This window comes from Ruegeria sp. AE4 (assembly GCF_056542185.1).
The window spans coordinates 1-224,037 of record NZ_JBQFZK010000003.1 but is presented as its reverse complement, the minus strand read 5'-3'; the positions used below and the strand labels follow the sequence as shown (position 1 = coordinate 224,037).

At 57.6% G+C, this 224,037-nt stretch carries 227 protein-coding genes and 1 tRNA gene (1 of these 228 only partly in view); 105 read left to right on the top strand and 123 right to left on the bottom strand.

Annotation, left to right across the window (positions count from 1 at the left end; genetic code table 11):
• From dacB to ACR0EK_RS07690, 3 genes are all read right to left on the bottom strand, one after another.
• Positions 1–1,410 carry the 5' portion of a D-alanyl-D-alanine carboxypeptidase/D-alanyl-D-alanine endopeptidase gene (gene dacB / locus ACR0EK_RS07700; protein WP_480967722.1) on the bottom strand. 69 nt of this gene lie to the left of the window's left edge, so the window shows 1,410 of its 1,479 coding nt (coding positions 1–1,410); it begins with the start codon at positions 1,408–1,410; its stop codon lies off the left edge, out of view.
• A 66-nt stretch (positions 1,411–1,476) separates the two neighbouring features.
• Positions 1,477–2,097: a nicotinate-nucleotide adenylyltransferase gene (locus tag ACR0EK_RS07695; protein ID WP_480483271.1), complete on the bottom strand. Its 621-nt coding sequence runs from the start codon at positions 2,095–2,097 to the stop codon at positions 1,477–1,479.
• 32 nt (positions 2,098–2,129) lie between these two features.
• Positions 2,130–2,597, bottom strand: a complete 468-nt coding sequence (locus tag ACR0EK_RS07690; protein WP_480967721.1) for an MOSC domain-containing protein — start codon at positions 2,595–2,597, stop codon at positions 2,130–2,132.
• Between the two features lie 140 nt (positions 2,598–2,737).
• On the opposite strand from ACR0EK_RS07690, the gene ettA reads away from it, so the two are divergent.
• Both ettA and ACR0EK_RS07680 read left to right on the top strand, forming a co-directional pair.
• The gene (gene ettA, locus ACR0EK_RS07685) at positions 2,738–4,405 is read left to right on the top strand and encodes an energy-dependent translational throttle protein EttA (protein WP_010442471.1); all 1,668 of its coding nucleotides are present in this window, start codon (positions 2,738–2,740) and stop codon (positions 4,403–4,405) included.
• Between the two features lie 442 nt (positions 4,406–4,847).
• A complete protein-coding gene (locus ACR0EK_RS07680) occupies positions 4,848–5,312 on the top strand; it encodes a hypothetical protein (protein WP_480899309.1) in 465 nt (154 codons plus the stop codon).
• 197 nt (positions 5,313–5,509) lie between these two features.
• On the opposite strand, the gene ACR0EK_RS07675 is transcribed toward ACR0EK_RS07680, so the two are convergent.
• The 3 genes from ACR0EK_RS07675 to ACR0EK_RS07665 form a co-directional block, all read right to left on the bottom strand.
• Complete coding sequence (locus ACR0EK_RS07675) at positions 5,510–5,914, bottom strand: REP-associated tyrosine transposase (RefSeq protein ID WP_480967720.1); 405 nt, start codon at positions 5,912–5,914, stop codon at positions 5,510–5,512.
• A gap of 3 nt (positions 5,915–5,917) precedes the next feature.
• On the bottom strand, positions 5,918–6,109 hold the full coding sequence (locus ACR0EK_RS07670; RefSeq protein ID WP_480967719.1) for a transposase: 192 nt from the start codon (positions 6,107–6,109) through the stop codon (positions 5,918–5,920).
• 134 nt (positions 6,110–6,243) lie between these two features.
• Positions 6,244–6,681 carry a hypothetical protein gene (locus ACR0EK_RS07665; RefSeq protein WP_480899303.1) on the bottom strand — a complete coding sequence of 146 codons (438 nt, stop codon included), beginning with the start codon at positions 6,679–6,681 and terminating at the stop codon, positions 6,244–6,246.
• Positions 6,682–7,216: 535 nt separating this feature from the next.
• On the opposite strand from ACR0EK_RS07665, the gene ACR0EK_RS07660 reads away from it, so the two are divergent.
• Together ACR0EK_RS07660 and ACR0EK_RS07655 are read left to right on the top strand one after the other, a co-directional pair.
• The gene (locus ACR0EK_RS07660) at positions 7,217–7,423 is read left to right on the top strand and encodes a cold-shock protein (RefSeq protein ID WP_209506380.1); all 207 of its coding nucleotides are present in this window, start codon (positions 7,217–7,219) and stop codon (positions 7,421–7,423) included.
• 168 nt (positions 7,424–7,591) lie between these two features.
• A complete protein-coding gene (locus tag ACR0EK_RS07655; RefSeq protein ID WP_209506382.1) occupies positions 7,592–8,146 on the top strand; it encodes a L,D-transpeptidase in 555 nt (184 codons plus the stop codon).
• Positions 8,147–8,164: 18 nt separating this feature from the next.
• Here the strand turns inward: ACR0EK_RS07655 and ACR0EK_RS07650 are convergent, their stop codons facing one another.
• Positions 8,165–8,791 (bottom strand): arylesterase, encoded by a 627-nt coding sequence (locus ACR0EK_RS07650; protein ID WP_480899381.1) that lies wholly within the window; start codon positions 8,789–8,791, stop codon positions 8,165–8,167.
• A 65-nt stretch (positions 8,792–8,856) separates the two neighbouring features.
• On the opposite strand from ACR0EK_RS07650, the gene ACR0EK_RS07645 reads away from it, so the two are divergent.
• Both ACR0EK_RS07645 and ACR0EK_RS07640 read left to right on the top strand, forming a co-directional pair.
• Positions 8,857–9,552 carry an ABC transporter ATP-binding protein gene (locus ACR0EK_RS07645; RefSeq protein WP_480773295.1) on the top strand — a complete coding sequence of 232 codons (696 nt, stop codon included), beginning with the start codon at positions 8,857–8,859 and terminating at the stop codon, positions 9,550–9,552.
• Positions 9,549–12,077, top strand: coding sequence for an ABC transporter permease (locus ACR0EK_RS07640; protein ID WP_480832226.1), 2,529 nt, complete (start codon positions 9,549–9,551; stop codon positions 12,075–12,077). Before ACR0EK_RS07645 ends, ACR0EK_RS07640 begins: the two co-directional genes overlap by 4 nt.
• A gap of 2 nt (positions 12,078–12,079) precedes the next feature.
• On the opposite strand, the gene ACR0EK_RS07635 is transcribed toward ACR0EK_RS07640, so the two are convergent.
• On the bottom strand, positions 12,080–12,526 hold the full coding sequence (locus ACR0EK_RS07635; RefSeq protein WP_209598591.1) for an RrF2 family transcriptional regulator: 447 nt from the start codon (positions 12,524–12,526) through the stop codon (positions 12,080–12,082).
• Positions 12,527–12,619: 93 nt separating this feature from the next.
• Here ACR0EK_RS07635 and ACR0EK_RS07630 point away from each other — a divergent pair, with 93 nt between their 5' ends.
• Positions 12,620–13,189 carry a gamma-glutamylcyclotransferase family protein gene (locus ACR0EK_RS07630; protein WP_480538949.1) on the top strand — a complete coding sequence of 190 codons (570 nt, stop codon included), beginning with the start codon at positions 12,620–12,622 and terminating at the stop codon, positions 13,187–13,189.
• A gap of 48 nt (positions 13,190–13,237) precedes the next feature.
• Here the strand turns inward: ACR0EK_RS07630 and gltX are convergent, their stop codons facing one another.
• Positions 13,238–14,563, bottom strand: a complete 1,326-nt coding sequence (gene gltX / locus ACR0EK_RS07625; RefSeq protein ID WP_480899301.1) for a glutamate--tRNA ligase — start codon at positions 14,561–14,563, stop codon at positions 13,238–13,240.
• A gap of 75 nt (positions 14,564–14,638) precedes the next feature.
• Positions 14,639–15,073 (bottom strand): DUF1801 domain-containing protein, encoded by a 435-nt coding sequence (locus tag ACR0EK_RS07620; RefSeq protein WP_480899299.1) that lies wholly within the window; start codon positions 15,071–15,073, stop codon positions 14,639–14,641.
• 116 nt (positions 15,074–15,189) lie between these two features.
• On the opposite strand from ACR0EK_RS07620, the gene ACR0EK_RS07615 reads away from it, so the two are divergent.
• Positions 15,190–16,122: an MBL fold metallo-hydrolase gene (locus ACR0EK_RS07615; RefSeq protein WP_480899297.1), complete on the top strand. Its 933-nt coding sequence runs from the start codon at positions 15,190–15,192 to the stop codon at positions 16,120–16,122.
• 4 nt (positions 16,123–16,126) lie between these two features.
• On the opposite strand, the gene ACR0EK_RS07610 is transcribed toward ACR0EK_RS07615, so the two are convergent.
• The 3 genes from ACR0EK_RS07610 to ACR0EK_RS07600 form a co-directional block, all read right to left on the bottom strand.
• Positions 16,127–17,458, bottom strand: coding sequence for an NAD(P)/FAD-dependent oxidoreductase (locus ACR0EK_RS07610; protein WP_480899295.1), 1,332 nt, complete (start codon positions 17,456–17,458; stop codon positions 16,127–16,129).
• A 136-nt stretch (positions 17,459–17,594) separates the two neighbouring features.
• Positions 17,595–17,819, bottom strand: a complete 225-nt coding sequence (locus ACR0EK_RS07605) for a hypothetical protein (RefSeq protein ID WP_245220582.1) — start codon at positions 17,817–17,819, stop codon at positions 17,595–17,597.
• A 308-nt stretch (positions 17,820–18,127) separates the two neighbouring features.
• Positions 18,128–19,786, bottom strand: a complete 1,659-nt coding sequence (locus tag ACR0EK_RS07600; protein ID WP_480967718.1) for an NAD+ synthase — start codon at positions 19,784–19,786, stop codon at positions 18,128–18,130.
• Between the two features lie 153 nt (positions 19,787–19,939).
• Here ACR0EK_RS07600 and ACR0EK_RS07595 point away from each other — a divergent pair, with 153 nt between their 5' ends.
• Complete coding sequence (locus ACR0EK_RS07595; protein WP_480967717.1) at positions 19,940–21,421, top strand: MORN repeat-containing protein; 1,482 nt, start codon at positions 19,940–19,942, stop codon at positions 21,419–21,421.
• 4 nt (positions 21,422–21,425) lie between these two features.
• Here the strand turns inward: ACR0EK_RS07595 and ACR0EK_RS07590 are convergent, their stop codons facing one another.
• On the bottom strand, positions 21,426–22,091 hold the full coding sequence (locus ACR0EK_RS07590; protein ID WP_480545928.1) for an SDR family NAD(P)-dependent oxidoreductase: 666 nt from the start codon (positions 22,089–22,091) through the stop codon (positions 21,426–21,428).
• Between the two features lie 290 nt (positions 22,092–22,381).
• Here ACR0EK_RS07590 and ACR0EK_RS07585 point away from each other — a divergent pair, with 290 nt between their 5' ends.
• Complete coding sequence (locus ACR0EK_RS07585; protein WP_267365497.1) at positions 22,382–23,950, top strand: 2-isopropylmalate synthase; 1,569 nt, start codon at positions 22,382–22,384, stop codon at positions 23,948–23,950.
• A gap of 105 nt (positions 23,951–24,055) precedes the next feature.
• Here ACR0EK_RS07585 and ACR0EK_RS07580 read toward each other — a convergent pair whose 3' ends face one another.
• Positions 24,056–24,841 carry a 23S rRNA (adenine(2030)-N(6))-methyltransferase RlmJ gene (locus ACR0EK_RS07580; protein ID WP_480899287.1) on the bottom strand — a complete coding sequence of 262 codons (786 nt, stop codon included), beginning with the start codon at positions 24,839–24,841 and terminating at the stop codon, positions 24,056–24,058.
• 155 nt (positions 24,842–24,996) lie between these two features.
• On the opposite strand from ACR0EK_RS07580, the gene ACR0EK_RS07575 reads away from it, so the two are divergent.
• From ACR0EK_RS07575 to ACR0EK_RS07550, 6 genes are read left to right on the top strand one after another with little or no spacing between them, the layout of a single operon-like run.
• The gene (locus ACR0EK_RS07575; protein WP_039523195.1) at positions 24,997–26,043 is read left to right on the top strand and encodes a rod shape-determining protein; all 1,047 of its coding nucleotides are present in this window, start codon (positions 24,997–24,999) and stop codon (positions 26,041–26,043) included.
• 58 nt (positions 26,044–26,101) lie between these two features.
• Positions 26,102–27,004 carry a rod shape-determining protein MreC gene (gene mreC, locus ACR0EK_RS07570; RefSeq protein WP_209506411.1) on the top strand — a complete coding sequence of 301 codons (903 nt, stop codon included), beginning with the start codon at positions 26,102–26,104 and terminating at the stop codon, positions 27,002–27,004.
• Positions 26,997–27,533 (top strand): rod shape-determining protein MreD, encoded by a 537-nt coding sequence (locus ACR0EK_RS07565; RefSeq protein ID WP_480483238.1) that lies wholly within the window; start codon positions 26,997–26,999, stop codon positions 27,531–27,533. Before mreC ends, ACR0EK_RS07565 begins: the two co-directional genes overlap by 8 nt.
• Positions 27,530–29,479 (top strand): penicillin-binding protein 2, encoded by a 1,950-nt coding sequence (gene mrdA / locus ACR0EK_RS07560; RefSeq protein ID WP_480486706.1) that lies wholly within the window; start codon positions 27,530–27,532, stop codon positions 29,477–29,479. The genes ACR0EK_RS07565 and mrdA overlap by 4 nt, the downstream gene beginning before the upstream one ends.
• Positions 29,476–30,615 (top strand): rod shape-determining protein RodA, encoded by a 1,140-nt coding sequence (rodA, locus tag ACR0EK_RS07555; protein ID WP_209506418.1) that lies wholly within the window; start codon positions 29,476–29,478, stop codon positions 30,613–30,615. Before mrdA ends, rodA begins: the two co-directional genes overlap by 4 nt.
• 15 nt (positions 30,616–30,630) lie before the next feature.
• Positions 30,631–31,563 (top strand): 2-hydroxyacid dehydrogenase, encoded by a 933-nt coding sequence (locus ACR0EK_RS07550; RefSeq protein WP_480913599.1) that lies wholly within the window; start codon positions 30,631–30,633, stop codon positions 31,561–31,563.
• Between the two features lie 2 nt (positions 31,564–31,565).
• Here the strand turns inward: ACR0EK_RS07550 and ACR0EK_RS07545 are convergent, their stop codons facing one another.
• The 6 genes from ACR0EK_RS07545 to ACR0EK_RS07520 all read right to left on the bottom strand — a co-directional run bounded on the left by ACR0EK_RS07545 (position 31,566) and on the right by ACR0EK_RS07520 (position 38,136).
• The gene (locus tag ACR0EK_RS07545; protein WP_480899284.1) at positions 31,566–33,581 is read right to left on the bottom strand and encodes a M3 family metallopeptidase; all 2,016 of its coding nucleotides are present in this window, start codon (positions 33,579–33,581) and stop codon (positions 31,566–31,568) included.
• A gap of 75 nt (positions 33,582–33,656) precedes the next feature.
• Positions 33,657–34,706: a HesA/MoeB/ThiF family protein gene (locus tag ACR0EK_RS07540; RefSeq protein WP_480967716.1), complete on the bottom strand. Its 1,050-nt coding sequence runs from the start codon at positions 34,704–34,706 to the stop codon at positions 33,657–33,659.
• Positions 34,706–35,161, bottom strand: a complete 456-nt coding sequence (dut, locus tag ACR0EK_RS07535; protein WP_480486699.1) for a dUTP diphosphatase — start codon at positions 35,159–35,161, stop codon at positions 34,706–34,708. The genes ACR0EK_RS07540 and dut overlap by 1 nt, the downstream gene beginning before the upstream one ends.
• Positions 35,162–35,176: 15 nt before the next feature.
• The gene (gene coaBC / locus ACR0EK_RS07530; RefSeq protein ID WP_480506767.1) at positions 35,177–36,373 is read right to left on the bottom strand and encodes a bifunctional phosphopantothenoylcysteine decarboxylase/phosphopantothenate--cysteine ligase CoaBC; all 1,197 of its coding nucleotides are present in this window, start codon (positions 36,371–36,373) and stop codon (positions 35,177–35,179) included.
• Positions 36,374–36,436: 63 nt separating this feature from the next.
• Positions 36,437–37,261 (bottom strand): ChaN family lipoprotein, encoded by an 825-nt coding sequence (locus tag ACR0EK_RS07525; protein ID WP_480506766.1) that lies wholly within the window; start codon positions 37,259–37,261, stop codon positions 36,437–36,439.
• Positions 37,258–38,136: an RNA polymerase factor sigma-32 gene (locus tag ACR0EK_RS07520; RefSeq protein WP_480506765.1), complete on the bottom strand. Its 879-nt coding sequence runs from the start codon at positions 38,134–38,136 to the stop codon at positions 37,258–37,260. Before ACR0EK_RS07520 ends, ACR0EK_RS07525 begins: the two co-directional genes overlap by 4 nt.
• A 100-nt stretch (positions 38,137–38,236) precedes the next feature.
• On the opposite strand from ACR0EK_RS07520, the gene cobU reads away from it, so the two are divergent.
• Genes cobU through ACR0EK_RS07500 form a run of 4 tightly spaced genes read left to right on the top strand, consistent with a single transcriptional unit; the run spans position 38,237 to position 41,837 of the window.
• Entirely contained in the window at positions 38,237–38,758 is a 522-nt protein-coding gene (gene cobU / locus ACR0EK_RS07515; protein WP_480967715.1) for a bifunctional adenosylcobinamide kinase/adenosylcobinamide-phosphate guanylyltransferase, read from the top strand.
• Entirely contained in the window at positions 38,755–39,333 is a 579-nt protein-coding gene (locus tag ACR0EK_RS07510) for a histidine phosphatase family protein (RefSeq protein WP_480967714.1), read from the top strand. The genes cobU and ACR0EK_RS07510 overlap by 4 nt, the downstream gene beginning before the upstream one ends.
• 58 nt (positions 39,334–39,391) lie before the next feature.
• Positions 39,392–40,276 carry a glutathione S-transferase gene (locus ACR0EK_RS07505; RefSeq protein WP_480506762.1) on the top strand — a complete coding sequence of 295 codons (885 nt, stop codon included), beginning with the start codon at positions 39,392–39,394 and terminating at the stop codon, positions 40,274–40,276.
• A 46-nt stretch (positions 40,277–40,322) separates the two neighbouring features.
• Entirely contained in the window at positions 40,323–41,837 is a 1,515-nt protein-coding gene (locus tag ACR0EK_RS07500; RefSeq protein ID WP_480967713.1) for a YifB family Mg chelatase-like AAA ATPase, read from the top strand.
• Here the strand turns inward: ACR0EK_RS07500 and gshB are convergent.
• The 3 genes from gshB to rsmI all read right to left on the bottom strand — a co-directional run bounded on the left by gshB (position 41,834) and on the right by rsmI (position 44,058).
• Positions 41,834–42,766: a glutathione synthase gene (gene gshB, locus ACR0EK_RS07495; protein ID WP_267365486.1), complete on the bottom strand. Its 933-nt coding sequence runs from the start codon at positions 42,764–42,766 to the stop codon at positions 41,834–41,836. The two genes, ACR0EK_RS07500 and gshB, sit on opposite strands and share 4 nt — an antisense overlap.
• A 61-nt stretch (positions 42,767–42,827) precedes the next feature.
• The gene (locus ACR0EK_RS07490; protein WP_480899274.1) at positions 42,828–43,199 is read right to left on the bottom strand and encodes a YraN family protein; all 372 of its coding nucleotides are present in this window, start codon (positions 43,197–43,199) and stop codon (positions 42,828–42,830) included.
• Position 43,200: 1 nt separating this feature from the next.
• A complete protein-coding gene (gene rsmI, locus ACR0EK_RS07485) occupies positions 43,201–44,058 on the bottom strand; it encodes a 16S rRNA (cytidine(1402)-2'-O)-methyltransferase (protein ID WP_480773310.1) in 858 nt (285 codons plus the stop codon).
• Positions 44,059–44,146: 88 nt separating this feature from the next.
• Here rsmI and ACR0EK_RS07480 point away from each other — a divergent pair, with 88 nt between their 5' ends.
• From ACR0EK_RS07480 to murJ, 3 genes are read left to right on the top strand one after another with little or no spacing between them, the layout of a single operon-like run.
• Entirely contained in the window at positions 44,147–45,319 is a 1,173-nt protein-coding gene (locus tag ACR0EK_RS07480) for a penicillin-binding protein activator (RefSeq protein ID WP_480899272.1), read from the top strand.
• A complete protein-coding gene (locus ACR0EK_RS07475; RefSeq protein WP_480899270.1) occupies positions 45,279–48,098 on the top strand; it encodes a [protein-PII] uridylyltransferase in 2,820 nt (939 codons plus the stop codon). Before ACR0EK_RS07480 ends, ACR0EK_RS07475 begins: the two co-directional genes overlap by 41 nt.
• Positions 48,095–49,636 carry a murein biosynthesis integral membrane protein MurJ gene (gene murJ, locus ACR0EK_RS07470; RefSeq protein ID WP_480967712.1) on the top strand — a complete coding sequence of 514 codons (1,542 nt, stop codon included), beginning with the start codon at positions 48,095–48,097 and terminating at the stop codon, positions 49,634–49,636. Before ACR0EK_RS07475 ends, murJ begins: the two co-directional genes overlap by 4 nt.
• Here the strand turns inward: murJ and ACR0EK_RS07465 are convergent, their stop codons facing one another.
• On the bottom strand, positions 49,637–50,323 hold the full coding sequence (locus ACR0EK_RS07465; protein ID WP_480773313.1) for a rhomboid family intramembrane serine protease: 687 nt from the start codon (positions 50,321–50,323) through the stop codon (positions 49,637–49,639).
• Between the two features lie 86 nt (positions 50,324–50,409).
• Between ACR0EK_RS07465 and trpS the strand changes: the two genes are divergently transcribed.
• The 14 genes from trpS to ACR0EK_RS07395 all read left to right on the top strand — a co-directional run bounded on the left by trpS (position 50,410) and on the right by ACR0EK_RS07395 (position 62,761).
• Positions 50,410–51,438 carry a tryptophan--tRNA ligase gene (gene trpS / locus ACR0EK_RS07460; RefSeq protein WP_480773314.1) on the top strand — a complete coding sequence of 343 codons (1,029 nt, stop codon included), beginning with the start codon at positions 50,410–50,412 and terminating at the stop codon, positions 51,436–51,438.
• A gap of 59 nt (positions 51,439–51,497) precedes the next feature.
• Positions 51,498–52,361, top strand: a complete 864-nt coding sequence (locus ACR0EK_RS07455; protein WP_480967711.1) for a branched-chain amino acid aminotransferase — start codon at positions 51,498–51,500, stop codon at positions 52,359–52,361.
• Positions 52,362–52,438: 77 nt separating this feature from the next.
• Positions 52,439–52,894, top strand: coding sequence for a universal stress protein (locus ACR0EK_RS07450; protein ID WP_267366250.1), 456 nt, complete (start codon positions 52,439–52,441; stop codon positions 52,892–52,894).
• Positions 52,895–52,903: 9 nt separating this feature from the next.
• Positions 52,904–53,497 carry a DsbA family protein gene (locus tag ACR0EK_RS07445; RefSeq protein ID WP_480967710.1) on the top strand — a complete coding sequence of 198 codons (594 nt, stop codon included), beginning with the start codon at positions 52,904–52,906 and terminating at the stop codon, positions 53,495–53,497.
• 69 nt (positions 53,498–53,566) lie between these two features.
• On the top strand, positions 53,567–54,130 hold the full coding sequence (locus ACR0EK_RS07440; protein WP_480967709.1) for a NifU family protein: 564 nt from the start codon (positions 53,567–53,569) through the stop codon (positions 54,128–54,130).
• Positions 54,120–54,710 carry a tRNA (adenosine(37)-N6)-threonylcarbamoyltransferase complex dimerization subunit type 1 TsaB gene (tsaB, locus tag ACR0EK_RS07435; protein WP_480967708.1) on the top strand — a complete coding sequence of 197 codons (591 nt, stop codon included), beginning with the start codon at positions 54,120–54,122 and terminating at the stop codon, positions 54,708–54,710. The genes ACR0EK_RS07440 and tsaB overlap by 11 nt, the downstream gene beginning before the upstream one ends.
• A complete protein-coding gene (locus ACR0EK_RS07430; protein WP_480967707.1) occupies positions 54,707–55,120 on the top strand; it encodes a GNAT family N-acetyltransferase in 414 nt (137 codons plus the stop codon). The genes tsaB and ACR0EK_RS07430 overlap by 4 nt, the downstream gene beginning before the upstream one ends.
• 157 nt (positions 55,121–55,277) lie before the next feature.
• Positions 55,278–56,276 (top strand): BMP family lipoprotein, encoded by a 999-nt coding sequence (locus ACR0EK_RS07425; protein WP_480483186.1) that lies wholly within the window; start codon positions 55,278–55,280, stop codon positions 56,274–56,276.
• A gap of 95 nt (positions 56,277–56,371) precedes the next feature.
• Entirely contained in the window at positions 56,372–57,901 is a 1,530-nt protein-coding gene (locus ACR0EK_RS07420) for an ABC transporter ATP-binding protein (protein ID WP_480967706.1), read from the top strand.
• 1 nt (position 57,902) lies between these two features.
• On the top strand, positions 57,903–58,997 hold the full coding sequence (locus ACR0EK_RS07415) for an ABC transporter permease (protein ID WP_267363837.1): 1,095 nt from the start codon (positions 57,903–57,905) through the stop codon (positions 58,995–58,997).
• Entirely contained in the window at positions 58,997–59,965 is a 969-nt protein-coding gene (locus tag ACR0EK_RS07410) for an ABC transporter permease (RefSeq protein WP_480558827.1), read from the top strand. Before ACR0EK_RS07415 ends, ACR0EK_RS07410 begins: the two co-directional genes overlap by 1 nt.
• A gap of 90 nt (positions 59,966–60,055) precedes the next feature.
• Positions 60,056–60,979: a sulfite exporter TauE/SafE family protein gene (locus ACR0EK_RS07405; protein WP_480483182.1), complete on the top strand. Its 924-nt coding sequence runs from the start codon at positions 60,056–60,058 to the stop codon at positions 60,977–60,979.
• A gap of 91 nt (positions 60,980–61,070) precedes the next feature.
• Positions 61,071–61,991 carry a sulfite exporter TauE/SafE family protein gene (locus ACR0EK_RS07400; protein ID WP_480475128.1) on the top strand — a complete coding sequence of 307 codons (921 nt, stop codon included), beginning with the start codon at positions 61,071–61,073 and terminating at the stop codon, positions 61,989–61,991.
• Between the two features lie 2 nt (positions 61,992–61,993).
• Entirely contained in the window at positions 61,994–62,761 is a 768-nt protein-coding gene (locus ACR0EK_RS07395) for a TIGR02186 family protein (protein ID WP_480967705.1), read from the top strand.
• 3 nt (positions 62,762–62,764) lie between these two features.
• Here the strand turns inward: ACR0EK_RS07395 and ACR0EK_RS07390 are convergent, their stop codons facing one another.
• The 6 genes from ACR0EK_RS07390 to ACR0EK_RS07365 form a co-directional block, all read right to left on the bottom strand.
• Positions 62,765–63,493, bottom strand: a complete 729-nt coding sequence (locus tag ACR0EK_RS07390; protein WP_480486666.1) for an SDR family oxidoreductase — start codon at positions 63,491–63,493, stop codon at positions 62,765–62,767.
• Positions 63,475–65,022 (bottom strand): ATP-dependent DNA helicase, encoded by a 1,548-nt coding sequence (locus ACR0EK_RS07385; protein WP_480773319.1) that lies wholly within the window; start codon positions 65,020–65,022, stop codon positions 63,475–63,477. The genes ACR0EK_RS07390 and ACR0EK_RS07385 overlap by 19 nt, the downstream gene beginning before the upstream one ends.
• 60 nt (positions 65,023–65,082) lie before the next feature.
• Entirely contained in the window at positions 65,083–65,721 is a 639-nt protein-coding gene (locus tag ACR0EK_RS07380) for an acyl-homoserine-lactone synthase (protein WP_267363827.1), read from the bottom strand.
• Between the two features lie 82 nt (positions 65,722–65,803).
• Positions 65,804–66,523, bottom strand: coding sequence for a helix-turn-helix transcriptional regulator (locus ACR0EK_RS07375; protein ID WP_209506490.1), 720 nt, complete (start codon positions 66,521–66,523; stop codon positions 65,804–65,806).
• A gap of 367 nt (positions 66,524–66,890) precedes the next feature.
• The gene (gene ccrA, locus ACR0EK_RS07370; RefSeq protein ID WP_480475116.1) at positions 66,891–68,174 is read right to left on the bottom strand and encodes a crotonyl-CoA carboxylase/reductase; all 1,284 of its coding nucleotides are present in this window, start codon (positions 68,172–68,174) and stop codon (positions 66,891–66,893) included.
• A 134-nt stretch (positions 68,175–68,308) separates the two neighbouring features.
• Entirely contained in the window at positions 68,309–69,673 is a 1,365-nt protein-coding gene (locus ACR0EK_RS07365) for a 1-acyl-sn-glycerol-3-phosphate acyltransferase (RefSeq protein ID WP_480967704.1), read from the bottom strand.
• Here ACR0EK_RS07365 and ACR0EK_RS07360 point away from each other — a divergent pair.
• From ACR0EK_RS07360 to deoD, 3 genes are all read left to right on the top strand, one after another.
• On the top strand, positions 69,596–71,785 hold the full coding sequence (locus ACR0EK_RS07360; protein ID WP_480483170.1) for a methylmalonyl-CoA mutase family protein: 2,190 nt from the start codon (positions 69,596–69,598) through the stop codon (positions 71,783–71,785). The two genes, ACR0EK_RS07365 and ACR0EK_RS07360, sit on opposite strands and share 78 nt — an antisense overlap.
• A 124-nt stretch (positions 71,786–71,909) precedes the next feature.
• Positions 71,910–72,227, top strand: coding sequence for an H-NS histone family protein (locus ACR0EK_RS07355; protein WP_267363820.1), 318 nt, complete (start codon positions 71,910–71,912; stop codon positions 72,225–72,227).
• A gap of 18 nt (positions 72,228–72,245) precedes the next feature.
• Positions 72,246–72,956 carry a purine-nucleoside phosphorylase gene (gene deoD, locus ACR0EK_RS07350; protein ID WP_480558821.1) on the top strand — a complete coding sequence of 237 codons (711 nt, stop codon included), beginning with the start codon at positions 72,246–72,248 and terminating at the stop codon, positions 72,954–72,956.
• 24 nt (positions 72,957–72,980) lie between these two features.
• Here deoD and ACR0EK_RS07345 read toward each other — a convergent pair whose 3' ends face one another.
• The 12 genes from ACR0EK_RS07345 to ACR0EK_RS07290 all read right to left on the bottom strand — a co-directional run bounded on the left by ACR0EK_RS07345 (position 72,981) and on the right by ACR0EK_RS07290 (position 82,125).
• A complete protein-coding gene (locus ACR0EK_RS07345; protein ID WP_480585582.1) occupies positions 72,981–73,844 on the bottom strand; it encodes an urea carboxylase-associated family protein in 864 nt (287 codons plus the stop codon).
• Between the two features lie 290 nt (positions 73,845–74,134).
• Entirely contained in the window at positions 74,135–74,275 is a 141-nt protein-coding gene (locus ACR0EK_RS07340) for a hypothetical protein (RefSeq protein WP_480967703.1), read from the bottom strand.
• A gap of 122 nt (positions 74,276–74,397) precedes the next feature.
• Positions 74,398–75,177, bottom strand: a complete 780-nt coding sequence (locus ACR0EK_RS07335) for a succinate dehydrogenase iron-sulfur subunit (protein ID WP_152456842.1) — start codon at positions 75,175–75,177, stop codon at positions 74,398–74,400.
• A 31-nt stretch (positions 75,178–75,208) separates the two neighbouring features.
• Positions 75,209–75,835 carry a sulfotransferase gene (locus ACR0EK_RS07330; RefSeq protein ID WP_480899248.1) on the bottom strand — a complete coding sequence of 209 codons (627 nt, stop codon included), beginning with the start codon at positions 75,833–75,835 and terminating at the stop codon, positions 75,209–75,211.
• 96 nt (positions 75,836–75,931) lie between these two features.
• Complete coding sequence (gene sdhA, locus ACR0EK_RS07325) at positions 75,932–77,737, bottom strand: succinate dehydrogenase flavoprotein subunit (RefSeq protein ID WP_480967702.1); 1,806 nt, start codon at positions 77,735–77,737, stop codon at positions 75,932–75,934.
• Positions 77,738–77,755: 18 nt separating this feature from the next.
• Positions 77,756–78,127: a succinate dehydrogenase, hydrophobic membrane anchor protein gene (sdhD, locus tag ACR0EK_RS07320; protein WP_267363812.1), complete on the bottom strand. Its 372-nt coding sequence runs from the start codon at positions 78,125–78,127 to the stop codon at positions 77,756–77,758.
• A gap of 13 nt (positions 78,128–78,140) precedes the next feature.
• Positions 78,141–78,527, bottom strand: coding sequence for a succinate dehydrogenase, cytochrome b556 subunit (sdhC, locus tag ACR0EK_RS07315; RefSeq protein WP_267363810.1), 387 nt, complete (start codon positions 78,525–78,527; stop codon positions 78,141–78,143).
• Between the two features lie 215 nt (positions 78,528–78,742).
• Positions 78,743–79,405: a DUF1194 domain-containing protein gene (locus ACR0EK_RS07310; protein ID WP_480899246.1), complete on the bottom strand. Its 663-nt coding sequence runs from the start codon at positions 79,403–79,405 to the stop codon at positions 78,743–78,745.
• A gap of 54 nt (positions 79,406–79,459) precedes the next feature.
• Entirely contained in the window at positions 79,460–80,488 is a 1,029-nt protein-coding gene (locus ACR0EK_RS07305; RefSeq protein ID WP_480899244.1) for a MaoC family dehydratase, read from the bottom strand.
• Positions 80,488–80,694: a DUF1737 domain-containing protein gene (locus ACR0EK_RS07300; RefSeq protein ID WP_480538983.1), complete on the bottom strand. Its 207-nt coding sequence runs from the start codon at positions 80,692–80,694 to the stop codon at positions 80,488–80,490. Before ACR0EK_RS07300 ends, ACR0EK_RS07305 begins: the two co-directional genes overlap by 1 nt.
• A gap of 12 nt (positions 80,695–80,706) precedes the next feature.
• Positions 80,707–81,261: an NnrU family protein gene (locus tag ACR0EK_RS07295; RefSeq protein WP_480773325.1), complete on the bottom strand. Its 555-nt coding sequence runs from the start codon at positions 81,259–81,261 to the stop codon at positions 80,707–80,709.
• A gap of 6 nt (positions 81,262–81,267) precedes the next feature.
• Positions 81,268–82,125 (bottom strand): HpcH/HpaI aldolase/citrate lyase family protein, encoded by an 858-nt coding sequence (locus ACR0EK_RS07290; RefSeq protein WP_480869942.1) that lies wholly within the window; start codon positions 82,123–82,125, stop codon positions 81,268–81,270.
• A 169-nt stretch (positions 82,126–82,294) separates the two neighbouring features.
• Between ACR0EK_RS07290 and ACR0EK_RS07285 the strand changes: the two genes are divergently transcribed.
• Positions 82,295–82,600: a hypothetical protein gene (locus tag ACR0EK_RS07285; RefSeq protein WP_480869941.1), complete on the top strand. Its 306-nt coding sequence runs from the start codon at positions 82,295–82,297 to the stop codon at positions 82,598–82,600.
• Here the strand turns inward: ACR0EK_RS07285 and ACR0EK_RS07280 are convergent, their stop codons facing one another.
• Positions 82,601–83,356, bottom strand: coding sequence for a sulfite exporter TauE/SafE family protein (locus tag ACR0EK_RS07280; protein ID WP_480585560.1), 756 nt, complete (start codon positions 83,354–83,356; stop codon positions 82,601–82,603).
• Positions 83,357–83,517: 161 nt separating this feature from the next.
• Here ACR0EK_RS07280 and mdh point away from each other — a divergent pair, with 161 nt between their 5' ends.
• From mdh to lpdA, 11 genes are all read left to right on the top strand, one after another.
• Entirely contained in the window at positions 83,518–84,480 is a 963-nt protein-coding gene (gene mdh, locus ACR0EK_RS07275) for a malate dehydrogenase (protein ID WP_267363196.1), read from the top strand.
• A 308-nt stretch (positions 84,481–84,788) separates the two neighbouring features.
• Positions 84,789–85,982 (top strand): ADP-forming succinate--CoA ligase subunit beta, encoded by a 1,194-nt coding sequence (gene sucC / locus ACR0EK_RS07270; protein WP_267363198.1) that lies wholly within the window; start codon positions 84,789–84,791, stop codon positions 85,980–85,982.
• Positions 85,983–86,061: 79 nt separating this feature from the next.
• Positions 86,062–86,595, top strand: a complete 534-nt coding sequence (locus ACR0EK_RS07265) for a hypothetical protein (protein WP_480773328.1) — start codon at positions 86,062–86,064, stop codon at positions 86,593–86,595.
• A 131-nt stretch (positions 86,596–86,726) separates the two neighbouring features.
• Positions 86,727–87,554, top strand: a complete 828-nt coding sequence (locus tag ACR0EK_RS07260; RefSeq protein WP_480869939.1) for a glycosyltransferase family 25 protein — start codon at positions 86,727–86,729, stop codon at positions 87,552–87,554.
• Positions 87,555–87,567: 13 nt separating this feature from the next.
• Positions 87,568–88,449, top strand: coding sequence for a succinate--CoA ligase subunit alpha (gene sucD / locus ACR0EK_RS07255; protein ID WP_209506539.1), 882 nt, complete (start codon positions 87,568–87,570; stop codon positions 88,447–88,449).
• A 5-nt stretch (positions 88,450–88,454) separates the two neighbouring features.
• The gene (locus ACR0EK_RS07250; RefSeq protein WP_480773330.1) at positions 88,455–89,297 is read left to right on the top strand and encodes a hypothetical protein; all 843 of its coding nucleotides are present in this window, start codon (positions 88,455–88,457) and stop codon (positions 89,295–89,297) included.
• The gene (locus ACR0EK_RS07245; RefSeq protein ID WP_480773331.1) at positions 89,294–89,836 is read left to right on the top strand and encodes a DUF805 domain-containing protein; all 543 of its coding nucleotides are present in this window, start codon (positions 89,294–89,296) and stop codon (positions 89,834–89,836) included. The genes ACR0EK_RS07250 and ACR0EK_RS07245 overlap by 4 nt, the downstream gene beginning before the upstream one ends.
• Entirely contained in the window at positions 89,833–92,790 is a 2,958-nt protein-coding gene (locus ACR0EK_RS07240) for a 2-oxoglutarate dehydrogenase E1 component (RefSeq protein WP_480585547.1), read from the top strand. Before ACR0EK_RS07245 ends, ACR0EK_RS07240 begins: the two co-directional genes overlap by 4 nt.
• Positions 92,791–92,793: 3 nt before the next feature.
• Positions 92,794–94,299, top strand: a complete 1,506-nt coding sequence (odhB, locus tag ACR0EK_RS07235) for a 2-oxoglutarate dehydrogenase complex dihydrolipoyllysine-residue succinyltransferase (RefSeq protein ID WP_480773333.1) — start codon at positions 92,794–92,796, stop codon at positions 94,297–94,299.
• 2 nt (positions 94,300–94,301) lie between these two features.
• Entirely contained in the window at positions 94,302–94,571 is a 270-nt protein-coding gene (locus ACR0EK_RS07230; protein ID WP_480773334.1) for a hypothetical protein, read from the top strand.
• A gap of 72 nt (positions 94,572–94,643) precedes the next feature.
• Positions 94,644–96,032 carry a dihydrolipoyl dehydrogenase gene (gene lpdA, locus ACR0EK_RS07225; protein WP_480899240.1) on the top strand — a complete coding sequence of 463 codons (1,389 nt, stop codon included), beginning with the start codon at positions 94,644–94,646 and terminating at the stop codon, positions 96,030–96,032.
• Between the two features lie 21 nt (positions 96,033–96,053).
• On the opposite strand, the gene ACR0EK_RS07220 is transcribed toward lpdA, so the two are convergent.
• Positions 96,054–96,632 carry a TetR/AcrR family transcriptional regulator gene (locus ACR0EK_RS07220; protein WP_480773336.1) on the bottom strand — a complete coding sequence of 193 codons (579 nt, stop codon included), beginning with the start codon at positions 96,630–96,632 and terminating at the stop codon, positions 96,054–96,056.
• Between the two features lie 102 nt (positions 96,633–96,734).
• Between ACR0EK_RS07220 and ACR0EK_RS07215 the strand changes: the two genes are divergently transcribed.
• The gene (locus ACR0EK_RS07215; protein ID WP_209506555.1) at positions 96,735–97,328 is read left to right on the top strand and encodes an NAD(P)H-dependent oxidoreductase; all 594 of its coding nucleotides are present in this window, start codon (positions 96,735–96,737) and stop codon (positions 97,326–97,328) included.
• A gap of 19 nt (positions 97,329–97,347) precedes the next feature.
• Here the strand turns inward: ACR0EK_RS07215 and ACR0EK_RS07210 are convergent, their stop codons facing one another.
• From ACR0EK_RS07210 to ACR0EK_RS07195, 4 genes are read right to left on the bottom strand one after another with little or no spacing between them, the layout of a single operon-like run.
• The gene (locus ACR0EK_RS07210; protein WP_480899238.1) at positions 97,348–97,953 is read right to left on the bottom strand and encodes a pyridoxamine 5'-phosphate oxidase family protein; all 606 of its coding nucleotides are present in this window, start codon (positions 97,951–97,953) and stop codon (positions 97,348–97,350) included.
• The gene (locus ACR0EK_RS07205; protein ID WP_480899237.1) at positions 97,940–98,680 is read right to left on the bottom strand and encodes a lysophospholipid acyltransferase family protein; all 741 of its coding nucleotides are present in this window, start codon (positions 98,678–98,680) and stop codon (positions 97,940–97,942) included. The genes ACR0EK_RS07210 and ACR0EK_RS07205 overlap by 14 nt, the downstream gene beginning before the upstream one ends.
• Entirely contained in the window at positions 98,680–99,579 is a 900-nt protein-coding gene (locus ACR0EK_RS07200) for a cell division protein FtsX (protein WP_480506720.1), read from the bottom strand. The genes ACR0EK_RS07205 and ACR0EK_RS07200 overlap by 1 nt, the downstream gene beginning before the upstream one ends.
• Positions 99,576–100,253: a cell division ATP-binding protein FtsE gene (locus tag ACR0EK_RS07195; RefSeq protein WP_209506709.1), complete on the bottom strand. Its 678-nt coding sequence runs from the start codon at positions 100,251–100,253 to the stop codon at positions 99,576–99,578. Before ACR0EK_RS07195 ends, ACR0EK_RS07200 begins: the two co-directional genes overlap by 4 nt.
• A gap of 182 nt (positions 100,254–100,435) precedes the next feature.
• On the opposite strand from ACR0EK_RS07195, the gene ACR0EK_RS07190 reads away from it, so the two are divergent.
• A complete protein-coding gene (locus ACR0EK_RS07190; RefSeq protein ID WP_480486637.1) occupies positions 100,436–101,158 on the top strand; it encodes a zinc-ribbon domain-containing protein in 723 nt (240 codons plus the stop codon).
• Between the two features lie 3 nt (positions 101,159–101,161).
• Here the strand turns inward: ACR0EK_RS07190 and ACR0EK_RS07185 are convergent, their stop codons facing one another.
• From ACR0EK_RS07185 to argH, 4 genes are all read right to left on the bottom strand, one after another.
• The gene (locus tag ACR0EK_RS07185; RefSeq protein ID WP_480899379.1) at positions 101,162–103,645 is read right to left on the bottom strand and encodes a TIGR02302 family protein; all 2,484 of its coding nucleotides are present in this window, start codon (positions 103,643–103,645) and stop codon (positions 101,162–101,164) included.
• Positions 103,646–103,741: 96 nt separating this feature from the next.
• Positions 103,742–105,007 (bottom strand): diaminopimelate decarboxylase, encoded by a 1,266-nt coding sequence (lysA, locus tag ACR0EK_RS07180; protein WP_480899236.1) that lies wholly within the window; start codon positions 105,005–105,007, stop codon positions 103,742–103,744.
• A 304-nt stretch (positions 105,008–105,311) separates the two neighbouring features.
• A complete protein-coding gene (locus ACR0EK_RS07175; RefSeq protein ID WP_480486634.1) occupies positions 105,312–105,512 on the bottom strand; it encodes an argininosuccinate lyase in 201 nt (66 codons plus the stop codon).
• Positions 105,509–106,897, bottom strand: coding sequence for an argininosuccinate lyase (argH, locus tag ACR0EK_RS07170; protein WP_480558789.1), 1,389 nt, complete (start codon positions 106,895–106,897; stop codon positions 105,509–105,511). The genes ACR0EK_RS07175 and argH overlap by 4 nt, the downstream gene beginning before the upstream one ends.
• Before the next feature lie 21 nt (positions 106,898–106,918).
• Here argH and ACR0EK_RS07165 point away from each other — a divergent pair, with 21 nt between their 5' ends.
• The 10 genes from ACR0EK_RS07165 to yddG all read left to right on the top strand — a co-directional run bounded on the left by ACR0EK_RS07165 (position 106,919) and on the right by yddG (position 114,755).
• Positions 106,919–107,485: a TlpA disulfide reductase family protein gene (locus ACR0EK_RS07165; protein ID WP_480558787.1), complete on the top strand. Its 567-nt coding sequence runs from the start codon at positions 106,919–106,921 to the stop codon at positions 107,483–107,485.
• Positions 107,486–107,558: 73 nt separating this feature from the next.
• Positions 107,559–107,684 carry a hypothetical protein gene (locus ACR0EK_RS07160; protein ID WP_480558785.1) on the top strand — a complete coding sequence of 42 codons (126 nt, stop codon included), beginning with the start codon at positions 107,559–107,561 and terminating at the stop codon, positions 107,682–107,684.
• 114 nt (positions 107,685–107,798) lie between these two features.
• Positions 107,799–108,185 carry a hypothetical protein gene (locus tag ACR0EK_RS07155; protein ID WP_480558783.1) on the top strand — a complete coding sequence of 129 codons (387 nt, stop codon included), beginning with the start codon at positions 107,799–107,801 and terminating at the stop codon, positions 108,183–108,185.
• On the top strand, positions 108,182–109,153 hold the full coding sequence (locus ACR0EK_RS07150; protein ID WP_480558781.1) for a sterol desaturase family protein: 972 nt from the start codon (positions 108,182–108,184) through the stop codon (positions 109,151–109,153). Before ACR0EK_RS07155 ends, ACR0EK_RS07150 begins: the two co-directional genes overlap by 4 nt.
• Before the next feature lie 90 nt (positions 109,154–109,243).
• Positions 109,244–109,432, top strand: coding sequence for a hypothetical protein (locus ACR0EK_RS07145; RefSeq protein ID WP_480585514.1), 189 nt, complete (start codon positions 109,244–109,246; stop codon positions 109,430–109,432).
• Between the two features lie 104 nt (positions 109,433–109,536).
• Positions 109,537–110,370, top strand: a complete 834-nt coding sequence (locus tag ACR0EK_RS07140) for an EAL domain-containing protein (protein ID WP_480773341.1) — start codon at positions 109,537–109,539, stop codon at positions 110,368–110,370.
• Positions 110,371–110,560: 190 nt separating this feature from the next.
• Positions 110,561–111,736 (top strand): acetyl-CoA C-acetyltransferase, encoded by a 1,176-nt coding sequence (locus ACR0EK_RS07135; protein ID WP_480899233.1) that lies wholly within the window; start codon positions 110,561–110,563, stop codon positions 111,734–111,736.
• A 187-nt stretch (positions 111,737–111,923) separates the two neighbouring features.
• A complete protein-coding gene (phbB, locus tag ACR0EK_RS07130; RefSeq protein ID WP_209506587.1) occupies positions 111,924–112,646 on the top strand; it encodes an acetoacetyl-CoA reductase in 723 nt (240 codons plus the stop codon).
• 298 nt (positions 112,647–112,944) lie between these two features.
• The gene (locus ACR0EK_RS07125; protein WP_480483103.1) at positions 112,945–113,892 is read left to right on the top strand and encodes a transcriptional regulator GcvA; all 948 of its coding nucleotides are present in this window, start codon (positions 112,945–112,947) and stop codon (positions 113,890–113,892) included.
• Complete coding sequence (gene yddG / locus ACR0EK_RS07120) at positions 113,889–114,755, top strand: aromatic amino acid exporter YddG (RefSeq protein WP_480483101.1); 867 nt, start codon at positions 113,889–113,891, stop codon at positions 114,753–114,755. The genes ACR0EK_RS07125 and yddG overlap by 4 nt, the downstream gene beginning before the upstream one ends.
• Here the strand turns inward: yddG and ACR0EK_RS07115 are convergent.
• From ACR0EK_RS07115 to ACR0EK_RS07105, 3 genes are all read right to left on the bottom strand, one after another.
• Entirely contained in the window at positions 114,752–114,916 is a 165-nt protein-coding gene (locus ACR0EK_RS07115) for a YdcH family protein (protein WP_083445267.1), read from the bottom strand. The two genes, yddG and ACR0EK_RS07115, sit on opposite strands and share 4 nt — an antisense overlap.
• Before the next feature lie 131 nt (positions 114,917–115,047).
• Positions 115,048–115,812, bottom strand: coding sequence for a tRNA1(Val) (adenine(37)-N6)-methyltransferase (locus ACR0EK_RS07110; RefSeq protein WP_480967701.1), 765 nt, complete (start codon positions 115,810–115,812; stop codon positions 115,048–115,050).
• Entirely contained in the window at positions 115,809–116,024 is a 216-nt protein-coding gene (locus ACR0EK_RS07105; RefSeq protein WP_050604033.1) for a putative signal transducing protein, read from the bottom strand. The genes ACR0EK_RS07110 and ACR0EK_RS07105 overlap by 4 nt, the downstream gene beginning before the upstream one ends.
• A gap of 56 nt (positions 116,025–116,080) precedes the next feature.
• On the opposite strand from ACR0EK_RS07105, the gene ACR0EK_RS07100 reads away from it, so the two are divergent.
• Complete coding sequence (locus tag ACR0EK_RS07100; protein WP_267363260.1) at positions 116,081–117,079, top strand: polyprenyl synthetase family protein; 999 nt, start codon at positions 116,081–116,083, stop codon at positions 117,077–117,079.
• On the opposite strand, the gene ACR0EK_RS07095 is transcribed toward ACR0EK_RS07100, so the two are convergent.
• From ACR0EK_RS07095 to soxR, 4 genes are all read right to left on the bottom strand, one after another.
• A complete protein-coding gene (locus ACR0EK_RS07095; protein WP_480773345.1) occupies positions 117,072–117,893 on the bottom strand; it encodes a 4-(cytidine 5'-diphospho)-2-C-methyl-D-erythritol kinase in 822 nt (273 codons plus the stop codon). The two genes, ACR0EK_RS07100 and ACR0EK_RS07095, sit on opposite strands and share 8 nt — an antisense overlap.
• Positions 117,883–119,553, bottom strand: coding sequence for a tetratricopeptide repeat protein (locus ACR0EK_RS07090; RefSeq protein ID WP_480773399.1), 1,671 nt, complete (start codon positions 119,551–119,553; stop codon positions 117,883–117,885). Before ACR0EK_RS07090 ends, ACR0EK_RS07095 begins: the two co-directional genes overlap by 11 nt.
• A 145-nt stretch (positions 119,554–119,698) precedes the next feature.
• Positions 119,699–121,345 carry an electron transfer flavoprotein-ubiquinone oxidoreductase gene (locus tag ACR0EK_RS07085; RefSeq protein ID WP_480899229.1) on the bottom strand — a complete coding sequence of 549 codons (1,647 nt, stop codon included), beginning with the start codon at positions 121,343–121,345 and terminating at the stop codon, positions 119,699–119,701.
• 136 nt (positions 121,346–121,481) lie between these two features.
• Entirely contained in the window at positions 121,482–121,937 is a 456-nt protein-coding gene (gene soxR, locus ACR0EK_RS07080; RefSeq protein WP_209598669.1) for a redox-sensitive transcriptional activator SoxR, read from the bottom strand.
• 81 nt (positions 121,938–122,018) lie between these two features.
• Between soxR and ACR0EK_RS07075 the strand changes: the two genes are divergently transcribed.
• The 3 genes from ACR0EK_RS07075 (at position 122,019) to ACR0EK_RS07065 (ending at position 124,114) form a co-directional block, all read left to right on the top strand.
• On the top strand, positions 122,019–122,399 hold the full coding sequence (locus ACR0EK_RS07075) for a VOC family protein (RefSeq protein WP_209598670.1): 381 nt from the start codon (positions 122,019–122,021) through the stop codon (positions 122,397–122,399).
• A 234-nt stretch (positions 122,400–122,633) separates the two neighbouring features.
• Positions 122,634–123,104, top strand: a complete 471-nt coding sequence (gene greA, locus ACR0EK_RS07070; protein ID WP_209506599.1) for a transcription elongation factor GreA — start codon at positions 122,634–122,636, stop codon at positions 123,102–123,104.
• Positions 123,105–123,118: 14 nt separating this feature from the next.
• Positions 123,119–124,114, top strand: a complete 996-nt coding sequence (locus ACR0EK_RS07065) for a hypothetical protein (protein ID WP_480773347.1) — start codon at positions 123,119–123,121, stop codon at positions 124,112–124,114.
• Here ACR0EK_RS07065 and ACR0EK_RS07060 read toward each other — a convergent pair.
• From ACR0EK_RS07060 to fdhD, 5 genes are read right to left on the bottom strand one after another with little or no spacing between them, the layout of a single operon-like run.
• Complete coding sequence (locus ACR0EK_RS07060) at positions 124,111–124,704, bottom strand: GNAT family N-acetyltransferase (RefSeq protein ID WP_480967700.1); 594 nt, start codon at positions 124,702–124,704, stop codon at positions 124,111–124,113. The genes ACR0EK_RS07065 and ACR0EK_RS07060 overlap by 4 nt on opposite strands.
• Positions 124,701–126,770 (bottom strand): molybdenum cofactor synthesis domain-containing protein, encoded by a 2,070-nt coding sequence (locus tag ACR0EK_RS07055; protein WP_480967699.1) that lies wholly within the window; start codon positions 126,768–126,770, stop codon positions 124,701–124,703. The genes ACR0EK_RS07060 and ACR0EK_RS07055 overlap by 4 nt, the downstream gene beginning before the upstream one ends.
• On the bottom strand, positions 126,767–127,258 hold the full coding sequence (gene mobB, locus ACR0EK_RS07050) for a molybdopterin-guanine dinucleotide biosynthesis protein B (protein ID WP_209506603.1): 492 nt from the start codon (positions 127,256–127,258) through the stop codon (positions 126,767–126,769). Before mobB ends, ACR0EK_RS07055 begins: the two co-directional genes overlap by 4 nt.
• Complete coding sequence (gene mobA / locus ACR0EK_RS07045) at positions 127,255–127,911, bottom strand: molybdenum cofactor guanylyltransferase MobA (RefSeq protein ID WP_480869925.1); 657 nt, start codon at positions 127,909–127,911, stop codon at positions 127,255–127,257. Before mobA ends, mobB begins: the two co-directional genes overlap by 4 nt.
• Positions 127,908–128,846 carry a formate dehydrogenase accessory sulfurtransferase FdhD gene (gene fdhD, locus ACR0EK_RS07040; protein ID WP_480899223.1) on the bottom strand — a complete coding sequence of 313 codons (939 nt, stop codon included), beginning with the start codon at positions 128,844–128,846 and terminating at the stop codon, positions 127,908–127,910. The genes mobA and fdhD overlap by 4 nt, the downstream gene beginning before the upstream one ends.
• Here fdhD and ACR0EK_RS07035 point away from each other — a divergent pair.
• Both ACR0EK_RS07035 and ACR0EK_RS07030 read left to right on the top strand, forming a co-directional pair.
• Positions 128,845–129,555 carry an AzlC family ABC transporter permease gene (locus tag ACR0EK_RS07035; protein ID WP_480483082.1) on the top strand — a complete coding sequence of 237 codons (711 nt, stop codon included), beginning with the start codon at positions 128,845–128,847 and terminating at the stop codon, positions 129,553–129,555. The two genes, fdhD and ACR0EK_RS07035, sit on opposite strands and share 2 nt — an antisense overlap.
• Positions 129,552–129,884, top strand: coding sequence for an AzlD domain-containing protein (locus ACR0EK_RS07030; RefSeq protein WP_209506607.1), 333 nt, complete (start codon positions 129,552–129,554; stop codon positions 129,882–129,884). The genes ACR0EK_RS07035 and ACR0EK_RS07030 overlap by 4 nt, the downstream gene beginning before the upstream one ends.
• Here the strand turns inward: ACR0EK_RS07030 and ACR0EK_RS07025 are convergent.
• The 7 genes from ACR0EK_RS07025 to ACR0EK_RS06995 all read right to left on the bottom strand — a co-directional run bounded on the left by ACR0EK_RS07025 (position 129,873) and on the right by ACR0EK_RS06995 (position 136,377).
• Positions 129,873–130,505: a hypothetical protein gene (locus tag ACR0EK_RS07025; RefSeq protein ID WP_480475007.1), complete on the bottom strand. Its 633-nt coding sequence runs from the start codon at positions 130,503–130,505 to the stop codon at positions 129,873–129,875. The genes ACR0EK_RS07030 and ACR0EK_RS07025 overlap by 12 nt on opposite strands.
• A gap of 17 nt (positions 130,506–130,522) precedes the next feature.
• Positions 130,523–130,633, bottom strand: a complete 111-nt coding sequence (locus ACR0EK_RS07020) for an aa3-type cytochrome c oxidase subunit IV (protein ID WP_480486832.1) — start codon at positions 130,631–130,633, stop codon at positions 130,523–130,525.
• Between the two features lie 113 nt (positions 130,634–130,746).
• A complete protein-coding gene (locus ACR0EK_RS07015; protein WP_480967698.1) occupies positions 130,747–131,286 on the bottom strand; it encodes a hypothetical protein in 540 nt (179 codons plus the stop codon).
• Positions 131,273–133,114, bottom strand: a complete 1,842-nt coding sequence (locus tag ACR0EK_RS07010) for a glycerophosphodiester phosphodiesterase (RefSeq protein ID WP_480967697.1) — start codon at positions 133,112–133,114, stop codon at positions 131,273–131,275. Before ACR0EK_RS07010 ends, ACR0EK_RS07015 begins: the two co-directional genes overlap by 14 nt.
• Positions 133,115–133,170: 56 nt before the next feature.
• Positions 133,171–133,623 carry a DUF6173 family protein gene (locus ACR0EK_RS07005; RefSeq protein ID WP_480475001.1) on the bottom strand — a complete coding sequence of 151 codons (453 nt, stop codon included), beginning with the start codon at positions 133,621–133,623 and terminating at the stop codon, positions 133,171–133,173.
• A 4-nt stretch (positions 133,624–133,627) separates the two neighbouring features.
• Complete coding sequence (locus ACR0EK_RS07000; protein WP_480483075.1) at positions 133,628–134,674, bottom strand: MBL fold metallo-hydrolase; 1,047 nt, start codon at positions 134,672–134,674, stop codon at positions 133,628–133,630.
• Positions 134,674–136,377, bottom strand: a complete 1,704-nt coding sequence (locus tag ACR0EK_RS06995) for an acyl-CoA dehydrogenase (protein ID WP_480486599.1) — start codon at positions 136,375–136,377, stop codon at positions 134,674–134,676. The genes ACR0EK_RS07000 and ACR0EK_RS06995 overlap by 1 nt, the downstream gene beginning before the upstream one ends.
• 138 nt (positions 136,378–136,515) lie before the next feature.
• Here ACR0EK_RS06995 and ACR0EK_RS06990 point away from each other — a divergent pair, with 138 nt between their 5' ends.
• A complete protein-coding gene (locus tag ACR0EK_RS06990; RefSeq protein WP_480899218.1) occupies positions 136,516–137,466 on the top strand; it encodes an L-threonylcarbamoyladenylate synthase in 951 nt (316 codons plus the stop codon).
• Here ACR0EK_RS06990 and ACR0EK_RS06985 read toward each other — a convergent pair whose 3' ends face one another.
• Positions 137,467–138,021 (bottom strand): YqgE/AlgH family protein, encoded by a 555-nt coding sequence (locus ACR0EK_RS06985; protein ID WP_480483069.1) that lies wholly within the window; start codon positions 138,019–138,021, stop codon positions 137,467–137,469.
• A 157-nt stretch (positions 138,022–138,178) separates the two neighbouring features.
• Here ACR0EK_RS06985 and ACR0EK_RS06980 point away from each other — a divergent pair, with 157 nt between their 5' ends.
• Together ACR0EK_RS06980 and ACR0EK_RS06975 are read left to right on the top strand one after the other, a co-directional pair.
• Complete coding sequence (locus ACR0EK_RS06980; protein WP_480899376.1) at positions 138,179–138,979, top strand: protein-disulfide reductase DsbD domain-containing protein; 801 nt, start codon at positions 138,179–138,181, stop codon at positions 138,977–138,979.
• A gap of 4 nt (positions 138,980–138,983) precedes the next feature.
• Positions 138,984–139,403 (top strand): NUDIX hydrolase, encoded by a 420-nt coding sequence (locus tag ACR0EK_RS06975; RefSeq protein ID WP_480486596.1) that lies wholly within the window; start codon positions 138,984–138,986, stop codon positions 139,401–139,403.
• On the opposite strand, the gene ACR0EK_RS06970 is transcribed toward ACR0EK_RS06975, so the two are convergent.
• From ACR0EK_RS06970 to ACR0EK_RS06945, 6 genes are all read right to left on the bottom strand, one after another.
• Positions 139,400–142,801 carry an efflux RND transporter permease subunit gene (locus tag ACR0EK_RS06970; protein ID WP_480899216.1) on the bottom strand — a complete coding sequence of 1,134 codons (3,402 nt, stop codon included), beginning with the start codon at positions 142,799–142,801 and terminating at the stop codon, positions 139,400–139,402. The two genes, ACR0EK_RS06975 and ACR0EK_RS06970, sit on opposite strands and share 4 nt — an antisense overlap.
• Positions 142,802–142,806: 5 nt before the next feature.
• Positions 142,807–144,255 carry an efflux RND transporter periplasmic adaptor subunit gene (locus ACR0EK_RS06965; RefSeq protein ID WP_480486830.1) on the bottom strand — a complete coding sequence of 483 codons (1,449 nt, stop codon included), beginning with the start codon at positions 144,253–144,255 and terminating at the stop codon, positions 142,807–142,809.
• 106 nt (positions 144,256–144,361) lie between these two features.
• Positions 144,362–144,904: a molybdenum cofactor biosynthesis protein B gene (gene moaB, locus ACR0EK_RS06960; protein ID WP_480486593.1), complete on the bottom strand. Its 543-nt coding sequence runs from the start codon at positions 144,902–144,904 to the stop codon at positions 144,362–144,364.
• 6 nt (positions 144,905–144,910) lie between these two features.
• Positions 144,911–145,531, bottom strand: coding sequence for a LysE family translocator (locus tag ACR0EK_RS06955; protein ID WP_267366057.1), 621 nt, complete (start codon positions 145,529–145,531; stop codon positions 144,911–144,913).
• Complete coding sequence (locus ACR0EK_RS06950; protein WP_480899214.1) at positions 145,528–146,127, bottom strand: metallophosphoesterase family protein; 600 nt, start codon at positions 146,125–146,127, stop codon at positions 145,528–145,530. The genes ACR0EK_RS06955 and ACR0EK_RS06950 overlap by 4 nt, the downstream gene beginning before the upstream one ends.
• Entirely contained in the window at positions 146,124–146,891 is a 768-nt protein-coding gene (locus ACR0EK_RS06945; protein WP_480899212.1) for a uracil-DNA glycosylase, read from the bottom strand. The genes ACR0EK_RS06950 and ACR0EK_RS06945 overlap by 4 nt, the downstream gene beginning before the upstream one ends.
• A gap of 83 nt (positions 146,892–146,974) precedes the next feature.
• Here ACR0EK_RS06945 and ACR0EK_RS06940 point away from each other — a divergent pair, with 83 nt between their 5' ends.
• The 8 genes from ACR0EK_RS06940 to ACR0EK_RS06905 all read left to right on the top strand — a co-directional run bounded on the left by ACR0EK_RS06940 (position 146,975) and on the right by ACR0EK_RS06905 (position 152,288).
• A complete protein-coding gene (locus ACR0EK_RS06940) occupies positions 146,975–147,589 on the top strand; it encodes a scavenger receptor class F, member 2 (RefSeq protein ID WP_480869902.1) in 615 nt (204 codons plus the stop codon).
• 59 nt (positions 147,590–147,648) lie between these two features.
• The gene (locus ACR0EK_RS06935) at positions 147,649–148,584 is read left to right on the top strand and encodes an aspartate carbamoyltransferase catalytic subunit (protein ID WP_267366053.1); all 936 of its coding nucleotides are present in this window, start codon (positions 147,649–147,651) and stop codon (positions 148,582–148,584) included.
• A complete protein-coding gene (locus ACR0EK_RS06930; RefSeq protein ID WP_480899209.1) occupies positions 148,581–149,099 on the top strand; it encodes a hypothetical protein in 519 nt (172 codons plus the stop codon). The genes ACR0EK_RS06935 and ACR0EK_RS06930 overlap by 4 nt, the downstream gene beginning before the upstream one ends.
• Entirely contained in the window at positions 149,084–149,470 is a 387-nt protein-coding gene (locus ACR0EK_RS06925; protein WP_480506675.1) for a hypothetical protein, read from the top strand. The genes ACR0EK_RS06930 and ACR0EK_RS06925 overlap by 16 nt, the downstream gene beginning before the upstream one ends.
• Positions 149,467–150,747: a dihydroorotase gene (pyrC, locus tag ACR0EK_RS06920; RefSeq protein WP_480899207.1), complete on the top strand. Its 1,281-nt coding sequence runs from the start codon at positions 149,467–149,469 to the stop codon at positions 150,745–150,747. The genes ACR0EK_RS06925 and pyrC overlap by 4 nt, the downstream gene beginning before the upstream one ends.
• Positions 150,747–151,352 (top strand): glycerol-3-phosphate 1-O-acyltransferase PlsY, encoded by a 606-nt coding sequence (plsY, locus tag ACR0EK_RS06915; protein WP_480899205.1) that lies wholly within the window; start codon positions 150,747–150,749, stop codon positions 151,350–151,352. The genes pyrC and plsY overlap by 1 nt, the downstream gene beginning before the upstream one ends.
• On the top strand, positions 151,349–151,618 hold the full coding sequence (locus ACR0EK_RS06910) for a hypothetical protein (RefSeq protein WP_480483043.1): 270 nt from the start codon (positions 151,349–151,351) through the stop codon (positions 151,616–151,618). The genes plsY and ACR0EK_RS06910 overlap by 4 nt, the downstream gene beginning before the upstream one ends.
• A 193-nt stretch (positions 151,619–151,811) precedes the next feature.
• Complete coding sequence (locus ACR0EK_RS06905; RefSeq protein WP_267365535.1) at positions 151,812–152,288, top strand: YHS domain-containing (seleno)protein; 477 nt, start codon at positions 151,812–151,814, stop codon at positions 152,286–152,288.
• 129 nt (positions 152,289–152,417) lie between these two features.
• On the opposite strand, the gene ACR0EK_RS06900 is transcribed toward ACR0EK_RS06905, so the two are convergent.
• Positions 152,418–153,401, bottom strand: coding sequence for a quinone oxidoreductase family protein (locus tag ACR0EK_RS06900; RefSeq protein WP_480899203.1), 984 nt, complete (start codon positions 153,399–153,401; stop codon positions 152,418–152,420).
• Positions 153,402–153,594: 193 nt separating this feature from the next.
• On the opposite strand from ACR0EK_RS06900, the gene ACR0EK_RS06895 reads away from it, so the two are divergent.
• Positions 153,595–154,452 (top strand): DUF2189 domain-containing protein, encoded by an 858-nt coding sequence (locus ACR0EK_RS06895; protein ID WP_480899202.1) that lies wholly within the window; start codon positions 153,595–153,597, stop codon positions 154,450–154,452.
• Between the two features lie 30 nt (positions 154,453–154,482).
• Here the strand turns inward: ACR0EK_RS06895 and ACR0EK_RS06890 are convergent, their stop codons facing one another.
• Together ACR0EK_RS06890 and ACR0EK_RS06885 are read right to left on the bottom strand one after the other, a co-directional pair.
• Positions 154,483–155,469: an NAD(P)H-quinone oxidoreductase gene (locus tag ACR0EK_RS06890; RefSeq protein WP_480899201.1), complete on the bottom strand. Its 987-nt coding sequence runs from the start codon at positions 155,467–155,469 to the stop codon at positions 154,483–154,485.
• A gap of 61 nt (positions 155,470–155,530) precedes the next feature.
• A complete protein-coding gene (locus ACR0EK_RS06885) occupies positions 155,531–156,223 on the bottom strand; it encodes a COQ9 family protein (protein ID WP_480967696.1) in 693 nt (230 codons plus the stop codon).
• Positions 156,224–156,334: 111 nt separating this feature from the next.
• On the opposite strand from ACR0EK_RS06885, the gene rpsU reads away from it, so the two are divergent.
• Together rpsU and ACR0EK_RS06875 are read left to right on the top strand one after the other, a co-directional pair.
• Positions 156,335–156,541 (top strand): 30S ribosomal protein S21, encoded by a 207-nt coding sequence (gene rpsU, locus ACR0EK_RS06880; RefSeq protein ID WP_005614280.1) that lies wholly within the window; start codon positions 156,335–156,337, stop codon positions 156,539–156,541.
• 297 nt (positions 156,542–156,838) lie between these two features.
• Positions 156,839–157,969: a CAP domain-containing protein gene (locus ACR0EK_RS06875; protein WP_480967695.1), complete on the top strand. Its 1,131-nt coding sequence runs from the start codon at positions 156,839–156,841 to the stop codon at positions 157,967–157,969.
• Between the two features lie 48 nt (positions 157,970–158,017).
• On the opposite strand, the gene ppk2 is transcribed toward ACR0EK_RS06875, so the two are convergent.
• Complete coding sequence (ppk2, locus tag ACR0EK_RS06870; RefSeq protein ID WP_267365547.1) at positions 158,018–158,956, bottom strand: polyphosphate kinase 2; 939 nt, start codon at positions 158,954–158,956, stop codon at positions 158,018–158,020.
• A 252-nt stretch (positions 158,957–159,208) separates the two neighbouring features.
• On the opposite strand from ppk2, the gene ACR0EK_RS06865 reads away from it, so the two are divergent.
• Positions 159,209–160,048, top strand: a complete 840-nt coding sequence (locus ACR0EK_RS06865; protein WP_480967694.1) for a CPBP family intramembrane glutamic endopeptidase — start codon at positions 159,209–159,211, stop codon at positions 160,046–160,048.
• 3 nt (positions 160,049–160,051) lie between these two features.
• On the opposite strand, the gene ACR0EK_RS06860 is transcribed toward ACR0EK_RS06865, so the two are convergent.
• Complete coding sequence (locus ACR0EK_RS06860) at positions 160,052–160,510, bottom strand: Lrp/AsnC family transcriptional regulator (RefSeq protein ID WP_209506641.1); 459 nt, start codon at positions 160,508–160,510, stop codon at positions 160,052–160,054.
• A gap of 135 nt (positions 160,511–160,645) precedes the next feature.
• Here ACR0EK_RS06860 and ald point away from each other — a divergent pair, with 135 nt between their 5' ends.
• Complete coding sequence (gene ald, locus ACR0EK_RS06855; protein WP_267366958.1) at positions 160,646–161,764, top strand: alanine dehydrogenase; 1,119 nt, start codon at positions 160,646–160,648, stop codon at positions 161,762–161,764.
• Positions 161,765–161,925: 161 nt separating this feature from the next.
• Here ald and ACR0EK_RS06850 read toward each other — a convergent pair whose 3' ends face one another.
• The gene (locus ACR0EK_RS06850; RefSeq protein ID WP_480899374.1) at positions 161,926–162,714 is read right to left on the bottom strand and encodes a mechanosensitive ion channel family protein; all 789 of its coding nucleotides are present in this window, start codon (positions 162,712–162,714) and stop codon (positions 161,926–161,928) included.
• 130 nt (positions 162,715–162,844) lie between these two features.
• On the bottom strand, positions 162,845–163,273 hold the full coding sequence (mscL, locus tag ACR0EK_RS06845) for a large conductance mechanosensitive channel protein MscL (protein ID WP_480899194.1): 429 nt from the start codon (positions 163,271–163,273) through the stop codon (positions 162,845–162,847).
• A 142-nt stretch (positions 163,274–163,415) separates the two neighbouring features.
• On the opposite strand from mscL, the gene ACR0EK_RS06840 reads away from it, so the two are divergent.
• Positions 163,416–164,114, top strand: coding sequence for a glutathione S-transferase family protein (locus ACR0EK_RS06840; RefSeq protein WP_480483025.1), 699 nt, complete (start codon positions 163,416–163,418; stop codon positions 164,112–164,114).
• A gap of 47 nt (positions 164,115–164,161) precedes the next feature.
• On the opposite strand, the gene ACR0EK_RS06835 is transcribed toward ACR0EK_RS06840, so the two are convergent.
• On the bottom strand, positions 164,162–164,611 hold the full coding sequence (locus ACR0EK_RS06835) for a YtoQ family protein (RefSeq protein WP_480899192.1): 450 nt from the start codon (positions 164,609–164,611) through the stop codon (positions 164,162–164,164).
• Positions 164,612–164,685: 74 nt separating this feature from the next.
• On the bottom strand, positions 164,686–165,318 hold the full coding sequence (locus tag ACR0EK_RS06830) for a methyltransferase domain-containing protein (protein WP_480967693.1): 633 nt from the start codon (positions 165,316–165,318) through the stop codon (positions 164,686–164,688).
• Positions 165,319–165,404: 86 nt separating this feature from the next.
• Here ACR0EK_RS06830 and ACR0EK_RS06825 point away from each other — a divergent pair, with 86 nt between their 5' ends.
• The gene (locus ACR0EK_RS06825) at positions 165,405–166,289 is read left to right on the top strand and encodes a LysR family transcriptional regulator (protein WP_480899190.1); all 885 of its coding nucleotides are present in this window, start codon (positions 165,405–165,407) and stop codon (positions 166,287–166,289) included.
• Between the two features lie 41 nt (positions 166,290–166,330).
• On the opposite strand, the gene pheT is transcribed toward ACR0EK_RS06825, so the two are convergent.
• The 7 genes from pheT to ACR0EK_RS06790 form a co-directional block, all read right to left on the bottom strand.
• Positions 166,331–168,727 carry a phenylalanine--tRNA ligase subunit beta gene (gene pheT, locus ACR0EK_RS06820; RefSeq protein ID WP_480899188.1) on the bottom strand — a complete coding sequence of 799 codons (2,397 nt, stop codon included), beginning with the start codon at positions 168,725–168,727 and terminating at the stop codon, positions 166,331–166,333.
• Between the two features lie 78 nt (positions 168,728–168,805).
• Positions 168,806–169,612, bottom strand: a complete 807-nt coding sequence (locus tag ACR0EK_RS06815; protein ID WP_480899187.1) for a CE1 family esterase — start codon at positions 169,610–169,612, stop codon at positions 168,806–168,808.
• A gap of 485 nt (positions 169,613–170,097) precedes the next feature.
• On the bottom strand, positions 170,098–171,171 hold the full coding sequence (pheS, locus tag ACR0EK_RS06810) for a phenylalanine--tRNA ligase subunit alpha (RefSeq protein WP_480483013.1): 1,074 nt from the start codon (positions 171,169–171,171) through the stop codon (positions 170,098–170,100).
• Between the two features lie 71 nt (positions 171,172–171,242).
• Entirely contained in the window at positions 171,243–172,613 is a 1,371-nt protein-coding gene (locus ACR0EK_RS06805) for a glutamate--cysteine ligase (RefSeq protein ID WP_480483011.1), read from the bottom strand.
• Between the two features lie 66 nt (positions 172,614–172,679).
• Positions 172,680–173,207 (bottom strand): hypothetical protein, encoded by a 528-nt coding sequence (locus tag ACR0EK_RS06800; RefSeq protein WP_480486560.1) that lies wholly within the window; start codon positions 173,205–173,207, stop codon positions 172,680–172,682.
• Positions 173,204–174,049: a GNAT family N-acetyltransferase gene (locus ACR0EK_RS06795; RefSeq protein WP_480967692.1), complete on the bottom strand. Its 846-nt coding sequence runs from the start codon at positions 174,047–174,049 to the stop codon at positions 173,204–173,206. Before ACR0EK_RS06795 ends, ACR0EK_RS06800 begins: the two co-directional genes overlap by 4 nt.
• Entirely contained in the window at positions 174,046–174,771 is a 726-nt protein-coding gene (locus ACR0EK_RS06790) for a 16S rRNA (uracil(1498)-N(3))-methyltransferase (protein ID WP_480483005.1), read from the bottom strand. The genes ACR0EK_RS06795 and ACR0EK_RS06790 overlap by 4 nt, the downstream gene beginning before the upstream one ends.
• Positions 174,772–174,782: 11 nt before the next feature.
• Between ACR0EK_RS06790 and ubiA the strand changes: the two genes are divergently transcribed.
• From ubiA to ACR0EK_RS06775, 3 genes are all read left to right on the top strand, one after another.
• The gene (gene ubiA, locus ACR0EK_RS06785) at positions 174,783–175,745 is read left to right on the top strand and encodes a 4-hydroxybenzoate octaprenyltransferase (protein WP_480483003.1); all 963 of its coding nucleotides are present in this window, start codon (positions 174,783–174,785) and stop codon (positions 175,743–175,745) included.
• Between the two features lie 64 nt (positions 175,746–175,809).
• The gene (locus ACR0EK_RS06780; RefSeq protein ID WP_480967691.1) at positions 175,810–177,729 is read left to right on the top strand and encodes an OmpA family protein; all 1,920 of its coding nucleotides are present in this window, start codon (positions 175,810–175,812) and stop codon (positions 177,727–177,729) included.
• A gap of 1 nt (position 177,730) precedes the next feature.
• Entirely contained in the window at positions 177,731–178,051 is a 321-nt protein-coding gene (locus tag ACR0EK_RS06775) for a hypothetical protein (RefSeq protein WP_267365430.1), read from the top strand.
• A 55-nt stretch (positions 178,052–178,106) separates the two neighbouring features.
• Here the strand turns inward: ACR0EK_RS06775 and ACR0EK_RS06770 are convergent, their stop codons facing one another.
• From ACR0EK_RS06770 to pgsA, 3 genes are read right to left on the bottom strand one after another with little or no spacing between them, the layout of a single operon-like run.
• Complete coding sequence (locus ACR0EK_RS06770) at positions 178,107–178,550, bottom strand: molybdenum cofactor biosynthesis protein MoaE (RefSeq protein WP_480494390.1); 444 nt, start codon at positions 178,548–178,550, stop codon at positions 178,107–178,109.
• 3 nt (positions 178,551–178,553) lie between these two features.
• The gene (moaD, locus tag ACR0EK_RS06765; protein WP_209506660.1) at positions 178,554–178,799 is read right to left on the bottom strand and encodes a molybdopterin converting factor subunit 1; all 246 of its coding nucleotides are present in this window, start codon (positions 178,797–178,799) and stop codon (positions 178,554–178,556) included.
• A 3-nt stretch (positions 178,800–178,802) separates the two neighbouring features.
• Positions 178,803–179,471 carry a CDP-diacylglycerol--glycerol-3-phosphate 3-phosphatidyltransferase gene (gene pgsA / locus ACR0EK_RS06760; protein ID WP_480773378.1) on the bottom strand — a complete coding sequence of 223 codons (669 nt, stop codon included), beginning with the start codon at positions 179,469–179,471 and terminating at the stop codon, positions 178,803–178,805.
• Between the two features lie 174 nt (positions 179,472–179,645).
• On the opposite strand from pgsA, the gene ACR0EK_RS06755 reads away from it, so the two are divergent.
• Positions 179,646–180,530 (top strand): DMT family transporter, encoded by an 885-nt coding sequence (locus ACR0EK_RS06755; RefSeq protein WP_480899181.1) that lies wholly within the window; start codon positions 179,646–179,648, stop codon positions 180,528–180,530.
• On the opposite strand, the gene uvrC is transcribed toward ACR0EK_RS06755, so the two are convergent.
• From uvrC to ACR0EK_RS06725, 6 genes are all read right to left on the bottom strand, one after another.
• Entirely contained in the window at positions 180,527–182,389 is a 1,863-nt protein-coding gene (uvrC, locus tag ACR0EK_RS06750; RefSeq protein WP_480967690.1) for an excinuclease ABC subunit UvrC, read from the bottom strand. The two genes, ACR0EK_RS06755 and uvrC, sit on opposite strands and share 4 nt — an antisense overlap.
• Positions 182,390–182,679: 290 nt before the next feature.
• Positions 182,680–183,459, bottom strand: a complete 780-nt coding sequence (locus ACR0EK_RS06745; RefSeq protein WP_480899177.1) for an SDR family oxidoreductase — start codon at positions 183,457–183,459, stop codon at positions 182,680–182,682.
• A gap of 21 nt (positions 183,460–183,480) precedes the next feature.
• Positions 183,481–184,443, bottom strand: coding sequence for a calcium/sodium antiporter (locus ACR0EK_RS06740; RefSeq protein ID WP_267365434.1), 963 nt, complete (start codon positions 184,441–184,443; stop codon positions 183,481–183,483).
• A gap of 171 nt (positions 184,444–184,614) precedes the next feature.
• Positions 184,615–185,412 carry a S49 family peptidase gene (locus ACR0EK_RS06735; protein WP_480482989.1) on the bottom strand — a complete coding sequence of 266 codons (798 nt, stop codon included), beginning with the start codon at positions 185,410–185,412 and terminating at the stop codon, positions 184,615–184,617.
• Between the two features lie 114 nt (positions 185,413–185,526).
• Complete coding sequence (locus ACR0EK_RS06730; RefSeq protein WP_209598717.1) at positions 185,527–186,288, bottom strand: ABC transporter permease; 762 nt, start codon at positions 186,286–186,288, stop codon at positions 185,527–185,529.
• Positions 186,285–187,214, bottom strand: a complete 930-nt coding sequence (locus ACR0EK_RS06725) for an ABC transporter ATP-binding protein (protein WP_480899175.1) — start codon at positions 187,212–187,214, stop codon at positions 186,285–186,287. Before ACR0EK_RS06725 ends, ACR0EK_RS06730 begins: the two co-directional genes overlap by 4 nt.
• A gap of 170 nt (positions 187,215–187,384) precedes the next feature.
• Here ACR0EK_RS06725 and ACR0EK_RS06720 point away from each other — a divergent pair, with 170 nt between their 5' ends.
• Entirely contained in the window at positions 187,385–188,473 is a 1,089-nt protein-coding gene (locus tag ACR0EK_RS06720; RefSeq protein WP_480773382.1) for a CaiB/BaiF CoA transferase family protein, read from the top strand.
• Positions 188,474–188,554: 81 nt separating this feature from the next.
• Here the strand turns inward: ACR0EK_RS06720 and hemE are convergent, their stop codons facing one another.
• A complete protein-coding gene (gene hemE, locus ACR0EK_RS06715; protein WP_480899173.1) occupies positions 188,555–189,589 on the bottom strand; it encodes a uroporphyrinogen decarboxylase in 1,035 nt (344 codons plus the stop codon).
• Between the two features lie 106 nt (positions 189,590–189,695).
• Between hemE and hemC the strand changes: the two genes are divergently transcribed.
• The gene (hemC, locus tag ACR0EK_RS06710; RefSeq protein WP_480967689.1) at positions 189,696–190,661 is read left to right on the top strand and encodes a hydroxymethylbilane synthase; all 966 of its coding nucleotides are present in this window, start codon (positions 189,696–189,698) and stop codon (positions 190,659–190,661) included.
• Between the two features lie 223 nt (positions 190,662–190,884).
• Here hemC and ACR0EK_RS06705 read toward each other — a convergent pair whose 3' ends face one another.
• From ACR0EK_RS06705 to ACR0EK_RS06680, 6 genes are read right to left on the bottom strand one after another with little or no spacing between them, the layout of a single operon-like run.
• Positions 190,885–192,156, bottom strand: coding sequence for an aspartate aminotransferase family protein (locus ACR0EK_RS06705; protein WP_480967688.1), 1,272 nt, complete (start codon positions 192,154–192,156; stop codon positions 190,885–190,887).
• A gap of 1 nt (position 192,157) precedes the next feature.
• Positions 192,158–193,261 carry a mandelate racemase/muconate lactonizing enzyme family protein gene (locus tag ACR0EK_RS06700; RefSeq protein WP_480967687.1) on the bottom strand — a complete coding sequence of 368 codons (1,104 nt, stop codon included), beginning with the start codon at positions 193,259–193,261 and terminating at the stop codon, positions 192,158–192,160.
• The gene (locus tag ACR0EK_RS06695; protein WP_480967686.1) at positions 193,258–194,364 is read right to left on the bottom strand and encodes a mandelate racemase/muconate lactonizing enzyme family protein; all 1,107 of its coding nucleotides are present in this window, start codon (positions 194,362–194,364) and stop codon (positions 193,258–193,260) included. The genes ACR0EK_RS06700 and ACR0EK_RS06695 overlap by 4 nt, the downstream gene beginning before the upstream one ends.
• Positions 194,361–194,939, bottom strand: a complete 579-nt coding sequence (locus ACR0EK_RS06690; RefSeq protein ID WP_480967685.1) for a dimethylsulfonioproprionate lyase family protein — start codon at positions 194,937–194,939, stop codon at positions 194,361–194,363. Before ACR0EK_RS06690 ends, ACR0EK_RS06695 begins: the two co-directional genes overlap by 4 nt.
• Entirely contained in the window at positions 194,936–196,018 is a 1,083-nt protein-coding gene (locus ACR0EK_RS06685; RefSeq protein ID WP_480967684.1) for an alcohol dehydrogenase family protein, read from the bottom strand. Before ACR0EK_RS06685 ends, ACR0EK_RS06690 begins: the two co-directional genes overlap by 4 nt.
• Positions 196,018–198,471 carry an FAD-dependent oxidoreductase gene (locus ACR0EK_RS06680; protein ID WP_480967683.1) on the bottom strand — a complete coding sequence of 818 codons (2,454 nt, stop codon included), beginning with the start codon at positions 198,469–198,471 and terminating at the stop codon, positions 196,018–196,020. Before ACR0EK_RS06680 ends, ACR0EK_RS06685 begins: the two co-directional genes overlap by 1 nt.
• A gap of 68 nt (positions 198,472–198,539) precedes the next feature.
• Between ACR0EK_RS06680 and ACR0EK_RS06675 the strand changes: the two genes are divergently transcribed.
• The 3 genes from ACR0EK_RS06675 (at position 198,540) to ACR0EK_RS06665 (ending at position 201,131) form a co-directional block, all read left to right on the top strand.
• Complete coding sequence (locus ACR0EK_RS06675; protein WP_480558706.1) at positions 198,540–199,427, top strand: MurR/RpiR family transcriptional regulator; 888 nt, start codon at positions 198,540–198,542, stop codon at positions 199,425–199,427.
• Positions 199,424–200,512, top strand: coding sequence for an aromatic ring-hydroxylating oxygenase subunit alpha (locus ACR0EK_RS06670; protein WP_480558704.1), 1,089 nt, complete (start codon positions 199,424–199,426; stop codon positions 200,510–200,512). Before ACR0EK_RS06675 ends, ACR0EK_RS06670 begins: the two co-directional genes overlap by 4 nt.
• 235 nt (positions 200,513–200,747) lie before the next feature.
• Positions 200,748–201,131, top strand: a complete 384-nt coding sequence (locus tag ACR0EK_RS06665) for a carboxymuconolactone decarboxylase family protein (protein WP_480482962.1) — start codon at positions 200,748–200,750, stop codon at positions 201,129–201,131.
• Between the two features lie 6 nt (positions 201,132–201,137).
• Here ACR0EK_RS06665 and ACR0EK_RS06660 read toward each other — a convergent pair whose 3' ends face one another.
• Together ACR0EK_RS06660 and ACR0EK_RS06655 are read right to left on the bottom strand one after the other, a co-directional pair.
• Positions 201,138–202,757: a hypothetical protein gene (locus tag ACR0EK_RS06660; RefSeq protein ID WP_480482960.1), complete on the bottom strand. Its 1,620-nt coding sequence runs from the start codon at positions 202,755–202,757 to the stop codon at positions 201,138–201,140.
• A 32-nt stretch (positions 202,758–202,789) separates the two neighbouring features.
• Entirely contained in the window at positions 202,790–203,101 is a 312-nt protein-coding gene (locus tag ACR0EK_RS06655; protein WP_480482958.1) for a hypothetical protein, read from the bottom strand.
• A gap of 68 nt (positions 203,102–203,169) precedes the next feature.
• Between ACR0EK_RS06655 and ACR0EK_RS06650 the strand changes: the two genes are divergently transcribed.
• Complete coding sequence (locus ACR0EK_RS06650; RefSeq protein WP_480482956.1) at positions 203,170–204,111, top strand: YcaO-like family protein; 942 nt, start codon at positions 203,170–203,172, stop codon at positions 204,109–204,111.
• A 7-nt stretch (positions 204,112–204,118) separates the two neighbouring features.
• On the opposite strand, the gene ACR0EK_RS06645 is transcribed toward ACR0EK_RS06650, so the two are convergent.
• Both ACR0EK_RS06645 and ACR0EK_RS06640 read right to left on the bottom strand, forming a co-directional pair.
• Positions 204,119–205,327, bottom strand: coding sequence for a hypothetical protein (locus tag ACR0EK_RS06645; RefSeq protein ID WP_480899159.1), 1,209 nt, complete (start codon positions 205,325–205,327; stop codon positions 204,119–204,121).
• A gap of 184 nt (positions 205,328–205,511) precedes the next feature.
• Positions 205,512–207,494: a phosphatase PAP2 family protein gene (locus ACR0EK_RS06640; RefSeq protein ID WP_480899157.1), complete on the bottom strand. Its 1,983-nt coding sequence runs from the start codon at positions 207,492–207,494 to the stop codon at positions 205,512–205,514.
• A 432-nt stretch (positions 207,495–207,926) separates the two neighbouring features.
• On the opposite strand from ACR0EK_RS06640, the gene ACR0EK_RS06635 reads away from it, so the two are divergent.
• Positions 207,927–208,016: transfer RNA gene (locus ACR0EK_RS06635), tRNA-Ser, on the top strand.
• A 155-nt stretch (positions 208,017–208,171) separates the two neighbouring features.
• Here the strand turns inward: ACR0EK_RS06635 and ACR0EK_RS06630 are convergent.
• The 7 genes from ACR0EK_RS06630 to ACR0EK_RS06600 form a co-directional block, all read right to left on the bottom strand.
• Entirely contained in the window at positions 208,172–208,912 is a 741-nt protein-coding gene (locus ACR0EK_RS06630; RefSeq protein ID WP_480539066.1) for an outer membrane protein, read from the bottom strand.
• Positions 208,913–209,123: 211 nt separating this feature from the next.
• Positions 209,124–209,879, bottom strand: a complete 756-nt coding sequence (locus ACR0EK_RS06625; RefSeq protein ID WP_480486520.1) for an ABC transporter ATP-binding protein — start codon at positions 209,877–209,879, stop codon at positions 209,124–209,126.
• Position 209,880: 1 nt separating this feature from the next.
• A complete protein-coding gene (locus ACR0EK_RS06620) occupies positions 209,881–210,729 on the bottom strand; it encodes an ABC transporter ATP-binding protein (RefSeq protein WP_209506685.1) in 849 nt (282 codons plus the stop codon).
• Entirely contained in the window at positions 210,726–211,637 is a 912-nt protein-coding gene (locus tag ACR0EK_RS06615) for an ABC transporter permease (protein WP_480899155.1), read from the bottom strand. Before ACR0EK_RS06615 ends, ACR0EK_RS06620 begins: the two co-directional genes overlap by 4 nt.
• Positions 211,634–212,692 (bottom strand): ABC transporter permease, encoded by a 1,059-nt coding sequence (locus ACR0EK_RS06610; protein ID WP_480506613.1) that lies wholly within the window; start codon positions 212,690–212,692, stop codon positions 211,634–211,636. The genes ACR0EK_RS06615 and ACR0EK_RS06610 overlap by 4 nt, the downstream gene beginning before the upstream one ends.
• Positions 212,693–214,288, bottom strand: coding sequence for an ABC transporter substrate-binding protein (locus ACR0EK_RS06605; protein ID WP_480899153.1), 1,596 nt, complete (start codon positions 214,286–214,288; stop codon positions 212,693–212,695).
• A gap of 34 nt (positions 214,289–214,322) precedes the next feature.
• Complete coding sequence (locus ACR0EK_RS06600; protein WP_480486513.1) at positions 214,323–215,378, bottom strand: dipeptidase; 1,056 nt, start codon at positions 215,376–215,378, stop codon at positions 214,323–214,325.
• A 121-nt stretch (positions 215,379–215,499) separates the two neighbouring features.
• Here ACR0EK_RS06600 and ACR0EK_RS06595 point away from each other — a divergent pair, with 121 nt between their 5' ends.
• Positions 215,500–216,411 (top strand): LysR family transcriptional regulator, encoded by a 912-nt coding sequence (locus ACR0EK_RS06595; RefSeq protein ID WP_480545829.1) that lies wholly within the window; start codon positions 215,500–215,502, stop codon positions 216,409–216,411.
• 296 nt (positions 216,412–216,707) lie between these two features.
• A complete protein-coding gene (locus ACR0EK_RS06590; protein WP_480506609.1) occupies positions 216,708–217,106 on the top strand; it encodes a cupin domain-containing protein in 399 nt (132 codons plus the stop codon).
• Between the two features lie 660 nt (positions 217,107–217,766).
• On the opposite strand, the gene ACR0EK_RS06585 is transcribed toward ACR0EK_RS06590, so the two are convergent.
• Entirely contained in the window at positions 217,767–219,362 is a 1,596-nt protein-coding gene (locus ACR0EK_RS06585; RefSeq protein WP_480483846.1) for a GMC family oxidoreductase, read from the bottom strand.
• A 109-nt stretch (positions 219,363–219,471) separates the two neighbouring features.
• Between ACR0EK_RS06585 and ACR0EK_RS06580 the strand changes: the two genes are divergently transcribed.
• The 4 genes from ACR0EK_RS06580 to ACR0EK_RS06565 all read left to right on the top strand — a co-directional run bounded on the left by ACR0EK_RS06580 (position 219,472) and on the right by ACR0EK_RS06565 (position 223,591).
• Complete coding sequence (locus tag ACR0EK_RS06580; RefSeq protein WP_480967682.1) at positions 219,472–220,710, top strand: TRAP transporter substrate-binding protein; 1,239 nt, start codon at positions 219,472–219,474, stop codon at positions 220,708–220,710.
• Positions 220,711–220,776: 66 nt separating this feature from the next.
• Entirely contained in the window at positions 220,777–221,442 is a 666-nt protein-coding gene (locus tag ACR0EK_RS06575) for a TRAP transporter small permease (protein ID WP_480487433.1), read from the top strand.
• The gene (locus ACR0EK_RS06570) at positions 221,442–222,800 is read left to right on the top strand and encodes a TRAP transporter large permease (RefSeq protein ID WP_480547640.1); all 1,359 of its coding nucleotides are present in this window, start codon (positions 221,442–221,444) and stop codon (positions 222,798–222,800) included. Before ACR0EK_RS06575 ends, ACR0EK_RS06570 begins: the two co-directional genes overlap by 1 nt.
• 11 nt (positions 222,801–222,811) lie before the next feature.
• A complete protein-coding gene (locus ACR0EK_RS06565) occupies positions 222,812–223,591 on the top strand; it encodes an IclR family transcriptional regulator (RefSeq protein ID WP_480487430.1) in 780 nt (259 codons plus the stop codon).
• Positions 223,592–224,037 lie beyond the last annotated feature (446 nt).

The following is a 224,037-nucleotide window of genomic DNA, read 5'->3' as shown; positions in this document are numbered from 1 at the left end:
GCTGCGTGCACCATCCGGGCGTTCACGCTGCGCGCGTGGGATCGTGGCGCGATGATCCACGTCGGCGGTGAATATCGCGAATGCCAGATCGACCCCGTCCGCAGTTGTCAGGAAACCGCCCAACCCGGATACAAAGTTCAATGTTCCGGTCTTGGCATCAACCTTGATCGGGTGGTTCTTGACGGGCCGCCCGTTCCGGTCGGTCAGTGCAAAAGGTTTCATCAGGGGCCGCAACATCCCCGACTTCTGCGTTGCAACAAGGGCCGCAACCAAATCCGCCGGTACCATGCGCGAGGCATCGCTCAGTCCCGAATGATCGACCATGGCGATTCCGGTCACGCCAAAACGACTGGCGGCCCACCGGTTCATCTCGGCTGCCGATTCCACCAGGGTGTGCGGGGCAACACCGCGCGCCCTGGTCGCGGTCAGCCCGACCATCTCGGCCGTCAGGTTGGTCGAGTATTTCAGCATCCCGCGCAGGACATGGTCCAAACTGTCGCTGCGATGCACCACAAGATCAACACCCCGTACGCTCTGGCGTGTCACCTGAACACGCTTCAAAACGATCCCGTTCGACCGCGCCAAGGTGCGAAACACATCGCCCGCGTACAAAGCGGGCTTGCGCACCGGCAACCAGCGGGCCCCGCCATTGCCCAGCGCGCCCTTGGCCACGGTCCAGCGATCCTGCCGCGCGCTTGCCTGATAGGTATAGATCGGCAGGCTGCGATCCTCGACCCGCATGGCCGAGACATCCACTGCAGGCACATAACGCTCACTGCGGGCATCCATGGTTATGTCATAGCCATTGCCTGCGCGTTTCCATTCGAAATGGACACGATTGAAGTTCAGGGAAATGCCGCTGACGGCCGGGCTATAGCCCACATGATCCGGCTGCCCGGGATCGATGCTGAACACATAAGGCAACGCCCCGTCATAAACCTTGAACGCGCCGCGCACTTCGATAATCCCGGCCTCGCGCAGATTGGCCGCCATCGAGGCTAGCGCATCCGTATCCAGCAGCGGGTCGCCGCCCCCAACCAGAATCAAATCGCCGTGCAGAACGCCCTTCTCGATCCGGCCATCCGCCACCAGGCGAGTTTCGAACCGGTGTTCCGGCCCCAGAACATCCAGCGCATAAAGCGCGGTCATTGCCTTTCCAACGCTGGCCGGGGGCAGACTTGCGCCCTCGCCAAACACTTCCAGTTGCGCCCCGGTCGCCACATCCGCAACCGCAAACACAACTTCGCCTTTCAGGCCTGCTGCGGCCACCAATCGCTCGGCACCGCTTAATATGACCCCACGCGCCTGCGGCCTCAGCGATACAAGCGGTGCCTGCGCAAGGCCCGCTGCCGGGATCAGGGACGCCCCTAATCCCCCCAGAAACAATCGACGTGAAAAACGACCAGCCATAGCCGAATTAAAATCCCACAGATCAAAAGCACACAACCACTGTGTTAGATTATGCGCCCGTTGGGGCTATTCCGGCAACACTTCCGCGCCCCATTCCCCGCGCGTCCGAAGATCGGTCGAACTGACATCGATCATCGGCACGTTCACGAAACACCACGCCGGGGCCTGTGCCTGCCCCAGAAGATGCCGCGCCTGCCCGTCGATCCGGTACTTCGCATAAACCCGCGCCGCAGGCGACATCCGGGCCGAGATCCGCTCGCCCGGCCGCGCCACCACGCCCACCGGCACAGTGTCCATGATCAGCCGCCAGTCTTTCCAGCGATGAAACTGCGCCAGATTATCCGCGCCCATCAGCCAGACAAACCGCACCTGCGGGTAAAGCCGTCTGAGCGCTGTCAGAGTGTCCGCCGTCGCCCGCGTGCCGACCAGCGCCTCGATATCCGTCACATCCACCTTCGGATGCTGCATCACCTGACGCGCCGCCGCCATCCGCCGCGCAATCGGCGCAGGCCCCCGCTCTTTCAACGGATTGCCGGGTGACACCAGCCACCACACCCGATCCAGCCCAAAGGCCTTCATCGCCTCACGCGTTACATGCACATGGCCCCGATGCGGCGGATCGAATGACCCGCCGAACAGCCCAACGACCTGCCCGGGCCGCGCGTATGGGATGTCGTATCGCTCCATACCCTGCTGATGTTCAGAACCGGGCCGCGTTGTCAATCAATCGGTTGCACGGCGTCGCCCAGCGCAACCCGCCCCGGCCTGACAACTTCGGCGCACCATCCCCCATGCCCCCGCACGGCAGAATAGCCGCCCTTGCCCAGCGCCTCTTCCATCCGGCTGCACGGCGCGCAGATCACGGTAAAGCGCAAAACAGCCTCGCCCACCTGCACCACGCGCCCCTTGAGCGCGGCAAGATTGATCCCCGAAACCACCAGATTGCGCCGCAGGGTTTCCGGGGCCACGGGTCCCCGCCCCAGATAAGACCCAATCGCCGCCAGATGCTCCTGCTGGATCAAAGAAACCGCCCGCTTGCCCGCACGGCTCCGGTCGCCGTCGAGCCCATCAGCCGAGACCACCGCCTCCCTCACCACCTCCACCCCAACCCGCCGCTCGGGCCGGACGCCAATCCACTCTACCCGTCCAGGCTTCGCCCAGCCTGATATTAGTTCTGCCAGTTCCACTACTTCATGCCCCTCATACAGCCCGGCAAACCTAGCCCATGCAGATACGGGACGAAATTCACAAAACCACCAGCTTGCCCCGCCCGCCCCGCTCGGATATCCAGCGTTTCAACCCAATTTCCCGACCCAGAGGACGCGACATGGCCGCCTATCAATATGTCTACCACATGCAGGGTGTCTCCAAGACCTATCCCGGTGGCAAGAAGTGCTTTGAAAACATCCACCTCAGCTTTCTGCCCGGCGTGAAAATCGGTGTTGTCGGCGTCAACGGCGCCGGTAAATCGACGCTGATGAAGATCATGGCCGGCCTCGACACCGACTTCACTGGCGAGGCTTGGGCGGCCGAGGGTGCCAAGGTCGGTTACCTGCCGCAGGAACCGCAATTGGATGAATCGCTCACCGTCCGCGAAAACGTGATGCTGGGCGTGGCTGCGAAAAAGGCCAAGGTCGACCGTTTCAACGAAATCGCCATGGAGATCGCCGAGAATTACTCGGACGAGCTGATGGAGGAAATGACCACCCTGCAAGACGCGATCGACGCGGAAAACCTCTGGGACCTCGACAGCCAGATCGACGTGTCGATGGAGGCGCTGCGCTGCCCGCCGGACGATGCCAACATCGCCAACCTCTCAGGTGGTGAGAAACGCCGCGTGGCGCTCTGCAAGCTGCTGCTCGAAGCGCCCGACATGCTGCTCCTGGACGAACCGACCAACCACCTGGACGCCGAGACCATCGCCTGGCTGCAACAGCACCTGATCGACTACAAGGGTACCATCCTGATCGTCACCCACGACCGTTACTTCCTGGATGACATCACCGGCTGGATCCTCGAACTCGACCGCGGCCGCGGCATTCCGTACGAAGGCAACTACTCCGCATGGCTGGAACAAAAGGCCAAACGGCTGGAGCAGGAAGCCCGCGAGGACAAGTCCAAGCAGAAAACCCTGCAGCGCGAACTGGAATGGATGCGTCAGGGCCAGAAGGCCCGTCAGGCCAAATCCAAGGCCCGGATCAACGCCTATAACGAGCTGGCCGAACAGTCCGAACGTGAAAAGCTGACCCGCGCCCAGATCGTCATCCCCAACGGCCAGCGCCTTGGCGGCAAGGTGATCGAGGTCGAGGGCCTGTCGAAACATATGGGCGACAAGCAATTGATCGAAGGGCTGGACTTCGCCCTGCCCCCCGGCGGCATCGTCGGCGTCATCGGCCCCAACGGTGCCGGTAAATCGACGCTGTTCAAGATGCTCACCGGTCAGGAACAGCCCGACAGCGGCACCATCACGCTGGGCGACACGGTCGAGCTGTCTTATGTCGACCAGTCCCGCGACGACCTGAAAGACAACGACACAGTGTGGGAGGCGATCACCGGCGGCGCCGAGATCATCCAACTGGGCGACGCGCAGGTCAATTCCCGCGCCTATTGCTCGTCCTTCAACTTCAAGGGCGGCGACCAGCAGAAAAAGGTCTCGCTGCTGTCAGGGGGTGAGCGCAACCGCGTCCACATGGCCCGCCTGTTGAAAGAGGGCGGCAACGTCCTGCTGCTCGACGAACCGACCAACGACCTCGACGTCGAAACCCTGCGCGCACTGGAAGACGCGCTGGTCGATTTCGCCGGTTGCGCCGTCGTCATCTCACACGACCGCTTCTTCCTCGACCGGATTTGCACGCATATTCTGGCGTTTGAAGGCGACGCGCATGTGGAATGGTTCGAAGGCAACTTCGAGGATTACGAAGAGGACAAAAAGCGGAGGCTCGGACCGGACGCGCTTGAGCCCAAGCGGTTGAAGCATAAGAAGTTCGCTAGGTAGGTTTTCGAATGGGCGCAGTCGCGCCTAGTCGAGCGGAACGGAAACCGAGTGGGATGGAGTTTGACCTATCCTTCCGCCGGTGCAATCTTACCCGTTTCCGCGCCGCGGCCCTGTCCAAAAAAGATGGGCCAATTCAATTACTCTTAAAATTCTCTCTCTAAGGACAACAATGACAGAACTTCAAAAGGCAATCCAAAGCGCATGTCAAACCGTGGCGCTACTTAGCAAAGCACGGTGTGTCAGGTCCTACGATCAAAAACCGGACAGTAAATTTAAGATGTTGTACCCTTGGCCAAACGAAAAGGGTCGAAACATCGAGTTATCATCATTTGCAGCCTCAAGGGGGTTGTCTGTAAACTCAACTTTACGAGTTAAATCGCTAACTGTTTCCTATGACACGTACCGAGAGCTTAAGAAAATCCACTTGTCAGAGGTGGATCGCATGCGCGTTAGCCGTATGTTGCTTGATGTAATGCAGATCGTGGAGGGGGGCAAAAAAATCTCTAGTGTTACCGCGGTCTGGGATACAACCGCACATCCAGAACGAGTTGTCCCTCAGTCGATGACAGACACAGCCGGGCTGGAAGAGTTTGTTAGACACTCAGACAGCATGTTTATGTTTGACAGGCACGACGCAAACGAGAGTGTTAAGTTACGGCCGGTTGCCTTACCCGCTTTACTCAAAGCCATGCCTGAAATTAATGATCTGGTGGTGGCCCATGCAGACCGAAGTGAGTTTGCGGGTGAGGTTGTCGACAACAAAAGCCGAAGCCGCCGGAGCGTCGTTCATCAGGGAAACCAAGATTACCTGCAAAAAGTCTTGAAACATACGAACGATTCTGTTCGTAAACTTGTCGGCGACTACGAATGGTCACATGATCTCAGAAGGGTGATGCCGGATTTCTAAGAGCAGACTGCAATCCTAGGACCAATACTCGCACCCCTCACGCCAACTGGTAGGCCGGGCTTCAGCCCGGCACCCCTCGAAACACCCACACCTTTACCAAAATCCGCCGATGGATTGCCTCAAAACCCTTCAATCGATCTGTGCGTCATGGCGAATGCCGGGCTGAAGCCCGGCCTACGGAATTGGGTTCCTTGACCCTACGGCTCTCCAAACGTCCCCTCCATCACACCGCCGCTCCATTCCGGATCAACCCGGCCCGCACGGATATCGCGATGGATCGACGAATATGGCCAATCGGTTGGATGCTCCACGAACCCATGTTTGACCGGATTCCCCCAACAATACTCCATGTGATTGCGAAAATCCCGTTCGTCACGAATGGTATGTTCCCAAAACCGACGCTGCCAAACGGGCGCTTCGCGTTTGTTGGCCCGTAGGCCGGGCTTCAGCCCGGCATATCTGCCAAAGGTCACAACGGGCAGAACTGTCGGTATCGGTGCCGGGCTGAAGCCCGGCCTACGGTTTGCCTTGTTCACGCCCATGGTGAACCGCGCCTTGATCGCACCCCACCGCGTGGAATAATCCGCATCGCCCGGCGGCAAGGTTCACACCGCGTGCGCATGATCCGGCAACACCACAAACGCATCACACCAAAACGGACGCTCCCACTGCGCTTCGGCAAAAGCCGCGCGCAGATGTGCGACCTCGCGGGTCAACAGGTCCGATGACCGGTCGGCCAACGACACCGTAAAGAAATATCTGGCACCGGGAATGCGGACGCGGCGATAATCACTCATGCGCGCAAGGTGGCGCAGGTATGACTACCAAGTGGTTAACACGCGCCTTTTCAGGCAACCATCGCAGGTCGGGTGGTCCACCAACCTTCGGCGTCCCATATCACAGCATTCAAGGATGATTGCAGGTGCAGCGCTTATCCGGATCGGTTGCCGCGCAGCCGTCCGACACCGAACAGCCCTGTCAGCGCCCCAACCAGCAGCAGCCAACTGGCCGGAAGCGGCACGGCCGAGACGTTCACGTCCACCGGCGTTTCTTCGGACCCGGGCTCATTGCACCACAGCTCGCAGAATTCGGGCCCGGAGTCCTCCTCGACCTCCGTCCGTTCAGCCAAAACCTCCAGCCAATGCTTCGGCCTTCCACGTTCAGCCAAACGAGGACGTCTTTCCTTTCGGCGCGGATTCTCTTTCGCGAAGACAGGTGTCTTCAACTCGTGTTCAAATTCGAACATGCTGCCGAAATTGAGCCCGCCTTCACGCGCGCCCGGCATCGAACCCTCTGTCCCAAACGGAACAGTCAGGGCCTGCGCGGCGCTGGCCCAGCACAACAAGGTTATCGTACAGACAACTTTCATATCCGCCCCCCACGGTTGCCTGAAAGTATAGCACCGGATCGCAGATTTTCCAAACATAGTGATTGATGAATAATAACCGTCAGTTGTGAGAAGACCCCCCGCTCAACCGGTCAGAACAACACTGGTTCTGAACACATGCCTGCAACCAAAAAGTGTCGCCCTCCAGAGCGCAAGCGTGGCCCGTGGTGACCACTCTGGATGGCTGACCGGGAAAGTGTGGGTCCAGGTTTTTCACCGCCGTCGCGCGTATCAACAGACAGGGTGGTCAGAGCGCCCGGGACGCTGTCAATCACCGCCAAATCCGCCTGAAACCCATCAGTGGATTCTTGTACAAATTGGGCTTTCTGCCCTCTGGCCCCTGTACAATCCGTACAAACCACTCTTGCCACAGGCTTACCTCAATGCCATATGCAAGGTGCTAACGTTTTTCTATTTCGACCTACTGTCTCCTTCTACGGCGCTCAGTCTATCGATCCAGACCTACGACGCCAGGCTGCCGCAACTCCGTGGGCAGCACCAAACAGGAGACACGGATATGCCAGCAGGCACCGTAAAATGGTTCAACACCACCAAAGGCTACGGCTTTATCGCGCCCGAAGATGGCGGCAAGGACATCTTCGTCCACATCTCGTCCGTCGAACGCTCGGGCCTCACCGGTCTGGCCGACAACCAGAAAGTCACGTACGAACTGCGTTCGGGTCGTGACGGCCGCGAAAGCGCAGACAACATCCAGCTTGCATAAGCTTTTGAAAGGGTGAGGGAAATCCCTCACCCTTTTGTTCAACCGCTACCGTTTCGGTGGCTGTTTGATCACATCACGGATACGTGATGCTTGCCCCAGAATTGACCAAATAACATATCATGATGAAACTGGCTCTTAGGTTTCATTGGTCAATTGATGAGGGTTTCGATGTTTACACGCCGAGTTTTTCTGGCCGGAACAGCGGCCACGCTGCTGCCGGGCATCGCCAGCGCCAAGAAAGCGGTCGAGTATGATCCGACACCGCAGTTCGTGCGCATCAAAAAGCAGTTCCTGCCCGGGCAGCTGCTGGTCGCCCCCCGTTCATTCTATCTTTACTATGTCACCGAACCACGCAAAGCGATCCGCTATGGCTGCGGCGTCGGCAAGGCTGGTCTGGAATTCACCGGCACCGCTACCATCGATGTGAAGAAGGAATGGCCGACCTGGCGCCCGACCCAAGAGATGATCCAACGCGATCCGGTGGCCTACGCAAAATTCAAGGACAATGACTATGTCCAGCCGGGAGGTGGGGATAACCCCCTCGGCGCGCGCGCGATGTATTTGTTCCAGAACGGTGTCGATACCTATTTCCGAATCCACGGCACGACACAGCCACAAACCATAGGCAGGGCGGTGTCAAACGGGTGCATTCGAATGCTGAATGAACATGTCATCGATCTGTATAACCGGGTCCCCATCGGAACGGTTGTTACGGTCGTCTGATCGCTATCACGGGGATGGCTAACCTTCCCCGCCCGCCTGCGTCACGAGTTGCAGCACGGACGGACCCATTGCGTCGACGATCTTCGCCACCCCTGCCGCATTTGGATGAATGCCGTCCGACTGCATGAAGTGCGACACGGCCCCAGGGTCGCCCTCCGCTGCAAGCCCCTCGAAGAAACTACTGTAAAACAGGACTTCAAACTCCTGCGCCAGCGCAGGGTACATGCCATCGAATGCCCGCTTGTATTCAGCGCCGTAGTTGCCCGGCGCCTGCATTCCGATCAACAAGACAGGAACCTTCGCATCGCGTGCAACCTCAAGGATCTTGCGCAGATTGGCTTGCGAAACAGCAGGATCGATCCCGCGCAACACGTCATTCCCGCCTAAGGCAACGATCATTCCGTCCACATCGGGTGTCAGGGTCCATTCCACCCGTGCGGCACCACCCGCCGTTGTATCGCCCGAGACACCGGCGTTGATAACCCGGACATCTGCGTCCTGCGCCTGTAGCCAACGGTCAAGCTGGGGAACAAACCCGTTCTCTTCCACCAGCCCGTAGCCTTGCGTCAGCGAATCCCCAAGGGCTGCAATCGCCACCTGTTCGGCTGTGGCCGCAAAACCGCAGAACACAAATGGGCTTGCCATCAAAACCTTGCGCAATACGGTGATCACTCCATATCCCAAAAACCGCTCCTTTATCGGGAAGACCCATGACGCCTGCTGTTCTCGCTCTTCAGAATGCCGCTTTATCGCTGGATGGCAATGCCGGGCGGGTCGATATTTTGCATGACATTACATTGACCGTGAACAGGGGGGAAACGCTGGGGCTGATCGGGCCATCGGGGTCGGGAAAATCGTCGCTGTTGATGCTGATGGGTGGGTTGGAACAGGCAACAAGCGGTCAAATCTTGGCCTTGGATCAGAATTTGACAAGCATGGACGAGGACGCCCTGGCGCGGTTTCGGCGCGACAACATGGGCGTGGTGTTTCAGAATTTCCACCTGATCCCAACGATGACCGCGTTGGAAAACGTGGCGACACCACTGGAACTGGCAGGGCACAAAGATGCGTTCGACCGGGCCGAAACTGAACTGAATGCCGTGGGATTATCGCATCGCCGCGATCATTACCCAGCACAGTTGTCGGGTGGCGAGCAGCAACGAGTTGCCTTGGCGCGCGCATCGGCACCACGCCCCAAGATCTTGCTGGCGGACGAACCGACCGGGAACCTGGACGAGACAAACGGTGCCGCGATCGTTGATCTGCTGTTCGGGCTTCGGCGTAAATATGAAGCGACGCTGGTTCTTGTGACGCACAGCCGTTCACTGGCTGAACGATGTGACCGGGTGATCCGGCTGCGCGACGGCAGGATTGCCGACGAGATACGGCAGGAGGCCGCAGAATGAGCCTTCGGCTTGCCGCGCGGCTGGCCCGTCGAGAGCTGCGCGGGGGCCTGCGCGGGTTTCGCATCTTTCTGGCTTGTCTGGCCTTGGGCGTCGCAGCCATCGCAGCCGTCGGATCGGTGCGTCATGCGATTCAGACCGGGCTGACCCGCGAAGGGGCATCACTGTTGGGCGGCGATGCCGAGCTTGAGTTCACTTATCGTTTTGCCACTGAGGCCGAGCGCCTCTGGATGCAACAGGCATCCGAGCAGGTGTCCGAGATTGTCGATTTCCGCTCGATGGCGGTTGTACCCCGCGACACCGGGCCGGAACGTGCGCTGACCCAGGTCAAATCTGTGGATAAGGCTTACCCGCTGGTCGGATCGGTCAAACTTGAGCCGGACATCACGCTGAGCGACGCCCTGAACGGCAGGGCCGGATTACCCGGTGCCGTTATGGAACCTGTTCTGATCGACCGGCTTGGTTTGTCGGTCGGTGATCACTTCGCGCTAGGCACGCAAGAGTTCATTCTGATGGCCGAACTTCGGAATGAACCCGACAGCGCCGCGGCTGGTTTTGCCTTGGGGCCACGTACAATGGTGCGTACCGAAGCGTTGCAGGCATCTGGCCTGCTGGAACCCGGAACGCTTTTTTCGACCAGGTACCGGCTGACCTTGCCCCAAAACGCGAACCTGTCGGAGGTGTCCGCACGTGCCAGCGCCGCGCTTGAGGGCACGGGGATGCGCTGGAGCGATGCACGCAACGGCGCGCCGGGCATATCGGAATTCGTCAACCGCCTGAGTGCCTTTCTGGTCCTTGTCGGTTTGTCAGGGCTTGCCGTCGGTGGCATCGGTGTGTCCGCCGCCGTGCGGGCCTATCTGAGCCAGAAAACGGAAACCATTGCGACATTGCGGACATTGGGGGCGGATCGCGCTACCATTTTTCAAACTTACCTGATTCAAATCGGAGTGCTGTCCCTGACCGGCATTGTAATTGGGCTGGTGCTGGGCGGGGTGGCTCCGCTTTTGCTGGCGCCGCTGCTGGAATACCGGTTGCCGGTTCCGGCGGTGTTCTCGCTCTATCCGCGACCGCTGATCGAGGCCGCACTTTATGGCTTGCTGACAGCATTTCTGTTCACGCTCTGGCCGCTGGCCAGAACCGAAGATGTGCGCGCCGCAACCCTGTTTCGCGATGCGCTGAGCGCAGCGCGTCCCATCCCACGCGCGGTTTACGTCGTGGCGACCGGGATTGGATTGGCGTCCCTGATCACGATTGCGTCCTGGTTCAGCGGATCAACTCGCCTTACCCTGTGGACCAGTGGCGGACTAGCGGGCGCACTGATCCTGCTGGCGTTCGCAGCCTATGCCATTCGCAAACTGGCACGGGCCGGAACACCTTTGGCGCGGGGCCGCCCTGCCCTGCGATGGGCCTTGTCCGCCATCTCTGATCCGCGTGAAGGCGCGGGGTCGGTGGTTTTGTCACTTGGTCTGGGTTTGTCAGTGCTGGCAGCGGTTGGGCAGATCGACGGCACGCTGCGCAATGCGATCTCCGGCAATCTGCCGGATGTCGCGCCCTCATACTTCTTTGTCGATATTCAAAAAGACCAGATGCCGGGTTTTACCGAACGGCTGCAAACCGATCCTGCTGTCAGCCGCATTGAAAGCGCACCAATGCTGCGAGGGATCATCACTCAGATAAACGGCCGCCCCGCGCGCGAGGCAGCCGGAGATCATTGGGTACTGGAGGGAGATCGCGGCGTCACCTATTCAGCCCGACCCCCGGCAAATGCACGGGTGACAGCGGGGGAATGGTGGGCCGAGGATTATTCTGGCGCACCACAGATCAGCTTTGCAGCCGAAGAAGCCGAAGAGATGGGTCTGAAACTCGGCGATCAGATAACTGTCAACATCCTGGGGCGGGATATCACCGCAGAGCTGACCTCAACCCGAGAGGTGGATTTTTCCACAGCGGGTATGGGTTTTGTCATGTCGATGAACCCGTCGGCGCTGGCGGGCGCACCACATAGCTTTATTGCGACGGTATATGCAGAAGAACAGGCCGAGGCCGCTATTCTGCGAGATCTTGCGGGCCAGTTCCCCAACATCACGGCCATCCGTGTGCGCGACGCCATTGACCGTGTTTCGGGCCTATTGGCAGGGATCGCCGCTGCTACCTCGTATGGCGCGGGCGTGTCTTTGTTGACCGGATTTCTGGTTCTGATCGGTGCGGCAGCCGCCGGTGAACCCGCTCGCAGATACGAGGCGGCAATCCTCAAGACGCTGGGGGCTGACCGTGGCCGCATCCTGCGCAGTTTTGGACTGCGCTCGGTCCTGCTGGGTGCCGCGGCGGGTTGCGTCGCCTTGCTGGTTGGCATCCTGGGCGGCTGGGCTGTGGCCACCTATATCTTCGACACAGGTTTTACCGTGATCTGGTCTTCGGCCATTGGCATTGTTCTGGCCGGTGTCGGCGTCACGCTCTGCGCAGGATTTGCCTTCGCACTGCGCCCTCTCTCTGCCCGGCCAGCCCGAATTTTGCGGGCCAGCGACTAAGATCAGCGTATGCAGGCCACGGGCTGCAACAGCTTCAGCAACGGGTCGTTGTCACAAACCAGCGCATCCAACGACACTTCGTCCAGAGATGCATAAAAAACTTCCGCCGCATCCTGCAACGCCAGCCGCAGCCTACAGGCATCGGTCAAAGGACAGGTGTTATCCGCATCCGCAAAACACTCGGCGATGGGCAAGGCCCCTTCTACGTGCCTGAACACCGCGCCGATCCGGATTTGGCTTGCTGGACGTGCCAACGACATACCGCCGTTGCGGCCGCGCTGAGTGCTCAGGTAATTCAACTGGCTTAACTGGTTGATCACCTGAGCCAGATGGTTTTCCGAGATGTTGCAGACTTCGGCAATCTCGGCTTTGGTGACCAGCCGGTCCGGGTGTGCAGCACAATACATCAACAGGCGCACAGCGATATTCGTCCGTTTGGTAATCCGCATGAGGGCCTCCCTGAAAACAAGATGAAGCCTTATTGCATGTCGCGGAAAAAAGCGGTTTGACATACATCAATCGATCAAAAGGAAGCCGTTCCAATGGCCGACCCGTATTTCTTTGGTTATGGAAGCCTTGTGAACCTCGCCACCCATGATTTTCCCGACCCCCGCCCGGCAAAGCTTAAGGGTTGGAAACGTGCATGGCGACACACTGATCTGCGCCCGGTCGCGTTCCTGACGGCTGTCCCGGACCCGGAGTCTGAGATCGAAGGCATGATCGCGCATGTCCCCAAGAACGACTGGGCTGCGCTGGATGAACGGGAATGGGCCTATGACCGAATTCCGGCAACCCGGTCGGTTTCACATCCGCTGACACATGAAGTTGAAATTGCGGTCTACGCCGTCCCGCAAGGTCGGCACAACAAGCCCAGCAACCGCCATCCCTTGTTGCTCAGTTATATCGACGTTGTCGTTCAAGGCTATCTACGGGCATTTGGAGAGGAAGGGGCAGACCGGTTCTTTGCAACAACCAGCGGCTGGGATGCCCCGATCCTGAACGACCGGGCCGAGCCCCGTTACCCACGACATCAACAACTGAAACCAGCCGAACGTGACTTCGTTGATGATCGACTGATCAGATTGTCGGCCCGGATTGAACAGCCGGAATAAATATGGGCCGCGCCTGTGCACGACCCTTTTTGCTGGAATAGTATCGATTTACCCGCGCGCGCGGATCACCTGCAACAGTGGCAGCAACGCAGCCATTTCAGGGCCACGCTCGGCACCGGTCAACGCCTTGCGCAGCGGCATGAACAGACCTTTCCCCTTGCGCCCTGTTGCCTCTTTCACGGCATTGGTCCAGGCTCCCCAGGTGTCGCCATCAAACGGGCCTTCGGGCAGCAGCGACATGGCTTTAGCGATGAATTCGCGATCTTCTTCCGCAACCAACGGCTCGGCACCATCACGGCAAAGGTCCCACCACCCTTTAAGGTCGGCTAAAGTGGTAATGTTTTCCCGCGCCATGGCCCAGAACGGCTCGGCTAACTCAGCAGGCACCCCGGCATCCGCGACAGCATCGGCTACATTCGCCAGCGGCAGAGATTGCAGGTGTTTGGCGGTCAGCGGGAACAGGTCCTGCACGTCGAACTTGGTCGGCGCGGCACCAAACCGGCTCACGTCAAAGCCGTCGATCAACTCGGCCATTTCCGAGCGCAGTTCGACCGGATCGGACGAACCCAGACGCGCCATAAGGCTCAGCAGTGCCATCGGTTGCACGCCCTGTTCGCGCAGATCGCGCAGGGCCAGCGTACCCAGGCGTTTCGACAGAGCTTCGCCCTGCGGGCCGGTCAGCAGCGAGTGATGCGCAAAGCGCGGGCAATCCCCGGCCAGTGCCTTGATGATCTGAATCTGGGTCGCAGTGTTGGTCACGTGGTCCGAGCCGCGCACGACATCAGTCACGCCCATTTCGGTGTCATCCACCACCGACGCAATCGTATAAAGAACCTGCCCATCACCACGGATCAGCACCGGATCAGAGACCGAGGCCGCATCGATCGAAATGTCGCCCAAAATACCGTCGGTCCACTCGATCCGTTCGTGATCCAGCTTGAAACGCCAGACGCCGTTGCCACGTTCGGCGCGCAGCGCATCCTTCTCGGCATCCGACAGGTTCAGCGCGGCACGGTCATAAACCGGCGGCTTGCCCATGTTCAGCTGTTTCTTGCGCTTCAGGTCCAGCTCGGTCGGTGTCTCAAACGCTTCATAGAACCGCCCCATCGCGCGCAACTTGTCAGCCGCTTCGGCGTAGCGGTCCAAACGCTCGGATTGACGCTCGACACGATCCCAGTGCAAACCCAGCCATTCAAGATCCTGTTTGATGGCATCGACATATTCCTCTTTCGAGCGTTCGGGGTCGGTGTCATCGATGCGCAGGATGAACGTACCGCCTGCTTTGCGGGCGATCAGATAGTTCATCAGGGCGGTGCGCAGGTTGCCCACATGGATGTAACCGGTGGGCGACGGGGCAAAACGGGTGGTTGTCATGGGTGTCTCCTGTTGGCGCGGCTCTTGTCACATGGGCGCGTTTTTGTCCAGCCGCCGCTTGATCCATCAGGTGATTCAACACGGTTCCACGGGCCATATCCTGCCAAGGTCGGTCAACCCGGCGCGGATGAGTTCCGACAGAACCTGCATGTCGATATCCACCAGCTTGTTCACGTACAGGCAGGACTTGCCCAGCTTGTGCTTGCCCAACCGGGCCAGAATGCCGCCAAAATCCGCGTAACCCGGCATGATATAGATCACCAGCGCCGACTTGCGCGGGGAAAACCCGGTTGCAAGAAAATCGCCCTCTCGGCCCGAGGCGTAGCGATAGTGATAACGGCCATACCCGATCATCGACGGGCCCCACATGACCGGATCAAACCCGGTGGTGGCCCGAAACAGTTCATCCAGAGCGCGCGCCTCCTCGGCCCGGCGTTCTGATTGGACCGAGTTAAGGAAATCTTCTACACTTTGATTTGTTGGAACGGTTTTGTTCTGCGATCGCGGCATGAACAAAAATTAACACGTATTGTTCATCCATGCACCCTACGTGGATGTCGTAACATCTGGTCAGAATCTCACACCGTTCTAGTTTTTCTAAAGGTGTTCTGACAGGGAGAACGATAATGACAATCAAACTTACTCGCCGTGCCGCCTTGGGAACTGCTGCCGCCTTGCCGTTTGCCACGGCAGCAGCGCCGGTTTTGGCCGCAGGCTCTGACGCCAAGGCCAACTCGACCATCGCCAAATCCTTCAAGGTCGGCGACTTAACAGTCACGACCCTGCTGGATGGCAGCCTGCCGCGTGACGGCGCCAAGGATATCTTTGGCGGCGGAGCGTCTGATGAAGACTTTGCAAAGGTTTCGGCTGAGAACTTTATTCCCGCCGACACCGCCCAGTTCTTCTTCACCCCCTCACTGGTCAACACCGGATCGGAACTGGTGTTGTTCGACACCGGTCTGGGGCAGGGTGGCATTCAGGCCGCTTTGGCCGATGCAGGTGTCAGCCCGGATCAGATCGACGTTGTCGTGCTGACCCATATGCATCCAGACCATATTGGCGGCATGACAACGGATGGCGCACCAACCTTTGCCAACGCACGCTATGTGACCTCGGCAACGGAATACGATTTCTGGTCCGCGCAGGAGGCCGGAAACAATGTCGGTGATCTTGTGGCCGCAAAAGTCACACCGCTGGCCGAGAAGATGAGCTTTATCGGTGATGGAGAGCAAGTGGCGTCGGGCATAACTGCGGTTGCGGCCCACGGCCATACTCCGGGCCATACGGTCTATCATCTGGAGAGCAACGGACAGCGCCTTCTGCTGACAGCGGATTTGGCCAACCATTACGTGTGGTCCTTTGCCCATCCGGAATGGGAGGTTCGGTTTGACATGGACAAGGCCGCCGCAACAGCCGCGCGCCGTAATGTTCTTGGCATGCTGGCAGCCGACAAGGTGCCGATGATCGGCTATCACATGCCCTTCCCTGCCGCGGGCTTTGTCGAAACACGGGGCCAGGGCTTCCGCTTTGTTCCGGTCAGCTATCAGATGATGGGCTAAGTCCCTAGTAACCCGGATCCGGTCGCACTTTTGAGCCGTCAGTAAACCGAGACAGACGGAACGCGGTCGGGTCCACACAAGGGGTTGAATCAGTGACAAGGTCAGCTGTCAGGCGGCCGGCGCCGGGCCCGATGCCAAAGCCGTGGCCGGAAAAGCCTGTGGCGATATACATACCCGGCATGTCATCCACGCCCGAGATTACGGGAATGGCGTCGGGGGTAACATCAATCATACCCGCCCAACTTTGGACGATTTCACTGTCCTGCAACGCAGGAAATCCTTTTCGTGCACTGGCCCAGGCTTGTCGCAAAAACTTCTGCGAAGGTTCAGGATCCAAAACCCGGCACAACTCGAACGGGGTCACGTCGGTCGGCAACCATCTTCTGTTCTGACGGGCCTCGGTAGCCCACTGTTTTGACCAGCGAAAGCGCAGGGATTTCCATTCCTGCGCAAAGGCAAAGCGAAACTGCAACCCCAGCCGGAAACTGTCTGGCACGATATCAACCGTGTTCTGATGCCCGGACGCGATGGTGTGCCCGCCATCTGCGCGCTTTCGGATTGCAAAATCATCCGACCATAGCGCAGTTTCGGGTCCATCTTTTACCGGAGAGGTCCGCAGAACTGTGTTCAGAACCTTAAGCTGCGGCAGGTTGATACCTGCATTACCCGCAAACAGACGCGACCACGCACCCCCCGCCAAAACCACGCGCCCGCAGGCGACCTTGCCGCGTTCGGTGAATACACCAGCAATACGCCCATCCTGAATGTCCACACTTCGCACAGCGCAGCCTGTCATGATCACAGCACCTAGACGACGTGCGGCTTCGGCAATGGCCGGGGCGGCCCATTGCGGTTCAGCCCGCCCGTCCTGCGGCATGTACAGAGCAGATGTCAGGCCGGTTTCGTGCCCGTGCAACAACTCTGCCAACTCGCGTCCCGACACCATTTTTGCCCCGGTCTGCAATCCTTCCACATGGCACATCCAACGCTTCAGGTTGACTTTTCCCCGCTTGCCGGACGCGCCGAAAAGAATGCCGGATTGCGCATAGCCGGTATTGCCATCCAGGCGGGCATCAAGGGTCTGCCAGATCCGCAACGCCTCTTGCATCAGGGGAATCTCGCGCGGGTCACGCATGCCTAAACGCACCCATCCCCAATTGCGCGAGCTTTGTTCAGCCGCAATCTGTCCCTTTTCGCATAAAAGGACGGAAGCGCCGCGTTCAGCCAGTTCCAGCGCGGTTGAAACGCCGATTATGCCGCCGCCAATAACGACAACATCAACAGATTTGGGAAGGGCAAGATCGGATTCTACGGGGTTCGGTTTTGGTGCCGTCATAAATACGCATTACTCTGTCGCCTAAACCCGTATGGGGACCAAGGTCCAGAAGTTTGGCAACACGAATTGTCACAACGTCGGCACTATTTTTACGCCTGTGGCCCAGACGCCAATGGCAACGAAAATCCTCAGCACATCACGCTGCGCCGGACAGTTCCGCCCATTTCTGACGCAGCTTCGCGGTCAACCCGGTGTCTTTTTGCACGGTCTGCGCGGTTACGTCCTTCTGCGGCAACAAGCTTGGAAACTCAGCCCGAAGCGACGCTGCTGCCTGTTCGTCGGACAGCCGCTGTTCATTCAGAACACCGGCAATCGCCGCTTCCAGCTTTTCCTCATCCAGCTCCTGCGGCGGAGATTCCATCGTCCGCCGTTTCAAAAGAGCATGATGCGATCCTTGATATTCCTCATACATGTCAAAACCAAACCATTTACTCAGACATCCAACCCCGGATGCGTCACACTTCTTCAAAATCAATTCGCGACTTTGAGAATTGCGTCGCATCCGCCCCACATAGGGCAAATTTCAAGCTAAAATGTGGCAGAAAGTTGTCAATGCAACAAGTCAAAGGCCGGATTTTGTGCCCGTGGCAGGCCCAAAACGATAAATCGGAAAACAATCAAAAGAAAGGAAACTTTACTGTTTCCAATTTAGCGCGCGAATTGTGGCAATCAGGGGCGATCGCGCCAGCGATTCACAATCGGATACCGCCGATCCAGCCAGAACGCGCGGTTGCTCAGGCGCGTACCGGGGGCGGACTGGAACCGTTTATACTCGCTGATATAGACCAGATGTTCGACCCGCTGTGCATCTGCTTCGTTGTACCCGGCGGCGACACAGTCTGCGATCGATCCGTCCTGATCGACCAGGATCTCAAGTATTCCGTCCAGCACCGGGTAATCCGGCAGGCTATCGCTGTCTTTCTGATCTTCGCGCAGTTCCGCACTGGGCGGTTTGTCGATAACAGAGGGACGGATCACTTCGCCTGCAGGGCCCATCATCCAGTCTCGGTGATTGGCATTGCGCCAGCGGCAGGTTTCGAACACACGGGTCTTGTACAGATCCTTGATCGGATTATAGCCGCCGTTCATGTCGCCATAGATCGTGGCATAGCCCACGGCGACCTCGGATTTGTTGCCGGTGGTCAACAGCATTTCGCCGAACTTGTTCGAGATCGCCATCAACAGCAACCCGCGCAGGCGGGATTGAATGTTTTCTTCGGTCAACCCTTCATCCAGCCCTGCAAACAGCGGTGCCAAAGTGCTGGTGACGGCTGCGCGGCTGTCCGAGATCGGCACGTAGTCATAATGCACGCCCAGCGCTTTGGCGACCGCCTCGGCATCGTCAAGCGAGGCCTGGCTGGTGTATTCCGACGGCAGCATCACGCAGCGGACATTTTCGGCCCCGATGGCATCGACCGCAATGGTCGCAACCAGCGCGGAATCGACCCCGCCGGACAAGCCCAGCAGCGCCTTCTTGAAACCGGTTTTTCCCATATAGTCGCGAAGGGACTGCACCATTGCGCGATAATCCTGCTCCCACTCATCCGGTTGAGGCACGATTTCACCTGATGCGATCCGCCAGCCGTCTTCGCCGCGCTCAAGATCGACTTGCGAGAGCAGTTCGTCAAAAACAGGCATCCGGAACGCCAGTTCCCCGCCCGGGTTCAGGCCAAAGCTGGCACCGTCAAAGACCTGATCATCCTGCCCGCCAACCATATTCAAGTAGATCAGCGGCAAGCCGGTTTCGACCACGCGCGCGACCATATGGTTCAGTCGCACATCGTATTTATCCCGGAAATAAGGCGACCCGTTGGGGATCAACAAAAACTCGGCCCCGGTTTCCTCCAGCGTTTCTGCCACGTCCGGGTGCCAGCTGTCTTCGCAGATCGGGCTGCCAATCCGGAAATTCCCTACCGAATACGGCCCACCCAATGGACCCGCATCATACAAGCGCACTTCGTCGAACACCGTCTCATTCGGCAAGTGGTGCTTCAGAACCTTGCTGGTGATCCGGCCACCCTTCAGGATCAGGTAGGCGTTGTACAGCTTTCCATCGTCGACCCAGGGACCACCTATGGCAATTGCAGGACCTTCGGCGCATTTTGCCGCCAGCGCTTCAACCGCAGACATGGCTGCGCGGTGGAATACCGGTTTGAGAACCAGATCCTGCGTGTTGTAGCCGGTGATGAACATCTCGGGGAAGGCCACCAGATTCGCGCCCGCTGCTTTGCCTTGTTCCCATGCCGCAACGGCCTTTGCCGCGTTGCCTTCGATATCGCCAACGGTCGGGTTCAGTTGCGCCAGAGTGATGCGGAAACGGTCGGCCATGCTGCCCTCTTGCCTCGTAAGTCCTATTGCCATTTAGCAGATCACCGCGCGAGTAAAAGACCAATGCGGCAAAAGCCGTTGCTCTGCCTGCAACGGTACCTTAGTTTTGCGCAAGAGATATCACCAGCGACGACCGGGCAAACAGGACCAGAAATGAACGTGATCCGAAACTCAATTTTGGCGGCGGGGATGAGCCTGGCGGCTGCCACTGCTTTCGCGCAGGACGGGACAGTCATCGTCAAGGATGATGAAGTTGGCGGTGTCTATGAAGGCACTTACGAGAACGGGTTGCGGCACGGGACAGGAACGTACCGGCTGCCGAACGGATTTGAATACACCGGGCAATGGGTAGAAGGCGAAATTCAGGGTCAGGGTACCACACACTACCCCGACGGGTCAGTCTACGAAGGCATGTTCGCCAAGGGTCAACCCGAAGGGCGCGGCAAGATCATCTATGCCAATGGCAGCAGCTACGATGGCGATTGGTCGAACGGATCAATCAACGGCACCGGCATTGCTGAATTCGCGAACGGCACGCGCTATGAGGGTGAATTCAGGAACGCCCAGCGACATGGCAAAGGCGTGCTGAGTTTTCCCGACGGATACATCTATGATGGCGACTGGGTCGACGGTGAACGGCAGGGCAAAGCAAAGATCACATATACCGACGGCAGCGTTTACGACGGCGACGTCAACGCAGGTTTGCGCGATGGCACCGGCACACAGACAATGCCAGACGGGATGGTGTATTCAGGGGATTGGTCCGGGGACCAGATCACCGGGATGGGTAACCTGACCTACTCCAACGGTGACGTATACGAAGGCGAGCTTCTAGAAGGGCGCCGTCACGGCAAGGGCAAAGTGACCCACGCCCAAGGGGATGTGTACGAAGGCGATTTTGTCGACGACCGCCGCCACGGCAAAGGAACGTTCACCGGAACAGACGGCTTTGTGTATACCGGCGACTGGAACGCCGGGCAGATTGAAGGCCTTGGCGAAGTGACCTATCCGGATGGCTCTGTCTATGTCGGCGATTTCGTTGCCGATCTGGCCGAAGGAAACGGCAGCATCACCTATCCGGACGGATCGACCTATGAAGGCGAATGGATCGCGGGTGTTATCGAGGGTCAGGGCACGGCCACCTATACCAATGGTATGATCTACAAAGGCCAATTCAAGAACGCGCAAAGCCACGGCAAGGGTGTGGTTACGCGCGCAGATGGCTCGGTATATGACGGCGACTGGGTTGAAGGCGTGCGTCAGGGCAAAGGCAAGGCGACCTATTCCGATGGCACGGTCTACACCGGTGATTTCCTGAACGGAAAACGGCACGGCAAAGGGGAAATCGCAACCCCTGCCGGGTTCAAGTATACGGGCGACTGGTCGGACGGAAAAATCAACGGCGTGGGTACCGCGACCTACTCGAACGGGGATGTGTATGAGGGCAGCTTTGTCGACAACAAACGTCAGGGCAGTGGGACGATGCGCTATGCCAACGGCCAGGAGGAAAGCGGTGTCTGGGAAAACGGCGTGTTGCCAGATCAGACCTCGGACCAGCAGAGCGACGCTGACACCCCTGCCCCGCAACCCAACCCTGATGCAAATACTGAGGCAACCGGAACCTCGGACGGGTGAAGGCTCACCACGGGACCCGCTTACCGGCCCAATCATAGAACCCTCCGGTATCAGCGAGCGTTAACCCGCGTATCACGTTCAACAGGTTATCGGCGGCGGCTTCAGGTTCGACGGCAGGATGACGACCTAGGTATTTGTTCGTGAACTCTGTTTTTACCGTGCCGGGGTGAAGGGCGACGCAAATCGCCTGTTTATGTGTTCGGGCCAATTCAATTGCGGCGGTATGGACGACCTGATTGACCGCTGCCTTGGCCGCTCGGTAGCTGATCCAACCACCTATCCGATTATCCCCGATTGATCCCACCCGCGCCGAAAGCACCGCGAATACAGATCGTCTTTGTCGCGGCAACAGATGATACGCGTGGCTTAGCACCAATGCCGGACCAACGGCATTCAACGCAAACTGATCCATCATGGCGTTGGCTGAAATCGCCCGAATGGTCTTTTCCGGCACAGAGCCGTCTATCTCCAAGGCGCCCGAAGCCACCAGAATCAGATCAAACTGACCTGGTAGGTTTTCAAGCTTCAGCATCACCCCGTCCGGATCGGTCAGGTCAAAGCCGTCCTCCGACCGGGACAACCGCGTGACCGAAACGCCCTGCTCAACCAGCCGTCCGGTAACAGCTGCGCCTATCCCGCCAGAAGCACCAATTATCAATGCAGTTTCCATCCATGATCAGCTAGCGGCGCTGTGCAAACAATCAAGGCGGTCGAAACAAGGGCAGTTGCCAGAAGTTCGCGTATTGCAAATTGGTTCTTTTCATTCCCGGCGGGCTCTGTATAACCTCAATCCCATGATCAACCGCGCAGATATCCCTTGTGTCGACACCGCCCTTCGCGGTGCGTCGCTGCGTGGCCTACTGATCCTAATCCGCCTCTGAGCGTGCCATCCGGCGCGCCCGCTCAGAGGAGGACGCCAGCGCGCCATAGGCTTTAGGACAGAAGAAGAAAGAGAACCCCATGACCAACGTGACCGACCAAGACCGCGTCTTGATCTTCGATACCACTTTGCGCGACGGCGAGCAGAGCCCCGGCGCCACCATGACCCATGACGAAAAGCTCGAAATCGCCGAGCTGCTGGACGACATGGGCGTCGATATCATCGAGGCCGGTTTCCCCATCGCGTCCGAAGGCGATTTCAAGGCTGTGACCGAAATTGCACAGCGGTCGAAAAACAGCCGCATCTGCGGTCTGGCCCGTGCAAATTTTGCCGATATCGACCGCTGCTGGGAGGCGGTAAAACACGCCGAGAAGAACCGCATTCACACATTCATCGGCACTTCGCCGCTGCACCGCGCCATCCCGAACCTGACCATGGACGAGATGGCCGACAAGATCCACGAAACGGTCAGCCATGCGCGCAACCTGTGCGAAAACGTGCAGTGGTCCCCGATGGACGCGACGCGAACCGAATGGGATTACCTTTGCCGTGTGATCGAGATCGCAATCAAGGCCGGGGCAACCACGATCAACATCCCGGATACGGTGGGCTATACCGCTCCGGTGGAAAGCGCGGACCTGATCAAGCGTCTGATCGAAACGGTGCCGGGGGCGGATGACGTGATATTTGCCACCCATTGCCACAATGACCTTGGCATGGCGACCGCGAACTCGCTGGCCGCTGTGGCAGGTGGTGCCCGCCAGATTGAATGCACCATCAACGGTCTGGGCGAACGCGCTGGCAACACGGCGCTGGAAGAAGTTGTCATGGCACTGCGCACGCGCAACGATATCATGCCGTGGCACACTGGCATCGACACCACCAAGATCATGCACATCTCGCGTCGGGTTGCGACGGTCTCGGGCTTTCCGGTGCAGTTCAACAAGGCAATTGTCGGCAAGAACGCTTTTGCCCATGAAAGTGGCATCCATCAGGACGGGATGCTGAAAAACCGCGAAAACTTTGAAATCATGCGTCCTGAGGACATTGGTCTTTCGGGAACATCCTTGCCGCTTGGCAAACATTCGGGCCGCGCAGCCTTGCGCGACAAGCTCGAAACGCTGGGGTTTGAGGTGGGCGACAACCAGCTCAAGGATATCTTTGTCCGGTTCAAGGATCTGGCAGATCGCAAGAAAGAGGTGTTCGACGACGATCTCATTGCACTGATGACGCTGGACGAGGCTGACGACCACCTGCAACTGGTTTCGATGAAGGTGACTTGCGGCACGGGTGGTCAGGCGGAATCGACGGTCGAGCTGGAGGTTGAAGGCGTGGACAAAACCGCCACTGAACATGGCGACGGCCCGGTGGATGCGACCTTTAAGGCGATCCGTGCGATTTATCCCAACACGGCACGCCTTCAGCTTTATCAGGTTCATGCCGTAACCGAGGGCACGGACGCACAGGCGACGGTTTCCGTGCGCCTGGAAGAGGATGGCATGATCGCAACCGGCCAGTCGGCAAACACCGACACCGTCGTGGCGTCAGCTAAGGCTTATATCCACGCTCTCAACCGCCTGATTGTGCGCCGTGAAAAAGCTGGACCAGGCGCGGATGCGCGCGAGATCAGCTATAAAGACCTGACGTGATTGCATAAATCATCCGGGCAACCGCAAGTTTGGTTGCCCGGAAAATCCAACACGACCCACGGTGATGGATTGGGTGCTTTATCCCGACCAGCGTCTCGTCTGCTGCTAAAGCTGCGCGAAAAGCTTGGAAAGGCGGTTCATTTCGTCGCCGATACAGAACGGCGCGTTCACAACAAACATACCTGACCCAATCATCCGGTGCCCCTCACGCGCAGGCGGGAATGTCACTTCGTGGCAAATTGCTTTGGGGTAGTTTCGCGATTTGAGAGCCGCAGTCATCCCAGCATGTCGATTGTCCGTCAGGATCGGGTACCAAAGGGCAATCACGCCCACATTCCACTTGCGGTGCAGCTTGGCGATAATGCCGGGCAAGCGGTCATAATCGGCTTTCACCTCGTAACTGGGGTCAATCAGCATCATGCCCCGGCGCGGAGCTGGAGGCAGCAAGGACTGCGCCAGATCGAACCCATCCTGCTGATAGACTTTCGCCCCAAACGGCGACATCGCCAACGACAGGGCCGCAAATTCCTGTGGGTGCAGTTCCGCGAGGTGCAAACTGTCCTGTTCCCGCAACATAGTCGCAGCAATCATCGGCGATCCTGGATAGGCCATGTCGCCGTACCGGGCCTCTACCTGCTTCAGGACCTGCGCCATCGGGTGGTCGGGCCCGAACCACCCTTCCCGCTGTGCACGACCGATCCCTGCCTCTGCCTCTCCTGTCCGAATGGATTCGTCTGCATCCAACAGGTACAACCCACGCCCGGAATGCGTTTCGATATAGCTGAGCGGCTTGTCCTTGCGTGTCAGATAATCCAGCACCCACGCCAGTAAAGCGTGCTTTTGGACATCCGCCAGATTCCCGGCGTGGTAAATGTGTTGATAAGAGAGCATTTTGCCTTCTAAAGTCCCATTCAATAAGGCGGAAAGGTGCTGATTGTCGCGGAATCAGCCCTTTTACCGGGCGTGATGGCACCCTATAAGTCATCCGTCCCGGAACCGTCGAGTCGCGGGCAGTAGAAAACCGACATTACAGGATCAGGGAAAACATGGGGATCTTTGGCAATCTGGGCGGCCTGTTCACAGCGGACATGGCTATCGACCTTGGAACAGCAAACACGCTGGTTTACGTCAAGGGGCGCGGTGTCATCCTGTCTGAACCTTCGGTTGTGGCCTATCACGTCAAGGACGGTGTGAAGAAAGTTCTGGCAGTTGGCGAAGATGCCAAGCTGATGCTGGGTCGGACGCCCGGTTCGATCGAAGCCATCCGCCCCATGCGCGAAGGTGTGATCGCGGATTTTGATACTGCCGAAGAAATGATCAAGCACTTCATCCGCAAGGTGCACAAACGCTCGACCTTCTCGAAACCCAAGATCATTGTCTGCGTTCCTCATGGCGCAACCCCGGTCGAAAAACGTGCAATTCGGCAGTCGGTCCTGTCAGCAGGTGCCCGTCGCGCGGGCCTGATTGCCGAACCGATTGCGGCCGCAATCGGGGCCGGCATGCCGATCACCGACCCGACCGGCAACATGGTTGTTGATATTGGCGGGGGCACTACCGAGGTTGCTGTTCTGTCGTTGGGAGACATTGTCTATGCCCGTTCGGTCCGCGTTGGTGGTGACCGGATGGACGAGGCCATCATTTCCTACCTGCGTCGCCAGCAGAACCTGCTGGTAGGTGAATCCACGGCTGAACGCATCAAGACAACCATTGGTACCGCCCGCATGCCCGACGACGGGCGCGGTCAGTCGATGCATATCCGGGGGCGTGATCTGTTGAACGGCGTGCCCAAGGAAATCGAGATCAGCCAGGCCCAGGTGGCCGAAGCGCTGTCAGAGCCCGTGCAACAGATCTGCGAGGCGGTTATGACCGCGCTTGAGACAACGCCCCCCGATTTGGCTGCGGACATTGTCGACCGTGGTGTGATGCTGACCGGCGGCGGCGCGCTGCTTGGCGATCTGGACCTGGCCCTACGCGAACAGACCGGCCTGGCGGTATCCATTGCGGACGAAAGCCTGAATTGTGTGGCTTTGGGCACCGGCAAAGCACTGGAATATGAAAAACAGCTGCGCCACGCGATTGACTACGAAAGCTAAGGCGCGCACCCTCGGAAGATAGGGTTATATCGGCGCGAGCAGCACGGGAAGGTAACCTGTGGCAAAAGACCGATCACAGCGCGATGAGTACACGACCCCCCTGCGACGTTTGTTGCTGGGGATCGTTGTGCTGTGCCTGCTTGGTATCTTCCTTCTGTGGCGCATCGACAGCCCGCGCGTAGAACGGTTCCGCGCGCGGATCGTGGATACGGTTGTACCGTCGATGGAATGGGCCATGGTCCCCGTGACTGCCGCCGTCAATCTGGTGCGTGACTTCCAAAGCTATCAGCGCCTGAGCGAGCAGAACCGGGAACTGCGTAGCGAACTGCGCCTGATGCGCGCCTGGAAAGAGGCTGCTTTGCAGCTTGAACAGGAAAACGCGCGACTGCTGGATTTGAACAATGTCCGCCTTGACCCGCGTCTGACTTATATCACCGGCGTTGTCATGGCCGACAGCGGGTCGCCATTCCGGCAATCCGTTCTGCTGAATGTCGGAGAGCGTGACGGGATCGTGGATGGATGGGCCACGATGGACGGCATTGGCCTGGTCGGCAGGATATCAGGTGTTGGCCCTGACACGGCACGCGTGATCCTTGTGACGGACGCCACCAGCGCGATTCCCGCAACCATTCAACCTTCTGGCCAGACCGCGCTGATCAAAGGCGACAACAACCCCGCGCCCGCGGTGGAGTTTCTTGAAAACCGCGAGCTGGTTCGCCCCGGGGACCGTGTGATCACTTCGGGTGATGGTGGCGTGTTTCCTGCGGGCCTGTTGATCGGTCAAATCGCGGCAGATCCCGGGGGGCGCCTGCGGGTCCGCCTGTCGGCAGATTTCGAAAGGCTCGAATTTCTCAGGGTTCTGCGGTTTCACTCGGCTCCGCCCATTCAGGATCCGGGCAGTATAGTCGGGCCCACCCGCCCAGAGGCGGCGCTGACCCCGGATGAGGTCAGCGATGGATAGACCGGCCTCGCAAATCTGGGCCATGCGCAGCCTTTATGCCTTGCTGGCATTTGCTGTACTGTTTCTGCATCTGTTGCCGTTGGACGCTCAACCCGATCGCTGGCCTTTTCCCGACGTCCTGATTGCCCTGACTTTTGCCTGGGTGCTGCGGCGGCCCGATTACGTCCCGACTGTATTGGTTGCGCTTGTCATGCTGATGGCCGACTTTCTACTGCAACGTCCACCGGGCCTTTTGGCCGCGCTGACCGTAGTCGGGTCGGCCTATTTGCGGTCAGCGGCGTTGGGTATGAGGGATGCGGGATTTGCCGGAGAATGGATGTCTGTCGGCATTGTGATCACGGCGGTCATTTTGATGAACAGGGTCGTACTATCGGTGATGTCCGTGCAACAGGCCGCATTGGGGCCGGTCGTGATTCAGCTTGTGCTGACGGTCGCTGTCTACCCGTTGGTCGTGCTGCTTAGCCAAAGCGCGTTGGGGGTTCGCCGCATATCCGCTGCTGATGTCAGCGCTGTGGGAAGCCGGGCATGAAACAGCGTAAACCCAAATCCCAGGGCCTTGCCTATAAGCGCCTGCCACGCAGAGCGCTGTTGCTGGGTGGTCTACAGGCGGTGTTCATAGGCGGTCTGGCGGCACGAATGCGGTTCATGCAGGTCGAACAGGCCGACGAATACCGCCTGTTGGCCGAAGAAAACCGTATCAACATCCGGCTTATCCCGCCGACCCGTGGGCGTATCTATGACCGGAACGGCCAGATCATCGGCCAGAACTCACCTTCCTATCGCATCGTCATCGTGCGTGAAGACGCCGATGACGTGGAAAAAGTCATCGCCAAACTGTCGGAACTGATCCCTCTGAACGAAGATGAGATCGAGCGCGCCAGGACTGAAATGCGCCGCTCGGCTCCGTTTCTGCCGGTGACGCTGGCGGATCAGGTTACGTGGGAGGATATCTCGAAGGTTGCGGTCAATGCTCCGGCGCTGCCGGGCGTAACGCCCGAGGTCGGCCTGACACGGCAATACCCACGATACGAGGATTTCGCACATATCGTCGGCTATGTTGGCCCGGTCAGCGACTATGACCTCAGCAAGATAGAAGACCCTGAGCCGGTATTGCGCATTCCAAGGTTCCAGATTGGAAAGGTTGGCCTTGAGGCCAAGCAGGAAATCGAACTGCGCGGCAAGGCCGGTGCAAAGCGGGTCGAGGTCAACGCGACGGGCCGCGTCATGCGCGAGCTTGACCGGCAGGAAGGACAACCCGGCGCAGACCTGCAACTGTCCATCGACGCTGATCTGCAACAATATGCACAGGCGCGACTGGCAGGCGAAAGTGCAGCCGCAGTTGTCATAGACTGCGAAACCGGTGACTTGCGTGCGGTCGCCTCTGCACCCAGTTTCGATCCGAACCTTTTTGTTCGTGGCATTTCGGTCGCAGATTACCGGGCACTGACAGAGGACAAGTACCGACCGCTGGCGAATAAATCCGTGCAAGGCACATATCCTCCGGGATCGACCTTTAAGATGGTCACCGCGCTGGCCGCGTTGGAAGCTGGCGTAGTTTCCCCCGGCAATACCGTGTACTGCCCCGGACACCTGAAGGTCGGCAGCCGTCGTTTCCATTGCTGGAAGCGTGGCGGGCACGGGACGGTCGACCTAAACCTTTCGCTGAAACGCAGCTGCGATGTCTATTACTATGACGTGGCTCTGCGGGTTGGCATCGACAAGATCTCTGACATGGCCCGCACATTGGGACTGGGGGTCAAGCATGACATCCCGATGTCGGCGGTGGCAGATGGGCTGGCTCCCAATCAGGAATGGAAGCGGCGCACGCACGGTCAGGAGTGGCTTGTGGGCGATACGGCCAACGCGTCCATCGGTCAGGGCTTCATGCTGGCTTCGCCGTTGCAACTGGCTGTAATGGCAGCCCGCATCGCCACCGGTCGCGCAGTCACGCCGCGCCTGGTACGCTCGATCGACGGTGTTGAACAACCCTCGGGCGCCGGAGAACCACTGGGCCTTAATTCTTACAATCTGGAACAGGTCCGCAAGGCCATGTTCTCGGTCTCGAATGACAGGCGGGGAACGGCATATCGAAGCCGCATCATCGCGGATGAGTTCCGGATGGCGGGGAAAACCGGAACCAGCCAGGTTCGAAACATCACCAAAGCAGAACGGGCCGCAGGCGTGATCCGAAACGAGGACTTGCCGTGGGAGCGTCGCGACCACGCGCTGTTCGTTTGCTTTGCACCGTATGACAACCCAAAATACGCCGTGGCCGTGGTTGTTGAGCATGGCGGCGGCGGGTCCACAGCCGCAGCCCCGGTTGCACGCGACATCATGCTGCAAGCTCTTTATGACGGCACACCGCCGCTTGAAGCCTACCCCGTCGCCGACCGCGAACGCATCAAGGAACAGCAAAAACGGCTGGAGGGTGACAAGCGCCCCAAGGCGCGACCGGATGGAAAGGACCGTGCATGAGCTATCTTGAATATGCCGTCAAATCCACGCCGTCGGGGTTTCGCAAGTTCCTGTATATGAACTGGCCGCTGACGTTGCTGCTGATCAGCACCGCCAGCGCGGGCTTTCTGATGCTGTATTCTGTTGCGGGCGGTTCGTGGACGCCCTGGGCCGAGCCGCAAATGGAACGTTTCGGGCTTGGCCTGACAGTGATGTTCATCATCGCACTGGTTCCGATCTGGTTCTGGCGCAACATGTCGGTGCTGGCCTATCTCGGCTCGGTGGCTTTGCTGGTATTTGTTGAACTGTTCGGCACCATCGGCATGGGTGCGCAGCGCTGGATCGACCTTGGGTTTATGCGCCTGCAACCCTCAGAGGTCATGAAAGTCACGCTGGTCATGTTGCTTGCAGCTTATTACGACTGGCTTCCCTCGCACAAAACGTCTCGTCCGCTTTGGGTTCTTATCCCGGTTGTCCTGATCATCCTGCCTACCTTGCTGGTTCTGAAACAGCCCGATCTTGGCACATCCATCCTGCTTCTGGCCGCAGGAGGTGGGTTGATGTTTCTGGCAGGGGTTCACTGGGCCTATTTTGCCGCCGTTATTGCTGCTGTCGTGGGCCTGATCGCCGCTGTGTTCAACAGCCGTGGGACCGACTGGCAATTATTGAAGGACTATCAGTTTCGGCGCATCGACACCTTTCTGGACCCGTCCACCGACCCATTGGGGGCCGGATACCACATTACCCAGTCCAAGATTGCCTTGGGGTCCGGGGGATGGAACGGGCGTGGTTTCATGCAAGGCACGCAGTCCCGCCTGAACTTCCTGCCCGAGAAGCATACCGATTTCATTTTCACGACGTTGGCCGAAGAGTTCGGGTTTGTCGGGGGAACGACCCTGTTGACCCTTTATGCCTTGATTCTGGTTTTCTGCATGGTCACGGCCCTGGCAACCAAGGACCGGTTTTCATCTCTGGTCACGCTGGGTATCGCGTTGAACTTCTTCCTGTTTTTCGCCGTCAACATGTCGATGGTAATGGGTATGGCCCCTGTCGTGGGTGTACCACTGCCAATGGTCAGCTATGGTGGCTCGGCCATGCTGGTTCTGATGGCAGCCTTTGGCATCGTCCAAAGCGCCCATATTCACCGCCCCCGTTGATCTGAAAGGGCTCTGATGTCTGTGAACGTCCTGTTTTCCGCGCGGCCTGCCCTTTGGCCGGTGTATCAGCCGCTGCTGACACAATATCTTGATGAGGCGGGTCTGGACGTCCAGCTAGGAACCGAGTTCGAACCGGATCAGGTCGATTACGTTGTTTACGCCCCAAACGGAGGGGTACAGGATTTCAGACCTTTCACGCGCCTGAAAGCGGTGCTGAGCCTTTGGGCCGGTGTCGAAAAAATCGTGGGTAACGAAACACTGACCGTTCCGTTGGCGCGGATGGTGGATCACGGTCTGACGCAAGGCATGATCGAGTGGGTGGTTGGCCACGTGTTGCGCTACCATCTGGGGATGGACCGGCAAATCACGGTACAGGACGGTGTCTGGACCCCAGATATCCCGCCGCTGGCGCAAGAGCGCAACGTTTGTATTCTGGGGCTTGGAGCATTGGGCGAAGCCGTGGCCCGCGCGCTGACCGCGCTTGAGTTTCGGGTCTTAGGCTGGAGCCGTACAGCCAAGGACATCCCCGGTGTAACCTGCCTGCATGGTGCCGAAGGGCTGCGCCAGGCGCTTTCTCATGCCGAAATCGTAGTCTTGTTGCTGCCCGATACACCTGCCACTGAAAACGCGCTGAATGCGGAAACGATGGCCCTGCTTCCCAAAGGTGCGCGGATCATCAACCCGGGACGCGGGCCGCTGATTGATGATGATGCGCTATTGGATGCCCTGAACTCGGGCCAGGTGGGCCACGCAACGCTGGATGTGTTCCGTGTCGAGCCCTTGCCCGCCGATCACCCCTATTGGGCGCATCCGAATGTCACCGTGACCCCGCATATCGCGTCCGAGACCCGCCCGGTCACTGCCGCACAGGTCATTTGCGAAAACATCCGGCGCGGGGAATCCGGCGAGCCCTTTGTGCACCTGGTCGACCGCACGCTGGGCTACTGACGTCACGCCGCAATCAGACCGCGGCCTTTCAACAGGGCATCCACGCCCGGCAATCGTCCCCGGAACGCCAGATACAGATCCTCTGCCTCGCGCGAACCGCCGGTGGACAAGATATTGTCTTCCAGCGCTTTGGCCCGTTCAGGATCAAAGGCACCACCTGCTTCTTCGAAGGCGGCAAAGGCGTCAGCATCCATCACCTCGGACCACATATAGCTGTAGTAGCCCGAGCTATAGCCATCGCCTGCAAATACATGCGCAAAGTGGGGCGTGGCATGGCGCATTCCAATGGCTTGCGGCATCCCCAACCCGGCAAGAACCTCGGCCTGTTTTGCCATCGGGTCTGCCGGGGCGTCGCCATCGTGGAAGGCCAGATCAACAAGGGCCGAGGCGACATATTCAACCGTCTGGAACCCCTGGTCGAAATTGGCGGCATTCAGCACTTTTTCAAGCATCTCCTGCGGCATCGGTTCGCCCGTTTCGGCATGGGTGGCAAACTCGGCCAGAACTTCGGGCACTTCCAACCAGTGTTCATAAAGCTGGCTGGGCAGTTCGACAAAATCGCGCGCAACCGAAGTCCCCGAGATGCTTTCATAGGTCACGTTGGACAGCATCTGGTGCAAGGCGTGGCCAAACTCGTGGAACAGGGTGCGTGCATCGTCATAAGACAGCAGCGCCGGATCACCCTTGGCGAAGTTGCAGACATTGATGACAATCGGTGCCTGTTCTTTCGGGAATCTGGCCTGTGCCCGCATCGCGCTGCACCAGGCACCTGATCGCTTTGACCCCCGTGCAAAGTAGTCACCGATGAACACGGCGACATGCCGACCGTTGCGCGTAACCTCCCACGCGCGGCAATCAGGGTGATAAAGCGGCACGTTCAAAGGCTTGAATTCCAGCCCGAACAGGCGGTTTGCACAAGCAAACGATGCCTCGATCATCCGGTCCAGTTGCAGGTAGGGTTTCAGTTCCGCCTCATCCAGATCATGTTCCGCCTTGCGCCGCTTTTCAGCGTAATAGCGCCAGTCCCATGCTTCCAGCGGGCCGTTGACACCGTCTTCCTGCATCATCCGGGTCAGGAATTCCGCGTCCGCATCGGCACGGGCCTTGGCAGGTTCCCACACCTGCATCAACAACTCACGTACCCGGTCCGGAGTACGAGCCATTTCAGTTTCCAGCTTGTAATCGGCGAAGTTGTCATAGCCCAACAGCTTGGCGCGTTCCTCACGCAAACCCAGAATCTCAGCCGCGATGTCGCGATTGTCGGTCTCGCCACCATTCGCCCCGCGGGCAGCCCAGGCGCGATAGGCTTTTTCGCGCAGATCCCTGCGGGGTGAAAACTGAAGAAACGGCACGATCAGCGACCGGGAGAGGGTAACAACCGGCCCCAAGGCGCCCTTTTCCGCACCAGCAGCCCGTGCCGCATTCACAACGAAATCCGGCAGGCCCTGCAGATCTTGTTCGGTCAGATCCATGAACCAATCCCGCTCATCCGCCAGCAGGTTCTGGGTAAAGGACGTCCCCAACGAGGCGAGGCGCGACTTGATTTCTTGCATACGAGCGTCTTCGTCCCCGTCCAACGCCGCGCCTGCACGAACAAAACCCCGATGGGTCAGCATCAGAACGCGTGCCTGCTCCTCGGTCAGGTTCAGGTTTTCGCGCCGCGCCCAAAGGTTTGCAACGCGTTCAAACAGCGCCTTGTTCGAAGAAATTCCCGAGAAATGCGCCGACAGCTTGGGGGAAAACGTGCGCTGCAACTCTTCCCGCTTGGGGTTGCTGTCTGCGCCTGCAACAGTGAAGAAGACCGACAGAACCTTGTCCAGCTGCTCGCCCGCAGCCTCAAGGGCTTCGACCGTGTTAGCGAAAGTAGGGGCCTCTGCATTTGCTGCAATCGCGTCGATCTGCGCGTTATGCGCAGTCATCGCCTGATCCAAAGCCGGTGCAAAATCTTCGTCCGAAATATCGGCGAAAGGGGCTATTTCGAATGGGGTGGTCCAGTTGGACAGGATCGGGTTGGTCATGCGGATCTCCTTTGACCCAATAGCTAGTTCGCCATGGCCGGGTGTTCCAGAACCCCCAGCCCACGTTAAGAAAGGTTAATTGCTTGCGGCACCGCAAATGGGGCAATCGGCACGGCGGGTCAGCGTGATCTTGCGGCTTTCACCGTATAGGGCGTCGTAGATCAGCATCTCGCCCCGCAGCGCCATGCCAGCGCCCGTGATCACCTTTATCGCCTCAACCGCCATCATCGATCCAACAACACCCGGCAACGGGCCAATCACACCTGCCTCGGAACAGGACGGGGCCAGACCGGGGGCTGGGGCTTCGGGAAAGATACACTGGTAGCACGGGCTGCCATTGACTGGGTCAAACACGCTGAGCTGCCCTTCCCACTGCGACAAGGCCCCCGAAATCAGTGGCTTGCCCAGCGCGGCGGCAGTCCGGTTGGCCAGATAGCGGGTCTCAAAATTGTCCGTACCGTCAAGGATCAGATCGAAGTCGGCAAAAAGTTCTGCCGCGATTTCATCGCTCAATCTGCGATGAAAGGGCCGAACTACCACATTCGGGTTCTGCGCCTCCATCGCTTGCTGGGCGGAAAAGACCTTGGGCATATCAATATCTGCATCGCGGTGGATCACCTGCCGCTGCAGGTTCGCATTCTCGACTATGTCGTCGTCAATGACCCCGATTGTACCCACACCTGCGGCCGCCAGATATTGCAGCGCCGGGGCGCCCAAACCTCCCGCGCCGATCACCAGAACACGGGCTTGTTTCAACTTTTTCTGACCCGGCCCGCCCAATTCGCGCAGCACAATGTGACGGGCGTACCGGTTCAGTTCGGTTTCGGTGAAACGGTCAGAGGGCATGGTGGTTTCCGGTTTGGAGGCCTGCACCGCTCGGTTGCGCAGGGCCTTCAACACACGGCCATACAGCAAAACGATGGCCGCGAATCCCGCAAGGATCAGCCACAGTGCCGCGGACCCACCGGTTGCTTCGCGCAGGGGATGCCCATCCGGAAAGATCAGATGAGACAGGATCACCCCGACCAACAACACACTCACCGACACCACGCGCGCGGTTTTTGACGTGCCGGCGATATAGCCAACGCCCCATAGCCCCGCTGCCAGAACAAGAACCAGCAACATCAGCCGCGCCCGGTCGAGCCGAAACCGCCAGCCCCGCGATCTGTTTCACCCAATGCCTCAGCCAGTTCGAATGCCGCCTGCACGACAGGGGCAACTACCAGCTGCGCGATACGATCGCCATGGACAATCTCGAACGGTTCCTGACCGGCATTCATTACGATCACCCCCAGAGGTCCGCGATAGTCACTGTCGATAGTGCCCGGTGTATTGGGCAGCGTGATCCCGTATTTCAGTGCAAGGCCCGAGCGGGGACGAACCTGAACCTCGTATCCCTGCGGGATTTCAATGCGCAGACCGGTCGGAACAAGCGCCCGCTGTCCGGGCTCCAGCATGATCGAAGCCCCCTGGGGCAAGTTGGCCCGCACGTCCGCGCCAGCAGCACCCGCAGTTTCGTAAGACGGAAGTGCCACGGCGGGGTCTGCCCCGTCTTCGCGGATCACTCGAATTGCAACCATGGTTTTGCCTTTCCTTCAGCCCGCCAACGCGTCCGCGATCCTGCTTGCCAACCGCCGCGCAACCTCGGCCTTGCCCATACGCGGCCATTCCTCGGCTCCGCTGTCCGAAATCAGGATAACCGCATTCTCGGACCCGCCCATGATCCCGGTGGCAGGGCTGACATCGTTGGCAACAATCCAGTCACAGCCTTTGCGCAGCCGCTTGGCGGTAGCATGTTCGATCACGTCATCGGTCTCGGCCGCAAAGCCGACAACCAAAGGTGGGCGCCCATTTTCCATCCGCGAGACACGTTTGAGAATGTCGGGGTTCTCGGCAAACTCCAGAACCGGAAGCCCGTCTCGGCTTTTCTTCAGCTTCTTGTCCGACGCACTGGCCACGCGCCAATCTGCCACCGCAGCCGCAAACACGCCCGCATCGACGGGCAGCGCCGCATCAACCGCGTCCGACATCTGTTGCGCGGTCTCGACCGGCACGACCTGCACACCCGCCGGAGGCGGTACGTCTGCGGGGCCTGTGACAAAGATCACCTCGGCCCCCAAATCCGCAAGCGCCTGTGCCACGGCCGAGCCCTGCGCCCCGGAAGAGCGGTTCGCGATATACCGGACCGGATCAATCGGCTCATGCGTCGGGCCCGAAGTTACCAGCACGCGCTTTCCCACCAAGGGTCCTGCCGCAAGCTGCGCCTCAACCGCCGCGACGATTTCCAGCGGTTCCGACATGCGTCCCGGCCCATATTCACCGCAGGCCATATCACCTTCGTTTGGGCCAACAAAGCGCACGCCATCCGCTTGAAGCTGCTTCAGGTTGCGTCGCGTCGCCGGGTGTTCCCACATGCGTACATTCATCGCGGGCGCACACAGAACAGGCGTGTCTGTCGCCATCAGAAGGGTCGATGCCAGGTCATTTGCCAACCCCCCGGCCATCTTGCCCATCAGGTCCGCCGTTGCGGGGGCCACGACGATCAGATCGGCGGAGCGTGACAGCTGGATATGACCCATCTCGGCCTCAGCGGTCAGATCGAACAGGTCACCATAGACCTTTTCTGAGGCAAGGGCAGACACGGACAGAGGTGTTACAAATTCCTCTGCCGCACGCGTCAGCACAGGCGTTACGGCCGCGCCACGTTCACGCAGCCTGCGGATCAGGTCCAGCGATTTGTAGGCCGCGATGCCGCCGCCTATGATCAGCAGAATGCGTTTGGATGACAGCATGTTCAGCCCTTCCTGTCCCGGTCGGCCCCGACATTAGGCAAGCCCAGCAGGTTGTTCCAGCGATTAATTCTGAACCTGAAACGCCGCACAGGGGTCTTCACGCTCGACTGTGGGGCTGTCGATTACGATATCAAAGTCACCGTCGATAATGTCGTCTTCGGACTGTCCGACCGAGACCACCTTCCATCCGGGTTGAAGGCGTTCAAGAAATGTCGGGATACCTCGGTCTTTGCGCGCATGTCCGTTCCCAGTGATCACGGCAACCGGGCCGCCGGTTTCTTCCATCGCGCGTATCACCGCGCGCGCAAGAACCGCATCGCGCAAACGCTGGATCGCGACCATCTGGGGTAACATTTCGGGTGGGAGAGCATCGCAATGCGCGGCCATTTGATCCGCCTCACGCGCCTCCTGCTCCTCGGGCGTCAGCGGTACAGTCAAACCATAGCGCGCCGCGTCTGCACCCAGCGCCGTGGCGGCCCCGCGTTCCATCGCAGCCCGCGCGGCAGCACGCGGCACCATGGCCCCGTAAACCGGCGCGCCTGAGGCTTTGAACACCGGATAATACAGCCTGAGCGGTGGCCAACCACTTTCTGCCCATTGCAGAATACGGCTCAACTCTTCCGGGTTGGAGACGGCTTTTTGCGCCAGCCGTTGCGCGCCTTCTTCGGTGACCATCTCCCAGACGACGGCCGAGGGTGAGATTTCCTTTATCGCTTCGGCTTGAATGAAGTGGTGGCGGGGATTGTCATGAACCTCACCCAGAATTACCACATCTGCATCCCGCATCGCGAGAGCCACATCATCGGAAATAAGATCTTCCGCCAGTCCGGGTCGCGCCGCTGTGACCATAAGGCCCAGAACACACGCAAGAATCGCAAGCTGTTTCATGCGATGAAGTGTTGCACCTCGCTCGACTGGGCTTCAAGGTTCTTGCGCATTTTTGCGAACGCTGCGGCCTCAAGCTGTCGCACCCGCTCCTTGGACAGTCCCAACTCGACGCCGAGACTCTCCAGTGTCCGCGCAGGCTCGCGCAGTTTGCGTTCGCACACAATGAACCGCTCGCGGTCATTCAGTGCGTTCATCGCGATCAGCAACCACTGGCGCAATTGTTCGGTATCGTGGGTGTGCTCAACTGCTTCAGCGGCCTGTTCGCGTTCATCTTCCAGCGCATCGATCCATTCGCGCCCGTCTTCGTCGGCGGATTGCACCGCGTTCAGTGAAAAATCCGACCCTGACAGCCGACCTTCCATCAGTTCAACGTCGCGCAAAGGAACCCCGATTTCCGTGGCGATCATCTGATGCAGCTGGTGGCGGTCCAGTTCAAGCCCTTCGGTTGCGGCCTCGCGTTCCAGCCGGGCCTGAACCCGACGCATGTTAAAAAACAGCGATTTCTGCGCCGAGGTGGACCCCGTTCGCACCATGGACCAGTTCCGCATCACATAATCCTGAATGCTCGCCTTGATCCACCACACCGCATAAGTCGAAAACCGCACCCCGCGATCAGGGTCGAACTTGTCTGCGGCCTTCATCAAACCCAGACCGGCCTCCTGGATAAGGTCATTCATCGGCGCGCCATAGCGTTTGAACTTGGCCGCCATCGAAATTGCCAGCCGCATATACGCTGTGATCAGGCGGTGCAGCGCCTGTTCATCACGCTGGTCACGCCAGGCATAGGCCAGCCTCAGTTCCGTTTCAGCATCCAGCAACTCGGCCTTCATCGCTTGCCGGGACATCGAAAAATCTGTCGCGTTGTCCAGTGCCATAAACCTCTCCCCTGATTTGCAGGCGTTGGCCGGGCTTGCCATGCCGACCTATGACCGATACGCAAAACAGCACCAATTGGATCATCTTTAGGTAAGTACTGTGGCGTCAGATTTAACCTTAATTCTGGGTGGAGCTGCTTCGGGCAAGTCGGCATTTGCCGAGGACCTCGTTGTTTCCACAGGGAAAAATCGAGTTTATCTAGCGACATCACAAGTGTTTGATGACGAGATGCGGCAGAAGGTTGATCGCCATCTGGAACAGCGGGGCGGCGGTTGGACCACGATTGAAGAGCCCCTTGACCTGAGGCCGGTGCTGTCCAGCCTGTCCTCGGATCAGGTGTGTCTGGTCGATTGCGCCACCATGTGGCTCAGCAATCACTTGCTGGCCGAAACCGATCTGGGCGCAGTCCAAACTGACCTGCTAAAGGCCCTGCGCGCATGCCCCGCGCAGATTGTGATCGTGTCGAACGAAGTCGGGCACGGTATTGTTCCGGATAACGCGCTTGCCCGCCGCTTTCGCGAAGCGCAGGGTCGGCTGAACATCGCACTTGCGGCGCAGGCTGATCTGGTGGTGCAAGTGACCGCCGGGTTGCCGTTGGTCCTGAAAGGGCAGCTACCGTGACACGACTGCATCTTGTTCGCCACGGGCCCACGCATGCAAAGACGATGGTTGGTTGGTCCGATCTGCCTGCTGATCTAAGCGATACAGCGGCGCTGAAGCGCCTGCACGACCATTTGCCATCCGATGCACTTGTGATTTCGTCCGACCTGTCGCGCGCAATTGATACTGCTTCGGCCATTCAGGGCCAGCGTCACCGTCTGCCACATCACCCGGACCTGCGGGAAATCCATTTCGGTCAGTGGGAGCTTCGCGGGTTTGCCGATATTGAAGCCGAAGACCCCGAGCTGGCTTTTGCCTATTGGGACAACCCCGGTGATGTCCGCCCACCGCAAGGTGAAAGCTGGAATGAGGTCCGCGACCGGGTCGATTCCGCGATCGACGCGCTTATGTCCGCGCATACGGGCCGCAATCTGGTGATCGTCGCGCATTTCGGCGTGATCCTGACACAAGTGCAGCGCGCCCTTGGTCTGGACGGGCAGCAGACCTTTGCGCATCGGATCGACAACCTTTCGGTGACGGATATCGCTGTCAACGGCGGGGCGTGGACTGTCGGGTCGATCAATCACCTTCCGTGAACAGGTCCAACACAAATCACTGATTTACCGGTCCGCAAAGCTGAGGCATCGTCCGCGCATGACTTATGACCTTTATATCGGCGATCGCCTCTTCTCCAGCTGGTCAATGCGCGGCTGGTTGATGCTTGAGAAATTCAACCTGCCCTATCGCAGCCACATGATCGGCCTCTATTCCGGCACTATGGCGCAAGACATGGAACCGCTGGCCCCTGCCCGCCTTGTCCCTGCCCTGCGCATGCCGGATGGAACGGTTGTGGGGGAAAGCCTGGCGATGGCCGAAACACTGGCCGAACGCCACCCCGATGCCGGGTTGTGGCCTTCGGATGCCGCAGCCCGGGCAACGGCCCGCTGGCTATGCGCTGAAATGGTAGCCGGATTCAGCGCCCTGCGTGGAGAATGCGCCATGCAGCTGCGCAACGTGTGGCAAGGCTTTACGCCGTCTGAGGCGACTTTGTCAGACCTGGAGAGGATTGAAACACTCTGGGCACATGCGAGGAGCGTGTCAGGGGCAGACCAAGGCCCGTTATTTGGTGCCTATTCACTGGCAGACGTCTTCTACACACCCGTTGCTGCGCGGATTATAGGATATGGGCTGCCGGTGTCAGAGGCGAACCGGGCTTATTGCATGGAACTGCTCTCTGATCCCATCGTCAGACAGTGGCGCGCCATGGGATTGACCGTAGAGTATGACACCTTCCCATACGCGCAGGACTTGCCGTCCGGCCCTTGGCCAGTCGGGGGTGTTTCTGCTGCGAAGCCGGTTTCAGGTGGTCCGTCAATCAACGCCGCCTGCCCGTATTCCGGCAAGCCTGTCACCGATTTCCTGGAGCTTGACGGGCAATGCTGGGGGTTCTGCAACCCATTCTGCCGGAACAAAACTGTGGCCGACCCCGGAGCATGGCCCAAATTCGCGGCCATGCGCGCAGCCGTTAACGACTCTTAAACCAGAACCGTGGCAGCAACGTCCTGTTAACCAAAACAGGACTGCCATGGTCGCCCGCGCCCACACCGTTGCTTTTCAAGGGGTCGATGCCCGCCCGGTCGAGGTGCAATGCGCGGTCTCACCCGGACTGCCAGCCTTTTCCATCGTGGGCCTGCCCGACAAAGCCGTGTCCGAGGCGCGTGACCGCGTCCGCAGCGCGCTGAACGCGATGGCCATCGCGCTGCCGTCCAAGCGGATCACCATCAACCTGTCCCCTGCTGACCTTCCCAAAGAAGGCAGCCATTTCGACCTACCCATTGCGGTGGCGCTTTTGTCGGCGCTCGACATCATCCCTGCCGATGCCGCAGAAAGCACCGTTGCATTGGGAGAGTTGTCGCTCGACGGTTCTCTGGTTCCGGTTGTCGGTGCCTTGCCTGCCGCCATGACGGCAGCTTCAGAAGACCGCGCTTTGCTTTGTCCGCGCGCCTCCAGCGCCGAGGCGGCCTGGGTAGATGCCACTCAAGTGATCGGTGCCGGATCACTTGGAGAGGTCGTGCGCCATTTCTCGGGCCAATCCCCTTTGCCAGCGGCGCAAGCTGGCGAAGTGAACCTGACACCGTCCAACCGCGACCTGCGCGATGTGAAAGGGCAGGAGCGCGCCAAACGCGCCCTGGAAATCGCCGCCGCCGGGCGTCACCACTTGATCATGATCGGCACGCCAGGATCGGGCAAATCCATGCTGGCGGCGCGGCTTCCCGGAATTTTACCGCCGCTTACTGCCGTGGAAGCCCTGGAGACGTCGATGATCCAATCGCTATGTGGGTTACTGGATGAAGGCGGAATAAACCGCACTCGCCCGTTCCGCGAACCGCACCACACGGCCTCGATGGCGGCCATAGTTGGTGGTGGGAAAGGGGCCAAACCGGGCGAAATCTCATTGGCCCATAATGGTGTGCTGTTCATGGATGAATTCCCCGAATTTCCACGCACCGTTCTGGAAACCCTGCGGCAACCCATTGAAACCGGCGAAGTCATGGTGGCGCGCGCGAACGCCCATGTGAAATACCCCTGTCGTTTCATGCTGGTCGCCGCCGCCAACCCTTGCAAATGTGGCTATCTGACCGATCCGTCCCGTGCCTGTTCGCGGGCTCCGGGATGTGGCGAAGATTACCTGAACCGAATCTCGGGCCCGTTGATGGACAGGTTCGACCTGCGGATCGAAGTTCCGCCCGTGGGCTTTACCGACCTTGATCTGCCCCCTTCGGGCGACAGTTCGGCGACGGTTGCAGCACGTGTCGAAAGGGCGCGTGCCATTCAGGCAGACCGGTTTTGTGACACGCCGGAGTTACGACAAAACGCTGATGCAGAAGGCAAAATACTGGAAGAGATCGCCACGCCCGATGCCGAAGGAAAAGAGCTGCTGTTGAAAGCCGCTGATCGTTTCGGCCTGTCAGCCCGGGCTTTCCATAGAATCCTGAGGGTGGCGCGCTCCATCGCCGATCTGGACGGCGCGACCGATATCCGCCGCCCACACGTGGCTGAAGCGCTGAGTTTTCGGATCTCTGCCCGGGTTATGGCCTAAAGCTTAGCCTCGATGGCCTGCCAGATCTTTTCAGCAATATTAATGCCGTCAAACCGTTCCAGCTCCTGAATGCCGGTCGGTGAAGTCACGTTAATCTCGGTCAGATAGTCGCCAATAACGTCAATTCCGACAAAGACTTGACCCTTTTCCTTCAGCAAAGGCCCAATCGCCGCGCAGATCTCAAGATCGCGGTCAGACAAGCCGATCTTTTCCGGACGTCCGCCAACATGCATGTTCGACCGCGTTTCGCCTTTGGCGGGTACCCGGTTAATCGCACCAACCGCTTCTCCATCCACCAGGATCACCCGTTTGTCGCCATTGCTGACATCCGGCAGGAATTTCTGCACGATCAAAGGTTCGCGCGAGAATCCGGTGAACAGCTCATGCAAGGAAGTCAGGTTGCGGTCATTGGCGTCAAGCCGGAACACACCCGCGCCACCATTCCCGTAAAGTGGCTTGAGGATGATATCGCCGTGCTTTTCCTTGAACGCCTTGATCGTCTGCAAATCACGCGCAATCGTTGTTGGCGGGGTCAGGTCGGGGAAATCCAGCACCAACAGCTTTTCCGGGTAGTTGCGCACCCAGAACGGATCGTTGACGACCAGCGTCTGACCCTTGAGACGATCCAGCAAATGCGTGGACGTGATGTAGTGCATGTCAAAAGGCGGGTCCTGACGCAGCCAGACGACATCGAAATCGGCAAGATCCACCTCACGTTCAGGACCCAGAACCGCAGGATCTCCGGCAACCCTTTGCACAGTCATGTCGTGACCTCGCGCGGTGATGCGACCCTGCTGATAGGCCAAGTGATCCGGACCATAGAAAAACAAAGAATGCCCGCGCGCCTGTGCCTCTTCCGCCAGACGGAATGAGCTGTCGGCGTTGATATCCACGGCCCCGATCGGGTCCATTTGAAAGGCGATTTTCATGGCATGTCCCTCAGTTTCCCGCCAGATACATGGACCAGCACGCCTGTGGGTTCAATGGGGCTTAGCCAAAACCAAAGGCGTTTTCGATGATTTGAACCGCGCCAGAACCATCCACAAGCGCCGCGTCAAAGCGCACGTTTGTCAGCTGCCCGTCCGGCTCGTTTTTCAAGAACTGCGCGGCAGAGGCGTAAATCCGTTCGATCTGCCTGCGGCTGATCCGGGCAGCGGCCTTTTCAAAGCTGGTGCTTTTTTTAACTTCGATGAACACAAGCCCGTCGCCGTCGCGCACAATCAGATCGATCTCACCGCCAGCGCCCCGCCAGCGACGATGCGCTATGGCAAAGCCCCGACGCTCGTAATCTGCGGCGACCTGTGACTCTGCGGCCTGCCCGGCGTGGTAAGAGATCGAACCCTGTCGTTCACGCCGCCCCATGTCATCCCTTGCCCAATTTCAATGCTTTCTGATAAATCGGTCGGCGCGGCAGGTCGTACATTTCCGATACAAGATCCGCTGCATCCCGAACTGAGTGATTTTCCAAAGCTCGTTTCAAAGCTTCTTCTAGATCGGATTCGTTAACACTTTGCGAATGACCGCGGTCCACCAGCAGGACGATCTCACCCTTGACGGTCTTGTCCCGATACTCCTCTGCCAGTTCGGACAGGCTGCCGCGGCGGACCTCCTCAAACTTTTTCGTCAGCTCTCGACAAAGCGCGGCCTGCCGTTCAGGCCCCAGGCATTCAGCCAAGTCTGACAGACAGGCGGCAACGCGTTTCGGAGATTCGTAGAATACCAATGTGCCGGGGATGTCCTTCAACGCCTCGATACGGGTGCGGCGTGCTTTGGATGCGTTGGGAAGGAAGCCTGCAAAAAAGAAGGCGTCCGTGGGAAGCCCCGCCAACGTCAGGGCCGTTACAACGGCAGACGCGCCCGGGGCGCAGGTCACGGTATACCCGGCTTCGGCGGCCTGCTTGCCCAAATCATAGCCCGGATCGGCAATTAGCGGCATTCCTGCTTCGGACGCGTAGGCCACCGATTGCCCTTGCGCCAGCGCCTCCATGATCTTGCCGCGTGCGCCTGCGCCGCTGTGGTCGTGATAGGCTTGGATTCGCCGGCCTTCCAGCGGGATGCCATGTATTTCCATCAAGCGACGTAAACTGCGGGTGTCTTCTGCCGCAATCACATCGGCTGAGGCCAAAACATCCAAGGCCCTGAGCGTAATGTCGCGTGCTGTTCCAATCGGAGTGGCAACAAAATACAGGCCCGCAGCCAACTTGATCTTTTGGAAATTCAAAGCTGGACCCTCACAGCGTGACGTTTATTATCGCGGCTCAACAGAACAGAAGCATTCGCAGCCGCCGGATCAGGGAGTTTTCATTTAGATGTTTACCGTTTGCAAGCCCGTAAGCAAGCTGGCGAAAGTCGCCGCTGCCCTGACGACCGCAGCGTTTCTTGCTGCCTGTGAACCAGGTGGTCTTGGCGGAGGTCCCTCGATCAATACCGCGAAGCCGGTTCCTGTCGCCTTGCTGGTTCCCAGAGGATCTGCGCAATCTGGTGATGCAGCGCTGGCGCAAAGCCTTGAGAATGCTGCGCGGCTTGCGATGTCGGATTTGCCAAATGTCCAGATCGACTTACGCGTTTATGACACGGCCGGAAACCCGAACACGGCGACAGCCGTTGCACAGCAGGCTGTTGCGGACGGGGCAAAAATCATCATTGGTCCGGTATATGCCCAGGCAGCGAATGCTGCCGGATTGGCGGTGCTGAGCAAGAACGTCAACGTTCTTTCGTTTTCAAACAACGCCAGCATTGCAGGCGGCAACGTCTTTGTATTGGGCCCGACCTTTGACAACACGGCCAACCGGCTGGTGAATTATGCGGGCAGTCAAGGCAAGGTCAACACGGTGGTCGTGCACAGCAACGACGCCGCAGGACAACTGGGCCGGTCCGCAATCGCCAATGCCATAGCGAACAGCCGGGTCAACAATGCAGGGACCGTCGCATACGACCGGTCGCAACAGGGCGTCATCAATGCGGTTCCCACGATCAAGGCCACTGTCGATTCGACGGGCGCGGATTCGATCTTCCTGACGGCGACCACGGCGGGGGCATTGCCGCTGTTCTCGCAATTGCTGCCAGAGGCCGGTGTTTCTCCGGCAACCACGCAATTCATTGGCCTGACACGTTGGGATATCCCTCCGCAAACTCTGGAGCTTCCGGGGGTTCAGGGGGGGTGGTTTGCGCTGCCTGACCCGTCCAAGGCACAAGCCTACCGTCAGCGTTACAACGCAACCTACGGCGAAGCACCGCACCCGATCAGCGGTTTGGCCTATGACGGTATCGCCGCAATTGGCGCCTTGGTCAGCCAGGGCAAATCAGACGCCCTGACCGCTTCGGCCCTGACACAGAGCGCCGGTTTCCAGGGCGTTGGCGGCATCTTCCGTCTGCGCCCGGACGGCACCAACGAACGCGGTCTGGCGGTTGCCACGATCCAGAACAAACAGGTGGTTGTGATTGACCCTGCCCCACAAAGCTTCTCTGGTGCCGGTTTCTGATCTGACGGGCGCGATCAACGTGCCCGAAAGCGCGTTGATCTGCCCCGCCGGGGACATTTTCGACAGCACTGCCGTCAATGATGCGCTGGCTCAGGCCTTTGAGGTCTGCCCGGACAACACCAAAATGCGGTCCGAGACGGTGCGCATTCTGCGCGAGGCTCAAAAGGCCGGCCGCGCGGCCATTGCAGAGGCATTTGGCGAACGTCCTTTCGACGCGCGCGCACTCACGCGCTCATATACATACCTGACGGATCAACTGGTTGGGACGGCGATGCTGGTCTCAAGCGCACGCCTGCATCCGCTTGCAACGCCCACCCAAGGAGAAAAGATCGCCGTTCTGGCTGTTGGCGGTTACGGGCGCGGGGAAATGGCGCCGTTTTCCGACGTCGATCTGCTGTTCCTCACCCCCTACAAGATCACCGCATGGGCCGAGAGCGTCATCGAGTCGATGCTTTATGTCCTGTGGGATTTGCGGCTGAAGGTCGGGCATTCGTCACGCACGATCAAGGATTGTCTGCGGCTGGGTGCCGAGGATTTCACAATCCGCACAGCGATGTTGGAGCAACGCTATCTGGCCGGTGACAAGGCGCTGGCGGACGGGTTGGACCGACGGCTGAAAGACGAACTGTTCAAGGGAACCGAACGCGAGTTCATTGAAGCCAAATTGCACGAACGTGATGAACGCCACCACAAACAAGGCGAGCGTTACATGGTCGAACCCAACGTGAAAGAAGGCAAAGGCGGCTTGCGCGATTTGCAATCCCTCTACTGGATCGCGAAATATATCTATGGCGTTCAGGACGTGGCCGAACTGGTGCCTTTGGGCTTGTTCGCCCCCGAAGAGTTCAAAACCTTTGTTCAGGCCGAAGAATTCCTTTGGGCTGTGCGCTCGCACCTGCATCTTGTCACCGGTCGCGCGACCGAGCAGCTTACCTTTGACATGCAGGTCGAGGTCGCCGCACGCATGGGGTACGAGGACCGTGCCGGGCGTCGCGCAGTCGAAGTGTTCATGCAGCGGTATTTCCGCGAAGCCACCCGCGTGGGTGAGTTGACGCGCATCTTCCTGACCAAACTCGAATCGCTGCATATGAAAGGTGCGCCGCTGCTGGAACGCATTTTCCGCAGGCGTCGACGGGTCAAGGCAGGGTACAAGGTGGTTCACGGTCGTCTGGATCTGGTGGAACCTGAGAAATTTCTCTCCGACAAAGTGAACCTGCTGCGCCTGTTCGAAGAAGGTTTGCGGACAGGTATGCTGATCCATCCTGATGCCATGCGGCTGGTGAGCGCGAACCTGCATCTGATCGATGACGAAATGCGCGGCGACAAGGAAGCTCAGCGCATTTTCCTGGATCTGATGTTGAAACATGGCAACCCGGAACGCGCATTGCGACGGATGAACGAGTTGGGCGTGCTGTCCGCTTTCCTGCCCGAGTTCGAGCACATCGTGGCAATGATGCAGTTCAATATGTATCACAGCTATACGGTGGACGAGCATACGATCCAGTGCATCGTCAATCTTGCCCAGATCGAACGCGGAGAGCTGGTCGAATCTCTGCCTCTGGCCTCTTCGATTCTGAAAGGCGGGGTCAATCGCAAGGTGCTGTATGTCGCGCTTCTTTTGCACGACATTGCGAAAGGTCGCCCCGAAGACCACTCGATTCTCGGGGCGCAGATCGCGCGCAAGGTGGCGCCTCGGCTCGGCCTGAACAAATCGGATTCCGAAACCGTTGAATGGCTGGTGCGCTATCACTTGCTTATGTCCGATATGGCCCAAAAACGCGATATCTCCGACCCTCGGACGGTGCGCGATTTTGCCAAGGCCGTTCAGACAACCAAACGGCTGGATCTGCTGACGGTTCTGACGGTTTGCGACATTCGCGGCGTTGGCCCGACCACCTGGAACAACTGGAAAGCCACTCTGCTGCGCGCCCTGCATGCTGAAACAAAGCGTGCACTGGAAACCGGTATGGAAGATCTGAACCGGGCAAATCGGGGGGCCGAAGCCAAAACAGCGCTGCGCCGTGCTTTGGACAACTGGTCCAAAGCTGACCTCAAGGTCGAGACCGGGCGCCACTACGCCCCGTATTGGCAGGGCCTGAATCTTGCGACGCATATCGAATTTGCCGAGATGCTGCACGCGCTGGAACAAAGCGGCGATCCAGGCGCGATGGAAATTCGCCTGCAACCTGATGAAGACCGTGATGCGACGCGGGCCTGTTTCGCGATGGGCGATCACCCCGGTATTTTTGCCCGCATCGCCGGGGCACTGGCCTTGGTTGGCGCGAATGTCGTCGATGCCCGCAGCTATACCACCAAAGACGGCTATGTAACGGACGCGTTCTGGATACAGGACGCCGAGGGGCACCCGTTCGAGGCATCGCGCCTTCCTCGCTTGACGCAGATGATTCACAAGACCCTGCGCGGTGAAGTCGTCGCCAAGGAAGCGCTGAAGTCGCGTGACAAAATCAAAAAACGCGAACGCGCTTTCAACGTACCAACGCATATCACATTCGATAATGAGGGTTCTGAAATCTACACGATCATCGAGGTGGACACACGCGACCGCCCCGGCCTGCTGTTTGATCTGACCCGGACCCTGGCCGCGGCGAACGTGTATATCGCCAATGCCGTGATCGCGACCTATGGCGAACAGGTGGTCGATACGTTCTACGTCAAGGACATGTTTGGCTTGAAATATTACTCGGAAAGCAAGCAGCGCGGGCTTGAGGCCAAGTTGCGCACGGCAATCACCGAAGGCGCCGAGCGTGCGGCCTCATGAAGCAAATACGCTTGTTCTCGGGCCTGTTCACGGTCGGCTTCTGGACGCTCGCCAGCCGAATTCTGGGGTTTCTACGGGAAATACTGCTGACGGCCTATATCGGACCGGGCCCAGTGATGGATGCTTTTGTTGCAGCCTTTCGCCTGCCCAACATGTTCCGCCGCTTTTTCGCCGAGGGGGCATTTAACGCGGCCTTTGTGCCGATGTTTTCCAAACGACTGGAAGCAGACGAAAACCCTCAGGGTTTTGCGCAGGACGCATTCAATCTTCTGGCCGTGGCTGTTCTTGCGCTGGTCGGGCTGGCCATGGTTTTCATGCCCGGTCTGGTGTGGCTGACCGCCGAAGGGTTTTACGGCGATGAACGGTTCGATCTGGCGGTGGACTATGGATATGTTGTGTTTCCATACATCCTGTTCATGTCTCTGGCTGCCTTGTTTTCAGGCGTTCTGAACGCAACCGGACGGTTCGCGGCGGCGGCAGCCGCACCTGTTTTGCTGAATATTTTCGCCTGCACCGCCCTGATCGCCGGTGCCATGTCCGGCGGCGAGGTGATCCGGTGGCTGATCCCGGTCATTCCGGTCGCCGGTGTCGCGCAAATGGCGCTGGTCTGGATCGCAACCGAACGCGCCGACATCCACATCCGCCCCTGCATGCCGCGCCTGACGCCCGAAATGCGACGGATGGTACGTATCGCGGTCCCGGCCGCGCTGGCGATGGGGGTCACACAGGTCAATCTGGTTGTCGGGCAATTGGTTGCATCGAAAACCGAAAATGCCGTCAGCTGGCTTTTTGCCGCAGACAGGCTCTACCAGTTGCCTTTGGGTGTTGTAGGCATTGCTGTCGGCATAGTCTTGTTGCCGGACCTGTCCCGCCGTTTGCGTGCGGAGGACAAAGAGGGCGCACGCAATGCCTTTTCCCGGGCCGGTGAGTTCACACTGCTGCTAACGCTGCCTTCGACTGTGGCCTTCGTGGTTATGCCATACCCTCTCGTATCGGTGCTGTTCGAACGTGGTCAGTTCGGCCCCGAGGATACGGCCGCCACGGCCCTTGCGGTTGCCATCTACGGGGTCGGGCTTCCGGCCTTCATGTTGCAAAAATTGCTGCAACCGCTGTTCTTTGCGCGCGAGGATACACGTTCCCCGTTTCACTACGCGGTTGTTGCGATGATCGTGAACGCAGCTCTGGCGTTTGGTCTGTTTCCACTGGTGGGCTGGATCGCGCCAGCAATTGCCGCATCGACTGCGGGGTGGGCGATGGTGGTGCTACTGGCTTTCGGCGCACGACGTATGGGTGAAGAGGCGCGCTTTGATGTCCGGTTCAAAAAGCGCGCGGGCCGGATTGTCGCCGCTTCGCTTGGGATGGGCGCGATCTTATACGCAGCGCTCTACCTGTTCGGGTGGGCATTGGATGTTCCCGGCTGGCGCTATCTGGCACTGCTGGTCCTGATCATGGTCGCTGCCGTCTCATATTTCCTTTTGGGCCATATCTTCGGCGCTTTCAAACTGTCGGAGTTCAAACACGCCCTGCGCCGGTCCTGATCAATCCCGGCGAATGCGTCCTACGATCCGGGACCAAGCGCCCGGTGCAACAAGAAAAGACAAGCCAAAACCGGTGGCAAACCCACCCAGATCAGCAACCCATTCCCAGTTGCCACCAAAGATCAGGCCGAAAAGAAATTGTATGCCCATAAGGACGGCAATCAATTGAAATGCCCGTGCTTGGTTTGCACCTACAAGTGACAGTTTGCGCCACAACAACCACGTAAATGCGCCGATCAGACCGTACACAGGCGGGAACCCTCCGATCAGCGGATAGCGCGGGTCCAGTAACACGGCGTAGGCCAATGCGCCGCCAATGCCCGACACGACAAAAATCAGCAGCATTGGGAAACCGCCGAACACTTCGCCAACCATTTTGCCCATCGCCAGCACGAAAACACAGACGAAAATCGCCTGGGTGAAATTGGCGGATACAAAGGGGTAGGTCACGAAGCGGATGACATGTTCGAATGGCCAGCGCCCGTTCAGAACCATCCAGTCGAAAATATCCGCCGAGAACGCGTAATGCTGGATCGCATCCAGCCGCCAGCCCACCGCTGTTGGCCCTCCGACCAGCCCGCGTGATCCCAGCGTGAAGGCAATTTCTATCCCGATGATGAACAGAACCAACGCCACCACAGCAGGTGGCAGAGGGTTCACAGGCGGTGTGTAATGCTCACTGCTCATTGGGCTGGCCTTTCGCGGCTGTTGACGTCCCTTTGCCTCATGGGTAAGCGACGGGGGCTGATTTTTCCAGACAGGAGTTCCCTTTGATGACTGAGTCCCAATTCACGCCACGCGTGTTTTCCGGTGCGCAGCCTTCGGGCAATTTGCATCTCGGCAACTATCTCGGGGCGCTTCGGAACTGGGTGAGAATGCAGAGCGAGGAATTTGAGACTATCTATTGCATGGTCGATCTGCACGCGATCACCGTCTGGCAAGACCCAACCGAGTTGCAGCATGCAACGCGGGAGCTTTGTGCCGGTTACATCGCTTCCGGTCTAAACCCGGAAAAATCAATCTTGTTCAACCAAAGTCAGGTGCCGGAACACGCGCAACTGGCCTGGATATTCAACTGTGTCGCGCGCATGGGTTGGATGCAGCGCATGACCCAGTGGAAGGACAAGGCGGGCAAAAACCAGCAGAACGCTTCGCTTGGCCTGTTTGCCTACCCTGCTCTGATGGCAGCCGATATTCTGATCTATCACGCAACCCATGTGCCAGTTGGAGAAGACCAGAAACAGCATCTGGAGTTGACCCGCGACATCGCCATAAAATTCAACAACGATTTTGGCGTCGATTTCTTTCCCATCACCGAGCCGGTGATCGAAGGGTCAGCCACAAGGGTCATGAGCTTGCGGGATGGGTCCAAGAAGATGTCAAAGTCCGACCCCTCGGACATGAGCCGGATCAACCTGACCGATGATGCCGATGCGATCGCCAAGAAAATCCGCAAGGCCAAGACCGACCCTGACGCTTTGCCGTCGGATGTCGAAGGTCTGGAGGGCCGCCCGGAAGCGCGCAATCTGGTCAATATTTACGCAGCACTCAGCGACCAGAGCATCGACCAGGTTCTGGCCGAAATTGGGGGCAAGCAGTTCGGTGATTTCAAACCGATGTTGGCTGATCTGGCAGTCGCCAAGCTGGCCCCAATCTCGACTGAGATGTCGCGTCTTATGGGGGAACAGGCCGAGATTGACCGGATTCTGGCTCACGGAGCCGAGCGCGCGCGTCAGATCGCCGCTCCGATCCTGCAAAAGACCTATGAAATCGTCGGTATGGTCGGATCAGCATCACGCTGAATGCACTGGACCTTCGCCTGACGCCCTCCTAGGGTCTGCCTGAACCACAGGAGGGCGTCATGGCAACCGGCAAAAACATCCGGACCTATTTTCAGGGCCAATGGCATGACGGGGATACTCCCATCATGCGCGCAGCGGATCACGGGTCGTGGCTAGGGTCTTCGGTCTTTGACGGCGCCCGTTATTTCGACGGGTTGGCCCCTGATCTGCACGCGCACTGCGCCCGGGTGAACCGGTCCGCCGAAGCCCTGATGCTGACACCGACCATGACAACCGAGCAGATGGTCGAATTGGTGCATGAAGGGTTGCAAGCCTACAGCCCTGACACGGCTGTCTATATCCGCCCGTTGTATTGGGGCATTGACGGCGATAGCACGGCAATCGTTCCGCAGGAAAACAGCACAGGGTTTGCCATCTGTCTGGAAGAAATCCCAATGGCACCTGAAACGGCTTCGGCCACGCTGGCGACCACGCGATTCCGTCGCCCGGTACTGGAATCGGCTGTGGTCAATGCCAAGGCCGGGTGCCTCTACCCCAACAATGCGCGCATGTTGCAAGAGGCACGCTCCAAAGGATTCTCGAACGCTCTGGTCGCTGACGCGATGGGCAATGTGGCCGAAACGGCAACGGCCAACATCTTCATGGTCAAGGATGGCGAGGTCTTTACCCCGATCCCCAACGGCACATTTTTGGCAGGGATCACGCGGGCGCGACATATCAAGAATCTGCGCGAGGATGGTGTCACAGTTCATGAAACGGTCTTGGGTTTCGAGGATTTTCACCAGGCGGACGAGGTTTTCATGTCCGGCAATATGAGCAAGATCACACCGGTGACTGCGCTGGAGGACACACAGTTTCAGGTTGGTCCCATTGCCCGCCGTGCCCGCACACTTTACTGGGACTGGGCTGCAAGCGAACGCTAGTACATCGACATGAACGTGTCCGAGTTGCCAGCACGCAAACGCTCGGGCATGATCCCTTAAAATTGAAGAGGACACCCATGCGTAAGTTCTTAGTTGTTCTGGATGACAGCCGTGAATGCCTGAACGCAATGCGGTTCGCCGCGATGCGTGCCGCGCATACAGGTGGTGGCGTGACGATCTTGTCGGTTATTCCGCCGGACGAGTTCAATCACTGGATCGGTGTTGCCGAAACCATGCGCGAAGAAGCCCGGGAACGCATCCATGCCCATTTCGAAGTCTTCGCCAAATGGATGCGCGACAAACAGAATGTAGAACCTGAACTGGCCATTCGCGAAGGTGATCCGGTGCCGCAGATCATCGAACACGTTCAGTCTGACCCTGAGATCGGCGTTCTTGTTCTTGGGGCGGGGACTGACAAAAAAGGCCCCGGCCCGCTGGTGACCCAGCTCACTAAGAACTCTGGCAGCCTGCCGATCCCGATCACGATTGTTCCCGGTGATCTGAGCAAGGAAAAGCTGGAAGAAATCACCTGAGGATCGAACATGGCGAAGATGTTGCTGTTCTGGTTCGACTTCGCCTCGACCTATTCCTATCTCAGCGCGATGCGGATCGAACAGGCCGCGCAGGACAAAGGTGTCTCGGTCGATTGGCAGCCTTTTCTGTTGGGTCCGATTTTCGCGGATCAGGGATGGCGCACGTCGCCGTTCAACCTGTATCCGGCCAAAGGGCGCTATATGTGGCGCGACATGGAACGTCTTTGCAGCGCACGAGGGCTGCCGTTGGTTCGGCCTGACCCGTTCCCGCAATACTCTCTCACCGCAGCGCGCCTGGCTCTGGCCCTTGAGCATGGCGAAGAACGGGCTTCCTTCGCAAAGGCTGTCTTCAGCGTTGAATTTGGGGGCGGGAGGGACATTTCTGACGAAGACGTGCTTGAGGATTGCCTAAAGATGGCGGGTCTGCCTGCGGCAGTGATGAATCGCGCAAAAGATCCGAGCATCAAGGCTGCGCTGTTCGAGCAATCCGCGCGCGCAAAAGCACTTGACTTGTTCGGCGCACCGACTTTCGTGGCAGGAACAGAGCTGTTTTGGGGGGATGACCGCTTGGATGACGCGATTCGTTACGCGGTCACAATTTAGAATCGTTCCAAATATTGACTTCTCCGACCCCTGAGCGCATATCAGAAACACCTCAGACGGAGCTGCCTCATGTTCATCCAGACCGAATCCACCCCAAACCCGGCCACGTTGAAATTTCTGCCCGGCCAAACGGTTCTTGAGGCTGGAACCGCGGATTTCCCGACAGCCGAGGCTGGTGACAAGTCCCCATTGGCCAAACGAATCTTTGCCGTAAACGGCGTGACCGGTGTGTTCTTTGGAAACGATTTTGTCACTGTGACCAAATCCGACAATGTTCAGTGGGATCACATCAAACCTGCAATTCTTGGCGCAGTGATGGAGCACTATCAATCCGGCCAACCCGTCATGGGTGCCGACGCGGCAGCGGCCTCGGGTCATGCCGAACATACCGGAGAAGATGCAGAGATCGTCAATCAGATCAAAGACCTGCTGGACAGCCGCGTGCGCCCGGCCGTGGCACAGGACGGTGGCGACATCACCTTTCATGGTTTTGATCGCGGCGTCGTCTATCTGCACATGCAAGGCGCCTGCGCGGGATGCCCGTCATCGACCCTGACACTGAAGATGGGTATCGAAAACCTGCTGCGCCATTACATCCCCGAAGTGACTGAGGTTCGCCCAGTTGCCGTCTGACCCGACGATCCTGGCATTTGATACATCGGCCGCGCATTGCGCGGCCGCTTTGTTGCGTGGCAGTGTGATCGCAGTATCCCGTGTCGAAGGCATGTCACGGGGTCAAGCCGAACGATTGATGCCCTTGCTGCAAGAAGTGCTGACCGAGGCTGGTTGCGTATGGGCCGATCTGGACGCTATCGGTGTTGGGATTGGGCCCGGCAATTTCACGGGTATACGCATCTCGGTCTCTGCCGCCCGGGGCCTTGCCTTGGGCCTTGGCGTCCCGGCGGTGGGCGTTTCTGGATTCGATGCTCTGATTGAACTGGCAGAAGAGGGACAGCTACCAGCCATCCCTGCGCCGCGCGAACAGGTGTATGTACAACTTCCCGGAACCGGCCCTTGCCTGTTGCCTTTGGGCGAGGCCGAACAGCATGGGCCTTTGTATGTCTGCCCCGACCCCGCATTGCAGGTACAAGCCGTTGCCAGACTTGCCGCAAGACGATGGCACAGCGTCAGTGCGTCTCCAGCCCCGCTATATGTCAGACCTGCGGACGCGGCCCCGTCCCGAGATGTGCCGCCTGTGTTGCTGGACCAATGACGCCTTACGAGATGGCAGCGACACATGCAGCGGCGTTCACCCAGTCACGCCCATGGACTGCCGATGAATTCGCCAGCCTTTTGGAGAACCGGTTAACTGATTACGTCGGGGATGACCGTTGCTTTGCCCTGTTTCAGGTGATCGCGGGTGAGGCAGAGTTGCTGACGATTGCGACTCACCCCGCGTTTCAAAGACAAGGTCTCGGGTTTCAGACCATGCGCAACTGGCACGACCGGGCAGTCACTTTGCAGGCAAACCGCGCTTTTCTGGACGTGGCTGCCGACAATGTTGCAGCAATCGCGCTTTATGGGCAATGCGGGTATCGCCAGTGCGGTCGGCGCAAGGGGTATTATTCCAGAAAAACAGGCCCAAATATCGATGCTCTTGTGATGGAACGCCCACTGCCCTAACGGCAACCAAAGATTTTTTAGACCATTTGGTCAGAAATCAATTGACCATGACGGTTGCAAACGTCCTTAATTCCCGCCATCACAACACTTATGCTCGCTAAAAGTGGGTAAACGGGGCTAATCTGACTTCGTGCCAACAAAAAAATGGGAGACTTAAATGACCCTGATGAAATCCTTGATGGGTGCTGCCGCTGCTGTCGCTCTGACCGCAGGTGCAGCTTTCGCTGAACCGGCGCTGATCTTTGACCTGGGCGGCAAGTTCGACAAATCTTTCAACGAAGCCGCATATAATGGCGCGCAGCGTTGGGCCGATGAGACCGGCGGCGAATACCGCGAGATCGAGATCCAGTCGGAAGCACAGCGCGAACAGGCTCTGCGCCGTTTCGCAGAATCAGGTGCCAACCCGATCATCACCATGGGCTTTGGTATGGCTGATCCATTGTCGGCCGTTGCAGGTGACTATCCTGAAACCAAATTCGTGGCCGTCGACGTGAACTGGCTGGACATCCCCAACATCCGCCAGATCGGCTTTGCCGAGCATGAAGGATCGTACCTGGTTGGCATGATGGCAGCGATGGCATCGAAATCGGGCACCGTTGGCTTCATCGGCGGTATGGACATTCCGCTGATCCGCCACTTTGGCTGCGGATACGCACAAGGCGCCAAAGCCGTGAACCCGGACATCAATGTTGTCGCCAACATGACCGGCACTACCCCTGCGGCGTGGAACGATCCTGTAAAAGGTTCGGAACTTACAAAAGCACAGATCAGCCAGGGTGCTGACGTGATCTATGCCGCGGCTGGTGGTACAGGTGTAGGCGTTCTGCAAACGGCAGCTGACGAAGGCATCCTGTCGATCGGCGTGGACAGCAACCAGAACCACCTGCATCCGGGCAAGGTCCTGACGTCGATGCTGAAGCGTGTGGACGTCGCGGTGTATGACGCGATGAAAGCAGGTGACGCCGTAGAAACCGGCGTGTTCACAATGGGTCTGGCCGAGGAAGGTGTTGGTGTCGCCATGGACGATAACAACAAAGAACTTGTTTCGGCCCAAATGAACGATGCGGTGGAAGAAGCCCGTAAAGCCATCATCAACGGCGATATCACCGTTGTCAGCTATTACGAGAACGACAGCTGCCCCGCACTGCAGTTCTGATACCGCGCGGGGCGGAAGGAACTCTTCCGCCCTGCCATCCACTCTGCCATCCGTGCCACCTGCCGGATGGGCTTTTCGGCAGTTGAGGGTAAGACATGACCGTCCCCGCCATTGAGCTCAAAGGGATTTCCAAATCCTTTGGGCCGGTTCAGGCCAACAAAGACATCTCAATCAGCGTCGCCCCCGGTACGATCCATGGGATCATCGGTGAAAACGGTGCGGGCAAGTCCACGCTGATGAGCATCCTCTACGGCTTTTACAAAGCCGACAAAGGTGAAATTTGGATCAACGGAACAAGAACCGAAATCCCTGACAGCCAGGCGGCTATCGCCTCGGGCATTGGGATGGTGTTTCAGCATTTCAAGCTGGTGGAGAATTTCACGGTTCTGGAAAACATCGTTCTGGGTGCTGAAGATGGCGGCCTTCTGGCTCCGTCTCTGGCCAAGGCGCGTAAAGAGCTGAAAGAACTGGAAGAAGAATACGAACTGTTCGTTGACCCCGACAAACGCATTGATGAGATCGGTGTGGGGATGCAGCAGCGTGTCGAAATTTTGAAGGCGTTGTATCGCAAGGCCGAGATTCTGATTCTGGATGAACCGACTGGTGTTCTGACCCCGGCAGAGGCTGACCAGCTGTTCCGTATCCTGGATCGTCTGCGGGCCGAAGGGAAAACGATCATCGTGATCACCCACAAGCTGCGCGAAATCATGGAAAACACCGATACCGTTTCGGTCATGCGCCGTGGGCAGATGACAGCTACGGTGAAAACTTTGGACACCAGCCCTGAAGAACTGGCCGAGCTGATGGTAGGCCGCAAGGTTTTGCTGCAAGTCGACAAGGTGCCTGCGACGCCGGGCAAACCCATCCTTGAGATCGAAAAGCTGAGCGTTTTCGATTCCGCCGGTGTTGAACGGGTCAAAGGTATCGACCTGACCGTGCGTGCCGGTGAGATCGTCGGTATTGCCGGTGTGGCGGGCAATGGGCAGTCGGAACTGCTGGAGGTTCTGGGCGGGATGCGTCCGGGACAAGGCTCGATCAAGCTGAACGGCGAACCGCTGGCCCTAAGCGGTGCCGGATCAGACGGTCAGGCGCGTCGTGCACAGCATATTGCGCATGTGCCGGAAGATCGGCAGCGTGAAGGCCTGATTATGGATTTCCACGCGTGGGAAAACGTGGCCTTTGGCTATCACCGGGACCCCGCTTATCAGCGGGGTCTGTTCATGGACAATGCCGCGCTGCGTGCTGATACCGAAGCCAAGATCGAGAAATTCGATGTCCGGCCACCGGATCCTTGGCTTGCAGCCAAGAGCTTTTCGGGTGGAAACCAGCAGAAAATCGTCGTTGCCCGCGAAATCGAGCGAAACCCTGACCTGCTGCTGGTCGGCCAGCCGACGCGCGGCGTTGACATCGGCGCGATCGAATTCATTCACAAGCAGATCGTAGCCCTGCGCGATCAAGGCAAGGCGATCCTGCTGGTTTCGGTTGAGTTGGAAGAGATATTCTCGCTGTCCGACCGGATCGCAGTGATGTTCGACGGGCATATCATGGGTGAACGGCTGCCCAATGAAACAGATGAAAAAGAACTTGGCCTGCTGATGGCCGGTGTTGCAGGAGAGGCCGCGTAGGATGGAAAAAATGCCTAAATGGGCCGATGTCGTTCTGATCCCGCTGATCAGTCTGATGCTGGCCGCTATCCTGTCGGCGCTGGTCATCCTCGCCATCGGAGAAAACCCCGTCGAAGCTGTTAAGCTGATGGTTTCGGGCGCGTTGGGGTCAACCTATGGCTGGGGCTATACGCTCTATTACGCGACGAATTTCATGTTTACCGGTCTTGCGGTCGCCGTCGCATTCCACGCCCGCTTGTTCAACATCGGTGGCGAAGGTCAGGCGATGCTGGGCGGTCTTGGGGTGGCCATGGTTTGCCTTTACGTCGACTGGCCGCATTGGAGCATTGCATTGCTTGCGGCCTGCGCCGCATCAATGCTGTTCGGCGCGTTTTGGGCCGCTATCCCGGCCTATCTTCAGGCCAAGCGCGGCAGCCATATCGTGATCACCACGATCATGTTCAATTTTATTGCCGCTGCCTTTCTGAACTACATGCTGGTCAATGTCATGCGCCCGCAAGGGTCGCAGGACCCGGCAACCGCACGGTTCCCCGAATCCGTCCATCTGCCAACATTCCAGTCAATGTTCTCAACCGCAGAGAACGTGGTGTTCCGGGGGGCTCCGGTAAACATTACGTTCTTCATCGCTTTGCTGGCCTGTGTCGTCGTCTGGGCGCTGATCTGGCGGACCCGGCTGGGCTATGAAATCCGTGCTTACGGCCACTCAGAAACCGGCGCGGTCTATGCCGGCATCTCGCCGGTTCGCATTACCATTGTTGCGATGCTGATCTCGGGTGCGCTGGCAGGTCTGATGGCCATCAACAACGTTATGGGCGAGGCGGAGCGCCTTGTCCTGAACTCGACCGAGGGTGCTGGGTTCATCGGGATTGCAGTGGCCCTTATGGGGCGATCACATCCTTTCGGCGTATTGCTGGCCGCGCTTTTGTTCGGGTTCCTGTATCAGGGCGGGGCCGAGCTGGCACTGTGGGCATCGATCCCCCGCGAACTGATCGTGGTCATTCAGGCGCTGGTGATCCTGTTCACTGGGGCACTGGACAACATGGTACGGATGCCGCTTGAGAAACTGTTCCTTGGTATGCGGAAGAGGGCAGAGTAATGGACTTCTTTGTAACCCTCATCCAGGTTCTGGATTCGACCATCCGCCTTTCCACGCCGCTTTTGCTGGCCTGTTTGGCCGGTCTGTATTCGGAACGGGCTGGCATTTTCGACATCGGGCTGGAAGGTAAGATGCTGGTAGCCGCGTTCTTTTCTGCGGCTGTCGCGGCGGTTACAGGGTCAGTCTGGCTGGGCCTGCTGGCTGGTATCGGATCGTCACTGGTGCTGTCAGGACTGCACGGGTTGGCATCGATAACCTTCCGGGGCAACCAGCTGATCTCGGGTGTCGCCATCAACTTTCTTGCCTCGGGCCTGACGGTGCTTGTCGCCCAAAGCTGGTTCCAGCAGGGCGGTCGCACGCCCTCGCTCTTTGGTGGCGGCCGGTTCGAGCCTATCAATTTTCCATTTTCCGACGCGCTCGGAGGGGTTCCGATTGTCGGCCCGATCTATTCCGAACTGCTCTCAGGCCATTCCATCCTTGTCTATGTCGCATTCCTGATGGTCCCAGCGACATGGTGGGTGCTCTTCCGCACACGGTTCGGCCTGCGCCTGCGAGCTGTGGGTGAAAACCCGGCAGCGGTCGACACAGCAGGCGTGTCCGTGGTTGGCCTGCGCTTCGCAGCCGTCGCGATCTGTGGTGTACTTTGTGGTATTGCAGGTGCTTACCTGGCAACGGCTTTGCAGGCGGGGTTCGTCAAGGAAATGACCGCTGGTCGTGGCTTTATTGCGCTGGCCGCCTTGATCTTTGCCAAATGGCGTCCGTGGCACGCCATGTGGGCCTGTTTGCTGTTTGGCCTGCTTCAGGCGGTAGCACTTCGGTTCCAAAACATCGATCTTGGTGGCGTAGTGATTCCGGTCCAGGTGATGGACGCCCTGCCCTATATCCTGACAGTTGTTATTCTGGCCGGTTTTGTCGGCAAGGCCGTGCCACCACGGGCAGGCGGAGAGCCCTACATCAAAGAGCGCTGATAAGGCCAGTTCCGAATGGAGTTTCAGTCCTGTTCGCTGCAAGGCGGCATGCAGAGTTGATTTTGCATGCCGCAACCGTTCTAAGAGGGTATGCACGTATACCTTCCCATAGCCGAAGTTTCTGTCAGCCCATTCCTGCTGTTGGGGATCGGTGGGGTCGTCGGTGTTTTATCTGGCATGTTCGGTGTCGGCGGAGGATTTTTGATCACTCCGCTGCTGTTTTTTATCGGCATTCCCCCGGCAGTTGCCGTTGCGACATCAGCCAATCAGGTTGTCGCTTCCTCCATTTCGGGATTGTTGGCCCATCTCAGGCGCAAGACCGTGGACCTGAAAATGGGAAGCGTTCTGCTGACCGGAGGGTTGTTTGGCGCGGCCCTGGGTATGGTGGTTTTCAATTTTCTCAAGCATCTCGGACAGGTCGATCTGGCTGTACAGATTTGTTATGTCGTGTTTCTGGGGGCCATCGGAACCCTGATGTTCATTGAAAGCCTTGCCGCCATCCGAAAAGCCAGAAAGTCCGGGTATCAACCTGCCCCCAAGCGACGCCAGCGTACATGGGTTCACGCACTGCCCTTCAAGATGCGGTTTCGGGCATCAAGCCTGTACATCTCGGTCATACCACCTGCACTGGTCGGGTTTGGTGTTGGCATCCTGTCGGCGATCATGGGTGTCGGCGGCGGGTTCATCATGGTACCCGCGATGATCTATGTTCTTGGCATTCCGACCAAAGTGGTTATCGGGACATCCCTGTTCCAGATCATTTTCGTCGCCGGTTTCACAACCATGATACATGCGTCGACAAATTTCAGCGTCGACATAGTGCTTGCCCTGTTCTTGTTGCTTGGCGGCGTTCTGGGCGCGCAATTGGGGACGCAGATCGGTGCACGTCTGAAAGCCGAACAGCTGCGCATTTTGTTGGCGTTGCTGGTCATGGGCGTTGCCGGAAAGATCGGATTTGACCTTCTATTGCCGCCGTTGGAGATCTTTTCTCTGGCAGAGCCTGGAGGGGTATGATGTTGTTTTCCCCGTACCACGCGACAATAACCGCTCTTGAATTCGAGTTTGATAGAAGGCAAGCCAAGACCCAGAGCAAAGTGACGGTATCATGCATATTTACCTGCCCATAGCCGAAGTCTCGGTAAATGCATTTCTACTCCTTGGTCTGGGTGGAATGGTTGGAATTCTGTCGGGGATGTTCGGGGTCGGCGGCGGGTTTCTCATGACGCCGCTGCTGTTTTTCATTGGCATACCACCGGCTGTTGCGGTTGCGACAGAGGCCAATCAGATTGTTGCATCGTCCTTTTCCGGGGTGCTGGCCCATTTTCGACGAAAGACCGTTGACCTCAAGATGGGTACGGTTTTGTTGACAGGCGGTCTAGTCGGGGCTGCATTGGGCGTTGTTGTCTTTAACTATCTAAAAAGCCTGGGCCAGGTCGACCTTCTGGTAACCCTTTGTTACGTGGTCTTCCTTGGTATCATTGGCAGCCTGATGTTCATCGAAAGCCTGAGGGCGCTGCGCAAAGCCAAGAAAGGCGGGGCAGCTCCAGCCAAGCGCCGCCAACGTGGCTGGGTTCATTCGATGCCCTTCAAGATGCGCTTTCGCACATCAGGTCTTTATATCTCGGTCATTCCACCGGTTGTAGTTGGTCTAAGCGTCGGGGTCTTGTCCGCGATTATGGGGGTCGGTGGCGGCTTCATCATGGTCCCGGCGATGATTTACCTGCTGGGAATGCCCACGAAAGTCGTTGTCGGCACATCGTTGTTTCAGATCATCTTCGTAACCGCATTTACCACGATGCTGCACGCGACCACCAACTATACAGTGGACATTGTCCTGGCGGTTTTGCTGCTGGTCGGGGGCGTCATTGGCGCCCAGATCGGAACCGTAATCGGTTCGCGCATGCCGGCAGAACAACTACGCGTTCTGTTGGCGGCGCTGGTTCTGGTCGTCTGCGGCAAGCTGGCCCTTGATTTGCTTCTTGAACCATCCGAGCTTTATTCGCTTGGCAACAGCGGGGGGCATTAAGAATGCTGCTCTATGTCTTTGCCGCTTTGTGCCTGTTCTGCCTGCCCGCCGCAGCCGATGAAGAGCAGGTCGTCCTGGGCCTCAGCCAGGATCGTGTTGCGATCACTGCCAACTTTGACGGGTCTGAGATCCTCATTTTCGGGGCCATCAAACGGGAATCACCCATTCCGCCAGGCCCACCAGTCGCGGTTATTGTAGCGGTTGCAGGCCCGTCCGAGCCCGTAACGGTTCGCCGCAAAGAGCGAAAGCTTGGGATTTGGGTAAACACCGATAGCGTTCTGGTCGACCTGGCACCAAGTTTCTACGCAGTTGCCACCAGCGAACCGTTGGATCAAATTCTGACCGATACCGAAGACCTGCGTCACCGCATTTCGATCGAACGCGCGATCCGGTCGGTCGGAGCGGCGATGCACATCCGTGGTGCTCAGGATTTTGCAGATGCCGTGATCCGTATCCGTGAATCTGAACAGCTGTATTCCATCCGCGAGAACACTGTGGCCGTGGACGAACAAACCTTGTTCCGGACGTCAATTGACATGCCTGCGGACCTGACCGAAGGGGATTACTCAGCTCGGATCTTCCTGACCCGCGGAGGAGAGGTTGTATCGCAATACGAAACCAAAATCGACGTCCGCAAAGTCGGGTTGGAGCGGTTTCTGTACAATATGTCCCGTCAGCAACCCGTTTGGTACGGGCTGATGTCATTGGTTATCGCAATTGCCGCGGGTTGGGGCGCGTCGACAGCGTTCCGACTGTTGCGGGAAAACTGACACTCACCCCCTGCCGATATAGGGCATGGTCGTGGCCATGACCGTCATGAACTGCACATTCGCCTCGGGCGGCAGGGTGGCCATATGCAGAACGGAACGCGCGGCATCTTCAACCGCCATGGTTGGGTCCGGCGTCTGGCCTGCCGCCTGCGCCGCATCCACCAGATCCTGAACCATCTGCGTGCGTGCATTGCCGATATCGATCTGACCACATGCAATTCCAAAGGATCGCCCATCCAGTGAAAGGCTGCGCGTCAGCCCGGTAATGGCATGTTTGGTCGCCGAATAATGTACAGAATTCGGGCGCGGAACATGCGCAGCAATCGAGCCGTTATTGATGATCCGCCCGCCCTGCGGGCTTTGATGACGCATGATCCCAAAGGCCTCGCGCGCGCATAGAAACATACCGTTCAGGTTGACGTTGACGGTTTGATACCAATCGTCCAGCGCGATTTCGTCGACTGTGCCGCCGCGGGCAAAAATACCAGCGTTGTTAAACAGAACATCAAGTCGCCCTGTCCGATCCATGAAGGCGTGGAACGCCTGTTTGACGGCGTCCGGGTCGGTCACATCTGCGGGTAATGCTATGGCCGCCGGGTATTCCTGCGCGAGGGCATTCAGCTTGTCCGCGCTGCGCGCCAGCAGCCCGACCGTCCAGCCCTGCACCAGAAAAAGCTCGGCGGTGGCCCGACCTATGCCAGAGCTTGCACCAGTTACGATGATGGAACCCATGTCTCTTCTGTCTCCAGTGTGAGTGAAACTGCGGGGACCGCGCGCAAATCATCAATCTGCAACGGGTGGGTGGGTTTCGACAGCCGGTTACGGACCACCCAGATCAAACGCTCTTGTGCGCGGGTAATCGCAACATAAGCCAAACGCTTCCACAAAGGTTGCCCGGCCTCGGAACGGCCCATACGGGCCGCGGCGTAAATGTCAGGGGCAAACACCTGAACCGTGTCCCACTGTGATCCTTGTGCCTTATGTATAGTCACCGCAGCCCCGTGCAAAAACGTCGCCCCCATGCGGGCAGCAAAAGGAATGAAGGGCTCTTCCTCATCCGGTTTTTCGATCTGGACAATCGATGCAGCACTGACCTGAGGGTCTTCGGCCCCCATCACATGCAAGCGCGAAAACCCCGGTTTGCGACCGGGACCAAGATAAACAACCTGGGCTCCTTTGATCAGGCCGCGCGCCTCAAGATCCAACCGCTTCTTGCGGTGCTTCAACGGCAACTCGATCCCGTCGCAGATCAGCGGCTCGCCTTCCAAAAGCTCCGTATCCGGTGCACCATGAACCTGCCTGAACGCCTGTATCAAACGAATGCGCGTGGCGTTGCGCCAGACCAGAACCGGGCTGCGCGCCATCAGATCAACTTCGACCCGCTGCCCCCAAACGACCCTGTCATCCCGCCGGGCAGTGTCTTCGACCAGACGTTCAAATTCTTCAAATCCCATCGACGGATCGGCAAGAGCGTGCGCCAGATCCAGGATCGGGTTATCTGCATCCTGCCGATGCACACGCTGAAGCGTCAGCTTTCGCGGTTCGGGCAAGGCTTCAAACACCATGCTGCCGGACTGATTGACCGGAGCCAGCTGTGCGGGATCACCGAACAGTAGAAGGGTCGGGAATATCTCTTTCAGGTCCTCGAACTGACGATCATCCAGCATCGACGCCTCATCGACAAACCCGATATCCAGCGGTTCCTCACGGCGTTTCCAACCGGTAATGAAATCTGAACCGCGCAATCCGGCTGCGGCCAGCGCTCCGGGTATCGATTTGTTGTTATGATAAAACGCAGCAGCACGGTCCAAAGCTTCGTCTGTCAGACCTTCGATCTCGGGACGCTCATCATTTCCGGCCAGCCACTCGGCGATACGCTCGTATTCCGGGTCATAAACCGGCGTATAAAGGATGCGGTGAATAGTAGTTGCCGGAACACCGCGAAGGCGCAGAACACTTGCGGCCTTGTTCGTGGGGGCCAGAATGGCAAGGCTGCGCTTGTCTCTGGATTTCCGGCTTTCGTAATCGCCGGACACGACCTGAACGCCGGTCTCCGCCAGCGCTTTGTAAAGTTCGGCCAGTAGCAACGTTTTGCCGGACCCGGCCTTGCCGATGACAGCCATCACGCCAGACTTCCCTGCCCCCGGCAGTTTCAGAAGGGCATCGTCCTCCAGGTCGACACCGGCTGAGCGCAGCATCTCAGCGATGCTGTCATACGCGGCGGCCTGATCATCTGAGAAGGTCACGTTGGGCAAAGACATGGCGCGACCCTACAGGGCCGCGCCAACCATCACCAGATGCGGAATTGCGTTTTCCGGTCCTTAGGCAGACAAGGCAAATCGGTGCAGTTTGGATCGCCCGAAAGCCGCCTTGAACCACATGCGCGAAAGCTCACGCGGGATGCCTGCCCGTTCAGCCACGCGGTTGCAATCATCCGCTGAATAGGGCCACAACCCAACCGAGATCTGGTCACGCCCTTTGCCTTGGGTTCCAAGAACCTCGGGGGACGACCCGATCAGACGATAGATCCGGATCATACGGGCATCAAAAACACCGGCAATATGCGTCAGGCCAAAGCCTTCCATCATCTCGCCCCCGCTTAGCATGATGGCCCCGGCAGTGTGCGGGCTGGCTGTGCGGGACAGGCAGAACCGGGTCACCTCCCAGATCAGCGGGCTGCAAATCGGCTTGCCGCCGTTGAGATGCCCAAACACCTCATTGATCATTACCCGGCCTGTTGTCGGCAATACCCGCATCGACCCGCCATGGCTGCCATCCGGTTCTTCCCAGATGACATAAAGCGGGTTGAGGTCGTCGTACTCATCCCGCTCTTCTCCTTTTTTGTTGACATGGACATCCCACCCCAACCGGGTTTTGAACTGATCTGCGCGATCCTTGAACATCCCCTCAGCCAGAGTCGGAAATCTGTGTAACTCATCGGCATATAGATAACGCAACATGACTTTTCCCCTTGTCGTCCTGTGCAGGAACGAAGGGGGTACAGAGTCGTGGTTAATATTGCGTTTTGAGTACGCTCTGCCCTTAAACCACTATTAATCCCCGGCTGAGTGCCGTTGCGATTGCGTGGGTCGTGTTAAGGGCTCCGAGTTTCGATCGGGCGCTTTCAATGTAAACGCGTAGCGTGTGTTCGGAAATCGACAGGGAATGCGCCACCTGAGCACGGCTGTAACCCAGTGCCAAAAGGGTAATGGCGTCGATTTCACGGGGTGACAGGCCGCGCGTGGCATCCGGTTGCCTGTCCTTTTCAAACTCCAGCGCTTTGCGGTTGATGTAGTGCGCAACAAGAATCAACTCACGCCCGTAGGTCGAGATAAAGGTCTGCCAGGTTTGATCGTCGCAGCTGTGGTTAACGGTAAAAAGAGCGAACTGACCGTTTGGCCCTCGGATCGGGATCGAGTATCCCTGATTGCCGACCCCATGGTCGTGGGCATCCTGAAGGAATGATTTGGCCACCTTGCTGGACCAGTCCAGCGACTTCCAGTCAACCGGGTGAAATCTCTGGAAACACCCCAGAATTACAGGGTCGATACGATGATAGTTTTTTTCCCTGTATCGTTCGTCCCAGGCGTCTGAGTATGTCGTATACCCGTATTGGTCACCTGCGCCGTCAACCCAGTGATATGTCAGATGTGCAACCTTCAAAGTGTCTCGCAGACACTCGGCGACGATGCTGAGCTCTTCAAGCGTGCTGGTGTTTTCCAAATCCTGCAGGATTTGACCCAAATCGGTTTTCGTTCCCATCCGCGGGCGCCCGTGCCTCGTTCTTCAGGGACGCGATCTCGGCCGCGGCAATCAGCCTTGTATCATCAAGCTGTTCTGCAAGCGCGCTCAACCCATTCGCAACGGCGAAAGCGTTGAGGTCCGATAGTACGTCCAATATCCACTCATTTTGCGCCATCAGGGTCTCTCTGAAACAGTTAACGAAGCGTTAACACAACCATAACATGTATGAACTTTTTCGACCTATTCACCGGTTTCTACTCCCCAAAAATAGCGGGGGTAAAAATCGCAAGCATCTGAAAGCATGAAATAGGCCTGCAAACAGCAAACCACCCGCGAACTGACAGTGCGATTCGCGGGTGGTTTTTGTCTAAGGTCCTGAACTTTATCAGCCTGCGTCCAAAACCTCCTCAAGGGTGCGCAATCCGGTACGCGGTGCCTGAACAAGCACAGACATGTTGCCCGGCTTGTGTTCATTCCGCAGCATTTTCATATGTGCTTCCGGTAGGTCGTTCCAGGCAAACACCTCGGACATACAGGGATCCAGGCGGCGCTCGACCATCAGCTTGTTCGCCGCCGCCGCCTGTTTCAGATGGGCAAAATGCGAACCCTGCAGGCGTTTCTGGTGCATCCACATGTAACGCACGTCGAATGTGCAGTTGAACCCGGACGTCCCCGCACAAATCACAACCATGCCGCCTTTTTTCACCACGAAAGTCGAGACCGGGAAGGTGCTCTCGCCCGGATGCTCGAACACCATGTCGACGTTGTTGCCCTTGCCGGTGATGTCCCAGATTGCCTTGCCGAATTTGCGGGCCTCTTTGAACCACTCGGCGTATTCGGGCGTATTGACCGTGGGCAGTTGACCCCAGCAATTAAAGTCGCGGCGGTTCAGAACCCCCTTTGCGCCCAGACCCATGACGAAATCACGCTTGCTTTCGTCCGAGATCACCCCGATCGCGTTTGCCCCGGCTGTGTTGATCAACTGGATAGCATAAGATCCCAGACCGCCCGAGGCACCCCAGACCAGAACGTTCTGACCCGGTTTCAGGTCATGCGGTTCGTGACCAAACAGCATACGATAAGCTGTCGCGAGTGTCAGCGTGTAGCAGGCCGCTTCTTCCCAAGTCAGGTGCTTGGGGCGCGGCATCAACTGCTGAGCCTGCACGCGTGTGAACTGGCTGAATGAGCCGTCAGGTGTTTCATAGCCCCAGATCCGCTGGCTGGTCGAATACATTGGGTCGCCGCCGTTGCATTCTTCGTCGTCGCCATCGTCCTGGTTGCAGTGGATGACAACTTCGTCGCCAACCTTCCACCGCTTGACCTTGTCACCAACGGCCCAGACGATACCCGATGCATCAGAACCCGCGACATGGTACGGTGCCTTATGGCCATCAAAGGGGCTGATCGGCTGGCCCAGTGCAGCCCAGACACCGTTGTAATTAACGCCTGCAGCCATCACCAGAACAAGCACCTCATTGCTGTCCAGCGTGGGTACATCGACCACTTCCTGCTGCATCGCAGTGTTTGGCTCGCCATGGCGTTCCTTTCGGATGGCCCAGGCGTACATTTGTTTCGGGACATATCCCATCGGAGGGATCTCACCCATTTCATAGAGGTCTTTTTCGGGTGCCTCATACGACGCGATACCGGTTTCGGTGTCCAAAGCCATGCTGGCCTCCTTTTTCAATACTTTTGCCGCGACGCAGAATCGCGCGCTTTATCAGATGAAATATTGGCCATCGCGAAATATTGCAACCGTTTTTGATGCAATATTGTAATTTTATGACCCAGCAGTTGCAGAAATTATTTTGCAGGCGCAGAATTTGAGGGGCGCGCGGAAACCGGTACAGATGCTGAATAATACTCCAGCAGATCACCGCGTTGCCCAGATGCAGAAAGAATATCTCCCTGCCGCTTGAGAATCCGTCGTTCAATCAACTGGTCCAAAGCGCTTGATATGGCCGGCGCATTGTCTTGGGTCTGCTTACCGTCGCGTTCCATCATCGTCTGAATAGAGGACCGCAGATCCTGTTCCGCCATCGGCCCATTGTCACGTATCAGCAAACAGGCCGCAGGGGCCGGAACCAACGGGATCGCGTTCTGGATACGCTGCATCAACGTACGCGCCAGATCGGTCATCATGTCGTCACTACCCTCGGCCCGGAACTCCTTCAAGGAAATCGGCATTCCGTAGCGGACCGAGGCCAGCCCGAACCGCTTGTAGCGCCCGATCACTCGCCGCCAGAGCTGCTTGAAAATCCATCGCGCGATGACACCGATCCGGGCCCGAAAACGACGCTCTTTTCCCAGTGCCGCACGGGTAAGAATAGTGTCTTCAAGCACACGGTCATAATTCAAAGCGACGGGAACGAATACAACATCACGCCCCTGCGACGTCGTCCCATCCATTATGTACTTGAGCAATCCAAGCTTTGGGCGGGCGAGCGCTCCTGTCAGGCTTAAACCACCTTCTGGAAACATGGCTTGCGTCACACCGGCTTCGGTCGCATGGCGCACATAGGTGGACAAAACCTGCCGGTAGAGCTCGCTGCCTGACTTGCGCCGGATAAAGTAGGCCCCCATTGCACGGATCAACCGGCTGAGCGGCCAAACCCGAGCCCATTCTCCTACCGCGTAGGATAAAGCAGAGTGCGGGGCCGCCAGATATGTAACCAACACATAGTCCATGTTGCTTCTGTGGTTCATCACAAAAACAACGGTTGCATCAGGGTCGATGGTCCTGACCGCGTCTTCGTCTTCGTAGCTAAGCCGCACCTCGTAGAACGTGTTGCTTAGCAGCCGGGCCAAACGGATCGCAAAACTGAAATAGGCGAAGGCGGAAAAGGACGGCACGATTTCGCGGGCATAGCGGCGTGCCTGCTCGGACGCGACGGCTTCGGGTATTCCGGTTTCAAGGGCGTGATGCTGGACCGCTTTACCGACCTGTGGATCATAAATCAGCCGTTGAATCATGTCGTGCCGACGAGCCAGCTTGAACGGTTGGATCGGACGTTGCAAGCGCTGGTTCAAACGCGCCACGGCACGTTCCAACCGGCGGCGGAAGAACCATCGGACTGACGGGAACAGGAAATGCGAAGCGAAAGTAACCATGGCAAAGACCACGATCAGCACAAAAAGCCAAAGCGGAAGTTCCACGGTTTGCGTCATGGCCGCACCTTGCCACCAATCGCAGCTGCTCACAATCTGAACAATTGCAGGATGCCGCAACGCAGCGAATTGACTTGCCCCGAAAATTGCGCTTTAGAACCCATAGACGTAATTTTATTGCCCACCGAAACGCGAGGCCCCTTCATGACGCAGATGCAGAAAGATCGCCCCTGGCTCATCCGGACCTATGCCGGTCATTCTACCGCCAAGGCCTCGAACGCGCTATATCGTGGCAACCTCGCCAAAGGGCAAACCGGTCTTTCGGTAGCCTTCGATCTGCCCACCCAGACCGGATATGACAGTGACCACACGTTGGCACGTGGCGAAGTTGGCAAGGTCGGGGTGCCCGTCTGCCATCTGGGCGATATGCGGGTTTTGTTCGATCAGATTCCGCTGGAACAGATGAACACGTCAATGACGATCAACGCGACCGCCCCTTGGTTGCTTGCCCTTTACATCGCCGCAGCCGAGGAACAAGGCGCTGACATTTCCAAGTTGCAGGGCACAGTCCAGAACGACCTGATCAAGGAGTATCTGAGCCGGGGCACTTATGTCTGTCCGCCAAAACCGTCGCTGAAGATGATCGCGGACGTGGCCGAGTATTGCTATTCCAATGTCCCCAAGTGGAACCCGATGAATGTGTGTTCCTATCATTTGCAAGAGGCTGGCGCGACACCGGAACAAGAACTTGCTTATGCGCTGGCAACAGCCATCGCCGTGCTGGACGAATTGCGCCCACGAGTACCTGCCGAGGATTTCCCCGCGCTTTGCGGCCGGATTTCCTTTTTTGTGAATGCTGGTATCCGCTTTGTCACTGAAATGTGCAAAATGCGCGCATTTGTCGATCTTTGGGACGAAATCCTGCAACAGCGATATGGTGTCGAGAACCCAAAGTTCCGCCGCTTCCGCTATGGTGTGCAGGTGAACTCTCTGGGGCTGACCGAGCAACAACCTGAGAACAATGTCTACCGCATCCTGATCGAGATGCTGGCCGTAACCCTGTCGAAGAATGCACGCGCCCGTGCGGTGCAGTTGCCTGCCTGGAACGAGGCGCTTGGCCTGCCACGCCCCTGGGACCAGCAATGGTCCATGCGGATGCAGCAGATTCTGGCCTATGAAACTGACCTGTTGGAATTCGATGACCTGTTCGATGGCAACCCTGCCGTTGATGGCAAGGTCGAAGAATTGAAAGCAGGCGCGCGGGCAGAGCTTGCGAATCTGGATGCGATGGGCGGTGCGGTTGCATCAATCGAGTATATGAAATCCCGCCTTGTGGATTCCAACGCTGAACGTCTGAACCGGATCGAACGCAACGAAACTGTGGTCGTCGGCGTGAACAAATGGATGGAAGGCGAGGCTTCGCCCCTTCAGACCGAAGATGGCGGCATCATGGTCGTTGATCCTGCGGTAGAACAGGAACAGATCGACCGCCTGAACGCGTGGCGGGCTGAGCGCGACGAAGCGGCTGTTACAGCGACCTTGTCCGCGTTGCGCCAGGCGGCTCAGACAGGAGCGAACGTCATGGAGCCGTCCATTGCCGCTGCCAAGGCGGGTGTGACAACCGGGGAGTGGGCCGAAGAGATGCGCAAGGTTTTCGGCACTTATCGTGGCCCGACCGGCGTTTCCGGTTCGGTCTCGAACAAGACCGAAGGGTTGGAGGACCTGCGCGCGGCGGTTGATGCCGTCAGCGACAAACTGGGACGGCGCCTGAAATTCCTGGTTGGAAAACCGGGGTTGGACGGCCATTCCAACGGCGCCGAACAAATCGCGTTCCGTGCCCGCGACTGCGGCATGGATATCAGCTATGAGGGTATCCGGCTGACCCCGGAAGAAATTGTCACCTCAGCCCGCGATGATGACGCACATGTCATCGGGTTGTCGATCCTGTCCGGTAGCCATCTGCCTTTGGTCGAAGATGTAATGGATCGGCTGCAAAAGGCTGGCCTGTCTCACATTCCCGTGGTTGTCGGCGGAATTATTCCGGATGAAGATGCCGCAAAATTGAAAGCCATGGGTGTAGCCAAGGTTTACACCCCCAAAAACTTTGAACTTAATGCGATCATGAGCGATATTGTAACGCTGGTTGACCCCAAAAACCTCGCAGCCGAGTAACTGAGGTTTTAGAACCTTAATTCCCCGTTTCTTCGCTTTGGATATTTGGGATGGAATAAACCATTCGCTAGAATTACGGTGCGCGCTCAAGTGTACCGTAAAATATATCCTTTGGAGATGAATGATGGGGTTCAATCTTGAACAGATGTCGCGCAAAGACCTTTTGGCATTGCGCGACGATGTCGAAAAAGCCTTGGTAGGAGCGGAAAAACGCGAGCGCCGTGAGGCTTTGAAAGCCGCAGAAAAAGCTGCCGCAGAATTCGGGTATTCGCTGTCCGAACTTTCAGGCGATGCACCCCGCGCATCCAAGCAAAAGAAAACAAAAGAAAAATACCGCAATCCTGGCAATCCGGAACAAACCTGGACAGGTCGTGGCCGCAAACCGAAATGGGTGCATGACGCGTTGCAGGCGGGCGCCGATATTTCCGATCTAGAAATCTGATCAGGGCGGAGCGAAACAATGACAATTCATATCGGCGCTGAAAAAGGCGAAATTGCAGAAACTGTCCTATTACCCGGAGATCCTTATCGGGCGAAATGGGCAGCCGAGACGTTTTTGGACGATGTGAAACAGGTCAACAACGTCCGGGGAATGCTTGGGTTTACCGGAAATTGGAAGGGAAATCCTGTAACGATACAGGGTAGCGGCATGGGAATGCCCTCGCTCTCCATTTACGTAAACGAGTTAATTCGCGATTACGGTGCAAAAACCCTGATCCGAATTGGGTCGTGTGGCGGAATGCAGGACAGTGTCAAAATTCGAGACGTCATTCTGGCAATGACTTCGACGACGCTGAGTACGCCGTCACGCGGTATCATGAAAGAACTGAATTTTGCGCCCTGCGCCGATTGGAGCTTGTTGCAGGCGGCCGCGAAGGTGGCGGCTGCCAAAGGAACCCCTACCCATGTCGGTGGGATTTATTCTTCGGACGTTTTCTATGATGAGCGCCCGGACCTGAACGAACAGATGGTGCGTCACGGGATTCTCGGCGTCGAAATGGAGGCGGCCGAGCTCTATATCCTGGCAGCGCGCCACAAATGTCGTGCTCTGGCAGTTCTCACCGTTTCCGATCACCTTCTGACGGGAGAAGCTCTGCCATCCTCGGAACGTGAAAGCAGCTTTGGAGACATGGTGGAAATCGCGCTACAGGCCGCATTCCCGGGCAACTAGCGGTAAGGTGGGTGCCCGCCGATCCTAACGCCCGTGCGTGCGATCATAGCCATTGCGCGCCGGGCTTTCCCAACCATCCAGGTCTGTGACCGTCGCGGCAAATGTTTCGACCAACAAGGGATAACACGCGGCGGTGTCCGAGGAATGCTCGGACGAGCAATCCCCACCCGGACAGGCGCTGAGATTGCCAAGCAGATCGATCTCGGCAAAGAATTCCAGATAGTCGCCGGGGCGAACGGGCGATGCCTTCATGAAATACTGACCAGTATCCCGAGTGAAACCAGTACACATGAAGACGTTCAGAACGTCGTGCACCGCGGGTTCGGCCTCATCCATCGGGATATTCAGATGATCTGCCAACGCGCGGGTCAGGTTGGAATGGCAGCAATGATGATACTGCGTGCCGGACAGCAAATTGCCCGTATATGGATCACAACGCGTGCCAATCACGTCATGAACCGACCCCCCATGGGTATCGATCCCGTACCATTCCAGTGTATCCGCTATGATCGTGGCCATCGGGCGCAGATGTGGGAAACTGGACCACATCCGCTCTCCGGTGGTCAGGTGCGTACCATGCAGAGCCCGCGTTTTTCCGGAATAAAAGCGCTCGGACAAATCATTGCGGTTCCACAGGTTCAAATCGCCAACCTGCGGGCCTTGAACCGATGTGATGCGAAAGAAATGCCCGGCAGGTACATCGAAACAGCGCGCCTCACGCGGAGGAACCAGGACTTCGCCGGTTTTGACTGCCCGTTGGCGTACAGATCTGATCCAGGGCAAATCTGGTCGCGGCAAGGCATCGTTCGGATAACAAATGACAGGGGCGACCGAACGACGGGCTTCGGCATCTTCTGGGGGGCGGGCAGTATTCTCAGAACCGGTCATGGCGTGCAGAGTGGCGGATTCTCTGGCCCGCGAAAAGCCCTATTCTCAACCATTACTTGCCTTAAGACAGCGCATAGGTTGGTCCGGCGCAGCGACTGCCGCTCCACAAAAGCTACACCGCCAGATGCCATGGCGTCTGTCCTGTCGCCAACGACAATCCCGTGTCAGCGTGGAATGGCGCGAGCGCCAGAAAAAATAGGCGAACACTCCGGCGGCCAACAAAAGCAGAAGAACAGGCATTCCTCTGCTTTGCCGATTGACCGAAGTTTTTCAAGGGCTGTCGTATTGGATCAGGCCGCGTTTGCGTATTCGAACAGCTCGGGCTCTTTGTCGGCTTTAACCGGTTCCGGCGTGTAGTAGGCCCATGCCTGCTCCAGCAGTTTCAGCGCCTCTTTAGCGTCGATTTTTTGTTTGAATGTGTTTGCATTCATTGGAGTGATCCTGACTCGAACTCATCACTCCTCCCTGAGCAAAAAATAAGACAATGCAGCCGGGGCTACATCGCCTTATTTTGCAAGATCGACATGCGTTTGCCGCAATTCGGTGCAGGTGATTATACCGCGCGTTCGACCATCATCTTTTTAATCTCGGCAATCGCCTTGGCCGGGTTCAGACCTTTGGGACAGGTCTTGGCGCAATTCATGATGGTGTGGCAGCGATAAAGCTTGAACGGATCTTCCAACTCGTCCAGGCGCTCACCCGTGGCCTCATCCCGGCTGTCGATGATCCAGCGGTATGCGTGCAACAGAGCAGCGGGGCCAAGATACCGATCGCCATTCCACCAATAGCTCGGGCACGAGGTCGAGCAGCTGGCGCACATCACACACTCATAGAGACCATCCAGCTTTTTCCGGTCTTCGATCGACTGCTTCCACTCCTTTGCAGGGCGGTTGGTCTTGGTTTCCAGCCACGGCATGATCGACGCATGCTGGGCATAAAAATGGGTCAGATCAGGGATCAGATCTTTGACCACAGGCATATGCGGCAGCGGATAGATTTTCACGTCGCCCTTGATCTCATCCATGCCATAGATACAGGCCAGTGTGTTGATCCCGTCGATATTCATCGCGCACGAGCCGCAGATGCCTTCACGGCATGATCGGCGAAATGTCAGGGTCGGGTCGATTTCGTTCTTGATCTTGATCAGCGCGTCCAAAACCATCGGCCCGCACGTGTCCATATCGACAAAGTAGGTATCGACACGGGGGTTCTGACCATCATCCGGGTTCCAGCGATAGATCTGGAACTTGCGCACATTGGTCGCGCCATCCGGCTTGGGCCAGGTCTTGCCGGTCGTAATCCGGGAATTTTTGGGCAGGGTCAGTTGAACCATGTCAATTCTCCATTCAGCACAAGGCCGCCTTTCAGCCTGTCCGGGCGCGCTGGGACGCCCCTCGGTTATAATGCCCCCAATGGGCGATATTCACGTCAAAATCCGGCGCGAGCCAGTCCGCAACGCACTGCGGATCATCACAGTCGATATCAAAGCGCAGGAATCGCGAGTTGCCGTCGAAATAGGTCTCTACCTCGGCATGGTGCACATCATACATATGCGCCCAGCCGTGTTTCACTTCATCCGCACTCTGCCCATTGGCTTTGCAGCACCGATCCAGATACCCGCCACCGGAATGGTTGGCGCGCGAAGCTATCCAGTCATCCCTGTCCCTCGTGTTCAGCAAGAAATAGGCATTCGGGTAAGCTGCATGCAATTCACGGAAGAAACGCGCCCCGTCCAACATGAAGCGCGAACTGACAAAAGCGATGTCAGTGAAGGCCCGCACCGCTCCGAACCCGTCCAATGGTCGTCGCCCCATGGCAATGTTGGTCAACATGCGGTGCGCAAGGTTTCGGCCCTGGTCATCTTCCCAATGAACCGACGGTATCCCGCTATTCTGAAACAGCCTGTGAAACGAGGTCGTCGCACAGCGGTTCAGCCCGATCAGGATGATCTTGGGATCGCCTGAACCGGATTGCAGGACCTCGACCGTCATGACAAGCACCGGACACGGACCGACCGCTGGCCAATGGCCGTTGCGGTCTTCGTGGGTATTTGGCGCTTGCTCACCATTGCCTGCTGTCCGAGCCTATTAGAACGTACGTGCCTTGGGCGCGATTTTCTTCAGGCTGATGCCACCTTCGTCTTCGGTCGTCAGCGGATCGACGATCACGGGACGATAGCTGAGCTCAACCTTGTTGCCTTCGACCCGGCTAACCGTATGAACGCGCCAATTTTCGTCATCACGTGCAGAGAAATCCTCGTGCGCGTGGGCACCACGGGATTCCTTGCGCGCCTCGGCGCCGACGATCGTAGCCAGCGCGTTGGGCATCAGGTTGGTCAGCTCCAACGTTTCCATCAGGTCACTGTTCCAGACCAGCGACCGGTCGGTGACTTTCAGATCGTCCATCTTGGCAGCGATTGCCGTCATCTTCTCGACACCTTCGGCCATGGTCTTGGCGGTACGGAACACGGCAGCGTCCGCCTGCATGGTTTTCTGCATTTCAAGCCGTAATTCTGCGGTCGGGATGGAACCGCTAGCGTTGCGCACCGCGTCGAACCGGTCAAAGGCCTTGTCGACCGATGCCTGGTTCAGAACCGGGTTCGCGGCTTCTGCATCCACGACTTTGCCAGCCCGGATCGCTGCCGCGCGGCCAAAGACCACAAGGTCAATCAGCGAGTTCGAGCCCAAGCGGTTCGCGCCGTGGACCGAGGCGCAACCGGCCTCGCCCACTGCCATCAGGCCCGGCACCACAGCTGTCGGGTTCTCGGCCGTTGGATTCAGAACTTCACCCCAATAGTTTGTGGGGATACCGCCCATGTTGTAATGCACGGTTGGCAGAACCGGGATCGGTTCCTTGGTGACATCCACGCCGGCAAAGATCTTGGCGCTTTCCGAAATGCCGGGAAGACGTTCTGCCAAAGCCTCGGCTGGCAGGTGACTGAGGTTCAGGTGAATATGATCCCCCTCCGCACCGACACCACGACCTTCGCGGATTTCCAAGGTCATCGAACGCGAGACGTAATCGCGCGGTGCCAGGTCCTTGTACTGGGGCGCATACCGCTCCATGAACCGTTCACCTTCCGAGTTGGTCAGGTAACCACCCTCACCACGCGCACCTTCGGTGATCAGGCAGCCCGAACCGTAGATGCCGGTCGGGTGGAACTGGACGAATTCCATATCCTGCAGCGCCAAGCCCGCGCGGGCCACCATACCGCCACCGTCACCGGTGCAGGTATGGGCCGAGGTCGCGCTGAAATAGGCGCGGCCATACCCGCCGGTCGCCAGCACAACCATCTTGGCATTGAAGACATGCATCGTGCCATCGTCCAGCTTCCAGCAGACAACACCCTGACACTGACCGTCATCGGACATGATCAGGTCGATAGCGAAGTACTCGATATAAAACTCAGCATTGTTCTTCAGCGACTGGCCATAGAGCGTATGAAGGATCGCGTGGCCGGTCCTGTCCGCAGCGGCACAGGTGCGCTGTACTGCCGGGCCTTCGCCGAATTCAGTGGTGTGACCACCAAACGGGCGTTGATAGATCTTACCCTCTTCGGTTCGGCTGAACGGAACGCCATAGTGCTCCAGTTCGTAAACAGCCTTGGGCGCTTCCCGCGCGAGGTATTCCATCGCATCAGTGTCGCCCAGCCAATCCGAGCCTTTCACAGTGTCGTACATATGCCACTGCCAATGGTCGGGGCCCATGTTTGACAACGACGCGGCGATTCCTCCCTGAGCCGCCACGGTGTGCGAACGGGTTGGGAAAACCTTGGTCACACAGGCCGTGCGCAGACCCTGTTCCGCCATACCCAGCGTCGCCCGCAAACCGGCCCCACCGGCGCCGACAACGACCACGTCATATTCATGCGTTTCGTATTCGTATGCAGCCATTTCTTTCAGCTCCGGGAATTAGAGGGCAATGCGCGCGATGGCGAAGATACCAGCCGCTGCTGCGCCGTAGGACAGGCAGGTCAACAGAATGATCAGGACCTTTTCAAGCGTGCCGTGAACATAGTCTTCAAGCATCACCTGCGCACCGTCCGCGAAGTGTTTGAAGCCAACCGCCAGCGTCAGTGCTGCTACGATGGCAGGGAAAGGTCGCGAGTAGTAGTCGAGAACGACCTCGAATGGCTGGCCCAGGATCGGACCAAATGTAAATACAAACAACGGCACAAGGATCAGCAAAGCAACCGAGCTGACTTTCATCGCCCAGAAATGGGCAGTGCCGGATTTCGCCGAGCCAAGTCCAGCGGCACGTTTGCGGTCGGTCAGATAACGCATGTCAGGCCTCCAATCACGCGACGAGGACAAGGGTCAGAAGGGTCAAGACGACCGATCCGATGACAACGGCCCAACCCAGCTTGGTCGCCGTCGGAAGGTCCAGACCAACCGCGTTGTCCCAGATCAGGTGCCGCACACCGGCCAACGTGTGATACCAAAGCCCCCAAACGGATAGCGCCATCACAAGGTCTCCAAGCATCGAGGTTATTACCCCATTCGCTACCGCAAACGCCTCGGGCGAAGTTGCTGCGGCCAGAAACCACCAGACGATCAACAGAGCTGCGAGCAGAAGGGCGTTGCCGGTGATGCGCGTCAGGATGGACGTGATCGACGTCAACTGCGGGCGATAAATCGACAGATGCGGCGAAAGTGGGCGATTGCCCCGATTTACATCGGCCATGGCGGCTCCTTTTCGGTTGGCTACCGAACGTTTTACTGGTTTTTGCGACACTGTCACGTGCTGCGAGTGCAAAAACCATCAAATTGCGCTCAATTACACGGATAATTCGAATATGTGATCACACAAAATAATCTCGTGATCACATATCACATTCCGCGCTGTCAATGTTAGCGTTTTCAAGGCCAAAGAGATGTGATCACGAATCTCTCAAGCCGTCATTTCAGGTCTGCTGTTTGCTGCGTCACTTCGCGCAGCAGTTTTCGGCGAATTCGTTCCGGGTAATCCGCGAACCCGGTGGCGGAAACGACAAAAGCACCTTCGCCCACGATGACATTCTCAAAGAAATACGCCGTCAGATCCGGTTCGCTTTCCTCAATAGCCAGCGCGTTGACAACGATCCCCTCGGCGCGCAGGGCCGCATGTACCCGCGTCGGCTCAATCCCTTCATTGGACACACCGTCCCCTGACAGGTCTATCAGGTGCCGTCGGCAGTCTGAAACCGAATCGAATGAACTCAGGGTCATTTGAAGCGCCTCGCCGATTGCCGTCGAAAAATTCCGCCAGATGCGCGGATTGGCGGCGACCTGGTCTGAAAACTGATCCAGCGTGGCAAAGCTATCGATACGGGTCCAAGGAATAGTGATCCGCTGGCGCGATGAGCCGGTCCACTGCACCAGCATCAGCCGCGCCTGCCCCCGCACCAGCGCCTCGGACACGATCGGGTCGCGCAAACCTGCGGCCAACCCATCCATCTGAATGCGATATTCGCTGCTATCGACTGAACCAGAAACATCCACGGCTAAAGCCAAGGCCAGATCGCAGGCCTGAGCCGCCGGTGCCAGAGTGACGCTGGCCAATATTGCGCGTAGCAGGTTCATTGTGCAAACCTATCACGCCTTGCAAGCCGTGGCGTCACATATCCGTCAGATCACCTATTTGGGCATCAAAGCCCAATAATCGAGATCCAGCAGAACGTCTGGCAGGTAACGCCCTTCTTCGTTTTTCAGCTTGAACGGATCACCGCCCTTGGTCGCGACCAGACGCAATCGCACAGCGCCTATGCCGGCAACCCCGGTTTCCGCTTTGTCCAGAACTTCGGACCACGCCTTGATCGTATCACCCGCAAAACACGGGTTAGCATGGGCACCACCATTCAAGCCGACAATCATCTGCGCATTTGCAAGGCCATTGAAGGACAATGTCCGCGCCATCGAGATTACATGCCCACCATAAATGAGCCTGCCTTCCGGACGGAACGTCAGATCGTAATGCACCTTGGCGGTGTTTTGCCAAAGACGTGTGGCCAGCATATGTTCGGCCTCTTCGACGGTGACACCATCCACATGATCGATGGTTTCACCGATCTCATAATCGCCCCAGCGATGCGCCTCGCCCGCGAGGGCAAAATCGTAGTTTGCAAAATCGAGCCCTTCCGGCACGGTCAGGTCCTGCGGATCAAGTACAGCCTTCAAATCAGGAACAACCGTCTCGGGCGCGGGTGCATCCATGTTTGCCTTACGCACCATGACCCAACGCACATATTCAAGAACCACCTCGTCCAATTGGTTCAACCCGCGGGTACGAACCCAGACAACACCGGTTTTTCCGTTGGAATTCTGCTTCAGGCCGATAACCTCTGATACGGATCGCAGCGTATCGCCAGCATAAACGGGCTTCAACCAACGGCCTTCGGCATAGCCAAGATTGGCAACCGCGTTCAAGGAAATGTCAGGCACGGTTTTGCCGAACACAATGTGGAACGCGGCCAGATCATCAATCGGGCTTTCCGGCAACCCACAGACCCGGGCAAATTCGTCCGAAGAGTAAAGCGCGTGACGTGCGGGATAAAGCGCGTGATACAAGCCGCGCTCTCCCTCGGTCACGGTGCGAGGTACTGCATGCTGCAATACCTGCCCTACAGAATAGTCCTCGAAAAATCGGCCCGGATTTGTTTTCGCCATTACTGCTGTCCCAGTTTCATGTCGGGGGAATAGTCGGCCTCGGCCTCTTTGGTCACGGCCTGCGCACAACGCATTACGTTGCCGTTGGCATCAAAGGCGTAAGCCGGGTCGCCATACAGCTCCCATCCTTTTGACAGGGCGTCGGACACCTTGTGACAGAAGGCCGAAGTGTCTTCTTCGGTCAGCAAGCGATAAAGTTTTGACATCAAATCAAATCCTTATGAGCCGAACGGAGATGGGCCAACCAGCCCGTGGATGTATCCGATAATTCCCATCAGAACGATCGAAGCCACAAAGAACATCGCATCCTTGCCGTAAGTGCCAGGCTCTGCCGGGGTCCACTCGGGTTCAGACTTGTTGATTACAATGACTTCGACCACCGCCCAGACCAGAAGGCCACCAAACAGGATGATCGAGGCCAGATCGCCGTTCACCAACAGGTGCGCAAAAGCCCACAGTTTGAACCCGCCCAGCATCGGGTGGCGCAGCTTGTTCAGCAGCCGGCCTTTTGTGCCCGCAGGGCTCATCATATAAATCGCGATCAAAACCAACAGGTTGTTGACGTGAACCAGAAAGGTTGGCGGCGCCCAAACATGGATGAAGTCGGTCATGCGATACCCGAAGATCATCAGAAGGATCGACGCGACCAAAGCCAGGGCAACAGCGCCTTTACCCGCGTCACCCATTGCGGCGCGGCGTTCAGGTGCCACACGTTTGAACAGATGCGCCCCCCACCACAGCGCCACACCCAAGATCAGAAGAACAAAGCCCATGCTGGCCTACCCCGCTTGCAAAGCTAATATCGCCTCTGCTTTTGCCAGAATTTCGCGGGCAGTTACAACGTGCAGATTTTCGACAATCTTGCCATCGACAACGGCGACCCCTTGGCCAAGCGCCTCGGCCTCTTCAAAGGCCGAGATCTGGCGGCGAGCTAGGTCGATCTCGTGATCCGATGGCGCGAAGGCAGTATTTGCCACTTCGACCTGGGCCGGGTGGATCAGCGTTTTGCCATCAAAGCCCATATCACGGCCCTGGGCACATTCGAAAGCCAGACCTTCGACATCCTTGAAGGCGTTGTAAACACCGTCGATGATAATCAGCCCTTCGGCCTTGGCGGCCAGCAAGCACAGCCCTAACGAGGACATCATAGGCAGGCGATCTGGGCGGAAGCGGGTTTGCAACTCTTTCGCCAGATCATTTGTTCCCATCACGAATCCGGCCATCAGCGGATGCGCGGCGATTTCTGCCGCGTTCAGCATTCCACGCGGCGTTTCCATCATGGCCCAGATCGGCAGATCTCCGGTGATCGCAGCCAGCGCATCCACGTCAGCCGCCGAATTCACCTTAGGCAACAGGACTACGTCGGCATCCATTTCGCGCACAGCCTCGGCATCCGCACGGCCCCATTCGGTGTCCAACCCGTTGATCCGGACAATCTTGACGCGTGACCCGTACCCTCCGGCAGCCAAAGCCGCCTTGAGCGTTTCGCGCGCATTGTCCTTTTCGTCGGCCGCGACCGCATCTTCCAGATCGAAGATGATTGCATCTACCGGCAGAGTGCGGGCCTTTTCCAAAGCCCTATCCCGGGACCCAGGAATATAGAGAACCGAACGATAGGGGCGCTGACGAGGATCCATGGACCACTCCCATTGAAATAAAGTTGCGCGGAATGGGGCATTTTTTACCGGAAAGTTCAAGCCCAAAATTGCCGCACCGCAGCAAACACGGCGCAACGTGCTTTGCCTTAACTGAATTTCGGCGCCTACGCCGCACCCTGACCAGCAGAGGGAACCGAAAGGATTCGGGATGCGAAAGACAATGTTCGAGATGACGATGGGACTTGGGATCATAGTTCTGGCGGCACAACAGGTACAGGCCCAGGGGCAAAACTGCGCACCGCGAGAGGATGTGCTGAAAAGGTTGACCGACACTTATGGCGAAACGCGCAGGGGCTTTGGTCTGGCCCAGCAAGGCGCAGTCATGGAACTTTTCGCCTCAGCTCAAGGCGGCAGCTGGACCATCACGGTGACCTTGCCCAACGGGGTCACCTGCCTTGTCGCTTCGGGGCAAGCTTTTGAGGCTGTAGCCGAAGCGCTGCCCCCGAACGCCTGATCAGGTAAGTGCGTCCCAGATCAGCTTACTGCCTGTGAGGGTCAGCAGCATATAGGCAATTCCAAAGAACAGGCGTTCGGACAACATGAAATGTGCGCGGACGCCCAGCCACGCACCGAGAACAGCAAACGGTGTTAACAGCATATCGGCCCATGCCGTCTGCCACGTGAACATGCCCAGATAAGCGTAGGGTACAAACTTCGCGATATTAATCACCCAGAAAACCAATACCGTACTGGCTTGAAACTCGGTCTTTGTCAGCCGTTGGGACAACAGGTAAACGGCAGCTGGAGGGCCTCCGGCATGGCTGACGAAGCTGGTGAAGCCCGCGACCAGCCCTGCAAACAGGCCAGCGGAGGGTGGCAACCGTCTGGCAAATCCGCGCACCCAGCCTTTTGACTGTGCGATGTGCCAGATCACGAACCCGACCGAGATGCCGCCGATCAGCAGGCGCAGCAGGTCATCATCCGTTGAACGGTAAAGCCATGCCCCCATTGCCACACCGGGTACAGCACCCAGGATCAGCAGGCGCGCATCCCTCCAGCTCCACCGCTTCCAATAAGGGCCCAAAGTGGCCACATCGATCACCATCAGAATCGGCAGCATCAGGGCCAGGGCCTGCCCGGGCGTTAAGATCAAGGCCAGAATCGATGATGACGCAAAAGCCACGCCCGAGCCGAAACCGCCCTTTGAGATACCCGCAAATATCACCGCCGGGATCGCCACTGCAAAAAACATCAGGTTCAATTCAAACATGCACCGGTCCCGGTTTTGGCTTGTCTCAAAGGCCCTTTAGCGCAACCACATGGGGTCTCGCAAACGGTATGCGGTTGTATGCCACGTCGCAGAACTCTTGCCTAATGCCGTTTTAGCGACTAGCACAGCCGCGATTTCAAAACCGACCGGAGATATTCCAAATGGCCAGACCCAAGATTGCGCTGATCGGCGCGGGGAACATCGGCGGCACGCTTGCGCATCTTGCAGCTGTCAAAGAACTGGGTGACGTTGTCCTGTTTGACATTGCTGACGGATTGCCACAGGGCAAGGCGCTCGACATCGCCGAATCCGGCCCGTCCGAAGGCTTTGACGCTTCGATGAAAGGTACCAGCGACTATGCCGATATCGCTGGCGCGGATGTCTGCATCGTGACCGCAGGCGTAGCCCGCAAACCGGGCATGAGCCGCGATGACCTGCTGGGCATCAACCTGAAAGTCATGAAGTCGGTCGGCGAAGGTATCGCAGCGCATGCGCCCGATGCGTTCGTGATCTGCATCACCAACCCTCTGGACGCCATGGTCTGGGCGCTGCGCGAATTCTCGGGCCTGCCGCACAACAAAGTCTGCGGCATGGCTGGCGTGCTGGATTCAGCACGTTTCGCGCATTTCCTGTCGGAAGAGTTCAACGTCTCGATGCGCGATGTAACCGCGTTCGTATTGGGCGGACATGGCGACACCATGGTGCCGTCGGTTCGTTATTCGACCGTTGCCGGTATCCCGCTGCCTGATCTGGTTGAAATGGGCTGGACCTCGCAAGAAAAGCTGGATGCCATCGTACAGCGCACCCGTGATGGTGGCGCGGAAATCGTAGGCCTGCTGAAAACCGGGTCGGCTTATTACGCGCCCGCCACTTCGGCGATCGAAATGGCCGAAGCCTATCTGAAAGACCAGAAGCGTGTTCTGCCTTGTGCGGCGTACTGCAGCGGTGAATTAGGCGTTAACGGCCTTTATGTCGGGGTGCCGACGGTCATCGGCGCTGGTGGCGTCGAGCGCATCGTAAACATCAAGTTGAACGAAGACGAGCAAGCCGGTTTCGACAATTCGGTCAACGCCGTGAAAGGCCTGATCGAGGCATGCAAAGGCATCGACAGTTCACTGGCGTAAAACTGCCAGACAATCTGAATTTGAGACCGGCCCAATTATGGGCCGGTTTTCATTTGCCACCGCGGAATCCGGCCGCATATGTTGGCGCAAACGTCGCAAATCCCTTTTTTCGAATGTGATTTCAAAAAACTGTGCAGGATTATCGAATCAATTGATGACACTCGAGCTTTTGTGATCACACCCTAAAAACCCGTGATCACAAATGCTGAAAATCTTCGGCAATTTCCCGTCACAGGTCAAAAAACCCTTTAAATTTACCCGCTAGACACGCCTATAACGGTTAAACGCAGTCAGACGGGACAATTTCGATGAACATTCACGAATATCAGGCCAAGGCTCTTCTTCGCAGCTACGGCGCTCCGGTCTCCGATGGTCGCGCCGTGCTGCGCGCCGAGGAAGCCAAAACCGCAGCCGGTGAGCTGGATGGGCCGCTTTGGGTCGTCAAGGCGCAGATACACGCGGGTGGCCGTGGCAAAGGATCCTTCAAAGAAGCCGACGCTGGTGAAAAAGGCGGTGTCCGTCTGACGAAATCGGTCGAGGAAGCGGCCGAAGAAGCCAAGAAGATGCTGGGTCGCACTCTGGTCACCCATCAGACGGGTCCGGCAGGCAAGCAGGTCAACCGCATCTATATCGAAGCCGGTTCCGGCATCGAGCGTGAGTTGTACCTGGCCCTGCTGGTAGATCGTCAGACCAGCCGTATCTCGTTTGTCTGCTCGACCGAAGGCGGTATGGACATCGAAGAAGTCGCCGCCGCGACGCCCGAGAAAATCCTGTCCTTCTCGGTTGACCCCGCCACCGGCTACCAACCCTACCACGGTCGCCGCATCGCATTTTCGCTGGGGCTCGAGGGCGCGCAGGTCAAGCAATGTGTCAGGCTTATGGGCATCCTCTACAAAGCCTTCGTCGAGAAGGATATGGAGATGCTCGAGATCAACCCGCTGATCGTATCCGACAGCGGCGACCTGAAAGTGCTGGATGCCAAAGTTGGCTTTGACGGCAACGCGGTCTACCGCCACCCGGATATCGCTGAACTGCGCGACACGACCGAGGAAGACCCCAAGGAACTGGAAGCCAGCAAATACGACCTGAACTACATCGCACTGGACGGTGAGATCGGCTGTATGGTCAACGGTGCCGGTCTGGCGATGGCCACGATGGACATCATCAAGCTTTATGGGGCCGAGCCTGCCAACTTCCTCGACGTGGGCGGCGGTGCGACCAAAGAGAAGGTGACCGAAGCATTCAAGATCATCACCTCGGACCCGCAGGTCAAAGGTATTCTGGTCAACATCTTCGGCGGCATCATGCGCTGTGATGTTATCGCAGAGGGCGTGGTGGCTGCGGTGAAAGAGGTCGGGCTGCAAGTTCCGCTGGTCGTGCGTCTGGAAGGCACCAATGTCGAGAAAGGCAAAGAGATCATCAACAATTCGGGTCTGGACGTGATCGCGGCGGACAACCTGAAAGACGGTGCCGAGAAGATCGTGAAGGCGGTTAAGGGTTGAGCAGAGTGGGAGGAAGATTTGCAGAAATGCAAACCTTCCTCTGTCCTCGGGATGAGTATCACTTTCAAAGGCCGATTGAATGAATTTCCAGAAGATCTCCTTGGCAACCGCAATTCTTTTAGCTGGTTGCACGAACGCGCCGGTAACACGAAGCAGTGCAATTGAAGAAGCGAGTGTGCTGTTTGAAACGGTCTGCATGGCCAGCTTGGGTAATCCTTCTCAAGCAACTCAAACGCTGGAGAACTCAGGCCTTGAACGTATTTCTAACACGTCCGAGGGAGGAACTCGGTTCTTCAGTGAGCCGAATTGGATCTATGCAGTCACCGGAACCAGAACTTCTGATTTTGGAGCCAGGGGCAGGGTCGAGTATGACTACTGCTATATAGCGTCGAAAAACCTAACTTCCACTGACGTAGAAGAAATACAAAAGCGGATGGCTGCAAAGCACATCGATGGTTCATCTACTTATCAGACGACCAGAAGCTCTTCGAGAACTACGCTGAGAGCCGACAAACCCATTGCAGGGCGAAATGTCTACATCGTCTCCGGGCAACCTCCGAAACAACCCGCTGGACAGCAATACTCGTCCATCGAACTTCAACAGATAAGATAGCAAGCGAAGGAGCCACTAAAATGGCAGTCCTCATCGACGAAAATACCAAAGTGATCTGTCAGGGCTTTACCGGCTCGCGGACCGGATCGCTGTTGGTGCAGGCTGCCTGATCTCACTGGAATCGTAACCCCATGACCATCCCTATCTTCCTCATAGGCCTAGAACGCGCCACCGGGCGGGCGCGTTTGATGGCGCAGGAGCTGCAAAAGGCAGGCCTGTCGGCAACGCGCATCAACGCTGTTGATTGCGACGCCGCCACCCGTGAGGAATTCCTGCGTGAATGCCGGTCTGAGGGACCTTGGGGTTATTTCCATACCAAGGACATGGCCTGCACCCTCAGTCACGCCAAAGCGTGGGAGGCCGTTGTCGCCTCTGGCGCGGAGCAGGCTTTGATACTTGAGGATGATGTTTTCCTGTCGCCAGAACTGGCGGATTGGTTGAACGATGCATCCTGGTGGCCAGAGGATGCCGATATCGTGCGGTTCGAACGCTGGCGCAGCACAAAGCTTTACCTCGCACTTGAGCGCAAAAGCTCATCCCATCTGGGTCGGGAACTGCGCCTGATGCACTCACGCCACCCCGGCGGTGCCGCATATGCGTTGACCCGGCAAGCGGCAGAACACTTTCTGGCGCAAAAGCCCTATGACATCACGCTGGATGGCCTGTTGTTCAACCCGTCAGCCTCGGCTGCGGCGCGTCGGGTCAATGTCTATCAGGTGGTTCCTGCGATGGTCGAGCAAGGCAACGAAGCGCCGGGCGAAATCCAGATGGGTGCCCACCGCGCACGCCCTACGGGCTGGCCGCTGGTCCGCCAAAAAATCAGGCGCGGTATCGCCGAAATCAGCAGCGGCCTGCGCACGATGGCCGATCTGGCCCTTGGTCGCGCCACGCTTCAGAAAATCACCTATGCGCCGCAGGTTCTTCCAGCGGCTGAACCCTATCAATCCCACACCGCCTAGAGAAAGGGACAAAATGGCAGTCCTCATCGATGAAAACACCAAAGTGATCTGTCAGGGCTTTACCGGCTCGCAAGGTACATTCCACAGCGAACAGGCTATTGCCTATGGCACCAAGATGGTCGGCGGCGTGACCCCCGGCAAAGGCGGGATGGAGCATCTGGGCCTTCCCGTGTTCAACTCGGTCCACGAGGCCAAGCACGTGACCGAAGCCAACGCATCGGTGATCTACGTACCGCCCCCATTCGCGGCGGATTCGATCCTCGAAGCGATTGATGCCGAGATGGAAGTGATTGTCTGCATCACCGAAGGTATCCCGGTTCTGGACATGATGAAGGTGAAACGCGCGCTGGAAGGCAGCAAGTCGCGCCTGATTGGCCCGAACTGCCCCGGTGTCATCACGCCTGACGCCTGCAAGATCGGTATCATGCCCGGCCATATTCACAAACGCGGCAGCGTGGGTGTCGTTTCCCGCTCGGGTACGCTTACTTATGAAGCCGTGAAACAGACAACGGACGTAGGACTGGGCCAGTCCACCTGTGTGGGCATTGGCGGCGACCCGATCAAAGGGACTGAGCATATCGACGTGCTGGAATGGTTCCTGGCAGATGACGAGACCACGTCGATCATCATGATTGGCGAGATCGGCGGCTCGGCCGAGGAAGAGGCCGCACAGTTCCTGGCCGATGAGGCCAAGAAAGGCCGCAAAAAGCCGGTTGCAGGATTCATCGCAGGCCGCACAGCCCCTCCGGGCCGCCGCATGGGCCACGCAGGTGCCATCGTCGCCGGTGGCAAAGGCGGTGCCGAGGACAAGATCGAAGCCATGCGCTCGGCCGGTATCGTCGTGGCCGAAAGCCCGGCGCAGCTGGGTGAGGCTGTACTGGAAGCGATTGGGTAAGCGCGATGGCGCACCATAGCATAGGCTTTGCGGAGCGGGGGAAGAAGTTCCCTCGTTTTCGGCATGTTTTGGCCTTTCTTCTTGGTGGCCTGTACTCCGCCTCAATAGCTAGTGCGACCGCGTCGCCTGACTTCTCCAAGCCAACAAAGGACGTAATCGAACTTTGCACTTGGTCGACCGAGAATAGCGCAACTGTTGCGAAAGAGTTTTATGCAAGAGGGTGGATGCCTTTCCGAGCACCCTTCACTGACAAAATGCTGAATATTGTCGCGGACGGATATTTACTGCCTGCATTTACCTACAAGGATCACAACCCGCTAGAGTTGGATCTAGAAACTGGAGTGTCTATCGGAATTCTCGATCACGTAAACGCAATTTCTGAAGGGGCAGAATTAGGCTACTATGAAGTGTTGTGGACGGACCAAGACTCTATCGCATTTTTGTTGCTGTCTGACCGCAAAGGCGGCACTGCTTCCGGCGAAAGTTTGGGTTGTAACTATTCCAGTACTTCGACCGATGACACTAAAAAAATAAGAGATGCAATCTGGGCATTTAACATCAAGGACCTAGGCGAAACTCGCGAACGTGGGTATGGTCCGTCTAGGTACCTTTCGGCGACAACTTGGGGATACCCATCTGGCCAAACCAACGTAAACGCGCAGGATTTGGACCGGGAGCCTGTCGAACTGACAAATCGCCCACTTCGAGAACCCGATCTGGGTGCCGGCCCCGCAAAAATTAGATTTTGGAGATTTGACGAAGTGGAGTTCAACGAGGCCTTCGGCAGAACGCCTCATACCGCCTTAACTCTGGACATAAGGCGTCGCACAATAAGGCAAAAGCCATGACCTTCTCTGACGCCATCCGCACCTGTTTCTCCAAGTTCTTCACCTTCTCAGGGCGTGCCTCTCGGCCCGAATACTGGTTCTTTTTCCTGTTCATCGTGATCTGGAGCATCCTTGCCGGGATCATCGATGCGCAGTTCTTCACTCAAGTTGCAGTGACCGAAACCGAAACATCCAAATCCGTGTCGGCCACGTCCTCGCAACCGGTGCAGGGCATCGTCAGCCTGATCGTCTTCTTTCCCCATCTGGCAGTTGCTTTCCGGCGGATGCACGATACCGGTCGCAGCGGGCTGTATGCTCTGCTGCCGATCCTGTTGATCCTTGGCGCCGGAGCCGTGCTCGTTTTCGGTATCGGCCTGGCCTCTCATTTCCAGCATGGCGGCAGGCTGGATATCCTGTTCACCCGCGCCACGTTGCTCATCGTTCTTCCGACACTACTGGTACTGGTGGTGTCGCCCCTCCTGGTTCTATGGTGGCTGACACGCCCCAGCCAGCCAGGCACCAATCAATACGGTCCCAACCCAACAGAGGTAGCCCTATGACCGAACATTCGCCCAATTCCGCCTTTCATGCCTCAAGCTTCATGCAGGGGCATAATGCCGAATATCTGGAGCAGCTTTATGCGCAATACACAAAGAACCCCGGTGCGGTGGATGCCGCATGGGGCGCGTTCTTTGATGCCATGGGCGATGCCGCACCCGATGTTCAACGCGAAGCCGACGGTCCGTCCTGGGCGCGCACCGACTGGCCGCCGATGCCAGCAGACGACCTGACTGGTGCGCTGACTGGTGAATGGGCCGAGATTGACGCCAAAGCGGCGGGCAAAAAGATCAAGGACAAGGCGGCTGAAAAAGGGGCTGAGGTCAGCGACGACCAGATCAAACGCGCCGTGCTGGACAGTTTGCGGGCACTGATGCTGATCCGGGCCTATCGCATCCGGGGCCATCTGGCCGCGGATCTGGACCCGCTGGGCATGCGTGCTGCCAGCACACATCCTGAGCTGGACCCCAAGACTTACGGTTTCACCGATGCCGACATGGATCGCCCGATCTTTATCGACAACGTGCTGGGATTGCAGGTCGCTTCGATGCGGCAGATCGTTGAAATCGTGAAACGTACATATTGCGGCACCTTCGCACTGCAATACATGCATATCTCGAACCCGGAAGAGGCCGCCTGGCTGAAAGAGCGGATCGAGGGCTATGGCAAGGAAATCCAGTTCACCAAGGAAGGCCGCAAGGCGATCCTGAACAAGATGGTCGAGGCCGAGGGTTTCGAGAAGTTCCTGCACGTCAAGTACATGGGCACCAAGCGGTTCGGTCTGGACGGTGGCGAGGCGCTTATCCCGGCGATGGAACAGATCATCAAGCGCGGTGGAGCGCTTGGCCTTAGTGACATCGTCATCGGGATGCCGCACCGGGGTCGCCTGAACATTCTGGCCAACGTGATGGGCAAGCCTTATCGCGCGATTTTCAACGAATTCCAGGGCGGTAGCTTCAAGCCCGAAGACGTGGATGGCTCTGGCGACGTGAAATATCACCTCGGCGCCTCCAGCGATCGCGAATTCGATGGCAACAGTGTGCACCTGTCACTGACCGCCAACCCCTCTCACCTTGAGGCGGTAAACCCGGTGGTTCTGGGTAAGGTCCGCGCCAAGCAGGACCAACTGGGCGATACAGATCGCACAAGGGTCATGGCCATTTTGCTGCACGGTGACGCGGCCTTTGCCGGTCAGGGTGTGGTGGCCGAAGGCTTTGGCCTGTCAGGCCTGAAAGGGCACAGAACCGGCGGCACCATGCATATCGTGGTGAACAACCAGATCGGGTTCACTACCGCGCCGCATTTCAGCCGCTCGAGCCCCTATCCCACCGATATCGCGCTGATGGTCGAGGCCCCGATCTTCCATGTGAACGGCGACGACCCCGAGGCGGTTGTTCACGCCGCGAAAGTGGCGACCGAGTTCCGCCAGAAGTTCCATAAAGACGTGGTTCTGGACATCTTCTGCTATCGCCGGTTTGGCCATAACGAGGGCGATGAGCCCATGTTCACCAACCCGATCATGTACAAGAAGATCAAAACCCATAAAACTACGCTTTCCTTGTACACCGAGCGGCTGGTCAAGGACGGGCTGATCCCCGAGGGTGAGATCGAAGATATGAAGGCCGCTTTTCAGGCCCACCTGAACGACGAGTTCGAGGCCGGGAAAGACTATAAACCCAACAAGGCCGACTGGCTGGATGGGCGCTGGTCGCATCTGGACAAGAACAAGGATGATTATGTCCGGGGTGAAACAGCGATCTCGGCAGAGACACTGGCGGAAATCGGAGCCGCGCTGACCAAGGCTCCTGACGATTTCGCAATGCACAAAACTGTTGAGCGGTTGCTGGAACATAAAAAACAGATGTTCGAGACTGGTGCAGGCTTCGACTGGGCCACGGGCGAGGCACTGGCGTTTGGCTCGTTGCTGACCGAAGGATATCCTGTGCGTCTGGCCGGACAGGATGCAACACGGGGCACCTTCAGCCAGCGTCACTCTGGGTTTGTTCATCAGGAAACCGAAGAACGGTATTACCCGCTTAACAACATCCGTGCCGGGCAATCCCAATACGATGTCATCGACTCGATGCTGTCGGAATACGCGGTGCTGGGTTTCGAATACGGCTATTCGCTAGCAGAACCGAACGCTCTGGTTCTGTGGGAGGCGCAGTTCGGCGACTTTGCCAACGGTGCGCAGATCATGTTCGACCAGTTTATCAGCTCGGGCGAAAGCAAGTGGCTGCGGATGTCCGGTCTTGTCACACTGCTGCCGCATGGCTTTGAAGGGCAAGGCCCGGAACACTCGTCAGCGCGTCTGGAACGGTTCCTGCAAATGTGCGGTCAGGACAATTGGATCGTGGCGAACTGTACGACACCCGCGAACTATTTCCACATCCTGCGCCGTCAGTTGCACCGTACTTTCCGGAAACCGCTGATCCTGGTGACACCGAAGTCGCTGCTGCGTCACAAGCTGGCCGTCAGCACGGCGGACGACTTCACCACAGGCTCCAGCTTCCACCGGGTGCTGTGGGATGACGCGCAGAAGGGCAACTCTGACACCAAGCTGGTGGCCGATGACAAGATCAAGCGCGTCGTCATGTGTTCCGGCAAGGTCTATTTCGACCTGCTGGAGGAACGCGACGCGCGTGGCATCGACGACATCTACCTGATGCGGATCGAACAATTCTATCCGTTCCCGGCACATTCACTGATCAACGAACTCGAACGGTTCAAGAATGCCGAGATGGTCTGGTGTCAGGAAGAGCCCAAGAACCAGGGTGCGTGGACCTTTATCGAACCCAACATCGAATGGGTCCTGTCCCGTATCGATGCAAAACACACTCGCCCGACCTATGCCGGTCGCGCCACATCGGCCTCGCCCGCAACGGGGCTGGCCAGCCAACACAAAGCCCAACAAGAAGCGCTGGTTAACGAAGCGCTGAGCATTGAAGGAAAGTAAGCGATGACGATTGAAGTTCGTGTTCCCACGCTTGGCGAATCGGTCACCGAAGCCACAGTTGCAACCTGGTTCAAAAAGCCCGGTGATGCGGTCGCCATGGATGAGATGCTGTGTGAGCTGGAGACAGACAAGGTCACCGTCGAGGTTCCTTCGCCGGCAGCGGGTGTCATGGGTGAAATCGTGGCAGCCGAAGGCGAAACCGTCGGTGTTGACGCCTTGCTGGCAACGATTGCGGCGGGCGAAGGCGCAGCCCCGGCGCCAGCCGCAGCCCCGGCAGCGGCACCTGCCGCATCAGGTGGGTCGGTTGACGTGATGGTTCCGACACTTGGTGAGTCTGTGACGGAGGCAACCGTTTCGACCTGGTTCAAGAAGGTTGGCGACAACGTCGCGCAGGATGAGATGCTGTGCGAATTGGAAACCGATAAAGTCTCGGTTGAAGTTCCCGCACCGACTTCGGGTGTTCTTGCGGAAATCGTTGCTCCAGAAGGATCGACCGTGGATGCGGCTGCCAAGCTGGCCGTCATCACCGGAGCTGCCGCTGGTGCAGCAGCCGCGCCGGCACAGGCAGCAGCGGCGGCGCCCGCAGCAACAAGCACCGGAAAAGACGTCGCAAACGCACCGTCCGCCCAGAAAGCAATGGCCGAAGCCGGACTGTCGGCTGATCAGGTCACCGGAACAGGCCGCGACGGTCGCATCATGAAGGAAGACGTAGCCAAAGCCGTTGCAGCAGTTTCAGCCCCGGTACCTGCGGCGGCTGCGCCCGCCCCTGTGGCCCAAGCCCCACGCGCCCCTGTGGCTGCCGAGGACGAGGCCCGCGAAGAACGCGTGCGGATGACCCGCCTGCGCCAAACCATTGCCAAACGTCTCAAGGACGCACAAAACACCGCTGCGATCCTGACCACCTACAACGAGGTGGACATGACCGAGGTCATGGCCCTGCGCAATCAGTACAAAGACCAGTTCGAGAAGAAGCATGGTGTGCGTCTGGGCTTTATGTCCTTCTTCACCAAGGCCTGCTGCCACGCGCTGAAAGAAGTGCCCGAGGTCAATGCCGAGATTGATGGAACCGACATCGTCTACAAGAACTTCGTGCATATGGGCGTTGCCGCCGGTACGCCGCAGGGTCTGGTCGTTCCCGTGATCCGTGATGCCGACAGCATGTCCTTTGCCGCGATCGAAAAAGCCATCGCCGAAAAGGGCAAGCGCGCCCGTGACGGCAAGCTGAGCATGGCTGAGATGCAGGGTGGCACCTTCACCATCTCGAACGGTGGTGTCTATGGTTCGCTGATGTCCTCGCCGATCCTGAACCCTCCTCAGTCGGGTATTCTGGGCATGCACAAGATCCAGGACCGCCCGATGGTCATCAATGGTGAGATCAAGATCCGCCCGATGATGTATCTGGCCCTGTCTTATGACCACCGGATTGTCGATGGCAAAGGTGCCGTTACCTTCCTCGTTCGTGTGAAAGAGGCGCTGGAAGATCCGCGCCGCCTGCTGATGGACCTGTAAGCATGGCAACGCATGTCCTTTGGCAAGCCGACGTGGCCGATTTCAACGCCTGGCTGAAAGTGTTCCGCGAGGACAAACCGATGCGCAAGGCCGCGGGTATCCGCGACCTGCATGTCTGGCGCGACCCCAACCAAAAAGACCACGCCATCGCGATGTTCGAGGTTACAAACCTGGACAAGGCCAAAGCCTTCTTTGGTTCCGAAGAATTGGCGATGCATCACGAGCGGGGCGGAATTGCCCATATCTCGATCAAGCTGCTGGAACCTGTTTGACAATGACTATTTCCGACCCGCCAAATCGGGTCGGGGAAGCGCCGGAACGTCCGGTCGATTTAGGAGAATGTAATGGCAAATTATGACGTCATCGTAATCGGCGCCGGGCCCGGCGGCTATGTCTGCGCGATCCGCTGCGCTCAACTGGGTTTGAAAACCGCCGTGGTCGAAGGGCGCGAAACACTGGGCGGTACTTGCCTGAACGTGGGCTGCATTCCCTCCAAGGCGCTGCTGCATGCCAGCCATCAGCTGCACGAGGCCGAGCATAACTTTGCCAAGATGGGCCTGAAGGGCAAAGCGCCTTCAGTCGATTGGAAGCAGATGCAGGCCTACAAGGACGAGGTCATCGACGGCAACACCAAAGGCATCGAATTTCTGTTCAAGAAGAACAAGATCGACTGGCTGAAAGGCTGGGGATCAATCCCAGCCGCAGGTCAGGTCAAGGTGGGTGATGAGGTCCACGAGACCAAGAACATTATCATCGCCTCTGGATCGGAACCATCTTCTCTGCCCGGTGTTGAAGTTGATGAGAAGGTTGTCGTGACTTCAACCGGTGCTTTGTCGCTGAACAAAGTCCCGAAGAAAATGGTTGTGATCGGCGCGGGTGTGATCGGGCTGGAACTGGGATCGGTTTACAGCCGCCTGGGCGCCGAGGTGACGGTGATCGAGTTCCTCAAGGAGATCACGCCGGGCATGGACCCTGAGGTGCAAAAAACCTTCCAGCGCATTCTCAAGAAACAGGGCCTGACCTTTATCATGGGTGCAGCGGTGCAGAAAACCGAAGCGACCAAGACCAAGGCCAAAGTTACCTACAAGCTGCTCAAAGACGACAGTGAACATGTGATCGACGCCGACACTGTGCTGGTTGCCACAGGCCGCAAACCCTATTCGGATGGTCTGGGGCTGGACGCTTTGGGCGTCGAGATGACCCAACGTGGTCAGATCAAGGTTGGTGCCGACTGGCAGACCAACGTGCCGGGCATCTATGCAATTGGCGACGTGACCGAAGGCCCGATGCTGGCACACAAGGCCGAAGACGAAGGAATGGCCGCTGCCGAACAGGTTGCAGGCAAGCACGGTCATGTGAACTATGGCGTGATTCCGGGCGTGATCTACACTTGGCCAGAAGTCGCGAATGTCGGTGAAACCGAAGCGACGCTCAAGGAACAAGGTCGTGCCTATAAGGTCGGCAAGTTCATGTTCATGGGCAATGGGCGTGCCAAGGCGAATTTTGCGGCTGACGGGTTCGTCAAGATTCTGGCCGACAGGGAAACCGATCGCATTCTGGGTGCCCATATCATCGGCCCGGGCGCAGGTGATCTGATCCACGAGGTTTGTGTGGCGATGGAATTCGGTGCTTCTGCCGAGGATCTGGCGCTCACCTGCCACGCGCATCCGACGTATTCCGAAGCGGTGCGCGAGGCTGCCCTGGCCTGCGGAGACGGCCCGATCCACAGCTAACACCCCTGACCCCTGCGGCGATCAGCTTGCCGGGGTCAGCCATGCATCCAGATATGTTTCCAGTCTGTCTGTGAACGTTGTCGCTGAATGCAGCGCGCAATACTGTAAGGACATGGCCTGAATGGCAAAGGCCTGCACGCCTTCTGCCAACAGCTCGGATGGTACATCCTTGCGTACCTCTGCGGTTTCAAGCCACATCATCACGACCCGGAAATACCGTTCAAAACAATAGGCAATCGGCCCAATATCTGCGATTGCCGTTGCCCCCGAGTATCTGATCAACAGATCGAACACGTACCGTTCGGACGTCATGAATTCGTGGACCGGTTCCAGCGAAGCGATAATCTCTGGTACCGTTTTGGGTGGGGTACCGGATCGGGCCTGATCCAGGCAAGCATTCAGCTTGTCCGCTATCAAGATTTCCATCAGCGCATCCTTGTCGCGGAAGTGTGCAAAGAAGGTCCCCTTGGCAACACCCGCGGCCTTTACAACTTCATCCACCCGCAAGGCTTCATATCCGCCATGTCGGAAAACCTCTTCCGCAGCTGATAGAAGCTTGGCGCGGGTCTTGATGGTACGTTTCTGGATCGTTTTTTGCATAACGCCCAATCGCACATTTTTTGACCGTGGTCAAATTTAATATTGACCGCGGTCATTTTTTGATTCTATAAACTGACCGCGGTCATTTTTAGGAGAACCCCGATGCACCCCAAGAAAATCCTCATCCTCGATGGACATCCGGCAGAAAGCAGCTTGTCACGCACATTCGCAGAAACCTATGGCGAGGCAGCTCGCAAAAACGGACATGACGTCCGGATAGTCCATCTGAGCGACCTACAGTTCGATTTTGATTTCGGTCAGGGCAACTATCACGACTTCAAGCCGCTTGAGCCGGTTCTGGAACACGTGTTGCAGGACTTCGAATGGAGCGATCATTTGGTCCTGACCACACCTATGTGGTGGGGCGGGCTGCCTGCAAAACTCAAGGGATTGATTGACCGGATGTTCATACCGGGACGGACATTCGACACCCGCAACACCACGATGGCTGGCCTGCCAGCCCCGATGCTGACTGGACGCACCGCGCGCGTTATCCTGACCTCTGACACGCCGGGCTGGTTCATGCGCCTGATGTACAGGCAAGCGCTTATTCGACAGGTTCGGGGCCAGATCCTCGGGTTTGTTGGCTTCAAACCAACGCGGTTCACTTATTTTGCAGGCGCAAGCTATCCCAAACCGGGCAGCGTCGAGCGCTGGATCAAAAAAGTGTCCAGAATCGGAGCCGCCGCAGCTTGACTGAACAACTGTCCGTTACCTACCACATTGTTTTGGCGGCGCGTGCAGCCCAGTCTTTGTCATACTGCGCGCCGCCCTCTTCACCTTCTGACGCCTCGGACAAAAGCTGCCCAATCGTCGGAAGGTCCTTGCTTTCGTCGCCACAAGTCCAAGTGCGGGCGCGCATCAGTGCACGCGCGCACTGGCTGTAAATCTCGTCAATCTGCACAACGATAACCGTCGCCGGAACCTTGCCAGCCTTTTCGAACTGGTTGCGCAATGCCGCGTCTGCGGTCAATCGGGCTGTTCCGATTACCCGAACGACATTGTCAGACCCTGGCACAAAGAACATCAGCGAAACGCGCGCGTCCCGAACAATGTTGCGCAAGCTGTCCAGGCGGTTGTTTCCCCGCCAGTCAGGCAACGCCAGCGTTTTTGGGTTTAACTCACGCACAACAGCACCGTCGTCCCCACGTGGGCTTCCGTCCACACCCTCGGGACCAACTGTACTGAGAACACAAAGGCGCGCGGCTTCAATCCACTTGCGATAGAGCGGAGTTAAGTGTCGAACGACCTTTCGCAACGAAGCAGCACCCGGCGTTCCGTACAACGCCTCGAGATCTTCTACTTTTTCAATGAATTCCATCAGGATCAAACCCCACTTCGCGCATCAATTCGTTCGAACGTGTTTCGATCACTTCCTCCAACCGCGCGAGGAACTCATCGCGGACTACACCCGGTTTGATCGGCTCCAGAAAATCTACAATGGCAAGGCCGGGTTTACGCATCACGCCTGTACGGGGCCAGAATACGCCAGCATTCGTCGCAACCGGAACGCATGGAAAACCGAGGCCTTCATACAGGATCGCTGTACCAACCTTGTAGGGTTTCTTTGCACCCGGCGCCACACGCGTGCCCTGCGGATAGATCACCAGCTGTCCGGGTTCGGAAAACTCTTTTGAGACGTCCTTGACCATTTTTGCCACAGCCGCACCGCGCTTGCCGCGATTGACCGGGATACAACCAAGGCGTCGTGCATACATGCCAATGACAGGTGTGAACAACAGCTCGCGCTTCATGATAAATTTGCCGTGCGGAATGGCGTCGAAAATCATGATGATATCAAGGAACGACTGATGTTTGGCCCCGATGACCACTTCATTCGTTGGGGCATTGCCCCGCACCTCGCAGCGGATACCAACCATCCACCGTGCCAGCCACATGGTGCTTTTGGCGTAGGTTTTGCACGCTTTCAGCGCACCGTTTTTAGAAAACAGCGCATAAGGCAGAAACGCGATGCCAAGGATCAGCATCCAGGCATAGATCACAATCATGAAGATGAGGGAACGAACCCACTGAATTGCCGTCAACATCAGGAAAGCTCCTTCAACTTGCGTCGGGCCGCGGCCCATGTGGCAACAAAGGCAACGGCTGCCCCAAGGACGGGGATAAGAACCGGCAATACCCAGTCTTTGCCCTGAAATCCAACTCCGGTCAGAAATCCGCCCGCGTCCGAAGCTTCGGGCAAAAGCAAGACACCTGTCATTCCCAGCAGGGTCCCAACCGAGGCGCCGAAAAACGCGCGATAGGTAAACCGCCGTACAAAAGCACCTGCGATGAAACCATCCTGTGCGCCAACCAATCGCAGGACCTCGATAATCTGCGCATTGGCCGCAAGTGATGCGTTGGCCGCAAGGGTAATCATCGCAGCGGTCGCGCCACCGATCAGCAGGATAGAGATCCACCCCAAACGACGCAGGGACATCGCAGCATCAACCAGCGGTTCGCGCCATCGCGTATGATCATCCAGAACCGCGCCGGGTACCTCGGCCCCCAATCGCAATCGCAGCCCGAGCGCATCCAGTCCCGGTTCGCCCTCGATGATCTCAATCAGCTGCGGGATTGGCAAAGTATCCAACGGCAGGTCCGGCCCGAACCATGGTGCCAGCAACGCGGCTTGTTCATCTGCGCTAAGCGAACGGGCGGATGCGACACCGGGTGTCTGGCTGAGGACGGTCAATGCCGCTTCTGTCTGGGCAGCAAGCTGCTCGGCCGGTGCGTTGATGCGTAAGGTTGCAGCGCCCGCCAGTTCCGAGGCCCACCGATCCGCGATGCGGCCAGAGGCGAGGGACAAAGCCAAAGCAAAAACAGCAAGAAATGCCATAGCACCAGCGACAAACAGCGTCAGATGCGCGGTGTAGCCGGTTGGCGGAACAACACGGTCAGCACGGGTATCGCCGCGCAGCAAGTTTCGGATATCAGCCCCAGTCACAGGTCTGCCCCCGCCAGATGCAGCTTTCGCTGCGAAATCCGCAAAACACGTGCCTGAACATGACTTTTTGCCGCGCGGATCAGGCTCAGGTCATGGGTGGCAATCAGAACGGTCTTTCCCATACGGTTCAGCTCGACCAGCAGGTGCAACAAACGTTGCGACATCTCCCAATCTACATTGCCGGTGGGTTCATCCGCCAATATGACATCAGGCGACAGGATGACAGCGCGCGCCAGAGCCGCCCGTTGACGTTCACCGCCGGATAATTCCGGTGGCCGCGCTTCGAGACGTGCACCAAGCCCCACCCAGCTGAGCAGTTCGGTCAAATTGTCTTGCCCAGACGACTCCCCGCGCCCGGAGACCATCAGTGGCAAGGCGACATTCTCGGCAAGCGTCATATGGTCAAGGAACTGGCAATCCTGATGAACAACGCCGACGCGTCGGCGGAGCACGGCCAGCTGATCCCGATCAAGGGCCGAGATATCTTGATCAAATACGCTAAGACGTCCAGAGGTTGGTAACAGTGCCCCGTAACACAGCTTGAGCAATGTCGTCTTTCCCGCTCCTGACGGACCGGTCAGAAAGTGGAACGACCCCGGCTGTAGTTGAACCGAGACATCGCTCAGCAACTCGCCGCCACCGTAGGTATAGCTGACATTTTCCAGCTCGATCACACGTGCCCCCAATATTTTGCCGCTCTTCTTGCCCGAGCAGGGCGACGGTTTCAATGGCTCTACCGAGTCCAATTGGTGACACTTGGCCCATGAAACCGAAAACGCCCTTTGCTGTTGGGTCTTAACGGAATATCATCCCTGAAAAAACTATTATCGGCCCTTCATCCGGCCGAGGAGGCAGTATGCGTCTTACATGTCCGAATTGCACTGCGCAGTACGAAGTTCCTGACGAGGTCATCCCCGAGGAAGGCCGCGATGTGCAGTGTTCGAACTGCGATCAGACCTGGTTTCAGGCCAAGCATCCATCCGAGCCGACGGATGAACCGAACGCGCCCGAGGACAAGCCTGTTGAGGCAGATACATCGGACACCGAGGTCGAGGCCCAGAAGGACGCCGAGCCCGCAGATAAATCAGCGCCAGAGGTTGAAAAACCTGCTGCATCTACAGGAAATGTTGCCCCATCAGTCGCCAGTATCCTGAAAGAAGAAGCCGCACGAGAAGCGGAGTTACGTGCGCAGGAAGGCGGTGGTCTGGAAAGCCAGCCCGATCTGGGCCTGGAAGCACCGCCAGAACCTAAGGTCAGGCCCAAACGCCCTGCAACTTCGGAAACCGCCGTAGATGCCGGGCAAAAGGATGCACTGCCGGATGTCGATGCCATCAACTCGAGCATGCGGTCGGACCCGGCAGAAGATGAGGCGCAGGCGCCTCGCAAGTCCGGTGGGTTCTTGCGCGGTTTTGCGCTGATGCTGATCATCGGCGTGGTTCTGTACCTGATCTACGGGAATGCCCGCCAGATCAGCGAGGCTGTACCGCAGGCCGATCCGTTGCTCAGCTCATATGTGTCGCTGGTGGATCAGGCGCGCATCTGGCTCGAAACTCAGGCAGGATCCGGTGCGCAGAACTAAGGGCTAGAACCGCTCCAGCAACCGCTTGAGGTATTCCAGCTCGATCTGGGGACGATCTGTTTCACCGGTCCGACGGCGGATTTCATCCAGCAACTCGCGCGCCCGGCGATAAACGTCTTCGCCCTGCAACAGGTTCTCGTCGGTTGAAATCGAACCCGCAGCGCCTGGGTTTCGGCCCAGAGGATCGCGGTTGTTGGCCTGCATGTCGCCGTCCTGCGTTCCCTGCCCTGGTTGGTTCTGCTGTTCCTGCGCCATGGCTTCACCCAGCGACCGCATCCCTTCGCGCAACGCTTCCATCGCTTCGGATTGACGGTCGATAGCTTCGGCGAGATCATCGCCACGCAGGGCCTGCTCGGCCTCGTCCATGGCGCGCCCGGCCCGATCCAGCGCCTCGCGCGCGGCGTCACCTTCGGGTGTGCCGACACCGGGGAGACCTTGTTGCTGACGACCCAACTCGTCTCTCAACGCTTGCTGTCGGTCGGCGAGCGAGCCTTGCCCCTGCTCACCGTCTCCAGCCTGATCCGAACCTTCACCTTGTCCGCCCTGACCTTCGTGGCTTTGCCCCCGACCTTGCCCGCCGTTGCGACCTTCGTTCCCTTGGCTTTCACCTGATTGCGCGCCGGGGTTGAATTGTTCCTGCAAATCACGAAAGGCCTGATCGCTAAGACCCTGCTGTTCGCGCAGGGTTTCGGCAAGACCTTCCATGGCCTGCTGGCCTTCGGATTGCTGCCCTTGGCCCTGACCCTGAGTTACACGCATGTTCTCCATCATCTGCTGGAATTCTTCCAGCGCCTGCTGGGCTTCGGCCATGCGACCTTGTTCCATCAGTTCCTGAATACGGTCCATCATGCGCTGCAGGTCATCCTGCGTCATTTGCAAAGATTCACTATTCTGGCCGGGCTGACGTTCGCCGTCTTCTCCATCTTGCTGTGCCAGACGTTGTAGTTGCTGAAGGTAATCCTGCGTCGCCTCGCGCAATTCCTGCATCAACTCCGCTATTTCTTCATCGTTGGCCCCGTTCTTCATCGCCTCGGTCAGACGTTCCTGCGCGCGGCGCATCCGTTCCAATGCATCCGCCAGCGTCCCGTCCTCGATCACCACGGCAAGGTCCCACAGGGCTTGTGCAATCTCTTCCTGTTGTTTGGGTTTCAACCCGTATCGATGAAAAGTTTCCAATCGCCTCAGAACAACCCGCAGACGCAGATAGGCTGTGTCAGAACGAAACAGATCCTCAGGGCGGTGCGACACAGCCCTCAGCAATTGCGAGACACGAGGCGCATTGGATCGCGACCAAAGCAGATCGCGCCTTTGCTCAATCACGGCTGCCGCCAGCGGATCAAAGAAGCGCCGTGCTGGCAAAGCCGTCTCATAGGAATCCGAAGACGTTTGCTGCTCCGCTGCATCCGTTGCCATCAAGGTAATCCTGACCGGCAAATGCGCCCACGGATGCTGCGAGAAGTCCTCGATCAGGTCTTCGGTGAAATCTGCCCGATCACCGGTGATCGGCATGGGTAATTCAATTTCGATCACCTCGCGCGGCTCTGGCTCGGCCGCCAGTCCGTACCGACGGTCAATCGCCGCCAAATCCAGCTCGATCCGGGCCAAGCCCGAAACCACTCCGTAATCGTCGCTGGCGGAAAATGGCAGCTTCATCTGCCCGCCCGCTTCAGACTCGGCGGTACCGGAAACTGCAATCTGCGGAGCCGCGTCGTCAATGACCTGCACCGACCAGTCCCGCCCCACCGGACCATCAATGCGCAACTGACCCGAGCGTTCGGCGACAAACTCCTGTTCCGGGTCTGTTGCCGCCTCGGTTCCGCTGGCAGAACTGCTTTCGGTCAGACTATGTGCACCGACCTCACCGTAAAGTCGCAAGGTGATGCGACTGCCCTTGGGAACAGAAAGCGCCGCCCCCGTCTGATCAGCAAGATATAAGGTCGGCAAACCTGTGTATCTGGGGGGTTCCACCCATCCTTCCCAAGTTGGGCCCTGTCCAGCGACGGCTGTACCCGGCGCCATGTCCGCCACTGAACCCACGCGCCACAACGAACCAAAGATCAGCGCCACGACAAATGCCAGCAGAGCGGCATAGCGCAGCGCATACGGATCACGCGACGCAAGCCGAAGATCTGGTTTCACAGCCTCAGCAGTGGCCGCACGCTGTGCCATGCGGGCTTTGTGCGCCTGCCACAAGGCAACCGAGTCCCCATCGTTGGTACCGATTGCCTGATCATCCAGCAAAGCCTGAATAGGTCGACCGGGCAGAGCCTCATCCAGCCGCGCCAGCGCATCAGCGCGGGACGGCAGTTTGAATTTCGTGACACCGCGGACGGATGCTACACCAAAAGAGATCAACGAGAGCGCACCAGCACCCCAGACGATTTCAACGGGCAGATGATCCTGCAGCCCCAGCATCAGAGCGGCGAGCAAAGCCAGAACAATCGAGAACGCAGGCCAGAACGCGCGCAGCACCTGTTCAGCCACCATGCCAAGATGGGTTAGCCACAGGGACAGGCGCGGAATGGGCAGGTTCGTACTGTTGGTCAAGACGGGCCTCCGGGACGGGCCCGCGCGGTTATCGCGTCAAAGCCACGATGGTATGGTATCGCGGTTTATGATTTCGTCAAAGCTTGGCCGTTCACGAATGACTGCAAATTGATCGCCATTCACCAGAACTTCAGGGATCAACGGACGGGTATTGTATTCGCTGGACATCACCGCACCGTATGCACCCGCGCTGCGAAATGCGACCAGATCACCCGATTTCAACGGTGGCATATTGCGCTGCTTGGCAAAGGTATCACCGGATTCGCAGACCGGGCCTACGATGTCATAGGCTTGCTGTTCCACGCCAGCCGCCGGTTCCTGCACCGCTACGATATCGTGGTACGCTTCGTACATTGCGGGACGGATCAGGTCATTCATCGCCCCATCAAGGATCAAAAAGTCGCGACCTTCACCTGATTTCACATAGATGACCTTGCTGACCATGATCCCGGCATTGCCCGCGATCAGGCGGCCCGGCTCAATCTCGATCTCACAGCCCAGATGGCCCAGTGTTTTCTTGACCAGCGCACCATATTCAATCGGCAAGGGCGGTGCGTCGTTCGACCGGGTGTATGGAATGCCCAAACCACCGCCCAGGTCGAGGCGCCTAATGTTGTGACCTTCAGAGCGGAGGCGCTCGGTCAGCTCGGCCACCTTTGTGTAGGCCAACTCATACGGTTCAAGTTCGGTCAGTTGCGAGCCGATGTGAACGTCGATGCCGATCACCTCCAGCCCCGGCAGGTCGGCGGCGTGAGCATAAACTTCCGAGGCGCGGGCAATCGGAATGCCAAACTTGTTCTCGGACTTGCCCGTGGCAATCTTGGCATGCGTCCTGGCATCAACATCCGGGTTCACCCTGACGGTAATCGGCGCGATCACGCCAAGCTCAAGCGCAATGGCGTTGATCACTTCCATTTCGGGCTCGGATTCGACATTGAACTGGCGAATGCCGCCGCTCAGCGCCATGCGTATCTCGTCCGCTGTTTTCCCCACACCTGAGAACACGATCTTGTCACCGGGAACACCAGCCGCCTTCGCCCGCAGATATTCTCCGCCCGAGACCACGTCCATCCCCGCACCTGCTTGGGCCAATGTCTTAAGGATCGCCTGATTGCTGGCCGCCTTCATCGCGTAGCAGACCAGATGATCGGTGCCGTCCAACGCGTCATCGAACAGCTTGAAATGCCGCAGCAATGTAGCCGTGGAATAGACGTAGAACGGTGTTCCAACCGCGGCTGCGATTTCGGAGACGGGGACATCCTCGGCGTAAAGCGCGCCGTCGCGGTACAAAAAGTGATCCATGCTTGCGCGCTTAGACCATAAAAGGACTTCGGATCAATGGATTCTGTATCCTTGGTCCCGGTTTAGTTTTGCGTTGAAACACCAACTCGGCCATAGCCCGAGATAGAAATGCCGGTGCCCGATTGTTTTGGTTCGGCCGCAGGTTCCGGGCGTCGCGCTGACGAAGGCTCGCAAGCCGCCAAAACAACAAGTGCACAAACCAATCCCAGAACTCTCATTTCAATACCATTTCTTTGTGTGACAGGTAATCGATACGTGGACCCAACATGAGGTGCCGGGACCATGGGCGCAACATTCAAAAGGATCAGAATCCAAGATAAATGCCCAGCGGTCCGCGGCTTAGGCCGACACCCCCGCCAACATACGCGCCGCTTGATCCAACCCCAATGGTGGCACTGACCGTGGGTTGAGGGGCAGTTGGTTGATCAGGCTCGCCATCAGCCCCGCACCCGGCCAGCACCAGACCGGAAACCGCAATCAGGATCGCACGTAGCGCGGTTGTCATACCATTGCCTTCCATCGTTCGATCTGGGCCCGCACCTGATCGGGGGCGGTACCACCGTAGGACTGCCGCGAGTTTACCGAATTGTCGACGCCAAGGACAGAGTAGACATCATCCGAGATATCACCATGGACCGATTGCATATCATCCAGCGTCAGGTCGGGCAGATCACAATCCTTGCCTTCGGCCATGGCCACCAGTGATCCGGTGACGTGATGCGCATCCCGGAACGGCAGGCCCAGCACCCGCACCAGCCAGTCGGCCAGATCCGTAGCGGTCGAGAAACCCGAGCCGGCGGCGGCGGCAAGGCTGTCGCGGTTGGCGGTCATGTCCTTGACCATCCCTTCCATCGCAGCCAGTGCCAGCATCCAGTTGTCGGCGGCATCAAAGACCTGTTCCTTGTCCTCCTGCATGTCCTTTGAATAGGTCAGCGGCAGGCCCTTCATCACCATCATCAGCGCGGTATTGGCCCCATAGATACGCCCAACCTTGGCGCGGATCAGTTCGGCTGCATCCGGGTTCTTTTTCTGCGGCATGATCGACGAGCCGGTCGAAAACCGGTCGGACAGGGACACGAAACGGAACTGGGCCGACGACCAAATCACCAGCTCCTCGGCAAAGCGCGACAGGTGCACAGCGCAGATCGAGGCGGTCGACAGGAACTCCAGCGCGAAATCGCGGTCGCTGACGGCATCCAGCGAGTTGGCGGCGGGGCGATCAAAGCCCAACGCCTGCGCCGTCATATGGCGATCAATGGGGAAAGATGTACCCGCCAGTGCGGCGGCCCCCAACGGGGATTCGTTCATTCGGGCACGGGCGTCGCGGACTCGGCTCAGGTCGCGGCCGAACATCTCGACATAGGCCATCATGTGGTGGCCCCATGTTACGGGTTGCGCAGTTTGCAGGTGGGTGAAGCCGGGCATGACCCAATCGGCGCCTGCTTCGGCCTGTGCCAAAAGCGCGCGAATCAGAGCCAGCAGACCAGTTTCAGCCGCGTCTAGCTGATCCCGGACCCACAGTTTGAAATCCGTCGCCACCTGATCATTGCGCGAACGCCCTGTGTGCAAACGGCCAGCAGGCTCGCCGATGATCTCTTTCAGCCGCGCCTCGACATTCATGTGTATGTCTTCCAACGCAGTTGAAAACTGAAACGTGCCGCTCTGGATTTCTGACAAAACGGTGAGCAGCCCTTCCCGAATGGCTTCAGCATCACTATCACTTATGACGCCTGTAGCAGCCAACATGGCCGCATGGGCGCGCGAGCCTTCGATGTCCTGGGCTGCCATCCGCTGATCGAACCCGATCGAGGCGTTGATCGCCTCCATGATCGCGTCTGGACCGGCGGCAAAGCGGCCGCCCCACATCTGGTTCGAGGATTGATCGGTCATGTAAGAAAACCCGGAGTTGATATGCGCCTATTTCGTTTGATCCCCCTTTATATGGCCCTTGCGCTAGGTGCAAATGCCGCTTTGGCAACCGATGCCGCGACACTGGGCCCCTTACGGGAAGGCAGTCTGAAGCGCCTTATCCTGCATGAAGAACCCAAACCGGCAAAAGTGATCGAGTTTCAGCTGGAAGATGACGGGGGTGTCGGCACGCTGGCCGATTATGAGGGCAAGTATGTTCTGCTGAACTTCTGGGCCACCTGGTGCGCCCCCTGCCGCAAAGAAATGCCTCAGATCGCCGAGTTGCAGGACGAGTTCGGGGGGGACAAGTTTCAGGTTCTGACCCTTGCCACAGGCCGCAACTCACCAGCAGGGATCAAGAAGTTCTTCGAAGAAAATGGCATATCCAACCTGCCGCGTCACCAGGACCTCAGCTCGGCTGCCGCGCGCGAATTCGGTATCATCGCATTGCCCATCACGGTCATTCTGAATCCCGAAGGTCAGGAAATCGCGCGGTTGATCGGCGACGCCGAATGGAATTCGGACAGCGCGAAGGCGATCGTGTCGACGCTTGTTGGCGCAGAAAGCTGAGGAAATAGCCTTATAGTCAGCGAGTTCAGTGAATCGCGATATCCTTCGGGCATTCAACCCGGAGGATATTTTTATGAAATCAATTGAAGGAATTGCCGCGATGGCGGGTGATTTCTGGATAGCCGCTGATGCTGCTACCGCCAAAGATGTACGCAAGAAGGGAAAGGGAGATCCAGTAACCTACGCGATCTCCGACTAGTATTCCTGCTTCTCGAATGGCTGCGATCAGAGCCTTGATTTTGCAACACAGCTGACGTCACGCCACCTTTGACAGTTTCCATCCTCCTTTGCACTCTGCGCTCAGGAGGATGGAATGCCGCTGGAAATTCTATTGGTGTTGGTCGTTGGAGGCATAGCCGGGATTACGGTATTGTTGCATCTGACAGGCAAGTCGCGGTTGCACGTGCTGACGCCAGACACGGCGCCACGCCAGTGGCTGCGGCATTTCCCTGAAGACACGGTGATCGACGTGACAATCGCCCATGACGGTCACGCGGCGCTGGTAAGAACCCAGAACGGGGCTGGGTTGATCTGGTCCTTCGGCGCCGACACAGTAGCGCGGCATCTCCAGGACTTCGACTGGTTTGAGACCGCCAATGGCATCGAAGTTCGGTTTCACGACTTCAGCACCCCGCGCGCGACTCTTCACCTTGACCAGACCGAACGCCAGCACTGGCAACACTTGATGAGGCCCGCATGACAGACCAGGTAAGCTTTCCCGATGCGGTGCAATGGGCCGTCCCGTTTTTCATCGCTGCTATTCTGGCAGAATTCCTGTGGATCGCAGTCAAAGGCAAAGGCGGGCGGTATGAAACGCGCGATGCTGTAACCTCGCTGATCATGGGGGCCGGGAACATCGCGTCGGGCTTTTTGCTGGGCTTTATTGCCTATGCGTTTTTCATGTGGCTGTGGCAGATCACTCCTTTGGACCTGGGCACGTCAATTCCCATTATCATTCTGTGCTTTGTCCTGGATGATCTTCGCTATTACTGGGTACACCGTTTTGGGCATCGCATTCGCTGGGTCTGGGCCAGCCATGTCAACCACCACAGTTCACAGCACTACAATCTGACCACAGCTCTGCGGCAGACTTGGACCTATACCTTTACGTTCATGATGGTCGTTCGCGCGCCGCTGATCCTGCTGGGTTTCCATCCGGCCATGGTTCTGTTCGTCGGTGGATTGAACCTGATCTATCAGTTCTGGATTCACACCGAGGCCATCGGCAAGATGCCCCGATGGTTCGAAGCGGTCATGAATACCCCCAGCCATCATCGCGCGCATCACGGCCGGAACGCACGGTATCTGGATTGCAATTACGCCGGAGTTTTCATCATCTGGGACAAGATGTTCGGGACATTTGTGCCTGAACAGGAAAACGATCGGGTCGATTACGGGCTGGTTCACAATATCGGCACCTTCAACCCTTTGCGCGTTGCGTTTCACGAATGGGTCGGCATCTGGCACGACGCCACGCAGCCCGGCCTGACACTACGGCAACGTCTGGCCTATTGTTTCGCGCCTCCGGGGTACAGCCACGACGGCAGCCGCGACAACTCGGAACAGATAAAAGCCAAGCACCTGGCTCGCCATCCCGAGGACCGGGGAACGCCCGGTTTTGAGCAGGTCGACAAGATCCTGCCCAAAGGACAGGCAGAACAGGCCTGATACAGCCGTCAGGCCCCGCTAGACTTGAACTCCGGTCTTTGCACGCCATATCAGTGATTGAATGTGGCGCATAGATGAGCGAGGGGCGGCATGAAACGTTTGGCAACCATTTCAACCTTCGTGGGGTTGTTTGGCCTGTTGCTGGCCATGCTTGCCGCGCTCGGCAGCTTTGTTGGCACTCTGATCGCATTGGGTTTTGTCCTGATGATTCTGGGTGCGACAGGAGCCCTTCTCGGAGCCGCGGCGTCGCTGGCCCGTGCCGGGCACTCCGCGCGCTGAAAACCGCAATAAGCAACTTCATCTGACGCTTTAACCGCAGATTCATCTGTTTGCCCCGAAACTGTGTCAAAACACCTGTTCCGGACACACGGGAATCTGCGCCTATGGGAAACAAAAAGCTCACCAATCTTCCCGAAGGGTTGGACACCCCTTTGAATGCAGCAGTGTCAACACGGGATCGTTCGGTGGTTCAGATGGCAACCGATGCTGTGAAGCACAAGCAATGTCGGTTGGCCTTTCAGCCGGTTGTTCAGGCGCACCCGCCGCATGACATCGCGTTTTACGAAGGCTTCATTCGTGTATTGGATGAAACAGGGCGCGTTATCCCCGCGCGCGAGTTCATGCCACAGGTTGAAAACACTCCGATCGGACGTGATCTCGACTGCGTCGCGTTGGAACTTGGTCTGCGCACGTTGGTGAACAACCCCCAGATCCGCCTGTCGATCAACATGTCCGCCCGCTCGATCGGTTATTCCAACTGGTCCGGTATACTGGACCGGTTTCTGAAACGGGATCCGCAACTGGGCGAACGGCTGATCCTAGAAATCTCCGAAAGTTCTGCTATGCAGGTGCCGGAATTGGTGGTCGACTTCATGGACCGCCTACAGGATCGCGGCATCGCCTTTGCGCTGGACGACTTTGGTGCCAGCAACTTCAGTTTCCGCCACTTTCGCGAGTTTCTGTTCGACGCCGCCAAGATCGACGGTCAGTTTATCAGGGGCATCAGCAACAGCCCCGACAACCAGGCTTTGGTGCGGGCCCTGATTGCCGTAGCGCGTGAGTTTGAAATTCTGGTCACTGCCGAATCGGTCGAAACTCAGAAGGATGCGGCATTTTTGCTTGAATTTGGCGTGGATTGCATGCAGGGCTTTTTGTTTGGCGCGCCCAGTGTTTCGCCCCAGTGGAAACAGGAAAAAATTTCAAAAACAGCAAGTTGACCCGTGGGTGATCGACATTTTTCCGCCATTTCCCAAGCTGAGACAAGCTGCCCGTTGCTGCAAGTGCAGCATTACGCTATTGCAGAAGTACTTGAGCGGGGGATAACGGGGCGCTCTTGTTTCGAGAGGGAAACTCTCGGCCTGCGCCGTCAGACATTCCGCCAGACAATGACGGTAAAGGACTGATCATATGACCAACGTAGTAATCGCATCCGCCGCACGAACAGGTGTCGGCAGCTTTAGTGGTTCGTTTGCGAACACCCCCGCACATGATCTGGGCGCGGCCGTCCTGGAAGCAGTTGTTGAGCGCGCCGGGATTGAAAAAGGCGAAGTCAGCGAAACCATCTTGGGTCAGGTGCTGACTGCGGCTCAGGGGCAGAACCCGGCTCGGCAGGCGCATATCAACGCCGGTTTCCCGCTGGAAAGTGCCGCCTGGGGCATCAACCAGGTTTGCGGCTCGGGCCTGCGTGCGGTCGCATTGGGCGCTCAGCATATCCAACTCGGTGATGCCGACATCGTCGCCGCTGGTGGCCAAGAGAACATGACCCTGTCGCCCCACGCAGCTGCCCTGCGCGCCGGTCACAAGATGGGCGATATGAAATATATCGACACCATGATCCGCGATGGTCTGTGGGATGCCTTCAACGGCTATCACATGGGTCAGACGGCGGAAAATGTTGCCGAGAAATGGCAGATCAGCCGCGACATGCAGGATGAATTCGCTGTCGCTTCGCAGAACAAGGCCGAGGCGGCGCAAAAAGCTGGCAAGTTTGTCGACGAAATCGTGCCCTTCACCATCAAGACCCGCAAGGGTGACATCGTGATGGACAAGGACGAATACATCCGCCACGGCGCTACAATGGAAGCCATGGCAAAGCTGCGCCCCGCCTTTACCAAGGACGGATCGGTCACTGCTGCAAACGCTTCGGGCCTGAACGACGGCGCGGCCGCAACCCTGCTGATGTCAGCTCAAAACGCAGAGAAGCGCGGAATCGAACCTTTGGCGCGCATCGCGTCCTACGCAACTGCCGGGCTGGACCCGTCGATCATGGGCGTTGGCCCGATCTACGCATCGCGCAAGGCATTGGAAAAAGCAGGTTGGTCCGTCGACGATCTGGACCTGGTTGAAGCCAACGAAGCCTTTGCCGCGCAGGCCTGCGCAGTGAACAAAGACATGGGCTGGGACCCGTCGATTGTGAACGTGAACGGCGGCGCAATTGCCATCGGCCACCCAATCGGCGCATCAGGTTGCCGCGTTCTGAACACGCTGCTGTTCGAAATGAAGCGCCGCGACGCAAAGAAAGGTCTGGCCACCTTGTGCATCGGCGGTGGCATGGGTGTCGCCCTGTGTGTGGAGCGCGACTAAGTGCGCCAATAGCCAAATAGAAAAGGGCGTCCATGGGACGCCCTTTTTTGTTACACTGGGGTCGTACCCCTTAGATGCGACGATATTGCCATCCGAAATAAACACCTTAACGACGAAACAATATTGCGCACAAACATCTCTCAAAGTAACAGCATTACCAAGACGACTAAAATTGGAGGAGTCCTAAATGGCACGTACAGCACTCGTTACCGGCGGTTCCCGCGGCATTGGCGCAGCAATTTCCAAGGCGCTCAAAGCCGAAGGATACAACGTTGCGGCCACCTATGCAGGGAATGACGAAGCCGCCGCGAAATTCACCGAAGAAACCGGCATCAAGACCTACAAGTGGAACGTCGCCGATTATGACGAATCCAAAGCGGGCATCGAAAAGGTCGAGGCCGAGGTTGGCCCCATCGACATCGTTGTCGCCAACGCAGGCATCACCCGTGATGCACCTTTCCACAAAATGACACCCGATCAGTGGAAAGACGTGATCGACACCAACCTGACCGGCGTGTTCAACACTGTGCACCCTGTCTGGCCCGGCATGCGCGAGCGCAAATTTGGCCGTGTCATCGTCATCAGCTCGATCAACGGCCAGAAAGGTCAGTTCGCTCAGGTGAACTATGCTGCGACCAAGGCGGGCGATCTGGGCATCGTTAAATCTCTGGCGCAGGAAGGCGCGCGGGCAGGCATCACGGCCAACGCGATCTGCCCCGGTTATATTGCAACCGAGATGGTGATGGCGGTGCCCGAAAAGGTACGCGAATCGATTATTGGCCAGATCCCCGCCGGTCGTCTGGGCGAACCAGAAGAGATTGCACGCTGCGTGACCTTCCTGGCCTCGGACGAATCTCAGTTCATCAACGGCTCGACCATCTCGGCCAACGGCGCCCAGTTCTTCGTCTGATCTGCAATCAGAATTGTGAAAACGGGCCGGTCCATTAGGGCCGGCCCATCCTTATCCCGTAAGATCGCGCGCGCTGCGATCAGCGGGAACCCAATACCCAATTCCACAACTGCCGGACCACCTTGCCACGCTCTTCATGCGCGCGCAGGATCGCCACTTGGGCGGCGGGATTTGTTGTCATCTCGATCATGGTAGCCGCCTTTCAATTCAGTTTTGCTTGACCTGATGTGAATATGAAGGTCACCTATGATCATGACAAACGAAGTTTCCTGAACCTTCAGTTAAGAATTTCTCGACCATGAGTGATTATCTGCCCCCACTTACCGCGCTTCGAGCTTTTGATGCCGCGGCCCGGCACATGTCCTTCGCGAAAGCGGCGGAAGAGCTGCACGTGACGCCAGCGGCCCTGTCCTTTCAGATCAAATCGCTTGAGGAGCATCTGGGTCGCCCTCTGTTCCGCCGTCTGAACCGTGCTGTGGAACTGACTGATGCGGGCCGCGCCCTGGCCCCCGGCGCGGCAGAGGGCTTTGCCACATTGCAAAGCGCGTGGCGTGCTGTACGCAGGCAGGAGGATGACACCGGATTGACCGTCACCGCAGGTCCGGCACTGACTGCAAAGTGGCTCGCACCTCGCCTTTACGAATTCGCCCGTGCACATCCGGAAATCGACCTGAAATTCTCGGCCACATTGCGCAACATGGATCTGGAGCGAGATGATGTGGATGTTGCCATCCGATTTGGCAATTCCGCCGATGAGGGGCTGTATTCCGTACCTGTAAGAAAAGAGTGGCTGACCCCGGTCATGACCCCGGAGCTAGCGGAGCAATTCACCACGCCAGACAGCCTGCGCGACGCACCGTTGATCCACGACGATTCGATCAATTTTCTGACCCCGCCCTGCGACTGGCCTGCCTGGTTCCGCGCTGTGGGTATCGATTTTATCCCCACTCATGGGGCGCATTTTTCCAACGCAGATCACGCGATTGACGCCGCTGTCGCCGGCGTTGGTGTCGCCCTTGGACGGCGCGCCATGATCCTCAAGGACTTGACCGAGGGTCGGCTGGTTGCCCCCTTCAAGGTCGCGCTGGAAACGCAGGGCCGGTTCCGGTTCCTGTGCCTTCCGGGGGCCGAAAAACGTCCTCAGATCTCAGCATTTCGGGATTGGTTCCTGACCGAGATTGAAAAGACCGCGCATATTTCGGATGAATTCGACATTATTCCGATCGAAGAGGTTTCCGGATCATGACCAAAACGCGCGCAACAGCCATCGGCTTTGGGGCCGTACTATTATGGGCTTTGCTGGCGCTTTTGACCGTCGGCTCTGCACCCACACCGCCATTGCTGTTGAACACGATCTGCTTTTCGATTGGTGGGGCACTTGGGTTGATTTGGACAGCCGCAACCGGTGGGTTTAGCGGGTTGAAACAGGTCCCCTGGACGACCTACCTGTTCGGTTCATTGGGTCTGTTCGGGTATCACGCATTGTATTTTTCAGCCCTGCGTATGGCCCCCGCGGCCGAGGCCGGGTTGATTGCCTATCTCTGGCCCCTTCTTATCGTTCTGTTTTCCGGCCTGCTGCCGGGCGAGCAGCTTCGCACTGGTCACTTGATCGGGGCATGCCTTGGCTTTGTTGGGGCTGCTTTGATCATCACCGGAGGCGGGAGCGCCGGTTTTCAGGCACAACACCTGCCGGGATATGCATTGGCCCTGCTTTGCGCCCTGACATGGTCAGGCTATTCGGTTTTGTCGCGCAAATTGGGGGGTACACCGACCAGTTCGGTTGCGGTCTTTTGTCTGATGGCTGCGATGGCTTCGGGTCTGCTGCATCTGGCCATAGAAGACACCGTGCTGCCCGACACGACACTGGGGTGGTTATCGGTATTGGCACTTGGCCTCGGGCCCGTTGGACTGGCCTTTTATGTATGGGATATCGGGGTAAAGCAGGGTGATATTCAAATGCTCGGAACCTCATCTTATGCGGCCCCGCTTTTGTCGACACTTGCTTTGGTGATGGCCGGGATCGCTGCCCCATCCTGGGGGCTGGCGATCGCGGCCTTTCTGATTACCGGCGGGGCCTTGATCGCGGCCCGTTCCAGTTTGAAATCTTAAGCAGACAGTCGCTCGATCTCTTCCTTCAGCTTGAGCTTCTGTTTCTTCAGCTGGGCTATGTGGAGATCATCGATGCCTGGCGAGCGTTGGGCTTGTTCTACTTCTAGACCGAGAGATTCGTGCTTTTTCTTCAGTTCTGTCAGATGTGCGCTCACGCTCATTGCGATCCTCCTTTTATACGTGTCTGAATGTCACGTAAGAAGTTGATCACATCGTTTCCACCCTGTCACGCTGCAGACGCACAGAATCTGAAACAAATCCGACAAAATCGGCTGGACATTGCCGGTCGTCGTCAAAACCCGGGCAGGGCAGCGGCCTTCCGGAGCACGGCCGAAACTGCATCCGTATAGCTTTCGCCGTCTTTTTCGTGACGTTCACCCGCGTGCACAATCAAAGGTGGGTGGAGGCGAAATGCCGCACGCCCTCCTTTGCGGGCGCGCAGAATGATCAGCTCAGCCTCTCGCCCTGTCCGTGGGCTTAGCGGCAACAACTCTACCGATCCCAGCAACCCCTGGCACGCTGCCAGCATGTCGGGCAGTCGATCGGCTTTCTGGATCATGTGCAGGTACCCTTTTGGCGCAAGGCGTTTGGCAGCCACTGCAATCCAGTCGGCCAACTGGGTGTCTTCGCCCAGGGCCACACTTCGTCCCGCATCCTTTGCAGGGCTATGCGCCCCCGCCCGATAATAGGGCGGATTCGCAATTACGTGATCGAACTGGCGCTGCCGAAACGCCTCAGGCAAAGCGGTCAGATCAGCTTGGACAACTTCCAGCTCTATCCGGTTGATTTCCGCATTTCTGCGGGCCAATTCCGCATAGGAAGGCTGTAGCTCGATACCTGTCAGGTGCAGACCGGGCACTCGGGAGGACAAGCAAAGAATGGCAGCCCCTGCGCCGCACCCCAGTTCCAACACGGACTGACCTGCGCTGGCCGGAACGGATGCGGCAAGCAATACCGGGTCGACCCCGGCACGATAACCCGACCGAGGTTGCAGCAATCGAACCCTGCCCCCCAAGAAATCATTGCAGCTGAGTTCACTATCGGAAAACCGGGTCATCGGCCCAGCGGAATTTCATTGTCGCGCATCACACGTTCGGCACGGGTCAGGTCTTCGGCGCGAACCATCAGTCGGCGGGGAAAGATTCCGATCCCACCTTCGAGGATGCTCATATTTACGTCCATCTGAAAGCAGTCTATATCCTCGCCTTCAAGGAGAGCGGATGCAAAGGCCAGGATCGTCGGATCGGTACTGCGCAATAGTTCTTTCATGGGGATGGATGTAAGGGCAAGGCGGGGCGGAAGTCGAGCCTTGTATCAGGAGAATGATGACCGTCGGCATGATCTCAAAACCGCATGAGCGCCTCGCTGATATATTGGCGGGTGAAATGGAGGCTGTGAATACGTTGATCCGCACCCGGATGGCGTCGGACCATGCCCCACGTATCCCCGAAGTGACCCAGCATCTGGTCGAGGCGGGCGGAAAGCGCCTGCGGCCGATGCTGACATTGGCAGCGGCGCGGCTCTTTGGCTATTCGGGCGAGCACCATGTACGCCTTGCTGCCACGGTCGAGTTCATCCATACCGCTACCCTTCTGCACGACGACGTTGTGGATGAGAGCGCGCAGCGGCGCGGACGCCCGACCGCAAATCTACTTTGGGACAATAAATCCAGTGTGCTGGTCGGTGATTACCTGTTTTCTCGCAGCTTCCAATTGATGGTCGAAACGGGTTCGCTGCGGGTTCTGGATATCTTGGCCAATGCCTCAGCAACCATCGCCGAAGGCGAGGTGCTGCAAATGACCGCAGCAACCGACCTGCGGACAGATGAAAGCGTTTACCTACAGGTCGTGCGCGGCAAGACGGCAGCTTTGTTTTCAGCTGCGACCGAGGTGGGCGGCGTGATCGCCGGTGCATCGGAAGAACAGATCAAGGCCCTGTTCGATTATGGTGACGCATTGGGGATCGCATTCCAGATTGCAGACGACCTGCTGGATTATCAAGGGGACAGCAAGACAACCGGCAAGAATGTGGGCGATGATTTCCGCGAACGAAAGCTGACCCTGCCTGTCATCAAGGCTGTTGCACAGGCCACGCCCGAAGAACGCGCTTTCTGGGAGCGTACGATCGAAAAAGGCCGCCAACAGGACGGTGATCTGGATCATGCGCTGGGTTTGATGGACAAATACGCAACGCTGGAAAAAACCCGGCAGGACGCTTTGGGCTGGGCGAATAAGGCAAAGGCATCTTTGGATGTTCTGCCCGATCATGAAATTCGCAGCCTGCTGCGCGAACTGGCCGATTACGTGGTCTCGCGCCTTAGTTAAGCTGCGTCGCACGGCACCACCAGTCAGGATGCGCCGCACCGATCTCATAGGCCGCGAAATGCGCGTCTTTCATTGTGGGATATAGGGCAAAACAGGTTGATCCTGACCCCGACATACGCGTCACAAGGACACGACTGGTCATGTTCAACTCGTCCAGAACCTGCTCGATCTCACGTGCAACGACCATGGCAGGTACCTGCAAGTCATTGCGTTGACCACGCAACCACAGGGCACAGGCTTCAGCGTCTTCAAAATCAGGGACCAGCTCAGGCATCGGCGGATTGTCTCGGGACGCCAGCGCGTTGAAAACGGCTCCTGTCGGCACCGGCACATTCGGGTTGACCAACAGGGCGGGTAGGTTCGGAAGGTTTACCGCCGCCAAACGATCGCCAATGCCTTGCATTCTGATCGCCCGGTTTTCGAGACAAACGGGCACATCTGCCCCCAGTGACAACGGCAGGTCAGGCGGGATGTCACGGCCCAGACCGCCCAGCATATTCAGCGTGGCGGCCGCATCCGATGACCCACCCCCAATACCTGCTCCGTGGGGCAGAGATTTGGTTAGGTCGATATGCCCGGTCCAACCGACACCTTCGGCCGCTTTCCAGACCAGGTTACGGCTGTCCATGGGCACGCCTTCGGCAAACTCCCCACTCACGTCCATAGTCAGCTCGGGGCCGGGTGTGAATGTCAACTGATCGCCGAGATCAGCAAAAACCACTAACGAATCCAACAGGTGATAACCGTCCTTACGACGTCCGGTCACATGCAGGGTCAGGTTGATCTTGGCGGGCGCAAACGCCTTAATTTCCATTTGCGACTTTCAAAGGTTCCGCACCTTCTTCGGCCAGAACGGCACTTAGTCCGACCTCGATCTTGCGTCGAATGCGATCTGGGTCAGCCTCGCCATCTGTGTCTTCGGGGTCAACAAAGGACAGCGCCCGCTTCCATTGGAACTCGGCCTCGCGCGCACGTCCAACAGCCCAATAGACATCCCCCAGATGATCATTGACGACCGGATCAACAGGCATCAGCTCGACCGCGCGCTCCATATGCTCGACCGCTTCTTCGTAACGACCCAGACGGAACAGAACCCAACCCAGACTGTCCACGATGTAGCCGCTATCCGGGCGGGCTTCGACCGCGCGTTGGATCATGTCCAGCGCTTCATCCAGCTTTTCTTTCCGTTCTACCAAAGAATAGCCCAAGTAGTTCAGCACCTGCGGCTGATCCGGATTCAACTCCAGCGCCCGGCGGAAATCGGTTTCAGCCTGATCCCATTGCTTCAGCCGCTCGTGGCTTATGCCGCGCGCGTAGTGCAGGAACCAATTCCCACCTGCCTGACTGTCCGTCAAAGCAATCGCAGTGTCATAAGAGGCAACCGCAGCCGCATAGTTTTCCTGACGACGCTGAAGATCTGCCAGAGAAACATGCACGCTGGGCAAATCAGGGTTTTGCAGCGCCAGGTTTTGCAGAACTTCGATGGCCGCATCGGTTTTTCCGGATTTATCCAGGATTTCGGCCCGTCCAAGTTCTGCGGCATGGTGGTCATTGCTGCCTGCCGGGACCATACGATAGGCGGCAACAGCCAGATCATACTGTTGCAGCTTGTCCAGCAATTCCGCGCTCAGCAGAATGGCGTCCACGTGGTCAGGGCGCAGAAAGCTCGCCAGTCGCGCGTAAAGCAGGACGTAGTCAGCCGAAGCCTCGCTGTTCAATGCGGCACCAACGGTAAAGAATATTTCCGCCATGCCATCCAGCGCAGAGCCCGCATGGGTGAACGGAAGCGTCTCGCCCGCGGTCAATTGGCCGGTATAGGCTTCAATGGTCGGATCGCTACCGGAAACAAACACATCGTCCAGAAATCGAATGGCGTCTTCGTTGCGATCCAGCTGTGACAGCACCTCTGTACGGGCCAGCGCGGCCCGACGCGAGAACCGCGCAACCGCGTCGTTATTATCCGCAAATATCACCTCGGCACCTTCGAAATCGCCGATAGAGGCCAATGCCATGGCTTTGTGATACAGCGCAAATTCCCTGAGGCCTTCCTGCGTGGCCACGGCATCGAACTGCTCCATGGCCTTTGTCATTTCACCTTGCCCCAGATGGGCCCATGCGATCATCAGTCCATCAACTAAAGGACCGATCCCCTGCGTTTCAGGGTCACGCGCCAGAAGTTCGTCAAACTTGCCGTCAGCAATCAAATTGGCCGAAATCGCCATGCGCGCGGCCTGACTGGGAAGGTTGGCTTCCTCGATCTGCTTTGCAACGGGCAAAGCACGGGCAATTTCCCCCAGCGCAAGGCGGGCGACAACAACGCTTTCCAAGAGCAGCGCGTTTTCCGGATCAAACCTGAGAGCCTGGGCGTAGTATCTTTCCGCCGCAGAATAGTCGCTTTCGTAGATCGCCTGACGCCCGGCCAGATATGAACCGGCACCCGAATCCGAATAGGCCGGAACTGCGACCGACGACATGAGCAGCACGGACAATGCCGCGCGACGAACCAGGGAAACCACCGAAATCCTGCCTTACTATCGTTGACTGACGGTTAAGCTAGGGCTTCGGTCGGCAAGAGGCAATGGCAGAGCCTTCACGACCCTGCCATTGCCGGTTTTTTGCTTACATGTTCGGATAGTTTGGTCCGTCGCCACCCTGCGGCGTGGTCCAGGTGATATTCTGGCTTGGATCCTTGATGTCGCAGGTTTTGCAGTGAACGCAGTTCTGGAAGTTGATGACGAATCGCGGACCGTTGTCATCCTCGACCATTTCGTACACGCCTGCCGGGCAATAGCGCTGCGCCGGTTCGTCGAACTTGGGCAGGTTGACCTTGACCGGGATATCCGGGTCCGTCAGGCGCAGGTGGCAGGGCTGGCTTTCCTCGTGATTGGTTGCCGCAAAGGACACGTTGGTCAGACGGTCAAAGGACAGCGTGCCGTCGGGCTTGGGATAATCGATCGGCTTGTGCTTGCTGGCTTCCTCGGTCGACTGGGCATCGTTCTTGCCATGTCCCAGCGTACCAAAGAGCGAAAAGCCCAATGTGTTGGTCCACATGTCCAGACCACCCAGCACCAGCGAAGGGATCATGCCCCACTTGGACCACATCGGCTTGACGTTGCGCACCTTCTTCAGGTCCTTGCCAATTGCGCCATTGCGGACATCGGCCTCGTAAGCGGTCAACTCATCGCCTGAACGGTCAGCCTTGATCGCGTCATAAGCAGCCTCTGCCGCGGCCTTACCCGACAGCATCGCGTTGTGGTTGCCCTTGATGCGCGGCACGTTGACCATGCCTGCAGAACAGCCCAGCAGCGCCACGCCCGGTGCCACCAGCTTGGGCATCGACTGAAGGCCGCCTTCGGTGATCGCACGGGCACCGTAAGCCACGCGCTTGCCGCCTTTCAGCAGCTCGGCCACCATCGGGTGATGCTTGAAGCGCTGGAATTCCATGTAGGGGTACAGGTGCGGGTTCTTGTAGTTCAGGTGAACCACAAAGCCGACATAGACCTGATTGTTTTCAAGATGATAGATGAACGACCCGCCGCCTGCGTTGCCGCCCAGAGGCCAGCCCATTGTGTGCGTGACCGTACCTTCCTTGTGCTTTGCCGGATCGATCTCCCAGATCTCTTTCATGCCGACGCCGTATTTCTGCGGCTCTTTGCCGGCAGACAGGTCATACTTGGCGATGACTTCCTTGGACAGTGAGCCGCGCACACCTTCCGACAGGAAGACGTATTTGCCGTGCAGTTCCATGCCAGGCTCAGTATTGGGGCCATAAGAGCCGTCCGCTTCCAGACCAAAGACACCGGCCACTACGCCTTTGACTTCACCGTTATCGCCGTAAACCAGTTCGGAACAGGCCATGCCGGGGAAGATTTCCACGCCCAGTTCCTCAGCCTGCTCGGCCATCCAGCGGCAGACATTGCCCATCGAAACGATGTAGTTGCCATGGTTGTTCATCAGCGGCGGCATCGGGAAGTTGGGGATGCGGATTTTACCTGCCTCGCCCAGCATGTAGAAATTGTCTTCATGCACCGGCACGTTCAGCGGAGCACCCTTAGCCTTCCAATCCGGGATCAAAGCATCCAGCCCGCAGGGATCGAGCACTGCGCCAGACAGGATATGAGCGCCCACTTCCGAGCCCTTTTCCAGAACGACAACGTTCAGATCCGCATCCAGCTGTTTCAGACGAATGGCCGCCGACAGGCCCGCAGGACCTGCGCCTACGATCACCACGTCATATTCCATTGCTTCGCGTTCAATCTCGGCCATCGCGGGCTCCCTAGCTTACTTTCCGAATTGGCGCTGTCACTGCAGGATCTGCGCAATTTTGTTTCACGGCTGATTACATGGTCAGTAAGACTTTGGTCAATCGAAACACGGCGTAACAAGGGCGCTATTCGACACATCAGTCCTCTGGTGCATCACCCATCAGGTATCTGGGACCGCTACCATGGGATTTTGCCCTGTCATCGGGGTTATAAAGCTTGCATTTCGGCAAGCTGAGGCACCCACACCCGATGCAGCCGTCCAGATTGTCGCGCAATCGCATCAGGGTATCGATTCGCTGATCCAGATGAGTGCGCAACCGCACGCTTATGGCTTTCCAATCCTGTGGTGTCGGTGTTCGCTTTCCCGGCAAGCCCGACAAGACCTCGCGAATTTCAGGCAAGGTCAGGCCGAACTGCTGTGCGATCATGACAAAGCTCAGCCGCCGGATATCTGCCCGCTGGTAACGTCGCTGCCCACCTGCATTGCGCCAGGGCGCGATCAAACCCTGTGCTTCGTAATACCGGATCGCCGAAACGGCCAACCCCGTACGTCGGGCCAATGCCCCGATTGCCAACCCTTCTGAAACAGCCATGTCGCCCTCGAAGAAATACCTTGACCTAAAGTTAGGTTTAGAAATTACGGTGAGTCGAAACAAGCCAAAAAAGGAGATCCCATGATGGCAACGCTTGAACATACCAATTTCACTGTCAGCGACCCACAGGCCTCGGCCGCCTGGATGCAGCAGGTCTTTGGCTGGAAAACACGGTGGGAAGGACCCGCAATATCAGGCGGATACACGGTGCATGTCGGATCGGCCCACACCTATCTTGCGCTTTACAAACCAGATGCGCCGAAACCATTGGTCGAAAGCAGCTACGATATCGTCGGCGGGCTGAATCATGTTGGTGTTCTGGTCGAAGATATCGATGCAACCGAGGCCAAGGTGCGCAAGGCCGGGTTCGAACCCCATAATCATGCCGATTACGAACCGGGGCGTCGGTTCTATTTCAGGGATGACAACGGCATCGAGTTTGAAGTGGTTCAATATGATTGAGATGCTGTGGCTCTGCACGCCTTCAAAGCGATGGTGCAAGGGTGGGCAACCGGACCATCGCCATAGGCCACACCCGAAACAATCCCGCCGGCGCAATGTTGCAAATTGATCGCTGCACCTGCTGACACCCCTTGCAATTCACGTGGTATTTGGGTCAGGTAATCGTCAACCTAGGACTCGCCCCGACGCTTCTGTGCGGCGGGGCGAGTCAGTTTATGCGTGGACGTAGAGAGTATGGAAAAGATCCCGATGACGCCTGCGGGCAATGCCGCACTCGCAGCTGAGCTGAAGAACCTCAAATCCGTCGAACGCCCTGCGATCATCGAAGCCATCGCATCGGCGCGAGAACTTGGCGACCTGAAAGAAAACGCCGAATATCATTCAGCCCGCGAAAAGCAGGGGTTTATCGAAGGTCGCATCAAGGAACTGGAAGGTATCCTGTCACTGGCGGATGTAATTGACCCTGCAAAACTGTCTGGCGCGATCAAGTTTGGCGCAAAGGTTACATTGGTTGACGAGGATACCGACGAAGAAAAGACGTGGCAGATCGTCGGTGAATATGAAGCCAATATCGAAGCTGGCCTTTTGAATATCAAATCCCCCATCGCCCGCGCCCTGATCGGCAAGGACGAAGGTGACAGTGTCGAGGTGCGCACCCCTGGCGGCGTGCGCTCTTATGAAATTCTGAGTATCAAGTACGCCTGACCGGAGCGCATGTAATGTCGGGGCCCAAACCTGACCCGGAAACTGAAAGACCGACTTCGCTGGGCATCTATGACCGCCCAAAGGCACCGTCTGTCACCGAGATTGAGATTGCCGCACTGGTGCTCAGCCTGATTTGGCTGGTGGTGTCGGTTGTTTTTCTGGTGTTGCCAGATAAGGCGCAGAGCGGTGGTTTTGTTGTCACCTTTCTGGCCGTTTTCATGCCTGTGGCGATGATCTGGGTCGCGGCCACTGCCATGCGTGCCAGCCGCGTGATGCGCGAGGAAAGCGCGCGGCTGCAAACTGCGATTGATGCGATCCGTCAGGCTTATGTGGCGCAGCAGCAGCGCGCATCCAGCACCTACGAACCTACGGTAGCAAAGAAACTGGATGAGATCGCAGCCGCGACGCGAAAAACCGAAAGCGCGCTGGCAACATTTTCGACCAAGCGCACAACGCCCCCTTACGCCCCTGCAAAACCACTCGTTGCGGGTGCTCAAACCTCGCTTGAACTGGGCACATCTGCGGAAGAAATTGCGCCACCGCTGAGCACCGATATCTTTATCCGCGCCTTGAACTTCCCGGAAACTCAGAATGACACCGAAGGGTTCAATGCCCTGCGCGTGGCGCTGAAAGACCGCAAGACGGCGCAGATCGTGCAAGCCTCGCAGGATGTTCTTACACTGCTCAGCCAGGAAGGCATCTATATGGACGACCTGCGCCCTGACATGGCCCGGCCCGAAATCTGGCGTCAGTTCGCGCAGGGCGCGCGGGGTCGCGCTGTCGCCTCGCTGGGGGGTGTACGCGACCGGTCCTCGCTGGCGCTGACAGCTGCGCGGATGAAACAGGATCCCATTTTTCGCGACGCCGCCCACCATTTTCTTCGCCGCTTCGACAAGATGATGGCCGAGTTCGAGCCCACCGCAAGCGATGCAGAACTGAGCGCGTTGGGTGAGACCCGCACCGCGCGGGCGTTCATGTTGCTGGGGCGCGTAGCCGGGACGTTTGATTAATCAGGCAAAACGATCCAAGACATCTTGGTCGCGCTGCTGAAACCAAACACATAACTTAAAGGCCCAGTTTTTTCTTCACCCACAGCCCGAAATCCTTCGCGCTCATATAAAGCGCGGGCGCGGGGGTTTGTGTCGATAACGTCAAGCTGAACCACTGACATGTTTTGTTTCCGCGCTTCACACTTAACGGCACCCAGCAAGGCAGTACCAACCCCTTTGCCACGCGAGCCCGCGGCCACAAATATGCCATCCATCTGAAACACGCCGGGTTTCAGTTCGCGCTCCAAAATGCTGAGGATGAGGGCGCGCCAAATGGCCCCAAGCCAGCCATAGACCTTTGCTAGGTCTGACATTCCGCCTCCGGCCAATGCACCATCGCGTGTCTTGAAACCTGCAAGCCCCAAAATCCGGTCTTCCTTGTCCCGTGCAACAAGCGCGAAATCCGGGTTCAACGAAGTTTCGAAAAAAGCCAGCCCCTTCTCATCCGGACCCATGACTTTGTTCAGTTTCGCCGAAAATGCCTGCCAGAACAGGGTCGCCACCAGTGTGCGTTCCGCATCAGAAAAACCGCGTGAGACCGTTATTTTCACAACCCAAAACTGCCATACGGGATAAACCGAACCATATCACCGGGTTGGATATGCCGGGCACCATCTTCTATTTCGACCAGCCCTTCGGCCCAGCTGAGCCCGCTGATCCGGCCCGACCCTTCTGACTTGAAGACTTCAACCCGGCCATCCCGTATGCGCGCGCGCAGGTATTCGCGGCGGCCCGGTTTCTTGCGTTTTTCAAAGGCAGCGGGCACTTCGAACCCTTGCGGCTCGATCCAGCCTTCGCCAGACATCAGGCCCAGCGCCGGTCGCGCAAAGATTAGGGTGCAGACCAAGGCGGCAACGGGATTGCCGGGCAGTCCAAAGACCGGAGTTCCGGACCACAACCCCAAAGCCAGAGGGCGACCGGGTTTCAAGGCGATCCGCCAGTGTTGCATCGCCCCCGCCTGGCGCAGCAAGGCAGATACGTGGTCTTCGTCACCAGCAGAAGCGCCACCACTCGTCAGTATCACATCTGCCTGTTCCGCAGCCTGATCCAGCCGTTCCCGCAGGGCGTCCCGATCATCTGAAACACGCCCCATATCCACTGGTACAAACCCCAGCCTTTCGACCAGAGACAACAGCATCGGGCGGTTGGCGTCGAATATCTGTCCCGGTCCGGCGCGTTCTCCGGCGTCGACCAGTTCATCACCGGTCGATACCACGGCGACACGCAGCGGTTTGCGCACCTTCACCTCGGCAATGCCCAAAGCGGTGAGCAGCGCAAGATCAGCCGGTGTCAATCGGCGCCCTGTAGGCAGGGCCAGATCGCCTGCGGCCACATCCTCGCCCGCTTGCCTGGTATTTGCCCCCTTTTTCAGCGGGCCGTGGAATGCGATATGCCCGTCTTTAACTGTGACATCCTCTTCCAGAATAACCGTATCCACCCCGTCAGGCAGCGCGGCACCCGTCAGAACGCGCACTGCCTGACCCTCGGGAACATCACCGTCGAACGGGATACCGGCTGCTGCACGCCCATCGACCAGCGGCAGGACCTGTGGCCCATCTGAAACCGGACCAGCGAACCCAAACCCATCCACGGCTGTATTCGGCTGCGGCGGGTTGGAACGTTGGGCTATCACATCCTCTGCCAGAATGCGCCCACTCGCCTTGTTCAGCGCGACCACCTCGACCGAGGTAATCGGATGCAACCTGTCGCGCAAACAGGCCAAGGCGTCATCAACCGGCGTCCACTCCACACCCGCTGGCAGCGCAAAACAATCGTTGCGCAATGGTGGCGGGACTATGTTCGGCTTTTTCTGAGTCACACCCAATATCCAGCCTTCCTCTGCCGCTGAAACATCTAATTGCGCTTTCAACTCCTGCTCTGTCAAACGCGACAGAGTCAAGGCGATCAGTTCGACCTGCCAAGCATCCTTGATCCGCCCGTCCGGTGGCGCACCCAAGGTGAGCGACGGCCAGATTTCCACAAAGGCGATGGGTCTATCCAACGACTCGAACGGCCAGACCGCGACTTGTCCGGCAAAGCGATGGCGGAGCCTGCTCAGAACTGGAAGCCCCATCATCACCTGCCCACCGACCGCGCCTGCACCCGCCATCTGCCAGCAGGTGAAACTGCCTTTTGCCAAGGCTTCAACCGCACGACGGTCGGAAAACGGATTGGAATAGCCCGTCTTGGTTCGCGGCAAACCATCAATGTCACGCCCGAGGCCATTCATCCAAAATGGGCCTCTTCCTCCGAATTGTCGATTGATCCGGCCTGCCAAGTCAAAACGATTGTTCGTTTTCGGACCGTCCTCGACATGTTGTTCGAACCAGTCCCACAAGGTCAAGGGGTCATCCGTTCCGGTGATCGCGCGGGCAAAGCCCTTCGGGTATCCAAAAGGGAAATCGAACCCCAGAAACAGGCGGCGACCTGCCTTTAGTTCGGTGCGGATCAGGGCATCCAGCCACGCCTCGGCAAGCGCCCGGTTGCGTAGGTATTCAGGTTCCTGTGCCTGCCCTTCACGCACAATACAGACCCAGATCGCGTCTTTGCGCGGCGTTGGTCCGGTGTCATTTCCACCAGACCAGTCCACCATGGCAAAGGTCTGGAACGGGGTCACAAACCGACCTCATCCAATATGAAGTCCGCGATCCTGACTGTGTCGTTCAGGTCGAAAACCGGACGATCCAGTTCCAGCGCCGTGTCGCTGGCAACGGCACGAATAGTTTCGTTTTCAATCGCAATCAGAGGATTTCCCGCCTCGGCGCGAAACGCCTCGATCTTTGGGTGGCCTTCCCGCTTGAAGCCTTCAACCAGCACCAGATCAACCGGTGAAAGCCGCGCCAGCAGTTCGCCCAATGGCGGCTCGGGTGCGCCGCGCAGCTCCTGCATCAAGGCGACGCGCTGCCCCGACGCAAGCAACACCTCGCTGGCGCCAGCAACGCGGTGACGATGACTGTCCGTGCCCGGCTGATCCACATCGACGCCGTGATGCGCGTGCTTGACGGTTGAGACGGCAAAGCCCCGCCCCGTGATCTCGGCCACCAGCCGTTCCATCAGCCCTGTTTTGCCTGCGTTTTTCCAGCCAGTGACGCCGTAGACTCTCATACCTGCTCCAACAATGTCCGGGCGCGGTCCAAATCGTCAGGCGTATTGACGTTGAAGAACGGATCAAACGGGTCAGCCTGGAACAAAGCCTCGCGCCCGTCGTGTTTATCAGTCCACAGCACGACCTTGCGCAACCCGTCCGTCAGAGCCGCCCGCAGATCATCGCGCAGAGCCACAGGCCAGAGCCCAAAGGTCGGGTGCCGGTTGACGCGCCTGCCGCCACCGGACTTCAGCGCTTCGTCGCCCGTTCGCGGAGTAGTGGCCAAGACCAGAGGATGCGCCTGCCCCGCTGCCGCCTCTTGCAGACGCGCCACCAGATCACGCGGGAAGAACGGAGTATCTGCGGCAGCCGTCACGATGCTGTCGGCCCCCTGATCTGCCGCCCAATCTAGCCCCGCCAAAACGCCGGCCAAAGGGCCAGCGAAGCCTTCAATTGTGTCAGGAAGAACAGGTAGCGTCAGATCGCTGAAACGCTTGGGGTCACCATTTGCGTTCAGGGCCAAACCATCGACTTGAGGAGACAGCCGATCAACGACATGGGACAGCAGGGTCTGCCCGCCAACCTTCAACAGGCCTTTATCACCACCACCCATCCGGGTGGCCTGCCCGCCTGCGAGGATAACGCCGAGAGGTTTTCTGTTTTCATCACTCATTGGCTACTCTTCCGCCGGTGTTTCCTGTCTTCGGCCACAACCGTCGACGGGTCCACATCACGAACCAACCGTTCCTCACCGGAAAGACAAACAAAGCGCTGTCCGCGCATCCGACCGATCAGCGTAAGGCCGACCTCACGCGCGATCTCGACACCCCAGGCGGTAAAGCCGGAACGGGACGCCAACACGGGAATGCCCATCATCGCCGTTTTGATCACCATCTCGGATGTCAGGCGACCGGTGGTGTAAAGGATCTTGTCCTCTGCCGAAGCACCCTCGGACAGCATCCAGCCTGCGATCTTGTCGACAGCGTTATGGCGACCCACGTCTTCCATATAAACCAGCGGGCGGTTTTCGCGGCACAGTACAGTCCCATGAATTGCCCCGGCCTCAAGATAAAGCGACGGGGTGCGGTTGATCTTGGCCGCCAGTTCGTAAAGCCACGAGGTCCGCACCTGCACTTGTGGCAGTTGAACGCCCTCAAGGCCCTCCATCATGTCCCCGAACACCGTTCCCACAGCGCAGCCACTGGTGCGTGTCTTTTTCTTCAGCTTGTCTTCGTACGAAGTCGCGCGTGCGGTGCGGACAACAACGGTTTCAAGATCATCATCGTAATCGACACGGGTAATCTCATCATCAGCCAGCAACATGCCCTGATTTCGCAGAAAACCCAGCGCCAGGTACTCGGGATAATCGCCAATGGTCATCGCCGTCACAATTTCCTGCGCGTTGAGGAAGATCGTCAGTGGGCGCTCTTCAACCACTGAAATCTGACTGACCTCGCCATTCTGGTCCACCCCCTCGACCGCACGGGTCAGGCGGGCCGCGCCCGGATCAGGAGCGATTACATAGTCTGACACGTCGGTTTCGGTGACCAATTGCAACCCCTCCACAAGACCGATACTGCTGCTGGCGTCACCATAGGATTTAGCCATGGCCTCTGCCACATCCAAGTCATACTTCTGGAAAGGTTTTCGCGACGGCACACCGTTTGTCTTCGTGGCTGTGCCTTTTGGTCTGTTGTTCGGTGTCTTCTCGACAGAAGCCGGGTTGAATATCGTGCAGACCATCGCCTTTTCCATCACCGTTTTTGCAGGCGCTGCGCAGTTTACAGCTCTGCAACTTCTGCAGGATGAAACGCCGACAATCATCGTTTTGATCTCAGCCCTGGCAGTGAACCTGCGGGTTGCGATGTATTCCGCATCACTGACGCCGTTTCTGGGTGCCGCGCCCTTGTGGCAGAGAGCATGTGCGGCTTACCTGATCGTTGATCAGTCTTACGCCTGTTCAATCGCGCAGTTCGAAAAAGAGCCTGATCTGACGATCCCCCAGCGAATGGCCTATTTCCTGGGTTCGGTCACTCCGATCACACCGCTGTGGGTTTTGGGAACCTGTCTGGGTGCCGTGCTGGGTGCTCAAATACCGGAAAGTTGGGCGCTGGACTTTGCCCTGCCGATCACCTTTCTGGCGATGATTGGGCCAATGATGCGTACGCTGGCCCATGTCATCGCCGCCCTGGTCGCCATTGTTGTTGCCCTGCTGACCGTGAGTGTGCCGTTCAATCTGGGCCTGCTGATCGCGGGCGCAGCAGGGATGATGGCCGGTGCGCAGGCGGAATTGATGCTAAAGCGGAACACGCTATGAACCAGATCGACCAGACAACAATATGGATCATCATCGTGGGTCTTGCGGTGGGCAGCTATGCTTTGCGCTTTACCTTCATCGGTCTCGTCGGTGATCGCCCGATGCCGCCCTGGTTGTTACGTCACCTTCGATATACAGCCGTGGCCATCCTGCCCGCACTGATCGCGCCGCTGGTGGTTTGGCCTGCGGCCACCGAAGGACAACCGGATATACCCCGTATGTCGGCCGCAGCGGTTGCATTGTCTGTCGGCATTCTAACCAAGAACGTCCTGGCGGCCATTTTTACCGGGGCGGCAACACTTTACACATTGCTGTATCTAGTTGGATGAAGCCGCGTCCAGCTGGTTCAGGCGCGCATTGTTGAACGCCAGTCCCTTTTGCAGGTCCGCGTCGTCGTTTTCACGGTATTCCGCCGTTTGAACGCCTTGCAACGCCCCAAACTGATCGGACAGTTTGACCGGATAGAATGTGGTCGTGATCTGTTCGAACCCCGGAACCTGCTGCAACAGCTGCGAGGTAGAGTTTGCACAGAATGCACCAGCCACCGGGCCCATCTGCTTGGCCAGTTGCAATGCAATTTCGGCCTGCTGCGGAGTGACCTCGATCGTCTGGATGCGCGCATAATGTGTTTCGCGGGCGTGGCTGCTGCGATACGCACGTTCGACATTCGGGGTAATACCGTACAGCACATCGTTCCTGATCGGTACAACATCCGCCCGGAACGATCCTGCCGGGTCGAAAATAACCCGCTCACTGCCGCTGATCATCAACGACGTATGCGCACCCGAACCGGTCCGGGTGCTGATCATCGTGTACAAGGTCAGGGTCGATGGCCCCGGATCGCGATAGGAGCGGGACGTAATTTCAGTCTGATCCGCTTGCGGGCGCTGCGATGCAGCGCAACCAGCCAACGTTGCGGCCACAAGACACGCAGTCAATATCCTGAGCAAAGCCGCCCCCGAGTTGCTTACGAGGCGAAAACTGCCAGGAACAGGCACAACAAGGCGATTGCAACCACACACCAGGTGGTGGCTTTGATGAAACCGTTAAAAGTTTTGGTTTGAACGTCGATGTTCATTTCGCCGTGTTTGTGTTCAGCCATGAGTCTCAGAATCCCAATTCGCGTGTTTGACTTGTTGGATAATGGAAAACAAAACGCCTGTCACCACGTCATTCGCGCGCAGGGCGCGCTTACTTGAGGACCGAGCACCCGGGATACCCAAACCCCCACCGCCAGGGCAGGCCGCTGCACGGCCCGCCACCGAAACGAACCGCCCCATACATGGCATCCGCTGTGATCGCATGAATGGAGCGGATCTGATCAGGTTCCATATCATAGCGATCGGCATATTGGTCAGCATACAGATCTCCATGCGCCGCAACACAGGCATGCAGGGCATCATCCGCCGCTAAACGCGCGTCATAGCTTTCCTCGGCCGAATCCGTTCCGCCAGCGTTGTGATATGCCCGGTCGTGGATCACACAACAGTTTTCCCATGGCGGATGTTCTTCAAAAAGCTCGCCAACCTGTGGGAATTGCTTTGCCACCCAGCGCCAGCTTGCGGACAACCCACCCGAACACCCGTCTGTTTCGAATGGTTGCAGCTCGGCTCCGTCGCTCTGGTCCATCAAGGCGTGATGGGCAGGCATTTCGAACCGGCGCATCAAGTCCTGTGCCAAGGCAACATGCGGAATGATGAGTAACAGCAGCGACAGATTAAGGGCTTTCATCGCGCATCGCCTTGGTGTCGACCTGTAATCCGAATGTCGTGGCCAGCCACAGCATCAGCCGCTCTGCCGGTCCCATTTCAGCGCGCACGCGAAGAACCTCATTGGCCATGGCCGGGCGATCGGTTATCAGGCCATCAACACCCATAGACGCCATTTTAGACATTTGCAGCGGATCGTTCACTGTCCAGACATAGATATCCTTGCCGGCATCGTGAACCTTTCGGATCAGACCCGGCGTCGCCATCCCTGCGTTAACGGCGACAAACTCGCCCTCCAACCCCGACAGATCACCAACGGCTGTGGCCGCCAATACACCCGAACGCCAGTCCGGGCGCAGTTTCTTCATCTTTTGGACGGCCGGATATTTCAACGACATGGTGGCGACCTCGTCCTGCATCTCCAACTCTTCCACCAGATTGATCACCCGGTTTTCCAGATCAATATCATGGCCATAGTATTTCAGTTCGATAAGAACCCTGGACTTGCCTTTGGCCGCCTCCAGCACATCACGCAGAGTTGGCGTTCGTTCCGAGGCGTATTCCGGATCAAACCAGCTGCCGATGTCGATATCTGCCACATCCGCCATCGTTGCATCCCAGACCTTCAGGTTAACACCCGCCAGCTTCATGAAATCGCTGTCATGGGCCACGATGATCACATCATCCGCAGATTCCTGAACGTCGATTTCAACCCAATCCGCGCCGTCCTCGATGGCTTTCAGAACCGAGGCCATCGTGTTTTCCGGCCGCAAGGCCGCTGCACCCCGGTGGCCAATGACCTCGGCATGATCCGGGGCCTGCACACGTTCCAGCAGACTTTGACCTGACCAAAGGCCAATAACCAACGCGGCAAGGGATGCGCCCACTGTCACAAATACAGGCGCCCGAATTTTCCGGGGTTCTGGGTGGGCGATCTTTTTTGCGTCAATATCGAAAAACCCGTCCAACAAGACGGCCAACGCGCCCAGCGCCGTTGCCGCCAGAACCAGCCCCGCCAATGACCACAGCCCTGCGACGACAAAACTGAAGGTCAGGGCCAGCTTGAGGTTGCTGCCGTCCTGCACGGGTACGAAAGTAAACAAAAGGCTGGCCACTGCGGCAATCAAAGCGGCGATGACAAGGCGCATCCCCAGCCAAAGGGCAAGTTCGATCTTCAACCGCCCGCGCCTGCCTTCGATCTTCTGCGCACTTTGGGCAAACGCCGTTCGGGGCGCAGTTCGTTCGAAAAGGACCAAATGCAGGGCCAGCGCCCAGGCGGACAGGCGACGGATCAAAAGCCACGCCAGTACAAGAACAACCACTCCGATCAGAAGAACCGCCACCTTGAAGGCGGGGGGGCGGAAGGTCAGGTAATAGTTGATGTCGTATTCAGTCAGCTTCCACCACGCGATCAGGCCAGCGACAGCCACGAATGGCAGGGCAAGCAACAGGACACGCAGGATGAAACGCACGGCAAATCCGAACAACGCCGGGAAACGGGACAGGATCAACGCGAGCGCCGCACTGCCAGCGCGCCAGGGATCTTGTTCGCCCATACGCAGCGACCCGGCCATGACCGAGAACACAAAGACCTCGGCCAGCAGAAACAGGCTCAGAACTACAACAGACGAGATAAACCCGACCGGAGACAGCAGGAACATGGCAATGTCCTGATCCGTCAAGGCCGTCTGGTCAGACAGAGAGACTGCCAGATTGACCGTCAGTGCCACCCCTGGCGCAATCAGCGCAACAAGCAGTAATCGCACAGCGATATAAATTGGCACAAAAACCCGACGCCGGGCCCAAGCCCCCGCGTAGGCATGTGTTACGGCATGGAAATATCTGTTCACGCGGTCGCCTCCGAACTGATTCATTCATTCAAAGGCGCGCAAACGTGAATTGCAAGTCAGCTGTCTTTCAGGTCCGCAGCCAGGCGGAACCCGATGCGGTTGGCTGGCTTGTCTTCAACCGATTTGGGAAGCGCACGCAACATCACGTTCAACTGGCTGACATGTTGCACCAGTTGCGTGCGGGCTCCGGTCCCGTCGGACCCGTAAAAGGTTATCATGTCGGGGTCGAAATAACCCATCCCCTCGATCCGCATCACGCCTGCATCGCCGCCAGTGAAACCCATGGCGACCTCATGATCGCCGTCCAATGTCTGTTCGAAATTCTGGATATACAGGATTAGCCGCTCGTAGGCCCATTGTGCGGGGCTTTTGCTGGCCACCGGTTTTTTCAGCGTCTCTGGCAGTTTTTTGGTTCCGGATTCGGCTTTCGGATCGGCGTGCACCTCGTAACATCTTGGCAACGCTGCGGCTTCTGCGGCCTCGGCCGAGGTTTCGATCTGGTCCTGCATTCGTCTACCCTTTGCGCTGATACAGCCATGCCCCATCCGCGCGTTGCGTCCGGGTTACTGCACCAATGTGGTAGAGGTGATTTACATGTGCAACCGCCTCAACCAGCGCAAGGCCATACTCACCCTCTTGGATTGTACGTTTGAACAGCGGCATAAAGCAGTCAGCGGCAGATTTGGGCTGATCCAGATGATCCAGCAACCGTTCCAGCGCGCCATGGTGGTTGTCAATCAACTGCTTCATGCGCAACGGCAGACCGGTGAAGGGCAATTTGTGCCCGCCTAAAACCAGATGATCGGGACGGGCGAGTACCTGAAGCCTCTCACAGGCCTCCATCCATCCTGACACCGGATCTGCCATGGGTTCGGTCGCATAGACACCCAGATTGGGACTGATTGAACTGAGGATCTGATCACCGCTGAGTACCAGATTGTCATCGCGGCTCCAGAAGGTGGCGTGTTCCGGCGCATGGCCATTGCCCATATGAACGTCCCAGTCACGTCCACCCATACGGATCACGTCACCCTGCTTGATCCCGGTAAAACCCAGCGGCATGGGATAGACCGTGTCGGCAAAATTAAAGGGCCGGTCCGCCATCCGTTTGTTCAAAACTTCGGATGCCATGCCCGCGCTGCGATAGAAACCCAGCGTTTCTTGCGGCCAGGTTTCCTGCACATCCAGCGTCAGCATCCGCGCAAACAGCCACGAGGTGCGGCTTGTCACCAGCTCGGCGCCGTGTTCCGTCTGAAACCATCCGGCATTGCCAACATGGTCGGGATGGTGGTGAGTCACCACCACCCGCCTGATCGGCTTGCCTGCAAGAGGTCCGGCCATCAATGCTTCCCAGATGCGCCGCGTCTTGTTCGAGGACAGCCCCGTATCGATCACCGTCCAGCTGTCGCCATCGTCCAGTGCGTAGATATTTACATGGTCCAGCGCCATAGGCAGGGGCAACCGCATCCAGAGAACACCTTGGGCAATCTCGGTGGCTTCGCCCTGCGCGGGCGGTTCAGACCACGGATATCTGATCCCCAATACGTGATCCCCGTCCATCAAACTGCAAACTCGTCCGTGCTCAGCGCGAAAAGGTCATCCGCCCCGTTCTGTGCCCGTGCCAAAAGGCCCGTATGTTCGGGCAACAGGGCGTTGATATAATACCGCGCCAGTTTCGCCCGCGGCCCCTCTGGGTCGGCAAGGGCTGCGGTCAGGTGATAATGCCCGCCCAGCACCCGGGCAAATGCCTGCAGATAAGCAACTGCGCCTGCAAAGCGGTTATTCATATCGTCCTGTGCCACCAGCCATTCTGTCGCCTCGCGCAGCGTTTCGGTGGCTTCCCAAACAGGGCCCGCCAGATCAGGCAGTGTTGCACGGGCGCGTTCAGCCTGGTCTTCAATCTCATCCAGCAAGTTCGAAGCAGCCTCGCCCCCGTCCATCATCTTCCGCGCAACAAGGTCCATCGCCTGAATGCCGTTGGTGCCCTCGTAGATCGCGGTGACACGCGCATCGCGATAGAACTGAGCTGCGCCGGTTTCCTCAATATATCCCATGCCACCATGCACCTGGACCCCTGTTTCAGCCACACGCATCCCGGTCTGAGTACCAAACGCCTTGCTGATCGGCGTCAACAGCGCGGCCCGCGCAGCCCAATCGGCGTCACCAGTGGCCTCTGCCATATCGATCGCAACCGCATTGGCCAACAGGATCGCGCGCGCGGCATAAACATCAGCACGCATATCCAAAAGCATACGGCGCACATCCGCATGATCGATGATCGTCCCGGACGGCGTTTTGCCTTGTTTCCGTTCCAGCGCATAAGCCACCGCGTGCTGATATGCACCTTCGGCCACGCCAACGCCCTGTCCGCCCACGCCGAGGCGCGCATTGTTCATCATGGTAAACATGGCCGCCATACCGCCATGTTCGGCACCCACCAGCCAGCCTTTGGCTTTGTCATATTGCATCACGCAGGTGGGCGACCCGTGCAAGCCCATCTTGTGTTCCAGCGAAACCACTTTCAGATCATTGGCCACGCCAGGATCACCATTTTCATCAGGCAGGAATTTGGGGACAAGGAATAACGAGATCCCTTTGGTGCCGGGCACCCCATCGGGAAGGCGGGCCAGTACCAGATGGCAGACATTCTCGGTGAAATCGGTATCGCCCCACGAGATGAAGATCTTTTGACCGGTGATCGAATATGTCCCGTCACCGTTCGGCTCAGCCTTCGCAGACAGCGCGCCAACATCGGATCCAGCCTGAGCTTCGGTCAGGTTCATGGTGCCCGACCATTCCCCCGTCATCATCTTAGGCAGATACAGCGCTTTCAATTCGTCGCTGGCGTGATGCTCTAACGCCTCGATCTGGCCCTGAGACATAAGCGGCGCAAGTTGCAGCGACAGGCAGGCGGCACTCATCATCTCGTTGACCGCCGTGGTGATGGTCATAGGCAGCCCCATCCCCCCGTATTCAGGATTACCACTGATCCCGATCCAGCCACCTTCGGCAATTGCCTTCCAGCCGTCTGCATATCCCGGAGAAGTTCGCAGCACGCCATTTTCAAGCCGTGCAGGTTCCAGATCACCGGGACGCTGCAGAGGGGCCATCACCTCTTCGCACATCTTTCCAGCTTCGGTCAGGATCGCATTGACCACATCCCCGCTGGCATCAGCAAATTTATCCGTCGCAGCGACTTGGTCGAACCCGACCACTTGGTCCAGCAGGAACTGGTAATCTGAAATTGGGGTGCGATAGGGCATGATCACTCTCGAAGGCTAACAATTCAGAACATATCGGCAGGCTTGGAATTGTGGGCAAGCGCCGGTAAGCGTATGAGCTTGGATCAATTACCTACTGTCCCTTATGTTTCAAGCAACCAAAACGCGGCGTCACCAGTTATGATCTCAACCGGCACTCAGGAATTGACGGCGGATCCCGGCGGTATCGCGCGGGCTGCAGATATGTTGCGACAGGGCCTTCTGGTCGCTTTCCCGACCGAGACGGTCTACGGCCTGGGCGGCGATGCCCGCAACGGGCAGGCGGTGGCGTCGATCTACGAGGCCAAGGGGCGGCCCAGTTTCAATCCGCTGATCGCACATGTCGCTTCGGTCGCCGCGGCGCAACGGTATGTGCAATGGTCAGATCAGGCCGAGCATCTGGCGCAGGCCTTTTGGCCCGGTCCGCTTACCTTGGTTTTGCCCTTGCGCGAAGGGCACGGGATTTCATCGCTGGTGACGGCAGGTTTGGATACGTTGGCCGTGCGCGTTCCGGCACATCCGACAGCGCGCACGCTGCTGGCCAAATTTGATGGCCCGGTTGCGGCGCCTTCGGCAAACCCGTCGGGTCAGATCAGTCCGACCAAGGCAAGTCATGTCTGGTCAGGTCTTGGCGGCAAGATCGCGGCTGTTCTGGATGACGGGCCGTGCGGTGTCGGGCTTGAATCCACCATCATCGGCCTGGCTGGGGAACCTGCACTTTTGCGTCCAGGTGGCATCGCGCTGGAGCAGGTCGAAGAGACGCTGAAAATGCGTCTGCATCTGCATCAATCCGGTGATCTTCTGACCGCCCCCGGCCAGTTGCAATCACACTATGCGCCGGACGCTCCGGTCCGTTTGAATGCCAAAACCCGTCAGGGTGACGAGGTGTTTCTGGGATTTGGGCAGGTAGAGTGCGACCTGAACTTGTCCGCCACTGGCAACTTGACCGAAGCGGCGGCAAATCTGTTTGCGTTTCTGCATCAGCTGAACGAAACCGGGCGACCGATTGCCGTTTCTCCGATCCCTGACACGGGTTTGGGGGCGGCAATCAATGACCGGCTGCGGCGCGCGGCGGCACCCCGTGACAGCTGATCACGCTCGCCCCGCGCTGGCAGAAAGGGTCAGCGGGTCCACGCCCAAAGAAGCCAACGCTGCCTCCCATTTCGCATCATCGGGCACATCGAAAACAAGTTTCGACGTTGCTTCGGTGGTTAGCCAGCCGTTCATGGCAATTTCATCCTCAAGCTGACCGGGCCCCCAGCCGGAATAACCCAGCGCCAGCATCGAGTTCAGCGGCCCAGTGCCTGACGCCAAATCCTCGAGCACATCAAGTGTCGCCGTCATGCTGAAATCCTCGGAAATCTGCATTGAATGCAGGTTGGCCTCGTAATCGGCGCTGTGAAGGACAAAGCCGCGTGACATCTCGACCGGCCCACCGAAATGCACAAGGCGTTCGCCGACAATCGGAACACGGCAGGCGATGTTCAGTTGACCCAGCAAAGTCTTGATCCGCAGGTCCGAGGGCTTGTTCACAATCAAACCCATGGCACCGTCGTCACCATGACTGCACACATACACCACCGAATGGTCGAATCGCGGATCCCCCATACCAGGCATCGCAATCAACAGTTTTCCGGTCAGGTCCATGGGCCGCCATCTCTTTCTCAGAACACCTCAACAATGGCCCCGCAGCATGTCTATTGGCAAGAGAACAACAGGTATTTTGGCGGATTTCATCCCAGTGAACAGAACGTGACTTGGAATCCGGGCCAACGCCGCGCATTTAAGAGGGATGAAGATGTCGATGAAACACACTGCCGTCGCTGCACTCGCTTGCCTGCATCTGGCCGCCCCGGTTGCCGCTCAGGGTCTGGACGGCGTGGTTCAGCTGGATGTTCTGGATGGCGGACGGACTGCAAACGGCACTTATCTTACCGCCTTGAAGGTGACGCTTGAGGATGGTTGGAAAACCTACTGGCGCGCGCCCGGAGATGCTGGCATCCCGCCGGAAATCAACTGGAAACGCTCAAGCAATGTCGGGCGTGTAGAGATCACATGGCCTGCCCCCGATGTCTTCGATCAGAACGGGTTGCAGTCGATCGGTTACAAGAATCAACTGGTCCTTCCGATTGAGATTACGCCGCACAACCCTGCCAAGCCGGTCCGATTGCAGGGCGAAATGGATCTGGGCGTTTGCAAAGACGTTTGTATTCCGGAACGTCTGGGCTTTGACCACACGCTCGACGCTAATGCCGGACGCCATCCCGCGATTGCCGCCGCACTGGCGCAACGCCCTTATTCCGCGCAAGAAGCTCGCGTGTCCAGTGCCACCTGTCGTCTGACGCCGACTAAAGATGGTATGCGTATCGAAGCACGAGTGACCATGCCATCGGCAGGTGGTCATGAAGTGGCTGTGATCGAACCCGGCAATCCCTCCCTCTGGGCGTCGCAGCCGGTTGCGCAACGGCAAGGTGATACGTTGGTGGCCGAGGCCGAGATTATCAATGCATCGGGCACACCCTTTGCACTGGATCGGTCTGAAATCCGGATTACAGTTCTGGGCGCCAATCACGCAGTTGATATTCAGGGCTGCAGCGCAGGCTGAATTCATGACCCAATCACCAAAAATCGGTGCCCTGGCCGTTGTTCTGCATCAGGATCAGGTTCTTCTGGTTCAGCGCAGCAAGCAGCCCGACGCCGGGCTGTGGGGGTTTCCCGGCGGCCATGTCGAATGGGGTGAAACCGTATTGGAAGCGGCACAACGCGAATTGCTGGAAGAAACCTCGGTGATCGCGCAGTCGTCACATTATCTGAAAAATCTGGACCTTGTGCGCCGAACCCCAGATGGGCTGATCGTGTCCCATTACCTGCTGGTCGGGGTCGCCTGCCAGTATCGCTCGGGCACGCCAAAGGCCGGTGACGACGCATTGGATGCCCGGTGGTTTCCCGTCGATCAGATACGCCAGGGCAACCTGCCCATGAGCGCGCGGGTCATTGAGCTTATGGAATATGCCTTGCGTGCGGTTTAAGCATCTGCCGATTTCGTGAGGCGACCATAAAGCATGCCTGAGGCAGCAATGCTCAGAATCACAATCGGCACAGCTCCGGCAACAAACGCGCCCAGCCCCATTTTCAATGCGGCAATGCCATCATCACCGGGATAAAGACCTTGTAATATGGCAAGCGGTGCACCGTTGATGGCAGGCCAGATCATCGTCAAGGCAAACCAGACCCCAAGCATCGCGCCGGTTCCGGCCAACGCGCCACGAACAACCTTGTCAGGGGCCCGCGCCGCGCGGCGCATGGCTGTCATCGGACGTGCCACGTCATTGAGAACTCCCAGCAAGGCAGGCACAAGTACCAACACCAGCAACATTCCGAAACCAAGCCCGTAGACCAGTGTGATTACTGTCGGTTTCAGGAACTGCGCCTGTTGAGAGCCTTCGTATAGTAAGGGCGCTAGCCCAAGAACCGTCGTCAGCGTGGTCAGCATGACAGGTCGCAACCTGTCCGCCGTGCCATCCAGAATCGACGGAATCAACCCGCGATCCTGCTGGTATGCGTCGATCGTGGTCACCAAAACGATCGAGTCGTTGATAATGATCCCTGTCATGCCCAGCAGCCCGACAACCGTGAACATGCTCAGTGGCACCTCCCAGATGTAATGGCCCCAAATCGCCCCGACCAGGCCAAAGGGAATAATCGCCATGACCACAAGGGGTCGTGTCCAGCTGGCAAACACCCAGGCCAGTACAAGGTAAATACCGGTCAGGCACAGGATCAGACCGTTGCGGGCCTCGGACAGGAACTCGTTTTCCTGTTCGCTCAGACCCGACATGCGCCACTCAACCTGCCTTTCGGCTGCGATATTGGGAAGGATCTCGTCCTGCATCACGCGTTCAATTTCGGCGGCCCGTGCCGGATCGTCTTCCGAAATGTCACCTGTTACCGAAACCACCCTCAGGCCGTTTTCACGCCGAACCGTCGAAAACCCGGACTTGCGCTCGACCGAAACGATATCAGCCAAAGGTACGTAGACCCCATCAGGAGAACGCATCAGAGTTCGTTCCAGAAAATCTGCCGTCAGTTCACCTTCGGGCAGTTCGACACGGATCTCGGCACTGCGCGGCCCGTCGGGGAAGGTTGCGGCCTCAATCCCGTTCAAACGGTTGCGCAAAGCCCGCCCCAGCGTTTCGATCCGAAAACCCAGCGCCTGACCCTGCGCTGTCAGGTCCAGAAGAAACTCTTCCTTGTCATATGCCAGAGTGTCTTCGAGCGCCGAGACTTCAGGAAACTTCGACAGCGCGCTTTGCAGATCTTCTGATGCGGCTTTCAGGACATTTACGTCCGAGCCATAGAACTGCACGTCGATGGCGTCGCCACCGGGGCCGGACCGCCAACCGCGGAAGCTGATCACCTCGACCTTGGGGTGGCGCGGTACGAAATCCTGTAGCTCGCCCACAAACTCAAAACTCGAATATGGGCGCAGATCGGCGTCGATCAGTTCAATCGAAATGCCCCCCAGCACACTGCCGTCCTTGCCGTCAGCCGCAGCAAGAGCACGCCCGGCATTGCCACCAACCTCGGCCAGGACATAGTCAATTGGATTTCGGCCATGACGCTCTTCGTAGATCCGGCCCAGCTCGTTGGTCGCATCCTGTAGAATGCGCATCATTTCAAGCGTATCTGACCGGGTCGACCCTTCGCGCATGATAAACCCGCCGCTGACTGAGCTGCGTTCAGGTGCGTTGAAGAACCGCCAGTTCACGTCGCCGCGAATGAACAATGCAACCTGACTGGCCAGAATAGCAATCATCAACGCGGCGACCACATAACGCGCCCAGATCACCCAAGCGATCAACGGGCGGAACAAGTGATCCCGAACCCAACGAAAGCCACGATTGACGACACGGTTCGGCAGATCGTACCAGTGTTCCTTGGCCGAATGCGCAATTGCGTGCGCCATGTGATTGGGCAGGATCAGGAAGCATTCCACCAGCGATGCAACCAGAACTGCGATCACCGTGAAGGGGATATCGCGGATCAGCTCTCCGAAACGTCCTCCAACCAACGTCAGGCCGAAAAACGCAATCACGGTCGTTACTGTGGCGGCCAGAACCGGCATTGCCATTCGACGGGCGGCACGCTCAGCGGCTTCCACAGGTGTCTCACCCAATCGGCGGGCGCGATAATCGGCGTGCTCTCCCACGACAATCGCATCATCTACGACGATCCCCAAGGTGATGATCAAACCGAACAGGGAAACCATGTTCAGCGACAGACCGCCCAGATACATCAGCGCGATCGCCGCCGACATCGCCACCGGGATACCCGCCGCGACCCAAAACGCAATGCGCGCATTCAGAAACAGGAACAACAGGATGACAACCAGCCCCAGCCCCATCAGCCCGTTATCCACGAGGATGTTCAGCCGGTCGGTAATCGCTTGCGCACGGGTACGGATCAGATCAATTCTCACACCTTCAGGCAGGCTGGCCTGCATCTCGCGGGCTACGTCCTCGACCGTGTGCTGAATACCTATCGCATCTCCGAGGTTCGACCGGTCCACTCTGATCGACATGGCGGGATTATCGCCCACATAATAGCTGCGGTCGCGAGTGACGCCTTCAATCCGAATTGTGGCTATGTCGCCAACCTTCAGCTTCGACCCGTCTTCGTTCGTCCGCAGCGCGATGCCTTCGATCTGTTCCGGCGTGCGTTTCTCAGTTCCCGCCCGGACACGAGCACCCGCGCCTTCGACATTGCCAGCGGGGTCCGTATTGACTTCGGCACCTATCGCTGCCGCGATTTCGGCCATCGTTATATCGTTTGCGATTAACTGAGCGGTGGTGACCTCGACAACGATGCGCGGTGCGGCAATACCCCGGATTGTCGTGCGGGTCACACCTGATGCGAATAAACGATTGATAAGCTCATCCGTCAGCTTAGCCAGCTGAGCAGTATCGGTCGGACCGGTAATCACCACATCCGTCACCCGATCACGCCACGCACCGCGTTGAATCTTGGGCTCCTCAGCGTCTTCCGGCAGATCTGTGACAGCGTCTACGGCGGTCCGGACTTCCTCAACAGCGCGGGACACATCCCAGTTGGGTTCGAATTCCAGCCTGATACGGGTCCAGCCCGGATGCGAGGAAGCCTCGGTACTGGTCACCCCTTCGACGGCCAGCAGCGCAGGTTCCAGCAACTGCACGATCCCGGCGTCCATGTCCTCGGGCCCGGCACCATCCCAGGTTACGGATACATCGACGCGTTCCAGAATGACGTCCGGAAAGAACTGCGCCCGCATGTTCGGGATTGCCGCCGCGCCAAGAACCAGCATGACAAGCAACAGCAGGTTGGCAACTGTCCGATGCCGCGTGAAGTAACTGAGAATGCCGCCCGCCGCGCCAGGTATCTCGCGCATCATGGCGTTTATCCCCCAGCCCTGGTTTCAATGCTGCGCACCAAAGACGTCGGCACACGAGCTTCGCGCAGCCGGGTTAGAACCTGCGTCTTTTCCTTCGGAGGCATCGCACTGTTCGCCTCGACTTGCGCCACAAGTTCGGCGCGCTTCTCGTCCGTCAGCTCGACCATTCCGGGGTCTGCACCCGCCTCAAACCGCAGGGGCCGCACCCGCACGCCCGACCCAAGCAGGGGGGTTCGCCCGACGACGACCTCTCGCCCTTCCAAACCGTCGCCCCGCAGCAGAACCTCGTCCCCCTGGCGGCGGATGAGTTGAACCGGCAGGCTTTCCAAACGGTCATCAGGGCCAAGCACCAGAACTGTTCCGGATGCATCAAGGGCCGACGACGGCAGTCGGTAAACTCCGGCAAGCGGTTGTTCCTGAACTGAAACCGTAACGAAATCCCCGGGTTTAAACCCCGATGCCTCTTGCAGACGGGCATAGATCAACCGCCCGGTCTGGCCTTCACCGGCAGACCCGCTGTCGCGGCTAATCTGGCCAATCGCGGTCAGATCGGTCCCTGTCACTTCGAGCGATATGGTTACCGGCGCGTTGATCAGACGATCGCCGCCATCCAAAAGCCGCACATATTGCGCGGTCGACACCCGAAATGCCACCTCAAGGTCGTTGGGATCAACCAGTTCAGCCAGCTTTTCATTTGCCGATACCAGCCGCCCTTCCACAAGCGTCACATCCGTTAAAGTACCGCCAAAGCCCGCCCGGATTGTCATGTCGCCCAGATCACGTTCCGCAGCTTCCAGTGCTATCATGGCGCGGGCCAACAGGGTTGATGCCTGATCCACACGGGATTCAGCCTGTGCCAGCGCAATACGCCGCGCCAGTACGGCCTGTTGCGCCGCTGCGGCAGCCAGTTCGGCCTCTTCCACGCTAGCGGCGGCCCCCACGCCCCGAGATTCCAGATCGCGTTGACGTTGCAACGCCCTTTCCCGCAGTTCCGCCTGAGCCTCAGCCGATTTCAGCTCGTCCTGCGCCAGCAGCAACGAGCGTTCTGCATCGCGCTCTTCAAACTGAGCGTCCAAGAGGTCGGACTTGGCCCGATCCAGTGCGGATTGCGCATCTGCCGGGTCCAGTTCAACCAGCACTTCGCCAGCCTCAACAATTCCACCATCTTCAAAGTCTTCCGCCAGCGCGACAACGCGACCACCAAGCGCCGCGCGCAACTCCAGCCTGCGGCGGCTTTGAACCTCTCCGAAAGCTTCAAGATATGGGGTGACGGTTTCCGCCTCGGCAGGCCGAACCGAAACAGCAAAGATCCTTTCTCGAGCGGGAGGTGTCGCGTTATCGTGCGTCAAAGCCTCCTGAACGGCCCCAACGATCATCTGCACGGCAACAAACAACAAAGCCAGCGCCAGAAACGCCAGAAAAATACCGACAAGACTATGCCGCAGAAATCGCATCAATCAGTTACCCCGGTTGCACCACGCTGCCGTCCACAACATGTAGCTGGATCAGGAAATATGCCAAGCCACAAGGCGGTTATACGGAATGGAACGTATGACCAGTCTACTTCCGTCGCAGATGTTCGTCCAATCTGGGCATTATTTCCACAAAATTGCACGGGCGATGGCGATAATCGAACTGTTTTTCCAAAATACCGTCCCACGCGTCCTTGCAGGCCCCCGGACTGCCGGGTAATGCGAACAGGTATGTCCCCCCGGCAACGCCCCCCGTCGCCCGTGACTGCACCGCCGAAGTTCCGATCTTTCCCATCGAGATGATCGTGAAGACAGTGCCAAAGGCTTCGATCTCTTTTTCATAGACATCGCGATGCGCCTCGACGGTGACATCGCGCCCAGTCAGACCCGTGCCGCCGGTCGAAATCACGACGTCGATCTGTTCGTCCGCTACCCACGCGCGTAACTGATCTGCGATCTGTTTGCGCTCGTCCCGAATTATCCTGCGATCCGCGACGACATGGCCTGCCTTTTCAATCCGGTCCACCAATGTCTGTCCCGAGCGGTCCTCTTTCATCGATCTGGTATCCGAAACAGTCAGTACGGCGATCTTAACCGGGATGAACTCCATGGTTTCATCAATGCGCGACATGTGGTGTCAGGCCCTTTCCAGAATGGCAAGCCGGACCGCAAGGGCCGCAAAAATGCCCCCTGTAATCCAGCCCAGAATACGTGAGGCGCGCGGATTCGAGACCAGATGGCGCCCCGCGCTTCCGGCGAAAACACCAACCAGCCCGTTCACGACGAACCCACCGATGCCGATGATTGTGCCGAAGATCAAAAACTGCATCAGGACCGACCCCCGCGACGGGTCTACAAATTGCGGGATAAAGGCCAGAACGAACAGAATAACCTTGGGGTTCGTCAGATTGACAAGCATCCCATCCCGAAAGGACAACCGGGCCGGTTTGACGGGGGCCTCGGCCGACACTGCGCCATTTCGAACAGCACCCCAGGCAAGATACAACAGGTATGCAACACCAACCCAGCGAATGACATCGAACAGCCATGGCAAGGCCGCAACCGCCGCGCCGAGGCCCAGCCCAGCCAGAAGGACCTGTATCATTCCACCCGCGGAAATCCCAGCACTTGCGGCAATTGCTGCGCGCGGACCTGATCGCAGGCCCTGACCGAAACAGAACATCATATCCGCGCCCGGTGTCAGGTTCAGCGCCAGCGCGGCGGGAATGAAGGCAAGCAGCGTTACCAACTCAATCATACAGCGATCTCGAACCAGTTTACCTTGGGGCCAAGGTTGGCGATCCGGGTGCGGCCGATCGAGCCGCGATATCCCCAGCTGTCGTGAATATGGCCGCAAAACGTGAATCGGGGCTGTATCCGCTCGATCGCGTTCCGAACAGCGATCGAGCCCACAGCCATGCCTTGCGAGGTCACGTCCCCATGGCCCTTGGGCGGTGAGTGCGAAATCAGGATATCTGCTCCGCTGCAGCGCGCCAGCAGTTCGGCGGCCTCACCCTCGGTCAGATCACAGGACCAATCACCAAACGGTGTGGGTGGAACACCGTAGCCAAGCCCGAACAGGCGCAATCCATCCACCGTCATTCCCGTTCCATGCAGAACATGCACACCCTCGGGCACAGCTTTGCCCAGATCCTCTGCGCTTTCTGCATTCCCGGGTATCAGGACCAGCGGCGCTGAAACGCCCGAAAGCATTTGCATCGCCTCGTCCAGACCCTGCCGCATATTGCAATAATCCCCTGCGCCGATAACCAGGTCGGCATCAGCGCTGGCCGCCACCAGATCAGCGGCGCGGTTGCGTGCCATATGAAGATCGGAAAACGCCAAGACCTTCATGCCTCACCTCGCAGCCGGGCTTGCAACTCCAGCAGGTCAGCCCAGGCCTGCCGCTTCATTTGCGGCTGGCGCAGCAAATAAGCTGGATGAAACATCGGGATCACAGGCAGGTCCATCGCCTGATCCCATTGGCCGCGCAATCGGGTAATCCCGCGCTTGCCCAGAACGGCCTGACAGCTGATATTGCCCATCACCACCAGAACCTCGGGCCGGGCCAGCGCCACGTGACGTTCCAGGAAGGGCTTCATCATCCCGATTTCTTCGGGCTTTGGGTCACGGTTCTGTGGGGGCCGCCATGGCAGCACGTTTGTGATATAGACGTTCTGCCTGCGATCCAGATCAATCGCGGCCAACATGCGATCCAGCAACTGGCCCGCGCGCCCGACAAAGGGCTTGCCCTCGCGGTCTTCGTCGCGGCCCGGAGCCTCACCAATAATCATCACCCGCGCACCGGGCGTTCCATCAGCAAAAACCAACTGCCGCGCCCCGCGCTTCAGCTCGCAGTGATCAAAAGCTTCCATCGCATCGCGCAGCTGATCCAGTGACCCCGCCCCCTTGGCCGCTGCTTGCGCAACCGTTACCGGGTCGGTCTGTCCGGGCTTTGACGGGATGGCTGCCGCAACTTCTGCCTTCTTGGGCTTTGGTGATGTGTCCGGCACCGAATATCGATCAACCGGAGCATCCCCGATTGCCTCGGTCACGCCCAGTTCGACCTGCCATTCCAGCAAGGCCCGTGCAGAGTAATAGTCCAAGCCCGATTCCATATGGATAATTTACCCGCCTGAGGGCTGATGGAAAGCGAATTGGGCTTGATCGGTCGCTCTGTCGCGCCGACCATCAGGGCACGATGCTCAGAACCTTGCGAATCCTCCTGATCGGGCTTGGACTGGTGCTTACCGGCAATCCGGCATTGGCGACGTTCCACAACGAACAGGGCCAGTGCCGTGCGGGCCAGTTCAAATGCGGCACCACCTGCTGTTCCGGCGGTCAAAGATGCAGCTTTGATGGGCACTGCATACCGCTGGGCGGCACCTATTGCGGTGGCGGGCGCAGCTGCGGCCCGTTTGAACGCTGCGTAGCGGGAGGAGCGAGCTGTGCACCCGCAGGCGTGAACAAATGCACATCGCGTCTGGATTGCCCCGGTGACAGTTTTTGCAATGGGCGCGGCGAATGTGAACGGATCACACCAGATCCGGGTACAGCCCCTCCTACGATATGCGAGGATGGCCGAACTTGTGCGCGCGGCTCGTCCTGTCTGCCGGGTGGGGGGTGTTCCCGTCCGGGATGGTTCCTGTGCGAAGAAACAGGCTCGCAGTGCCGTCCGGGATTCAAATGCTCGGACCATCAGGGTTGCGTGCCGATCAAAGCCATCGACTGCGGATACGGCAAATGGTGCAAACCAGGTGAACAATGTCTGCCCGAAGGCGGCTGCGAAAAACTGCCAGAGGGTTCTGATCCTTAGGTTGCTTTGCACCGCGTGGCTTTCTATAAGCGGCCCGATTGTCAGACAGGAGCCCGCCCATGCGTTTCGCCCATCGTCACCTTCTTGGCATCGAGCATCTGTCGCAATCCGATATCACCGAAATTCTCGATCTGGCCGAAACCTATGTCGACATGAACCGCCAGTCGACCAAACATTCGGATGTGTTGTCGGGGCTCACCCAGATCAACATGTTCTTTGAAAACTCGACCCGAACGCAGGCAAGCTTCGAACTGGCTGGCAAGCGTCTGGGTGCAGATGTGATGAACATGGCGATGCAGGCCAGTTCGATCAAAAAGGGCGAGACGCTGATCGACACTGCGCTGACCCTGAACGCGATGCATCCCGACCTTTTGGTGGTGCGTCACCCGCATTCGGGCGCGGTCGACCTGCTGGCGCAGAAGGTCAACTGCGCTGTTCTGAACGCAGGCGACGGGCGGCACGAACATCCGACACAAGCTTTGCTGGACGCGCTGACGATCCGCCGCGCCAAAGGTCGCCTGCACCGTCTGAACATCGCCATTTGCGGCGATGTCGCGCACTCTCGTGTTGCTCGATCCAATTTGATCCTGCTGGGCAAGATGGAAAACCGCATTCGTCTGATCGGCCCGCCCACACTCGTGCCGTCGCAATTCGCCGAGTTCGGGGCCGAGGTTTATGACGACATGAACGAGGGTCTCAAAGACGTCGATGTGGTCATGATGCTGCGCCTTCAGAAAGAACGAATGGACGGAGGCTTCATCCCGTCAGAACGTGAGTACTACCACCGTTACGGCTTGAATGCGGAAAAGCTGGCGCTGGCCAAGCCCGATGCCATCGTCATGCACCCCGGCCCAATGAACCGCGGGGTTGAGATCGACGGAACCCTGGCTGATGACATCAATCGATCCGTAATACAGGAGCAGGTGGAGATGGGGGTCGCTGTCCGCATGGCCGCCATGGACCTTCTGGCCCGCAACCTGCGCGAGGTTGCATGAACAATCTGAAAGTCGCCCCCCATGAACGCGGCGTTCTGCGCCTGTTCACACTGGACATGCGCCCGGAAGAGGCAAAGTTCCTGCGCGAACCGGGTGCCGCCGATCAGGTGCTTGGCATCGACGGGCTGGACCCCGAGCAGATCGACATTTTTCCGGTATCCGACCTCGAAGCACTTGGGCTTTACGGCTATCTGAACGAAGGGTGCGGCGTGTCCGAGGATCAGTTGGACCGTGCGGCGCTGGCGCAGATCGGCGGATGGGTCATGGTTCTGCGCAGCGCGGCGTTCAAAGACCAGGCCACGACCCTTGAACCCGATCCCCGGCTTCACCTGACGGGTCTTTTCACGGAAGTGGCAACCAATTGGACCGGCGGTGTGATCGAAACCGAAAGTGCCAAGCCTTTCTCCGCCCCGCAAACCGCGCCGGTTGACAACAAACCGCTCCGCATAGGCTCGGCTGTTATGGCATTGGCAGTACTTTTGGTCACCGGAGGGATTCTATGGCTGATCCTGTAGTCTTTGCCCCGGACAAGGGCGCGTATATCCGCACCAATGCATGGCTAGCGGCGGCTGCCATGGCCGGTGCAATGGCTGTCTTGTGGTTGACCGGCAACCCTTATGTCTGGACCGGAGCACCCGCCGGCCTCGCCGCAATTGGCATCCGCGCGTGGTATCTGGCATCGGAAGAACTGGCTGCTAACTGGGAGATGACCGGCACTTTGTTGACCGGCCCCGGTCCCCGCAAAGTACCGCTGAATCAGGTCGAGGCGGTTAAAACCATGGGCAGTTTTGTCCAAGTCGTTACCAAAGGCGGCGACAAACACCTGATCAAGTATCAGGCCGATCCCGCCGCCACGAAGGCCGCCATCGAAAGGGCTGTTCCATGACTTCCGTTCTTTTCGCCAACGCCCGCCTGATCGACCCCGAAGCCGGAACAGAGTCAACTGGCTGGTTGCAGGTGAACAATGGCCGGATTACCGCCCGAGGCGAAGGAAGCGCGCCGTGTACTGAAGGGCATATCGTAGAGTGCAACGGCAAGTGCCTCGCCCCTGGCATCATCGATATTGGCGTCAAGGTCTGTGAACCCGGTGAACGTCATAAGGAAAGCTATCGGTCAGCAGGACTTGCTGCTGCAGCTGGCGGTGTCACGACGATTGTCACCCGACCGGATACTCTGCCAGCAGTCGACACACCGGAAACGCTGGAATTCGCGACACGCCGGGCGCAGGCCGATGCGCCAGTCAATGTTCTGCCGATGGCTGCCCTGACCAAAGGGCGCGAAGGGCGTGAGATGACCGAGATCGGGTTTCTGATGGACGCGGGCGCGATCGCCTTCACCGATTGCGATCACGTCATCACTAATACCAAGGTGTTTTCCCGTGCCCTGACCTATGCGAAGTCCTGTGGCGCGCTTGTGATAGCCCACCCGCAAGAGCCGGGGCTGAGCGCCGGGGCCGCAGCGACCAGTGGCAAGTTCGCGGCACTGCGCGGCTTGCCCGTAGTGTCACCGATGGCAGAGCGGATGGGGCTGGACCGCGACATTGCCCTGCTGGAGATGACCGGTGCCGCCTATCACGCCGACCAAATCACCACTGCCCGGGCGCTGCCTGCACTGGAGCGCGCCAAGCGCAATGGGCTGGACATAACCGCAGGGACGTCGATCCACCACTTGACGTTGAACGAGCTTGACGTGGCCGACTATCGCACCTTCTTCAAGGTCAAGCCGCCGCTGCGATCAGAAGACGACAGGCAAGCGGTAATTGAAGCTGTTCGCACCGGGCTGATCGATATCATCAGCTCGATGCACACCCCTCAGGACGAAGAAAGCAAGCGCCTGCCGTTTGAAGAAGCGGCCTCGGGTGCGGTCGCACTGGAAACGCTTCTGCCCGCGGCCTTGCGCCTGTATCACGCGGGCCAGCTGGATCTGCCGACGCTTTTTCGGGCCATGGCCCTTAACCCGGCCAAGCGGCTTGGACTGGACAGCGGTCGCCTGTCGAAAGGCGCGCCAGCGGATCTGGTTCTGTTCGACCCGGATGTGCCTTTTGTGCTTGATCGGTTTGCACTAAAATCGAAATCTCAGAACACTCCATTTGACGGCCAGCGGATGCAAGGTAAGGTCATTTCGACCTATGTAGCAGGTAATGAAGTGTTCCGGAGACCCTGATGCCCCCAATCGACAACTCAACTAGCGAACTGCTCCAATGGGCGGTGGTTGGATATCTGATGGGCTCTATTCCCTTCGGCCTGTTGCTGGCCAAGTTCATGGGGTTGGGAAATCTGCGCGAGATCGGTTCCGGCAATATCGGAGCAACCAACGTTCTGCGTACCGGCAACAAGACCGCTGCGGCACTGACCTTGCTGTTTGACGCAGGCAAGGGGGCGGCGGCCGTTCTGATCGCACGCGCATATGCGGGTGAAGATGCAGCCCAGGTTGCCGCTCTTATGGCGTTTCTAGGCCATTGCTTTCCGGTTTGGCTGAGCTTCAAGGGTGGCAAGGGCGTGGCAACCTTTCTGGGGCTTTGGCTGGCACTGGACTGGCGCATCGGTGTTGCCTGCTGCCTGACCTGGCTGGTCGCGGCGGCAATCTGGCGGATATCCTCGGTTGGCGCATTGGCTGCGGCCGCGCTGTCAACGACTTGGGTGTTGTTGCTGTCAAACGGGACTACATTTATCCTTGGGATAATTCTGACACTTCTGGTCTACTGGCGGCACAGCTCGAACGTCGCGCGGATCAAGGCCGGAACGGAACCCAGAATCGGAAAGCCGTGATCGCGCCAGACGGGTTTCTGTATGCCCTTTTTGCACTGCCCTTGGGCAGTTTCACCGGAACCTCCGGCGGTCGGCGCTATGTTGTTGTGCGTCAACGAATGGCGGGTGGTAAATCCCACAAGCTGGTTGCGCACGAACTGGGCGGAGCCGACTATATCAGCCTGAACCTGTATCAGACCATGGGCAGCGGCGCGTTGCTAAGACCCTGTGAAATGTCCGCATGCAAAGTCATCGCATTTGTCCTGAACCTAAGGCCGGATGCCTGAGGCGAGATCGGCAAAAAAGAACAGTGGCTCTATCACCTGCGCACAATCACAAATCATTGTTTTGAACGTGATCAGCCCGCTTCCCAAATCGCTATCGTGACGGTCAATTACGGGCCACACAGGACAACAATCTGGGCCTTACGGCGGCAATTTTCGCGGTGTCGAACGGGCTCTTTTCACGAAAGGTGAAGCAATGAACAAGTTTAAATCTCTGATCAGTGGCGTGGCACTGTCTGTCACATTGGCAACCTCCGCGCTGGCGGCTGGTGTTGAAATCAACGCAAGCTCGACCGGTCTGGCGATGCAGGGTTATGATCCGGTGGCGTATTTCACTGCTGGCGAGGCAACCAAAGGCGACTACCGCATCACTGCGTTGCACGATGAGGCACTGTACCGGTTCTCTTCGGAAGAAAACAAAGTAGCCTTTGAAGCCAACCCCGAAGCATACCTGCCCGCATATGGTGGCTATTGTGCCTTCGGCGCGGCCATGGGCTTTAAATTCGACGGCGACCCGAACCACTGGAAGATCGTCGACAACAAACTGTACCTGAACCTGTCCAAAGACATTCAGGAGCGCTGGGAAGGCGACATCCCGGGTTTCATCGAAAGCGCGAGCGCAAACTGGGAAACGATTGCTGAAAAATCCCCGGCAGAGCTGCAATCGCAGTAAGATCTGACTGTTTCAGGCAAAGCGGCGGCGGGTTTTCCGCCGCCGTATGTTTTTTGAACACCTCTCATCCTTCCCCAACGGGCGAAACATATATCCGCATTCTAAGGACGATGGCGTTTGGGTACTGCGTTACAGATCCAGAATTGTGCTGCCGGTCGTTTGCCGCGCTTCAAGCGCACGATGCGCATCAGCAACCTGATCCAAGGCAAAACGCTGATCGACATGGATTTTGACCTCACCCCCCTCGACTTTGCCAAACAGGCGACGCGCCATTGCCTGACACACCGCATGATCCGCGATATGTGTAAATAACGTGGGCCGGGTGATCTTGAGCGAGCCTTTCTGACCCAGAATCCCAAGGTTGAACGGTGGAACCGGGCCCGAGGCGTTGCCGAAGGAAATCATCATGCCCAGCGGTTTCAGGCAATCCAGTGATCCTTCGAATGTGTCCGCCCCGACCGAGTCCATCACCACGTCGACGCCCTGACCCTTTGTAATCTCAACCACGCGTTCTGCGAAATTCTCGGACCTGTAATTGATGCAATGCGCGGCCCCGTTAAACCGGGCAAGGCTGCATTTCTCGTCACTCCCCGCCGTTCCGATCAACGTGATGCCTTCGGATTTAGCCCATTGACATGCGATCAGCCCGACCCCGCCAGCTGCCGCATGGAACAGAACCGTATCGCCCCGCTTCAATGGTGTGGTCCGGTGAAACAGGTATTCAACTGTCAGACCTTTCAGCATCATCGCTGCGCCGGCTTCGAATGTGATGCCATCCGGTAGCGGGCAAACCTGCGCTGCGGGCATCACACGCGCCTCGCAATATGCACCGGGCGGTGCTGCGGCGTAAGCGGCCCGCTGCCCCGGCTGAAGGTGGGTCACCCCTTCCCCAACCGCTTCAACGGTTCCCGCCGCTTCCATGCCTAAAGCATGTGGAAGATCAAGGGGATACAGGCCGGTGCGTTGATATACGTCGATGAAGTTCAACCCGCAGGCCTGATGCCGAATACGTATCTCACCCGGACCGGGGTCGCCCACTGGCCTGTCTTCGATCCGCAGAACCTCAGGCCCACCAAATTCATGAATCACAACCGTTTTCGCTGTTTGCTGCATCCTGATCTCCTCTTGCCTGCCATCAAGCTAACATGACTGTGACACAGGGCAATCCGTCCGATGCCGGAGTATTGATCCAGATTTCGCAAATTTATGTTATACTGAGGTATGGCGTTGCCGGTTGGACCGGCCACGGGCAACTGAATGCCGGATCCGTTCCGCGGCGCAAGTCTCGCCAGGGAAGGGTGAAGAAATGGCTAAGACAATCGGAAATCCGATCAGCTGGGCAGCCCAGGCTCTGGGCGCCACAAGTGACCACGTCACCGAAAGCGTCTCGCAACTTGGCAGTGCAGATCCAACGCAAGTGCCAATGGTGCAGACCTTGACCCTGCAAGACTTACGGGCCTGCCTGAGGGCGGGGTATCAGGATTTTCTCGAAACTCGTGCGGATGTCGTATTCATTGTCCTGGTTTATCCGATCGCCGGGCTTTTGATGTTCGGCTTTGCCCTGAATGCCAATCTGGTTCCGCTTCTGGCCCCTCTGGTCGCAGGCTTTGCGCTGATCGGGCCTGTTGCGGCCGTGGGCCTCTATGAAATCAGCCGTAAGCGTGAACAGGGCAGCGAGGTTCACTGGCTGGACGCATTTGGTGTATTCCGCTCGCCGTCATTTGGAGCAATTCTCGTTTTGGGGTTTTACCTTGTGATGCTGCTGCTGCTTTGGCTGATGGTTGCGCAAAGCATTCACACCTACACGATGGGCCCCGAGGTTCCTGCGTCGCTCAGCGTATTTGCCACGCAGGTGTTTACGACCTCTGCGGGCTGGACGATGGTCATTGTCGGAACCGCAGTTGGGTTTGTTTTTGCCCTTTGCGCTTTGGCGATTAGCGTCGTCAGTTTTCCCTTGCTGCTGGACCGCAAAGTGGGCCTGCCGGTTGCCGTTGTGACATCATTCAGGGTGCTGCGTCACAACCCCGGAGTCACTCTAACCTGGGGGTTTATTGTAGCGGTGCTTTTGTTTCTGGGGGCTTTGCCACTGCTGCTGGGTCTTATCGTGGTGATGCCAGTTCTGGGTCATGCCACGTGGCATCTGTATCGCCGCGCCGTTGCGTGAACGCGCGGGACACGCCCGCGCATTCTAAACTCAACCCGCAATCTTCAGAACAATCTTGCCAATATGGCCCGAGCTTTCCATGCGCGCGTGGGCTGCGGCGGCCTCGGTCAGATCAAACTCGCTGTCCATCACGGGCGCAACTTTTCCGGCATCCAACAGAGGCCAGACAGCTTCGCGCAGGTCCTGCGCGATTTGCGCCTTGGCCAGATCACTTTGTGGGCGCAAGGTGCTGCCGGTCAGGGTCAGGCGCTTGACCATCATCAGGGCAAAGTTCAGCTCGACCACCGGGCCTTGCAGAAACGCGATTTGCACCAGCCGCCCATCTTCGGCCAGAGCCTTGACGTTGCGGGGGATGTAATCACCGCCGACCATATCAAGGATCAGGTTTGCCCCACCTTCGGCGCGCATGGCTGCTACGAAATCCTCGTTTCGATAGTTGATCGCCTTTTCCGCGCCCAGTTTGACACAAGCCTCGCATTTTTCATCCGACCCAGCCGTGGCAAAAACGCGCGCGCCAAAGGCATTGGCCAGTTGGATTGCCGTCGTACCAATTCCGCTGGACCCACCGTGAACCAAAAAGCGTTCACCTGCCTTCAACCCGCCACGCATGAACACGTTGGACCAGACTGTAAAGAATGTCTCGGGCAGACACGCTGCCTCTTTCATTCCCATACCTGCAGGCACTGGCAAACAATGGGCCGCTGGAGTCGAAACGTATTCCGCATATCCTCCGCCCGGCAGCAGTGCGCAGACCTGATCGCCGACAGACAGTCCTTCGACCCCCGCACCGACTGAAACCACTTCGCCCGAAGCCTCAAGCCCCGGCAGGTCGCTGGCACCCGGCGGCGGATCGTAAGCGCCCGCGCGTTGCAAAGCGTCGGGGCGGTTCACCCCGGCATAGGCTACTTTCAATACAACCTGTCCGGCCCCCGGCTTAGGAATAGGGCGTTCGGTCAGCTGCAATACATCGGGACCGCCCGGTTGAGTGATCTCAACAGCACGCATCATCTGGGTCATAGGCACCTCCTTTGCCCAATGCCTAGCAGGCATCAGAGGCAAGGCCCAGCACCAAGACGTGTTACTTTCGGGGGTTCAACACTCCAGGCAGATCACCCTGCATCTTGGACGGCGCCCTCACCTGACCCGCCAGCCAGTTCGGAACTGCAAGAAAGGGTTTCAACACCGGGTTGTCACGCACCTGAGCCTTGAGCTTTTCGAACTCCATGACATTTGCGATCCGGCGATCCAGAAACTCCCAGGTGCGCTGATAGTCGGGGCTGTCATCGCCCAGCCAGAACAGCAAGGTCGAGGAATAGACCCCCGACAAGGTTGCCCGTTTGGTGTACCAGTTCACATCGTCCGATGTATCGCCCAGCGCGCCCCAGATCAGGTCACAGGTCTGCCATAAGGCCTTGGCCCCATCGGCCGCATATGCTGGCAGGGAAAACAGCGTCATGCCCCGGCGCACCAGCTCTTTGTCTTCAACAGCCTGCAACCGGAACCTGACCGCGGCGGCAATCTTGTCGCGAAATTTTAGCCCGCTCATGTCCTCGGACCTGAGGCGGTCCAGCATCACCTGATCGCCGCGCGCATGAAAGGCCAGTGCCAGATCAACCGCCCCACGCGGGCAGATTGCACGTGCCAAACCGTCATCCACACCACAATCGGAAACCGAGGCGCGAAAGCTGGCTTCCGACCAGCCGTCGAAAGGAACATGGTTCAGCATCGCGTCCAAAAGCTGCCGTTTTGCATCTTCATATGTGGTGGTCATGACGGTTCTCCGGTTGTCAGGCCCAGTACTAGACAAGTTAGGGCGGCTTTGCTATACGGCCAACTCCTGCAATTTCCTTGCAACTCTATCTAGAAAGGTGGTGACAACCACATGCAGGTTAGTGTTCGCGACAATAACGTCGATCAGGCGCTTCGTGCCCTGAAGAAAAAGCTGCAGCGCGAAGGCGTGTTCCGTGAAATGAAGCTCAAGCAACATTTCGAGAAACCGTCCGAGAAAAAAGCGCGCGAGAAAGCTGAAGCGATTCGCCGTGCCCGTAAACTGGCGCGCAAGAAAGCCCAGCGCGAAGGTCTGCTTTAAGATCTTTGATTTCGTCCAGCTTTGGATGACACTATTTGACGACCCCCGAGGCATGGCCCGGGGGTTTGTCGTTTCAGGGCTCGGATACAATCCGCCGACTCGTGGTTCAGGTTGTGCGGCAAGCTGCCAATTCCGTACAGGCAGTGTTTTGCCCGGCGCTTTGCAGCGCAGCGAATCTCGTCTCGGTAGCATCGCGCCGCCAAAACTCGCCTGATATGCACCGCCCTCTATCGCCCCCGACATCCCCGCCTCTAAGTGAGCCCGTCCGCAAGGACACAAACACAAACGGAGGCAAATATGTCGACTGCAAGTACATACGAACGCGAGATGCTGGCGCTGATAAACCAGGAGCGCACATCCCGCGGGCTCAACCCGCTGCAGCTTGAAACGCAGCTGAACGACTCGTCCGAAGATCACAGCACCTGGATGTTGAATACAGACACCTTCAGCCACACCGGTTCAGGCGGTTCCAGCGCAACCCAGCGGATGCAAAACGCGGGGTTCGATCTTGAAGGAAGCTGGCGCACCGGGGAAAACATCGCATGGCAGTCCGAACGCGGCGCGCCGGGTATCAGCGACGATGTCGCCCAGTTGCATCAAAACCTGATGAACAGTCCGGGTCACCGCGCCAATATCCTGAACCCGGATTTCAAGTATATCGGGATCGGGATCGAAACCGGTGACATGCAAGGCTTCGATGCCGTGATGGTCACGCAAAACTTTGCCGCAACCGACGCGGCTGTCATGCTGGACAACGGCAATACAAACGCCCCGCCCGTTCCTCCGACAACACCGGACGAGGTTGCTGAGCCCGAGGAACCAGAAACCGAAACCCCGGATACTGACGTCACCGAGACCGAAGAGCCTGGGACCGAGACCCCCGGAACCGAGGAACCAACACCCGAAACACCGGACACCGATGTCACAGAGACGGAAGAGCCGGACCCAGAAACGCCCGATACCGACGTCACTGAGACCGAAGACCCGGAACCTGAAACCCCCGGCACTGAGGACCCAACACCCGAGACACCGGACACTGACGTAACCGAAACTGAAGAACCGGAACCTGAAGCGCCGGATACTGACGTCACCGAAACCGAAGACCCGCAACCTGAAACGCCCGATACCGAAGTCGTCGATGATAGTGAGCCGGAAGCCTTCTGCTTCGATGTTCAGGCCTTCCTGGATGAAATCGCCAGCTTCCTTGAAAACCTGCAAGCTCAGTTTGACGAGTTTGACTGGCGCGACGACATGAATGGCGGCACTGATGTGGCAGGCAATAATGACGACGTCGATATCATGCCAGCCATAGATACCACTCCGGAGACCGAGGTTGAGCCTGTCGACACCCAAACAGCCGAAGACGATGGCTGCGATGTCTTCATGATCAATATCTTCACCCACGACTGCATGATGGATGCAGCCTGATCACGTGAAATTGTGCGAGGTCGGCCCTGCCGGCCTCGCATGCGTTGCTCAGTAAATCTTTGGGACGTAAAGCTCGTCTGGCAATACCCGCCGCTCGTATTCAGGATTGTACCGCCGGTCAGGCAAATTGACCTTTTCCTGTGGCACGTCTTCGTAGGGGATTCTTGTCAACAGATGCTCGATACAATTCAGACGTTCGCGTTTCTTGTCATTGCCCTCAACGATATACCACGGTGCTTCTGGTATGTTGGTTCGAAACAACATGTCTTCCTTGGCCTTCGTGTACGCCTCCCAGCGAATGCGGGATTCAAGATCCATCGGTGACAGTTTCCACTGTTTCATCGGATCGTGAATACGCATGAGGAACCGCAGTTGTTGCTCTTCATCCGTGATCGAGAACCAGTATTTCAGCAGAATGATCCCTGACCGCACCAGCATCCGTTCAAATTCGGGAACGTCCTGAAAGAACTGTTCAACCTGATCCTCGGACGCAAAGCCCATCACTCGCTCAACCCCCGCCCTGTTGTACCACGAGCGGTCGAACAAGACGATTTCACCCGCAGCAGGCAGATGCGGCACGTAGCGTTGAAAATACCATTGGCTTTGCTCGCGGCGACTGGGGGCTGGCAGAGCGACCACACGGGCGACACGGGGGTTCAGGCGCTGCGTGATCCGTTTGATCACGCCCCCCTTGCCCGCACTATCACGGCCTTCAAACAGGATACAAACCTTGGCGCCAGTGTGCTGAACCCAATCCTGCACCTTGATCAACTCGGCCTGCAACCGCAGCAGGTTTCGGAAATAGACTTTGCGATCCAGCATTTCGGGGTGCTGGTCCCGATAGATTTTGCGGACTTCCATCGACAGCATAGGCTCGCTGAACTCGATTTCGAAGTCTTCATCCAGCGTGTCTTCCAATTCGGCCTCAAGCCAGTTCTTGGTGCCCCCATCGTTCTCGTAAGCCAAGATCAGCTCCTTCTCAGTCATCGGGTTCGAACCATATCGGGCCTGTGTAACCGCCTGATGTCATCAGATAAATCGAAGCCGATCCTTTGCAGCAGTCTATATCGGAAATCAGGGTCTGGACGGGTATATGGTCTTTAACCCGAATGTGTACGTCTGGCCCAAAGGATACAAGCACAAGAATTGACACAAGGCGCCAATCACACGCTTTCAGGTTGCTTGCATTGCCTTGTTTTTGTGCGGCATGACTGGGTCCACAATTCAGACGAGAACGCCGTGACGTATTTCTTTTCGACATTGCCGGTCACCTGGCCCTGGCTGATCTTGATCACGGCGCAAGTCGCGGCGATGGGGCGACGAACCGGACTTGCGTTTGCCCTGCTGATTCTGTTCGTCAGTGTCGCCTCGGTTACCGGGCTGATGTCACCGACAGCAATCGTGGCGGTGGCGCTTGGTCTGATCGTGGCCTTCTTCCTCCCACGCCGGACAGGTCTGCTGGCTATTGCGGGGCATACGCTGTTGATCCTGTGGTGCCTGGCATTGGGGGCACATCTGTTGCCAGGATTCAACAATTTGAAACTGCTGGATCAAGTGCAGGCAAGTGCCTCGAGCACAAGTTTCACACTGCACCTGAATCTGGACAAACCCATGGTCTTCTTTGCCGTTCTTTTGGCTTGGCCCGGAATGCTGAACAGCGCAATCCAGACCAGAATAAGACCTTTGCTAGCGGGCTTTCTGATTCTGCCCGGCCTGTTTCTGCTGGGTCTATCGCTGGGCGCCGTGCGCGTGGATCTCTCAGCCCCTTATTGGTGGCTGGTATTTTGCCTGTCCAACCTGTTTCTGACTTGTCTTACGGAAGAGGCGTTCTTTCGCGGCTACTTGCAGTCGGCCATTACCTTGCGCCTTGGGGCAACAGGCGGTCTGGTCGCTGCCAGCCTGCTCTTTGGATTGGCGCATATCGGCGGAGGACCCGCGCTTGTGGTATTCGCATCCCTTCTCGGGCTGGGGTGCGGGTTGGGATATTTTGCAACCGGTCGGCTTTGGGTGCCTGTTGCGATGCATTTCGGGTTCAATCTGACCCACCTGCTGCTGTTCACCTATCCCGGCCCGTTATGACGATCAGACCGGCAAGGCCGTGGTCTTGAACACGGTACGCAGCGCAAATGAACTTTGCATCTGCGCCACCCCAGGCAAGCGCGACAAGTATTGCCGGTGGATACGCGCGAAATCTTCTGTGTTTTCCGCCACGACCTTCAGAATGTAGTCTGCGGTTCCGGCCATCAGATGGCACTCCAGCACATCTGGTATTCGGGCCACCGCCTTTTCGAACACATCCAGCACCTCTTCGGCCTGGCCTTGTAGCGTGATCTCGACAAAGACGGTGGTAGGCACGTTCATTTTCCGCGCATCCAGCAGAGCCACATAGTTGCGGATATAGCCGTCAACCTCCAACCGTTGAACGCGGCGGTGGCACGCAGATGGAGACAGGTTGACCTGTTCAGACAGTTCCGAATTCGACATCCGGCCATTCTTCTGAAGTGCGGCCAGAATCTTTCGATCAGTCGTGTCTAGGCTCATTCTTGCAATTCCTTTGCGAGTTTTTTGAATAGTACGGGAAATTCTTCCAAAGAAAAGTCTACTGGCACGTTTTCTTTCACAGAAATTGCGCCACGAAATGCACATAATTTAAGCAGCTTATGAACGGAGAGCCCAATGAAAATCGGTTGCCCCAAGGAAATCAAACCTCAGGAATTCCGCGTCGGGATGACGCCCAATGCTGCTCAAGAAGCGGTCGCTCGCGGACACCAAGTCCTGATCGAGTCCGGCGCGGGCATCGGCGCAGGTTTCGACAATGACGCCTATGTCGCCGCAGGCGCGCAAATTATCGACACCGCGGAAGAGGTGTTTGCCACCGCCGACATGATCGTCAAGGTCAAGGAACCGCAGGCCGTGGAACGCAAGATGCTGCGTGAAGACCAGCTGCTGTTCACCTATCTGCACCTGGCTCCGGACCCGGATCAGACACATGACCTGCTGGAATCGGGTTGTACCGCAATTGCCTACGAAACCGTAACGGATGCCAATGGCGGCCTGCCGCTGCTGGCACCTATGTCCGAGGTCGCCGGTCGTCTGGCCCCTCAGGTCGGATCCTGGACCCTGCAGAAGGCCAATGGCGGCCGTGGGGTTCTGATGGGTGGCGTTCCAGGCGTCGGCCCGGCCAAAGTTGTTGTGATTGGCGGCGGTGTCGTCGGAACACACGCGGCCAAGATTGCCGCCGGAATGGGGGCTGATGTTACCGTTCTGGATCGGTCGCTGCCGCGCCTGCGCTACTTGGACGATGTCTTTGGTGGAACTTTCAAGAACCAGTATTCGACAGCAGGCGCGACCGCTGAACTGATCCAGGACGCCGATATGGTCATCGGTGCTGTTCTGATCCCCGGCGCAGCCGCACCGAAACTGGTGTCGCGCGCTCAACTGTCGACGATGAAACCCGGCGCAGTACTGGTGGATGTCGCCATCGACCAAGGCGGGTGCTTTGAAACGTCAAAAGCCACCACCCATGCCGATCCGATCTACGATGTCGATGGCATCATGCATTATTGCGTTGCCAACATGCCGGGCGCTGTCGCGCGCACCTCGACCATCGCACTGGGCAATGCCACGATGCCGTTCATGCTGTCGCTGGCCGACAAGGGATGGAAACAGGCATGCCAGGACGATCCGCACCTGCTGGAAGGTCTGAACGTTCATGCTGGCAAACTGACATACTATGCCGTTGGCAAGGCCCTTGGCATCGACGTCGTTTCGCCAAACGTGGTGGTCAAATCGTAAGTACCTCCACTCCTGAAGTTGCCTGTCGATGGTAATTCTCGGGGTGGCGCGGTCGGTACCGAACCGACGACTTTCACAAAAAAGGGCACCGCGTTTCTGCGCGGTGCCCTTTTTAATACGCGGAAAGGATGAATGCTCGCCCAAACAATAGGCGCCAGCTGTCACCCCTGTTTCTGAATTTCGACCGAATGCGGATACGGAATCGAAACACCTTTGGCGTCAAACGCCTCTTTCACCGCCTTCGTAAGCTCGAACTTGACGTCCCAGTAATCGGCTGCCGCACACCATAGCCGCGCAGTCAGATCGACTGAGCTGTCGCCCAGATTCGTGACCCGCACCCAGGGTTCAGGATCGCTGTGAATGCGCTGGTCGGCCTTGGCCACATCCAGAACGATCTGCATGGCGGTATCTGCGCTGTCCCCGTAATCAATTCCAAACACCAGATCGACACGACGTGTGTCGTGGGCTGAATAATTGGTTATGATCGACCCCCATGCCTGACCGTTTGGAACAATGATCTGCACGTTGTCGGGTGTCACAAGCTCGGTCGTGAACAGGCTCAGATCCATAACGGTTCCTGCCGTGCCACCGATATCCACATACTGTCCAAGCTTGTAGGGTCGGAAAACCACCAACATCACACCGGCCGCAAGATCACTCAGTGTACCCTGAAGTGCCAACCCGACAGCCAGCGACGCAGCGCCCAGAATGGCGACGATACTGGTCGCTTCTATCCCGAAGATCCCCAAAACGGCGACCAGAACTATGGCCAAAATCGCCCACTTGATCACACTGGCGGCAAAATTCCCCAATGTCGGGTCGATCTGCGGTGTTTTGTTGATCCGGCGGCGTACAACACCCGCGATCGTTCGGGCGGCGATCCAACCCAGAACAAGAACGATCAGAGCCTTCGCTGCATTCAAGGCAATGGGCAAGTATTGATTGGCCATACCAATCGCCTGCTCAGCCAAGTCGGCGGTTTGTTCCATCTCGAATTTCCTCGTGTTTTCTGTTCGTCAATTCTAATAAAACAGGCTCCGCGATTGGTGCGGAGCCCGATGTCGCAACGAAACGACAGATCTACTTCTTCAAAGCGTCCCGGATTTCCATCAGGATGTCCAGTTCGCTGGGACCTGCGGGTGCCTCTTCAACCGCTTCTTCCTTTGCTTCGGCAGCGTCTTTGACCTTGTTCACCATTTTTACCAACATGAAGACGACCCAGGCGATGATCAGGAAATTGATGATCGCCATAATAAAGGCACCATAGGCAAAGACGGATGCGCCTGCTTCACGTGCCGCTTCAAGGCTGGCACCTTCGGCCACGTCGCCTGCAAGAACGGCGTAATTGTTCGTAAAGTCGATACCCCCTGTGAACAATCCAATAAGCGGATTGATCAGATCGCCCACCAACGAGGTAACAATTGCGGTAAACGCGGCACCGATAATGATACCGACCGCCATGTCCATGACATTGCCCTTGGCAATGAATGTCTTGAATTCTTCCAGCATAGCATCCCTCTTGTTTTCTAAGACCACGCTTCTGTTCACGCATGAGCGCATAGGAATTGTGCGTTAAACGCATGAATAAGGGTATGTTTTTTAGGGGAAAGCCACCCTATTTTTCCCCAAATGGCATTTCTCAGGAGTTACCATGTCTCAACTTGCGCCTTTTTTCGTAACCGACAGATGGCCTGCAAAAGATCCCAAGGTCCTTCAACTCTACTCCTATCCTACGCCAAACGGCGTCAAAGCCTCGATCATGCTTGAGGAAACCGGCCTGCCCTATGAGGCACATCTGGTGACCCTGGCAGACTCGGATGTCAAAAGTCCCGAGTTCCTGTCGCTGAACCCGAACAACAAGATCCCGGCGATAATCGATCCCAACGGACCCGACGGTGCACCGCTGGCCCTGTTCGAAAGCGGTGCGATCCTGCTGTATCTGGCCGAGAAAACGGGCAAGTTCCTTGGCCAAACCGCAGCAGACAAGCACCGGATCACCCAATGGCTGATGTTTCAGATGGGCGGCATCGGGCCAATGTTTGGCCAGCTCGGGTTTTTCTACAAATTCGCTGGCAGCGCGATAGAAGATCCGCGCCCGCGCGAGCGTTACATCAACGAAGCCAAGCGCCTGCTGAACGTGGTGAATACGCAACTGGAAGGACAAGACTGGATCGCGGGCGAATATTCCATCGCGGATATCGCGCTTGCCCCGTGGCTGAATGCACTGGATTTCTATGGCGCGAAGGATGTGGTTGATTGGGACGGCTATTCCAATGTCGTCGCTTACGTTGATCGTTTCTTCCAACGCCCAGCGGTTCAGCGCGGCAAAGCCATACCGGCACGAGACTGATAACAGTTGAAAGAAAGGGGGCGCCAAACCGGCGCCCCTTTTATCGATCAGCCGGGCAGAGCGCCTGTCAGCACGTAACGCAGAATTTCGACCACCTGAGCGGGTTCTTCCGCCACGGCCAGTGCGGCGGCATCAACTTCTTTCAGCGCGTGCTGGTGATCCGGGCCGTGCAGAACGATGATAGACTTGCCCAGTGCTGCAGCGTAACCCGCGTCATAGGCAGCGTTCCACTGTTTGTACTTGTCACCAAACCTGACGACGACAACATCCGCATCCGCAATCCCCTTGCGTGTTCGGATCGCATTGACCATCGCTCCCTTGTGGTCGTGCCAATACTTGTTCGGCTCGGCCCCCAGAATGGCCACACCACAATCATCACTGGCCGTGTGATCGGTAACGGGGCTGTTGAAGGTCACGTCCAACCCTTGCGCTCCATCGATGATCTGTTCACGCCAGTCGGTGTGGATTTCTCCGGAAAGATAAACGTTCAGGCCCATGGCAAACTCCGATGTTGTTCCCGCCCAATTTAAGGGTCCCACACCCAAAGCCCAACGCGGATTTCGGAAAAACCTTACATTTTACGAGCCACTAGGAATCGGCGGGCGTCACGTATTGGGAAACTGTCGCTCTCGATGATGCTGAACCCGGCGCGTTCAAGGGCCGCATCAAGATCCGCCTCAGACAGGAATTGCACAAACGGAGCCTTACCAAAGAACTGCATGATCGGAAGCGCGAGACGAATAGCGTAATACTTCAGGCTCGCCGCGCTGGACGGCCGGCAAAAAGTTTTCGAAATAAACAGTCCGCCGGGTTTAAGGACCGAATGTATTTGGCTCAAAGTCAGATCCAGATCTTCGACCAGATGCAAAAGGTTGAATGCCAGCGCCGCATCAAATGAACCCTCAGGCGGTCGATTTGCATCAGCCTCGGCAAAGGTGACGTTTTCGATGCTTTGCGAAGCGGCGTTTCGACGTCCAACGGCCAACATACCGGGGGACACGTCGGTTGCAGTGATAGATCCTACATATCCGGACAGCTTCAGAGCAGTCATGCCTGTGCCGCACCCAAGTTCCAGAACATCATCGGATTTCTTCAGGTAAGACGCTGTCTGTTCCAGCGTGTGCTCGTACGAAGCCATGTCTTTGATGGGCGAGCGGGCATATTTCTCGGCCACTCCATCCCAGAATTTCGCAGTGGTGGTCATTGAGGAGTCTCCTTTCGGCGAGAATTTATTCATGCGCAGACCGAATATAAATTGCCGAAATTTGCAGGTTTACTATACATTTTTGTATGAATGAGTTTGGCGATTTTGATTGGAACCACATCCGGTCCTTTCTGGCGACGGCTGAAACCGGGTCATTTTCCGCAGCGGCACGGCAGCTACGGCAAACCCAGCCTACGCTGAGTCGTCAGATAGCGGCGCTTGAACAGGACTTGGGCGTGATGCTGTTTGAACGGGTTGGCAGAACTCTTGAGATCACTCAGGCCGGATTGGAGCTGCTGGATCATACACGCAAAATGGGGGACGCGGCCAATCGCATCGCGCTGACGGCGTCCGGACAGGCACAATCCATTGAAGGCCGGGTTCGCATCACCGCCAGTGACGTGATGTCGGCCTATGTCTTGCCCGACCTGCTGCGCGAAATCCGGGCGCAAGCCCCGCGCCTGCGGATTGACGTGATTGCCTCAAACGATATTCAGGATCTTATGCGGCGCGAGGCAGATATCGCGATCCGCCATGTCCGCCCTGATCAACCCGACCTAATCGCGAAACTGATACAGGAGGCGTCCGGGCATTTCTATGCAACCACAGAGTATCTCAACCGTGCGGGACGCCCGAAATCAAAGCAGGACCTTTCACGGCATGAGTTCATCAGCTTCGGCGACAACAATCAGATGATCGCCTATCTGAAACCGCTTGGCATTCACCTGACCAACGAGAATTTCCGGCTTGGGTCTCAGAACGGAATAGTGGCTTGGGAATACGCCAAACAAGGCTTTGGCATAGCGCCCATGTCGCAGACCGTCGGTGATGCGGCACCAGGTATGGAGCGTGTGTGCCCCGGGATGGAGGCCATCACATTTCCGATCTGGTTGACCACGCATCGCGAGTTGCACACCAGCCGCCGCATCCGGCTGGTCTATGACTTACTGACCAAGTTCCTGTCCAAATAAAACGCGCCCGAAGGCGCGCTTTCCATTGGAGCCTCAGAGCTCTAACCGCGAAGGACCCCACCCGTCGCCTTGGCAACCTTGGCAATGATCTTCTCGGCTACGGCTTCGATGTCCTTTTCCTTCAGCGTCGCCTCAGTCGGTTGCAGACGCACGGTAATGGCAAGAGACTTCTTGCCTTCGCCAAGGCTGCCGCCAATGAATTCGTCAAAGACACGCACGCCCTCAATCAGTGCCTTGTCGGCACCTGCGGCTGCGTTTACCAGCGTCAGCGCTTCGACATCGGCATCGACAACAAAGGCAAAATCACGCTCGACCGCCTGCAAGTCGCGCAGTTCCAGCGCAGCGCGGGTGGCCCCGGATTTGCGGGGCAAAGGCACTTCGTCCGGCCAGATGGTGAATGCCATTACTTGACCTTTTATGTCCATCGCCTGCAAAACGCGCGGGTGCAACTCTCCGAAGACAGCCAGTACTTTTTTCGGACCCAGACAGATTTTGCCATGACGACCCGGATGCCACCATGGATCGCCGTCGCGCAGAATCTGAACCTTTTCGGGCGCGCCAACGGCGGCCAGAACAGCCTCGACATCTGCCTTGGCGTCGAACACGTCCACTGGGCGCGCAGCACCGTGCACATCCTTGGGGCCAGAACGTCCTACCAGCAGGCCGGTGATCTGGGTTTTCTGATCACCCGGCTCGCCATTGTGAAAGACCGGACCGACCTCGAACAGGGCGACATCCGCGAATCCGCGCGCCTGATTGCGGGCGGCAGCCTGCAACAGTCCGGGCAGTAGATCGGGGCGCATATGGCTCATCTCGGATGAGATCGGGTTTTCCAGCATGGTCGTAGTATCGCCACCACCGAACAAAGCCGCCGAAGCCTGATCAATGAACGTATAACTGACGCATTCGTTATAACCCAGCGCCGCGCAGGTACGGCGCGCCATGGACTGACGGCGCTGCGCCGGGGTCATCACCGGTTTCGGTATCCCCTCGGTCACGCGCGGCAACGGCCGGCCTTGCAGCTTGGTCAAGGAAGCAATCCGCGCGACCTCTTCCACCAGATCGGCCTCGCCCAGGATATCCGGGCGCCAGCTGGGGACATGGGCCATCTCGCCTTCCAGACGAAAGCCCAGACGGGTCAGGGTCTGTCGCTGTTCGCTTTCGGGAATATCCATCCCGACCAGAGACTGCACCCTTTCCGCATTCAGCTTGTAGGCGCGCGCATGGTTCGGCGCTTTGCCGGCCTCAACCACGTTGGAGGCTTCTCCGCCGCAGATATCCAGGATCATCTGGGTCGCGTGTTCCAGCCCCTCGCGGGTGTATTCCGGGTCAACACCGCGCTCGAACCGATAGCGCGCGTCGGAATTGATCTTGAGCGCACGGCCTGTGAGCGCGATTTGCACATGATCCCAGAACGCGCTTTCGAGGAAAACGTTTACCGTTTCCTCGGTACATCCGGTTTCCTCACCGCCCATGATGCCCGCAATCGATTCCGGGCCTTTGTCATCCGAAATCACCATCATTCCGGGTTGCAGCGTGTATTCTTTTTCATCCAGCGCGACCAGCGTCTCTCCGCCTTTGGCGCGGTGCACCCGCAGGTTGCCCTGCACCTTGTCGGCGTCGAACACGTGCAACGGGCGGTTGTGATCGTAGGTCATGTAATTGGTGATATCCACCAGCGCCGAGATCGGACGCAGACCTATGGCCTTCAACTGATCCTGCAGCCATTGCGGGCTGGGGCCATTCTTCACGCCACGGATCAGACGGCCAGTGAAATGCGGCGCTCCGTCCAGCGTGTCTTCTTCGATTGACACCTTGATCGGACACTCGAAATCACCCGGAACAGGCGTATAATCACGCTGCTTCAACGTGCCAATTCCACGCGCGGCCAGATCGCGCGCAATCCCTTCAACCCCCAACGCATCCGGGCGGTTCGGAGTGATCGCGATTTCGATCATCGGATCGACTTTGGACGGGTCGTTTTCTGCAAGCCAGTCCACGAATGTATCACCCACTTCGCCCGAAGGCAGTTCGATGATGCCATCATGTTCATCCGACAGCTCCAGCTCACGCTCGGACGCCATCATGCCAAAGCTTTCGACGCCACGGATCTTGCCGACACTGATGGTCAGGTCCAGGCCAGGGATGTACATGCCCGGTTTGCAGACCACGACGGTGATCCCTTCACGCGCATTGGGCGCACCGCAGATGATCTGTAGCTCGCCCTCGTCTGTATCGACCTTGCAAACGCGCAGCTTGTCCGCGTCAGGGTGTTTCTCGGCGTGTTTCACATAGCCCAGAGTAAAACCTGCCAGCCGTTCGGCCGGGTTCACGATCTCTTCGACCTCAAGCCCGAGATCGGTCAGCACCTCGGCGATTTCATCAACCGAAGCATCAGTGTCGAGGTGGTCTTTCAGCCAGGACAGAGTGAATTTCATTGCACGGGGCCTTTTTTGGCAAACATCCAGTCGGCACAGGCAATGGCAAAGAATGCGCCGGGGTGCAAGCGCTGCGCGTCACGGATAGCTGGGGGTGCGGCCCAAAAGCTCATCCAACTGCCGCCCAATCCAGCCATGCGGGATGAAATGCCCGCCGGGATGCGTGTCCAGCGTCACCTGCCCCTGCGTGCAATCGGTCCATTCCACTCGGCTAAGGGTCAGGAACGGTTCCACACTCCAATCACCCCGCGGGGTGGCTGCATCGCAGCCGTATTTCTCACGCCACAGCGCCACCGGATACGTTGTATCGCCACCCGGACCAAACGGGAAATCCATCACCGTGTCATCTGTCCCATGGACATGCCGCACCTCTTGCGGGGCTTGCGGGCAGGTCTCGGTCTGGCGGAGTGTTCCGGCCACACCCAGCAGCGCCGCGATATCATCGCCGGTTTCGCAGACAAAGCGCCACGCCATCGCACTTCCAAAGGAATAGCCTGATACATAGATGCGGGTCGCGTCGATCGGATAGCGCCGGGCGACATCCTCAAGCACCCGGTCGGCAAAAGGCACATCATCCGAGCTTGCGGACCAGAAATCCCAGCTTTTGCCCAGACCGTTCGGGGCCACCAGCAGCACACCCCGACGTTTCGTGGCCCCGGCAATCCGTTCGTGGTTCACCACCACGGTCCCCTGCCGGGACCAGCCATGGAAATGCAGCAGCACCGGCAGAGGTGTTTCACCATCCCAGCCATCAGGTTCTAAAACGTGATACGAGCGGTCACCGAGATCACAGACAATATCGCCGTGGCATTCGGTTTTCCAGGGCCCCATGGCAAAGGCGGGCCCGGTCATCAGCAGAAGAAGGCAGAGCAATCGACAGATCATGCGCCCGACCCTAACGAGGCATTCCGCCCTGTCACTTAACATATCGGTGTGGTCCGAACGTAGGCCGGGCTTCAGCTCGGCACCCACCCATCGCACATGGCGGGCTGAAGCCCGCCCTACGTCAGGTCAAAGCATCAAGCCGCGCTTAGCAGCCAAACCAACTGCTCACCACCACTTCCAAAACCCGCAATTGCGTTTGTAAATGAGGTCCTGAGTTTTTTCTCTCTGAATTCTATCGCGCATCTGAAACACAGCAGGCCGCAAAAACTCGAAACCAGCAATTAGAATTCCGGGCAAGAACAGAAGTGCCGATGCAACAAAAGCAATCAGAACTGCAACCGGCTGGCTTTTCCAAACCCACAGCACAAAAGTTGGCGTCACAAACATCGCGAGGAACAAACACAAACACCAAAGCAGTGGATGCCTAGAAGCCTTTTGCTTCCACCAATCCTTATATGCGGTCAGCCAGTCGTCCGATGTGCTCTCTACCGCGACAAACCACCATGCAGGTTTGGCATATCCAGCGCTGCAAACCCGTAGTGGCGCAGCCAGCGCAGGTCGCTATCAAAGAACGCCCGCAAATCCGGAATGCCGTATTTCAGCATCGCCAGACGGTCGATGCCAATCCCGAACGCAAAACCCTGATAGACCTCGGGGTCGATCCCTCCAGCGGCGATCACCTTGGGGTGAACCATGCCGGAACCCAGAATCTCCATCCAGTCGTCGCCCTCGCCGATCTTCAGCTGGCCGTTATCCCACGAACAGCGGATATCGACCTCGGCCGACGGCTCGGTGAAGGGGAAGTGCGAGGCGCGGAAGCGCAGTTCGACATCATCGACCTCGAAGAATGCTTTCACGAACTCTTCCAGAACCCATTTCAGGTTCGCCATCGAGATGTCCTTGTCGATGGCCAGCCCCTCGACCTGATGGAACATCGGCGTGTGGGTCTGGTCGTAATCGGCGCGGTACACGCCGCCCGGACAGATTACGCGGATCGGTGCACCCTGTTTCTCCATCGAGCGAATCTGGACAGGCGAGGTATGGGTGCGCAGCACATGCGGCGGGCGGTCATCACCCTCGGCGCGGTGCATATAGAACGTGTCCATCTCGGCCCGTGCGGGGTGGTGACCGGGGATGTTCAGCGCGTCGAAATTGTACCAGTCGTCTTCAACACGCGGCCCTTCGGCCACCGAGAAGCCCAGTTCAGCAAAGATCGCGGTCAGTTCCTCGGTCGCCTGGCTGATCGGGTGGATTGACCCCTGACGGCGCGGGCGGGTCGGCAGGGTGACGTCCAGCCATTCGGTCCGCAGGCGCTCATCCAGTGCAACATCGGCCAGCGCGGCTTTCTTGGCGGACAGCGCCGAGTTAATCTCATCCTTCAGGGCATTCAGCGCCGGGCCTGCGACCTGACGTTCCTCGGGCGTCATCTTGCCCAGCTCGCGCATCTTCAGCGCGACCTCGCCTTTTTTGCCAACAGCCGCGACGCGGATCGCCTCAAGCGCGTTTTCGTCGCCTGCTTCGGCGATTTGGCCCAGATACTTTGCCTTAAGATCGTCCATGACGGCCCTCTGAATTTGGTCGAGAACCTGCTATCGGCCCCGCCCCGCGAATGCAAGCGGGACGGTGCGCATCAATAGCTGTATTCGGGATAAATCCGGGTCAGGTCGCCATTCCAGTCGCCATTGTAGTGTTCCAGCAACTCATCTGCCGGAACCTTGCCGGTGTCGATGCTTTCCTTCAACGCGTTCAGGAAATGCGTCTCATCCGGGACCAAACCACCAGCACCAGGGCGCGCACGGGCTTTCAGGCCCGCCTCGGAGATTGCCACAACTTCACGCGCCAGATCATGCATGTTGACGTTGCCAACCTGCGCTTGAAGCCCGTCTTTGGCCGCCGCAACACGCAGCGCCTCGCGCGTTTCAGCATCCCAGCCCTTGACCAGATCCCACGCCGCATCCAGCGCGGTTTGGTCATAGGTCAGCCCGACCCAGAAGGCGGGCAAGGCGCAAAGCCGTCGCCAAGGGCCACCATCCGCGCCGCGCATCTCCATGAACTTCTTGATCCGCGCTTCGGGAAAGGCCGTTGTCAGGTGATCGGCCCAATCCGACAGGGTCGGCGTTTCACCCGGCAATGCAGGCAACTCACCCTTGAGGAAATCTCGGAACGACATGCCCAGCGCATTAATGTACTGCCCGTCGCGGTAGACGAAATACATCGGCACATCGAGCGCGTATTGGACATAGCGTTCGAATCCAAAGCCATCCTCGAACACGAAGGGCAACATGCCCGTGCGCGCATCGTCCAGATGTCGCCAGATATGGCTGCGCCAGCTTTTCTGACCGTTCACTTTACCTTCGAAGAACGGAGAATTGGCAAACAGCGCCGTCGCTACCGGCTGCAATGCCAGCGCCACGCGCAGTTTCTGTACCATGTCGGCTTCGGACCCGAAGTCGATATTAACCTGAACGGTACACGTCCGCCGCATCATGGCGCGGCCCATGGTGCCGACTTTTTCCATATAATCGTTCATCAGCCGATACCGCCCCTTGGGCATCAGCGGCATCTGGTCATGCGTCCAGATCGGCGCCGCGCCCAGACCGATGAATCCCACACCGATCTCATCGGCGATATCCTTCACCTCGCGCAGGTGAGTGTTCACCTCATCGCAGGTTTCATGGATCGTCTCCAGAGGGGCACCCGACAGCTCCAGCGCGCCACCCGGTTCAAGGCTGACATTTGCGCCGTCCTTTTCAAGACCGATCAGATGACCGGATTCACGGACCTCTCCCCAGCCGTGGCGATCCCGCAACCCCTCCAACACGGCGACAATGGATCGCTTTCCTTCAAAAGGCAGAGGTTTCAGCGTGTCCTTGCAATAGCCGAATTTCTCATGCTCGGTGCCGATGCGCCAATCTTGCTTGGGTTTGCAACCCGATTCCAGATATTCGGCCAGTTGTTCATGGCGTTCGATCGGACCGCCGCCGGACTGAGGGATGGACATGAACCGTGCTCCGATCCTGCTGTGTCTGTTTTGAAGGTCAAGTGGTGGTCGTAAATGGCGCCAGTGTCAATGCAACGGCAGATGCGCCGGGCGCGACGGTGTACGTTCCCAGATAACGACCGGATGCTGCGATTTGCCGTTGAGTTCCGATAGCATTTGCTCGGTTTTGAGGCCCGGCAGGTTTGAGAATACGTCGAACAATGCCTCGGCTCCTTCTGCATTCACAGGAATGTGAAGCGCTGGCTGGCCCGGCTGATCCAGAACCCAATGTGCAGGGTCGGAGGTCGGGTCAAGGGCCAGACGCTCAATTTCGCGGGACGCGACGATGCCGCCATCCAAGGGGCCCAGATAAGTGATCTGACCTTCATCAATCGTCACGACACCTTGCCCCCCCACACCTGTTCTGAAGCGCGCGCGCTGTATGCCGATCACAGTCAAAGCCGCTGACACGACAATCAGAAACCAGCCTACCCAAGCCAGCAGCCCACCCGGCCCGCTGATCCAGCTCAGACCAAGGATCAGGACAAAAGCCGCAACCAGAACCTCGCGCCAACGCCAAAGCGCCAGTTTTGCCTCGGGTCGGATGAAACTCATGAGAGCACCCTTTGCGGTTCCTGCAGCAAAGCGACCTTGTACCAACCCACCTGTTGGAACCCAATCGCCTCATAGGCACGGGCGGCAGGTGTGTTGTTCGCAAACAGGATCGCGGCCGCCGCGCCCTCGGATTTTGCTTTCTGCATCAATGCGGTCGTGACCCGTCGACCCAGGCCACGATTTCTGTTTTTACGTGGAACAAAAACACCACCGACCTGAACTTGGTCGTGAACCCTGGCATTTACAGACGCCATGGCAACCGGCGCGTCGCCTTCCATCAGGACAATCGCCCTGCCTGCGGTCAATTCCGCCTCGACGCGCTCTGCCGCCAGCTCACGCGCCTCTTCGCCTGCGGCCTGTCCGGTATCCTCGATGTAATCCGCGAACCAAATGTGCAGTCTTGACCGATCCTCGGCGCGCAAATCGCGATATGGAACAGGTGCCTCAGTCAGACCTCGCAGGTCACGTCGATAAAGCGGTTCATCGTGGTTCAACCGGTACTTCGCCTGCCCCAATCCCAAAGCGCCCAACGTCAGCTCGACCTGAGGTGCATCCCCCGTCATACCCAAAACGGTTTCGCCTTCGATCATCCGCGCGAAACACTCGGCAGCTTCGGTTTCGGCGTTGGGCAATTGAACCATCAGATAGCCCTTCTTGCTGAGCCCAAAGACACCCTGAACCTGATCCTCACCCCAGATGAAGTAGCGGCTGGAATATTCATTCGCATTCAACCCCACCCCGTGGGCCGCCAAATTGCTGCGCAAAAACATTGAACTGTCAGGGTAGCGGGACAGAAACATCTCTAGCGCCGGGGCATCCGATTGAACCGCCTCGCGAATCACGACCAATCCCCCAATGCCTGCTGCCACATGGTCAACGCGGCCACCGCCGCTGTATCCGCCCGCAGAATACGCGGGCCAAGACTGACTACATGCGCATAGGGTAAAGCCGACAGCCGCGCACGCTCAGCGTTGGAAAACCCGCCTTCCGGGCCGATGAGAATGGCCCAGGGGCGCCCTTTTTCATTCGCTGCCAGCCGCAGGGCCGAGCCGACCTCGGCCTCGTTGCAGAACATCAACTGCCGACCTTCAGGCCAGGTCTTCAGCACGCGGTCCAGCCGCTGAAGGTCTGCCACTTCGGGCACGTAGGTTCCACCGCATTGTTCAGCGGCTTCGATTGCATGAGCCTGAAGCCGGTCTTGCCGGATACGGTCTGCGTTGGTGAATTCGGTCTGAACTGGCAGGATGCGAGCCGCGCCCATTTCAGCGGCTTTTTCTACAATGAAGTCGGTGCGCGCCTTTTTGATCGGCGCAAACAGGAACCACAGATCGGGGGGCAGATGCAAAGGTTTGGTCTGCCTGACACAGGTCAGAGCGCCACCGCGTTTTCCGGACTCGGCCACCTCGGCCAGCCACTCTCCATCTTTGCCGTTAAACAGCGCCACTGCTCCGCCAACCGGCAGTCGCATGACGCCAAACAGATAGTGCGCCTGATCGCGCGTCAAAGGAACCGATTGCCCCTGACCCAAGGGCTGCTCTACATACAGTCTGATTTTCGCACTCATGAGACCTACATATGCAAGGCAATGCCCCAACACCAGATGGTCAAGTCGCCGATGCCGTCACCGGCAACTGGGTCGACACATATGCCCCAGCCTTTGCCCGACCGTATCTGCGCCTCAGCCGCGCGGACCGGCCCATCGGCACATGGCTGTTGCTGCTTCCATGTTGGTGGGGGCTGGCGCTGGCCATCCTGCATGACGGTCAACCGCGTTGGGAAGATCTGTGGATTGCCCTAGGCTGCGCATTCGGAGCTTTTTTGATGCGAGGTGCCGGTTGCACGTGGAATGACATTACAGACCGGGAATTCGACGCACAGGTTGAACGCACACGCTCGCGCCCGATACCGTCGGGGCAAGTCAGTGTCCGGCAAGCTGCGGCCTGGATGATACTGCAAAGCCTTCTGGCGCTCGGCGTTCTTCTCAGCTTCAATCAGGCGGCGATTGCCATGGGTGTGTTATCTTTACTGCCGGTGACCGTTTATCCGTTTGCCAAGCGGTTTACCTGGTGGCCTCAGGTTTTTCTGGGGCTGGCCTTCAACTGGGGCGCATTACTGGCCTGGACGGCGCATAGCGGGTCGCTCGGCTGGCCTGCTGGCACGCTGTACCTGTCCGGCATCGCCTGGACCCTGTTCTATGACACGATCTATGCACATCAGGATACCGAGGACGATGAACTGGTCGGCATCAAATCCACCGCGCGCCTGTTTGGCACCGACACGGCGAAATGGCTGAAGTATTTTCTGGTTGCAACGGTATCGCTGATGGGGCTGGCCATTATTGATGCCGGGGTGCCTGACGCGTCAATTCTGGCGTTGGGGGTCGCGCTTTGCGGCCCCTGGGCCATGGGCTGGCACATGATGTGGCAATTGCGCGGGCTTGATACCGAAGACAACGCCAAGCTGCTGCTGCTGTTTCGTGCCAACCGCGATACCGGCTTTATTCCGCTGATCTTCCTTTGCGTCGCCTTGTTGCTCTGATTGCACCCGCTGAACGGGGCCTGTAAAGATCGGCGCAAACGCCTGAGGAGTGCCAAACCCAAACATGCGTCTGCCGTATTTTATCGCTGTTTCCCTGATCTTTCTTGTATCAGCTGGCCTGTCACTTCTGGCGGCCAGCTATGCTGTTACCGAGATCGAAGAATCATCGGAACTCGCTGTACGGCGCTCGCTGGACCTGAAAGGACACGATTGGGCCGAGGTCGAAGCCGATGGTTTGCGGGTGGTCCTGACCGGTACAGCGCCAGATGAAGCGACCCGCTTTAACGCGCTGACCGCTGCGGGAACCGAAGTTGATACATCCCGCGTAATCGACGAAATGGAGGTTATCGCAACTTCCGCCCTCGCAGCACCGCGCTTTTCGGTAGAAATCCTGCGAAATGACAGTGGAATTTCGGTGATAGGTCTGATCCCGGCCAGTGAGAACAGGGACAAGCTGATCCAACGGCTTGGCAATCTGGACAGATCTGTTGCCATTTCGGACCTGATGGAAACAGCAGATTACCCAAAGCCCAAAGGGTGGGATGCCGCAATATCTTACGCGTTGGAGGCCCTGACCCACCTGCCCCGCGCCAAAATTTCCGCCAGCCCGGATCTGGTCAGGATCACGGCAATTGCCAACAGTCAGCAAGAAAAACAAAAACTGGAACGCGACCTGACGCGTACGGCACCGCCCAGCCTGCGGGTTGGGCTGGCAATTTCAGCACCTCGCCCGGTCGTCACTCCATTTACTTTGCGTTACCTGATCGACGAAGAAGGCGGGCATTTTGACGCCTGCTCGGCGCAGGATGAGAAGGCACGTGACCGAATCGTGGCCGCCGCGAAAAACGCCGGGTTAACGGGGCCTTATTCCTGCACCATCGCCTTGGGCGAACCATCGCCACGCTGGCCAGAAGCAGCCGAGAAAAGCATTCAGGCGCTGTTCCGGATAGGCCAGGGTTCGGTCACCATGTCAGACGCGGACATTACCCTGATCGCAGCGGAGGGAACCGATCCTGCGTTGTTCGACCGGGTTGTGGGCGAGCTTGAAACCGAGCTGCCTGCGGTCTTCGCCTTGCACGCCGTATTGCCCGAGCCTGAGACAACGAACCCAAATGGCCCGGTCGAGTTCTCGGCCACCCGCAGCCCTGAAGGGCTGGTGCAATTGCGCGGACGGCTGGGTGATGAAACTCTGCGCGACATGGTCGACAGCTACGCGCGCGCGGCCTTTGGATCCGATCAGGTATATACTGCCACCCGCTTCGTTTCGGATCTCCCGACGGACTGGCCTGTACGTGTTCTGGCCGGTCTGGAGGCTTTGGGTCAGCTCCACAACGGCGTATTGACCGTAACACCCGATACGGTCGAACTGATCGGCCTCAGCCACGAAGAAGACGCCAAGGCCCGCATCGCAGGTCAATTGTCCGACAAGTTGGGCGAGGGGCAGGAATACACCCTGACCATCACCTATCAGCCCCCACCGGAACCCGAGGACGCCCTGCCCGACCCGGAAGTCTGCGAGGCCCAAATTGCTGAAATTCAGGCCACCAGCAAAATCGCCTTTGAGCCCGGATCGGCCACGATTGCATCAGACTCGCGCGATGTGGTGAACCAGATTGCGGATATCCTGCGCGACTGCGGTCCGATCCGTATGGAGATTCAGGGCCACACAGACAGTCAGGGCCGTGAAGAGATGAACCAACAACTCAGCCAGGCGCGGGCGCAATCCATTCTGAACGAGCTGCGCGGGCGGCGCATTCCTACCAGCAGCTACACCGCCGTGGGGTATGGGGAAACGCAACCCATCGCTGACAACGACACCGAAGAGGGTCGGGAAGAAAACCGCCGGATCGAGTTCCGTCTGATCCGCCCTGAGCCTGTTGAGGGTAGAGAAACAGGCCTTGAAGCGCTTGAGGCCGAGGCTGCGACTTCCGCAGAGGACCAAACCGACACGACCGCACCAGATGCGGATGCAGGGGACCAGTAAGTTGAACAGAACAGAATTCGTCATTGTAACTGCCATTATCCTGTTCGCCGCCTTCTGCATGGGCTGGTTTGCCAACTGGTTGGCGCACCGCCTGTCCCGAGTAAGTCAAAGCGACGTTGCCGATCTGGATCGGATGAGTCAGGAGTTGCACGAGGCCGAGGAAACCCGCGATCAGGCCATCACCTATTTGCAGCAACGTGAGGCCGAATTGACAAACCAGCTAACCCAGACAGAGGCCGAGCTGGCAGCTGCTATGGATGGCCTGCGGGCCGCGCGTCAGGAGGCCGAAGAACTGCGCGGACGGATCAACAACGCGGATTAAGTATACGACCTTGCGCCACCGCCCAAGTTTGCAAGAATAAACGGTCGCTAAATCACTACCACCGGGTCAGCGCGTCTTCGTCTTCGTCTTTGGCTGCGACCCATTCCGCACCAGAGTGGGTGATTTCCTTCTTCCAGAAAGGTGCGCGAGACTTCAGATAATCCATCAGATATTCCGCTGCCTCAAACGCATCTTTACGATGCGGCGCAGCGGTCGCCACCATCATGATCCTGTCTCCCGGGGCCAGTCGGCCATGACGATGGATCACCAGCACGTCACCCAATGACCACCGCTCCTTGGCTTCCTGGGCAATCTTGGTCAGCGCCCGTTCCGTCATACCCGGATAGTGTTCAATCTCCATCACATCCAGATCACCGCTTGCCAGGTCGCGCACAACGCCAGTGAAGGTGACAATGGCTCCGTTGGCATCATCCCCGGCGGCAAAAGCATTGGCCTCGGCGCCCAGATCGAATGCTTCCTGCTGAACAGCGATCCGCATCGCTCAACCGCCCGTCATTGGTGGAAAAAACGCCACTTCCCGAACGCCCGACAGCGAGGCGTCAAAATCCGACAACTCCTGATCCAGTGCAACGCGCAGGGCGGACAAATCGGCAAATGCCGCGGCATAGCGTTCTTCCCGCGCGCTCAACTCGGCCACCAGATCATTGACAGTGACTGCCTGCGTCTCGACTTTTTCCTTTGGCAAACCGATACGTTCGCGTACCCATGCAAAATACAGCACATCCATCCCTCAGATCTCCTTCAGATGTGGCATGGCTTTACGTAGGTAATCATAGCCGGTGATCAATGTCAGCGCCGCCGCAATCCACAGCAACCACAGCCCGATCTGGCCTGCCCAGAACATACCATGGATGTTCCAGCGCAGGTGATTCACATCTTCAACCTGGCCCGCGATAATCTGTTCTACCAGCGCGTCGTCCATGCCGAAACTCGCCATCACGGCATAGTGTTCAAAGATGCCCTGCGAGAACAGCACGGCGATGGCGATCATCTGCGCTGTTGTTTTCCACTTGGCCAGCTTTGTAACCTTCAGCGTCCCCGCCACATCGCCCAGATATTCGCGCAGGCCCGAGACAAAAACCTCGCGGAACAGGATCACGGTGGCGGGTAGCACCAGCCATGGCGTCCAGTGTTCGGTCGAATAGCCAACCAGAATCATCAGCGCGATCACCACCATTGCCTTGTCGGCAATCGGATCCAGCATCGCGCCCATCTTGGTTTCCTGTTTCCACGCACGGGCCAGATAGCCATCAAACCAATCGGTGATCGCCGCCGAAAGGAACAGGATCAAAGCGAACCAGTCCGCATAGGGCCGGGTGAAGTACAAAAACATTACGGCCAGACCGGGCGCAGCCAGCAGGCGTAGAACCGTCAGGATATTGGGCAAATTCCACTTCATGGCTTGGACCCTATATCGCCGGTTCAAGACAGAAAAGACAAACCGGTAAAAAACTACATCACTCACAACAGCTTGGTCAAAGCGCCGCAGGTCCGACGCTTTGCGCCTCGTGCACTTGGCGTTTCACGTCTTTGCAGTCAGATTGCCCGTCGACTGCAAAGTGGAACGTTCAGGATGACAGCGCATATTCAAACCGACGCCCGGTCGAACATGGTCGGCAGCCTGTGGATGGTGGCCGCAATGGCGGGCTTTGCGTTGGAGGATGCGTTGCTGAAAGCAGCATCGACCGCGCTTCCGATCTGGCAGGTTCTGGTTCTGTTCGGGACTGGCGGGTCCGTAATCTTTGCGGCACTGGCGTCGGCTCGCGGAAAACGTCTGATACACCCAGACGTTCTATCCCGCCCGATGAAAGTTCGGGTGCTGTTCGAAGTCTTTGGTCGGCTATTCTATGTGCTCGCCATTGCGTTGACGCCCTTGTCCTCGGCCACCGTGATCTTGCAAGCAACGCCTTTGGTTGTGGTCGCAGGCGCGGCATTATTCTTTGGTGAAGCGGTTGGTTGGCGGCGATGGAGCGCGATTTTTGTCGGTATGATCGGAGTCGTCATTATTCTGCAACCGACCGGGGACAGTTTTTCACTGCTGTCGATGCTGGCCGTGCTGGGTATGTTAGGGTTCGCAGGGCGTGATCTGGCCAGCCGCGCGGCCCCTGCGACCCTTGGAACCGAAGTACTGGGGTTTTATGGTTTCCTCAGCATTATCGTCGCGGGCCTTGCCTATCGGGTGTGGGAAGGCGCACCCATGACACCGGTTAGCACGCACACCAGCCTGCATCTGACGGGCGCGGTTCTGATGGGCGTCATGGCCTATGCCGCGCTCATGAACGCAATGCGCACGGGTGAAGTGTCAGCCGTGACCCCGTTCCGCTATACGCGACTGCTGTTCGGTATCGGGTTGGGTATCGCCCTGTTCGGCGAAAGCCTGGACCGTACTATGTGGGTCGGCAGCGCGCTTATTGTGGCCTCGGGCCTCTATATCCTGTGGCGGGGGCGACAGGTCTAACCCTTGTCGTGGAAGAAATCATAGACTTTCTGAGCCAACCCGGCCGAGATTCCCTCGACCGCTTTCAGGTCTGCCAGATTGGCCCGGCTTACCGCTTTGGCGCTGCCGAAGTGAGTCAGCAATGCGCGCTTGCGTGCAGCCCCGACGCCCGGAATTTCATCCAGCGGCGTGGCACCAACGGCCTTGGCGCGTTTCGCGCGATGGGTGCCAATGGCAAAACGGTGCGCCTCGTCCCTTAACCGTTGAATAAAGTACAAGACCGGATCGTTGCGTTTTAGGGCAAAGGGGCGCTGGCCGATCCGGTGAAACTCTTCCTTGCCGTGGTCACGGTCGACCCCTTTGGCAACACCGACCATCGGAATGTCTTCGACCCCGTGGGCCTGCATGATCTCGTGCACGGCGCTGACCTGTCCGGCACCGCCATCGATCAACAGCAGGTCGGGCCAAAGCCCTTTATCCCGATCCGGGTCTTCTTTTTGCAGGCGGGTGAAGCGACGGTTCAGAACCTCTTTCATCATGCCGAAATCATCACCCGGCGTCAGGTCGTCGCCGCGAATGTTGAACTTGCGATAGGCGTTTTTCATGAACCCGTCGGGCCCTGCCACGATCATACCACCCACCGCGTTAGTGCCTTGGATATGAGAGTTATCGTAGACCTCAATCCGTCCCGGTGGACTATCCAGATCAAACGCCTCTGCCACCCCGCGCAGCAACTTGGCCTGCGTGGCGCTTTCCGACATGCGCCTGGCCAGAGACTCTCGCGCATTGCGCAAGGCACCTGCAACCAGTTCCTGTTTCTCACCACGCAGCGGGACAAGGATTTCGACTTTGCGCCCGGCTTTCTCGGACAAAGCCTCCTGCATTAAATCGGCGTTTTCGATCCCGTCCGACAAGATCAACTGCCGTGGTGGTTCCTTGTTGTCGTAGAACTGGCCAAGGAAAGCCTCCATCACTTCGGCATGTGATACATCCGGGCCAACACGCGGATAAAAGTCCTTGTTGCCCCAGTTCTGGTTGGCCCGGATGAAGAATACCTGAACACAGGCTTGCCCGCTGTCCATATAAAGGCCGATCACATCCGCCTCGGTCACGCCACGAGGGTTGATGCCTTGCGCGGTCTGTACCTGCGTCAGCGCCCGGATGCGGTCGCGCAGACCGGCGGCGCGTTCGAACTCCATAGCCTCGGACGCCGCCATCATCTGTTCAGCCAGTTCCTCCTGCACCTTGGTCGAGCGCCCCGACAGGAAACGTTCTGCATCCTTGACGCTTTCACTGTAATCTTGCGCCGAAATCAAACCGACACACGGCCCGGAACACCGTTTGATCTGATAAAGCAGACAGGGCCGCGTACGGCTGTCAAACATGGAATCCGAACAGTTCCGCAGCAGGAATGCCTTTTGCAGCTGGTTCAACGTGCGGTTTACAGCACCCGCGCTGGCAAACGGCCCGAAATAGGCGCCTTTTTCCTTCTTGGCCCCGCGGTGTTTCTTGATCTGAGGAAAGTCATGATCCTTGGCGACCAGGATGTTTGGAAAGCTTTTGTCGTCCCGCAGCAGCACATTGTATTTCGGTTTAAGCTGCTTGATCAGGTTCTGCTCCAGCAGCAGCGCCTCGGTTTCGGTTCTTGTCGTCAGAAACATCATCGAAGCGGTCGAGGCAATCATCTTCTCGATCCGGCCCGAATGACCCGGCCTTGCATAGTTCGATACCCGCGCCTTCAGGTTTCGCGCTTTGCCCACGTATAAAACCCGGCTTTCGGCATCCAGCATCCTGTACACCCCCGGTGAGCTGTCCAGCGTCTTTGCGTAACGCTGAATGCAGGCATAACCGGTCGGGGACGATTCACTGTGGGTAGTCATGGGTTTCCGATATGATTCTCTTTTACTGGCTGCAATCTTGCGGGCCTCAGATCAAGAGAAAACAAATCCACGATTCCTGTGGATAAGTGTGAAGATAAGTTTTCACAGTCTTAGAATTTCCCTTGTTTCATTACCACTTCATCAACCTGCACAAAAAATAGGCACATTATCAAGCTATTGATTTTGATAGTTATTTTTTCAAGCATTTAGCAAGTGTATGAAAAAAAAGACATTTTTGTAACACGTAGGTAACATGAACGTGCGCGGTGCAAAACTTGCAGCGGAAATGCTCATTCCACACCCAGAACATCCGGTGTTTTCCACCCCAGGTGCTGACCGCCATCCACGCATATCAGTTGTCCCGTTACCGCGTGCGCATCCAGAAAAAACCCCAATGCGGCAGTGATATCCGATGGATTTGACCCGCGTTCCAGAACAGTATTCGATCGTTGCGCCTGGAAATGCTCGGCGCTTTGACGATGCCCCTGTACCGTCGGGCCAGGCCCAATGGCATTGACCCGGATTGCCGGGGACAGCGCCTGTGCCGAGGTACGGGTCAGCGTCCATAGCCCCATTTTGGCAATGGTGTAAGACATGAACTCGGGTGTCAGCTTGCGTACACGCATGTCCACCATGTTGATGATCAGACCGGTCGCAAGGGGTTCGCCATTTTCGTCCGTGTTCGGGGCCAGCCCCTGCCCGGCCATGGCTTGGGTCAAAACGAACGGTGCCCGCAGATTGCTGTCGAGATGGCGGTCCCAGCTTTGGCGGGTCGCGGTGTGAACGCTGTCATACTCAAAGATCGAGGCGTTGTTCACCAGACAGGTGATCGGCCCGCCCAGAGCCTCGGCTGCTTTGGGCAGCAGATCCTGCACCTCTGCCTCATCCAGCAGATCAGCCTGCAATGCCACTGACCGTCGGCCCATAGCCTGTACCTCCGCCACAGTCTCGTACGCGGGGCGTTCTGAGGACGCATAATGAACGGCGACATCATATCCACGACCCGCCAGATAAAGCGCCATGGCCCGACCCAGACGAATACCGGCACCGGTCACTAAAGCTCGGGTCATGCTTCACCTCGTTTTGTCAGATCACACCAGCAATACAGTGACATAAAGCGCATAAAGGAAGGTCAGCACCAGCCCCCAACCGCGAGAGATATCCTGCTTGAAGACAACAAAGGGAACCAGAAGCAGTGATGCGCCCAACATGACCCAAAGGTCAAAATGCAGGAAACCGGGATCAACCGGGATACGCCCGAACCAGGTTGCAATCCCGATAATGGCCAGAAGATTGAACATGTTCGAGCCAATCACGTTGCCAAGGGCCACATCGGCCTGTCGGCGCAAAGCGGCCATCACGGTTGTCGCCAGTTCGGGTAAAGACGTTCCAACCGCAATTAGGGTCAGACCGATAACCGTTTCACTGACACCATATGTCCGGGCGATGACCGTCGCATTTTCCACCAGCAGGTGCGCCCCCATAGGAAGGCCCACAAGGCCGAGGATCAGGTAAACCGATACCTTCCAGTAAGGCATGTCAGGATCAGCTTCTTCCAGACCTTCAAGGTCGTCGTCATCGGCACAGGCTTCCCCACAGGCCTTGCGGTGCGCCTTTGCTTCACGAAACGCATTCATCAGAACCAGGCCCAAAGCCGCCAGCAGGATCAGGCCGCTGACGACGGTGAATGTTCCACAAAACGCCAACCCTATGAACAGGGCCGTCGCCATCAGCATGAATGCATAGTTCCTACGGCTGTCGCATTCGCTGGTATGGATCGTTGCCAGCATCGCAGGAAGACCAAGAACCAACAGGATGTTGGCCGTGTTTGATCCGACAACATTGCCCAGCGCAATACCCGGTGCGTGTTCCTTGACGGCACTGATAGCAATCAGCAACTCGGGCGCGGACGTGCCGAAGGCCACAATCGTAAGGCTGACGATCAAGGCCGGAACACCTAAACGCAGGCTCAGGTTCACTGCGCCACGCACCAAGGCATCGCCTGCCAGCAACAGGATCAACAGGCCAAGACCAGACAGCAGCCACGTGGTGATCAAGCCCGGCCTCCTTTTCCACAGGCACAGGGGCCTTTTCCGATGCGATAGCGACCGCATCGCGGACATTTCGCCGAACTTAGCTTCTTTTGCCCAGGAAACCGCAGCTTGCCGAACATTGCCAATACGCCCATTGCGATCAGAAATAGAGTGACAGCCTTTACGATCACGTCACAAACCGAAACGCGCGTAGGCTGCCCGCTCCTCTAACCCTGCGATAGCATCCTGCGCCAGGCTGGCACCAAACCGGGTCCAGATCGGTTTTTTCACGCCATAGCGGCGAAATTTGACCTTGTCACCGAAACGGTCCTGCACCTTTGGCTTCAGATGGGCGATGCCGTCGATAAGCCCCAGTTCCTGCGCGCGACGCGCCAGCCAGACCTCGCCCGTGAACAGGTCAGCTTCCTGATTCAGCTTGTCCCCGCGCCGATCTTTGACGTGCGCAATGAAATTCTCGTGGATATCGCCCAATAACCCTTGCAGGCGGGCTACATCCTCTTTCTTTTCCGGTGAAAACGGGTCGAGCATGGACTTCGATTTCCCGGCGGTATGGACCCGCCGCTCAAATCCCTGCCGCGCCAGAAAGACATGCGCGCCAAATCCAGCCGAGATCACACCGATCGATCCCAGTACGGAACTGTCATCGGCCCAGATCTCATCCGCTGCGGCGGCCAGCCAATACCCACCGGATGCAGCGACGTCTTCAACAAAAGCGATGACCGGCACGTCCAGTTCTTCGGACAAACGCCGAATGCGCGCACCGATCATTGAACTTTGGACAGGGGATCCGCCCGGTGAATTGATCTCAAGCGCCACGGCCGCAGGTTTTCCCTTGCGAAAGGCTTTCTCGAGAACCGGCGCAAGCGTGGCGTCGTTCAAGGACCCGCGCCCGGCCATTCCAATGGCGCCGGACAGGCGGACAACGGCCACACAGGGGTGTTTTTTGACGAACGGCAGGCTGAGCTTCATGGGTGCCGATGTAGAGTGCCACCAACCCGTAAACAAGAGACTCTTCGAACCTTGAACGCGACGTGAACCAAATTCACACACTCAATGGGCAAAAATGCAACGCACCGGCGTGGGTTAGCTGCGAATGCGCCAGCCAGTTTTGAAGATCCAGCCAATGACCGCCAGACACACCCCAGTAAAGGCTATGATGGCCAGCAAACTCAGGGCGATGGGCACATCCGCAAGCCCGAAAAACGACCAGCGAAACCCCGAGATCAGATAGACGACCGGATTGAACAACGTGATCGTCTGCCACAGAGGCGGCAGCATCGAGATTGAATAAAACGTACCGCCAAGGAAGATAAGTGGCGTGACCACAAGCTGCGGTACCAGAGACATCTGTTCAAAATTACTGGCCCATATCCCGATGATAAAGCCCAGCAACGAGAAGCTGAGACATGAAAGGATCAAAAACGCCGCCATGGCAAAGGGGTGTTCGATCCGTATGTCGACGAAGAAGGTCGACGTGGCCAGAATGACCAGTCCCACGAACAGCGCTTTGGTGGCCGCTGCACCGACATACCCAATCACGATTTCGATAAAATTCACCGGCGCCGACAGCAGCTCGTAAATGGTGCCCAGAAACTTTGGGAAATAAATTCCGAAAGACGCGTTCGAGATCGACAGCATCACCACCGACAGCATAATCAAGCCCGGCACAATGAACGCGCCGTAGGATACGCCCTCGACCTCCTGAATTCGACTGCCGATGGCGGTGCCAAAAACCACGAAATACAGCGAGGTGGAAAGAACCGGTGACAGGAAACTTTGCGCCAGGGTGCGAAAGAAGCGAGCCATTTCGAACCGGTAGATTGCAGCGATTGCGGTCCAGTTCATGCCGCCTCTCCGGATACCAGGTTTACAAATATCTCTTCCAGGCTCGATTGCCGTGTCTGCACATCGCGCAATACCAGCCCGGCCTGCGACACGTCATTCAACAGGGTCGTTATCCCCGTGCGATCCGCATGGGTATCGTAGGTATAGATCAGGCTATCCCCCGCGCCGTTGAGGGTCAGATTGTGGCTGGCCAAATCATCGGGAATCCTGGCGATTGGCTCAGTCAGCATGACGACAATCTGCTTTTTGCCCATCTGCGCCATAAGCGTGTCTTTATCCTGCACCAAAAGCAACTCACCCTTGTCAATAACGCCGACGCGATCCGCGATGGCTTCGGCCTCTTCGATATAGTGGGTGGTCAGAATGATGGTGACACCGTCCCGTTTTAGCTCGGCCACGATTCCCCACATATCCTTGCGCAGCTCGACATCCACACCCGCCGTCGGTTCATCCAGAAACAAAACACGTGGTTCATGCGCCAAGGCCTTGGCGATCAGCACGCGGCGTTTCATGCCGCCCGACAACTCCTTGATTGCGTTCTTGCGCTTTTCCCACAGCGAAAGCTTGCGCAGAATGTCCTCGATCCGGGCGTTGTCTTTGCCCAGCCCAAACAATCCGCGTGACAGCCGAACTGTGTTCCAGACCTTTTCAAACGGTTCCAGCGCGATCTCTTGCGGGACAAGCCCGATCATCCTGCGCGCTGCGCGATAATCCGACTGAATGTCGTGCCCGCCGACTGAAACCGCGCCAGATGTTGGCGTGGTTATTCCGCAGATCGTCGAGATCAGAGTGGTTTTTCCCGCCCCATTCGGCCCCAGAAGCGCAAGAATTTCGCCTTCTTCAATGTCCAGAGACACACCTTTCAGCGCCTCGAACCCATCGGCGTAGGATTTGCGCAGATCTCTGATGGATAAAATGGTCGTCATATCCGCTCCCCGTTCTGGCCCAGACCCTATCGCCCCGAACACAGGGATAACAGGCCCATTCCGCACCATGTGATGAACAACTGCCAAAAGGAAGACCGCCCGCGCCAGCAATCATCCGGCTTGCAATCCCGACACCAGCCAGCAAACTCTGCCGGAAACGGAGGGCCTTGATGCTGAACGGAATACGTGTTGTCGAACTCGAAGGTCTGGGCCCCGGCCCGTTTAGTGCCATGTTACTGGCAGATCTGGGCGCTGACGTGATAACAGTCCACCGCAAAGGGGGCGCCGCAACACCGGGTATGCCGGAACGTTCCCTGCTGGACCGGGGCAAAAGATCCATCGCACTTGATCTGAAGAACGCCAATGATCTGGATACCGCACTTCGCCTTATTGACACAGCCGATGCCCTGATCGAAGGATTCCGCCCCGGTGTGATGGAAAAACTGGGGCTCGGCCCGGATACCTGCCTGACCCGCAATCCAAAACTGGTCTATGGGCGCATGACGGGCTGGGGGCAGAATAGCCCGCTGGCCGACACGGCGGGGCATGACCTGAATTACATCGCCCTGTCCGGAGCGCTCTGGTATGCATCACGTCCCGGCCAAGCACCGCAGACCCCGCCAACTTTGGTGGGCGATATCGGCGGTGGGGCCATGTATCTTGTGGCAGGCGTTCTGGCAGGGCTCATCAATGCGCAACGCACTGGCGCAGGTACTGTCGTTGACGCGGCAATCTATGACGGCTCGGCCCATATGATGAACCTATTGATGACAATGCGCCAAACCGGCAACCTGTCTGAAACCCGGGGTCAAAGCCTGTTGGACGGTCCCCACTGGAGCAGAACCTACGCCTGCGCCTGCGGTGGCTATATTTCCGTGCAATGCCTCGAACCAAAATTCTACATGCAATTTCTGAGCTTACTGGGCCTCACAAACGATACCGAGTTTCAACGGCAATACGACCGTGATCTGTGGCCTTCGCTTTCACGCCGTCTGACCGATATTTTCGCCAGTCAACCACGCGACCATTGGGAGGCCCTGTTTCGAGGAACAGATGCCTGCGTTGCCCCAGTTCTCAGCCCGGACGAAGCCCGCTCACACCCGATGAACCTCCATCGCAACTGCTGGCAGGATTTTGACGGCGCATTTCAGGCAGCCGCCGCCCCACGGTTTTCAGGCCATGACTGGACCCCGAAACCCAGCCCCATGCGCGGCGAGCATACTAAAGAGATCCTCGCAGAGCTCGACAGCCTGCGCTGATCCGCACTTCATCTGGCCCAAAATATCCCGGGGGATGAATTGGCCGCAGGCCAAGAAGGGGGCTGGCCCCCTTTAACCTGCTTACTGCCCGCGCACCGTATCAATCATCAACTGAACATTCTCAGGATCGGCATCCGGCGTGATCCCATGTCCCAGGTTGAAGATGTGCGGCCCGTTCGAGAAAGCCTCGACAATCCGCCGCGTCTCATCCACCAGAGCCTGCCCACCGGTCACCATATGCGACGAGGCCAGGTTTCCCTGCACACAACCATCAACCTGTACATGTCTGGCGGCCCAATCGGGCGACACCGAGTTGTCCAGCGCGACGCAATCCACGCCCGTCGTCTTGGCAAACCCGACATACCCCTCCCCCGCCTCGCGCGGGAAACCGATCACCGGGATGCCGGGGTGACGTTCCTTGATGGCCTGCGTAATCACACGGCACGGTTCCACCGCGTATTTGCGAAACGCCTCACCTTTCAGGGAACCCGCCCAGCTGTCGAAAATCTTGACCACCTCGGCCCCGGCGTCGATCTGAGCCGACAGATACTCGATTGTTGCCGCCGTGATGCGATCCAGCAGCGCCTCGAATAAGGCAGTATCGCTCTCTCGCAGAGCGTGTGCCGGTCCCTGATCGGGTGTTCCACGCCCAGCGATCATGTAGGTCGCGACTGTCCAGGGCGCGCCGGCAAACCCGATCAGCGCGGTCTCAGACGGCAATTCTCGCGACAGGATCTGAACCGTTTCATAAACGGGCGACAATGTCTCGTGAATCGCGCCCACCGGCTTCAACGCATCAAACTCGGTTTGCCGCGTGATCGTCGACAAACGTGGGCCCTCGCCGGTCACAAACCACAGATCCGCACCCAGCGCCTGCGGCACCAGCAGGATATCGGCAAACAGGATCGCAGCATCAAACCCATAGCGCCGGATCGGCTGCAATGTGACTTCGGCGGCCAGTTCCGGGTTATAGCATAAAGACAGAAAATCTCCGGCCAGGGCACGGGTGGCCCGGTATTCCGGCAGATACCGGCCCGCCTGGCGCATCATCCAGATTGGCGGCACATCCTGTACTTCGCCCGCCAGCGCCCTCAGCAGTTTCTTTGTCTCGGCCATATTCGCCCCCAGTCTTCCGGTTTTGGCAACGGGTCGTCCTTCGGCGGCAATTTGTCAAGCTCAGCCCCCATTGTCAGGGCAATGTGACGCGACTAAAGCTGTGCACATGACTTTGACCCTGCCCACACCCGCATCGCCCCTCAGAATTGGCACCCGTGGTTCACCGCTGGCTCTGGCTCAGGCCTATGAAACCCGCCAACGCCTGAGCGATGCGTTTGATCTGCCCGAAGCGGCCTTTGAAATCGTCGTGATCAAAACAACCGGCGACAATCGCGCCATGATCGATGCGGATCGCCCGCTGAAGGAAATCGGCAACAAGGGCCTGTTCACCAAGGAAATCGAAGAGGCGATGTTGCGCGCCGAAATCGATATCGCCGTGCATTCAACGAAAGACATGCCTGTTGAACAGCCCCAAGGGCTGGTTCTGGACACATTCCTTCCGCGCGAGGATGTGCGTGACGCTTTCATCTCGCCGCGCCTTAACTCAATCCACGATCTGCCCGAAGGGGCTGTTGTGGGCACTTCGTCATTGCGGCGTCGGGCACAGCTGCTGAACCGGCGGCCGGATCTGAAAGTGGTCGAGTTTCGCGGGAACGTGCAGACGCGGCTGAAAAAGCTGGAAGCCGGGGTCGCGGATTGCACTTTTCTGGCCATGGCTGGCATTCGCCGTCTGGGCATGGACGAGGTTCCAGCCAGCGCCATTTCTCCGGATGACATGCTGCCCGCGATTGCACAGGGTACCATTGGCATCGAACGGCGCAGCAACGATATGCGCGCGGCTGAAATGCTTGAAGCGATTCATCACACGGAAACAGGATGGCGGCTGGCCGCTGAACGCGCCTTGCTGGCCGCGCTGGACGGATCTTGCGAAACTCCGATCGCTGGTCTGGCAGAACTGGACGGAGACAACTTAAGGCTGCGCGGCGAAGTCCTGCGCCCAGATGGATCGGAAACCGTGAACAGAGATGTGACCGGTTCCATCAAAGACGGGCCAGAAATGGCCCGCGCGATGGCGGCAGACCTGTTGGAACAGGCAGGTCCGGGTTTTTTCGATTGGAAAAATTCAAATTAATTTAAGGCAGTGTGAACTTGATCACTGTGACCGCCGAGATTCTCGGGCATTAAAGTGACATACCGATGAGGAAGTCGGGTCAGTCTCGAAAGTATCGAAAAGTTTTCAGATTGCCGGTGATTTAATCAGTATTCGAGGGGGCGAGGCTGACCCCCGACTTCCAAAGGTAGCGGGTCGCTGTTGAACTCAACAGCGACCCGTTTACGTTGTATACATCCAACCTTCAGGAAATCGCATCAACCGCGTGACGGACGGCGATGCGTGTCTGTTCCAAATCCGCATCGGTGATCGCCAGCGACGGATAAAGCTTGCCCGGAGACTTGAAGATTCCATGAGCGCGCAGCACCGCATTATAAGTGGCGTTACGCTGTGGATCATCATGGTTTGCACTTCGATAATCGCGGCACTCGGCGTTGGTGAAATAGACGTCAAACAAAGTCTCGTCACCGCATATCCGATGCGCGATACCCACTTCATTCAAGGCGTCCGTCTGAATCTGCTGCAAGTGTTTTCCAATTGCGCGCAAACGCTCGTACGCGCCATCACGCCGCAGAATCTCCATCGTCTTAAGCCCTGCGACCGAGGCGACCGGATTCCCTGATAGGGTCCCCAACTGCATCAGCCAACCTTCTTCCCCGACCTTCGATTTATCGAAATGCTTCATGATCTCGACGCTGGCACCGAGCGCAGCCAGAGGGAAGCCACCGCCTGTGATCTTACCCAGAGTGCAGATATCCGGTTTGACCCCGTATCGTTCCTGCGCCCCGCCATAAGCCAGCCGGAATCCGGTGACGATCTCATCAAAGATCAGCAACACACCATGTTGATCACACAGGGTTCGAAGGCCTTGCAAATATCCCGGCATTGGCGGAATGATCCGTTGCAAAGGCTCGACCATAATCGCGGCAACGTCGTCATTTTCCTCCAGCAAAGCAGCGACGGCTTCCAGATCGTTAAAGGGCGCGATCAGCATTTGCTCGGCCACGCTGTCCGGGATACCAGCGCTGTCGGGAACTGCCTGCGGGAAATTGACTCTGCGGCTTGGGGCAAGGCTCATCTGCGCCTCGGCGCTCATACCGTGATAACCGCCTTCAAACTTCAGGATCTTGCTGCGCCCTGCATAAGCCCGCGCCAGGCGAATCGCATACATGTCGGCTTCGCCGCCTGACGCGACAAAGCGCACCTGCTCGCAGCAGGGAACGGCGTCGATGATGGCCTCGGCCAATTCGATGCCCTTGCTGTTGTTTGCAAAAAACGTCATCCCTTTTGGCAACTGTTCCAATACGGCTTCCATCACCTCGGGGTGGCCATGGCCCAGCAGCATCGGACCCGACCCTATCAGGTAATCGACATATTCGTTGCCGTCCTCGTCCCAGACACGGCTGCCTTCACCACGGGCGATGATGATGCCCGGATCGAAGTTGCCGAAACCGCCAGCTGGCAGAACCTCTTTTGCGCGTGCTATCCACTCGGACTGTGTCTGGATCTTCAGCATCTCAGTCGATCTCCAGAATTGGGGTGCCAAGAATATCGAGGTCCGGCACAACACCTAATCCCGGACCTTCGGGCGGAGCAATCCGGCCGTTTTCACGAGTTGGTGCATCAGGACACAGACGCGGGACCACGTAAGATGACAAGTCGCACGTGTTCATCAGGGAACCTTTCGGCGTCGATGCCGCAAAGTGGAGTGAAGCCGCGGTAATAATATCAGACCCCCATGTGCATTCCGCGCAAATCTCAGCGCCCAGATGCACGGTCAGGTCCCGCGCACGACGCATTGCCGACAATCCGCCGAATTTCGAAAGTTTAAGCGCCACCGCATCCATGCACCCGAGGTCATGCGCACGCATCAGCGAGGCAAGATCAAAGGCACTCTCGTCGATTTTCATCGGAAGACCGGTAGCCTGACGGACAGCGGCACAGTCCTCCAGCGTTTTGCAGGGCTGTTCCAACATCACGTCCAGATGTGCCACCGCACGCCCGGTACGGGTCGCCTGCAATCGCGATGCTCCACAATTCCAGTCACCATATACCAACGGCCCGATTCCCACGGCTTCGCGCACTTTGATCAACCGTTCGGCATCCGCCTGCCAATCGCCCTCGACACCCAGCTTAACCTGAAACTGGCGGATACCGGTTTGAAAAGCGGATTTGGCAATGCACGCCATCTCGTCCGGTGCAATGCAAGTGATTGAATGATAGAGCGGCATATCCGCCTGCGCTCGCCCACCCAACACCGCATAAACCGGCATCCCTGCCGCCTGACCGAACAGGTCCCAAAGCGCGATATCGACGATCGATTTCGCGTATTGATGCCCTTGCAGAAATCCGTCCAGCTTGCGCATGGGGGCGTCTGCACCAAATGGGGTAATCCCGAGGATTTCAGGCGCCATCTCAGCAATGGCACCCGGCACCCCATCCGCATAGGCCGGCAGGTAATGCGGGATCGGGCAAACCTCACCCCACCCCCTGTGACCGGTGTCCGTTTCAAGGCTCAGGACATGGGATTTCACAGTGGCGCAGGTCTTACCTTCAGCCATGTGGTACGTTTCGTGACTTGTCAGATCGACAGACCAGAGCGTTATCTTGTTGATTTTCAAGCGTATACTCCCACTGGATCACCTAATGTGTTTTCATCCGGATGAACGCCAAGCCCAGGTTCTTCTGGCAGGTGCAAATGGCCATCAACATTCCGGGGCCCACGCCCCCCGGCAATATCGACCGTGATCATGTCCTGACAGGCCCATACGGCAAGGCAGTTTTCATCCGGGATGGTCGCGGCCAGATGCAATGCTTCGGTATCGGCCAGAACCGTACCGCCTGTGGCCATTACAAACATGTCTATCCCATGGGCCAGCGCGATATCCCGCATGCGTGCAGCCTTGGTCAGCCCGCCGACGCGGTTCAATTTGATCCCGAAAATCTGAGCCAGACCATCGCGGGCGATGCGGGCTGCATCCTGCAAAGTCACAAGGCTTTCGTCCACTGAAACGGGTGACGGGTGAAGCCCCGAGATTGCAGCAATGTCATCCAGCGTCTCACAAGGTTGTTCGAACATGACATTCAGATCCGCGCAGGTGCTCATCACACGCAACGCTTGCTGACGCGTCCAGCCACGATTGACATCATAGAGAACGATCTCGCCGGGTCGCCGAATACTCTCGACATCGCGAACACGCGCAATGTCCCGTTCAACGTCACCACCGATCTTCACGGAATGGGCGATGTAGCCCCGCTGGCGGTACCGCTCTATGACCGCGCGCGTTTCGTCGACGGATTTCGCCCCGACCGAGGACGCAATCGGGCGCGGTGTCCGCGATCCCCCCCCCATCAGATCGGCAATCGGCACGCCCGCCGCCTGACCCGCGATATCCCAGCAGGCCATATCAATTGGGCTTTTGGCATAAAGGTGCCCGGGCAAGGCAAGATCCATCGCCCGTTCCACATCCAGAACCCGCCGCGGATCCAGGCCCAGAATGAACGGCGCCATCGTTTCAATTCCGGCGCGGATACCCGGACCATGCGCGGGCACATAGGTATGGCCCCATGGGGTCCCTTCACCCCAGCCAACAAACCCCGCATCGGTATCGATTTTCACGACTGTCGCGTCAAGCGTTTCGAATTTCAGCCGCCCGCCCGACAACCAATATGGATGCTCCAGTGGGAGGTCGACGTGAAATACTGTGATAGATTTGATCTTCATGCGATATCCATCCGGGGCAGATCACCCATGCCTTCACCGCGCCACAGAACATAAGTTAGGATCTGCTGATCTGTGGTGACCATGGCATGACTTTGCCAGCTTGCGTGCAAGCGTGTTTGATTGGCGCCAAGATATGTTTCGTTCCCATTGACCTTGAACAACGCACCTCCGCCAAGAATGAGGTAGAGTTCTTCGGCCTGATGGCTGTGCCAATCGTAACTCAGGCCAGCCCCCCAATACGCGATGTAGCCACGCAGCAGGGTCGAGTGAAAATGTCCGGTAGGACCGAACAGCTCATAATAGCCGTATCGGTTCAGGAAATCCGCACCAACTTCGTCTTCGGTGTAGGTATGTTTCCAATGTACCAGATGCGCCGTCGCTTTGACCGCCGCGATCAAGTCACGGGTTGGCGTGTCTTCAACAAGATCGAAGGCTGCCACCAGCCTCGTTGCGGGAATGGGTGCGGCATCCAACCCCGTCGGGGTCAGATCACCCGGCCAAGGCGCGAACGCAGTAAGGTCCGGATGCGCATGGTGCATTTGCCGGGCAGCTTCGAGAACATCGTCAAGCGTCATGGCATCACCACGATATTACCGGTGTGCTCTTTCGCGATGAACGCGGCTTGTGCTTCTCGGAGATCCTCCAGCGCGTATGTCGCGGCAAGCGCTGGCTTGATCTCACCAGCCTCGATGTATGTTACGAGGTTCTTCATGACCTGAGGGTCAATGACGGTCGAACCGGTGAAGGTCAGGTCGCGCAGGTAGAATGTACGCAGATCAAGTTCGACGATCGGACCTGCAATTGCGCCCGAACAGGTATAACGGCCACCCCGTTCCAATATGTCGATCAGGTTCGGCCAGTATGGCCCGCCTACGACATCAGCAACCACACTGATCTTTTCCGCGCCCAGCGCCTTGCGCAGGTTCGCAGGTGCGCGTGGCAGAATGACATCGGGGTCAAGTCTGGCCACGTCCGCGTGTTTGGATTCGGATGCCATCGCGATCACCCGTGCGCCGCGCCGTTTGGCCAGTTGCACAAGCGCACCGCCCACACCGCCGGAAGCACCTGGAACCAAAACCGTATCCTCGCCGGTCACATTGGCACGGGTCAACATGCCTTCGGCGGTGGAGTAAGAGCAGGAAAAAGTTGCCAGTTCAGCATCCGTCAGGTTCGAGGTGATTGCCACAGCATTCACCGCCAGAGTTGTCGCGTATTCGGCAAAACCACCATCCCGTTCCGAGCCGAAATAACCAGTCTTGTCCATATTGTCGGGTTCCACCGGGTCGCGCAGCCAGCCATCCGTGATAACACGCTCACCAATACGCCCCCGGTCAACACCGTCGCCGACGGAAACGATATGCCCGCAGATATCGGCCCCTTGAATTCGCGGAAAGGTGATCGGATTACCGCCCCAGGTGGGATCTTCTTCGCCAACTTGTTCAAACGCGCCACCGGTCGTTGCGGCTGTGACCGTCTTGGAGTACCAACCCGACCGCGTGTTGACGTCCGTATTGTTCAGGCCACATGCCGCAACCTTGATCAGCACTTCACCCTCCGCAGGTTCAGGACGCGGCCAGTTATCGTGCCAAACTATCTGCTCTAAATCTCCATGGCCCATCGTGACCATGGCTTTCATTGTGGCGGGCAGGCTCATCAGGCGGTCTCCACTAATGCGTCTGTGCGGGGCTGCAGGCTGTCTGGATCGTAAGCGGGCTTATCCAGTACTCGGGCCGGACGCGGCTTGCCGTGAATCACGACCTCCAACTCGGTTCCCGCGTTTGCTGCTTCGGGCTTGATGTATGCAAAGGCCAATATCTTACCGACCGTGTGGCCGAATGCGACCGAAGCCGTCGAGCCTATGACACGCCCGTCCAGCGTCACCGCCTCGCCTCCATGGCCATCAATTTCGCCATCCGGCTCGACTTGCAGATAGGCACATACCCATGGCAAATCGGTGTTCAACGTCTTGTCCTTGCCCAGGTAATCCTTGTCCGTACAGGCAAAGCGCAGCACATCAGCTTCTGCCAACGTGACTTCGTTTGTCAGCTCGCCTGCCCCTTTGAAGCCCTTCTCCATCCGCATCACGTTCATGGCGAAACTGCCGTAGTCCGCGATGCCATACGCCTCGCCCGCAGCCCATAGCGCATTGTAGACATCAAGGCAGGAAGCGTTGGGCATATGCAGCTCCCAACCCAGTTCGCCCGCATAAGACATGCGAAACGCCCAGAGTTTATGATCGGCAATGGTGACCTCTTGCGCTGACAGCCAGCGGAACCCGGCATTGCTCAGATCGGTATCCGTACAGCGCGCCAGAACTTCGCGTGATCGGGGACCGTTCAGCGACAAGGCCGACCATTCGGACGACAGCGCATTGATCTGTACATCTTCACCCTTGCGATGATGCGCCAGATGATCAAGCAAGCGCTGTTCGAAGAACGCTGCACAGACCAGATAGAAGCGGTCTTCGGCCATGCGGACAATCGTTGTCTCTAACTCGATCCGGCCACGACGGTTCAACATATGGGTCAGCGTGATCGAGCCAACCTTTTGCGGCATCCTGTTAGCAGTCAACCGATCCAACAGGGTATAGGCATCGGACCCCGATACTTCGACTTTGGTGAAGGCGGTGACATCCATGATGCCGACACGTTCGCGCACTGCCTTGACCTCGGCCGCGACCATGTCGTCGGCAGGAGTGCGGCGGAAGGAATAGTGATCGCGTTGTTCCACACCATCGCGGGCGAACCAGCGGGGGCGTTCGAAGCCATAGACTTCTTCATGTACCGCGCCCTTGGATTTCAGCAACTCGTACAGTGGCGACGGCTTGATCGGACGCCCTGCAAGCCGATTGAAGTGTGGAAACGGGATTTCGTGCCGCAAGCAGTAATCTTCTTCCGCTTTGATCACTTGCCAGTCTTTGGTGGCATAGCTGCCAAAGCGGCGCGGATCGAAATCCCGCATCGAGATATCGGCAGCCCCATGCACCATCCAGCGCGCCAGTTCGCGGGCCAGACCCGGGCCCCAACCGATCCCAATCTGCGTCCCGCAACAGCACCAGTAATTTCGCACACCCGGTGCAGGACCGATCAGGGGGTTGCCGTCCGGCGGATGTGATATCGCCCCATGCACATCGCGTTGAATACCCAGTTCTGCAAAGATCGGCATCCGGTTCAGGCTTTCCTCTAGCCATGGCATTACCCGGTCATAATCCGCGTCGAACAACCAGTTCTCGTACTCCCACGGGCAATGATCATGCCAGACCGAGTTCGGATTCTCTTTCTCGTATATTCCGATCAGGCCGCGCTGCTGCTCCATCCGGATATAGCCCGAGACTTTGCGGTCATCGCGGATCACCGGCAGTTCCTTGTCCAAGTTCTGGAATTCGGGCACTGGCTCAGTCACGAAATAATGGTGCGTCATTGACGTCATGGGCAGTTGCAGCCCGGACCATTCGCCCATCTGGCGCGCGTAGGTGCCGCCCGCGTTCACCACATGCTCACAGATGATGGTGCCCTGTTCGGTCTCAACAATCCATTCGCCGTTTGCGCCCTGCGTGATGTTCGTCGCCCGGCAGCTGCGGAAGATGCGCACGCCCTTCTGGCGTGCCCCGGCTGCCATCGCCATGGTCACATTGGTCGGGTCCACATGCCCGTCATCCGGTGTATGCAGCGCGCCCAGAACACCTTCGAGGTTATAAAACGGATGCAGTTCAGCCACCTTCTCGGGACCGACAAGTTCGATATTGAAACCCAGCGACCGGCCCACCGACAGGGTATGGCGCAGCCAATCCATCTCATCCTCGGTATAAGCAAGGCGGAACGAGCCACAGCCATGCCACGTGACAGGCTGACCTGTCTCGGCCTCCAGCAGGCCGGAATACAAGCCGATGTTGTAATCGACGCATTTGCCCAGACCAAAGCTTGAGGTTGAATGCGTAATCTGCCCCGCCGCATGCCATGTACTGCCGCTGGTCAGCTCGGCCTTTTCCAGCAGAACAGTCTCTTCGCCCCAGCCTTCATGGGCCAGATGGTAGGCCAGACCAACGCCCATGACGCCGCCTCCGACGATGACCACACGTGCGTGTGACGGCAGTTCATTCCCGGACATGATTTTTCCTCTTCCCGAGTCGCTTTTCTGCTCGACAGGCTAATTCCACATTTGTACCATCGTCAATCATGAATGACACAAATGTATCATCAACTGTTCTGGATCGCCTGACCGAAGAGTGGGACGCCCTGACCCCTGAGGCGCAGAAAGCCGCGCGTTACGTTCTGGAAAACCCTACGGATGTAGGGGTTTCAACCGTGCGCGAAATTGCCGAGGCGGCAAAGGTCAAGCCCAACACATTCGTGCGCATGGCGCGGCAAGTGGGGTTTGAAGGGTACGAAGATTTTCGCGAACCCTTTCGCGACGCGATCCGAAAAGGGCGCGTGTCGTTTCCAGACCGCGCCAGATGGCTTCAGGACATCGGCAAATCCGGTGAATTGGGCGGGCTGTATGCCGATATGATCGGTGCCGCAATCCGGAATATCGAGGAAACATTTGCAGGGATCGACGCGACCCGCCTGAAATCTGCTGCCGAAATCATCTGGAATTCTCGCCAGATTTTCACACTCGGCGTAGGCGTCAACAACTCCAACGCGCGCAACTTTACTTATCTGGCTTCGACCGGGATGAAGCAGTTTCATGCAATCCCCCGCCCCGGTTCAACCCCAATGGACGATCTGGCCTGGGCCGATGAGCAGGACGTGCTGATTGCGATCACCTGTCATCCCTACCGCACCGAAGTGATCGAGGCGGTCAAACTGGCACGTCAGCAGGGCCTGACTGTCATCGGTATCTCGGACAGTCCGGCCAGCCCTGTGATCCGGAACGCCCATCACGGGTTTGTCGTCGCAGCAGATACGCCGCAGTTTTTCCCATCATCCGTTTCGACCATCGCGCTGCTGGAAACGCTGCTGTCTTTCGTGATCGCCGTATCCAGCGACGAGATCGTCGAACGGGTCGAACGTTTCCATCGTCGTCGCCATCAGCTTGGCATCTATGCGGAGGAACCCGAATGAACGCACCGCTGACCCACTCACTGGACGCGCGATATTATACCGACCCCGCCATTTTCGAGAAGGAGATGCAGGGGCTTTTGGCCCGAACATGGCAGTTCGCAGGACATGTCGCGCAGGTTCGGGAAACAGGAGATTACTTTGCCTTCGAGATTGCCGGGCAAAGCCTGTTTTGCATTCGCGGGCGCGATGGCGAAATTCGCACTTTCTATAATGTCTGCCAGCACCGTGCGCATGAAATGGTCTCGGGCACAGGCAACACCCGCGTTGTCGTCTGTCCCTATCACGCGTGGACCTATGAATTGTCAGGTCAGTTGCGCGCGGGTCCAAATATCAAATCCGTCCCCGGATTTGACCGCAGTGCGATCTGCCTGACGGCGGTCCGGACCGAAATCTTCAATGGGTTCATCTTCGTCAATCTCGACGACAAGGCAGCCCCGATGGATGACTGGTATCCCGGAGTACGGCAGGAAATCCGTGCATTCGTCCCGCATATCGACGAACTCGAGCCGCTGGAATGGGTCGAGATTCCGGAACACTGCAACTGGAAGGTCAGCGTCGAGAATTATTCGGAATGCTATCACTGCCCGAGCAACCACCCGACTTTCGCTGAAGGTGTCGTCAAGCCCGAAACCTACGACATCCAACCCGATGCAGGCGGCGGTTTCGTGCTGCGCCACACGACCGAATGTCAGAGCCTCGACAAGATGACTTACCCAATCGACCTGTCGGTGCCTCATGCGGGCGATTACCAGTCTTGGTTCCTGTGGCCGATGTTTTCGTTCCAGTGCTATCCGGGCAATGTGCTGAACACATATCACTGGCGCGCAAATGACACGGATCACTGCACCGTCTGGCGCGGTTGGTACACTGAAGGTGGTTCGGAAAGCGCGGTGATCCGGCAACTGGCCGTTCAGGACAGGGAAACAACGGTCGAAGAAGACATCCGGCTTGTGGAATCCGTGCATCGCGGCCTCAGATCCCGTGGTTACTGCCCCGGCCCGCTGGTGCTGGATCCGGGCTGCGGTGTGATGTCCGAACACTCAATCGCCAAGTTGCAACAATGGATGCGCGAGGCAGTGGAATGAAACCCACCCCAGGCAGACATAACCTGCTTGCCCTACCCTTGAGCGGGTAGATCAACCACGCTGATGCCCAAGGACTGGCACCCTTGCGAAATTGACCGGATTTTGCCCAAAGCACTTGGGTATATCGACATAGTGGACATGCCGGACCGGGTATACAGGTGCACCACCGGATGAAATCACACTACGATCCCGCATACAAACACCGCCTGACACGCTGACAAACCGGAGACCCGTAATGGCCGACTTATTTGACGAAGACCTGTTCCTGAAAGGGTTGGAACAACGGAAGAATACACTGGGCGCGGACTATGTGGAAAAGAACCTTGCAGCAGCAGATGATTTCACCCGCCCGTTTCAGGAAGCCATGACCGCCTGGTGCTGGGGTTTTGGCTGGGGGGATGACGTGATCGACGCAAAAACGCGGTCGATGATGAACCTGTCCATGATCGGAGCACTGGGAAAGATGCATGAATGGGAAATCCACTGCCGGGGTGCCATCACCAACGGGGTGACCAAAGAAGAAATACGCGCCATCATCCACGTGGTCGGGATTTATTGCGGCGTTCCGCAGGCGTTGGAGTGTTTCCGCGTCGCCCGCAAAGTGCTGGACGACAATTAGACGCCATCACAGACCTGCTTCGGCCAACAGTCGTGCACCTTCGTCATAGTATTTTCTGTTTTTGAAACAGCCCGGCCAGGCCCAGCGCTCTGCCGTGAAACCGGGCTGCAATTCCAGGATGCGACGGGCGTGCCGGCGTGCCAGTGACTGGTTGCCAGCGGCGGCGGACAACATGCATAACACAACCCGCGCCCGCACGCTGCCGGGGTCCACTCGCAAGACATTATGCGCGTGCTGCCATGCTGCCTTGTCTCCGGAGAGGGCAAGGGTCATGGACAGGTTCGCCTCGATCCAGATCGGCGGGTGCGGCGTTAACGCGAGGGCCTGCCGATACGTGGCTATTCCGTCCTCAAGCCGGTCATCATACATCAACAAGACACCATAATAGCCCAGCAATTCGGGGCTGCTGTGGAACCTCTCAAGTACCTTGCGCATCAGCTGGCAAGCCTCGGCAGTATGGCCAGCAACACTGTGGGTAAACGCTTCGAGTGCGGCGCAATAAGGATCCGCCGGGTGTTTTTCACGCATGACGGCGCAGTCGGCCTCGACCAGAGCCAGCGTTTTTTCCGGCGAATCTTCCATGCCCAACCGGATCAGATCCAGGCGGCAGAATCCGACAGCGATCCGCGCAGGCAGATAGTCCGGATCGCGCTGCAAACAGACCTCATACTGGCGGATGGCACGAAACAGGCCGTCCTTGGTCGTAAGGCTCTCCTGAATGCGACCATTCTGAAATGCCGTCCAAACTTCGGTGGATGTGGCGCGTGCTGACCAGATGTCGGACCAGTGACCATCCCGCAGCCGTAGTTGAAGCGCTTCGACAACTTTCATTGCGATTTCTTCAACGGCGTCAAACGTATCCTTTTCCCGAAACCGGAAACGTTCGGTCCATAGGCACACCTGATCCACGGTTGATGTTAATTGTGCCGCCACCCGCAGTCCTTCGGCCGCTACCACGCTGCCGCTTAGCATATAGCCGTCGACAGGCCCTTCTTGCCTGCGCGCATCACGCAATTCGATGACATCCGACAACGTACCCAAGAGGAAAAGCAATTCGTCCCGTATCGACGCCGCCGCAACGTTGATATTGTTATCGTCACCAATTACTTCAAACGGCTCGACTACAATTGCAGGTCTCTGATGCCCCCAATGGGATGGAAAGCGCGCGCCAACCGGGACAGGCGCATTTTCATCAAAGCCAACGTCCCAATACGCTTGCCGTTCAACTGCCAACCAGTCTTCAAATTCCGGGTCTGCAACATCCAACCCTTCCAGAAGCTCGGCGCGATCCGGTTGAAGCGGTTCATCAAACAAATCAATTTCAAGCGCTTTCAGGTCGATGGAGACATTCTCGCGCCCGATGTCCAAAAACCCCAGACCGAACCCGGCCAGATGCTTGGTCAGGACACTAAGTTCCTTGCGCAACGAGGCCGCACCCTGTGCAGGTGAGCTTTTGCTCCAAAGCTTGTCTTGCAGCCAGGCCCTGCTGCGAACAGCATTCTTAGACAACAACACCAAGGCGAGAAGCGCTTTCGCCTTGGTGCCGCGTGGTGTTGCATCCTGGCCGTCGTTGCAAATCACCTGAAACGGACCGGTCAGGAATATCTTGGTTTTTGCCTTACTCAAATAAACTCCTCAGGCAAGTTCAGATACTGCGATCAGGAACCACAGCCATAAACGACAATGCCACCCATCGCTTCATAGGCCAGCTTGCAGCACCATGACTCGTGATCGGGATTTGGGTCTGGCTCTTTATCGCTCAGATCAGGGATTACGATATGAACCTTGTTCTTGGAATCATAAACAAACTCCACTGCAGGATTACCGACATCAGCAAGGATTTCATGAATCTGTCGCTCAGCCGCGTCGCGACCCTCTTGTGATCCCAGCGCGTTGCTCCGGGCGGCGTTCAGAACTTCACACCCAAGATCCTTAAGTGTGTATTTCGGATTAATAGTCAAACGAGCCATACTAAAAGTCCTTTCTTAACAACCACAACCATTTGTATAACCCGTTACATACCTATCCGGAAACAAAAATGACCGACGCGCTGATTGAACTGGCCGAAAACGCAGGGATTATTTCCGGACCTTCTTTTGCTGAATTTCCCAAAAGTGCTCCGATCCACACCGCCTTTCGCATGATCAATTTGCGAAACGGAACAGTGCCACCCGCTGGCGCAATGAAACATCGCGTGTCCTTTGGCACAGCGCGTAACCGGAACGAAGCCGCGCGGCTTTCGGGATTCGAGGCGATCGAACGTTATGCGCTGCAATACAGCGCGGATTCGCCTGAAACCCGCGAAAGCCTGATTTCATCGGATGGTGCCACGCATGTTCTGCCAAATGATGCCCTTGCTCTGGGTGCGCAGGGCAGCAACGGACAGATCACGTCGAAGGGGGCCGCAGCGGGACCAACGCATGAGGCCGCTGCGCTGTGGGCGGTGCTTGAATGTCTGGAACACGCGCTTGGACCACACGGGTTCGACCAGGTGTTGCCCGAAACAGCGTTGCCGCGCGACGTGACCAGCTGGCTGAACACCTACCTGCGTCATCTGAGCGTTCACGTTCGGATGGTTTCGGGCGTCGGCCTGCTATTGCGTGCGGTCTGCGCCGATGCGGATGGCGGGCGACCAACCTATGGAACGGCTTTTTCCGCCGATCTGACGACAGGTGTCTGGCACGCGGCATGCGAAGCGGTTGTGTCCTGGCGCAACATGGTGACCCTTGACCACACCGGCGTGACAGATGACGCGATGAATGAGGAACAGGCGCGCTTGTTCCGACTGTATCGCGGCGCGCGAACCGATCGCCCGACAACTCCGGCATCCTTTTTCGATGTGGACGCCTGGCAGAGTCCCGACCCGACGCTGATGACTGTATTGACAGCGGCGGCCAACGCTGCCGGTCGCCCGATTGCCATATTCGATATGACCGCGCCGGAAATACCTTTGCCCGTTGTCAAAGCCGTGCCGGTTTGAAACCTTTTCAGTGACTGAATTGGCAAGTTGGCGCTACGTTGCCAAAGACCTCAGTTTCGGTCCGGTCCGCAAATTCAGAAATCTGTTTGCATCGTTGGGTTTCCGGCAGTCCACAAACGATATCGCTTGGATCAACAGGCGGGACTTCAACAAATTCGACCCTTGTGATCGCGCGTGGATTGGCCGCCACTGTTATCAAAGGGCCAACCTCGATCAGGCTGGCAAGCGCATAACCCGACGCAGGCCGTGCGGTCGACCCTGATCCCATGGTGATATCGTCCAGAAACCGCGGATCATCGTCGCCCGGCCCGAACTCAAGGCGCATGGGCATTCCCGCTTCACCGCGCGGATAACGCACCCAATCTGTCGGCACATTCACCGCATCCACGAAGAGTTCGGACATGTGAAACGCCCGAATATAAAGCCCCATAGGATTCGCGAACGCCATCGCGCGCCCTGTCGGCGTTGCTGTGCCCCTGGAGAAGGCCAGATCAAGGGCTTCACCCGCCAAACCAGATCCCGCATGGCGACAATACAAATCCTGTCGGTCGGCAAAATGTAACACTTCATCAAGCCGCGCGGGCCTTCTGTTTTCACCATTGCCGACAACATATGGGAATGAGGAAAGATGCATTGTAGCGATCAGGTCGCTCAGGCTGTTCGTCTCTCTGGTCATGAACAAAGCATGTTCGATATTCAACGGATGCTCTGGTGGATGAGCAAAATCTGTTCCCACCAATCTTTTGTGAAAACGAGCAATGCGTTGAGGCACATCCAATGCGCACCAGTCTGCTCGCGAAACCTCGAACAACTCTTCGCAGGAATATGAACATCTGGATACGGTTTCAACGACCGAAAGGAAGTGATCCAGATCGAACACTGCCATGGTTCTCCACCACTCCATCAGTTCGGTCGTGGCGACAAAGCGCTTCGGCCGCATTTTACCTTCGGAATCGAGCCGTAAAATCAGCGCATATTCCAGAAATTCATTGTGCAGCTCAGCCCTGCTTGCCCAACCCCGATCCGAAAGACTGGCGGCCAGATCCTCGCCCAGACAATCCCGGGGCTCGCGCGGGTTGGCAGACCATTTGAACCCCGTCGATATCTGACCATCGACGATGTCGTCTGGGTCCATGACCAGGAACGGGCTCACTCCATTGCCATCGAAGAACCCTTCAATTCTCAAGTTCCAGTCCGACAGGGCGGCTTCACTCACCCCCCTATCGGCGCAACCTGGAGATTGAAAAACAGCCATCACCGAACACCGATTTGTATCTGAAATGCAGGGCTGATCTGCCATCAATACTTGCCACGGCAGTTCCAGCCTGGTTCGAGAGATCATCATCGTTGACGGACACGGAAGCATCATGAAAAATCTCCCTCCGAAAAAACCTGAAACCTCATCCGCCCCAACCTGCCTGCTCTGGCAGGTGGCGGGTCCACCACAACTCAGGCGAACTATTGGCTACGTGGATTTCACTGCCAGAAGACCGTTTTCCCGAGATGCTGAGATGATCGCCGTCAAAAGTCTCAAGCGACACTTTCGATAACGCCGGTGATTTTGCCATATGCTCTGCCAGTGTTCCGACCGCGATACGCTCACCCATCCGGATACTGTCGAAATAATCGCTATAGAAATGAACGCCCGCCAAATTGCGCCCAAGTGCAATATTCGCAGCCAACTTGTTCAGCTCGCCATTCAGCGTCAGGCAGTCTGCACTGTCTTCTGGTCGGGTCGAGTCGATCAGGGTCTTACCCCCCGCAGCTGGCACAAGGACCCGAGGCAGACCAGCTGCAGCCAAAGACACCCGTGATCCATCCAAAGCGTGCGTTCTGAAGAAAGCTTTGAGCACTGTGACGCATGCCCCGGCAACGGCACCATGAGCCGCCCCATAAGACGGGTGCATTGGCGACCCTTCGGGGTAAGCAACCGGCAGCAGCAAGTTACGGTCATTTCGCGGCAAGCCCTTATGGGAAATGGCGTTATGCGCAAACCGCTTCACCGAAGGCGAGGCGGCGATTGCATCCATAAGGCTGAAACCTTCGCTTGTCGCCGCTTCGAGTTTTCCCAGATGGGTCGCGGCAAAAGGCTCGGCCGCGCCAAGGGTTGCGCCGTGACCGTTCGCCATCAAACTCGTAACACTGCCCAGCTTTTCAGGCCGGGCACGATTGTGCACCTGAAACGTCTGGCGTTTCGCGGCCCTCAGGGCCCGTGCCCCGGCTTCCGTCAACAGGGACAGTACGTGCGCGCCGCCGCAGGCAGAGCCTGGATCACGCACACCGGCATATCCATCCTCGGGCAAACCTTCATCTGTCGGCGTGCCCTGTCCCAGCATCAGCAGGCAGGCATTGAAAAAAGCCTGATAGATTCTGTCAAAATGCACGTAAGAGGCAAGGTCGCGCGGTGTTTCAATGAATTTCGTTCCCTCGCTCTCAAAGGCTTGTTCAGCCGTCGTGTCCGCCCCGTTCTGAACGTCCAGCCACTCAGCCCAATCCCGCAGATAGTCCACGCCCGCCGCCTGCGGCTGGATTTTCTGGTCGATCCTCAAAGCGCCGAAGGGAACAGCCCCGACGGCCATTGCCTGCGTCAGCTTTTGCTTTTGTCGGCGCGCTTGATCTGCTGTCAGTGGATCGTGGCCTTGTACCAGGAACTGCGACAGATACGGTCCCTGTGCACAGCCCTGTGAGCAACCGCGAAACAGGGTTTGAGGGGTCAGGCCGCCACCGTCCCGAACCCGCCGCGCCGCCGAAACCTTTCCAATCTCTGCGCCATCAGCGTCCCGAGGGCTGCCATCGCGACGGAACCATTCCATCTGACAAAGGGCACCCGCCACGTTGGCCGCATCACCGGCACCATCCCTGATGGATTCGAACGGCACATCCCGCAGATAGGCCATCGCGTAAATCTCGGCCATCTCCGCCGCCAACTCATCCGATCCAAGCCGGGGCGCGGGTGCAATTCCCACCCCCCCCGCGTCACATCCGTTGAGACCAAGCCGATGGCCCAGGATTGGCCCTTCCCACGCACGCCACCTAAATTCACCACCCTCTGATGGCGCGGTGCGGAAGGGCCCGGAATAGGCTGGCGTGTCGAACAACGCCAACCGATTGCCATGATTGTCGGTGCAGGTCGGATCAGCCACTTCATCCAGAAACTCGGTATAGACCTGCGCGTCGACAATCCCGTTCACGTCATGACGCAAACCCTTCGAGAAATTCGTGGGCCATGTCCCTTCAAAAAGGTCCGATTCACCGTTGTGATCCTTGAAAACCTCCTGAGTGGAACGCGCCAACACACTCAAACGGCGCCGACCCCGGCTTACCTTTTGATTGGCTTCATCAGGGTTCTGCCATGGTTCAGACGGAACGGTATGTTGCGACATGATGTTCTCCTCATCGACGAAGGAACGAATCGCATCACGGCGTTACCGGATCGTGACTTCCAAAAAGAGAATGTGTTTTCTTTGCTTTTTCAATAAGTTGCTGGATTCGCACTGGCGCACGGAACGCAATCACGCAAAAACTCGTGAGCCGGCTCCACGTTGCAAAGCCAACCGAGCACTTGAACTCCGCTGTAGACTTGCCACGTTCAAATTCTCGCACATCAGGCCAGATGCCACAGGCAAGGCCCGCGATTCTAAGGATATTACGAACTGCATTGGGTCTGAAGAAAGTGAACCAAGTCTTGCCAATGGTGGATGCAAACCGGTGCGATTCCGTTCTATTTCAAAGAGTTCGGACAGATCTGTAAAAAAAACCAAACTTTGCGGAATTGACCTTGTATTTCCGTTGCTTGCACGGATATACCCGTCGGCGGAGACGTGGCCGAGTGGTCGAAGGCGCTCCCCTGCTAAGGGAGTAGGCCCGGAAGGGTCTCGAGGGTTCGAATCCCTTCGTCTCCGCCATTTACCAAAGTAAAAAATAATCATAAAAAGCAAAAGCTTATTTGAAATCAGACAGTGCGTTTCTGGACTATCGAGCGACGACAGCCCTTAGAAACAACCGCGTTCAGCCGCTGTTGCAACATAGGTTAGTATCAGGGAAGCGCCTGACGTTGTCTTCAGAACCTGTACGTTGCGCCCAGCAGCGGGCCGGACTGGTCAAACCTGAAATCATTGCCGTTGATCTCATGATCGAAGGAAATATACCGGTAGCCGCCGCGGATCAGCCATCTGTCATTGATTTCATAATCTGCAGTCAGCAAAACTTGCCAGGTTTCGCTACCGCTCCGAAACCCGCCATAATCCACGAACCCGGTCCCTGACCATTTGTCAGAAATCCGAACTCTTGCACGGGCAGCGACGACCGGATCAGTCCAGTTGTCGTCGGTCGTCACACTTCGCCCAGCAGCGACCCCAGGTTGCAATCGGAACGTGGTTTCCGTGCTGAACCACCTGAACCCGCCTGCTAAGGCCACGCTGATCGCGGGTGTCTCATAAACATGGTAACCGACATAGCCGCTGAGAAACTGCGTGGTGGCAGAGGTATCCAAACTCGAAAACGCCGGGCCGGGAGTTGAGTTACTAAACGCCAAATCGGTGTAGTTGTAATCCGCAAGCAACAACCAGCGCCCGTTAGACGCGGAAATACTGCCCATAAACGCAAAATCCAGGTTTTCGAGAGCGTCTGAAAAACTCAACGTGCCGTCGATTGTTCCACTTGGTGTTGCAAGAGAAATGTCCGTTTCGGCCATGAACAGATAAGCTGTGCCCGAAAAAGACCAATCAGATTGCTGGGCTGAAACAGGTGGCGCGATCAGTAACGCAACCGCAATCGCCAAGTTTTGCACCTTGCTTTTCATCAGTGACCTCGTTGCTAAAATTTATATTGCATTTCCTGCATGCTTCACGGTTACACAATTTGTAAACGTTTCCAATATCTCGATCGCTGTAGTGTTGTCGCGTTCCCTATCGAAATAGGGATGAATCCACACCAGAAATGCCAAAGGATCCTATTGTCTGACCCCCGAATTAATCGTGTGAAGGACAAACCCCAGATTGAATGAACATTCGTTATTGGTTCGGAGCAACAGACGCGGTCAACAATTGCTTGGAATACTCGTGGCTTGGGTTCCCCAAACGCAAAGTTTCCGAGGACATGACCTCAACAATTTCACCATTTCTCATAACTGCCAATTGCTCGCACATATGTGCGATAACCGGAAGATCATGAGACACCATCAGATAGGTCAGTCCGCGCTGTTTGCGCAGGTCAGTCAACAGGTTGAGCACCTCGGCCTGAACGCTGACATCCAAAGCTGACGTGGGTTCGTCCAAAAGCAAGATATCCGGCTCACCTGCCAAGGCCCTTGCGATTGCCACGCGTTGTCGTTGGCCACCGGAAAGCTGGTGTGGATACCGGAACCGGAATTTTTGCCCAAGTCCGACGTCATTGAGCAAATCGCTCACGCGTTTATCGATATCCCCAAACCCATGCAGATGAATAGTTTCACTGAGGACCTGATCAACAGTGTGCCGCGGATGCAAAGACGCGTAGGGGTCTTGAAACACCATCTGGACGGTTCGAAAGAATGACCGATCCCGCCGGGACCCGGATATCGCCTGGCCTTCCACTCGGATTGTGCCCGACCATTGCGGTGCAAGTCCGGTTATTGCCCTCAGAATTGTCGACTTGCCGGACCCGCTTTCGCCCACAAGGCCAAAACTCTCGCCCTGCGCGACTTCAAGGTTTGCGTCCTTCACCGCATCGACCCGGTCGTGTGCATGACCAAACCAGACATTCAGATTGTTGATTTCAAGTGCCTTCATTTCAGCCCCTCACGCTCGGGGCTTCGGACCACGACGGATCGCGTGTGAGAACACTCAGGTGAGTGCATTTTTCGTCAAGGCGCGGCAGCGAGTTCAGCAAGCCCTGGGTATAGGGATGTTGGGCCTGATGCAGCTTGTCAGCCTCGCAAACCTCGACGATGCGACCCGAATACATGATGAGAACACGGTCGCAGAATTCAGACACCAGATTCAGGTCGTGGCTGATGAATATCAGGCCCATCCCCCGTTCCTTGACCAATCCGTCCATGATATTCAGCACCTGCCGCTGAACGCTGACATCAAGTGCCGACGTTGGTTCGTCGGCAATCAGTATCTTGGGGTTGGGAATCAACATCATCGCAATCATAATCCGCTGCCCCATGCCTCCGGACACCTCATGCGGGTATGCCCGCATCACCCGCTCAGGATCACGGATTGAGACATTGTCCAACATCTCAATAGCCATCTTTTTCGCATGGGCCTTAGAGCCGGAATTGTGTTGAAGGTATGCTTCCATGAGTTGCTCGCCAACGGTGACCACCGGGTTCAGAGAAAACTTGGGGTCCTGCATCACCATGGAGATCTGCTTGCCTCGCACCTCACGCATCTCGCGCTCGCTGAGCTTCATCAGGTCTCGGCCTTCCAAATTGATGTGTTTGGCCTCCACGATACCCGGATTTCGGATCAGGCGCAGAATGGCCCGTCCCGTCATCGACTTGCCCGAGCCGCTTTCGCCGACGATCCCCAGACGCTCGCGCCCCAGCGAAAACGACACGCCCCGCACGGCGTCAAACACGCCCTGACGGGTTGGGAAACGAACCCACAGATCTTCGATGTCGAGTAAGTTCATTGCCCACCGTCCTTTGGATCAAGCGCGTCCCGCAGCCCGTCACCCAACAGGTTGAAGGCCAGCGAAACCGTGAAAATTGCGAGCCCCGGCACCGTGGCCACCCACCAGTGGTCAAGGATGAACCTTCGACCCTCGGATATCATGGCACCCCATTCCGGGCTTGGAGGTTGTGCCCCCAACCCCAGAAAACCAAGGCCGGCGGCAGCCAAAATGATCCCGGCCATATCCAGCGTGACACGCACGATCAAAGATGAAATGCAAAGCGGCCAGATATGCCGGGTGATGATGCGCAGCGGCCCGGCACCCTGAAGGCGTATCGCGTTGATATAGTCGGTTGACCGGATGGTCAGGGTTTCTGCACGCGCCATACGTGCATAGGGCGGCCACGCCGTGAGTGAGATTGCCAGAACCGCGTTTTCAATCCCTGCCCCAAGCGCTGCGACAAATGCCAGCGCCAGAACAAGTCGTGGAAAAGCGAGGAAAATATCCGTGATGCGCATAAGGATCACATCCGTCCATCCCCCCACATATCCCGCAACAGTCCCGACCAGAAGCCCCGCAATCGGTGCGATGAGCGCCACAAGCGCCACGATGTACAGTGTAATTCGTGCCCCATAGATCAGGCGTGACAGAATATCCCGCCCCAGGCTGTCGGTTCCCAATAAGTGGCCTTCAGCCCCGATGGGAAGAAGTCGGCTGGACAGGCTCTGAACAAAGGGATCGTGCGGCGCAAGAAAAGGCGCAAAGAGCGCTGTCAGAACAAGGATGACAAGGATCGCCAACCCGACCATCGCCATCGAGTTTGATCGCAAAGTCAGCCAGCCTTTGTAGAAGCTGGCCAATCTGGCATGGCGGCGCGAAGTCGGCTCGTCGGTCAGCAGCCACTGGCGCAAGGTCATGTCGCTCATTTCGACCTCGGATCAAAGAAACGGTAAAGAAGGTCCGAGAATATGTTCAGGCAGATAAAGATCAGCCCGACCACAACGGTTCCTCCAAGAACGGCATTCATATCGGCGCTCAGCAAAGCCGTCGTGATATAGCTGCCGATCCCCGGCCAGCTAAAGATGATCTCGGTCAGAACTGATCCTTCCAACAAGTTGGCATAGCTGAGTGCGATCACTGTGATCAGCTGCACCCGGATATTCTTGAAGGCGTGGCGCCAGATAACTTGTCTTTCAGACAGCCCTTTGACGCGGGCGGTGATGACATACTCGGCTGACAACTGTTCCAGCATGAAGGATCGGGTCATCCGGCTGATGTAGGCAAGCGAGTAGTACCCCAGCAATGCCGCGGGCAGGATGATATGGGACAACGCATTGCGGAAGACATCCCAATCCTGGGCCAAGGCACTGTCTACCAAAATCAGCCCAGTGCGTGAGGGCACTATGTCCTCGTAGAAGATATCCAGGCGGCCCGGGCCACCGACCCAGCCGAGTATCCCGTAGAAGACCAGAAGCCCCATGAGCCCCAGCCAGAAAATTGGCATTGAATACCCGACAAGCGCGACCACACGGGCGATCTGATCGATCCATGATCCGCGCTTGACTGCGGCGATCACACCAAGCGGAACACCCAGAAATATTCCAATCAGAACGCCCAAAGTCGCCAATTCCAGCGTGGCAGGGAAGACGCGGGCAATATCCTGAGAAACCGGGCGGGCATTCAGAAGTGAATCGCCAAAATCACCGTGCAGAACATCCCAAAGGTAATATCCAAATTGAACCAACAGCGGCTTATCAAGACCAAGCTGTTGATAGACCGCATCATAAGTCGATTGCGATGCGCGTTCACCGACGATTGCCAGCACCGGGTCGATCGGCATCACGCGACCGATGATGAAGGTCACGAAAAGCAGACCCAGCATTGTAATTGCGATGGTGCCAAGAGTTTTCAGGATACTCTTGATCCAATGGATAAGAGGCGCCGAGCGGCGCCCCTCAGTTGGTCTTTCGGCCAGTGCCATTTACTTGGTCACCTGCCAATACGACGCCGATGTAATCGCCTGACCGGTTGAGAAATTCGTCACGTTTTCACGCAGGGCCGATTGCTCAATCTGCTGGAACATGATGACAAACGGCGAAGTCTCGCGGAACTCGGCCTGGATTTCCTTGTACATGACAGCCCGTTTCGCGGTGTCGTTTTCGACAACAGCCGCATCCGTTTTCTCGGTCAGCCCGCCGGTATCCCAAGAATTCCGCCACGCCAGCAATCCTGTGGCATTGGCTTCGTCCGAATTATCCGGGTTATAGGCAAAGGTACCTGCGTTCGTCTGCGGGTCGGGATAGTCCGGCCCCCATGCGCCAAGGTAAACATCCAGTTCCCGCGCACGATACCGCGCCAAAATTTGTTTGGCGGTCCCCACGGTGATGTTCATCGTGATGCCAACCTGACTCAGCGCATTCTGTAGCGACTGGGCGATTTCGATCCGTTCCTGCGCTTCACGCACACCAACTTCGATCTCAAGCCCGCTTACACCTGCTTCATCCAGCAGGGCCTTGGCCTTTTCCACATCAAAGCTAAACGGCGTCTCGTCAGAGGCACCGAGATAGGTTTGGGGCAGGAAATTCTGGTGGATCGTGTATTGCCCTTTCAGGAAGCTGTCGCGCATCCCTTCATAGTCAACCAGATATTTGAACGCCTGCCGAACCTGAGGCTTGCTCAGCTCGGGATGTTTCTGGCTCAGCGAAACATACATCAGGCGGCCCTTAAGCTCGTCTGCAATCTTTACGCCGGCAACAGATGAAGCACCGGCAACATCTTCTGGGTTCAGGTTGCGCGCGACATCGATATCACCACGTTCCAGCAACAGGCGCTGGCTGGCGCTTTCCTGAACGTGACGGACAACCACACGCTCCATGGCCGGAGCACCCAAATAGAAATCGGGGTTCGACTTCAGTGTTACGCTTTCATTGGGTTTCCAGCTGACCAGGCTATAAGCCCCAGATCCAGCAGTATTGGTCTTGAGCCATTCATTGCCCAAGTCGCCATCCTTGTCGTGTTCCATCACCGTCTTCTTATCGACAATGCCGCCGATGGTAGCGGTCAGGCAGTTCAGAACGAAGGATGTCGCATAGGGTTTGTCCGTCGTGATCGTCAGAGTGTTGCCGTCCGCGACAATCGTTTGTTCGACATTTTCCGGCGTGAACCCAAACTGGGTCAGGATAAAGGCCGGGGTCTTGTTTAGAATGATCGCTCGACGCAGTGAAAATTCAACATCTTCTGCCGTCACCGGATTTCCGGAGTGAAAGGTCAACCCTTCCCTGATATTGAAGGTAATCGATTTGCCGTCTTCAGACACATCCCAACTTTCAGCGATGTCGGGCTGATAGCCAGCATCCAGATTGAGCGGGTCGAAGTTCACCAGCTTCTGATAGACATTCCGGCTCACATCCGAACCCGCAAACTCAAAGCTTTCGGCCGGGTCCAACGTCGTGATGTCGTCGATTCGATGCGCGATAACCAGCATGTTCGGCGGCGTTTCGGCCATTGCCGAAGTCGAGGTCACGGCCAGCGCCAATCCTAGCGCCGCACCGGTAAGCAATCTGTTAAATGCGTTCATTTTGTCCTCTCTGTCATCAAGTCTTCACTAACGGTTACGAGCCCCAGGTCTTCTCAAGAACACGCAACCAGTTTTCGTGGCAGAGCTTCTTGATGAGCTCTTCGCCGTATCCATGGGTCACCATGGCATCTCTCAATCGAGGCAGCATCGAGATGTCCTTCACGTCGTCCGGCACGACCGCCCCGTCATAATCGGACCCAAGCCCGACCCGGTCTTCACCCATTATCCCGATCAGGTGGTCAAGGTGCTTCAAAACCTGCATCAACGGCACATCGGACAGCATCCGACCATCCTCACGCAGAAACGCAGTGGCAAAGTTCAACCCGACCATCCCGTCGCTTTCCGCGATGGTGCGAAGCTGATCATCGGTCAGATTTCGCGCGTGCGGACAGATGGCGTGGGCATTCGAATGCGTTGCGACCAAAGGCGCATCCGAATACCGCGCTACATCCCAGAAACCTTTTTCATTGAGGTGGGACAAATCCAACATGATACCCAGCGCATTGCATCGCTGCACAAGCCGCAGTCCATGATCCGTCAATCCAAGGCCAGTGTCCGGCCCCGATGGATATCTAAACGGCACACCATGGCCAAAAATGTTGGGTCGGCTCCACACGGGCCCAAGCGATCGCAACCCCGCCGCATGAAACACGTCAAGCGAATGCAGATCGGCATCAATCGGCTCGGCGCCCTCGATGTGAAAAATGGCCGCAATCTGGCCTAGCGCCATGCTGTTTCGAATATCCGAAACTGATCGAACCACTTTCAACGCCCCCAAACGTTCCAGTTCCAGCAGTATGGCAATCTGCCCCAGCGCTGAGGGCAGAGCATCTTCGGCGTCTATATGATTGGGAAGCGGCAGGTCATAGCTAGGCTGGACCATTTCTTCCATTTTAGCATCGGCATCGATAGGCGAAGGGACCCAGACGGCAAAGAAGCCTCCGCCAAATCCACCGGCCTTGGATTTAACAGAGTCGATTGCACCTTCGAGCCCGGTCAGGAAGCGGCCCGCTTCGGGCAGACCGCCTGACGAGGCCAGTTTTGACAGAACATCATTGTGCCCATCAAAGATAAGAGGGGAGGTGCTCAAACTCGTTTTTCCCAGGTTAGTGTCATTTCGACACACGCTAACAGACGCAATCATCATGATTGCAAAAAATCTTGATGAGTTTTACTCATAGAGCTAGTCGGAATCATGCGGGCGCCCAGCGATGAAGAAACCTCGCAACTGGCATTCTCTGCCGGAATACCAGGCGCTCCGTGCGCTCATGCAGTCTGGAACAACGGCCGCTGCCGCACGACAGCTCGGCTTGTCTCAGTCCGCGGTCAGTCGCTCGGTCAGCAGCTTAGAGGATCGACTGGGCAGAACACTGTTCGAACGGGATGCAGGCAGATTGCGACCGACGCAAGAAGCCGTAAGGCTGAATATGCGATTGGATCCTTTGTTCGAGGCATTGGACAGGATCGATGGTCCGGGCGAAACTGTGCAGGAAACACTGCGCCTCGTTGCACCGCCCAGCTATGCTCATCGATACATCGTTTCCCTCATCGCCAGTTTCATTCGCGGGAATCCCGGTTTTTTCGTGAACCTTGAGGTGACAACGTCGGATATGGTCACGCTTGGCGTGCTAGAGAACCGATTTGATCTTGCCGTGACCGGGATTGAACAAAGCCGCGCTGGCATCAAACTTATACCATTTCGCGAGTCACCAGCCGTTTGCGTCATGCGACCCGAACATCCTCTGTCTGAACGCACCGTTCTGACGCCTTCAGACTTGCATGAGCAAGAGCTGATCGCGCTGACGTATCGACATGGGCGGCGCGGGCAGCTGGACCGGTTGCTTCATCAAGTGCGCGCTAAACCGAGGATCGTTGCCGAAGTTTCAACCTCATTCGCCGCTGCCGACATGGCGCGCGAAGGATTGGGGCTGTCTGTTATCAATCCCTTTCCCGTCTACCATTACCGATCTCCCGACCTGGCATTTGTCCGATTTGAATCTCTTATGCGGTACCGGGGCCATTTTGTGGTCTCTGATCAAAAACCGGTTCCAAGGATCGCACGGGCATTCATGCGGCATCTGCGATTGAATACCCCTCCGGACCCTTTCTCTGACCCGAGGTAATGAAATCTTTCCAAAGGTCTTCAATGGCAATACGCCATGTGACCGCCCAACAGGGAAGATTTTGGAGGAGGGTCGAGGTACGGACCTGTCATGGCTACGTGCACAGTTTGGTATGAGTAACGTCCGCAAACGTGGGTTTCTTCGTCCTTATGTATCTCAGGCCGTATCACCCGGTATGCGGTTCGTTCATAAGGCTCGTTAGAATCTCCGCCCAAAACCCGCTTCTGATTTCCCTACGTTTCCAGGCGAAGCTGGCGTATCATTCTCTCGCTCAAATCTTAGGAAGGAATACCTAGATGGCGGATTGTGCGAAACTGCACCCCGGCGAAACCTATTCCGGGAAACAGGGGTTCGATTACTTCGAAGGCATCGCCAGACAGACGGTAGGAAGCCAAGCTATCTGCATGCATCTGCTCACGGTCCCGCCCGGAGGGCGCGCCAGGGCGCATAAACATGAGACACATGAAACCGCGATTTATGTGATTTCCGGGTCTGCTAAGATGTATTGGGGCGACAGGCTAGAACACGTTATGGAAACGCAAGCAGGAGACCTGATCTATATACCATCAAACACTCCGCACCTTCCGTTCAACGATGGGAATGAACCCGCAGTTGCAGTTATCGCACGCACGGACCCGAACGAACAGGAAAGCGTTGTTCTGATGCCGGAACTTGAAAGCCTTGTACCAGGGTGACGCAAAATACCGTTGGGGACCAGCAGCGCAGTTTTTTCTCCCCTGTTGCTTCCAGAGTGCTTTGAGTTGTGCAGTGGCCCTGAACGCAGAAAGCGCCCCTTGGGGCGCTAAGTGTTTGATATCTGACTTGAAGTATTGGTTGCGGGAGGCCGCAACCAGCGTTGCCGAACGCAACTAAGATGTCAGGTATAGGCGCAAACCCGACATACACAAATTGTCACTAAACTTCTGCTGTGCGGGACTTAGCAGCCAATAGCGTTCACCGACGCAGTGTCCGCACCCAGACAATTAGGGAACATTCAAGTTCGCGACCCAGGGCTGTGTATGTCTATCTCAGCAAGTGCAGTACTTGTACGCCTAAAAATAGGAAAGCGGACGTTAAGAGTTGAACTTTAGGAAAGTGTCCGCGTCCGCTTATGCATGCTTCGCGAGGTTGGTGTGGTGTTAAGTCCCTGCGCTAGATGCTCCACAGATCATTGACCAATGGTCGCTCCCAGATCACTGTCAGTCATGACTCATGAGTCATGAGTTAGGCAAAGCGCAAGTTGCGACCAGACTCCACCGACCAAACAGCTTGAGCTTGCGCGAATGGCGCACTGATCCATCGGTTGCGAGTGTTTTGGGCATTTTGCATGGCATGCGGACAAGACGGAGGGACTGTCAGGCATCTGCACTTATCAAGTCGCTTGCCTTTTCGCCTATCATAATTGCTGGCGCATTAGTGTTGCCACTGACGATATCCGGCATAATGGAGCAATCAGCTACCCTTAGGTTCTTTATTCCATGCACATTTAGTTTTGCGTCGACAACGGACATGCCATTGCTTCCCATCGCGCAAGTTCCGGTTGGGTGATAGATTGATGCGGTGTTGGATCTGGCCCAATCTAGCGTGCCTTCGTAATCGTCGCAACTCAGCTCTGCCGTCGGTCGAAATTCCTCGGAAATTTTTGAAGCCAGAGGGGCCAGTTTGGCAATCCCACGTGCGATATTCACGCCATCGACGATCGTTTTGCAATCCGTTTCCGTGGACAGGTAGTTAGGGACGATTTTGACGTGTTTAGACGGATCGGGACCGTTCAACCGCAATTCTCCGCGGCTTTCCGGGCGCAGTTGGCACACCGACATCGTGAACGCTGAAAACGGATGCACTCCCTCGCCAGGACTGTCAGCGGACCAGGGTTGGACGTGAAACTGAATGTCGGGGGTTTCAACCTCGGGGCGGGTTTTCATGAAACCGGTGGCAAGGCTGGCGGCCATGGTCATCGGGCCTGCGCGGAACAGCGCGTATTTCAGGGCAATTCGCGCCTGATTGAACAGGCTGCGGACTTCGTCATTCAAAGTCGGCTCGTTACATTTAAACACAAGCCGCGCCTGTAAGTGATCCTGCAAACCCTTGCCGACACCCGGCAGGGCGTGCAGCGGTTCGATACCGTTTTCCTTTAGATGATCTGGGTCTCCGATTCCCGACAACATCAGAATTTGGGGGGAATTGATCGCCCCACCGGACAGAATGATCTCGCGCCGGACTTTTAGAGTTTGTTCAGCTCCCGAACGATCCCGATAAACCAGTCCGGTTGCCTTTTTCCCTTCTAAAACCACCCGCGCTACCAAGGCATTGGTAATGATGTTGAGGTTCTGACGACCCCGGATAGGTTTTAGATACGCCACGGCTGCGCTGCAGCGTCGACCATTGCGGGTGGTCAACTGAAAGTACCCGACGCCCTCTTGTTCGGCCCCGTTGTAGTCTGGATTGAACGGATAACCTGCGGCCTGCGCTGCAGCGACCCATGCGTCGCAGATGGGACGTTGGATGCGCATGTTGGACACAGACAAAGGTCCACCGACACCGTGGAATTCATCCTCGCCGCGCTCTTGATCCTCGCAGCGTTTGAACAGTGGCAACACGTCCTCCCAGCCCCAACCTTCGTTGCCCATCTGACGCCAACGGTCGTAATCCTCTTTCTGGCCGCGCACATATAGCAACCCATTCAAAGAGGATGACCCACCCAGCACCTTACCGCGTGGCCAATCGATGGATCGACCGTTCAGGCCGGGATCGGGTTCGGTCCGATAACACCAGTCGACCGATGGATTGTGCATTGTTTTGAAATAGCCAACAGGGATGTGAATCCAGGGGTTTGTATCGCGGCCACCAGCCTCAAGCAGCGCAACCGTCGTATTGGGATCAGCGCTTAGCCGATTGGCAATGACACAGCCCGAAGACCCCGCGCCAACAACCGCATAATCCACCTCCATGACTGCCTCCTCCGAAAGTTGCTGAAAAAAACTCTATGCAAGTTGATCGAATTATACTAGCCTTTTTTGATACAAAACGTCTCAATAATTGTGATCAGGGAGGTAAGCAATGGAGATTGGTCGGAAACTAAGTGGTATTTCGCGTCGGGATTTCTTCCGAGTTGCGGGCCGTTACGGCATGAGCTCGACCTTATTGGCAGCAGGCGGGTTCGGTGGCGCAATGAGCCTGGCGAATCTGGCACAGGCTGCCGAATCAACTTACGAGAAACGCTTTTCGAAAGAACCGAAGCACACGCTGAAATTCGGCGCGTCGGGGTTTAACACCCGCAACCTGCTGATTGAACGCGCAGGCGCAATCGAGTTCGCACGGGATCTGGAAGAGCGAACGGATGGCGAGATTCGGATTGAATTCATCGGTGACAATCAGATCTGCGGACAGTTGAGCTGTGTTGAGAAGACACAGCAGGGTATCGTCGACATCTATGCGGCATCGACCCAGAACTCTGCCGGCGGTGCGCCCTATCTGAACGTGCTGGATTACGCGTATATGTTCCCCAGTCGCGCGGCACAGTATCATTTCTTCTACAGCCCGGCGAGCCAGCGCATCCTGCGTGATCCGCTGGAGAAACGGCATGGGCTGAAGTTCCTGTTCACTCATTGCGAATTGCGCGGTCTGCAAATGGGATCGACCTTTTCAGACAAACCGACCGTCACCAAACTGGAAGAACTGTTTGGCACCAAAAACCGCGTGACCGGCACGCAGTTGGGCCGGATTGCGATGCAGTTATTGAACCTGAACCCGGTGCCGGTGGCATGGGAAGAGACTCTGGACGCGCTCAAGACTGGTCTGATCGACGGGGCCGAAACATGGGCCTCGGCCGTTGCCTATGCCAACATGGCGCCGGTGGTCTCGCAGTCAGTGAACCTGAAATTCTTCTGCGGAACCGAACATACCTCAATGTCAGCAAAGGTGTTTGATGGGCTGAGCGGCGAGTTACAGGATGCTGTGATGGAATCTTCGTACTTTACGCAGGCGCTGATTCAGGGCGCGAATGAGGCGGCGCTGTTGAACACCGTGGGCTTCTCGGACCCGCAACTGCCTGACACGATCTTTGCCGAAAACGGCGTGCGCCCGGCATTTCTGGCGGATGATCAGATCAAACTGGCCGAGGAAATGTGCGCCCCAAACTACAACCCCGAGCCCTGGGCGCAATGGCGTGAACGCCTGAACAAATGGGCAGGTGGCATCGATACCTATCAGGAAATCTATGACATCGCGCGTGAGATTCCAGCCGATACACTACCGGAAAATGTCGAGCCGCGCCGTTGGTGGAAGGGCGAAGCCTGATAAACTTACACGAACCGGCCCCAGGCGGGCCGGTTCATCCAATTACCGACTGGGAGGACGGGGTACATGTCGTTTTGGGCAGACATAGGCGCAATTTTCAGCGCCTTTCTCAGCCAGGATTCGTTCGAGATTCAATCCGCACTGGAATCCGACGCGACCTGGGTGTTGGGCGCGATTGTCTCGGCTCTGGGCGGGTTCGTGATCATGCTGATCTATCGGGCCGTGCCCTTCATTGAACGGCATCTGGAACGATCGGTAATGGTGTATTCCTACCTTGCCATTGCCTTGATCATCTTTTGGGGCGTGATCGACCGGTTCGTGTTCAACGATCAAGAGCCCTGGTCGACCACTATTCCGCCGCTGCTGTTCATGGTGATGGCGTGGTTCGGGGCCTCGTATAACGTCCGCCTACGTACACATCTGAGCTTTAGCGAATTCCGCTCTGCCATGCCGCGCAGTGGTCAATTGGCCTGCCTGATCCTTGACGCCTTGCTGTGGTTCATATTCGCAGTGATCGTCATCGTGACCACGTCCCGGCTAGTCGCCCTTTCGGCATCGAACTTTCAGATCGTTCTGGGGACTGACAATATCATGCAGTGGTGGTTCCTTCTGGCCGCACCACTGTCGTTCTTTCTGATGGTCGGTCGGGTGTTTCAAAACCTCGCCGACGATCTGCACAACTGGAAAACAGGTGAGCCGCTGATCAAGCAGGCCGTGATCGGAGCAGACTGATGACAGATGGAACCATGGTCACACTGATCTCGCTTGGGGTCACTTTTCTGTTCATGTTGGGCGTGCCGGTCCTGTTGGTCATCGGTTATTGGGTCATAGGCTGTTCATTTGTCCTTGGCCTGACGCTGGACAACATGGGTGCCGAATTGCTGAACGTGTTCAACAAGGGTTTTGCCCTGTTGGCGATGCCACTGTTCATCCTGACCGGAGACCTGATCAACAAATCGGGTATTGCGCGGCGTCTCAGCGATTTCGCCTATGCCTGTCTGGGCTGGATACGCGGCGGGCTGGCGATGGCCTCGCTTGGCGCCTGTGGGTTGTTCGCAGCAATCTCAGGATCCAACTCGGCGACGACAGCAACCATTGGCTCAATGCTGCATCCCGAGATGGTGAAAGGCGGCTATGACGAACGTTTCAGCGCGGCCACAGCGGCGGCGGGTGGTACGGTGGGCATCATCATTCCTCCGTCGATTATCTTTATCGTCTACGGATTTCTTATGAACCTGCCGATTTCCGAACTGTTCGTTGCAGGCATCCTTCCGGGGGCACTGATGGTCTTTGGCATGCAATTCGCGTGCTGGATCATTTGCCGCATAAACGGTTGGGGGCATCTGATCCCGTTACAGCTGAACCGAGTGTTGAAAACCGCCTTTGGTGCATGGCTTGGGTTCTTCGCAATTGGACTGGTGCTTTGGGGCATCTATACGGGCAAATTCTCTCCGACCGAAGCAGCGGGCGTGACGGTTGGATTCTGTGTGATCGCAGGATTGGTCAGCTATCCGATCAACCGGATCATGGGCGCGCGGAATGATATTTCGCCGACCGAGAAGAGCTATGCCGAGATGTTCGTAGTCGAAGGGTTTACTATCCCCGAGATCCCATCGATCGTGATCCGTTCGGCCCAGATCACCGGAATTCTTGCACCGCTGATCGCGATTTCGGTGGTGATGCAGCAGATCCTGTCCTTGCTTGGCGCACAGCAGACCATTGGGGATTTCGTAACCTCAATGGGTGGGTACCATGCGGTTCTGTTCACCTCGATGGTGATCGTCTTCTTCTCGGGCATGGTGCTGGAAAGCCTGCCTGTGACGATCATTCTGGCCCCGATCCTTGCCCCGATTGCGGCGTCAGTTGGAATTGATCCGATCCATTTCTCAGTGATCTTCCTCGTGGGGGCGTCTATCGGGTTCATCACTCCGCCATATGGCTTAAACCTGTATGTGGCCTCTGGCGTGACCGGAGTGCCCTATTTCCGGCTGCTGCGGTACACAGTACCTTATCTGGTCGCATTGCTGTCGGTGTGGATTTTGGTGTCACTTGTGCCAGATCTGGCCTTGATCCTGCTGCCAAATAACTAGACTGTTAAGGAATGGCCGCAACGGAAACACAAGATAAAGAGACACAGATACCGACCAACTTGCGCCTTCTTCTCATCCTTGAGGAGGTTGCGCGACGCGGGGTCGCCGTCAAACCGTCAGACCTGATCGAGTCACTGGGCCTGGCCAAGCCAACCATCCACCGCCTGTTGCAAACCGCAGAAGCCGAGGGCTTCCTGCAGCGCGATCTGGATGGGCGTTCATACGGCCCTGGACACCGGCTGCGATTGCTTTCGGTCAATACGATGTCTTCCGAGCACCTGCGTACGGCGCGTCTGGCGATCTTGCGCAGCGTCGCCGAGCAGGTTGGTGAAACCTGCAATCTCGCCATTCCAGACCGAGAGGGGATGATCTATCTGGACCGGGTGGAAACGAAGTGGCCACTGCGGATTCAACTTCCGGTTGGTACTCAGGTACCCTTCCATTGTACGGCCAGCGGCAAGATGTACCTGTCCACACTTCGGCAAAAAACGCTGGGCGGTTTTCTTTCAGCGGGAAATCTACAACCTCAGACGGAGCGCTCACTGACTGATCCCAAGTCGCTGCGAGCGGAGATCCAACGTATCACTGAGAATAGTTATTCCACCGATGACGAGGAATTCATGACCGGAATGACTGCCCTAGCTGTACCCGTTCAGGATGGGCAAGGCCGATTGGTAGGCACGCTTTCGGTTCACGCGCCGACACAACGTCATGACGTCAACAGTCTGATGTCGTTTCTGGGAATACTGCAAAAAGGGGCGGATGAGCTTTCGGCTCTTTTGACCGAGTGACTAGTACCGGAGATGACAGTCAAAACGTAAACTTTTTTACCAACTGCGAATTCGGTAATCGACCGGTTTGGAGAATTCTGCACCTCAGTGAGTGAGAGTGTGATCAAAGTCCAGTGTGCGCCGTTCGTTCAGCGTTGTAGAGTCAACATTTGCGCACTGCTGCCATTCCTGGCTGGTGCAGCATCTGCCGCTCTGGGCTCGCTGCTGCCATTGCTGCGATTTCATGCGCTTGCAGTCGCGGCAAGAAGGTCGGCCCTGAGCTGCCGGTGGTCAAGTGTTTGCATCGCTGCGTTGCAGCTTGCCAAAAGCGGACGTCCTTTAGATTTACACTCTATTCGAGAATCCCTGACAGCTTTGGACCTGTCCCGTTTTTGTGCCGCCCCAAGTGCTCGTTTAAGCCACTTTCCTTTCGAATGCGACAGGGCTTTTCCAGCCCAATGCTGAGT

Excerpts from the sequence above, each read along its gene's own strand:
- argH (WP_480558789.1), bottom strand. The coding sequence starts at position 106,897 with ATGACCGATCAATCCTCGAACCAGATGTGGGGCGGCCGCTTTGCCGCC.
- ACR0EK_RS07465 (WP_480773313.1), bottom strand. The coding sequence starts at position 50,323 with ATGAGCAGTGAGCATTACACACCGCCTGTGAACCCTCTGCCACCTGCT.
- ACR0EK_RS07115 (WP_083445267.1), bottom strand. The coding sequence starts at position 114,916 with ATGAGCGTGAGCGCACATCTGACAGAACTGAAGAAAAAGCACGAATCT.
- ACR0EK_RS07575 (WP_039523195.1), top strand. The coding sequence starts at position 24,997 with ATGGGGATCTTTGGCAATCTGGGCGGCCTGTTCACAGCGGACATGGCT.
- ACR0EK_RS07430 (WP_480967707.1), top strand. The coding sequence starts at position 54,707 with ATGACGCCTTACGAGATGGCAGCGACACATGCAGCGGCGTTCACCCAG.
- ACR0EK_RS06580 (WP_480967682.1), top strand. The coding sequence starts at position 219,472 with ATGGAGATTGGTCGGAAACTAAGTGGTATTTCGCGTCGGGATTTCTTC.
- ACR0EK_RS07250 (WP_480773330.1), top strand. The coding sequence starts at position 88,455 with ATGGCGCACCATAGCATAGGCTTTGCGGAGCGGGGGAAGAAGTTCCCT.
- ACR0EK_RS07335 (WP_152456842.1), bottom strand. The coding sequence starts at position 75,177 with ATGGTTCAACTGACCCTGCCCAAAAATTCCCGGATTACGACCGGCAAG.
- ACR0EK_RS07640 (WP_480832226.1), top strand. The coding sequence starts at position 9,549 with ATGAGCCTTCGGCTTGCCGCGCGGCTGGCCCGTCGAGAGCTGCGCGGG.
- ACR0EK_RS07620 (WP_480899299.1), bottom strand. The coding sequence starts at position 15,073 with ATGCCGCGATCGCAGAACAAAACCGTTCCAACAAATCAAAGTGTAGAA.
- ACR0EK_RS06735 (WP_480482989.1), bottom strand. The coding sequence starts at position 185,412 with ATGAAGCTCAGCCTGCCGTTCGTCAAAAAACACCCCTGTGTGGCCGTT.
- ACR0EK_RS07415 (WP_267363837.1), top strand. The coding sequence starts at position 57,903 with ATGGAAAAAATGCCTAAATGGGCCGATGTCGTTCTGATCCCGCTGATC.
- yddG (WP_480483101.1), top strand. The coding sequence starts at position 113,889 with ATGACCAAAACGCGCGCAACAGCCATCGGCTTTGGGGCCGTACTATTA.
- ACR0EK_RS07100 (WP_267363260.1), top strand. The coding sequence starts at position 116,081 with ATGACCGTCGGCATGATCTCAAAACCGCATGAGCGCCTCGCTGATATA.
- ACR0EK_RS06780 (WP_480967691.1), top strand. The coding sequence starts at position 175,810 with ATGCGTCTGCCGTATTTTATCGCTGTTTCCCTGATCTTTCTTGTATCA.
- ACR0EK_RS06885 (WP_480967696.1), bottom strand. The coding sequence starts at position 156,223 with ATGACCACCACATATGAAGATGCAAAACGGCAGCTTTTGGACGCGATG.
- ubiA (WP_480483003.1), top strand. The coding sequence starts at position 174,783 with ATGCAAGGCAATGCCCCAACACCAGATGGTCAAGTCGCCGATGCCGTC.
- ACR0EK_RS07260 (WP_480869939.1), top strand. The coding sequence starts at position 86,727 with ATGACCATCCCTATCTTCCTCATAGGCCTAGAACGCGCCACCGGGCGG.
- ACR0EK_RS06640 (WP_480899157.1), bottom strand. The coding sequence starts at position 207,494 with ATGTCGCAACATACCGTTCCGTCTGAACCATGGCAGAACCCTGATGAA.
- ACR0EK_RS06610 (WP_480506613.1), bottom strand. The coding sequence starts at position 212,692 with ATGGCACTGGCCGAAAGACCAACTGAGGGGCGCCGCTCGGCGCCTCTT.
- ald (WP_267366958.1), top strand. The coding sequence starts at position 160,646 with ATGAAAATCGGTTGCCCCAAGGAAATCAAACCTCAGGAATTCCGCGTC.
- pyrC (WP_480899207.1), top strand. The coding sequence starts at position 149,467 with ATGACTTCCGTTCTTTTCGCCAACGCCCGCCTGATCGACCCCGAAGCC.
- odhB (WP_480773333.1), top strand. The coding sequence starts at position 92,794 with ATGACGATTGAAGTTCGTGTTCCCACGCTTGGCGAATCGGTCACCGAA.
- ACR0EK_RS07630 (WP_480538949.1), top strand. The coding sequence starts at position 12,620 with ATGGCCGACCCGTATTTCTTTGGTTATGGAAGCCTTGTGAACCTCGCC.
- ACR0EK_RS07205 (WP_480899237.1), bottom strand. The coding sequence starts at position 98,680 with ATGTTGACGGCAATTCAGTGGGTTCGTTCCCTCATCTTCATGATTGTG.
- ACR0EK_RS07635 (WP_209598591.1), bottom strand. The coding sequence starts at position 12,526 with ATGCGGATTACCAAACGGACGAATATCGCTGTGCGCCTGTTGATGTAT.
- ACR0EK_RS06585 (WP_480483846.1), bottom strand. The coding sequence starts at position 219,362 with ATGGAGGTGGATTATGCGGTTGTTGGCGCGGGGTCTTCGGGCTGTGTC.
- ACR0EK_RS06620 (WP_209506685.1), bottom strand. The coding sequence starts at position 210,729 with ATGAACTTACTCGACATCGAAGATCTGTGGGTTCGTTTCCCAACCCGT.
- rodA (WP_209506418.1), top strand. The coding sequence starts at position 29,476 with ATGAGCTATCTTGAATATGCCGTCAAATCCACGCCGTCGGGGTTTCGC.
- mobB (WP_209506603.1), bottom strand. The coding sequence starts at position 127,258 with ATGAGAGTCTACGGCGTCACTGGCTGGAAAAACGCAGGCAAAACAGGG.
- ACR0EK_RS06830 (WP_480967693.1), bottom strand. The coding sequence starts at position 165,318 with ATGACCACCACTGCGAAATTCTGGGATGGAGTGGCCGAGAAATATGCC.
- ACR0EK_RS07220 (WP_480773336.1), bottom strand. The coding sequence starts at position 96,632 with ATGCAAAAAACGATCCAGAAACGTACCATCAAGACCCGCGCCAAGCTT.
- rpsU (WP_005614280.1), top strand. The coding sequence starts at position 156,335 with ATGCAGGTTAGTGTTCGCGACAATAACGTCGATCAGGCGCTTCGTGCC.
- ACR0EK_RS06825 (WP_480899190.1), top strand. The coding sequence starts at position 165,405 with ATGAATGAGTTTGGCGATTTTGATTGGAACCACATCCGGTCCTTTCTG.
- ACR0EK_RS07230 (WP_480773334.1), top strand. The coding sequence starts at position 94,302 with ATGGCAACGCATGTCCTTTGGCAAGCCGACGTGGCCGATTTCAACGCC.
- ACR0EK_RS07400 (WP_480475128.1), top strand. The coding sequence starts at position 61,071 with ATGCATATTTACCTGCCCATAGCCGAAGTCTCGGTAAATGCATTTCTA.
- ACR0EK_RS06875 (WP_480967695.1), top strand. The coding sequence starts at position 156,839 with ATGTCGACTGCAAGTACATACGAACGCGAGATGCTGGCGCTGATAAAC.
- ccrA (WP_480475116.1), bottom strand. The coding sequence starts at position 68,174 with ATGGCTTTGGACACCGAAACCGGTATCGCGTCGTATGAGGCACCCGAA.
- lysA (WP_480899236.1), bottom strand. The coding sequence starts at position 105,007 with ATGGATCACTTTTTGTACCGCGACGGCGCGCTTTACGCCGAGGATGTC.
- ACR0EK_RS06770 (WP_480494390.1), bottom strand. The coding sequence starts at position 178,550 with ATGCGGATCGCTGTTCAGCAGGAAGCATTCGATCTGGGCGCCGAGGCC.
- hemE (WP_480899173.1), bottom strand. The coding sequence starts at position 189,589 with ATGGCCGAGACAAAGAAACTGCTGAGGGCGCTGGCGGGCGAAGTACAG.
- ACR0EK_RS07300 (WP_480538983.1), bottom strand. The coding sequence starts at position 80,694 with ATGTCAAAACTTTATCGCTTGCTGACCGAAGAAGACACTTCGGCCTTC.
- murJ (WP_480967712.1), top strand. The coding sequence starts at position 48,095 with ATGAAGCAAATACGCTTGTTCTCGGGCCTGTTCACGGTCGGCTTCTGG.
- ACR0EK_RS07310 (WP_480899246.1), bottom strand. The coding sequence starts at position 79,405 with ATGAACCTGCTACGCGCAATATTGGCCAGCGTCACTCTGGCACCGGCG.
- ACR0EK_RS07590 (WP_480545928.1), bottom strand. The coding sequence starts at position 22,091 with ATGGAAACTGCATTGATAATTGGTGCTTCTGGCGGGATAGGCGCAGCT.
- ACR0EK_RS06730 (WP_209598717.1), bottom strand. The coding sequence starts at position 186,288 with ATGAACTGGACCGCAATCGCTGCAATCTACCGGTTCGAAATGGCTCGC.
- ACR0EK_RS07565 (WP_480483238.1), top strand. The coding sequence starts at position 26,997 with ATGGATAGACCGGCCTCGCAAATCTGGGCCATGCGCAGCCTTTATGCC.
- ACR0EK_RS06930 (WP_480899209.1), top strand. The coding sequence starts at position 148,581 with ATGAACAATCTGAAAGTCGCCCCCCATGAACGCGGCGTTCTGCGCCTG.
- ACR0EK_RS07605 (WP_245220582.1), bottom strand. The coding sequence starts at position 17,819 with ATGGAATCTCCGCCGCAGGAGCTGGATGAGGAAAAGCTGGAAGCGGCG.
- ACR0EK_RS07600 (WP_480967718.1), bottom strand. The coding sequence starts at position 19,786 with ATGGCCGACCGTTTCCGCATCACTCTGGCGCAACTGAACCCGACCGTT.
- ACR0EK_RS07380 (WP_267363827.1), bottom strand. The coding sequence starts at position 65,721 with ATGTTGCGTTATCTATATGCCGATGAGTTACACAGATTTCCGACTCTG.
- ACR0EK_RS07525 (WP_480506766.1), bottom strand. The coding sequence starts at position 37,261 with ATGAAACAGCTTGCGATTCTTGCGTGTGTTCTGGGCCTTATGGTCACA.
- ACR0EK_RS06895 (WP_480899202.1), top strand. The coding sequence starts at position 153,595 with ATGGCTAAGACAATCGGAAATCCGATCAGCTGGGCAGCCCAGGCTCTG.
- ACR0EK_RS07145 (WP_480585514.1), top strand. The coding sequence starts at position 109,244 with ATGAAACGTTTGGCAACCATTTCAACCTTCGTGGGGTTGTTTGGCCTG.
- ACR0EK_RS06675 (WP_480558706.1), top strand. The coding sequence starts at position 198,540 with ATGAATGACACAAATGTATCATCAACTGTTCTGGATCGCCTGACCGAA.
- ACR0EK_RS07505 (WP_480506762.1), top strand. The coding sequence starts at position 39,392 with ATGACTTATGACCTTTATATCGGCGATCGCCTCTTCTCCAGCTGGTCA.
- ppk2 (WP_267365547.1), bottom strand. The coding sequence starts at position 158,956 with ATGACTGAGAAGGAGCTGATCTTGGCTTACGAGAACGATGGGGGCACC.
- ACR0EK_RS07365 (WP_480967704.1), bottom strand. The coding sequence starts at position 69,673 with ATGACGCAAACCGTGGAACTTCCGCTTTGGCTTTTTGTGCTGATCGTG.
- ettA (WP_010442471.1), top strand. The coding sequence starts at position 2,738 with ATGGCCGCCTATCAATATGTCTACCACATGCAGGGTGTCTCCAAGACC.
- ACR0EK_RS07580 (WP_480899287.1), bottom strand. The coding sequence starts at position 24,841 with ATGCTCTCTTATCAACACATTTACCACGCCGGGAATCTGGCGGATGTC.
- ACR0EK_RS07160 (WP_480558785.1), top strand. The coding sequence starts at position 107,559 with ATGAAATCAATTGAAGGAATTGCCGCGATGGCGGGTGATTTCTGGATA.
- ACR0EK_RS07585 (WP_267365497.1), top strand. The coding sequence starts at position 22,382 with ATGACCAACGTGACCGACCAAGACCGCGTCTTGATCTTCGATACCACT.
- ACR0EK_RS07490 (WP_480899274.1), bottom strand. The coding sequence starts at position 43,199 with ATGGGGCGGCGTGAACGACAGGGTTCGATCTCTTACCACGCCGGGCAG.
- sucD (WP_209506539.1), top strand. The coding sequence starts at position 87,568 with ATGGCAGTCCTCATCGATGAAAACACCAAAGTGATCTGTCAGGGCTTT.
- ACR0EK_RS07610 (WP_480899295.1), bottom strand. The coding sequence starts at position 17,458 with ATGACGGCACCAAAACCGAACCCCGTAGAATCCGATCTTGCCCTTCCC.
- ACR0EK_RS07015 (WP_480967698.1), bottom strand. The coding sequence starts at position 131,286 with ATGAAAGCCCTTAATCTGTCGCTGCTGTTACTCATCATTCCGCATGTT.
- gshB (WP_267365486.1), bottom strand. The coding sequence starts at position 42,766 with ATGAAAATCGCCTTTCAAATGGACCCGATCGGGGCCGTGGATATCAAC.
- ACR0EK_RS06860 (WP_209506641.1), bottom strand. The coding sequence starts at position 160,510 with ATGAGCCTAGACACGACTGATCGAAAGATTCTGGCCGCACTTCAGAAG.
- ACR0EK_RS07265 (WP_480773328.1), top strand. The coding sequence starts at position 86,062 with ATGAATTTCCAGAAGATCTCCTTGGCAACCGCAATTCTTTTAGCTGGT.
- ACR0EK_RS07390 (WP_480486666.1), bottom strand. The coding sequence starts at position 63,493 with ATGGGTTCCATCATCGTAACTGGTGCAAGCTCTGGCATAGGTCGGGCC.
- ACR0EK_RS06665 (WP_480482962.1), top strand. The coding sequence starts at position 200,748 with ATGGCCGACTTATTTGACGAAGACCTGTTCCTGAAAGGGTTGGAACAA.
- ACR0EK_RS06995 (WP_480486599.1), bottom strand. The coding sequence starts at position 136,377 with ATGCCCTATCGCACCCCAATTTCAGATTACCAGTTCCTGCTGGACCAA.
- ACR0EK_RS07360 (WP_480483170.1), top strand. The coding sequence starts at position 69,596 with ATGCGAAGCGAAAGTAACCATGGCAAAGACCACGATCAGCACAAAAAG.
- uvrC (WP_480967690.1), bottom strand. The coding sequence starts at position 182,389 with ATGACTACCCACAGTGAATCGTCCCCGACCGGTTATGCCTGCATTCAG.
- ACR0EK_RS07355 (WP_267363820.1), top strand. The coding sequence starts at position 71,910 with ATGGGGTTCAATCTTGAACAGATGTCGCGCAAAGACCTTTTGGCATTG.
- trpS (WP_480773314.1), top strand. The coding sequence starts at position 50,410 with ATGACTGAGTCCCAATTCACGCCACGCGTGTTTTCCGGTGCGCAGCCT.
- ACR0EK_RS06590 (WP_480506609.1), top strand. The coding sequence starts at position 216,708 with ATGGCGGATTGTGCGAAACTGCACCCCGGCGAAACCTATTCCGGGAAA.
- ACR0EK_RS07405 (WP_480483182.1), top strand. The coding sequence starts at position 60,056 with ATGCACGTATACCTTCCCATAGCCGAAGTTTCTGTCAGCCCATTCCTG.
- ACR0EK_RS07280 (WP_480585560.1), bottom strand. The coding sequence starts at position 83,356 with ATGTTTGAATTGAACCTGATGTTTTTTGCAGTGGCGATCCCGGCGGTG.
- ACR0EK_RS06805 (WP_480483011.1), bottom strand. The coding sequence starts at position 172,613 with ATGTCCATCCCTCAGTCCGGCGGCGGTCCGATCGAACGCCATGAACAA.
- ACR0EK_RS07595 (WP_480967717.1), top strand. The coding sequence starts at position 19,940 with ATGAACGTGATCCGAAACTCAATTTTGGCGGCGGGGATGAGCCTGGCG.
- ACR0EK_RS06670 (WP_480558704.1), top strand. The coding sequence starts at position 199,424 with ATGAACGCACCGCTGACCCACTCACTGGACGCGCGATATTATACCGAC.
- moaB (WP_480486593.1), bottom strand. The coding sequence starts at position 144,904 with ATGTCGCGCATTGATGAAACCATGGAGTTCATCCCGGTTAAGATCGCC.
- ACR0EK_RS07330 (WP_480899248.1), bottom strand. The coding sequence starts at position 75,835 with ATGACGGTCGAGGTCCTGCAATCCGGTTCAGGCGATCCCAAGATCATC.
- phbB (WP_209506587.1), top strand. The coding sequence starts at position 111,924 with ATGGCACGTACAGCACTCGTTACCGGCGGTTCCCGCGGCATTGGCGCA.
- ACR0EK_RS07085 (WP_480899229.1), bottom strand. The coding sequence starts at position 121,345 with ATGGCCGAGATTGAACGCGAAGCAATGGAATATGACGTGGTGATCGTA.
- ACR0EK_RS06790 (WP_480483005.1), bottom strand. The coding sequence starts at position 174,771 with ATGAGTGCGAAAATCAGACTGTATGTAGAGCAGCCCTTGGGTCAGGGG.
- ACR0EK_RS07165 (WP_480558787.1), top strand. The coding sequence starts at position 106,919 with ATGCGCCTATTTCGTTTGATCCCCCTTTATATGGCCCTTGCGCTAGGT.
- ACR0EK_RS06955 (WP_267366057.1), bottom strand. The coding sequence starts at position 145,531 with ATGATTGAGTTGGTAACGCTGCTTGCCTTCATTCCCGCCGCGCTGGCG.
- ACR0EK_RS07500 (WP_480967713.1), top strand. The coding sequence starts at position 40,323 with ATGGTCGCCCGCGCCCACACCGTTGCTTTTCAAGGGGTCGATGCCCGC.
- ACR0EK_RS07645 (WP_480773295.1), top strand. The coding sequence starts at position 8,857 with ATGACGCCTGCTGTTCTCGCTCTTCAGAATGCCGCTTTATCGCTGGAT.
- ACR0EK_RS06575 (WP_480487433.1), top strand. The coding sequence starts at position 220,777 with ATGTCGTTTTGGGCAGACATAGGCGCAATTTTCAGCGCCTTTCTCAGC.
- ACR0EK_RS07290 (WP_480869942.1), bottom strand. The coding sequence starts at position 82,125 with ATGGATCCTCGTCAGCGCCCCTATCGTTCGGTTCTCTATATTCCTGGG.
- plsY (WP_480899205.1), top strand. The coding sequence starts at position 150,747 with ATGCCCCCAATCGACAACTCAACTAGCGAACTGCTCCAATGGGCGGTG.
- coaBC (WP_480506767.1), bottom strand. The coding sequence starts at position 36,373 with ATGCTGTCATCCAAACGCATTCTGCTGATCATAGGCGGCGGCATCGCG.
- ACR0EK_RS06755 (WP_480899181.1), top strand. The coding sequence starts at position 179,646 with ATGACAGCGCATATTCAAACCGACGCCCGGTCGAACATGGTCGGCAGC.
- ACR0EK_RS07105 (WP_050604033.1), bottom strand. The coding sequence starts at position 116,024 with ATGAAAGAACTATTGCGCAGTACCGATCCGACGATCCTGGCCTTTGCA.
- ACR0EK_RS07110 (WP_480967701.1), bottom strand. The coding sequence starts at position 115,812 with ATGACCCGGTTTTCCGATAGTGAACTCAGCTGCAATGATTTCTTGGGG.
- ACR0EK_RS06890 (WP_480899201.1), bottom strand. The coding sequence starts at position 155,469 with ATGACCCAGATGATGCGTGCTGTTGAGATCACTCAACCGGGCGGTCCC.
- ACR0EK_RS07440 (WP_480967709.1), top strand. The coding sequence starts at position 53,567 with ATGTTCATCCAGACCGAATCCACCCCAAACCCGGCCACGTTGAAATTT.
- ACR0EK_RS07190 (WP_480486637.1), top strand. The coding sequence starts at position 100,436 with ATGCGTCTTACATGTCCGAATTGCACTGCGCAGTACGAAGTTCCTGAC.
- ACR0EK_RS06965 (WP_480486830.1), bottom strand. The coding sequence starts at position 144,255 with ATGCGATTTCTGCGGCATAGTCTTGTCGGTATTTTTCTGGCGTTTCTG.
- ACR0EK_RS07410 (WP_480558827.1), top strand. The coding sequence starts at position 58,997 with ATGGACTTCTTTGTAACCCTCATCCAGGTTCTGGATTCGACCATCCGC.
- ACR0EK_RS06615 (WP_480899155.1), bottom strand. The coding sequence starts at position 211,637 with ATGAGCGACATGACCTTGCGCCAGTGGCTGCTGACCGACGAGCCGACT.
- sdhD (WP_267363812.1), bottom strand. The coding sequence starts at position 78,127 with ATGCGTTATCTGACCGACCGCAAACGTGCCGCTGGACTTGGCTCGGCG.
- ACR0EK_RS07240 (WP_480585547.1), top strand. The coding sequence starts at position 89,833 with ATGACCGAACATTCGCCCAATTCCGCCTTTCATGCCTCAAGCTTCATG.
- ACR0EK_RS06705 (WP_480967688.1), bottom strand. The coding sequence starts at position 192,156 with ATGCTGAAGATCCAGACACAGTCCGAGTGGATAGCACGCGCAAAAGAG.
- ACR0EK_RS07135 (WP_480899233.1), top strand. The coding sequence starts at position 110,561 with ATGACCAACGTAGTAATCGCATCCGCCGCACGAACAGGTGTCGGCAGC.
- ACR0EK_RS06650 (WP_480482956.1), top strand. The coding sequence starts at position 203,170 with ATGACCGACGCGCTGATTGAACTGGCCGAAAACGCAGGGATTATTTCC.
- dut (WP_480486699.1), bottom strand. The coding sequence starts at position 35,161 with ATGGTTGCAATTCGAGTGATCCGCGAAGACGGGGCAGACCCCGCCGTG.
- ACR0EK_RS07030 (WP_209506607.1), top strand. The coding sequence starts at position 129,552 with ATGAACCAGATCGACCAGACAACAATATGGATCATCATCGTGGGTCTT.
- ACR0EK_RS06720 (WP_480773382.1), top strand. The coding sequence starts at position 187,385 with ATGCTGAACGGAATACGTGTTGTCGAACTCGAAGGTCTGGGCCCCGGC.
- ACR0EK_RS06985 (WP_480483069.1), bottom strand. The coding sequence starts at position 138,021 with ATGGACCTGACCGGAAAACTGTTGATTGCGATGCCTGGTATGGGGGAT.
- ACR0EK_RS06680 (WP_480967683.1), bottom strand. The coding sequence starts at position 198,471 with ATGTCCGGGAATGAACTGCCGTCACACGCACGTGTGGTCATCGTCGGA.
- ACR0EK_RS07215 (WP_209506555.1), top strand. The coding sequence starts at position 96,735 with ATGCACCCCAAGAAAATCCTCATCCTCGATGGACATCCGGCAGAAAGC.
- ACR0EK_RS07345 (WP_480585582.1), bottom strand. The coding sequence starts at position 73,844 with ATGACCGGTTCTGAGAATACTGCCCGCCCCCCAGAAGATGCCGAAGCC.
- ACR0EK_RS06745 (WP_480899177.1), bottom strand. The coding sequence starts at position 183,459 with ATGACCCGAGCTTTAGTGACCGGTGCCGGTATTCGTCTGGGTCGGGCC.
- ACR0EK_RS06800 (WP_480486560.1), bottom strand. The coding sequence starts at position 173,207 with ATGAGTTTCATCCGACCCGAGGCAAAACTGGCGCTTTGGCGTTGGCGC.
- ACR0EK_RS07125 (WP_480483103.1), top strand. The coding sequence starts at position 112,945 with ATGAGTGATTATCTGCCCCCACTTACCGCGCTTCGAGCTTTTGATGCC.
- ACR0EK_RS07655 (WP_209506382.1), top strand. The coding sequence starts at position 7,592 with ATGTTTACACGCCGAGTTTTTCTGGCCGGAACAGCGGCCACGCTGCTG.
- ACR0EK_RS06935 (WP_267366053.1), top strand. The coding sequence starts at position 147,649 with ATGCGTTTCGCCCATCGTCACCTTCTTGGCATCGAGCATCTGTCGCAA.
- ACR0EK_RS07185 (WP_480899379.1), bottom strand. The coding sequence starts at position 103,645 with ATGGTGGCTGAACAGGTGCTGCGCGCGTTCTGGCCTGCGTTCTCGATT.
- ACR0EK_RS06605 (WP_480899153.1), bottom strand. The coding sequence starts at position 214,288 with ATGAACGCATTTAACAGATTGCTTACCGGTGCGGCGCTAGGATTGGCG.
- mobA (WP_480869925.1), bottom strand. The coding sequence starts at position 127,911 with ATGAGTGATGAAAACAGAAAACCTCTCGGCGTTATCCTCGCAGGCGGG.
- mrdA (WP_480486706.1), top strand. The coding sequence starts at position 27,530 with ATGAAACAGCGTAAACCCAAATCCCAGGGCCTTGCCTATAAGCGCCTG.
- ACR0EK_RS07340 (WP_480967703.1), bottom strand. The coding sequence starts at position 74,275 with ATGAATGCAAACACATTCAAACAAAAAATCGACGCTAAAGAGGCGCTG.
- ACR0EK_RS07375 (WP_209506490.1), bottom strand. The coding sequence starts at position 66,523 with ATGGGAACGAAAACCGATTTGGGTCAAATCCTGCAGGATTTGGAAAAC.
- ACR0EK_RS06980 (WP_480899376.1), top strand. The coding sequence starts at position 138,179 with ATGAAACACACTGCCGTCGCTGCACTCGCTTGCCTGCATCTGGCCGCC.
- hemC (WP_480967689.1), top strand. The coding sequence starts at position 189,696 with ATGACTTTGACCCTGCCCACACCCGCATCGCCCCTCAGAATTGGCACC.
- pheT (WP_480899188.1), bottom strand. The coding sequence starts at position 168,727 with ATGAAATTCACTCTGTCCTGGCTGAAAGACCACCTCGACACTGATGCT.
- ACR0EK_RS07285 (WP_480869941.1), top strand. The coding sequence starts at position 82,295 with ATGCGAAAGACAATGTTCGAGATGACGATGGGACTTGGGATCATAGTT.
- ACR0EK_RS06565 (WP_480487430.1), top strand. The coding sequence starts at position 222,812 with ATGGCCGCAACGGAAACACAAGATAAAGAGACACAGATACCGACCAAC.
- ACR0EK_RS06925 (WP_480506675.1), top strand. The coding sequence starts at position 149,084 with ATGGCTGATCCTGTAGTCTTTGCCCCGGACAAGGGCGCGTATATCCGC.
- greA (WP_209506599.1), top strand. The coding sequence starts at position 122,634 with ATGGAAAAGATCCCGATGACGCCTGCGGGCAATGCCGCACTCGCAGCT.
- ACR0EK_RS07000 (WP_480483075.1), bottom strand. The coding sequence starts at position 134,674 with ATGGACGGGGATCACGTATTGGGGATCAGATATCCGTGGTCTGAACCG.
- ACR0EK_RS07150 (WP_480558781.1), top strand. The coding sequence starts at position 108,182 with ATGACAGACCAGGTAAGCTTTCCCGATGCGGTGCAATGGGCCGTCCCG.
- ACR0EK_RS06685 (WP_480967684.1), bottom strand. The coding sequence starts at position 196,018 with ATGAGCCTGCCCGCCACAATGAAAGCCATGGTCACGATGGGCCATGGA.
- ACR0EK_RS07005 (WP_480475001.1), bottom strand. The coding sequence starts at position 133,623 with ATGCAGGACCAGATCGAAACCTCGGCCGAGGCCGCAGAAGCCGCAGCG.
- ACR0EK_RS06835 (WP_480899192.1), bottom strand. The coding sequence starts at position 164,611 with ATGGGCCTGAACGTTTATCTTTCCGGAGAAATCCACACCGACTGGCGT.
- ACR0EK_RS06630 (WP_480539066.1), bottom strand. The coding sequence starts at position 208,912 with ATGAAAAGCAAGGTGCAAAACTTGGCGATTGCGGTTGCGTTACTGATC.
- ACR0EK_RS07020 (WP_480486832.1), bottom strand. The coding sequence starts at position 130,633 with ATGAACATCGACGTTCAAACCAAAACTTTTAACGGTTTCATCAAAGCC.
- ACR0EK_RS07035 (WP_480483082.1), top strand. The coding sequence starts at position 128,845 with ATGGCCTCTGCCACATCCAAGTCATACTTCTGGAAAGGTTTTCGCGAC.
- mdh (WP_267363196.1), top strand. The coding sequence starts at position 83,518 with ATGGCCAGACCCAAGATTGCGCTGATCGGCGCGGGGAACATCGGCGGC.
- sdhA (WP_480967702.1), bottom strand. The coding sequence starts at position 77,737 with ATGGCTGCATACGAATACGAAACGCATGAATATGACGTGGTCGTTGTC.
- lpdA (WP_480899240.1), top strand. The coding sequence starts at position 94,644 with ATGGCAAATTATGACGTCATCGTAATCGGCGCCGGGCCCGGCGGCTAT.
- ACR0EK_RS07450 (WP_267366250.1), top strand. The coding sequence starts at position 52,439 with ATGCGTAAGTTCTTAGTTGTTCTGGATGACAGCCGTGAATGCCTGAAC.
- ACR0EK_RS07540 (WP_480967716.1), bottom strand. The coding sequence starts at position 34,706 with ATGTTGCTGGTTCTTGTTCTGGCAGCGGGGCTATGGGGCGTTGGCTAT.
- ACR0EK_RS07420 (WP_480967706.1), top strand. The coding sequence starts at position 56,372 with ATGACCGTCCCCGCCATTGAGCTCAAAGGGATTTCCAAATCCTTTGGG.
- ACR0EK_RS07155 (WP_480558783.1), top strand. The coding sequence starts at position 107,799 with ATGCCGCTGGAAATTCTATTGGTGTTGGTCGTTGGAGGCATAGCCGGG.
- ACR0EK_RS07425 (WP_480483186.1), top strand. The coding sequence starts at position 55,278 with ATGACCCTGATGAAATCCTTGATGGGTGCTGCCGCTGCTGTCGCTCTG.
- sucC (WP_267363198.1), top strand. The coding sequence starts at position 84,789 with ATGAACATTCACGAATATCAGGCCAAGGCTCTTCTTCGCAGCTACGGC.
- ACR0EK_RS06990 (WP_480899218.1), top strand. The coding sequence starts at position 136,516 with ATGATCTCAACCGGCACTCAGGAATTGACGGCGGATCCCGGCGGTATC.
- ACR0EK_RS07665 (WP_480899303.1), bottom strand. The coding sequence starts at position 6,681 with ATGAAAGTTGTCTGTACGATAACCTTGTTGTGCTGGGCCAGCGCCGCG.
- deoD (WP_480558821.1), top strand. The coding sequence starts at position 72,246 with ATGACAATTCATATCGGCGCTGAAAAAGGCGAAATTGCAGAAACTGTC.
- ACR0EK_RS07650 (WP_480899381.1), bottom strand. The coding sequence starts at position 8,791 with ATGGCAAGCCCATTTGTGTTCTGCGGTTTTGCGGCCACAGCCGAACAG.
- moaD (WP_209506660.1), bottom strand. The coding sequence starts at position 178,799 with ATGGATGTGCTGTATTTTGCATGGGTACGCGAACGTATCGGTTTGCCA.
- ACR0EK_RS06900 (WP_480899203.1), bottom strand. The coding sequence starts at position 153,401 with ATGCAGCAAACAGCGAAAACGGTTGTGATTCATGAATTTGGTGGGCCT.
- ACR0EK_RS07695 (WP_480483271.1), bottom strand. The coding sequence starts at position 2,097 with ATGGAGCGATACGACATCCCATACGCGCGGCCCGGGCAGGTCGTTGGG.
- sdhC (WP_267363810.1), bottom strand. The coding sequence starts at position 78,527 with ATGGCCGATGTAAATCGGGGCAATCGCCCACTTTCGCCGCATCTGTCG.
- ACR0EK_RS06570 (WP_480547640.1), top strand. The coding sequence starts at position 221,442 with ATGACAGATGGAACCATGGTCACACTGATCTCGCTTGGGGTCACTTTT.
- ACR0EK_RS06940 (WP_480869902.1), top strand. The coding sequence starts at position 146,975 with ATGCTCAGAACCTTGCGAATCCTCCTGATCGGGCTTGGACTGGTGCTT.
- mscL (WP_480899194.1), bottom strand. The coding sequence starts at position 163,273 with ATGCTGGAAGAATTCAAGACATTCATTGCCAAGGGCAATGTCATGGAC.
- ACR0EK_RS07175 (WP_480486634.1), bottom strand. The coding sequence starts at position 105,512 with ATGACAACCGCGCTACGTGCGATCCTGATTGCGGTTTCCGGTCTGGTG.
- ACR0EK_RS06840 (WP_480483025.1), top strand. The coding sequence starts at position 163,416 with ATGTCTCAACTTGCGCCTTTTTTCGTAACCGACAGATGGCCTGCAAAA.
- ACR0EK_RS07615 (WP_480899297.1), top strand. The coding sequence starts at position 15,190 with ATGACAATCAAACTTACTCGCCGTGCCGCCTTGGGAACTGCTGCCGCC.
- ACR0EK_RS07395 (WP_480967705.1), top strand. The coding sequence starts at position 61,994 with ATGCTGCTCTATGTCTTTGCCGCTTTGTGCCTGTTCTGCCTGCCCGCC.
- ACR0EK_RS06975 (WP_480486596.1), top strand. The coding sequence starts at position 138,984 with ATGACCCAATCACCAAAAATCGGTGCCCTGGCCGTTGTTCTGCATCAG.
- ACR0EK_RS06970 (WP_480899216.1), bottom strand. The coding sequence starts at position 142,801 with ATGATGCGCGAGATACCTGGCGCGGCGGGCGGCATTCTCAGTTACTTC.
- ACR0EK_RS06595 (WP_480545829.1), top strand. The coding sequence starts at position 215,500 with ATGAAGAAACCTCGCAACTGGCATTCTCTGCCGGAATACCAGGCGCTC.
- ACR0EK_RS06850 (WP_480899374.1), bottom strand. The coding sequence starts at position 162,714 with ATGGCCAATCAATACTTGCCCATTGCCTTGAATGCAGCGAAGGCTCTG.
- ACR0EK_RS07090 (WP_480773399.1), bottom strand. The coding sequence starts at position 119,553 with ATGTCGTCGGTCGCAGTTCCGGCCTATTCGGATTCGGGTGCCGGTTCA.
- ACR0EK_RS07140 (WP_480773341.1), top strand. The coding sequence starts at position 109,537 with ATGGGAAACAAAAAGCTCACCAATCTTCCCGAAGGGTTGGACACCCCT.
- pheS (WP_480483013.1), bottom strand. The coding sequence starts at position 171,171 with ATGGACGATCTTAAGGCAAAGTATCTGGGCCAAATCGCCGAAGCAGGC.
- ACR0EK_RS06695 (WP_480967686.1), bottom strand. The coding sequence starts at position 194,364 with ATGAAGATCAAATCTATCACAGTATTTCACGTCGACCTCCCACTGGAG.
- ACR0EK_RS06945 (WP_480899212.1), bottom strand. The coding sequence starts at position 146,891 with ATGGAATCGGGCTTGGACTATTACTCTGCACGGGCCTTGCTGGAATGG.
- ACR0EK_RS07660 (WP_209506380.1), top strand. The coding sequence starts at position 7,217 with ATGCCAGCAGGCACCGTAAAATGGTTCAACACCACCAAAGGCTACGGC.
- ACR0EK_RS07545 (WP_480899284.1), bottom strand. The coding sequence starts at position 33,581 with ATGACCAACCCGATCCTGTCCAACTGGACCACCCCATTCGAAATAGCC.
- ACR0EK_RS07680 (WP_480899309.1), top strand. The coding sequence starts at position 4,848 with ATGCGCGTTAGCCGTATGTTGCTTGATGTAATGCAGATCGTGGAGGGG.
- ACR0EK_RS07520 (WP_480506765.1), bottom strand. The coding sequence starts at position 38,136 with ATGGCACTGGACAACGCGACAGATTTTTCGATGTCCCGGCAAGCGATG.
- gltX (WP_480899301.1), bottom strand. The coding sequence starts at position 14,563 with ATGACAACCACCCGTTTTGCCCCGTCGCCCACCGGTTACATCCATGTG.
- ACR0EK_RS07550 (WP_480913599.1), top strand. The coding sequence starts at position 30,631 with ATGTCTGTGAACGTCCTGTTTTCCGCGCGGCCTGCCCTTTGGCCGGTG.
- fdhD (WP_480899223.1), bottom strand. The coding sequence starts at position 128,846 with ATGGCTAAATCCTATGGTGACGCCAGCAGCAGTATCGGTCTTGTGGAG.
- ACR0EK_RS06905 (WP_267365535.1), top strand. The coding sequence starts at position 151,812 with ATGAACAAGTTTAAATCTCTGATCAGTGGCGTGGCACTGTCTGTCACA.
- ACR0EK_RS07245 (WP_480773331.1), top strand. The coding sequence starts at position 89,294 with ATGACCTTCTCTGACGCCATCCGCACCTGTTTCTCCAAGTTCTTCACC.
- soxR (WP_209598669.1), bottom strand. The coding sequence starts at position 121,937 with ATGGCTGTTTCAGAAGGGTTGGCAATCGGGGCATTGGCCCGACGTACG.
- ACR0EK_RS06950 (WP_480899214.1), bottom strand. The coding sequence starts at position 146,127 with ATGAAGGTCTTGGCGTTTTCCGATCTTCATATGGCACGCAACCGCGCC.
- ACR0EK_RS06655 (WP_480482958.1), bottom strand. The coding sequence starts at position 203,101 with ATGGCTCGTTTGACTATTAATCCGAAATACACACTTAAGGATCTTGGG.
- ACR0EK_RS06725 (WP_480899175.1), bottom strand. The coding sequence starts at position 187,214 with ATGACGACCATTTTATCCATCAGAGATCTGCGCAAATCCTACGCCGAT.
- ACR0EK_RS06625 (WP_480486520.1), bottom strand. The coding sequence starts at position 209,879 with ATGAAGGCACTTGAAATCAACAATCTGAATGTCTGGTTTGGTCATGCA.
- ACR0EK_RS06815 (WP_480899187.1), bottom strand. The coding sequence starts at position 169,612 with ATGATCTGTCGATTGCTCTGCCTTCTTCTGCTGATGACCGGGCCCGCC.
- ACR0EK_RS06690 (WP_480967685.1), bottom strand. The coding sequence starts at position 194,939 with ATGACGCTTGACGATGTTCTCGAAGCTGCCCGGCAAATGCACCATGCG.
- ACR0EK_RS07210 (WP_480899238.1), bottom strand. The coding sequence starts at position 97,953 with ATGGAATTCATTGAAAAAGTAGAAGATCTCGAGGCGTTGTACGGAACG.
- ACR0EK_RS07385 (WP_480773319.1), bottom strand. The coding sequence starts at position 65,022 with ATGTCTTTGCCCAACGTGACCTTCTCAGATGATCAGGCCGCCGCGTAT.
- ACR0EK_RS07295 (WP_480773325.1), bottom strand. The coding sequence starts at position 81,261 with ATGGGCTTTGTTCTTCTGATCTTGGGTGTGGCGCTGTGGTGGGGGGCG.
- pgsA (WP_480773378.1), bottom strand. The coding sequence starts at position 179,471 with ATGAAGTGGAATTTGCCCAATATCCTGACGGTTCTACGCCTGCTGGCT.
- ACR0EK_RS07480 (WP_480899272.1), top strand. The coding sequence starts at position 44,147 with ATGTTTACCGTTTGCAAGCCCGTAAGCAAGCTGGCGAAAGTCGCCGCT.
- ACR0EK_RS07095 (WP_480773345.1), bottom strand. The coding sequence starts at position 117,893 with ATGGAAATTAAGGCGTTTGCGCCCGCCAAGATCAACCTGACCCTGCAT.
- ACR0EK_RS07445 (WP_480967710.1), top strand. The coding sequence starts at position 52,904 with ATGGCGAAGATGTTGCTGTTCTGGTTCGACTTCGCCTCGACCTATTCC.
- ACR0EK_RS07075 (WP_209598670.1), top strand. The coding sequence starts at position 122,019 with ATGATGGCAACGCTTGAACATACCAATTTCACTGTCAGCGACCCACAG.
- ACR0EK_RS07065 (WP_480773347.1), top strand. The coding sequence starts at position 123,119 with ATGTCGGGGCCCAAACCTGACCCGGAAACTGAAAGACCGACTTCGCTG.
- ACR0EK_RS07305 (WP_480899244.1), bottom strand. The coding sequence starts at position 80,488 with ATGGCGAAAACAAATCCGGGCCGATTTTTCGAGGACTATTCTGTAGGG.
- ACR0EK_RS07455 (WP_480967711.1), top strand. The coding sequence starts at position 51,498 with ATGGCAACCGGCAAAAACATCCGGACCTATTTTCAGGGCCAATGGCAT.
- ACR0EK_RS07670 (WP_480967719.1), bottom strand. The coding sequence starts at position 6,109 with ATGAGTGATTATCGCCGCGTCCGCATTCCCGGTGCCAGATATTTCTTT.